The organism is Salicibibacter cibarius, assembly GCF_016495725.1.
GTDB classification, from domain to species: Bacteria; Bacillota; Bacilli; order Bacillales; family Marinococcaceae; genus Salicibibacter; species Salicibibacter cibarius.
On record NZ_CP054705.1, the window covers coordinates 461372 to 692057 of the forward strand.

225 protein-coding genes, 7 pseudogenes and 1 riboswitch (2 of these 233 cut by a window edge) are annotated in these 230686 nt (G+C 44.4%); of the genes and pseudogenes, 189 read left to right on the top strand and 43 right to left on the bottom strand.

The window, feature by feature from the left end; all coding sequences use genetic code 11:
* The 35 genes from HUG15_RS02465 to HUG15_RS02635 all read left to right on the top strand — a co-directional run.
* On the top strand, positions 1-227 hold the 3' portion of the coding sequence (locus HUG15_RS02465; RefSeq protein WP_200126746.1) for an acetyl-CoA carboxylase biotin carboxylase subunit. The gene continues 1126 nt to the left of window position 1, outside the view; only the last 227 of its 1353 coding nucleotides appear in the window; its start codon lies off the left edge, out of view; its stop codon occupies positions 225-227.
* Positions 228-302: 75 nt separating this feature from the next.
* Complete coding sequence (locus tag HUG15_RS02470) at positions 303-1871, top strand: class I adenylate-forming enzyme family protein (protein ID WP_200126748.1); 1569 nt, start codon at positions 303-305, stop codon at positions 1869-1871.
* A 35-nt stretch (positions 1872-1906) separates the two neighbouring features.
* Positions 1907-3439 carry an o-succinylbenzoate--CoA ligase gene (gene menE / locus HUG15_RS02475; protein ID WP_200126750.1) on the top strand — a complete coding sequence of 511 codons (1533 nt, stop codon included), beginning with the start codon at positions 1907-1909 and terminating at the stop codon, positions 3437-3439.
* Between the two features lie 22 nt (positions 3440-3461).
* On the top strand, positions 3462-3821 hold the full coding sequence (locus tag HUG15_RS02480; protein ID WP_200126752.1) for an AtuA-related protein: 360 nt from the start codon (positions 3462-3464) through the stop codon (positions 3819-3821).
* A 41-nt stretch (positions 3822-3862) separates the two neighbouring features.
* Entirely contained in the window at positions 3863-4972 is a 1110-nt protein-coding gene (locus HUG15_RS02485) for an acyl-CoA dehydrogenase family protein (protein ID WP_246516463.1), read from the top strand.
* A gap of 15 nt (positions 4973-4987) precedes the next feature.
* The gene (locus HUG15_RS02490; RefSeq protein WP_200126754.1) at positions 4988-6139 is read left to right on the top strand and encodes an acyl-CoA dehydrogenase family protein; all 1152 of its coding nucleotides are present in this window, start codon (positions 4988-4990) and stop codon (positions 6137-6139) included.
* A 494-nt stretch (positions 6140-6633) separates the two neighbouring features.
* On the top strand, positions 6634-8193 hold the full coding sequence (locus HUG15_RS02495; RefSeq protein ID WP_200126756.1) for an AMP-binding protein: 1560 nt from the start codon (positions 6634-6636) through the stop codon (positions 8191-8193).
* Positions 8194-8511: 318 nt separating this feature from the next.
* The gene (locus tag HUG15_RS02500; RefSeq protein WP_200126758.1) at positions 8512-9117 is read left to right on the top strand and encodes a DUF6230 family protein; all 606 of its coding nucleotides are present in this window, start codon (positions 8512-8514) and stop codon (positions 9115-9117) included.
* 264 nt (positions 9118-9381) lie between these two features.
* Positions 9382-9987 (top strand): DUF6230 family protein, encoded by a 606-nt coding sequence (locus HUG15_RS02505; protein WP_200126760.1) that lies wholly within the window; start codon positions 9382-9384, stop codon positions 9985-9987.
* Between the two features lie 71 nt (positions 9988-10058).
* The gene (locus HUG15_RS02510; protein WP_200126762.1) at positions 10059-11222 is read left to right on the top strand and encodes a DUF6114 domain-containing protein; all 1164 of its coding nucleotides are present in this window, start codon (positions 10059-10061) and stop codon (positions 11220-11222) included.
* Between the two features lie 205 nt (positions 11223-11427).
* Positions 11428-13032, top strand: a complete 1605-nt coding sequence (locus tag HUG15_RS02515; RefSeq protein ID WP_211202326.1) for a coiled-coil domain-containing protein — start codon at positions 11428-11430, stop codon at positions 13030-13032.
* A 710-nt stretch (positions 13033-13742) separates the two neighbouring features.
* On the top strand, positions 13743-14249 hold the full coding sequence (locus HUG15_RS02520; RefSeq protein ID WP_200126766.1) for a hypothetical protein: 507 nt from the start codon (positions 13743-13745) through the stop codon (positions 14247-14249).
* A 26-nt stretch (positions 14250-14275) separates the two neighbouring features.
* On the top strand, positions 14276-15097 hold the full coding sequence (locus tag HUG15_RS02525) for an MBL fold metallo-hydrolase (protein WP_200126768.1): 822 nt from the start codon (positions 14276-14278) through the stop codon (positions 15095-15097).
* A 194-nt stretch (positions 15098-15291) separates the two neighbouring features.
* Complete coding sequence (locus HUG15_RS02530) at positions 15292-15936, top strand: TetR/AcrR family transcriptional regulator (protein WP_200126770.1); 645 nt, start codon at positions 15292-15294, stop codon at positions 15934-15936.
* 76 nt (positions 15937-16012) lie between these two features.
* Positions 16013-16357 (top strand): SCP2 sterol-binding domain-containing protein, encoded by a 345-nt coding sequence (locus HUG15_RS02535; protein WP_200126772.1) that lies wholly within the window; start codon positions 16013-16015, stop codon positions 16355-16357.
* A gap of 168 nt (positions 16358-16525) precedes the next feature.
* Positions 16526-18058 carry a long-chain-fatty-acid--CoA ligase gene (locus HUG15_RS02540; RefSeq protein ID WP_200126773.1) on the top strand — a complete coding sequence of 511 codons (1533 nt, stop codon included), beginning with the start codon at positions 16526-16528 and terminating at the stop codon, positions 18056-18058.
* A 36-nt stretch (positions 18059-18094) separates the two neighbouring features.
* A complete protein-coding gene (locus HUG15_RS02545) occupies positions 18095-19261 on the top strand; it encodes an acyl-CoA dehydrogenase family protein (protein WP_200126775.1) in 1167 nt (388 codons plus the stop codon).
* Positions 19258-20478 (top strand): acyl-CoA dehydrogenase family protein, encoded by a 1221-nt coding sequence (locus HUG15_RS02550; RefSeq protein ID WP_200126777.1) that lies wholly within the window; start codon positions 19258-19260, stop codon positions 20476-20478. Before HUG15_RS02545 ends, HUG15_RS02550 begins: the two co-directional genes overlap by 4 nt.
* 12 nt (positions 20479-20490) lie before the next feature.
* Positions 20491-21270, top strand: coding sequence for an enoyl-CoA hydratase/isomerase family protein (locus HUG15_RS02555; protein ID WP_200126779.1), 780 nt, complete (start codon positions 20491-20493; stop codon positions 21268-21270).
* Positions 21271-21301: 31 nt separating this feature from the next.
* Positions 21302-22144, top strand: a complete 843-nt coding sequence (locus tag HUG15_RS02560; RefSeq protein ID WP_200126781.1) for an SDR family NAD(P)-dependent oxidoreductase — start codon at positions 21302-21304, stop codon at positions 22142-22144.
* A 28-nt stretch (positions 22145-22172) separates the two neighbouring features.
* Positions 22173-23315, top strand: coding sequence for a thiolase family protein (locus tag HUG15_RS02565; RefSeq protein WP_200126783.1), 1143 nt, complete (start codon positions 22173-22175; stop codon positions 23313-23315).
* A 29-nt stretch (positions 23316-23344) separates the two neighbouring features.
* Complete coding sequence (locus tag HUG15_RS02570; protein ID WP_246516464.1) at positions 23345-23692, top strand: SCP2 sterol-binding domain-containing protein; 348 nt, start codon at positions 23345-23347, stop codon at positions 23690-23692.
* Between the two features lie 102 nt (positions 23693-23794).
* Complete coding sequence (locus HUG15_RS02575) at positions 23795-24703, top strand: R2-like ligand-binding oxidase (protein ID WP_200126785.1); 909 nt, start codon at positions 23795-23797, stop codon at positions 24701-24703.
* Positions 24704-24900: 197 nt separating this feature from the next.
* Complete coding sequence (locus HUG15_RS02580; protein WP_246516465.1) at positions 24901-25248, top strand: hypothetical protein; 348 nt, start codon at positions 24901-24903, stop codon at positions 25246-25248.
* A 451-nt stretch (positions 25249-25699) separates the two neighbouring features.
* Positions 25700-26692 carry an NAD(P)/FAD-dependent oxidoreductase gene (locus tag HUG15_RS02585; protein ID WP_246516466.1) on the top strand — a complete coding sequence of 331 codons (993 nt, stop codon included), beginning with the start codon at positions 25700-25702 and terminating at the stop codon, positions 26690-26692.
* Between the two features lie 55 nt (positions 26693-26747).
* Positions 26748-26978, top strand: coding sequence for a ferredoxin family protein (locus tag HUG15_RS02590; RefSeq protein WP_200126787.1), 231 nt, complete (start codon positions 26748-26750; stop codon positions 26976-26978).
* Between the two features lie 71 nt (positions 26979-27049).
* Positions 27050-28891 (top strand): AMP-dependent synthetase/ligase, encoded by a 1842-nt coding sequence (locus HUG15_RS02595; protein ID WP_200126789.1) that lies wholly within the window; start codon positions 27050-27052, stop codon positions 28889-28891.
* A 29-nt stretch (positions 28892-28920) separates the two neighbouring features.
* A complete protein-coding gene (locus tag HUG15_RS02600) occupies positions 28921-30672 on the top strand; it encodes an ABC1 kinase family protein (protein ID WP_200126791.1) in 1752 nt (583 codons plus the stop codon).
* A gap of 313 nt (positions 30673-30985) precedes the next feature.
* On the top strand, positions 30986-32755 hold the full coding sequence (locus HUG15_RS02605) for an AarF/UbiB family protein (protein WP_200126793.1): 1770 nt from the start codon (positions 30986-30988) through the stop codon (positions 32753-32755).
* 25 nt (positions 32756-32780) lie between these two features.
* A complete protein-coding gene (locus HUG15_RS02610) occupies positions 32781-33098 on the top strand; it encodes a hypothetical protein (protein ID WP_200126794.1) in 318 nt (105 codons plus the stop codon).
* Positions 33099-33293: 195 nt separating this feature from the next.
* The gene (locus HUG15_RS02615) at positions 33294-34169 is read left to right on the top strand and encodes a DUF6230 family protein (protein WP_200126795.1); all 876 of its coding nucleotides are present in this window, start codon (positions 33294-33296) and stop codon (positions 34167-34169) included.
* 48 nt (positions 34170-34217) lie between these two features.
* Positions 34218-34805 carry a DUF6230 family protein gene (locus HUG15_RS02620; protein ID WP_200126796.1) on the top strand — a complete coding sequence of 196 codons (588 nt, stop codon included), beginning with the start codon at positions 34218-34220 and terminating at the stop codon, positions 34803-34805.
* Between the two features lie 40 nt (positions 34806-34845).
* Positions 34846-35358 (top strand): DUF6114 domain-containing protein, encoded by a 513-nt coding sequence (locus tag HUG15_RS02625; RefSeq protein ID WP_246516467.1) that lies wholly within the window; start codon positions 34846-34848, stop codon positions 35356-35358.
* Positions 35359-35394: 36 nt separating this feature from the next.
* Positions 35395-37632, top strand: a complete 2238-nt coding sequence (locus HUG15_RS02630) for a coiled-coil domain-containing protein (protein WP_200126797.1) — start codon at positions 35395-35397, stop codon at positions 37630-37632.
* Positions 37633-37783: 151 nt separating this feature from the next.
* On the top strand, positions 37784-37942 hold the full coding sequence (locus HUG15_RS02635) for a hypothetical protein (protein WP_200126798.1): 159 nt from the start codon (positions 37784-37786) through the stop codon (positions 37940-37942).
* Positions 37943-38211: 269 nt separating this feature from the next.
* On the opposite strand, the gene HUG15_RS02640 is transcribed toward HUG15_RS02635, so the two are convergent.
* Positions 38212-38547 (bottom strand): type II toxin-antitoxin system death-on-curing family toxin, encoded by a 336-nt coding sequence (locus tag HUG15_RS02640; RefSeq protein ID WP_200126799.1) that lies wholly within the window; start codon positions 38545-38547, stop codon positions 38212-38214.
* Positions 38548-39112: 565 nt separating this feature from the next.
* On the opposite strand from HUG15_RS02640, the gene HUG15_RS23595 reads away from it, so the two are divergent.
* From HUG15_RS23595 to HUG15_RS02755, 22 genes are all read left to right on the top strand, one after another.
* Positions 39113-39181 carry a hypothetical protein gene (locus HUG15_RS23595; RefSeq protein WP_425504044.1) on the top strand — a complete coding sequence of 23 codons (69 nt, stop codon included), beginning with the start codon at positions 39113-39115 and terminating at the stop codon, positions 39179-39181.
* Positions 39169-39315, top strand: coding sequence for a hypothetical protein (locus HUG15_RS02650; RefSeq protein WP_200126802.1), 147 nt, complete (start codon positions 39169-39171; stop codon positions 39313-39315). The genes HUG15_RS23595 and HUG15_RS02650 overlap by 13 nt, the downstream gene beginning before the upstream one ends.
* 477 nt (positions 39316-39792) lie before the next feature.
* Positions 39793-40023: a nucleotidyltransferase family protein gene (locus HUG15_RS23600; RefSeq protein WP_200128810.1), complete on the top strand. Its 231-nt coding sequence runs from the start codon at positions 39793-39795 to the stop codon at positions 40021-40023.
* Positions 40024-40909: 886 nt separating this feature from the next.
* Positions 40910-41539 (top strand): DUF6801 domain-containing protein, encoded by a 630-nt coding sequence (locus tag HUG15_RS02665; protein ID WP_200126806.1) that lies wholly within the window; start codon positions 40910-40912, stop codon positions 41537-41539.
* 26 nt (positions 41540-41565) lie between these two features.
* Complete coding sequence (locus HUG15_RS02670) at positions 41566-43230, top strand: DUF5011 domain-containing protein (RefSeq protein ID WP_200126808.1); 1665 nt, start codon at positions 41566-41568, stop codon at positions 43228-43230.
* Between the two features lie 12 nt (positions 43231-43242).
* Positions 43243-43884, top strand: coding sequence for a class D sortase (locus HUG15_RS02675; RefSeq protein ID WP_246516468.1), 642 nt, complete (start codon positions 43243-43245; stop codon positions 43882-43884).
* Positions 43885-43953: 69 nt separating this feature from the next.
* The gene (locus HUG15_RS02680; RefSeq protein WP_200126810.1) at positions 43954-44286 is read left to right on the top strand and encodes a hypothetical protein; all 333 of its coding nucleotides are present in this window, start codon (positions 43954-43956) and stop codon (positions 44284-44286) included.
* Positions 44283-44738: an esterase/lipase family protein gene (locus HUG15_RS02685; protein WP_200126812.1), complete on the top strand. Its 456-nt coding sequence runs from the start codon at positions 44283-44285 to the stop codon at positions 44736-44738. Before HUG15_RS02680 ends, HUG15_RS02685 begins: the two co-directional genes overlap by 4 nt.
* Positions 44739-44810: 72 nt before the next feature.
* Positions 44811-45182, top strand: a complete 372-nt coding sequence (gene tnpA / locus HUG15_RS02690; protein WP_200126814.1) for an IS200/IS605 family transposase — start codon at positions 44811-44813, stop codon at positions 45180-45182.
* 110 nt (positions 45183-45292) lie between these two features.
* Complete coding sequence (locus HUG15_RS02695) at positions 45293-45670, top strand: hypothetical protein (RefSeq protein ID WP_200126816.1); 378 nt, start codon at positions 45293-45295, stop codon at positions 45668-45670.
* Between the two features lie 130 nt (positions 45671-45800).
* A complete protein-coding gene (locus HUG15_RS02700; protein WP_200126817.1) occupies positions 45801-46052 on the top strand; it encodes a hypothetical protein in 252 nt (83 codons plus the stop codon).
* A gap of 1 nt (position 46053) precedes the next feature.
* The gene (locus HUG15_RS02705) at positions 46054-46329 is read left to right on the top strand and encodes a hypothetical protein (protein WP_200126818.1); all 276 of its coding nucleotides are present in this window, start codon (positions 46054-46056) and stop codon (positions 46327-46329) included.
* A gap of 143 nt (positions 46330-46472) precedes the next feature.
* The gene (locus HUG15_RS02710) at positions 46473-47573 is read left to right on the top strand and encodes a Zn-dependent alcohol dehydrogenase (protein WP_200126819.1); all 1101 of its coding nucleotides are present in this window, start codon (positions 46473-46475) and stop codon (positions 47571-47573) included.
* Positions 47574-47586: 13 nt separating this feature from the next.
* Complete coding sequence (locus tag HUG15_RS02715) at positions 47587-49077, top strand: aldehyde dehydrogenase family protein (RefSeq protein ID WP_200128812.1); 1491 nt, start codon at positions 47587-47589, stop codon at positions 49075-49077.
* 52 nt (positions 49078-49129) lie between these two features.
* On the top strand, positions 49130-49276 hold the full coding sequence (locus HUG15_RS02720) for a hypothetical protein (protein ID WP_200126820.1): 147 nt from the start codon (positions 49130-49132) through the stop codon (positions 49274-49276).
* Complete coding sequence (locus HUG15_RS02725; RefSeq protein WP_200126821.1) at positions 49273-50019, top strand: MBL fold metallo-hydrolase; 747 nt, start codon at positions 49273-49275, stop codon at positions 50017-50019. Before HUG15_RS02720 ends, HUG15_RS02725 begins: the two co-directional genes overlap by 4 nt.
* 6 nt (positions 50020-50025) lie before the next feature.
* Positions 50026-50484 carry a GNAT family N-acetyltransferase gene (locus HUG15_RS02730; RefSeq protein ID WP_200126822.1) on the top strand — a complete coding sequence of 153 codons (459 nt, stop codon included), beginning with the start codon at positions 50026-50028 and terminating at the stop codon, positions 50482-50484.
* A 133-nt stretch (positions 50485-50617) separates the two neighbouring features.
* Positions 50618-52138 (top strand): acetaldehyde dehydrogenase ExaC, encoded by a 1521-nt coding sequence (exaC, locus tag HUG15_RS02735; protein ID WP_200126823.1) that lies wholly within the window; start codon positions 50618-50620, stop codon positions 52136-52138.
* 13 nt (positions 52139-52151) lie between these two features.
* Positions 52152-52517, top strand: a complete 366-nt coding sequence (locus tag HUG15_RS02740; protein WP_200126825.1) for a DUF779 domain-containing protein — start codon at positions 52152-52154, stop codon at positions 52515-52517.
* 248 nt (positions 52518-52765) lie between these two features.
* Positions 52766-53704 (top strand): MBL fold metallo-hydrolase, encoded by a 939-nt coding sequence (locus tag HUG15_RS02745; protein WP_200126828.1) that lies wholly within the window; start codon positions 52766-52768, stop codon positions 53702-53704.
* A gap of 28 nt (positions 53705-53732) precedes the next feature.
* Positions 53733-54227 (top strand): DinB family protein, encoded by a 495-nt coding sequence (locus tag HUG15_RS02750; RefSeq protein ID WP_200126830.1) that lies wholly within the window; start codon positions 53733-53735, stop codon positions 54225-54227.
* A 220-nt stretch (positions 54228-54447) separates the two neighbouring features.
* Positions 54448-55419, top strand: a complete 972-nt coding sequence (locus tag HUG15_RS02755) for a nuclease-related domain-containing protein (RefSeq protein WP_200126831.1) — start codon at positions 54448-54450, stop codon at positions 55417-55419.
* 92 nt (positions 55420-55511) lie between these two features.
* Here HUG15_RS02755 and HUG15_RS02760 read toward each other — a convergent pair whose 3' ends face one another.
* The 5 genes from HUG15_RS02760 to HUG15_RS02780 all read right to left on the bottom strand — a co-directional run bounded on the left by HUG15_RS02760 (position 55512) and on the right by HUG15_RS02780 (position 61520).
* Positions 55512-56042, bottom strand: a complete 531-nt coding sequence (locus tag HUG15_RS02760) for a chromate transporter (RefSeq protein ID WP_200126833.1) — start codon at positions 56040-56042, stop codon at positions 55512-55514.
* Positions 56043-56049: 7 nt separating this feature from the next.
* Positions 56050-56631, bottom strand: a complete 582-nt coding sequence (locus HUG15_RS02765) for a chromate transporter (protein ID WP_200126835.1) — start codon at positions 56629-56631, stop codon at positions 56050-56052.
* 11 nt (positions 56632-56642) lie between these two features.
* Positions 56643-58250 (bottom strand): gamma-glutamyltransferase family protein, encoded by a 1608-nt coding sequence (locus HUG15_RS02770; protein WP_200126837.1) that lies wholly within the window; start codon positions 58248-58250, stop codon positions 56643-56645.
* A 534-nt stretch (positions 58251-58784) separates the two neighbouring features.
* The gene (locus HUG15_RS02775) at positions 58785-60071 is read right to left on the bottom strand and encodes a hemolysin family protein (protein ID WP_211202327.1); all 1287 of its coding nucleotides are present in this window, start codon (positions 60069-60071) and stop codon (positions 58785-58787) included.
* A 546-nt stretch (positions 60072-60617) separates the two neighbouring features.
* On the bottom strand, positions 60618-61520 hold the full coding sequence (locus tag HUG15_RS02780) for an LCP family glycopolymer transferase (RefSeq protein WP_200126841.1): 903 nt from the start codon (positions 61518-61520) through the stop codon (positions 60618-60620).
* 446 nt (positions 61521-61966) lie between these two features.
* On the opposite strand from HUG15_RS02780, the gene HUG15_RS02785 reads away from it, so the two are divergent.
* The 3 genes from HUG15_RS02785 to HUG15_RS02795 are packed head-to-tail and all read left to right on the top strand — an operon-like array spanning position 61967 to position 62810.
* Positions 61967-62194, top strand: a complete 228-nt coding sequence (locus tag HUG15_RS02785; RefSeq protein WP_200126843.1) for a helix-turn-helix domain-containing protein — start codon at positions 61967-61969, stop codon at positions 62192-62194.
* Positions 62195-62235: 41 nt separating this feature from the next.
* Positions 62236-62508, top strand: coding sequence for a helix-turn-helix domain-containing protein (locus tag HUG15_RS02790; RefSeq protein ID WP_200126845.1), 273 nt, complete (start codon positions 62236-62238; stop codon positions 62506-62508).
* A 41-nt stretch (positions 62509-62549) separates the two neighbouring features.
* Positions 62550-62810, top strand: a complete 261-nt coding sequence (locus HUG15_RS02795) for a transposase (RefSeq protein WP_211202328.1) — start codon at positions 62550-62552, stop codon at positions 62808-62810.
* Between the two features lie 152 nt (positions 62811-62962).
* Here HUG15_RS02795 and HUG15_RS02800 read toward each other — a convergent pair whose 3' ends face one another.
* On the bottom strand, positions 62963-64279 hold the full coding sequence (locus tag HUG15_RS02800) for an IS1380 family transposase (protein ID WP_200126848.1): 1317 nt from the start codon (positions 64277-64279) through the stop codon (positions 62963-62965).
* Positions 64280-64426: 147 nt separating this feature from the next.
* Between HUG15_RS02800 and HUG15_RS02805 the strand changes: the two are divergent.
* Positions 64427-64702, top strand: a pseudogene (locus tag HUG15_RS02805) (transposase); the annotation flags it as partial.
* Positions 64703-64754: 52 nt separating this feature from the next.
* On the opposite strand, the gene HUG15_RS02810 reads toward HUG15_RS02805, so the two are convergent.
* Positions 64755-65006, bottom strand: coding sequence for a YkuS family protein (locus HUG15_RS02810; protein WP_200126850.1), 252 nt, complete (start codon positions 65004-65006; stop codon positions 64755-64757).
* Positions 65007-65293: 287 nt separating this feature from the next.
* Complete coding sequence (locus HUG15_RS02815; protein ID WP_246516469.1) at positions 65294-66259, bottom strand: MBL fold metallo-hydrolase; 966 nt, start codon at positions 66257-66259, stop codon at positions 65294-65296.
* Between the two features lie 145 nt (positions 66260-66404).
* Here HUG15_RS02815 and HUG15_RS02820 point away from each other — a divergent pair, with 145 nt between their 5' ends.
* Positions 66405-67649: a mechanosensitive ion channel gene (locus HUG15_RS02820; RefSeq protein ID WP_200126852.1), complete on the top strand. Its 1245-nt coding sequence runs from the start codon at positions 66405-66407 to the stop codon at positions 67647-67649.
* 206 nt (positions 67650-67855) lie between these two features.
* Here HUG15_RS02820 and HUG15_RS02825 read toward each other — a convergent pair whose 3' ends face one another.
* Positions 67856-68416, bottom strand: a complete 561-nt coding sequence (locus HUG15_RS02825; RefSeq protein ID WP_200126854.1) for a beta-class carbonic anhydrase — start codon at positions 68414-68416, stop codon at positions 67856-67858.
* A gap of 97 nt (positions 68417-68513) precedes the next feature.
* On the opposite strand from HUG15_RS02825, the gene HUG15_RS02830 reads away from it, so the two are divergent.
* Entirely contained in the window at positions 68514-68837 is a 324-nt protein-coding gene (locus HUG15_RS02830; RefSeq protein ID WP_200126856.1) for a 2Fe-2S iron-sulfur cluster-binding protein, read from the top strand.
* Positions 68838-68870: 33 nt separating this feature from the next.
* Here HUG15_RS02830 and HUG15_RS02835 read toward each other — a convergent pair whose 3' ends face one another.
* The gene (locus tag HUG15_RS02835; RefSeq protein WP_200126858.1) at positions 68871-69119 is read right to left on the bottom strand and encodes a NifU N-terminal domain-containing protein; all 249 of its coding nucleotides are present in this window, start codon (positions 69117-69119) and stop codon (positions 68871-68873) included.
* 311 nt (positions 69120-69430) lie between these two features.
* Between HUG15_RS02835 and HUG15_RS02840 the strand changes: the two are divergent.
* The 4 genes and pseudogenes from HUG15_RS02840 (at position 69431) to HUG15_RS02855 (ending at position 72236) form a co-directional block, all read left to right on the top strand.
* Positions 69431-69614: pseudogene (locus tag HUG15_RS02840) on the top strand (type II toxin-antitoxin system HicA family toxin).
* 35 nt (positions 69615-69649) lie between these two features.
* On the top strand, positions 69650-70066 hold the full coding sequence (locus HUG15_RS02845; protein ID WP_200126860.1) for a type II toxin-antitoxin system HicB family antitoxin: 417 nt from the start codon (positions 69650-69652) through the stop codon (positions 70064-70066).
* A 50-nt stretch (positions 70067-70116) separates the two neighbouring features.
* Positions 70117-71070, top strand: coding sequence for a bile acid:sodium symporter family protein (locus tag HUG15_RS02850; RefSeq protein ID WP_200126862.1), 954 nt, complete (start codon positions 70117-70119; stop codon positions 71068-71070).
* The gene (locus HUG15_RS02855; RefSeq protein ID WP_200126864.1) at positions 71067-72236 is read left to right on the top strand and encodes a M20 metallopeptidase family protein; all 1170 of its coding nucleotides are present in this window, start codon (positions 71067-71069) and stop codon (positions 72234-72236) included. The genes HUG15_RS02850 and HUG15_RS02855 overlap by 4 nt, the downstream gene beginning before the upstream one ends.
* Positions 72237-72483: 247 nt before the next feature.
* Here the strand turns inward: HUG15_RS02855 and HUG15_RS02860 are convergent, their stop codons facing one another.
* Positions 72484-72990 carry a type II toxin-antitoxin system PemK/MazF family toxin gene (locus tag HUG15_RS02860; protein WP_200126866.1) on the bottom strand — a complete coding sequence of 169 codons (507 nt, stop codon included), beginning with the start codon at positions 72988-72990 and terminating at the stop codon, positions 72484-72486.
* Between the two features lie 258 nt (positions 72991-73248).
* Here HUG15_RS02860 and HUG15_RS02865 point away from each other — a divergent pair, with 258 nt between their 5' ends.
* Both HUG15_RS02865 and HUG15_RS02870 read left to right on the top strand, forming a co-directional pair.
* Positions 73249-74061 carry a protein kinase domain-containing protein gene (locus tag HUG15_RS02865; protein WP_200126868.1) on the top strand — a complete coding sequence of 271 codons (813 nt, stop codon included), beginning with the start codon at positions 73249-73251 and terminating at the stop codon, positions 74059-74061.
* A 208-nt stretch (positions 74062-74269) separates the two neighbouring features.
* Positions 74270-75757 carry an amidase gene (locus tag HUG15_RS02870; protein WP_200128814.1) on the top strand — a complete coding sequence of 496 codons (1488 nt, stop codon included), beginning with the start codon at positions 74270-74272 and terminating at the stop codon, positions 75755-75757.
* A 69-nt stretch (positions 75758-75826) separates the two neighbouring features.
* Here HUG15_RS02870 and HUG15_RS02875 read toward each other — a convergent pair whose 3' ends face one another.
* The gene (locus tag HUG15_RS02875; RefSeq protein WP_200126869.1) at positions 75827-76417 is read right to left on the bottom strand and encodes a Uma2 family endonuclease; all 591 of its coding nucleotides are present in this window, start codon (positions 76415-76417) and stop codon (positions 75827-75829) included.
* Between the two features lie 134 nt (positions 76418-76551).
* The gene (locus tag HUG15_RS02880; RefSeq protein ID WP_200126870.1) at positions 76552-77751 is read right to left on the bottom strand and encodes a M24 family metallopeptidase; all 1200 of its coding nucleotides are present in this window, start codon (positions 77749-77751) and stop codon (positions 76552-76554) included.
* Between the two features lie 372 nt (positions 77752-78123).
* Between HUG15_RS02880 and HUG15_RS02885 the strand changes: the two genes are divergently transcribed.
* The 5 genes from HUG15_RS02885 to HUG15_RS02905 all read left to right on the top strand — a co-directional run bounded on the left by HUG15_RS02885 (position 78124) and on the right by HUG15_RS02905 (position 83656).
* Positions 78124-78315: a hypothetical protein gene (locus HUG15_RS02885; RefSeq protein ID WP_200126871.1), complete on the top strand. Its 192-nt coding sequence runs from the start codon at positions 78124-78126 to the stop codon at positions 78313-78315.
* 144 nt (positions 78316-78459) lie between these two features.
* Complete coding sequence (locus HUG15_RS02890) at positions 78460-79302, top strand: ABC transporter ATP-binding protein (RefSeq protein ID WP_200126872.1); 843 nt, start codon at positions 78460-78462, stop codon at positions 79300-79302.
* A complete protein-coding gene (locus HUG15_RS02895; RefSeq protein ID WP_200126873.1) occupies positions 79235-80014 on the top strand; it encodes an ABC transporter permease in 780 nt (259 codons plus the stop codon). The genes HUG15_RS02890 and HUG15_RS02895 overlap by 68 nt, the downstream gene beginning before the upstream one ends.
* A 17-nt stretch (positions 80015-80031) precedes the next feature.
* The gene (locus HUG15_RS02900) at positions 80032-81024 is read left to right on the top strand and encodes an ABC transporter substrate-binding protein (protein WP_200126874.1); all 993 of its coding nucleotides are present in this window, start codon (positions 80032-80034) and stop codon (positions 81022-81024) included.
* A gap of 685 nt (positions 81025-81709) precedes the next feature.
* Positions 81710-83656, top strand: coding sequence for an aconitate hydratase (locus HUG15_RS02905; RefSeq protein ID WP_200126876.1), 1947 nt, complete (start codon positions 81710-81712; stop codon positions 83654-83656).
* Between the two features lie 76 nt (positions 83657-83732).
* On the opposite strand, the gene HUG15_RS02910 is transcribed toward HUG15_RS02905, so the two are convergent.
* Entirely contained in the window at positions 83733-85301 is a 1569-nt protein-coding gene (locus HUG15_RS02910; protein WP_200126878.1) for a PucR family transcriptional regulator, read from the bottom strand.
* A 200-nt stretch (positions 85302-85501) separates the two neighbouring features.
* On the opposite strand from HUG15_RS02910, the gene HUG15_RS02915 reads away from it, so the two are divergent.
* The 13 genes and pseudogenes from HUG15_RS02915 to HUG15_RS02975 all read left to right on the top strand — a co-directional run bounded on the left by HUG15_RS02915 (position 85502) and on the right by HUG15_RS02975 (position 98331).
* Entirely contained in the window at positions 85502-86950 is a 1449-nt protein-coding gene (locus tag HUG15_RS02915; RefSeq protein WP_200126880.1) for a CoA-acylating methylmalonate-semialdehyde dehydrogenase, read from the top strand.
* A 27-nt stretch (positions 86951-86977) separates the two neighbouring features.
* A complete protein-coding gene (locus HUG15_RS02920; protein ID WP_200126882.1) occupies positions 86978-88324 on the top strand; it encodes an aspartate aminotransferase family protein in 1347 nt (448 codons plus the stop codon).
* Positions 88317-88851 (top strand): annotated as a pseudogene (locus HUG15_RS02925) (Rossmann-fold NAD(P)-binding domain-containing protein); the annotation flags it as partial. The gene HUG15_RS02920 and the pseudogene HUG15_RS02925, both read left to right, overlap by 8 nt.
* A gap of 149 nt (positions 88852-89000) precedes the next feature.
* Positions 89001-90080, top strand: coding sequence for a YkvI family membrane protein (locus HUG15_RS02930; RefSeq protein WP_200126884.1), 1080 nt, complete (start codon positions 89001-89003; stop codon positions 90078-90080).
* A gap of 150 nt (positions 90081-90230) precedes the next feature.
* Positions 90231-90524 carry a phosphonoacetaldehyde hydrolase gene (locus HUG15_RS02935; RefSeq protein ID WP_200126886.1) on the top strand — a complete coding sequence of 98 codons (294 nt, stop codon included), beginning with the start codon at positions 90231-90233 and terminating at the stop codon, positions 90522-90524.
* Positions 90525-90916: 392 nt separating this feature from the next.
* Complete coding sequence (gene yhfZ, locus HUG15_RS02940) at positions 90917-91849, top strand: GntR family transcriptional regulator YhfZ (protein ID WP_200126888.1); 933 nt, start codon at positions 90917-90919, stop codon at positions 91847-91849.
* 51 nt (positions 91850-91900) lie between these two features.
* Positions 91901-92257, top strand: coding sequence for a PRD domain-containing protein (locus HUG15_RS02945; protein ID WP_200126890.1), 357 nt, complete (start codon positions 91901-91903; stop codon positions 92255-92257).
* Positions 92258-92260: 3 nt separating this feature from the next.
* Positions 92261-92617, top strand: a complete 357-nt coding sequence (locus tag HUG15_RS02950) for a DUF2620 family protein (protein ID WP_200126892.1) — start codon at positions 92261-92263, stop codon at positions 92615-92617.
* A 34-nt stretch (positions 92618-92651) separates the two neighbouring features.
* Positions 92652-93935: a YhfT family protein gene (locus HUG15_RS02955; RefSeq protein WP_200126894.1), complete on the top strand. Its 1284-nt coding sequence runs from the start codon at positions 92652-92654 to the stop codon at positions 93933-93935.
* A gap of 18 nt (positions 93936-93953) precedes the next feature.
* Positions 93954-94874: a phosphotriesterase family protein gene (locus tag HUG15_RS02960; protein WP_200126896.1), complete on the top strand. Its 921-nt coding sequence runs from the start codon at positions 93954-93956 to the stop codon at positions 94872-94874.
* Positions 94871-95965, top strand: a complete 1095-nt coding sequence (locus HUG15_RS02965; RefSeq protein ID WP_200126898.1) for an aminotransferase class V-fold PLP-dependent enzyme — start codon at positions 94871-94873, stop codon at positions 95963-95965. The genes HUG15_RS02960 and HUG15_RS02965 overlap by 4 nt, the downstream gene beginning before the upstream one ends.
* A gap of 12 nt (positions 95966-95977) precedes the next feature.
* On the top strand, positions 95978-97138 hold the full coding sequence (locus tag HUG15_RS02970) for a YhfX family PLP-dependent enzyme (RefSeq protein WP_200126900.1): 1161 nt from the start codon (positions 95978-95980) through the stop codon (positions 97136-97138).
* Between the two features lie 2 nt (positions 97139-97140).
* A complete protein-coding gene (locus tag HUG15_RS02975) occupies positions 97141-98331 on the top strand; it encodes a phosphopentomutase (RefSeq protein ID WP_200126902.1) in 1191 nt (396 codons plus the stop codon).
* A gap of 188 nt (positions 98332-98519) precedes the next feature.
* Here the strand turns inward: HUG15_RS02975 and HUG15_RS02980 are convergent, their stop codons facing one another.
* From HUG15_RS02980 to HUG15_RS02995, 4 genes are all read right to left on the bottom strand, one after another.
* Complete coding sequence (locus tag HUG15_RS02980; RefSeq protein ID WP_200126904.1) at positions 98520-99602, bottom strand: ABC transporter ATP-binding protein; 1083 nt, start codon at positions 99600-99602, stop codon at positions 98520-98522.
* A gap of 258 nt (positions 99603-99860) precedes the next feature.
* Positions 99861-101357: an NAD(P)H-hydrate dehydratase gene (locus tag HUG15_RS02985; protein WP_200126906.1), complete on the bottom strand. Its 1497-nt coding sequence runs from the start codon at positions 101355-101357 to the stop codon at positions 99861-99863.
* 15 nt (positions 101358-101372) lie between these two features.
* Positions 101373-101912, bottom strand: coding sequence for a transcription repressor NadR (locus HUG15_RS02990; protein WP_200126908.1), 540 nt, complete (start codon positions 101910-101912; stop codon positions 101373-101375).
* Entirely contained in the window at positions 101899-103011 is a 1113-nt protein-coding gene (locus HUG15_RS02995; RefSeq protein WP_200126910.1) for a cysteine desulfurase family protein, read from the bottom strand. The genes HUG15_RS02990 and HUG15_RS02995 overlap by 14 nt, the downstream gene beginning before the upstream one ends.
* A 138-nt stretch (positions 103012-103149) precedes the next feature.
* Here HUG15_RS02995 and nadB point away from each other — a divergent pair, with 138 nt between their 5' ends.
* From nadB to nadA, 3 genes are read left to right on the top strand one after another with little or no spacing between them, the layout of a single operon-like run.
* Positions 103150-104670, top strand: coding sequence for an L-aspartate oxidase (gene nadB / locus HUG15_RS03000; RefSeq protein ID WP_200126912.1), 1521 nt, complete (start codon positions 103150-103152; stop codon positions 104668-104670).
* A 4-nt stretch (positions 104671-104674) separates the two neighbouring features.
* Entirely contained in the window at positions 104675-105529 is an 855-nt protein-coding gene (gene nadC, locus HUG15_RS03005) for a carboxylating nicotinate-nucleotide diphosphorylase (RefSeq protein ID WP_200126914.1), read from the top strand.
* Positions 105516-106616: a quinolinate synthase NadA gene (gene nadA / locus HUG15_RS03010; RefSeq protein WP_200126916.1), complete on the top strand. Its 1101-nt coding sequence runs from the start codon at positions 105516-105518 to the stop codon at positions 106614-106616. Before nadC ends, nadA begins: the two co-directional genes overlap by 14 nt.
* A gap of 154 nt (positions 106617-106770) precedes the next feature.
* Here nadA and HUG15_RS03015 read toward each other — a convergent pair whose 3' ends face one another.
* Positions 106771-107892 (bottom strand): IS4 family transposase, encoded by a 1122-nt coding sequence (locus tag HUG15_RS03015; RefSeq protein WP_200125136.1) that lies wholly within the window; start codon positions 107890-107892, stop codon positions 106771-106773.
* A 229-nt stretch (positions 107893-108121) separates the two neighbouring features.
* On the opposite strand from HUG15_RS03015, the gene HUG15_RS03025 reads away from it, so the two are divergent.
* From HUG15_RS03025 to HUG15_RS03045, 5 genes are all read left to right on the top strand, one after another.
* Positions 108122-109156 carry a helix-turn-helix transcriptional regulator gene (locus HUG15_RS03025; protein WP_211202329.1) on the top strand — a complete coding sequence of 345 codons (1035 nt, stop codon included), beginning with the start codon at positions 108122-108124 and terminating at the stop codon, positions 109154-109156.
* 165 nt (positions 109157-109321) lie between these two features.
* Complete coding sequence (locus tag HUG15_RS03030; RefSeq protein WP_200126919.1) at positions 109322-110077, top strand: DeoR/GlpR family DNA-binding transcription regulator; 756 nt, start codon at positions 109322-109324, stop codon at positions 110075-110077.
* On the top strand, positions 110074-110994 hold the full coding sequence (gene pfkB / locus HUG15_RS03035) for a 1-phosphofructokinase (RefSeq protein ID WP_200126920.1): 921 nt from the start codon (positions 110074-110076) through the stop codon (positions 110992-110994). The genes HUG15_RS03030 and pfkB overlap by 4 nt, the downstream gene beginning before the upstream one ends.
* Before the next feature lie 11 nt (positions 110995-111005).
* Positions 111006-112895, top strand: a complete 1890-nt coding sequence (locus tag HUG15_RS03040; RefSeq protein ID WP_200126921.1) for a PTS fructose transporter subunit IIABC — start codon at positions 111006-111008, stop codon at positions 112893-112895.
* A 122-nt stretch (positions 112896-113017) separates the two neighbouring features.
* Complete coding sequence (locus tag HUG15_RS03045; protein ID WP_200126922.1) at positions 113018-113476, top strand: DUF4352 domain-containing protein; 459 nt, start codon at positions 113018-113020, stop codon at positions 113474-113476.
* Positions 113477-113632: 156 nt separating this feature from the next.
* Here the strand turns inward: HUG15_RS03045 and HUG15_RS03050 are convergent, their stop codons facing one another.
* The 3 genes from HUG15_RS03050 to HUG15_RS03060 all read right to left on the bottom strand — a co-directional run bounded on the left by HUG15_RS03050 (position 113633) and on the right by HUG15_RS03060 (position 116962).
* Positions 113633-113812, bottom strand: a complete 180-nt coding sequence (locus HUG15_RS03050) for a small acid-soluble spore protein H (protein ID WP_200126924.1) — start codon at positions 113810-113812, stop codon at positions 113633-113635.
* A gap of 49 nt (positions 113813-113861) precedes the next feature.
* A complete protein-coding gene (locus HUG15_RS03055) occupies positions 113862-115196 on the bottom strand; it encodes an MATE family efflux transporter (protein WP_200126926.1) in 1335 nt (444 codons plus the stop codon).
* An 887-nt stretch (positions 115197-116083) separates the two neighbouring features.
* Entirely contained in the window at positions 116084-116962 is an 879-nt protein-coding gene (locus tag HUG15_RS03060; RefSeq protein WP_200126928.1) for a universal stress protein, read from the bottom strand.
* Positions 116963-117176: 214 nt separating this feature from the next.
* Here HUG15_RS03060 and HUG15_RS03065 point away from each other — a divergent pair, with 214 nt between their 5' ends.
* The 5 genes from HUG15_RS03065 to HUG15_RS03085 all read left to right on the top strand — a co-directional run bounded on the left by HUG15_RS03065 (position 117177) and on the right by HUG15_RS03085 (position 124129).
* Positions 117177-118055, top strand: a complete 879-nt coding sequence (locus HUG15_RS03065) for a universal stress protein (protein ID WP_200126930.1) — start codon at positions 117177-117179, stop codon at positions 118053-118055.
* Positions 118056-118102: 47 nt separating this feature from the next.
* Entirely contained in the window at positions 118103-119743 is a 1641-nt protein-coding gene (gene ggt / locus HUG15_RS03070) for a gamma-glutamyltransferase (protein ID WP_246516470.1), read from the top strand.
* 49 nt (positions 119744-119792) lie between these two features.
* A complete protein-coding gene (locus tag HUG15_RS03075; RefSeq protein ID WP_200126934.1) occupies positions 119793-121403 on the top strand; it encodes an L-lactate permease in 1611 nt (536 codons plus the stop codon).
* Between the two features lie 144 nt (positions 121404-121547).
* On the top strand, positions 121548-123161 hold the full coding sequence (locus tag HUG15_RS03080) for an L-lactate permease (protein WP_200126936.1): 1614 nt from the start codon (positions 121548-121550) through the stop codon (positions 123159-123161).
* Positions 123162-123253: 92 nt separating this feature from the next.
* A complete protein-coding gene (locus tag HUG15_RS03085; protein WP_200126938.1) occupies positions 123254-124129 on the top strand; it encodes a universal stress protein in 876 nt (291 codons plus the stop codon).
* 104 nt (positions 124130-124233) lie between these two features.
* On the opposite strand, the gene HUG15_RS03090 is transcribed toward HUG15_RS03085, so the two are convergent.
* Together HUG15_RS03090 and HUG15_RS03095 are read right to left on the bottom strand one after the other, a co-directional pair.
* Positions 124234-125214 carry a hypothetical protein gene (locus HUG15_RS03090; RefSeq protein WP_200126940.1) on the bottom strand — a complete coding sequence of 327 codons (981 nt, stop codon included), beginning with the start codon at positions 125212-125214 and terminating at the stop codon, positions 124234-124236.
* 12 nt (positions 125215-125226) lie between these two features.
* A complete protein-coding gene (locus HUG15_RS03095; RefSeq protein ID WP_246516471.1) occupies positions 125227-127284 on the bottom strand; it encodes a DEAD/DEAH box helicase in 2058 nt (685 codons plus the stop codon).
* Positions 127285-127938: 654 nt separating this feature from the next.
* Here HUG15_RS03095 and HUG15_RS03100 point away from each other — a divergent pair.
* The 3 genes from HUG15_RS03100 to HUG15_RS03110 are packed head-to-tail and all read left to right on the top strand — an operon-like array spanning position 127939 to position 130293.
* Positions 127939-129603: a hypothetical protein gene (locus HUG15_RS03100; protein ID WP_200126942.1), complete on the top strand. Its 1665-nt coding sequence runs from the start codon at positions 127939-127941 to the stop codon at positions 129601-129603.
* A 36-nt stretch (positions 129604-129639) separates the two neighbouring features.
* Entirely contained in the window at positions 129640-130017 is a 378-nt protein-coding gene (locus HUG15_RS03105; protein WP_200126944.1) for a hypothetical protein, read from the top strand.
* Positions 130018-130023: 6 nt separating this feature from the next.
* A complete protein-coding gene (locus tag HUG15_RS03110; RefSeq protein WP_200126945.1) occupies positions 130024-130293 on the top strand; it encodes a PBPRA1643 family SWIM/SEC-C metal-binding motif protein in 270 nt (89 codons plus the stop codon).
* 114 nt (positions 130294-130407) lie between these two features.
* Here HUG15_RS03110 and moaC read toward each other — a convergent pair whose 3' ends face one another.
* From moaC to HUG15_RS03125, 3 genes are read right to left on the bottom strand one after another with little or no spacing between them, the layout of a single operon-like run.
* Positions 130408-130899 (bottom strand): cyclic pyranopterin monophosphate synthase MoaC, encoded by a 492-nt coding sequence (gene moaC / locus HUG15_RS03115; protein ID WP_200126946.1) that lies wholly within the window; start codon positions 130897-130899, stop codon positions 130408-130410.
* On the bottom strand, positions 130896-131468 hold the full coding sequence (gene mobA, locus HUG15_RS03120; protein ID WP_200126947.1) for a molybdenum cofactor guanylyltransferase: 573 nt from the start codon (positions 131466-131468) through the stop codon (positions 130896-130898). Before mobA ends, moaC begins: the two co-directional genes overlap by 4 nt.
* Entirely contained in the window at positions 131465-131956 is a 492-nt protein-coding gene (locus HUG15_RS03125) for a MogA/MoaB family molybdenum cofactor biosynthesis protein (RefSeq protein ID WP_200126948.1), read from the bottom strand. Before HUG15_RS03125 ends, mobA begins: the two co-directional genes overlap by 4 nt.
* A 440-nt stretch (positions 131957-132396) precedes the next feature.
* Between HUG15_RS03125 and HUG15_RS03130 the strand changes: the two genes are divergently transcribed.
* From HUG15_RS03130 to HUG15_RS03325, 40 genes and pseudogenes are all read left to right on the top strand, one after another.
* Complete coding sequence (locus HUG15_RS03130; protein WP_200126949.1) at positions 132397-133065, top strand: GntR family transcriptional regulator; 669 nt, start codon at positions 132397-132399, stop codon at positions 133063-133065.
* Between the two features lie 5 nt (positions 133066-133070).
* On the top strand, positions 133071-134267 hold the full coding sequence (locus HUG15_RS03135; RefSeq protein ID WP_200126950.1) for a CaiB/BaiF CoA transferase family protein: 1197 nt from the start codon (positions 133071-133073) through the stop codon (positions 134265-134267).
* A 22-nt stretch (positions 134268-134289) separates the two neighbouring features.
* On the top strand, positions 134290-135201 hold the full coding sequence (locus HUG15_RS03140; protein WP_200126952.1) for a hydroxymethylglutaryl-CoA lyase: 912 nt from the start codon (positions 134290-134292) through the stop codon (positions 135199-135201).
* A gap of 22 nt (positions 135202-135223) precedes the next feature.
* A pseudogene (locus HUG15_RS03145) lies at positions 135224-135510 on the top strand (aconitase family protein); the annotation flags it as partial.
* Positions 135511-135554: 44 nt separating this feature from the next.
* Positions 135555-135650 carry a hypothetical protein gene (locus HUG15_RS03150; RefSeq protein ID WP_425504027.1) on the top strand — a complete coding sequence of 32 codons (96 nt, stop codon included), beginning with the start codon at positions 135555-135557 and terminating at the stop codon, positions 135648-135650.
* 333 nt (positions 135651-135983) lie between these two features.
* Positions 135984-136979, top strand: a complete 996-nt coding sequence (gene dctP, locus HUG15_RS03155) for a TRAP transporter substrate-binding protein DctP (protein WP_200126954.1) — start codon at positions 135984-135986, stop codon at positions 136977-136979.
* Between the two features lie 373 nt (positions 136980-137352).
* On the top strand, positions 137353-137763 hold the full coding sequence (locus tag HUG15_RS23305; RefSeq protein WP_200126956.1) for a type 2 periplasmic-binding domain-containing protein: 411 nt from the start codon (positions 137353-137355) through the stop codon (positions 137761-137763).
* Between the two features lie 28 nt (positions 137764-137791).
* Entirely contained in the window at positions 137792-138349 is a 558-nt protein-coding gene (gene dctP / locus HUG15_RS23310) for a TRAP transporter substrate-binding protein DctP (RefSeq protein WP_200126958.1), read from the top strand.
* Between the two features lie 153 nt (positions 138350-138502).
* Entirely contained in the window at positions 138503-138925 is a 423-nt protein-coding gene (locus tag HUG15_RS23605; protein ID WP_425504045.1) for a TRAP transporter small permease, read from the top strand.
* Between the two features lie 14 nt (positions 138926-138939).
* Entirely contained in the window at positions 138940-140265 is a 1326-nt protein-coding gene (locus HUG15_RS03175) for a TRAP transporter large permease (RefSeq protein ID WP_200126961.1), read from the top strand.
* A 106-nt stretch (positions 140266-140371) separates the two neighbouring features.
* Complete coding sequence (locus HUG15_RS03180; RefSeq protein ID WP_200126962.1) at positions 140372-141283, top strand: IS1595 family transposase; 912 nt, start codon at positions 140372-140374, stop codon at positions 141281-141283.
* A gap of 364 nt (positions 141284-141647) precedes the next feature.
* The gene (locus HUG15_RS03185; RefSeq protein WP_200126963.1) at positions 141648-142910 is read left to right on the top strand and encodes an amidase; all 1263 of its coding nucleotides are present in this window, start codon (positions 141648-141650) and stop codon (positions 142908-142910) included.
* Positions 142911-143510: 600 nt separating this feature from the next.
* Positions 143511-144539, top strand: a complete 1029-nt coding sequence (locus HUG15_RS03190) for a TRAP transporter substrate-binding protein (RefSeq protein ID WP_200126964.1) — start codon at positions 143511-143513, stop codon at positions 144537-144539.
* Positions 144540-144687: 148 nt separating this feature from the next.
* Positions 144688-145152, top strand: coding sequence for a TRAP transporter small permease (locus HUG15_RS03195; RefSeq protein ID WP_200126965.1), 465 nt, complete (start codon positions 144688-144690; stop codon positions 145150-145152).
* 20 nt (positions 145153-145172) lie between these two features.
* On the top strand, positions 145173-146450 hold the full coding sequence (locus tag HUG15_RS03200; protein WP_200126966.1) for a TRAP transporter large permease: 1278 nt from the start codon (positions 145173-145175) through the stop codon (positions 146448-146450).
* Between the two features lie 418 nt (positions 146451-146868).
* On the top strand, positions 146869-147471 hold the full coding sequence (locus HUG15_RS03205; protein WP_200126967.1) for a TetR/AcrR family transcriptional regulator: 603 nt from the start codon (positions 146869-146871) through the stop codon (positions 147469-147471).
* A gap of 61 nt (positions 147472-147532) precedes the next feature.
* Positions 147533-148237 (top strand): isochorismatase family protein, encoded by a 705-nt coding sequence (locus tag HUG15_RS03210; protein WP_200126969.1) that lies wholly within the window; start codon positions 147533-147535, stop codon positions 148235-148237.
* Positions 148234-149046 carry a DUF3891 family protein gene (locus tag HUG15_RS03215; protein WP_200126970.1) on the top strand — a complete coding sequence of 271 codons (813 nt, stop codon included), beginning with the start codon at positions 148234-148236 and terminating at the stop codon, positions 149044-149046. Before HUG15_RS03210 ends, HUG15_RS03215 begins: the two co-directional genes overlap by 4 nt.
* A 281-nt stretch (positions 149047-149327) precedes the next feature.
* Positions 149328-150416, top strand: a complete 1089-nt coding sequence (locus HUG15_RS03220) for a zinc-dependent alcohol dehydrogenase (protein ID WP_200126971.1) — start codon at positions 149328-149330, stop codon at positions 150414-150416.
* Between the two features lie 17 nt (positions 150417-150433).
* Positions 150434-151606 carry an aromatic ring-hydroxylating oxygenase subunit alpha gene (locus HUG15_RS03225; RefSeq protein ID WP_211202330.1) on the top strand — a complete coding sequence of 391 codons (1173 nt, stop codon included), beginning with the start codon at positions 150434-150436 and terminating at the stop codon, positions 151604-151606.
* Between the two features lie 231 nt (positions 151607-151837).
* Complete coding sequence (locus tag HUG15_RS03230; protein ID WP_200126973.1) at positions 151838-152320, top strand: aromatic-ring-hydroxylating dioxygenase subunit beta; 483 nt, start codon at positions 151838-151840, stop codon at positions 152318-152320.
* A gap of 51 nt (positions 152321-152371) precedes the next feature.
* Positions 152372-152608, top strand: coding sequence for a ferredoxin family protein (locus tag HUG15_RS03235; RefSeq protein WP_200126974.1), 237 nt, complete (start codon positions 152372-152374; stop codon positions 152606-152608).
* Positions 152609-152712: 104 nt separating this feature from the next.
* Positions 152713-153708 carry an NAD(P)/FAD-dependent oxidoreductase gene (locus tag HUG15_RS03240; protein ID WP_211202381.1) on the top strand — a complete coding sequence of 332 codons (996 nt, stop codon included), beginning with the start codon at positions 152713-152715 and terminating at the stop codon, positions 153706-153708.
* Between the two features lie 120 nt (positions 153709-153828).
* The gene (locus HUG15_RS03245; RefSeq protein WP_200126978.1) at positions 153829-154785 is read left to right on the top strand and encodes a CobW family GTP-binding protein; all 957 of its coding nucleotides are present in this window, start codon (positions 153829-153831) and stop codon (positions 154783-154785) included.
* A 520-nt stretch (positions 154786-155305) separates the two neighbouring features.
* Positions 155306-157630, top strand: coding sequence for a molybdopterin-dependent oxidoreductase (locus tag HUG15_RS03250; protein WP_200126980.1), 2325 nt, complete (start codon positions 155306-155308; stop codon positions 157628-157630).
* A 169-nt stretch (positions 157631-157799) separates the two neighbouring features.
* Positions 157800-158393 (top strand): nucleotidyltransferase family protein, encoded by a 594-nt coding sequence (locus HUG15_RS03255; protein ID WP_211202331.1) that lies wholly within the window; start codon positions 157800-157802, stop codon positions 158391-158393.
* A gap of 339 nt (positions 158394-158732) precedes the next feature.
* Positions 158733-159104: a DsrE family protein gene (locus tag HUG15_RS03260; protein WP_200126984.1), complete on the top strand. Its 372-nt coding sequence runs from the start codon at positions 158733-158735 to the stop codon at positions 159102-159104.
* 39 nt (positions 159105-159143) lie between these two features.
* A complete protein-coding gene (locus tag HUG15_RS03265; protein WP_200126986.1) occupies positions 159144-159590 on the top strand; it encodes an SRPBCC family protein in 447 nt (148 codons plus the stop codon).
* 37 nt (positions 159591-159627) lie between these two features.
* Positions 159628-160503, top strand: coding sequence for an FAD binding domain-containing protein (locus tag HUG15_RS03270; protein WP_200126988.1), 876 nt, complete (start codon positions 159628-159630; stop codon positions 160501-160503).
* Positions 160504-160506: 3 nt separating this feature from the next.
* Entirely contained in the window at positions 160507-160998 is a 492-nt protein-coding gene (locus HUG15_RS03275; RefSeq protein WP_200126990.1) for a (2Fe-2S)-binding protein, read from the top strand.
* Complete coding sequence (locus HUG15_RS03280) at positions 160995-163346, top strand: xanthine dehydrogenase family protein molybdopterin-binding subunit (RefSeq protein WP_200126992.1); 2352 nt, start codon at positions 160995-160997, stop codon at positions 163344-163346. The genes HUG15_RS03275 and HUG15_RS03280 overlap by 4 nt, the downstream gene beginning before the upstream one ends.
* An 11-nt stretch (positions 163347-163357) precedes the next feature.
* Positions 163358-164269, top strand: coding sequence for an AAA family ATPase (locus tag HUG15_RS03285; protein WP_200126994.1), 912 nt, complete (start codon positions 163358-163360; stop codon positions 164267-164269).
* 3 nt (positions 164270-164272) lie between these two features.
* Positions 164273-165442, top strand: a complete 1170-nt coding sequence (locus tag HUG15_RS03290) for a VWA domain-containing protein (protein WP_200126995.1) — start codon at positions 164273-164275, stop codon at positions 165440-165442.
* Between the two features lie 24 nt (positions 165443-165466).
* Positions 165467-166516 carry an XdhC family protein gene (locus HUG15_RS03295; RefSeq protein ID WP_200126997.1) on the top strand — a complete coding sequence of 350 codons (1050 nt, stop codon included), beginning with the start codon at positions 165467-165469 and terminating at the stop codon, positions 166514-166516.
* A gap of 18 nt (positions 166517-166534) precedes the next feature.
* The gene (locus HUG15_RS03300; RefSeq protein WP_211202332.1) at positions 166535-167035 is read left to right on the top strand and encodes a TRAP transporter small permease; all 501 of its coding nucleotides are present in this window, start codon (positions 166535-166537) and stop codon (positions 167033-167035) included.
* A gap of 58 nt (positions 167036-167093) precedes the next feature.
* Positions 167094-168374: a TRAP transporter large permease gene (locus HUG15_RS03305; RefSeq protein ID WP_200127001.1), complete on the top strand. Its 1281-nt coding sequence runs from the start codon at positions 167094-167096 to the stop codon at positions 168372-168374.
* 57 nt (positions 168375-168431) lie between these two features.
* Positions 168432-169460 (top strand): TRAP transporter substrate-binding protein, encoded by a 1029-nt coding sequence (locus HUG15_RS03310; protein ID WP_200127003.1) that lies wholly within the window; start codon positions 168432-168434, stop codon positions 169458-169460.
* Between the two features lie 24 nt (positions 169461-169484).
* Positions 169485-170240 (top strand): maleate cis-trans isomerase family protein, encoded by a 756-nt coding sequence (locus HUG15_RS03315; protein ID WP_200127005.1) that lies wholly within the window; start codon positions 169485-169487, stop codon positions 170238-170240.
* Between the two features lie 178 nt (positions 170241-170418).
* Positions 170419-171627, top strand: a complete 1209-nt coding sequence (locus tag HUG15_RS03320; RefSeq protein WP_200127007.1) for a benzoate/H(+) symporter BenE family transporter — start codon at positions 170419-170421, stop codon at positions 171625-171627.
* Between the two features lie 39 nt (positions 171628-171666).
* Entirely contained in the window at positions 171667-172590 is a 924-nt protein-coding gene (locus HUG15_RS03325; protein WP_200127009.1) for a DMT family transporter, read from the top strand.
* Positions 172591-173054: 464 nt separating this feature from the next.
* On the opposite strand, the gene HUG15_RS03330 is transcribed toward HUG15_RS03325, so the two are convergent.
* Positions 173055-173327 (bottom strand): hypothetical protein, encoded by a 273-nt coding sequence (locus HUG15_RS03330; protein ID WP_211202333.1) that lies wholly within the window; start codon positions 173325-173327, stop codon positions 173055-173057.
* A 74-nt stretch (positions 173328-173401) separates the two neighbouring features.
* Entirely contained in the window at positions 173402-173689 is a 288-nt protein-coding gene (locus tag HUG15_RS03335; RefSeq protein WP_200127013.1) for a hypothetical protein, read from the bottom strand.
* 951 nt (positions 173690-174640) lie between these two features.
* Between HUG15_RS03335 and HUG15_RS03340 the strand changes: the two genes are divergently transcribed.
* From HUG15_RS03340 to HUG15_RS03360, 5 genes are all read left to right on the top strand, one after another.
* On the top strand, positions 174641-174955 hold the full coding sequence (locus HUG15_RS03340; RefSeq protein ID WP_200127015.1) for a hypothetical protein: 315 nt from the start codon (positions 174641-174643) through the stop codon (positions 174953-174955).
* A 101-nt stretch (positions 174956-175056) separates the two neighbouring features.
* A complete protein-coding gene (locus HUG15_RS03345; RefSeq protein WP_211202334.1) occupies positions 175057-176046 on the top strand; it encodes a tripartite tricarboxylate transporter permease in 990 nt (329 codons plus the stop codon).
* 201 nt (positions 176047-176247) lie between these two features.
* Positions 176248-177798, top strand: coding sequence for an IS21 family transposase (gene istA, locus HUG15_RS03350; RefSeq protein ID WP_200123701.1), 1551 nt, complete (start codon positions 176248-176250; stop codon positions 177796-177798).
* Positions 177795-178577, top strand: a complete 783-nt coding sequence (gene istB / locus HUG15_RS03355; RefSeq protein WP_200123700.1) for an IS21-like element helper ATPase IstB — start codon at positions 177795-177797, stop codon at positions 178575-178577. The genes istA and istB overlap by 4 nt, the downstream gene beginning before the upstream one ends.
* A gap of 28 nt (positions 178578-178605) precedes the next feature.
* The gene (locus tag HUG15_RS03360) at positions 178606-178923 is read left to right on the top strand and encodes a hypothetical protein (RefSeq protein WP_200123699.1); all 318 of its coding nucleotides are present in this window, start codon (positions 178606-178608) and stop codon (positions 178921-178923) included.
* A 152-nt stretch (positions 178924-179075) separates the two neighbouring features.
* Here HUG15_RS03360 and HUG15_RS03365 read toward each other — a convergent pair.
* Positions 179076-180450, bottom strand: a pseudogene (locus HUG15_RS03365) (IS4 family transposase); the annotation flags it as partial.
* 549 nt (positions 180451-180999) lie between these two features.
* On the opposite strand from HUG15_RS03365, the gene HUG15_RS03370 reads away from it, so the two are divergent.
* The 13 genes from HUG15_RS03370 (at position 181000) to HUG15_RS03435 (ending at position 194443) form a co-directional block, all read left to right on the top strand.
* A complete protein-coding gene (locus tag HUG15_RS03370) occupies positions 181000-181989 on the top strand; it encodes a substrate-binding domain-containing protein (protein ID WP_200127018.1) in 990 nt (329 codons plus the stop codon).
* 528 nt (positions 181990-182517) lie between these two features.
* Positions 182518-183531, top strand: coding sequence for a TAXI family TRAP transporter solute-binding subunit (locus HUG15_RS03375; protein ID WP_200127020.1), 1014 nt, complete (start codon positions 182518-182520; stop codon positions 183529-183531).
* 40 nt (positions 183532-183571) lie between these two features.
* Entirely contained in the window at positions 183572-185521 is a 1950-nt protein-coding gene (locus HUG15_RS03380; protein WP_211202335.1) for a TRAP transporter permease, read from the top strand.
* A gap of 34 nt (positions 185522-185555) precedes the next feature.
* A complete protein-coding gene (locus tag HUG15_RS03385; protein ID WP_200127024.1) occupies positions 185556-187925 on the top strand; it encodes a xanthine dehydrogenase family protein molybdopterin-binding subunit in 2370 nt (789 codons plus the stop codon).
* Positions 187926-188149: 224 nt separating this feature from the next.
* On the top strand, positions 188150-189163 hold the full coding sequence (gene moaA, locus HUG15_RS03390) for a GTP 3',8-cyclase MoaA (protein ID WP_200127026.1): 1014 nt from the start codon (positions 188150-188152) through the stop codon (positions 189161-189163).
* 4 nt (positions 189164-189167) lie between these two features.
* Positions 189168-190181, top strand: coding sequence for a ThiF family adenylyltransferase (locus HUG15_RS03395; protein WP_200127028.1), 1014 nt, complete (start codon positions 189168-189170; stop codon positions 190179-190181).
* 20 nt (positions 190182-190201) lie between these two features.
* Positions 190202-191488 carry a molybdopterin molybdotransferase MoeA gene (locus HUG15_RS03400; RefSeq protein ID WP_200127030.1) on the top strand — a complete coding sequence of 429 codons (1287 nt, stop codon included), beginning with the start codon at positions 190202-190204 and terminating at the stop codon, positions 191486-191488.
* Positions 191489-191537: 49 nt separating this feature from the next.
* Positions 191538-191984, top strand: coding sequence for a molybdopterin-guanine dinucleotide biosynthesis protein B (locus tag HUG15_RS22810; RefSeq protein ID WP_281393618.1), 447 nt, complete (start codon positions 191538-191540; stop codon positions 191982-191984).
* Positions 191965-192420 (top strand): molybdenum cofactor biosynthesis protein MoaE, encoded by a 456-nt coding sequence (locus tag HUG15_RS03415; protein ID WP_200127034.1) that lies wholly within the window; start codon positions 191965-191967, stop codon positions 192418-192420. Before HUG15_RS22810 ends, HUG15_RS03415 begins: the two co-directional genes overlap by 20 nt.
* Positions 192417-192650, top strand: a complete 234-nt coding sequence (moaD, locus tag HUG15_RS03420; RefSeq protein ID WP_200127036.1) for a molybdopterin converting factor subunit 1 — start codon at positions 192417-192419, stop codon at positions 192648-192650. Before HUG15_RS03415 ends, moaD begins: the two co-directional genes overlap by 4 nt.
* Before the next feature lie 36 nt (positions 192651-192686).
* Positions 192687-193181 (top strand): PTS sugar transporter subunit IIA, encoded by a 495-nt coding sequence (locus HUG15_RS03425; protein ID WP_200127037.1) that lies wholly within the window; start codon positions 192687-192689, stop codon positions 193179-193181.
* Between the two features lie 397 nt (positions 193182-193578).
* Entirely contained in the window at positions 193579-194031 is a 453-nt protein-coding gene (locus HUG15_RS03430) for a DUF2269 domain-containing protein (RefSeq protein ID WP_200127038.1), read from the top strand.
* Positions 194032-194044: 13 nt separating this feature from the next.
* Positions 194045-194443 (top strand): YbaN family protein, encoded by a 399-nt coding sequence (locus tag HUG15_RS03435; RefSeq protein WP_200127039.1) that lies wholly within the window; start codon positions 194045-194047, stop codon positions 194441-194443.
* Here the strand turns inward: HUG15_RS03435 and modB are convergent.
* From modB to HUG15_RS03450, 3 genes are read right to left on the bottom strand one after another with little or no spacing between them, the layout of a single operon-like run.
* Positions 194405-195055, bottom strand: a complete 651-nt coding sequence (gene modB / locus HUG15_RS03440) for a molybdate ABC transporter permease subunit (RefSeq protein ID WP_200127040.1) — start codon at positions 195053-195055, stop codon at positions 194405-194407. The two genes, HUG15_RS03435 and modB, sit on opposite strands and share 39 nt — an antisense overlap.
* A complete protein-coding gene (gene modA / locus HUG15_RS03445; RefSeq protein ID WP_211202336.1) occupies positions 195052-195858 on the bottom strand; it encodes a molybdate ABC transporter substrate-binding protein in 807 nt (268 codons plus the stop codon). The genes modB and modA overlap by 4 nt, the downstream gene beginning before the upstream one ends.
* Entirely contained in the window at positions 195833-196060 is a 228-nt protein-coding gene (locus HUG15_RS03450) for a group-specific protein (RefSeq protein ID WP_200127042.1), read from the bottom strand. The genes modA and HUG15_RS03450 overlap by 26 nt, the downstream gene beginning before the upstream one ends.
* A gap of 99 nt (positions 196061-196159) precedes the next feature.
* Here HUG15_RS03450 and HUG15_RS03455 point away from each other — a divergent pair, with 99 nt between their 5' ends.
* The 13 genes from HUG15_RS03455 (at position 196160) to HUG15_RS03515 (ending at position 206758) form a co-directional block, all read left to right on the top strand.
* Positions 196160-196855, top strand: coding sequence for an aspartate/glutamate racemase family protein (locus HUG15_RS03455; RefSeq protein WP_200127044.1), 696 nt, complete (start codon positions 196160-196162; stop codon positions 196853-196855).
* A 392-nt stretch (positions 196856-197247) separates the two neighbouring features.
* Positions 197248-198324 carry a hypothetical protein gene (locus tag HUG15_RS03460; protein WP_200128817.1) on the top strand — a complete coding sequence of 359 codons (1077 nt, stop codon included), beginning with the start codon at positions 197248-197250 and terminating at the stop codon, positions 198322-198324.
* On the top strand, positions 198311-200476 hold the full coding sequence (locus HUG15_RS03465) for a molybdopterin oxidoreductase family protein (protein ID WP_200127046.1): 2166 nt from the start codon (positions 198311-198313) through the stop codon (positions 200474-200476). Before HUG15_RS03460 ends, HUG15_RS03465 begins: the two co-directional genes overlap by 14 nt.
* Positions 200477-200482: 6 nt before the next feature.
* Entirely contained in the window at positions 200483-201043 is a 561-nt protein-coding gene (locus tag HUG15_RS03470) for a 4Fe-4S dicluster domain-containing protein (RefSeq protein ID WP_200128818.1), read from the top strand.
* 16 nt (positions 201044-201059) lie between these two features.
* The gene (locus HUG15_RS03475) at positions 201060-201578 is read left to right on the top strand and encodes a Rieske 2Fe-2S domain-containing protein (RefSeq protein WP_200127048.1); all 519 of its coding nucleotides are present in this window, start codon (positions 201060-201062) and stop codon (positions 201576-201578) included.
* Entirely contained in the window at positions 201568-201768 is a 201-nt protein-coding gene (locus tag HUG15_RS03480) for a hypothetical protein (protein WP_200127050.1), read from the top strand. The genes HUG15_RS03475 and HUG15_RS03480 overlap by 11 nt, the downstream gene beginning before the upstream one ends.
* Before the next feature lie 75 nt (positions 201769-201843).
* Positions 201844-202128, top strand: coding sequence for a hypothetical protein (locus tag HUG15_RS03485; RefSeq protein WP_211202337.1), 285 nt, complete (start codon positions 201844-201846; stop codon positions 202126-202128).
* Complete coding sequence (locus HUG15_RS03490) at positions 202121-203329, top strand: nitrate/nitrite transporter (protein WP_200127054.1); 1209 nt, start codon at positions 202121-202123, stop codon at positions 203327-203329. Before HUG15_RS03485 ends, HUG15_RS03490 begins: the two co-directional genes overlap by 8 nt.
* Positions 203330-203354: 25 nt before the next feature.
* A complete protein-coding gene (locus HUG15_RS03495) occupies positions 203355-203990 on the top strand; it encodes a sensor histidine kinase (protein WP_200127056.1) in 636 nt (211 codons plus the stop codon).
* Positions 203991-204011: 21 nt separating this feature from the next.
* Complete coding sequence (locus HUG15_RS03500; RefSeq protein ID WP_281393589.1) at positions 204012-204668, top strand: response regulator transcription factor; 657 nt, start codon at positions 204012-204014, stop codon at positions 204666-204668.
* Positions 204655-205086 (top strand): GAF domain-containing protein, encoded by a 432-nt coding sequence (locus HUG15_RS03505; RefSeq protein WP_200127058.1) that lies wholly within the window; start codon positions 204655-204657, stop codon positions 205084-205086. The genes HUG15_RS03500 and HUG15_RS03505 overlap by 14 nt, the downstream gene beginning before the upstream one ends.
* On the top strand, positions 205070-206416 hold the full coding sequence (locus tag HUG15_RS03510) for a sensor histidine kinase (protein ID WP_200127060.1): 1347 nt from the start codon (positions 205070-205072) through the stop codon (positions 206414-206416). Before HUG15_RS03505 ends, HUG15_RS03510 begins: the two co-directional genes overlap by 17 nt.
* A 12-nt stretch (positions 206417-206428) precedes the next feature.
* A complete protein-coding gene (locus tag HUG15_RS03515; RefSeq protein ID WP_200127062.1) occupies positions 206429-206758 on the top strand; it encodes a cupin domain-containing protein in 330 nt (109 codons plus the stop codon).
* A gap of 192 nt (positions 206759-206950) precedes the next feature.
* On the opposite strand, the gene HUG15_RS03520 is transcribed toward HUG15_RS03515, so the two are convergent.
* The gene (locus tag HUG15_RS03520) at positions 206951-207262 is read right to left on the bottom strand and encodes a hypothetical protein (RefSeq protein ID WP_200127064.1); all 312 of its coding nucleotides are present in this window, start codon (positions 207260-207262) and stop codon (positions 206951-206953) included.
* 116 nt (positions 207263-207378) lie between these two features.
* Positions 207379-207684, bottom strand: a complete 306-nt coding sequence (locus HUG15_RS03525) for a hypothetical protein (RefSeq protein ID WP_200127066.1) — start codon at positions 207682-207684, stop codon at positions 207379-207381.
* A 445-nt stretch (positions 207685-208129) separates the two neighbouring features.
* Here HUG15_RS03525 and HUG15_RS03530 point away from each other — a divergent pair, with 445 nt between their 5' ends.
* From HUG15_RS03530 to HUG15_RS03555, 6 genes are all read left to right on the top strand, one after another.
* A complete protein-coding gene (locus HUG15_RS03530; protein WP_200127068.1) occupies positions 208130-208654 on the top strand; it encodes a hypothetical protein in 525 nt (174 codons plus the stop codon).
* Positions 208655-208733: 79 nt separating this feature from the next.
* Positions 208734-209561 carry a uroporphyrinogen-III synthase gene (locus HUG15_RS03535; RefSeq protein WP_200127070.1) on the top strand — a complete coding sequence of 276 codons (828 nt, stop codon included), beginning with the start codon at positions 208734-208736 and terminating at the stop codon, positions 209559-209561.
* 27 nt (positions 209562-209588) lie between these two features.
* A complete protein-coding gene (locus tag HUG15_RS03540) occupies positions 209589-210653 on the top strand; it encodes a sirohydrochlorin chelatase (RefSeq protein ID WP_246516473.1) in 1065 nt (354 codons plus the stop codon).
* Complete coding sequence (locus HUG15_RS03545; protein WP_200127072.1) at positions 210650-211276, top strand: precorrin-2 dehydrogenase/sirohydrochlorin ferrochelatase family protein; 627 nt, start codon at positions 210650-210652, stop codon at positions 211274-211276. Before HUG15_RS03540 ends, HUG15_RS03545 begins: the two co-directional genes overlap by 4 nt.
* A 79-nt stretch (positions 211277-211355) precedes the next feature.
* Positions 211356-211604: a hypothetical protein gene (locus tag HUG15_RS03550; protein ID WP_200127074.1), complete on the top strand. Its 249-nt coding sequence runs from the start codon at positions 211356-211358 to the stop codon at positions 211602-211604.
* A 53-nt stretch (positions 211605-211657) separates the two neighbouring features.
* Complete coding sequence (locus HUG15_RS03555; protein ID WP_200127076.1) at positions 211658-212194, top strand: DUF6155 family protein; 537 nt, start codon at positions 211658-211660, stop codon at positions 212192-212194.
* A 363-nt stretch (positions 212195-212557) separates the two neighbouring features.
* Here HUG15_RS03555 and tenA read toward each other — a convergent pair whose 3' ends face one another.
* Both tenA and HUG15_RS03565 read right to left on the bottom strand, forming a co-directional pair.
* Positions 212558-213235, bottom strand: coding sequence for a thiaminase II (tenA, locus tag HUG15_RS03560; RefSeq protein ID WP_200127078.1), 678 nt, complete (start codon positions 213233-213235; stop codon positions 212558-212560).
* Complete coding sequence (locus HUG15_RS03565) at positions 213235-214506, bottom strand: acetylornithine deacetylase (protein ID WP_200127080.1); 1272 nt, start codon at positions 214504-214506, stop codon at positions 213235-213237. The genes tenA and HUG15_RS03565 overlap by 1 nt, the downstream gene beginning before the upstream one ends.
* A gap of 65 nt (positions 214507-214571) precedes the next feature.
* Positions 214572-214674, bottom strand: a riboswitch (TPP riboswitch).
* A 222-nt stretch (positions 214675-214896) separates the two neighbouring features.
* Here HUG15_RS03565 and pxpB point away from each other — a divergent pair.
* The 5 genes and pseudogenes from pxpB to HUG15_RS03590 all read left to right on the top strand — a co-directional run.
* Positions 214897-215619: pseudogene (gene pxpB / locus HUG15_RS03570) on the top strand (5-oxoprolinase subunit PxpB); the annotation flags it as partial.
* 7 nt (positions 215620-215626) lie between these two features.
* On the top strand, positions 215627-216637 hold the full coding sequence (locus tag HUG15_RS03575) for a 5-oxoprolinase subunit C family protein (RefSeq protein WP_200127082.1): 1011 nt from the start codon (positions 215627-215629) through the stop codon (positions 216635-216637).
* Between the two features lie 145 nt (positions 216638-216782).
* Positions 216783-216998, top strand: a pseudogene (locus tag HUG15_RS03580) (D-glutamate cyclase family protein); the annotation flags it as partial.
* Positions 216999-217009: 11 nt separating this feature from the next.
* Complete coding sequence (locus HUG15_RS03585) at positions 217010-218233, top strand: NRAMP family divalent metal transporter (protein ID WP_200127084.1); 1224 nt, start codon at positions 217010-217012, stop codon at positions 218231-218233.
* Between the two features lie 21 nt (positions 218234-218254).
* The gene (locus HUG15_RS03590; RefSeq protein ID WP_200127086.1) at positions 218255-219013 is read left to right on the top strand and encodes a LamB/YcsF family protein; all 759 of its coding nucleotides are present in this window, start codon (positions 218255-218257) and stop codon (positions 219011-219013) included.
* Positions 219014-219076: 63 nt separating this feature from the next.
* Here HUG15_RS03590 and HUG15_RS03595 read toward each other — a convergent pair whose 3' ends face one another.
* Complete coding sequence (locus HUG15_RS03595) at positions 219077-220339, bottom strand: L-lactate MFS transporter (protein WP_200127089.1); 1263 nt, start codon at positions 220337-220339, stop codon at positions 219077-219079.
* 196 nt (positions 220340-220535) lie between these two features.
* On the opposite strand from HUG15_RS03595, the gene fdhF reads away from it, so the two are divergent.
* The 3 genes from fdhF to fdhD are packed head-to-tail and all read left to right on the top strand — an operon-like array spanning position 220536 to position 224930.
* Positions 220536-223481 (top strand): formate dehydrogenase subunit alpha, encoded by a 2946-nt coding sequence (gene fdhF / locus HUG15_RS03600; RefSeq protein WP_200127091.1) that lies wholly within the window; start codon positions 220536-220538, stop codon positions 223479-223481.
* A complete protein-coding gene (locus tag HUG15_RS03605; RefSeq protein ID WP_200127093.1) occupies positions 223474-224124 on the top strand; it encodes a helical membrane plugin domain-containing protein in 651 nt (216 codons plus the stop codon). Before fdhF ends, HUG15_RS03605 begins: the two co-directional genes overlap by 8 nt.
* 5 nt (positions 224125-224129) lie before the next feature.
* Positions 224130-224930 (top strand): formate dehydrogenase accessory sulfurtransferase FdhD, encoded by an 801-nt coding sequence (gene fdhD / locus HUG15_RS03610; protein WP_200127095.1) that lies wholly within the window; start codon positions 224130-224132, stop codon positions 224928-224930.
* A gap of 54 nt (positions 224931-224984) precedes the next feature.
* Here fdhD and HUG15_RS03615 read toward each other — a convergent pair whose 3' ends face one another.
* The 4 genes from HUG15_RS03615 to HUG15_RS03630 all read right to left on the bottom strand — a co-directional run bounded on the left by HUG15_RS03615 (position 224985) and on the right by HUG15_RS03630 (position 228690).
* Complete coding sequence (locus HUG15_RS03615; protein ID WP_200128821.1) at positions 224985-225221, bottom strand: nucleotidyltransferase domain-containing protein; 237 nt, start codon at positions 225219-225221, stop codon at positions 224985-224987.
* The gene (locus tag HUG15_RS03620) at positions 225155-225295 is read right to left on the bottom strand and encodes a hypothetical protein (protein ID WP_200127097.1); all 141 of its coding nucleotides are present in this window, start codon (positions 225293-225295) and stop codon (positions 225155-225157) included. The genes HUG15_RS03615 and HUG15_RS03620 overlap by 67 nt, the downstream gene beginning before the upstream one ends.
* The gene (locus HUG15_RS03625; RefSeq protein WP_200127099.1) at positions 225288-225665 is read right to left on the bottom strand and encodes a HEPN domain-containing protein; all 378 of its coding nucleotides are present in this window, start codon (positions 225663-225665) and stop codon (positions 225288-225290) included. Before HUG15_RS03625 ends, HUG15_RS03620 begins: the two co-directional genes overlap by 8 nt.
* Before the next feature lie 157 nt (positions 225666-225822).
* Positions 225823-228690 carry a gamma-glutamyltransferase gene (locus HUG15_RS03630; protein ID WP_200127101.1) on the bottom strand — a complete coding sequence of 956 codons (2868 nt, stop codon included), beginning with the start codon at positions 228688-228690 and terminating at the stop codon, positions 225823-225825.
* A 453-nt stretch (positions 228691-229143) separates the two neighbouring features.
* Between HUG15_RS03630 and HUG15_RS03635 the strand changes: the two genes are divergently transcribed.
* On the top strand, positions 229144-230686 hold the 5' portion of the coding sequence (locus HUG15_RS03635) for an N-acyl-D-amino-acid deacylase family protein (RefSeq protein WP_200127103.1). The gene runs 425 nt beyond the window's last position; 1543 of the gene's 1968 nt are visible here — the first part of the coding sequence; it begins with the start codon at positions 229144-229146; its stop codon lies beyond the right edge, outside the window.

The following is a 230686-nucleotide window of genomic DNA, read 5'->3' on the forward strand; positions in this document are numbered from 1 at the left end:
AGATCACCCCTTTTTATGACCCTATGATTGCCAAGTTAATTGTCAAAGGCAATACGAGGGAAGAAGCGATCGATTATATGACGCGGACACTTGAGGAATATAAAGTGGAGGGCATTAAGACGAACGTTCCGATGTTACAAAATGTATTCGCTCATTCAGCTTTTAAAGAAGGCGATACCACAACTAATTTTGTGAAACAACACTTGCAAATAGGGGTTAAGTCTTAAAGAAAGATAAAGAACCAAGTTCCTTGCTGTGAATAACACGAAGCTTCTGCATTTATCATTAAGGGAGCGATGAATATGGAAAAACCGACTGTTGCTCATATGTTAGAAATTGCGGCCTTGACGGCACCGGATAGCGTTTTTCTTCACGAAGGAACTAAAAGTGTTACTTTTCGAGAATTGGATAGTGTTACGGATCGATTGGCAACAGCTTTTATAAAGGAAGGGCTTCGAAAGGGAGATAAGGTCGGGATTATCGCGTTAAACCAGTTGGAATGGTTGTACACGTATTTTGCGGCAATGAAAATTGGTGTAGGTGTTGTAGCTTTAAATGTTCGGTATCGTGCTGCCGAGTTTGAGTACATGCTTAATCAATCAGAAGTAAAAGCGATTGTATCCCTAAATGAGTTGGGGGATTTTAGCTACAGTGATTTTTTTGAAGGATTTAAAAATAAGGTTCCTAGTGTAGAACATTATATTTTCATGGGGAAGGGATTTAATGGCAGTCGATCATTTGTAAAAATGCTAGATGAACCAGTGGAAAATCAATTGTTAAGCGAGGCAAAGGCACGCGTACGCCCGACGGATACCGCGCTCGTTATCTATACCTCAGGAACAACCGGAAAGCCGAAAGGAGCGATGATTTCCCATAATAGTGTCATCGCTTCTGCAAAAGCACAAATGGATCATTTTGGTATTATGGAAGAAGATGTGACCATCGGTAGCATGCCCCTGAACCATGTTGGAGGTATTTCTTGTTGCGTAACAGTGGCGCTATTAAGTCATAGTAGTGTCGTTTTGATCCCGGCCTTTGATCCTGATGAAGTGTTGGAAGCGATCCATCATCATAAAGCGACAATTTTTGGCGGAGTTCCAACGATGTACAGAATGTTATTGAGCAATGAAAAACGTAAGGTCTACCGTTTAGACTCCCTCCGCCTATGCTTTGCCGGCGGCTCGAACGTTGAGCCGGAGCTTTGTGAACTTATAACAAGCGCCTTACCGAATGCGAGGCTTTCAAACTTATACGGATTAAGTGAAACATCAGGTGCTTGTGTGCTTTCAAGGTCAACGGATGATATAGAGCAAGTGCAGACTAGTATCGGTGTAGCTATTGGTGATTTCGACATAAAAGTTGTAAGCGAGGAGAAAAAGACACTTACTAATGGAGAAATCGGTGAACTAGCTGTTAAAGGTGCCTGTGTAGCAAAAGGTTATGACAATATGATAGAAGAGACGAAGGAAAGTTTTGGGCATGAGGGTTGGTTGTATACAGGGGACATGGCCCATATGGATGACGAGGGTTATATCTATTATAAGGGTCGGAAAAAAGAAATGATCGTTCAAGGTGGCTATAATGTCTATCCGGTGGAAGTGGAAAATATATTAGTGGCGCATCCAGAAGTTTCAATGGCTGCCGGATTCGGAGTCCCGAATGATTTTCTAGGAGAAGTCGGACGGTTTTATATTGTTCTCGCTCCCGGCGCGAGGCTTTCAGAGGAAGAATTAAAAAACTATTGTGCAGGCGTGATGGCTGATTATAAAATTCCGAGACAGTTCGTTTTTGTGGATGACGTTCCTCTGACTCCAGCAGGTAAGATTCAAAAATCACTATTGAAGGAACAATATTTTGCTTCCCTTCAATAGCTATATCTGTAAATTTTGATAAAGGGGCTGGGATCATGACGAACGGTGTTGGTTCATGGATTGTTAAGCATTGTAATCGTTTTGCGGATAAGACGGCTATTGTTTACAAAGAAAAGCAGTTCACCTATGAACAGCTCAATGTCAGGGTAAACCGACTGGCACACGCGCTATTGGATATAGGCGTAAGAAAAGGGGATCGCGTGGATGCCCTCTTGTTCAATACGAATGAGATGTTGGAAGCTATGTTTGCTTGTGCGAAAATAGGGGCTATTTATGTGCCTATTAATTTCCGTCTAAGTGTGGATGAGGTGGAATATATTGTTCGGGATTCCTCCCCGCACCACTTTATTTACGATGAAAGAATGAAACCGTTGGTTGATCAATTACGGGAAAGAATGACATTCATTAGCGACTGGATTCACGTCGGGCAGCATCCTCATAAGCGTGACTTACAATATGATCAACTTTTGGCCGGGTCGAAAGATGAAGAACCGGGTTTTGATATTGGTTTGGATGACGTTCATATGATGATGTACACATCAGGAACGACTGGGAATCCAAAAGGTGCCATGATCAGCCATGGCAATACCTTATGGAATGCAATCAATAGCATCCATTTTAGGTCTATAGATGCTGAAGATACAACGTTAGCCGTTGCCCCCATGTTTCATATCGGTGCCATGGGTGTGTCGGCAACACCCCTCTTGTATAAAGGCGGGACCGTTGTATTGGAAGATCAATTCGATCCTCGTGCCGTGCTGGAATTGGTGCAAACAGAAAAACTGTCGAGTTTATTCATGGTGCCGGCCATGTGGATGGCAATGACCCAGGTGCCCAACTTTGACGACTATGACTTAAGCTCAATAAAGTACAATATTTCCGGTGGTGCCCCGTGTCCCATAACAGTCATTGAATTTTTCCAACAAAGAAATATACCGTTTTATGAAGGTTTCGGCCTTACGGAAACCGCCCCGAGCGTTAGTTTATTAGATCCGGAAAATAGTTTTCGAAAAAACGGTTCTATCGGTAAACCGTTATTCCATGTGGAAGTCAAAATTATTGATCATCATGGCCGCCAAGTGCCGACGGGAGAAGTTGGGGAGCTTTTGATTAAAGGACCGAATGTATTTGTCGGCTATTGGAATCAGCCGGAGAAAACAAAGGAAGCATTGCAAAATGGATGGTTTCACAGCGGAGATTTGGCAACGTTTGATGACGAAGGATTTCTCTATATTGTGGACCGGAAAAAAGACATGGTTATCTCCGGCGGGGAAAATGTGTATCCGATTGAAGTCGAACAGGTGCTGTTCCGGCACCCGAATATTAAAGAGGCAGGCGTTGTTGGGGTCCCGGACGAAAAATGGGGAGAAACGCCGAAAGCCTTTGTCGTTTTGGAGGATAAAAATCAGACATTGACTTTGGAAGATATTGAATCTTTTTGCGAAGGCAAGCTCGCCCGCTTTAAAATTCCGAAAGTCATTGAAATCATCGAGGAGCTCCCTCGCAATGCCACGGGAAAAGTTTTGAAAATGGCATTACGTAAAGGTGAAAAGGGTCAAGTTAAATAATCGTTTAAAAAGAGGTGAAAAAATGCCAATCGTGCAGTTAAATGATGTTGCGCAAGCGAGGTCAGGTGACAAAGGGAATAAGGTTGATCTCGGTCTTTTCGTTAACGATGAAGAACTTTATGACGTGTTGCTTGAACAGGTCACTGCAAACAGAGTAAAAGAACACTTTGAAGGGCTCGTTTTCGGGGATGTTTTCCGCTATGAGCTGCCCAATATTCTTGCTTTAAAATTTGTGTGCGAGGAAGCGTTGAATGGGGGCGGATCTTCGTCGATTCGCGTGGATAATTTGGGGAAAACATTTGGTTCAGCTCTCTTGCGCATGAACATAGAGATTTCAGATGATTTAGAGAAAAAATTAGATATGTCCAAAAGGAGGCGCTAACAATCAGACGTCAACCATATTTTACAGAAGAGCATGAAAAAATGAGGAAAACGATACGAAAATTCGTGAAAGAGGAACTCAGGCCCCACGCGGATGAATGGGAAGACGCAGGAGAGTTTCCCCGAGATATCTTTAAGAGAATGGGGGACTTAGGTTTTCTCGGATTATGCTATCCGGAGGAAGTCGGCGGCCAGGGCGGCGATTATTTTATGGCGCTCGTTTTTGCCGAAGAAATGCATGCCTGCGGAAGCGGCGGCGTCTCCATGGCAACGGCCGTACAGACCGATATGGCGACACCGCCGATCCTGAAATTCGGGACGAAAGATCAGCATGAGCGGTTTTTGAAACCGGCTTTGAAAGGTGAAAAAATTGCATCTATCGGTATATCGGAGCCGAATCATGGTTCGGATGTGGCTTCCATTGAGACGCGGGCAAAAAGAGAAGGCGATGAATGGGTCATTAATGGTGCGAAGACTTACATTACAAACGGACCGCGCGCCGACTTTATTACATTGGTCACCCGAACATCGGATGAACCGGGTTATAAGGGCATTAGCTTATTTCTCGTTGAATCGGACCGTCCCGGCTTTTCTGTCAGTAAAAAACTGGATAAAGTTGGCATGCGCGCATCGGACACGGCAGAACTGATTTTCGAAGATGTCAGAGTTCCCCATGAAAATTTGTTGGGGGTGGAAGGCCAAGGGTTTTACCAGATTATGTGGGAACTTCAAGGCGAGCGTTTAATCAGCGCCGCGGGAGCTGTTGCCGGAGCCGAGCATACCTATAATCAGGTGCTTGACTATGCAAAAAATCGTAAGCAATTCGGCAAGTCGATCGTAGACAACCAAGTGATCGCCCATCTTTTCGCAGAAATGGCAACGGAAATTGAGCTGTGCCGTGAAATGACTTATGCCACTGCCTATCGATTCCAAAAGGGGGAAGTGCCAGTCAAGGAAATCTCGATCGCGAAACTGGCTTGTTCACAGATGGCTCATTGGGTCGCGGACCGCGCCCTGCAAATCTACGGTGGAAACGGTTATATGGAGGAATATCCGGCCGCGCGTTCCTGGCGCGATTCCCGTTTGGCTCGAATCGGGGCCGGTACGGATGAAATTATGAAACAAATTATAGCGAAACAAATCGGCTTATAAGGGGAGGATACGAAGATGAGACACTGGATTTTTACAGACGAACATGAATTGTTTCGTAAAACGGTGCGAAAATTTGTTGCCAACGAAATTACGCCTAACGTCGAACAATGGGAAGAAGATGGGGAGGTTCCAAGAAGTTTATTTCATCGTTTCGGTGAACTCGGTTATTTGGGGATTAAATTTCCTGAGGAATACGGCGGAGGCGATATGGATCTCGTGACGGCAGCAGTTCTTACCGAGGAAATGGCCCGATCGGGTTCGGGAGGTGTTGGGGCTTCTATCGGGGCGCACACGAACATCGCTTTACCTGTCATCGCCAATTTCGGAAGCCATGCCCAAAAAGAAAAATACCTGAAACTGGGTATTAAAGGTGAAAAGATCGCTGCCCTCGGCATTACCGAGCCGGAAGCAGGTTCTGATGTCGCTTCCATGAAGACGACCGCAAAACGGGAAGGCGATCATTATGTTTTAAATGGATCGAAAACATTTATCACGAACGGGGTTAATTCGGATTTCGCAGTTATTGCTGCAAAAACAAAAGAAGAGCCACAGCATAAAAATATCAGTTTTTTTATCGTGGAAAAAGGAACGGAGGGCTTCACGACCGGGAAAAAGTTAAAAAAATTAGGTTGGCGGGCTTCAGATACGGGCGAATTGTTTTTTGACCATGTGAAAGTCCCCGCTGAGAATTTGATCGGCGAAGAAAATAAAGGTTTTCGTTACATTATGAAAAACTTTCAATGGGAACGTCTCGTTATGGCCCTCGGTTGTATCGGCTTAGCGGAAATAACGTTGGAAGCTGCAGTCAAATACAGCAAAGAGCGGACACAATTCGGGCGCCCGATCGGCAAATTCCAAGTGCTAAATCATAAAATGGCAGACATGGCCGTGGAAATTGAAAAAACGAAACATTTAACCTACCGTGCGCTTTATCTCTACGAAAATGGTGAAGATGCACTTAAAGAAACAACCATGGCGAAAAAGTATGCCTCGGAAATGATTAATCGCGTTACTGATCAAGCTGTGCAGATTCATGGGGGTGCTGGCTATATGATGGAATACCCGGTGCAACGTTATTGGCGTGACGGAAGAATCCAATCAATCGGCGGCGGAACGACACAAGTCATGAATGAAATTTTGGTGAAGGCGTTGGGAATTACAAATTAGTCTTACTGACACCAATATCGGAGGAAAAAAGGAAAATGAATACGATTATGTCTGAAACAAGCCCACCATTGACCATAAATATTGGAAATAGCACGTAAACTGGGCAAAAGTAGGCGTAAAGTTTGCCAAGGCGCCACTTATTTCAGTCACTCTGCAATAGCTCGGACAATCTCAAGAGGAATATTTGGAATACTGTCCGAATAGGGATAGAGTTTGGACAGTTTTACGGAAAAGTGCACTAAAAATGTCCGAAGCAGGCGTCGGTTTGGCCACTTTTGCGAGAAACGTAAGGGAATTGTCCGAAGTAAGGTACAGCTCGGCAATTTTTGCAAGGCAGTGTGGAAAAATGTCCGAAGTCGAGTCTATCGGACCCTTAAGCGTGCCCCCGTGAGAAAAACATGTATTGGGTGCGGGCGGTAGCTAACGATCCATCTTTTGGGATAAAAAAATAAAGAGTGGGGAGACGCGCGAATATTTCTTGGAGGTGCAGGATAATGGACATTTCTGTTGTGAATCGCGTGGCGATTGGAGATATTATCCGCAGGAGCGCGCGCCGTTTTCCGGAAAAGCCGTCTCTGATAGAAGATGAACGTGTCTTGACTTTTAAAGACCTCGATAAAATGTGTAATCAGTTTGCCAATTATTTGCTGAATAGCGGTTTGGAGAAAGGGGATAAGATTGCCACGATTTGCGGCAATTCCATTGAACACGCCGTTGTCTCTTGCGCCACGGCTAAAGCAGGGATGATTTGGGTGCCGATCAACCCAGGCGTTGGGCTGGACGAGAAAACGTATATCCTAAATGAAACAGGGCCGAAACTATTGATCGGAGATGCCGAATTAATCAAACGTTCATTTAATGAATTATCCGAGATCTGTCCTTTCATCCTGTTCGCTGACGAAGATTTCCATGGTGCAGGAAATACCGTTCAATATGCTTTGGAAAATCAGGATCAATCAGAACCTGATGTCCATATTGAAGATCGGGATGTGGCGCAAATCATGTACACGAGTGGAACGACCGGCAACCCCAAAGGGGTGATGATCAGCCATTTGGCTGTTTATATTTCCAGCTTGGGGAACATTATTGAAAGCGGGTATAGGCAGGACTCCGTAGCTCTTGCGATGATGCCCATGTTCCATTGTGCCCAACACGCGATGCTGACGTCGTCATTACATCACGGTAATACGGTTGTCATTTTAAAGGGATTCGAACCGGAATTATTCATGCAAACAGTGGAAAAGCACAGGGTGACGGGGATGTTTGCTTTGCCCCTCATGTATCGGGTATTGCTCGATCATCCGAAACGTGCCCACTATGATTTAAGCTCACTGGAAAAATGCATGTATGCCATGGCACCGATGGACCGAACAACACTTGAACGACTTACTGAAGCGTTCGATGCTGATTTCTTCCTTGGCACGGGACAAACGGAAATGTATCCCGCGACCATGATGTTCAAACCCGAGGAACAGTTAAGGCGTTTCGGTTCCTATTGGGGCGAATCGTCTCTGCTTGTCGACACAGCTATTATGGATGATGCTGGAAATATTGTCCCCGATGGGGAAGTTGGCGAAATCGTCCACCGTGGCCCGACGGTGATGAATGGGTATTTTAATAAGGAAGAAGCAACGGAAAAAAGCAGGGAGTATAACTGGCACCACACCGGTGACCTCGGTTACTGGGATCCGGACGGACAATTGGTGTTTGTCGACCGTAAAAAGGATATGATCAAAACCGGCGGGGAAAATGTTGCATCGATAAAAGTGGAAGAAACCCTCTTTTTACATTCAAAAGTGGCCAATGCGTCTGTCGTCGGTTTGCCCCATGAGCATTGGATCGAAGCGATTACCGCTTTTGTTACCCCAAAGCCGGGGGAAAACGTTACCGAGCAGGAGATCATCGACCATTGTGCTGAACATTTGGGATCTTTTCAAGTCCCCAAATCCGTGATTTTTTTGAAACAGCTGCCCGCGACAATGACCGGAAAAGTAAAGAAAAATGTGCTGCGCGGAGAATATAAAAATCACTATCTGCAAGCCCCCTCACATTAAAATTGTGCGTTACGACATCATTCAAGGCGGTCTCCCGAATGATGTCGTATGTTTTCCCGTTATAAAATGATGAAGACGATATAATTTTCGTAACCCTTCAAATAGGGGAGTTCGGGAAGTGTAAACAGACAGTCATAAAAATGTAGGGTTATTTTACATACATTTTACAAAGTACCGACATTTTAGGGGATTGTAGTTAAGGAGAACTAGGCTTATGATATTAGCAAATCTTTCCCAAGTCTCCAAAATGGAAATGCTTGGGTTAAGGTATTTATCTTGGGGGAAATAGGAGGTATGAAATAACTAAGGAGGAGACATATGGGGAACGCATTACGGGTTAGCAAAAAGCGTTTAGGGATTATAGCTAGCGCGGCGGGAGCCGGGCTCACGGCGTTGTTGCTTTCGCTGTTCATGTCGGGTTCGTTATTTGCCGCATTTCCGCTCGCGGGGGTTGGCGGCTTTACGATCAGTGCCGATACAATTGAAGGGGAGGATTTTGAACTATATCCGGTTATCGGTGAAACTGCTGAAAACCCGGTTTGGGCACAGGCTGCTGTTGAATTAGGAACCGCTGCCATTGATGGATTAGTATTATCGAAAAACATTAACACCGAAGATGCCCTTGGCGCTTATGGGGTGAATAGCGTAGATGTACAAGTGACATCTTCAGGTGTTGTCGAAGGGGATGATTTAAGCCTGCGTGTATCTGGCATTGACTCTAATGACTCGCAATTTGCAGGATTGGAAGTCACGGAGAATTACACCGATAATCCACTCAATGCCATTGACTTAACGGCACCGGAATTAACTTTGGATAACCCGGAGTTAAATACGCATTTCTTGTCTGCGCAAAGCATCGGGATCCCGGGCTTGAAGGTCCAAGTCATCTCTAACACGGATGATGGGAGCATCGGGGGCTTTTAAAGTAAGGCATGATTAGTCTTCTATTTCCCCCAAAATGATTAGTGGGTTTTACTTCCATACTATAGGGACTTTCTATTGTGGATCTTTTGACCTAATATTTATATCGACTGGACATGTAAAAGCTTTAACGAAAAACGAAAATTTTTTAAAAAAAATTTGTAAGCGTAAACATTTCTCAATTTTATGTTACTCCGTTTCTCGACAGGAAGGTATTTATCTTGGGGGAAATAGGATCGTTTTTTAGGAAATAAGGAGGGAGCATTTATGGGGAACGTGCTAAACGTTAGCAAGAAGCGTTTGGGATTGATTGGTGCTGCGGCAGGTGCAGGACTGACCGCAGTGTTATTGTCGTTATTCATCTCAGGATCGTTATTCGCTGCATTTCCATTAGCCGGGATTGGTGGCTTCACGATTAGTGCCGATGAAATTGAGGGGACGGATTTCTCGTTGTATCCGGCAATTGGCGAGACGGCGGAATATGAGGATTGGGCACAAGCCGGCGTTGACTTGGGAACCGCCGACATTCACGGTTTAGTCCTTTCCAAGAACATTGATACGGAAGATGCGCTTGGAGCTTATGGGGTCAATAGTGTTGATGTGCAAGTGACATCTTCAGGTGTCGTTGAAGGCGATAATCTAAGTCTAATGGTCTCCGGTATCGATGCTGTTGATTCGCAATTTACCAGCCTTGAGGTCTCGGAACACTACACCGACGACCCAATGGATTCGTTTGACTTAGCTGCACCGGAGTTATTGCTTGACGATGCGGAATTAAACACGCATTACTTGTCCGCTGATAGCATCGGGATCCCTGGCTTGCAGGTTCAGGTTATTTCTAACACGGAAGATGGAAGCATTGGAGGCTTTTAAGGCTAACATCGCTTAGCCTCCTATTTCCCCCGAAATGAATGACCTTGTCAAACGATCAGGAGGGAAGCCTTATGGCAAAATTAGGATTGATTTTTGATGCTCTGGCCATGGCGATTATTGGTCTGCTTACCGGCGCTTTTGTCGGGGGGCTCGTACTGGGGGCGGGTATGCCGGGAGGGATTGCCGGAGGAATTATGGCAGCTGCTTTGCTTGTTTTATTTACATTGACGTTTCATTTTTTGGAGTGGGATGTGGCGAACAGAAAAGTAAAATATGCAAGCATCGGCATTTTGCCCGGTGTGCTAATCGGTGGGACCCAACTCATTGGTCTTGGCATACCCGGAGCGGTTATTTTTGGAATGGTTAACGCCATTATTTTTGCTGCCATACTTGATCCCATCATTCAAAACTTGGTTAAAAAAGAACGCTACGTATTGTACCCGGGGCATTATTTGTTTGTGTTTTTACTCGGTACGATTAGCGCATTTTTGACGATTCAAATCGTCGGAATCACAAGCAGGATGGTGGATTTCGAAATGGCTGTTTCCGCACTCCCATTAGCAATGACGAACATCATCGTTTTTGGAACCGTTTTAATCGTTTATTTTATTGGATTAGCGGTGAAAAAAAGACAGCTGGAAAGTTGGCGTATGGCATTTAAGGCGAGGTGGTTGCTACTGACCTTGTCGGCAGGTTTGGGTATTGCGCTTGTGGGCGTGATCACTTCCGTTCATTATGGCATCGTTGTATCGGAAGCCTTGGTCGCAGGTGCCGCTTTTGTTCTTCCTTATGGCATAGCGTTGCTTTTGCCGCTTTCGTTTGGATACTTGGCGGCTCAAAACTCAAATCGCCCGGTAATGGGTTCGGTCTTTTCCCTCGTCGGCGGTCTGGCAGTATTGGCTTTCGGCATTAGTGTGGCTCCGATGCTATTGCTGCCGGGAAGCGGTTTAATGTGGGCCGGGCTGATTTTTGGTTTGTTTATGGTCATGTTATCTTTTGTAAGTTTAACTAAGCCGGAAATGAATGTTTTTACAGGATCTTCAATTATTATTTTTTCCATTTTGTCCTTTATCGGCGCAGCCGGTGGGTTAATCATCGGCGGGCTGCTTGGCATCGCCGGCGGAGTACTAATCGCGGCCTGGGATGGTTCTGTCTCGAAAGAGGATGACCATGATGAAATGGAAGGAGGGCCAAAAGACATCTCTTCTGCTTCCCCAAATACAGTTAGTGGATAAGAAACAACCGAGATCGGTCAGTGGAGGCATTTACTATGAAACTGTGGAAAAAAGTGAAGATGTTGAGCCTTATTACCCTCCTTGTTGTTGCTTATAGCCATCCCCGGGAGGACTGGATCAAGCTTCCGCACAAATCGATGAGGAAGAATACGGGGACTTCGATGGTTTTGTGCTGACGGTAGATCAAATTTCGGGAAGAATAAATTTGCTCGGACTGAGACCCGGGATTATTGTTGATACGCAAGTGTCTTTTACAAGTGCAGTAGCAGAAGGGTTATCTTTATCAACATTGAAGGAAACGGACCAAGGCACGATGGTGTTGACGATTGAATCGGAAACGCCCGAAGTGCCTGTTGATATCAGCTGGATGGACGTCACGGTCAATTCATTAAATATTGGAGGCTTATGCTGGCCGGAAAGACTCCTGGATGTCTGTTTGTCTGATGTCGTCATTGATACCAAAGAATTGGAATCAAGCAGTGCCGGTCTTCCGAATTTAACGATGCGGACGAGCTTTGATCCGGATGATGTAGCGGAAGTGGAAGCACAAAAGCAAATGCTGGAAGATCAGGATGATGAAGAACAACTGGAAAAACTCATTACTGCCGTGGATGAAGCTGAAGATGGAGAGTTGTCCGACAAAATCGAAAATATTTCCGATTTGCAAACAGAAATCGATCAGCTGGATGACTTGATTGTAGAGGCGCAAGATCAGCGTGAAGAAACGGATGGGCAAATGAACAGCTTGGAAGAAATGATCGATGAGGCCAATGAGTTGGTTGATGAAGCTGATTTTGAAGAAATGCAAGAAAATATGAGCAAACAACACGATGAACTGACTTCGGAATCGGAATCTTTTTCTGCGGCTGTAGAGGAAGTTGACGAACAACTGCAACATGTTCAAGACGGGGTGGAGTCCATCCGAGAAGACGTCGAGGACAGGTATGCGTATCTAGAGGATTTGGAACTGGACGGATGGTCGGAAAGCTATGAAGAGCTTGAGGAAACCGAGGATGAGCTGGAAGCGGTCGAAGACAGGGTTCAAGAAGCAAGTGAACAAGTTGATACGCTAAAAGACGATAATGAAGACGTGCATGACCGGTTGGATGTCCTTCGAGAGGAAATGGAGGACTTGGACTTCGAACCGGAGGAAGATGATGAAGATCCGGAAGAAGCGGCTGATTCCGAAGAGGATGACACTGAAGATGAAGACAAGGAGAGTCGTTCCGACAATGAAGACGAGCTGAAGGCGTTGGAATCAGATACTGAGGAATGGCTGCAGGACATGGAAGAAACGGATGAAGAATTGGTTGAGCTTGAAAGTGATCTTCAGGATGAATGGATCGAGCCCGTTGAGGAAACTTTCGAACATTCGTTAGAGGAAGAGACATTGGAGTCATTACAAGAAAAAACAGAGGAAGCAAAAGAAGAAGACATGTTTGTAAACGCAGTGAAGGACCTCTACCGAATAGAAGAAACATTGGATGAACATGAATCAGATGCAGAAGAGATTGAGAAGAAACGGGAAGATTACGAGGATGAAGAGATAGACAGTTATGAGATTGAAGATCATCTAACGACCGGGGAAGAAAAGCATGAAGAGATGAAAGGCAGAATTGATGACGTTGAGCAAGCACTGGAAGAGCTCTTTAGTGAGGCACAAGAAAAACTGCAAGATGAACAGGAAAATGTTAGTATGAGCGAAAGTCTCGAAGAAGAAAATAAAACGTTTGTAGATATGCTCGAGGCGGTGCGGGAAGATTTCGAATCCCTATCGGAAGATTATGAGGAAATTAAATCGGAAGGGTGATGATCATCGCCTTTCCGGTTTTTTTACACTATCAGAATGTATAAATTGTTCGGATGATAGTATAAGAAAAGACTTTGACTTTCGCCATCCTTGGCGATAAGTCAAGTTTTTCTAACGCGGGGCTTCTCAGGTGGGGAGTTGCCCTGGGAGGAACAAAAGCATCAGGTAATCCCTCAAACGGGAGTCAAGCTGCCCCGAGAGGGACAAAAAGCTGTGGTGTACAGGATGTTCCGACCTTGCGTTATGAAAATCCGACTGTCCGGGATCGCAGGGGGCTTCAGAAAATCCGACCAAAGACCGGAATCGATGTGAACATGGACACGAATCCAATAATCGTAGTTTTATCAGCCGAAAACGCATCGATATCAGCCAAATTTTGCAATATATCAGCGGAAATGATCTATTTATCAGCCAAAACAAACGTTTTATCAGCCATTTCAACCTAGAATGACTATGCGAGGATTTTTTTGATTGCCTTCGTTTATTCAGGACGCTTCCCTAAATTCGAAGATCAGCGAGCAGGAAACTAAACCAACACAAATAAGACACTTCTGCTTCACCCCCCTTTTTTGTAGTGCGTCTCCCATTATTCAAACCTATCCCCCGACATTTGTAGGGGGGTGTCCCGTATGCACTGCAATCTAACGGAATTGATTGGCATCCAATTACTGTATATGATAAAAAGATAATGGGTAAAGGAGATGGCTCATATGCAGGCTTTCAGTGATTCGGAGCATTTGTACAGAGTGGTTGGCGATTTTTTGCAAGTTCCGACGCAGCCGAGAACGTACGAAGATTTGCGGCGATGGTGGGGAGCGAACCCTGCATATCATGAGGAAGGGGATGAAATTGATCTCATCAATGGTATCGGGCGAAAGGTTGCCAAGACGAGAATGAGTGCAGAATTTGTGTTTACGGAGCCGGAAGCCCTTATTTGCATGGATGCTCAAAACCCGAAAAAGGGAGAGCAATTCAGCATTTATTTAGGGCATTCCCCGGTTCCCGTGAATTTAAGCGTAAAAACCACGGGGGACATGGCTCATCAATTTTGGGCAGGGAACATAAGTGTCACGGCCGCAATCATGACGGGGAAGATCAAAACAAAAGGCTCTAAACAAAAGGCTTTAAAGCTGTTGCCGCGAATTGCGCCGGCATTTGCCCTTTATCCCCGTTATTTGGAGCTAATAGGGGAAGAACGGTTGCTTAGAATGTTATAAGAAGCAGAACATCGGAGGGAAGGCAAGTGGCAGTGGCCATTCATAACGATAAAACAATAAAAAAAAGCAAACACGATCAAGTTGAAATTATAAAAATTTCCGTCAATCCTTATTTTCCGTTAATATCCATCTACCTCTACTATATTGACGGGATGCTTATTGATACCGGACCAAGCAAAAGACGGAGGCGTTTGATTCCACTCTTCCGTTCATGGGACCTCGAGCGGGTAGCGATTACCCATTACCATGAGGATCACTCGGGGATGGCATCATGGATCGCGCGGAACACGCCAGCGGAGATATTCGTCCATGAAAAAACGATTCCGATCGCTGAGAAGACGGCACAGGTGCCTTGGTATCAAGAATTTTTCACCGGACGCCGCCTCCCTTTCAGCGCCAAAGCCTACCCGAATGTGATTGAAACGTCCAATTACCGCTTTTATCCGATCGAGACGCCCGGCCATACCGATGATCACATTTGTATATTTGAGCCATATTACGGTTGGCTGTTTACCGGCGATCTATATATCACCCCCTGCCCAAAGGTTTTTTTGGAGGAAGAATCAATGGCTGCATACATCGAAACATTGCACAAATTGAACCGTTTCGATTATCAGACCGTGTTTTGTGCCCATGAGGGCGTCATCCGTAACGGAAAAGAAATGATGAACCGCAAACTGGAGTATTTGGAGAGAACCCGGGATGAGGTGGTACGCATGCATCGAATGGGATGGAAAGATCGAACGATCATGAAAAAACTGTTTCCCGATAAAGTGAAGTTGGAACAGCGATCCTTCGGCACATTTTCCCGGTTGAACATGATCCGTTCTTGCATCCGGGAACAATAAATATCCTCCACCGATAAATACACGCCCCCCGATATTTTACGTATAGTCAATCGCCGACAAAAAAATGAAAACCCGACATTTAAGGGAATAGGCAACGCGTGATGAATTGCTTACAATCATAATTAACCGCTTACATTCGTTGTGCGGCGAGTACAAAAGTACGAATACGTATCAGTATTGCAGGAGTGACCCCGATGATTTCTCTGCTGTTCCATCATGAACCCTATAAAGATCCGCAAAATAAACTTCTTGATGCTGCATTGCATTTATACACCGGAAAAGGGTTTAGAGAAACGTCGGTGTTGGAAGTTGTTGAACGGGCGCGGGTGTCGAAAACGACATTCTATCATTTTTTCAGCAGTAAGGAAGATTTGCTCGTTCAATTGTTTCAGTCTTTGCTTGAAGAAGTTTTGCAAGAGGTGAAACGAACAGCGGAACTAGAGGCGCACATCGCTCATAAGTCATTTGCCGGTATTCGACGTTATCTGGAAATTTGCAACGATCATCGTCCCGTCGCCCGTTTATTGCTCGTATCATCCGCAGGGTTGAGTCCGGCAGTCGAAGAGGTGCGGCACAAAGCACACGTTGACTTTGCCATCTTTATCTATGAAAGTGTGCGAGTAGAAATTGAGCAGGAAGGATTGGTTTCCGACGACCAAATCCATACCGCAGCGCAAGCGATGGTAGGCGCTATTAATGAAGTTGTGATTCACAAAATTATCGTTGAGGATAAAAAAAACATCGACGAATTGGCGCATTTGCTCAACCACATTGCCATCGGAGCGTTTACGGTACTCTCGGAAAATCAAATGTCATTTAAAGGGGGGATGCGGTTGTAAAATGCGACTGAATCAGGATGAAGGAATATTTAATTAAACATTTATTTACATTTAAAAAGAAAAGGAGTTTTCTAAAATGGCGCAAGTAAAAGAAATTTTTGATCAAATCAATGCAGGCCTTAAAGAAGATCCGTCTCGGGCAGGAGGCGTAGAAGCTGTTTATCAGTTTAACTTGAGTGGAGACGAAGCCGGAACATATCAGGTCGTTCTGAAATCCGGAGATGGATACGCGCAAGAAGGAGAAAATGAAACACCGGATTGCACGCTAACACTTGACTCCGATGATTTTGGAAAAATGGCTGAAGGAGAACTGAACGGAACGGAAGCGTTTATGAGCGGGCAGTTGCAAATTGACGGAGACATGGGGTTGGCATTGCGTCTCCAAGAAGTGTTGGAAGCGTATAACGCCGAGCAAAAATAAGTTTTTTATAATTTCATAAGTCGGTGAAGCAGCCCCATGTGTAGCCGACTTGTTTTTACACTATCAGAATGTATAAATTGTTCGGATGATAGTCTAAGAAAAGACTTTGACTTTCGACATCCTTGGCGATAAGTCAAGTTTTTCTAAAAGAGGGAGGTGGCTCTGTGGATGAACTTAAGCAAAATATGGCGAGATAATATTAATGACTACGGGGAGTATTCAATCCTTATCTATGAAGGGGAAGCATATACGAATGTGCGCTTGGATGAGGCTTCGTCCCAATTGGCACATGCGTTAAGGGAAATGGGTGTGGAGAAGGGCGACCAAGTCGTCGTCACGATGCCGAATTGCCCCGAAGTTGTTGTCGCCTTTGGCGGAGTTATAAAAAATGGGTCGGCGGTTGTCCCGGTTATGCCGCTTCTGCAGGCACAAGAACTTCGTTATATATTGGATGACTGTACGCCCAAGGTTGTTTTAACGACAAATACGCTTTATTCCAAAGTGCAAGAAGCAAGTAAAGATCTTGCATCACCGCCGCAAGTTTATACGTTGGAGGAACCGGAACACGAAAACGCTCTGCAAGCCGCCATGAAAAAAGCGCCGACAACGGCACCCGATATAGATATTCATGAAGATGACGATGCCGCGCTTTTGTACACCGCGGGTACAACCGGTGCGCCGAAAGGGGTAACGCTGTCGCATAAAAACCTGTATTCCAACGCGGTGGCCGCTTCAAAAAAAGCGGAAATTCTTAAACTTAAAACGGGTCGGGTTAGTTTGAGTATTTTGCCTTTTTCGCACGCGTTTGGATACACGATGATGAACGTCGCGTTTATGCTCGGGGATAAAAATGTCCTGTTGCCATACTTTGAACCTGTGAAAGTGCTGGAAGCCATTGAGAAATACAAAGTCACCCATTCAGCAATGGTGCCCGCCATGTTTCATGCTTTATACAATCACCCGGATGCGGACAAATACGATACGTCCACATTTTTTGCCTGTATTTCCGGTTCGGCAGCACTTCCCAAGCCGATCGCGGAAGGATTTCAAAAGAAATTCGGCTGTCTCGTTTTAGAAGGATATGGATTATCGGAAGCGGCGCCAATCGTGACGGCTACCGATCCAAGGCAGAAAATCAAACCGGGCTCCGTCGGGCAGCCACTACCGGATATTGAAGTTGCGGTCGTGGATGAAAATGATCGGCGGTTGCCTGCCAATGAAGTCGGGGAGTTGATTGTTTCCGGTCCCAATGTATTGAAGGGGTACCATGGAAAACCGGAAGAAACCGAAAAAATCCTGAAAGATGGTTGGTTATACACAGGGGATATGGCGAGGATCGATGAGGAAAATTATGTTTTCATCGTCGATCGCAAAAAGGATGTCATTATTCGCGGAGGCTTTAATATCTACCCGAAGGATTTGGAAGAGTTGTTATTGAGCCATTCCGAGGTGTCTGAGGTAGGTGTGATCGGTATCCCCTCAGAAAAAATGGGTGAAGAAGTTGGTGCCTATGTTGTGAAAAAACGAAAATCCGACATAAAAGAAGAAGAGCTGATCGCTTTTTGCCAAGAACATTTGGCAAAGTACAAAACACCCCGATTTTTGAAAATCGTCAGTTATCTTCCGAAAAATATGATCGGAAAGACAGATAAAAAGAAACTTCGCGAATGGGCGAAGGAATTTCATGCCACATCAAAATAAATATATGTTTGAAACCGAAAAAAGGAGGAATGCCCCTTGATCTCATTTTCGCCTACCGAAGATGAAACAGCATTCGTTGATGTTGCCGAAGGGTTTGCGAAGGACGTTATTCGTCCCAAGGCAAGGGAGTGTGAACAAAATCGAGCAGTTGATGACGCGATTATTTCGAAAGCGGAGGAGATTGGCGTAGCCTCCCTTGAATTTCCCGAAAGTTGGGATGGCCTTGAATTGCCTTTAATTTCACAGGTGCAAATGCTTCAAACCCTCAGTTACGGGGATTTGGATATTGTGCAAGGTTTGCCGGGCGCCGGCGATGCAGCCTCTATCATTCGCCTTGCGTCACAAAACCCGGCGCTTGGCACTTATAAGGAAGCAGGGCGGGGAGGGTCTTGGCCGAATGTTGCGTTCATCGATGCCTTTGATCCCGAAGAGCCATGGGCCGAACAGCTACAAATCAGCAGAAATGGTGATGGTTATACATTGAACGGTGTCTCACGGCCTGTACGTTTGGGCGCAGGCGCCGAATATGTGGCTGTGGCTGCCGTTGATACAGACGATGAACCGGTGGTGTTGTGGCTCCATAATGTTCCGGGAAGCGAACATTGGATGGCAGTAGAAGGCGACTATCGACTCGGACTGCTGAGCACGGGGCTTGCCAGGCTTCAATTTAATCATGCCGAGGTCCACGCAAATGAAGTGCTCGCCAAAGGCGATGAAGCCCGAACCTTGATTGACGGAGCACAAACACGCATCCGGATACTGCAGGCGGCAAAAGCCGTTGGCTTAATGGAAGCCGCGCTCGAGTACGCCACGGAGTACACAGCGGAGCGCAAGGCGTTCGGCAAAGCGATCGCCCAGTTCCAAGGCGTTTCATTTAAAATTGCGAAAATGGCGATTGAAACGAGGGTTGCCAATCACCTCGTTTGGGAAGCAGCAACAAAAGTGGACGCTGACAAAGACGATGCCTTAGAAGGATCTTTGCGGGCATTGTATCGCACCCATCGTTCCTCGCTTTTCGTTACGGACGCAGCCGTTCAACTGCTTGGCGGGCACGGGTTTGTCGATGAGTTCCCGGTGGAGAAATGGTCACGTGACGCCCAGGCACAAGCCGGTCTGTATGGTCGGGAACAAGATTTGCTTACCCGCCGCGGCGAACGGATTGTAAATGGCGCAACAGGGGCGAAGAAGGGAGTTTTGCAATGATCTCGTTTGAGTTATCACCCCAACAAAAGCAAATACAGCAAATGACCCATTGGTTCGCAAAAAATGAAATCCGGCCGATCGCGATGGAAGCGGATCGCCTTGAACGCGTACCGGATGATTGGCTGGATAAGGTGAATAAAATGGGGATCCACTTGAACACGTCATCGTTCGGCGGTAGCGGCGGCGGAAAAGACAAATCCTCGAAAAAAGAAAAGAAAGAAAAAGAAGGGAATCGCATGGGAGTTCTGGCAACCGAAGAAATGGCGTGGGGTTGTCCGGCGATTGCTTTATCGCTTCCCGGTGCCGGTCTTGGCGGTCCGCCCGTACAAAGCAGTGGCACACCGGAACAAAAAGAACGTTTTTTAACGATTTTTACAAAAGATGAGCCACGTTGGGGCGCCTACGCTTTGACAGAACCGGAAGCCGGCTCGGATGCATCTGGCGTGCGCACATCTGCCAAGAAAGTGGACGGCGGATATGTGTTAAATGGCCAAAAAATCTTCATTACCAATGGCGGTCGTGCGTCTTGGGTCGTCGTGTTTGCTACCGTTGATCCAAGTCTTGGCCGTGCCGGGCAACGGGCGTTCGTCGTTGAAAAGGGGACGCCGGGATTCTCGTGCACACGATTGGCTCATAAAATGGGGCTGCGCGCAAATGAGACGGCGGAATTGTTGCTGGAAGATTGTTTCGTTCCTTATGAAAACCTCCTCGGCGGAGAAGAACTGTATGAACAAAGCAGTAGCAGTTCGAGCCCGTCCGGGTTCCAAGTGGCAATGAAAACGTTCGACAGCACCCGCCCCATCGTCGCGTCAATGGCTGTTGGCATTGCCCGCGCCGCTTATGAATATACGGTTGATATTGTCCAAAAGGAGTATCCGAGACAAGGCCGTTACTATCATTTGGCAGCGGAAACCTTGGCAGAAGCCGAGCAGGATATTGATGCCGCGCGTTTACTAACATGGGAAGCGGCTTGGAAAGCGGACGTCGGCAAGGAAAACGCCAAAGAGGCAGCCATGTGTAAGGCGTACGCCGGGCAAATGGCACATGATGTCACCGTTAAATGCCTGGAATTATTAGGTCCTATCGGTTTGGATGGACACATTGTCGAGAAGCTTTTCCGCGATGTGAAAGTTTTCGATATTTTCGAAGGAACCAATGAAGTCCAGCATCTCGTAACAGCCAGGCGTCAATATCAACCTTATGGTGTCAGGGTTTAGGGAGTGAACAATATGGCTTATGAAACCATTCAAGTGGCGAAAAAAAACAAAGGCGTAACGTGGATTACCATTGATAATCCTCCTGCCAATGCCATCGGCGACCAATTGATGGAAGAACTTGTGAACGTGGCTGATGAACTGGAAAAAGACAAAGATGTTCGCGTAGTCGTGATAACATCGGCGCATGAAAAAACGTTTCTCGCAGGGGCAGACTTGAAAGGGATGATGCAAGGCGGCGGCAAAGGAGAAAGTGTCGCGGAGAAAAGCGGAAGAATGCAAGCTTGTTTTGACCGATTTGCTACGCTTGAGAAACCGGTTGTCGCCGCGATTAATGGTCACGCCTTGGGTGGAGGTTGTGAATTGGCCCTCGCTTGCGATTTCCGGATCATGTCTACAGGGAAGATCGGCTTAACGGAAACCAACCTCGGCTTGCTTCCAGGAGCGGGCGGCACACAACGAATGACTCGTCTGTTGGGTCGTGCGACAGCAACGGATTTGATTTTTAACGCCAAACGGCTTGAGCCTGAAGAAGCGCTTGAAGTCGGTTTGATCAACCAAGCGGTTACACCGGAAAACTTTGAAGCGGAAACAACCGCGTTTGCCGAACACTTGGCTGAAGGCGCCGTCCAGGCGATGGGCTTGGCAAAACGCGCCATCAATGTGGCTGAAGGCCCGATCGAGGATGGGCTGAAAGTCGAAGCCGAAGCGTTTGCGGAAACATTGAATACAGGAGAGCCGGGCATAGGTATTCAAGCATTTTTTCAAAAGAAGAAACCGAATTTTATTAAATGATGCAGCAACTTAGCATAAAGGTGGGATTTGCATGTCTTCTTGGGATAACTTACTGGAAGGGAAAGTAGCGGTCGTGACCGGCGCTTCCCGGGGCCTTGGGCGCGCAGACGCATTGGCTTTGGCCGAGGCCGGAGCAGATGTCGTCATCACCGACATTCTTATGGAGTCAGATGAAGAGAGCTCATCAAAAGCTAAGGAATACGGAGCGATTGCACAAGTCATGCAAAGTACGAAAGTTGTGTATTCCGAAAAAACTTCCGAGGAAATTCGTGATATGGGACGCCGTTCCGTAGCGATGAAAATGGATGTCACAGATGTCGATGAAGTTAATGAAGTTTTTAAAAAGATCTATGAGGATTTCGGCAGAATCGATATTCTCGTTAACAACGCGGGAACGGTTGATCATGTTTCAAAAATTGAAAAACAAAATGATGACTTATGGGAACGTGATCTTCAGGTCAACTTAACCGGCTCCTATAACTGTACGAAAGCGGTCTGGCCATACATGAAAGAGCAGGAATACGGACGCATCATTAACATGGCTTCCATCGTCGGCTTAGCCGGTGGCTTCGGGCAGGCAAGCTACGCGGCCACAAAAGGCGGCTTGCTCAGCTTCTCCAAAAGCATGGCTTTGGAAGGGGCGAAGTACGGCATTAACGTCAACGCCATTGTCCCAGGCATTATCGGGACAGAAGCCTTCAAAATGGGCAATAAAAAGATGAACGATCGCATGGTTGAACGTACAGCGTTTAAACGCCCGGGCGAACCGGATGACATTGCCAATGCCATCACTTTCCTCGTCTCGGACAAAGCCAAGTACATCACCGGTGTCGGCCTGAATGTGACTGGCGGAATTGACTTGTTTACGTTCTAATTCGAACACAAAGGAGGGATTTTCATTCATGACAGAAGCAGTAATCGTCGATGCGTTGCGAACCCCTGTCGGGCGTAAAAAGGGTTCGTTGTCGGAAAAGCACCCTGTCGATATCCTTGTACCGGTGCTTCAGGAACTCGTGAACCGGAATAACGTTGAAGCAGGTGACGTCGAGGATGTCATTACAGGCTGTGTCACCATGATCAAAGAGCAAGGCGGCAATATCGGGCGTCAGGCTGTACTGGCAGCCGGGTTTCCGGTTGAAGTGCCGGCATATTCCTTGAATCGCATGTGTGGTTCAAGCCAGCAATCGCTCAACGCCGCGGCTCAGGAAATCATCGCCGGAGACGCGGATGTTTCCATCGCCTGCGGTGTCGAAAACATGACGAGCATTAAAATGGGAACGGACATGGGCAAATTCAGCAAAGATTTGACGAAACGGTTCAACATCGTTCCTCAAGGATTGTCTGCGGAAATGATCGCGGAAAAATGGAACTTGGAACGTGAAGAGCTCGATGAATACGCGTTGGAAAGCCATCAACGGGCTGCCAAAGCGACCGATAACGGGGAATTCAAACGGGAAATCATTCCGATGGAAGTGGATATCGAAGATGGCAAGAAGACCCTTGATCAAGATGAAGGCATCCGCAGAGAGACATCCATGGAAAAACTCGCCGGGCTCACCCCCTCCTTCAAGCCGAAAGATGGGGTCGTAACCGCCGGTAACGCGAGTCAAGTGAGCGATGGCGCATCAGGTATTTTACTCATGTCGAGGGAAAAAGCAGAAGCATCAGGCTTGAAACCTCGTGCCCGTGTCATTGCCCGGGCGGTGGTCGGCGAGGATCCGGTCATCATGTTAACCGGGATTATTCCGGCGACACGAAAAGTGTTGAAGAAAGCGGGACTGAGCCTGGGTGATATGGATGGCATCGAAGTCAACGAAGCGTTTGCTTCTGTCGTAAAAGCGTGGGAACGGGAATTTGAACCGGATATGAGCAAGGTTAACCCACGCGGGGGTGCGATTGCCCTTGGGCATCCGCTAGGTGCCAGCGGTACGAAATTAACGGCGACACTTCTCAATTACTTGGAAGATACAGATGGCAAATATGGGCTTCAAGTGATGTGTATCGGTTTCGGCATGGCTACAGCCACGATTATTGAGCGACTATAAATCAAAAAACCCTTAAGGAGGCATTTACAATGGCAGAGATGGCTCAAAGTACGGAAAAAGTTTTTCAAATGATTGACGCGGCGCTAAAAACAGACCCATCGGCAATAGAAGACGCGGAAGGCGTATACCAGTTTAATCTCACGGGTGATGATGGCGGCACGTATCAAATGATTATCGAAAGCGACGGTGCCCGTGCCGTTAAAGGCGAAGAAAAAGAACCGGACTGTACGTTGGAGATTTCAGCAGACGACTATAAGAAAATGGTCGCGGGTACGCTTAATCCGACCGAAGCTTTCATGGGCGGCCAGCTGACCATTGATGGTGACATGGGCATGGCGATGAAGCTGCAAACCGTGCTCAATACGTTCTCATTTTAATGCCAAAAAGGTGGGAAGGTCGACTTCCTTCCCATGATTCTAAAAAATCATAAGTGTTTTTTATAAAAATGTTTCATAACCTTATAGAAATGAGGGGGAAAAATGGTACAACATGAAAGATTCCAAACGGTAGAAAGTCAATTGAACTGGAACGCGCCGATGTACAGATTGTATGAAAAGGCAAAAAAGAACTATTGGGACCCGGCCAACATTGATTTTAGCCAAGACCAGGAAGATTATCAGAATATGTCTTCCATGGACCGGATGTTTGCTTTGCCGCTTGTAGGCGCTTTTGCCGCGGGAGAAGAAGCGGTTACTCTTGACATCTTGCCGATGCTCGAAGTCATGGCACGCCAAGGCCGACTCGAAGACACGATGTTTTTAACCACTTTCTTGCATGATGAAGCAAAGCACACGGAAATGTTTTCTCGCTGGCAAACAGCGGTTGGCGTCGCGGACTTGGATCTTCACAACTTCCACAATGACGATTACAAACGCGTGTTTTATCAAGAGCTGCCCGAGAAGATGGACCGCTTGAAGACCGACGACTCGCCAGAGGCCATCATTCGGGCCGCAACCGTCTATAACATGATTGTGGAAGGGACGCTTGCGGAGTCAGGCTATCACGCGTTCCGGCAAATCTTTAAGGAAGCAGGTTTAATGCCCGGCATTTTGAAAGGCATCGACTTGTTGAACCAGGATGAAGGCCGACACCTTCAATTCGGTATTTTTACCATTCAACGGCTAGTGGCCGGCAATGACAAGCTGATGAAAGTCTTTCACGATTATATGGATGAATTATCCCCGTACGCGTTTGGGTTTGTTGATTATTTAACCGGTTTGTTTGAGGAGACAAAAAAGCATGAATGGGTCGATATGACGTTAAAAGTTGATCCGAACTTGATGAAAGAGTATGCACGCAGTCAATTTGACATTCGCAAAAGCAAAGTCGAGCGGGCACGAAAATATGAAAGCGGTGCCGAATTGGAAGCAGCGGCGACCAAACAATAAACCGGGAGGAGGCTCAAAGTGGTTGTATTTAACAATGAAGAAGAGACCTATGAACTTATCGGTGGTTTTTTTGGCAGGTAAGAAAGTATAAATCAACTTTCATACCTGCATAAGTGCAACTAAGGCTTTCGCCATAAAAGCTTGGCGAAAAGCCAAGTTTTCTAAAAGAAATCAAGGACAGTGAGCCGATTCGGGACATGATGCAAACACTTGCCCCGGATGAAGGATACGATGCTTATTGCCAGTTCGTGTACACGGATCCTGAAGGAAAAGTAACCATTTACGAAGGGGAAAATAATCCGGTCGAAATTGAATTGGGCGAAACAGACCGAAGCGCGGAACTCAAGTTCACGCAGGATGCGGATATCGGCCTGCAATTTTGGCTCGGCGAATTGGATTTACAACAAGCAATGGCCCGCCAACAAATACAAGCAGAAGGACCGCTTGCGAAAGCGATGCAGGTGTTGCCGCAAATTGAAAAAATTCATCCCAGGGCGTATTTAGAGAAAAACGGAAGGGAAGACGTTTTAGTCAAAAAAAATTAAACAAATGAAGCGCAAAGGATTCCGGATAAAAGAGGCATTGATGGGCAAAAAGGATAGGAGCTACACGTAACAATAAAAAGCCCAATCCAATGCAGAACGGCTAAAATAAGTGGAATGTTGCATTTAGAGGGACGGCAATTCTGTTCCCGTTCCTCAAAAAAGAAGAAAACGGCATCTAGAGGGACGACAAACCCGATCTCATCCCTTAAATGGGGTGGATTCGCTTTGAATGAATCGATGCAGTCTTTTGATAGGAGTAAATCCGACTAGCTTTTTAGTCCATGTTTTGCATAGATATCTGACTTTTATGCAGTCAAATCGGGTTTTACAAGTTCATCGAATTATAGGATCACACCATAGGAAAGAACTTTTGAAACATCAACTAGTTTTTCAATTATAGACTTCGGTGACGAACCAATCTAAATTTATAACGTTTGGAGGTGGCCGAATCTTGAACGATCATGCCATTGACCTCTATGATATAACCATTATTGGCGGAGGACCTGCAGGCTTGTTTACTGCTTTTTATGGGGGCATGCGTCAGGCAAAAGTGAAAATTATCGAGAGTATGCCGCAACTGGGCGGGCAACTTTCCGCCCTCTATCCCGAGAAGTATATCTATGATGTTGCCGGTTTTCCGAAGGTTCGCGCTCAAGGCCTTGTGGACAATTTGGTTGAACAAATGCAAATGTTTGAACAAACCGTTGCGCTTGATCAATCCGTAGAGAACGTCAATAAGCTGGACGATCAAACATTCCGAATTGAAACCGATAAAGAGACGCATTACTCACGGACGGTTATTATTGCTGCCGGTGTCGGCGCCTTCCAACCCCGCAAACTCAAAATCGAAGAAGCCGAACAATATGAAAACAGAAATCTCCACTATTTTGTAGACAATTTGGGTGCTTTCAAAAATCAAGAAGTCCTTATTTGCGGAGGTGGAGATTCTGCTGTTGATTGGACGTTAATGCTTGCCAATGAAGCAAATGTTACGCTTACGCATCGTCGTGATAAATTTCGCGCGCATGAGCATAGCGTCGCCGAATTGCAATCGGCGCCCGTCAATTTGCACACGCCTTTTGAAGTGAGTGAACTTCGAGGCAATGGTGAAAAAATTAATCAAGTCGTCCTTCAAGAAGTAAAAGGAACGGACCAAAAAGTGGTGAATGTTGATAACGTCATTGTAAACTACGGATTTATTTCATCCCTCGGTCCCATTAAAACGTGGGGACTCGACACGACAAAGAATTCTATTATCGTAAATTCCCGAATGGAAACAAATATCAAGGGGATCTACGCAGTCGGGGATGTTACCTCTTTCGATGGCAAAGTAAAGCTGATTGCCACCGGATTTGGCGAAGCCCCAATCGCTGTTAGTAACGCCAAAGCCTATATAGATCCTAACGCTCGCTTGCAACCCGGGCATAGCACGCATATGTTTTAGCCGATGTGAAACGTACAGTTTTTATTGTAATTTTTTCCTGAGATAGGTGAGAAAAATGCCATTTGTCATTACATCCCCGTGTGAAAATGAAAAAAATAGCGCTTGTGTTGATGTATGTCCAGTCGATTGCATCGAAGAAGGCGAGGATATGTTCTATATCGACCCGGACATTTGTATAGATTGTGGCGCGTGCGAGACGGTTTGCCCGGTGGAGGCTATTTACCCTGACGATGAAGTGCCTGAACAAGAAGCAAAGTATATCGAAATAAATCGAAATTTCTTTTAGGGAAATCAGGGTTGGAAAAGCTTTAAAAATGGATTGGAGAGAAGCCTGACACAAATACAGGAGGGCTTTCAATGGACGCGAATAATTTAGTGGAGATGCTGAGTCAAACCGTAGAGCGTTATCCGGACAAAGAGGCATTAATTTGGAAACAGAGCAGCGGTTACACGGGTATGACGTACCGGGAATTCTGGAATACAATCCGCAATGTAGCGTCTGGTTTGCATCGGCTCGGTGTGAAGCCGGATGACAAAGTTGCTATTTTGTCAGACAGCAATCAGATTTGGGCAATTTCCGACTTTGCCATCGCTAGCCTAGGGGCGATTAGCGTTCCGGTTTATCCGACTCTTCCATCCAATCAGGTTTCCTATGTTCTGAACAACGGGGACTGTACGGTTGTCATCGCCGAAGATGATGAACAGTTGCAAAAAGTCAAGGATGGGAACGCGAATGTCCAGCATTCGATTGTGATGAAACCCGCCTCCGGTTTTACTTCCACTGACAATGTCTCTTCTTTTTCTTCTTTGGAAGAAGATGGCGCCTATCACCCTTTGAAAGATTGGGAAGAGCAGTGGAGGGCGATTAAAGGTGACCGGTTAATGACGATCATTCATACGTCCGGTACGACCGGTGCTCCTAAAGGGGTGATGCTTACCCATGACAATTTTTTGAGCCAAATGAAAGCCATTCAATTTTGGGTGATGGAATTAAAAGCGGAAGATATTCACCTCTCTTACCTCCCGTTATCGCACGTGTTCGAACGAATGGCAGGACATTTTATGCCTCTCATGGCCGGAACGACTATTGCTTACGCCGAAAGCATCGATACGATTCAGGATAATTTGCAGGAAGTAAAGCCGACGATCATGACGAGCGTCCCGCGATTGTTCGAGAAAGTGTATGCGAAAGTGGTCGATCAAATTGAAAGTGGCTCTCCTATGAAACGAAAAATTTTCAATTGGGCGATTGATGTCGGGAAGGAAAGATATGATTATTATTTAAATACGCCCGTGCATGAGTTGGTGCTTAAACCAATGCCGAAAAAACTCCAAAGTCAAGTGGCTCGCGCGGATCGCTTGGTGTATCAAAAAATTAAAGAACGGCTTGGCGGCAGGATGCGCGGGATGGTCGTGGGTGGCGGAAGTCTGAATCCTGACATTGCCAAGTTTTTTTGGTCACTTGATATTCCAATATTGGAAGGATACGGATTAACCGAGACATCCCCGGTCGTGACGACGAACCCAATGACGAGAGCTAAAATCGGGACGACCGGAAAACCAATTCCGGGTTGCAGAGTACGTATCGCTTCCGATGGAGAGGTACTCGTAAAAGGGCTCAACGTCATGCAAGGCTATTATAAAAATAAGGAAGCAACGGACAAAGACATCGTGGACGGTTGGCTCCATACCGGAGACATCGGGGCATTCGATGAAGAAGGCTATTTGAAAATCATCGACCGTAAAAAACGAATTCTCGTATTGTCCACCGGGAAAAATGTAGCCCCGGCTCCGATTGAAAGCGCGATCAACGAAAGCCGTTACATTGAATTTGGCGCTGTGGTTGGGGACGGCCGTAAATATGTAGCCGCGCTCGTCACTCCCGATATGGAAAACTTACTTCCGTGGGCGAAACAACAAGGAATTCAAACCGAATCGAGGGTGGAACTGTGCGCACGTGACGACGTCCAACAATTGTTGATGGATGAAGTTGCCCGTCACACAAATGCTTATGCTGATTATGAAAGGCCTAAGAAAGTGGTCACCATTGGCGATGAATGGACCGTCGACAGCGGAGAATTAACCCCGAAATTATCACTGAGAATGAAGAATATAGAAGAGAAATATAGAGAACACATTGAAAAAGCGTACGATGAAGCATCCATCTCTGCCAAAGAAGTAGCTGCAGGAACCCAATAGACAACACGGAGAGGGGGAGAAACCACGCCATGGCTGTTTTAAAAGAGGAAGATAGAGAAGCAAAAACAGGTGCCATCCGTGCCGAAATCGAAAGAGAAAAAGCGAAAATAACCATTGGGAAACGACGCCGAAAAATCTTTTCCGTATTTGCAAAACACGGATTAACGTATCTGCTCAAAGACACCTTGAGCTGGAAACTGGCAGGAAAGCAAAAGCGCAGCCAACAAGAAGATGAACACCTCAGACAGATCGGTGCGCGCATGCGCACCGCGTTTGAAGAACTTGGCCCAACATTTATTAAACTCGGCCAAGTATTGGTTACCCGCCAGGATCTGCTCCCGGCTCCGATCACACAGGAATTGGAAAAGTTGCTCGACAAGGTACCTCCAATAGGATACGACTATATTCGATGTATCGTCGAAGAAGAATTTTCCGACGGAGTGGATCGATTCGAATGGATTGATGAAACCCCTCTTGGATCCGCTTCGCTGGGACAAGTCTATAAGGCTGGGCTAAACGACGGGACAACGGTTGCCCTGAAAGTTGTGCGTCCGACTGTGGACAAATTGTTCCAAACCGATATCACCGTAATTAAAAAGATGACCGCTCTTTTGCAAAAGCGATTATCTCCTGAATTGGCTGTCGCTCTTGACCTCGGCGCATTGGTCCGGGATTATTACAGCAGTGCCATGGATGAATTGGACATGACCGAAGAAGCCGGCAAGATGAGGGAAGCAACCCAATATCGAAAAAGTACCTCATACGTAAACGTTCCGGAGGTTTACGATGCAACGAAAAATGTACTGATCATGGAATATATTGACGGCTGGTTGATTAAAGACTTTCCGGTCGATTTTTTGACCTTTGAAGAACGGATGAAAATAATGATTGATCTCGTCCATCTTTATATTCAACAAATGATGGACGGCCACTATCATGCTGATGCTCACGGATCCAATATCATGATTAATAAACATACGAGAAAAGCGGTCATCATTGACTGGGGAATGACCGGACGCATGGACAGCGTGATGGCCCATGTACTTATGAGGGCAATCATGCAAATTCAATCCAACCAAGCAGAAGATGTTGCCGAGGTATTTATGGAATTGATGAGCCCGACCATTTACACCGACGTAACCAAACTGAAAGATGAGATGAGAAGTCTTTCCCTGCACTACGTCAATACCGCCCAGGGGAGTGATCGATACAATTATGGACGACTTGTCATGGAAATGACGTCGCTCGGGATCAAAAACTACTGCAAGGTCCCTAATGCTTTGGCTTTGTGGGCAAAAGGATTTTCTGCCACTGAAGGAGCGGCTCGATGGATTTGTCCGGAAATTTCTTATGGACAAGTCATTGAAGCGTATGAGGTTCCGATTTTAAAAAGCATACTGGGCAAACGGTTCAATTATCGTTCGAATGCAAGCTTCGTGGCGGAAACGTCGAAGATGGTGGCGACACTTCCGCGCCGCACAAATAAAGTGATGGAGAATCTCGCGGATAACAAAGTGCAATTGAACCTTCAAATTCAGCCGGATAAAGTCACTCGCAATATGTTGAATCAAATCGCCAATAGATTGGCGCTGGCGTTAGTGACCTTCGCCCTCATTGTGACCAGCGGCATTGTGATAAGCAGTATGCCGGAGGCAACAGTTCTGGGATTGTCTGTGGAAACGATTGCGAATATAGGATTAGGAACGTCCATCGCAATGGTCTTTTTTATGTTTGTGCGATTCATTCGTACGCGAAAACACCGATCTCTTTTATCTCGGTGATAAGCGCCCGAAAAACTCCGCTACAACCCCGTAAGCGGTAGTTAACGGGCGACTAACACCCCGATTCGTTCAACTAACCATCTGAGGAGGAAAAAAATCTCCTCAGATGGAGTTTCACTTCATAGCACCCCCGTCATTTGTAGGGGGGTCTATAGTAATAGATACGTCATATGTAGGGTATTCATCTATCGTTGTTAGTGGTATGTTATTTATAAGAATAAGAGGCTCCATGCTCCCTTCAAAAAATGAAAGCGTTAACAAATAAAGAAAGGGTCATGCGCCTCGCTGAAATGGGAGGGGAGAAATAAAGGCAATGGGGATTGTAAAAGAACAGGCTCCGGAAAAAGAAAGTCAGGAAGAACGGGAAGCGACAGTGAAAGCTGTCCGTCAGGACATTGAAAAGGAAAAGGCAAAAATCACAAAGGGCAAAAGACGCAGAAAAATCGTTTCCGTTTTTGCAAAACACGGATTAACGTTTCTGTTGAAAGACACCCTGTTTTGGAAGTTAATGGGGAAGCAGAAACGGAGCCAAAAGGAAGATGAACACCTTCGTCAAATTGGTGCACGGATACGTATAGCTTTTGAAGAACTGGGACCGACCTTTATTAAGTTGGGACAGGTATTGGTCACCCGCCAGGATCTTTTGCCGGATCCGATCACACAGGAACTCGAGAAGCTGCTCGATCAAGTGCCTCCGATTGGATATGACTACATGGCGTGTATCATTGAAGAGGAGTTTCCGGAGGGCGTGGATCTGTTTGAGTGGATTGATGAAGTACCACTTGGCTCTGCCTCATTGGCACAAGTCTACAAAGCGGAAATGAAAGACGGAACGACAGTTGCCTTGAAAATTGTACGGCCAACAGTGGAAAAACTGTTTCAAACTGATATTACCGTCATTAAGAAAATGAGTGGGTTATTGCAAAATCGCTTGTCTCCGGAATTGTCTGCAGCCATCGATATAGGATCATTGATTCAGGATTATTACAGCAGCGCGATGGACGAACTTGACATGATAGAAGAAGCAGGAAAAATGCGGGAAATGACAAAATATCGGAAAAGTACGTCATACGTAGATGTCCCGGCGGTTTACGAGGCGACGAAGAACGTCTTGATCATGGAACACATTGATGGTTGGATGCTTAAGGATTTTCCGGTCGACTTCCTTACATTTGAAGAACGAACGAAGATTATGATCGACCTTGTCCACCTTTATGTTCAACAACTCATGGATGGGCATTATCACGCGGATGCACACGGTTCGAACATCATGATCGATAAACACAGAAAAAAAGCCATTGTCATCGATTGGGGAATGACCGGGCGCATGGACAGTGTCTCGGCATTTGTGCTCATGCGTGTAATTATGCTTATTCAGTCCAACCAGGCCGAAGACGTTGCAGAAGTGTTTATGGAGCTGATGAACCCGACGATTTATACCGATCCGGTTAAATTGAAAGATGAGATACAAAGCTTGGCACTTCATTACGTTAACTCCGCGCAGGGAAGTGACCGTTACAATTACGGTCAGCTAGTCATGCAGTCGACAGCTATCGGCATTAGTAATTATTGCAAAGTCCCGAACAGTTTGGCACTTTGGGCAAAAGGCTTTTCCGCAACAGAAGGGGCAGCCCGCTGGATCGCCCCGGAAATCTCTTATGGGAGAGTGGTGGAAGCGTATGAAATTCCGATTTTAAAAAATATCCTTCGATCGCGGTTTAACTACCGGTCCAATGCGAGTTTAGTCGCTGAATCGTCAAAGATGGTGGCCACATTTCCGCGACGCGCCACGAAGGTGATGGAAAATCTCGCGGAAAACAAGTTTCGCATGAACATGCAACTGCAACCGGACACCGTTATGCGCAATACGCTTAACCAAATCGTCAACCGTCTGTCTTTGGCATTGATTACATTCGCCATTATCGTGGCGAGCGGCTTCATCATCGCGAGTGTACCGGGGGGGACCTTTTTGGGTATGAGCGCGGTGACGGTTGCAAATATCGGATTGGTGACTTCGCTTGTTTTCGTCCTATTCATCCTTTGGCGCTTCATTCGGACACGAAAACACCGATCACTACTGTGAAAAATTAATGGAGGAGGCATACGTAATGTCTGAAAAAAATGAAAACATGAGCATGCAAGAACGAATTGATTACTTTTACAGACAAAGCGGTGGTCCCGGAAACCCGGAAATTGAAAGGATTCTAAAAGATCATTTGTTGAATGGCAAAGACCACGGGATACCGGGGCAAAAAGAAGAACCGAAGGACGCGTTTACGGAAGTGTTCCTCAGTGACCATTCTACCCAGCCGATCGTAATGGGGTTCATGAAAATGCGATTTGCCATGAAGGAACAATGGGAGGCTTATTTAAACGCAAAACAGACAGATTACAGCCAATTGGATAAAATGAAAAACATGAACTGATCGAGGCGCCGCAAAATGTAGGGGTTTTTTATGTCGAATGAACGGCCTTAGGAAAAATTTAGTATGAATGTCTTTATTTTTTGACAATACGACACTTATAGAATGGTTTTTAAATAGGCGTGTATTATAATGAAGTTGACATGTGCAGAGGGAGCGTTCAGCTCCCTTACACCCAACAAAGGAGGTGGCAGCAAAATGGAAGAAACCGAAAGAATGGCTTTCGGACGAACCGTGAAAAAAAGAGTGTTCGCTGCCCTTGTTGCCGGTTTTCTGCTGCTCGGGGGCATGGTGGCTACTTTAGGGATGACCGGAACCGCCTTCGCGTTGCCGTTGGGCGGAATTGGGGACTTTAATGTGAGTTTTGACGAATTGGAAGGAGAAGGATTTTCCCTGAACCCGAATATCGGCGAAACAGGCGATGCGGATGCCGCTCCTTTGGTGCGAAACCAAATTGACAGGGCGACCATCGATGGGTTGCATATTTACAAGGACTTACCTATGCCGGGCGGCGATTGGATTCGAATTAACATTGCTGCTTCTGAGCCTACAACAATCGAGGGGTTGGTGCAAGATGCCCGTTTTGTTGACGCTGATTTGAATTTTACGGAGATGGGTATGGGTCAGACGAATACATCCGATATGTCACCGGAAGACGCTTTCCGGGAGAATTGGTCGTCTGACGCGGATACAGTCACGATTACAGACGGAGAAATTATTACGAGTTACTTATTCCAAAACATGGTCAGCTTGCAAGGGGCACAAATTTACATCGATTTTATCGACGAACCCGACAGTGGTGCTGGCAGCCCTCCGTCAATAGATGATTCCGGCACAGCATCAACAACGACAGGTGATGGCGGCGGCAGCTCCATTGACACGAGTGACAGCGACAGTGACAGAGACGGAGAAAGCGAAACTGCCGCGGGTCCGGGAAGCAGTGGGGATAGCGATGCCTCGGGCGGAGCACTTCCGTCAACCGCTGGGAATACTGTGGTCATGATTTTAATTGGGTTATTTGCAGTAGCGATAGGCAGCGTGTTTGTGTTCAGGAAAAGGATTTTTGCCGCGTAAGACATGTAAATAATGAAAATATAATTATGATTAAAGAGGTGGGACGTTATGCAGGAAGAAACAGTAGCTGTTGGACGGACAGTGAAAAAGAGGTTTTGGTCAGCAATAGCCGCCGGCTTTCTAGCATTCGGCGCGATGATCGCTGTGTTTGGCATGAATATGACAGCGGTTGCATTGCCACTCGGCGGAATGGGTGACTTTTATGTCGAACTTGATGAACTGCAAGGCGAAGATTTTCATTTAGCGCCGCATATCGGCGAAACAGGTGAGGCGGATGAAGCCCCCATGATCCGTAATGAAATTGGAAGTGTAGATATCACAAATTTGCACATTTATAAAGATTTGAGATTGCCGGGAACGGAAAGTTGGATCCGAATTAACATTACCTCCCCGAGCGTTTCCATTGATGGACTCATTCAAGATGCCCGGCTCATTGATGCCAATCTGGACTTTAACAATTTGGCAATCGAACAACGCAACACGGAAGAATTTACGGAAAATTGGACGCAAAACGCGGATACGATCACAATTACAGACGCTAAAATTGTAACCGATTATTTGTTCCAAAGTGTCGTTAGCCTGGAAGGTGCAGAGATATCGATTGAAAACATCGATGAACCGGAAATGACCGAATAAAAAAGCAATCATCCACAAAAGTGGAAAGGGGGCTCCTATCATGAACAGCAAGAAGGAGGAAAGAATTCAGAAAAGGGAGCAAAAAAATCAGGTACAATTGGAGAAAAGACAATCGAAACTGGTGGATGCCGGTCGGTTTAAGCGTTGGAGAAATCGCAGGCCATTCTGGGGAGCAACGTTTACGTTGCTCGCCGGTTTAATGATTTTGTACATTCCGCTCCACCTTTACGCGATTGCTTTTGCGCCCGGAAGCTTGGCGTTTGTCGGCTTTTTGTTCGGTGGACTCGTCATAATCATGGGTGCGCTCGCGTATATTTATCCGCAATTTTCCACCATTTTCGGTGTCGTTACGATTTTTCTGTCCATTCTTTCCATAATGGGTGCGCTCGGAGGGTTTATCGTCGGAACGATCGTTGGGATCATCGGCGGAGCCCTTTGTGTCGGATGGAGCATGGAAGAAGTGGAGGTTGACGAAAACCACTCCGGAGGGAAGAAAACGAAACGATCGAAGAAAGCGAAAGAAGATGAAGGAACCGTTACAGCATCTACATGAAACGTGCTAAAATCGGCAGGTTTAGGGGAATTTTATATGAAAAACAATCGCAAACTTCATAAACTCATCTTTAACATAAGTATGGTCTTCGTCCTCATTATCGGTCTTTCTCTCCCTACACCTGTTTCGCATACAGCCTTGGCGGAAGAGGAGGAAGACGATGAGAGCGGATTCTTAGTAGAGGTCGATAAGGTAGATGGGCAAACGGATATTTTTGATTTAATCTTGGATCAAGAACTTAATATGGATGAAGGGGAGCTCACAGGGGTGACGATCATCCAAGAATCAGTGGCGGCTGACGGTCGGACGCTCATCGTTAAAATCCATTCGGAAGGGCCGGTACCCGTTGAAAATTTGATAGGGGATGTAGAGGAGGTAGTTGAACTTGATGTTGCAGGGGGCCAATGTGCTCCTAGTCAAGCTCACTGGACATGTTTTGAAGATGTCGTTTTGCTCCTCAGTTATCAAGCAGTCGATACCATTTCCTTGCCGGACTCGACGGTTGAAGTCTGTTTTGAGGGAGAATGTGCAGGCGCGGGTGATGCCGATGGGATGAACATGGACATTGACGATATCGAACTCGAAGACATGGACATGAACAGCCTTAATGAATTAGTGGACACGGTTGATGAAATGGTTGATGACGCCCAAGGGTTGCAGCAGGCCATCGACGATGAAGGGCAAGTAAGCGCTGTTAAGCAGCGGTTGGATGAGGCAGAAGATGCCGTTGGACAACCTGATATGCTCCCTGATTTAGCAGCCGGCATCAACGGTGCACATGAAATTTTGGATGAAAATGTGACCGATCTCGGGATCATGACCGCTAATGCAGATGACACATTGAAACAAGTGTCTAATCAAGTAGATTTATATGCGGAAAGGATTGAGCAGGAAGAAGAAGAATGGAGTGAAGAATGGGGCATCGAGCCTGAAGAATTTGAAGCATATCTCGACGAATTGGACACAGATGAGGTTGACGAAGAAGAACTGCCGGATGTCGACATCAGTGAATGGAAAGAAGAGATCTCTAATCTTCAAGAACGGATGTCAGATACCTACGGCAACGTTGAAGGATTAAACGAGCAAAGGCAAGAATTTACGAAAGAACTTGAAGACTTCCATGCGGGCGCACACGAGTTGGCAGGTGCCGTTGAAGAGGCAGACGGTTATTCCGATGATCAATTGGATGATGTACGCAAGGACTTGGATGTTGCTGAACCGGGCAAAACCGTTGAAAAGCAAATGTTCCAAGTAAATCAAGCATTGGAAGAACCGGCATCACTTGATGAGTCTGAGAAAATCGAGGAATTGACGGAAGAAGCAACGGAGGGACTTGAAGCGTCCGGAATGTCTGTTGAACTGGCTGAGGACATTGGGCAACGAAGTGAAGAAATGGATGAGAGCATGGCTGATGTGTTGGAAGAAGCCGAGCAAGACATGGACCGGCAATCAGAGCAAATGGATACGATTGATTCGCGATTGAGCGAATTGTCCGAGCAAATCCGCGTTCCTGAGCAGCTTGCCGAAGAATATGAGCTTAATTTCTTGCCAGAAGAAGAACAAAACGGATATAGAGTTAACATGCAAGGCAACATAACCAATTGGGAAGAACAATTCGAGCAATTATTGGAAAACATGAACAATCATGATCTCCAAAACGCCTTGCAAACAGAATACGAGGACATTCAGCAACAATTGGCGGCATTACGAGCCGACGTTCAGGAAATGGAAGAAGAATTCTCCGAAGAAGAACTGAATGCCATTATGGAAAACTTGGAGGGCGAAGGTGGAGAAGCTTTTGATGAAGAAAGGGAAGAGTGGGAAGCTCAACTTGAAGAAGCCCTTCAGCGTGGGGACGAACACGCACAAGTCGTTCAAGCAATCCTCGAAGATGCAAACGCTGAAATCGACGATATGAAAGCATTGTCCGCCGAACTGTCTGAGCAATTTTTAGGTATGGATTCCCTAAATGACGAAGAAGCCGATCAATTCGAGGACTATTTGCTGCACCTGCATGAGCAAATGGATGCCATGGTTGAACCTGCGATCGAATTGCAAAACGAAATCGCAATAGCAGAAGACTTACAAGAAGCGCTTGATACAAACAGTGAAGAACTTGAGCAGTTGAAAGACACCATTGCCGAGGTCGATGCACTAAGAGATGACTTGGAAGATTTGCAAGATAATCTAAACGAGTTATCGTTTACAAGAACCAATGAATTTATCGAAGAGATCCAAAATATCAGTGAAAACATCGCAGATTGGTTTGAATAGTTTCGTTGGATCTACCGGCCCGGCGATTTGTATAAGAAATTGTCTGGGCCGAATTTATTGGTTGAGCCTGGTTACGGCGGATGAACCAAGCATCCCGGAAAGTGCCAGATTAAGCTAGCGGAAGAAGAATCCCGATAAGGAGGCGAAAGTTATGGAGTTCATGATGACCTCTAATGTACGTAAGGGGATAGAAAAAGTGGCAATTAATTTACTATCCAATGGTATAGATGTACCGAAAGTCGCCGAATTAACAAAGTTGACCGAAAAAGAAATTAAGGAGTTAAAAAATCAACAAAATGGAAATGATTAATACAGGTTTCTGAACAGAAGGCTCCTTACTCCAAAAGGAGTCTCCTTCTAGCCCAAGTTTCGGCTAAAAAGATTATTTGGTCACTACAATCTTTGCGATGGGGGCATGGATGACCATTGACGGCCAGGCATTTCTGAACAAAACGAAAATGTCACTGAATTATAAACAAGCATAAAAGATGAGCCGCTTCATCATTCAGATGGAGCCCATTTTTATAATTTGAACTTATGTTCCTGAATAATTGAACTTGTTTCCGCAAATGTGATTTCTTACGTAACCACGTCAACCGTGAAATTTTCTTGCTCTTTTTGGCTCGTCATTTCAAAATCATAACCGTTATAATACAAAAATTGAGTGAGAGAAATAAATGCCGTCCGTTTATTTGCGTTATAAAACGGGTGATTTTGCGCCAATGATTCAAAAAGCGCCGCTGTCTTCTCATAAACAGTCGGATAGGCATCTTCTCCGAATGCGGATTGTTGAGGACGATACACCGCCGATTCCAATAAATCGAGCGATTTAACTCCAATGGGTTCACCTGGCGAATATTTAAGAATGATGTATTGATTAATCGCTTCAACTTCTTTGACCGTTAAAAAGCGCATTATCGATCAACCAATCCTCTTAGTGTTTCATCATGCTTTTTCGTGTTTCGCTCTAATACATCGAAAAAGTCAAGACTTATATCCTCCGGCAATTCAATCTTTTGGCTTTCCTCAAATGCAAGTATAAATGCAACACCTTGGGCTAGGCTGTCATTGCCGTCTATCAGTGCAAAGCTCCTTTCGGAACAACGTTCCATGCGCTTGAGGGGTTATTCGGGATAATTAGAGGGCCAGAAGGAGGAACACTTCATGTTAGTGTACGTAAAAAACAAGCATGGCGAGTCAAGATACTTTGGAGGGACATAGCATTTTTCGATTAATCCATGGGTGTCCATTGGGCATTCGTGGCGGTCATATCGAAGTATCCTTAAAGAATGTTATATGAAGTATGAATCAGCTAAAAGATATGATAGGATAATGAATAAAAATCACCTTTAAAAGTGTGGTGAATCCAATGGCGTTACTGAAGAGAGATTCGAATAATAAACGTCCTCCCGAAGAAGAAATCGCCAGAGCGATCTCAGAGTGAGGACAAACGGTTATACCTAAAGAATTCCGAGAGTATTTGGAAGCTCATGATGGGGATCAATTAGAATGGTCGGTGAATGAAAAGGAGAGGTCGTGGTCACGGTAAAGAAAAAAGAAGATATTATGGATTTGTATGGATCTTTGTCGGTGCACGAACAGAACGAGCGTGATTTTGAAGAGATTTTAGGGAGCTCTAAAAAAGAACGGTTAGAAAAAAGAAAAACTCATATTGCATGTTAATCCATTTGTAATAGAAGAGTGTGTGTTTGTTTTACAAGGGAACGTGTATGGATTCCTTCGTCAAGACATTTCCGAACATCTCCGCCGATTCTTATCTCTCAAAGGGATCGAGTGTAAAGATAAATAATCGCTAATTCAAGCCTTAAAGAATTACAGCCGAACGAATGTGGATTTTGCAGAAGCATATATACCTGCTTATGCGAAACACAAGAGACCTGAAAAAGTCATTATATTTAATGTGAAAGGCTTCAGAAAGGTATATGTGGAATTTTTTTCACCCGAAGAGGTGTTGAGAAATTCGGAACAATAGTAAGAAAATTATGTTTTATCGATAACGGTAACATATCTTAAATAATCGACAAAAGCTGAACAATAAATTAGCGCTGATTAAGTGGATTGAGGTGAAAAATATGGTCAACGGGAATATCAAAGCGCTTTATTAATGAATTGCAATAATATTGTACAAATAACCATCAAATAGAAAAACTTGTTTTATTCGGATCCCGAGCAAGAGGTGACTATCGCAAGTCTTCTGATATCGATTTGGCTGTCTTTACTAATAGTTCACATTCTCAACAAAACTTAATGGAACAATCTATATATGAACTCCCTACACTATTAAAAATTGATGTGGTTTTCATGAGTCGGCTATCTAAAGAAAAGATGATTTCAAACATTCTAAAAGAGGGTGCCGTTATTTATAAATGAGGAAAGGCTCTTCGAGAAACTTGATGATTATAGATGCGCAAGTAGCAGGCTTAATGAAGCAACGAAATTCATCTTATGGAATACTTTGATTCGGTCAGTAGAGTCCGATATTTTCTCAAACATATTCCCTCGATATAACACAGGAAACTCGTTATGTGTTAATTGTATCCTCGAAGCATTGATTTGAGTTCCGAGAGAATAAATGCGACATCTTTCTGATGTAATGAAACACACGTGCCATATTTTTATGGTGCGTGTGTTTGTTTTTGGGTTTTAGAAGCCTGATTTCAATAATACCTCCCCACAAATGTAGGGGGGTATTTAATTCATAATTTTTAAAAACCCGTCATTTGTAGGGGTAGCCTAAAGTACCTGGAACTATTATACTAATAAATAATGTGAATTTTTTGAACGGATGCGATGGTTAATCTATAAAACTTACTTATGTAAAAGTTGTGTACCGTTGAGTCTGAAAAACAGGTATGTAAGCATGAAATAATCACATCAACTCTAACTATTTTTAACATTGATCTGTCATTGACACTTGATTGTAGATAATTTCACCTCCCATGAAAGCGCTAATATTGCATAAATGGAAAGTAGCGTTAATTCTTAAGTAGTAACTCTAGATTAACCGATCGCAAAAGGTACTGACATAATTATGATCCTGAGAGAGTTACCCAACAACTTTTAATAACAATTACGCTCAAAGGGAGTAGCTTCTTTGAGAGGGGGTGATAGGAGTTTCATCGAATAAGGGAGGTGTTGAATTAGGATTTGTTGAAGAAGGTGATAAAGTTAAGCAAGCGGGTTATGTACACTCGGTAGAATTGACGCATGTTGGTGTCGGAAGCTTTGACTTGATAAAAATTAAGGAGGAATTTGAATGGTGAGGAAAATGTCTAAACTCATGATGATGATTCCGTTAGTCTTTGTATTCGCTAGCCAACAACATGCCAGTGCTCAAACAAATGTGGTAGAGGAAACGATACAATATGAATGTACTGCTACGGTTTTAGGTTTAATCACTGAAAATTTCACAATGCCGGTGACGATTGAGTCGATCGTTCCGACTTCAGTGGCACCGGGCGAAGAAAGCAGTGGAACAGATTCCACAGCTACGGTAGAGATTCCGGAAGATACTGTTGACCGTTTCCAAAATGAATTGAATTGGAATGCAGTCACTGGAGAGGTGGATCTTTTTGAGCTTCATTCTCAAAACTTGGATGACACCGTCAATGTTGCCGATCCTCCACTTGCTATTCCTGACACAGAGATACCGGAGTCCGGAGATCTCGTATTTACGGTACCTGAAGGGGATGGAGTAGAAGCTGGTCCTTTCACGGCAGGACAGGAAGGTGAAGTCCTTATCTCTGCTGGTGATATTTCTGCGGAATTAACAAGTTCTTCAGGGGGATTGCCCTTTCCAGTAGATGCAGAATGTGAACCTATGGAGGAAGTCGATGGGGAACCGCAAGATCTCACTATAGCGGAAATACCAATTGAACAAGATTAATTTGATTGATTTGAGAAACAGTTTTCTTGGATTCGCAGATCCACTTCTATTTGTGGATCTGCGAATCGATTGATTTACTTGACGAGGGAGGGTTAAACATTAATTGTATTGTAAAAAAAGCTATATTGATCATGCTTCTTTTTCCATTGATCTTTCTTTATACAGGAACCACATCTGTAAGTGCTGAAACCCAATACGTAGAAGTAGAGGAAGAGTTTGAATATGTATGTGGTGGTGAAGGTATAACTGATACTCACAGATCGATGATATTTAAAACAATGGTTCCTGAATCAGTAGTAGCGGGTCAGGAATTTCACTTAACAAACACGTCAGTAACAGTGAACCTTTCCTCTCTCTCCACGACTGATAATGAAGCATATGCTTTATTGTTAGACCCAACTTTCAGTATAAGTGCTGAAAATGAAGAGACAACTATTACGAAGGAATTTGAAGGTGATATGGGAGATCTATGGGGGGCAGAAGACATTCCTATCCCGAATGATGACGGCGTAGACGTGGGCCAGTTCAAAGCTGGTGGAAATGGTGAAGTAGTGTTAAAAGCAGATGAAATAACATATACGGAGGAAGCCCAAACGGGACTTCCAATTCCGATAAGTTATGATCAAATATGCACACTTTCCGAGGATGAAGAAGACTCCACTATTGCCATCATAGATATCGTTAAAGATACCGAACCACCGGAGGACCCTGTCGGATCAATCGAACTGGATGGCAATGAAGAGATGGAGCTCGAGGTTGGCGATGACTTCGAAGAGCCCGGCTTCACAGTTGTAGATGAAGACGGACATGACATCACCGATGAAGTCGACGTCAATGTTGAAGGTGACGTAGACACGACAACCGAGGGCACGTACGAGCTTACGTATAGCGTTGAAGACAATGAGAATATAGACTCTGTAACACGTACGGTAACCGTTGTAGAACCTGAAGAGCCGGGTGACCCTGACCCTGACCCTGATCCCGAAGGAAGTAACTTCCACTCCGGAACAGGTTCACCGGAGGATGATCTTGGCGAAGTTGGTGATCACTATTTAGACACGGAAGCTATGGAGCTTTTTGTGAAAGAAGAAGACGGTTGGAATTCCCTCGGTGTCCTTCGCGGTGAAGACGGTGAACCGGGAGATCAAGGACCACCGGGTGAAGACGGAACCATGTGGTACACAGGTGAAGGTGAACCGGATGCTGATCTTGGTGTAGAAGGCGACTTGTATCTGGACGAAGATTCCGGTGACGTTTACCAGAAGGAGGACGGTGAATGGGGAAAAATCGTCAACTTGCAAGGGCCGCCAGGTGATTGTGACTGCCCTGATGATAATGGGGAAGACAACGGATCCGGAGCTAACGGTTCAAACGGCTTCGGCGGAATTAATGGATCTAATGGGTCTTCGAATGGAGGCAACGGATCTAATGGATCCGACGGAAACAATGGCTCCTCAAATGGAGGTAACGGCCTAGGCATTGGAAATAATGACCGTGACAACGGAAACGGAAGCGGTTATAATGGTGGCAACGGTTACACTGGCGATAATGGAAGCGGTTTCGACCGTGACCGTGGCGGTGGCGCATTGCCGGATACAGCAGGCAATACTCCGCTAATGATCCTCATCGGTTCATTGATGGCTATCGCTGGTGGAGCGCTTCTCTTTAGAAGAAAATTATCACTCACGTAGGGTGGTCGTATCATGAGAAAGATAGGCATCGTTTTCATCATTTTCGGATTGGGGGTTGTGTCCTGGTTCGGGTACGAACGCTGGGTCGGGATGCAGTCGATCGAGGATTTCGAAGGGGATGTTGTAAAGGCATCCGAAGAGGCTGAAGTGTCGAGTGACAGTCTGCTTCTCGACGACGAGCGGGAAGAACCGACCGAAGACGGCGAAGATCAGACAACCGAGGATTATGAAATCGGTGAAGGCGTTGCTAAACTCGTGATCCCGAAATTAAATAAAGCGTATGAAACGTATTGGGGCCAGGATGAAGATACCCTTTCCGGGGGCGTCGGCATGTATGACAGTGAATGGACGACGTCCCCCGCGGGAGGGGGCCACACAGTATTATCCGGTCACCGGGATACCGTCTTCCGGCCTGTGGGTGATTTGTTTGAAGGGGATTCCCTTTATGTCACCTACGAAGGCGTGGATTACGAATATGAAATCAAGGAAACTTGGATCACGGATAAAGACGACCGTTCTGTGATCGTAGAAAAAGATACCCCAACACTTACGTTGACGACGTGCTACCCGTTTGAATACTTCGGAGATGCGCCGGAGCGTTATATCATTGAAGCGGAGCTCGTCAATAAGGGAGATCTTTTAGAAGAATTTTAATCAAAGGCACATCACATCTCTTATTTTTGTGGTGTGTTTCCTTTATTTTTACGGAGAGGGGAAGACAACATGAGTGAAACCGAGAAAATGAGCATGCAGGAACGGATTGATTATTTTTATAGACAAAGTGGCGGACCGGGGAATCCGGACATTGAGCGAATCTTGAATGAGCATTTGAAGAATGGAAAAGATCATGGAATTCCGGGGAAAAAAGAAGAACCGAAAGACGCATTTATAGAAGTGTTTATGAATGATCATTCGACGAAACCGATCGCCATGTGGTTGTTGAAAATGAGATTGGATCTGAAGGATCGCTGGGAGGAATATGTAGACGCCCAAAAGCAACCCGATATCCAACAACTCATCGAAGCGTTAAAAAAAGAAGAAGAGCTGACAAAATGAAGCGCAAAAAGGATGTCATACTCATCCATGGGTTGGTCAATCGGCATCGCTGGAGTGACGCTTTTTTAGAAACGATCACCAACATGTGGGGATCCGGGCATGTGTATGTCATCTATACGAATGCTTCGAACGACGTGCAGGAGAAAATTTACAACGGTAATGTTGTTTATACGATTGGGTGTAATAATGGATCGGCGGGCACACGGTCGCTTGATGATCAAACGAAACAAATGGAAGACAAGGTACACATCCTGCAAAAAGACTATGGTTTGGAAAAAACGTTCAATATCATCGGCCACAGCATGGGCGGCTTGGTCGCGCGCCAATACATTTATCATCATCCTCGTACCGTTGCGAGTCTCGTCACATTAGGAACGCCGCACCACGGCAGTCCGTTGGCCGATTATTATAGGGGACTTGGGTTTATTTTAAGTTATAGAAGCGTGGTCTAACTCCACCGTCTTTAGACGGTATAAGCTTTTAGCCTTGCCTTTGAATGTCCATACTTAAACCGAGGTGAGAGTATGGATGAATACAAAAGAAGTAGCCACGCGGTCTATGACATCAAATACCACATTATATGGGTTACAAAGTATAGATATCATGTGTTACGTGGCGACATTGCCCGCCGAGTAAGGGAACTAATCAGACAAGGATGTGAAGCGAGAGGGATTACGATACTACAAGGAAGTGTAGGGAAAGACCATATTCACTTATTATTGTCCTGTCCGCCGAGCATAGCACCGAGTAAGAAGAAAAGATATTGGGGTCAGCACTTATGGGCGAGAGGATATTTTTGTGCAACAGTAGGAAATGTGACGGAAGAAATCATTAGAAATTATATCGAAAACCAGACCAGCGAGAAGAGGAACGATATATTCAGGATTGATGATTGAGTTCCAGTCAAAATCAGTATGCTTGAGCTTAAGGTCTTTCAGCAGACTTCAGTCTGAAATGCGACTTTCAGTCGCGGACAATTTATGTCCAAATCCACCTGCTTTAGCAGGTGGGTCGTTTAAGAGCGAGTAAAGCGTTCGCCAATACGAATCCGAAATGGTTAAAAATATTCAATGCGCGTTATCCGGTTATCGGTGCGCCACTTTGCAATGGAGGGAAAATGTATACGATCCGCGGGAACGCCGAAGGGAGAATCCGGGCCAATTGGGGCACGTTGGGCGAGGTTTATTTTGGCTGGCTGACCCTTCGTTTCCTTAAACGGTCGAAAAGCGATGGACTCGTCCCCTATAACTCCGCGATCATCGATGGCGCTGAGCATATCGGTGATTTTTCCGAATGTGATCATCTTGGTTTAGTCGTCCATCCCTCGGTGGCGAAAAAAGCGACAATCGCGCTGCGCGAGGAAGAGACGGAAACGGGCACGTAATGGGTGACCCCCGTCATTTGTCGGGGGTTATTATTTTATTCCCTATTTTGGTCCATGTACAGATCGCGCGTTCATTTTAAATATTGTATAATTAAAGATATTGATCATTTTGCGGCAAGGAGATGATTGTTTGAAAAAGCTTGAAGGTCAATCGGCAGAAGTAATGAAAGGGATCATCCATGATGGTGATACGGTGATTGAAATCGATGGCAAGAAATATTACCTATTTTTATCTGAAGAGCCGCAAACATCAGTTACAGAGGATGTTGAGTCCGACCCGGAACTAAAACAACATTTGCTTGAAGCGAAAAAGAACATAGCCGACAAAAAAACCTATACGACAAAAGAAGTCATCGACATGATCGATAGAGACGAATTGTAAAATGAAGCTGGAATGGACGGAGCATGCTTTAAAAGCTTTTCATAATATTCGTAGTGATCACTTCAGTTCGTCAGAAACTAGAGAATACAAAAAGCGGTTGGTAAAAGATAGCAAACAAAAGGTATCTCTATTAGGCACCAGTATACCGGTAGAAGCCGCTGCATGGGAAGGTAGTTATAAAATCATCATTGATAAATTTATTATCTATTATTCCTTTTCTGAGGACAGAGAAATCTGTTATATAGAATACTTCAAACATTCAAGTCAACGGCAATGAAAGCGATAACACTGAACCGGCGGTTTAGAGCCCCCCCCCGTCATTTGTCGGGGGGTTTATTTTTTATAACCCATAAATGTCGTACTATTTTTTATTAAAAAAAATGATAGAATAGAATAATAGCTTAGGTTAGGGGGAGAAAGATGAAAGCAGCCGTTTTACACAATTATGGGCAAGAATTAAAAGTCCAGGATGTAGATTTGCAAGAACCGCAAAAAGGGGAAGTGCGGGTGAAGATGAAAGCGGCTGGCATTTGCCATAGTGACCAGCACGTCATTGATGCCCACTTGCCGCTACCGGTGCCGATCGTGCTCGGCCATGAAGGCGCGGGGATTGTCGATGCCGTTGGAGAAGGGGTGAGCGGCGTAAAAGAAGGGGACCATGTGGCGTTAAATTGGGTGCCTTCTTGTGGGAAGTGTCATTATTGTCGGATCGGCCGTCCTGATGTATGTGACGAAGCTTCGAAGACTGCCTTGATGGGAACGATGCTCGATGGAACGACCCGTTTTTCAGTAGACGGAAAGAATGTGCACCAATTTCCGTTGACAGGCACGTTCAGCGAGTACACGGTCGTACCCGAAAACGCGGCCGTTCCCGTCAATAAAGACGTTCCGTTCGAATTGGCGGCACTCGTCGGGTGTTGTGTCATCACCGGTGTCGGTGCGGTCATGAATACAGCAAAGGTTGAGCCGGGAAGCACGGTTGCGGTGATCGGCGCGGGCGGAGTCGGCTTTAATGTGATTCAAGGTGCCGCGTTGGCAGGGGCAAAGCAGGTCATTGCCATTGATATGGTGGATGAAAAATTGGAAATGACGAAGCAATTCGGAGCAACCCATACGATCAATGCCAAAGAAGAAGATCCGGTGAAAGCTGTGCTTTCAATGACAGAAAGGCTCGGGGTCGACTATGCATTTGAAGTGATCGGTCGTCCGGAAACTATTCAGAATGCCTATAACATGACGAAAAAAACGGGAATGGCTGTTGTCGTTGGCATCTCGGCTCCGAATGAAAGCGTTTCCGTTAACGCCTTTTCCTTGCCTTCCCAATCCAAAACGTTGAAAGGGTCATGGCTCGGGCAAGGGAATCCGCATGTGGATTATCCGAAACTGCTTGATTTAAACACTGCAGGAAAATTAGAGCTGGAAGCGTTGGTTAGCCAAACATTCTCGCTCGATGAAGTGAATGAAGGCCTTGCCCAATTAAAATCAGGGCAAAATATTCGCGGTGTTATTCGCTTTGACTAAGGGGGTGACTGAACTGATTTCAGCTGAAACAAAAGAAACCGCGTTGTTTATCGATGGCGAGTGGAAAGACGCCACATCCGGTGGAACATTTAGCGTTGTTAATCCGGCGACGGGGGAAGTGACGGCGAACGTAGCAAGCGCCGGGGAAAAAGACGTGGACATTGCAGTGGCAAGTGCCCAGGAAGCGTTTAATGATGGGCGTTGGTTATCGATTCCGCCCCTTGAGAGAGGACGAATTTTGCGTCAGGTCGCTGATTTAATCCGTAAAAATAACATGGAGCTTGCGCAACTGATGACCCGCGAAAATGGCATGCCAACGAATATGGCCTTGTTCGTGGAAATCCCGATGGCGGCGGACGCGTTTGATTTTTATGCCTCGCTTGTCGCGCAATCGAAGGGAGAGACATTGCCATTTTCATTAACAGGCGCCCCGCCCAATCATATGACGTGGACGATGAAAGAACCGATCGGGGTCGCCGGTTTGATTACCCCGTGGAATTTTCCGTTGCTCATGCCGACTTGGAAAGTTGCGCCCGCGCTCGCGGCAGGGTGTACGGCAGTGCTGAAACCGGCGCCGGAAACGCCTTTAACCGCTTTGAAATTAGCAGAGCTTTGTAAGGAAGCCGGTATTCCGAAGGGTGTGCTTCACGTGTTAACGGGCAAGGACGAGCCTGGGAAAGCGCTCGTGAGCCACCCGGACGTGCCGAAGATCGCGTTTACGGGCGAGACCGCGACCGGTCGGGAAATTATGGCAAGCGCAGCGCCGTATATTAAACGGGTCTCTCTTGAACTCGGGGGCAAATCACCGAACATTATTTTCGGCGATGCTGATCTTGAAGACGCGGCGAAAAGTGCACTATTCGGTATCTTTTATAATTCCGGACAAGTTTGTCAAGCCGGCAGCCGTATCTTGGTGCAACGCTCTGTCTACGAGTCATTTACGGAAACGCTCGTCAAACAAGCGAAAAAGCTAAACGTCGGTCCGGGAAATAGCCCGGCCAACCAACTCGGACCGGTCATTAGCCGGGAGCAATACGATAAAATCATCGAATATATCCGGATTGGGCAGGACGAAGGGGCGACGTTACTTGCCGGAGGCGGGGCGCCTGAAGGTGCCGGAGAAGGATACTTTATCGAACCGACGGTTTTTGGGGACGTATCGCCAACGATGCGCATCGCCCAAGAAGAAATCTTCGGGCCGCTGGTGAGCGTCATACCGTTTGATGATGACGACGAAGCCGTTCGCATCGCCAATGACACGATCTACGGTTTGGCAGCCGCGGTTTGGACGCGTGATATCAAACGGGGGTTGCGAATGGCACAACGGGTGAAGAGCGGAACTCTATGGATTAATACGTATCAAGTACTCACCCCGACCGCTCCGTTCGGTGGGTTCAAACAAAGCGGCATTGGCCGTGATTTGGGGGCTGAATCATTGAATGCATATCTCGAAACAAAATCGGTCATCGCGGATTTGAATGATCGGCCGATGACGTTGTTTTAATATGGAGGAGAGCTGGACGTGGGTCCGGCTCTTTTATTGGTAGGAGAGCGAAATGACAGAATATGATGCGGAAGTGACAGAATCCGCCCCCCCCATGCCTCTTGATGATGCTCCAAAAAAGAAAAATTCACCAAAATCAACCCTCTCGTCCCTCACAAATGGTACAATACCCCAAAAAGGAGGAGCAATCCCATCATGAAGATCACGCCATTGGGTATTTGGGGCGCCTATCCACCAGCAAATGGAGCAACATCTGCGTTCCTGATTGAAGAAGAAGGTTTTCGTTGTCTCGTTGATTGTGGGAGCGGCGTGTTGTCTGCATTGCAAACTCATATCCCTCTCCATGAACTTGACGCACTCGTTATCACCCATTATCACCCCGATCATATCGCGGATGTCGGCGTTTTGCAGCACGGGGTGATGATTGAAACGATGTTGGACAAGCGTGACCGGCAGTTACACGTCTACGCCCATGCTAACGACGAAGATCAATTTTCCAATCTGCAGTATGGCAAATACATGCGCGCGACCGCTATTTCCCCGCAACAAACAGAGACGATTGGTCCGTGGCATGTCGATTTTTGTGAGACGGATCATCCTGTTTATTGTCTGGCGTTAAAATTTACAGACCAACACGGTGTTTCAGCCGTTTTTACCTCTGATACAGCTTGGACGCCCAATCTCCTTCCCTTTATAAAAGGAAGTGAATTACTGATCAGTGAAGCAAGCACCTATCATCACATGATCGACCAAATACCGGGTCATTTAAGCGGTCGCCAAGCGGGCCAATTGGCGCATGAGACGGGTGTTGAACGTTTGGTGCTTACCCATTTGCCCCAGTATGGAAATATAAACGATCTGGTGGCCGAAGCTAAAGATGTCTTTTTCGGTGAAGTCACTCTCGCGGATCCGGCGAAAACGTATCGTGTAGGAAAGGGCTGAATAAGCATGGAATATGAAATTTTTGAATGCAAAAACACGGAAGATGTGCCGATGCGATTACTGTTAATCGCTGATCCGGAAGAAAAAATGATCGAAAGCTACATCCATCGTAGTCGATGTTTTTTGATGAAGCATGACAACAACATCATCGGCGTTTATGTGCTTTTGGCAACACGTCCGAATACGGTGGAGATCATGAACATTGCGCTCACGCAAACGATGCAAGGGAAAGGCCTGGGTGAAAAACTTCTTCGTCATGCCCTTGAGACAGCCCGGAATTTTGGCTACAAGACGGTGGAGATCGGCACGGGAAGCACGGGGACGAGTCAACTCTATTTGTATCAGAAATGCGGTTTTCGTATGGTCGGCGTGGAAGTGGATTATTTTCTTCGGAATTATGACATGCCCCTCTATGAAAATGGCCTGCGTATCCGGGATATGGTGCGATTGTCACAAACGCTGTGAAGGAGGTCGCTCGGCTTCATTGGATGAATTCGCATTCGTCCAATGTTTAAGATTCTTTTAAATCGGGTATTAGATTGGAAAATATGCTTGCAATCATTGTAAGCGCATTCAAATGATTGAAGGAGGGCGCTAGATGCATTACGCAAAACCGGGAACAACAAACGCAGTCGTCCATTTCGAATCTCGTTACGATAATTTCATCGGTGGGGAATGGGTAGCCCCTGCGGATGGGGAGTATTTTGAAAATGTAAGTCCGGTTGACGGCCGGGTGTTCACGGAAATTGCCCGTTCAAAAGAGGAGGATGTGGACAGGGCATTGGATGCCGCTCATAAGGCGAAAGCAGCTTGGGGAGCGACGCCAGTTGCTGATCGTTCCCGTGTTTTAAACAAGATTGCCGATCGCATGGAAGAAAACCTGGAAAAACTGGCTGTAGCGGAAACATGGGATAACGGCAAGCCGGTGCGCGAAGCACTAGCGGCCGACATTCCGCTCGCGATTGACCATTTTCGCTATTTTGCAAGTGTCATTCGTGCCCAGGAAGGCGGGATATCGCAAATCGATGAGGATACAGTCGCTTATCATTTTCATGAACCGCTCGGGGTGACCGGACAAATCATTCCTTGGAACTTTCCGTTGCTCATGATGTCCTGGAAAGTGGCACCTGCACTGGCAGCCGGGAATTGCACGGTTTTGAAGCCGGCGGAACAGACACCGGCTTCGATTAACATTTGGTTGGAGTTAGTTCAGGATCTGTTGCCGTCGGGTGTTCTCAATGTCGTGCAAGGATTTGGGCTGGAGGCCGGGAAACCATTGGCGCAAAGCGATAAGGTTGATAAAGTCGCCTTTACAGGCGAGACGACCACAGGTCGAATGATTATGCAGTATGCCTCCGAGAACATTATCCCGGTAACCCTTGAACTTGGCGGAAAGTCACCGAATATCTTTTTTGCCGACGTCATGGACAAAGACGACGGATACCTCGAGAAAGCATTGGAAGGTTTCGTTATGTTTGCCCTTAACCAAGGGGAAGTTTGCACGTGTCCATCACGGGCGCTCATCGATGCATCCATTTACGATGAATTTATGGATCGAGCCTTGAAAAAAGTCAAAGAAATTAAGGGTGGCGATCCCCTTGATACGAATACGATGATCGGAGCGCAAGCGTCCGAAGAACAACTGGAAAAAATCCTTTCTTATTTTGATATCGCCAAGCAAGAAGGCGCGGAAGTTGTTGCCGGCGGCAATCGTAAAAAATATGAAGGCGATCAAGCCGAAGGGTATTACGTTGAACCGACGATATTCAAAGGGCACAATAAGATGCGCGTTTTCCAGGAAGAAATTTTCGGTCCCGTTGTTTCTGTTACGACGTTCAACGGGCAAGATGAAGCATTAGATATCGCGAACGATACGCTGTACGGCCTCGGCGCGGGCGTTTGGTCGCGAAACATGAACACGGCTTATCGTTTCGGGCGTGCCATTCAATCCGGACGGGTCTGGACGAATTGCTTCCACGTCTATCCGGCGCACGCGGCATTTGGCGGCTATAAAAAATCCGGCATCGGGCGCGAGAATCATTTAATGATGCTCGATCATTATCAACAAACGAAGAATCTGCTCGTCAGCTATAGCGAGGAACCGCAAGGATTGTTTTAAAGGAGGCATCCGAATGGTGGAAAAAGTCCGAGCCACCGATGAAACGATTGCCCTCATTCGCAAACTGGAAAAGAAACACGGACCACTGATTTTTCATCAATCGGGCGGTTGCTGTGACGGCAGCTCTCCGATGTGTTTTCCGAAAGATGAATTCAGAGTCGGCAAAAACGATATTTATCTCGGCGATATCGGCGGCACGCCGTTTTACATCGCGAAGGATCAATATGAGTATTGGAAACACACCCAGCTCATCATCGATGTTGTAAAAGGCCGCGGCGGCATGTTTTCCGTCGAAGGCCCGGAAGGCGTGCGCTTTCTTCTCCGCTCCCGTGTGTTTACTGAAGAAGAACGAGCGGAACTGCAGCTATCAACGAATTAGAATGTTTGCCCGCCCGGGAGCAGGCTCTCGGGCATTATCCCGGTGGCACCCGCTTTTCCAGAAATCAGACATCGGAAGCCAGTAATCGGAATATCCTGGAAAAAGCTTTTTCTGGCCTCTGCAATCTGACTTCCGTCTATGCGGGCGACAAACACCCCGATTGGTTTAACTAACCATCAGAGCGGAAGAAAGAGCCCCCTTTGATGGAAGCTTCACCTTATTTTACATCTTAGAAAGGACGTACAGAAATGCAACTAGAGCTTGGAATTGAGACATTAAGATTGAATTTGCCGTTTCGGTTGAACCACGTGAATGTATTTTATGCCGAAGGAGATAACGGTTGGACAGTGATCGACGCCGGCTTACATAATGATGAAACGGTGGCGGCTTGGGACCCCATTTTACGAGATAAAAAAGTGGATCGTATTTTCGTGACCCACTATCATCCTGACCATTTCGGTTACGCCGGCGCCATGCAAAAAAAGACCGGCGCCCGTGTGTTTATGACGGAAACCGACGCTGAAGCGGGGAAACATGCATGGACGAACCAATTTTTGGATGAGATGCGCGCGTATTATGATCGCGCCGGCATTCCCGATGATCAAGCCGATGAGATGCGCGGGAATACCGAAGAATTCGTGCCGCGCGTGGAACCGTTGCCGACGATCGATCATTTTTTTCAAGAAGGGGAAAACGTACAAATAGGGAAATACGAGTATGAAGTGTTGTTTACGCCCGGGCATTCCGACGGCCTCATTGTTTTTTTTAATCGCGAAAAGAGTGTTTTGCTCTCGACCGATCATTTGCTGCCGAAAATTACGCCCAACATTTCCTATTGGTTTCATGGGGATCAGAACCCGTTGAAATCGTATCTGCAATCATTGAAAAAAATCGAAACGTTGGATGCTGAATATGTCATTCCTTCCCACGGCAAACCTTTTATCGGTGCCAATGCAAGGGCACAAGAAATTCGTGATCATCATAGCGAGCGCCTGGAAACGTTGCTAGGTTATTTGAATGAATCGGCGACCGTATACGACATCTGTCAGCGCCTTTTCCCGAAAGTGTTGACGGTTCATGAAACAAGGTTTGCCATCGGGGAAACACTCGCGCACTTGGAATATCTTCGCTACGAAGGCGATTGCAAGCGGGAAGTGGAGAACGGTGTTTGGTATTATTCGCGTTGAGTAGTGAAAAGAAGCGGGGAGATGTAAAATGTTAGGAATTGAAGAAGCGAGAAAAGAAATACTGGCTAGCGTCGAAAATTTGACCGATGAACAATTGAACTGTGAAGTGGAGGAAGGGCGCTGGACGATCGTGCAAGTGTTGGAACATCTTTATTTAATAGAACAGGGGTTAGCAGCTCCTATCATACAGAAGGAACTGGCAAATGAAGACAGTCAACCGGCCCGTAAAAAGAAACCGATTGAACTGACGGTGGATCGCTCGGTACAAAAGGTGGAAGCGACCGGCCCCTTCGTGCCGTCGAACGAATTTATGCCACTTGAGGAAATGAAAGAAAGACTCGCTCAATCGCGGGCAACATTGTTGAAGGTTTTGGATACGGTCGAAGATGAAGCGATCTTGTCGCAAAAATCGGCTAAGCATCCGGCGTTCGGAACGATGGATCTGGCACAATGGGTCGAATTCATCGGATTACACGAACGCCGGCATTTGCAGCAAATTGAAGAATTGAAGGTGAAGCTATAAGCTGCGTTAATCGCAATGAGCAGGAAATGACAGAATATCAGGGTAAAATGACAGAATACGCCTCATAAATGACAGAATACCGTAGGAAAGTGACAGAATATCAGTACAAAGTGACAGATTCCGTGTATAAAAACCTATATCCGCGCGCCGGCAACGCCTTGACCCGGCGCGTGATTTCTGTCATATTTTAAGAAGATTATTTTTAGAAAGGATTGAAAATTTGAACACGACACCTCGCGCATTCCCCGTTAAAATCCGCCAACTAGAAGCGTTGGAATCCCGTCTTTCTCCCGCTCACAAGGAGTTCTCCGCCATTAAAACTGAAGTTAAACGCTCCCGAGCCGGATGGCGTGGCGAAATATCAATGGATTATTTTTACAGTCAGCTTGATTTGCCACGACAGCATTATTTTGTACATCAATTACGTCTCCCCCGCAACATGGGGTTTTTTCAAATGGACACGCTGCTTCTTACCAAGTATTTTTTCCTTATTCTAGAAATTAAAAATCTTGCCGGGACGCTTACATTTGATCATGAGCATCAACAGCTGCTCCGTACGCAAGGGGATCAGCAGGAAGTGTTTGCCGACCCGGTTTTGCAGGCACAGCAACAGGCGGCGTCTCTCAAAGCCTGGCTGCATGCGCATTACAGTTCGAGTCCTCCGATATACACGTATGCGGTCATGACGAACGAAAACAGCGTTTTAAGGAATGCTGCGCCTCACCCTCTACATCGCCAAATCATCCGTCCTCCCGCTCTGCGACAAATTTTACAAGATTTTTTTGCAAAAGAAAGATGTCATTCGTTAAATGCAGAGGTAAACACCTACGTTGTGGCATTAAAAAAAGCCCATCGTCCAGCGATATTCAGTGCAATGGAAAAATATGAATTAAGTCGCGTCGATTTGAAAAATGGTGTATTCTGTCCGGTTTGTGCCTGTATTATGGAATGGCGGCATGGCAAATGGGTATGTTCGCGCTGCGGACACGTAAGCCGAGACGCTCACCGTAAAGCATTGGAAGATTATGCCCTTCTTGTGTCGCCCCACATAACCAGCGGCGAATGCCAGACTTACCTCCACCTTCCGGTGATTAACACTGCCCAACGACTGCTCCAAAAAATGAACCTCACGCATAGCGGTGGGACAAAGGCGAGAAAATACCATCTTGAAGCTCTTATCAAGGCAATGTGACAGATTATCCTTGGAAAGTGACAGATTCCGGCGCGAAAGTGACAGAATACCACCCGCAAGTGACAGATTCAGCTCTCCGCCCTCGCTCTAACCTAAGCCAACACCACTGCTCCGTACACGAGAGCTCCCGCGATTACGATGACCGGATGCACCTTGAATTTTTCCAATAGCAAAAGGCTTGTGCCGACGAGTATCACGGTTTGCACCATTCCGGATCCGTCCCATGACATGGTGAAAAACTCAAATGCTAACACGCCGAGCAACACGGCGATGGGCGCGCGTATAAGCGCGGTCATTTGTTGGACGCGCGGGTGATCTTTATATTTTAGTAAAACCTTCATTAACAAGAGCATCGCGACAAGGCTGGGCGCCACCGTGGCAAAAATCGCGATAAGCGCGCCCGGAATTCCTGCTACCTCGAAGCCGATGAAGCCGGCCATTTTCGTTGCAATTGGGCCGGGGAGGGCATTTCCGAGCGCGAGGACTTCACCGAATTGCTGAGTGCTCATCCAGTCATACCTATGGACGACTTCGTGTTCGATCAGGGGAATGGAAGCGGGCCCTCCGCCATAGCCAACGACGCCGGGGATTAGAAATGCGACGAATAATTGCCAATAAACCATGATTGAACTATCCTTTCTGCGTCTGTTCCCGCTGTTCGGAGGAAGAAGATTTTGGCCGCCGACTAAGCGCGATGACCATCAAGGCAACGATCAATATAGCCGGATGAACATTCAACCATTCGAACACGGCTAAACTTACGATTGTTAAACTAAATGTCCCCCAAAATCCGACTTTTTGTTTGGATTGTTTTAAAAAATTGTATGTCATGACGATGAGCAGAACGCCAACCACTGGCGCGATCGCTTGGGTCATTCCTTGCACGGCAGGGATATCCTGAAAAGAAACAAGTGTCCCGACCAAGAGAATGGTCAAAATTGCCGTCGGAAAAACAGCGGCGATCAAAGCATTAATCATTCCGAGCACACCGCCAACGTAATAGCCGATGTAGCCGCTTAATTTTGTGACAATCGGTCCGGGTAACGTATTCGCCAAGGCTACGATATCGCTGAATTCTTCATCGTCCATCCATTTGTAAGTGCTAACGACTTCTTTATGGAGCAATGGGATGGTTGGCGGGCCCCCGCCATAGCCGAGTAAGTTCGCCCGTAACATGGCGACGAAAATATGACCCTGTCTTCGGAAATCCATCGTATCCCCCCTCACCACACCGCCAGATGGCCGTCCGCCCGGGATTCGGTCCCGCCTACGAGTACATCGGTTTCCGGGTTTCGCCAAATGATCTGTCCACGTCCAAATCCTCCGGCTTCCAGCGTTGGCCGGATATGATGGCCTTTACGTACGAGTTGCCGTGCGATCTCCGCCGGGAAGTGGGATTCCACTTCGAGTCTTTTGCCTCCGAGCCATTTCCAACGCGGCGCGTCCAGGGCGGCTTGCGGGTTGAGCCCGTAGTCGACAGCATTGACGAGCACTTGCAAATGGCCTTGCGGCATCATGTACCCGCCCATAACGCCAAACGGACCTACAGGCTCGCTGCCTTTCGTTAAAAACCCAGGGATAATTGTATGATATGTCCGCTTATTCGGCGCCAATGCATTGACAGCATTTTCATCCAATTTAAATTCCCAGCCACGGTTTTGCATGCTGATGCCGGTGCCGGGGATAACGATGCCGGAGCCGAATCCTGCATAATTGCTTTGGATCATGGAAACCATGTTGCCTTCTCCATCCGCAGTGGCCAAATAAACCGTTCCTCCTCGCGGTGGGGTGCCTGCTTGTGGATCGATCGCTTCAGCGCCGATCAAGGCGCGGCGCTCCGCCGCGTAGTCCGAAGTTAGCAATGTTTCCGGCGTTACGCGCATATGTGCTAGATCGGTAATGTGCTCAAATCCATCCATGAAAGCCAGTTTAAGTGCTTCCATTTGCACGTGGTGTGCCTCCGCATTATCTTTTATTGGCAAATCAAAACCATTTAAAATATTCATTGCCATAAGGGGGACGATCCCCTGTCCGTTCGGCGGCAGCTCCCAGACATCATAACCTTTGTAATTCACAGACAGCGGCTGCACCCAATCCGAGGTAAAATTCCCCATGTCTTCTCCGCGAAGGAAGCCGTTATGTTCGCGTGAAAATTGGTCGATGCGTTCGGCAAGTTCGCCTTCGTAAAAAGCTTTCCCGTTCGTTTTCGCGATTTTTCGCAAAGTCGATCCGTGATCGGGGAGGTGCCAAATATCTCCGGGCTCAGGGGCTTTGCCATTTTTCGTAAACGTATCGAACCAAGGTTTGAACGCCGGTTCGTCAGCCGGGTATAAATGAACCGCTGCCTTCCAATGTTTGGAGACGATCGGGCTCACCGGAAAACCTTCTTCAGCCAGCCGAATGGCTGGTGCGAGCACTTCCTTCAAGGATAATTTTCCAAATTGTTCCGATAACTCCACCCACGCGTCGGGAGCACCGGGGACGCTTATCGGGATTAAGCCATTTCTAGGCATCGTTTCAAAGCCGCGTGCCTTCACAGCATCTATCGAAATGCCGCCGGGTGATCGACCGCTAGCATTTAAGCCATGCATTTTTCCGTCCAGCCAGACAATCGCGAATGAATCGCTGCCAATGCCATTGGATGTCGGCTCCACGACCGTTAACGCTGCAGCCGTTGCAATCGCGGCGTCGACAGCATTCCCGCCTTTTTTCAGCATGTCAAGTCCGGCCTCGGACGCGAGCGGCTGCGAAGTGCCGACCATCCCACGCTGGCTGTACATGGGGGTTCGTTTTGAAAAATAAGGATGATGCCACGGATCAAATTGAAACATGATAGATCGCCGCCTCTTCATTTTGAAAATATCAGCGCCGCATTCCCCTTCAAAATCTACGATTTAGTGGGGTTAGGCGCTCTTTTTAGTTTCTTGTTCATAATAAAAAAGATTTCTAAAAAGACTAGATTTAGGAACAAACGTTTGATATAATGAATTTATCGTATAAAGCACCGCCCAACAAGAGGCATGGACTTTATATTCGCTCTTTGATAATTGGATATATGAGGTTGTGTCGAAAAAAGCGTTCGACATGTAAAATATCTGGTGTTTAAAATCCTTGTTAGAAATAACGAGGTTCGCATTATAGACAAAAGTTTCTATGCTGCGAATAAGGACATTTCGGAACTTGTCTTCATTCATTAGCCTAAATCTGGCGTAGGTCTTCTCGAAGGGAATGACAATGCGAGATATTGAGCTGTATTTAAGATAAGGGATGCTCCATCAAAATCTTTGATTTAGGTGGAGAGGTTCACAATATTGCCTACCATTTTATCATATAAGAAAGAAGGCTGTCCCGCCGGACAACCTTGGCTATGTTTTCTCATCCTCCACAACAATTTCCAGTTTTCGGTAACGATACGCATCCCGCTTGATGACTCGGATCTTCATCGATCCTATTTTCCACTTTTCACCCTCGTGGATGTTCGGATTCATGGAAAATAACCAGCCGCCGATCGTATCAAAGTCGTCTTCCTCGATTTTATCAGGGAGATAGGTGTTAATATCGTCGATGAGCACAATCCCGTCGACGAGGAAATGGCCATCGGCGATCTCCTCAATTTCGCGCATGTCCCCTTCATCGAATTCATCGCGAATATCACCGACGATTTCTTCGAGAATGTCTTCAATCGTCACCATTCCGGCTGTTCCGCCGTATTCATCGATTAAAATACTTAAGTGGGCACCTTCGGTTTGCATTTTTTTCAATAACCGTTTGATCGGGGTTTGGTCGGAAACGGTGAGGACGGAGCGCGTGATCTCATCGATGTTTATTTGTTCTCTTTCCAAATTAACCAACAAAAACTCTTTCGTATTAATAAATCCGATGACATCATCTTTATTCTCGCCAACCATCGGGTAACGTGTGAAACGTTTGTCTTTAATTTTTTTCATCGCCGCTTCCAAGGGTTCGTCCCGATAGATACAAACCATATCCGTGCGCGGAACCATTATTTCATTGGCCTTTCGCTCATCGAAAGCGAAAATGTTATTCACGTACCCGAACTCGGCTTGATTGATTTCTCCATGCCGTAAACTTTCTGTGAGCAGTGCTTGCAATTCTTCTTCCGTGTGGGCTTCATCCAGGTGTTTCGCCGGCGTCAGGCCGAACAATTGCACAAAAGCATTAGCCACCCCGTTAAGCACAACGATTGCCGGGTAAGTAATGAAATAAAAAAAACGAAGCAATCGCGCGGTCGTCAAACTAATCGCCTCCGAGTGTTGCATCGCAGCCGTTTTTGGTGCCAGCAATCCGATCACAATGTATAAAAAAGTGACAAGGGTGAAGGCGATGATAAAAGATACAAAGCTTCCCACCTCTGTCGTAACATTTAAGGAGGTAAGAATCGTTTCGGTCACAGGTGTGCCTAGCCAGCCCAAACCGAGCGTTGTCATCGCGATCCCGAGTTGAGCAGCCGACCGGTACCCATCGGGATGTGCGGTCATTTTTTTCAGGAGTGAGGCTTTTCTGTGGCCTTCTGCAGCGAGTGCGTCGAGATGGTTGTTTCGCATTCGCGAGATGGAATGTTTCGCAGCCACAAAAAACGCTGTTGCAGCGAGTAAAAAAACAAACAAGGCGACACTAATGCCAATATTCAACGGTACAATCTCCCCTACAATCGCATGTGTTACGAAGAGTATATCACGAATAAAGAAAAGAAGGGAGTCCATGTGCTTGTATAAGTCGAGCTTTTTGCGTTGTAGCGATTTTTCGTTTTAGGCATAAAAACGGGATCAGGTTCACGCCTTGTTTTGTGCTATTGCAAGAATGAACATCGCTTCTATTCGAAGATCAGCTAAACCCATTCTTGAGGACTCGTATGACTCCCGAGCGGCGCAAAGAGTCCGCCAAACTCAATTCTGAGGACTCCTGAGGCTCCCGAGCAACACAAAGAGTCTTCAAGGTCCAATCTGAGAGCTAATCTGATGCTGAGCATTGGTGTTCATTTTTCATGCCAGAGGTTTTTTACGCTTTGGGGCCGATGTTTCCACATCAGTTATTATAAGTGCCGCCAAGTCTCATGAATCCGTTGGGTTTTACAGGGAAATTTCTTTTCGCGTTTCAGTCACCCTTGCATAACAAGGGACCTGAGATAGCGTAATTAGCTCATAAGTCAACAAAAAAGGAATGGGTCGCCGCTATTGCTATTCAAGTTCCAAATGTTCCTTCAATGTACTCGACACTCGCGCTTTATTCAGTTCATCGACGACATAATAGTACACCCCGTCCAAACGATCATGTTCGCCGCTTAGGGTGAGCTGTTCAAGATCGTGAATGCTGGATTCATAGCTTTGCATGTCGATCATATCCTGAAACGCCATGTTTGTCTGTACGTTGTGGCCAATCGCATCAAGAATGGATCCGATGCTTGTAACGGATGACATGTCGGCTCCTTCGCGGATGATACCTTCGATCACCTGACGTTGTCGGTCATTTCGTCCCGAGTCCCCGAGGGGATCATTATGCCGCATGCGTACGAATGCAAGGGCTTCTTTTCCGCTTAATTCCAATTCTCCTTTTTTAAACGTCTCCCCGTCATATTCGAATTCAAGATTATTGTTAACGGTAATCCCTCCGACGGCGTCGACCATTTCTTCAAATCCATCCATATTGACCGTAACGATATAATCGATAGGCACATCCAAAAAATGTTCCACCGTGTCCATCGCCATTTTTTCCCCGCCGTAATAATAAGCATGGTTGATTTTATCATTCCAACCTCTGCCAACGAGTTCCGTATTTGTATCGCGAGGGATGCTTAGCATTTTAATGGATTGCTCGCCGGGGTTCACGGTCACAACAATCATCGTATCCGTTCGTCCGTAATCCGTCTCTTGAGTGTCCAAACCGAGCAATAAAAAAGAAACAGGGTCGTTATCCGCAAAATTAATCTCATCGGAACGGATGCTTGACCCTTCCCGGTCAATCGGCGCGTGCATATCATCAGCGGTCGATGAAAACGAAACATAAACATAAAGCGCAAAGCCGCCTACGATCAAAATAAGAGCGGAAACAACGATCAAAGCGATGATCAGCGCTTTTTTCATAATGGAACTCCCCGATTCATAATAGGCATTCTTTCTGCCCAATGATATGCCTGTCTAGAGCGGACTATGTCTGTATTATTATGGGAATAGGGACAGTACTTGGATCGGGTGTGGACAGAATAATGGGGGGAGCGTGCAAACGAGACAAAGTAATCCCTCAAACGGGGTTCGAGCTTTACTGAGAGGAACAAGGGGGACAAAGTAATCCCTTAGATGGGGGTCGAGTTGCGCTGAGAGGAACAAGTGAGGCGGAGTAATCCCTCAGATGGGGATCGAGTTGCGCTGAGAGGAACAAGTGAAGCTAAGTAATCCCTCCGACGGAGGTCGAGCTGCCCGCGCCTGACGCTGTTAGAACAACCTTTTATATAAATGGCAGAAAAGGATTTTAAGCATATCCGTCGAACCTTATTAAGTAAGGAAAACACTTATAAAGGGGCGGATCGCAAATGAACGTAAAAATCCTAAAGGAAGATCGTGATCCAGCAATTCAAGAAGTCAAAAGAGCTATGCATGATTTTAGGAAGCAGAAACCAAGAGATTCTCGCATGTTTATGCGTTACCAAGCAATATTGATGTGTTTAAAAGGGCGTACGTACAAAGAGATCGGCGAAGTGATCCACTGTACCGAGCAAACCGTCTGCAGCTACGTTCGCGCATATAAAAAGATGGATTAGAAGGATCGATTCCCGGCCAATCGCCTGGGCGACCAAGATTATTGACGGATGAGCAGGAGCAGGAAGTCTATCAACTCATCGTTGAGTCTAAACCCGTTGATGTCGGTTTCCCAGCTGAGATGAATTGGACATCATTCATGCTCCAAGATTGGATCAAGCACACCTTTGATGTTACCTATTCTGACCGCGGTGTTCGTCAGTTGCTTTACCGCCTTGGATTCAGTTACACAAAACCAACCTATACATTGAAAAAAGCGGATCCGGCAAAGCAAGAAGCCTTCAAACAAGATTTTGAAACGGCTAAAAAAAAATGAAGGAGGGCGAAATTGATCGAATTCTGTTCCAAGATGAAAGCATGATCCGAGATTATCAGGCATTAGCCAATACTTGGTTTCCAAAAGGCCAACAAAAGATGATCCCGACTTATGGGAAACACCGTGGCGTCAAGTTATTAGGAACCCTTGATTATGAAACGGGCGAAACGTTTTGTGTCGAAGAAGAAAGATATGACGCTAAAGTGTTTTTGTCATTTTTAAAAAAGGTGCTTGAGACGTACCCCAATCAAAAAATCGTCATGATCCTGAATTATTCATACTTCCAAGTGAAAGCGGAATGAAACATCAAATCCCACCATTATTCGGTTTTGTTCACAAAAATGAGGCGTAATAATTGAAATTGTAAAGAGGTACAATGACAACCGCTGAAAAATGCCCTTTTTTGGACATACGTATCCCTTGGTCTTGAAATGGCTTTTAAAAAAATTGCATGTCACTCTAATTTTAGCCTTTGAATACGATTGAGCACATTCCAGAAAAAGGTTTCGTAGACAAAGCTTGAAGATAATTTGAAATAAAGCGAACGCCCTGATTTCACCAATTTGCTTGCCACTTTAATGACCTTCGATCGTATGGTTTGGATTTGCATGCTTTTTTGTTCTTCCGGAAAACAGAGCGTGCGCAGCCAGTTGGTTAAATTGTACGCTAACAAGCTGAACATCATCCTTGCTTCGTTGGCTTGAAACGAATGGCTACTCATTCGATCCAAGTCAAAACCATTTTTGGCTTCCTTAATATAATTCTCCATCGTTCCACGTTTTTGGTAAGAGCGGACGACCTCCTTGGGAGAGAAGGCATCGAATAGGTTTGTGGCAAAGAATGCATGTGTGAAAAACAATTCGCCAGCCGGACGAACCGATTGAATGATGACTTTTCGGGGCTTGGCCCATGATTTCGCTTGGTACTCGGTTTCCTCATAATAGTATTCGGATTGTGTAACGTCAGATGGCATCGTTGAAGGACGAAGTTCCTCTGCCAGTCGTTGCAGGTTTGGGTTGGACTTCAAACGAATCACGTAATAGACGGATTCGTCTTCACATAACTTGTACAACTCTGGAACCGCAAAGCCACTGTCCCCGCGCAGAAACGGGATCGTTTCTGGAAACGTTTCATTGTAATGGGTGATCAGGGGCTTCACAAAATCCACAACCCCATTAGAGGTATAGACGTTGCCCGGTCGGAGTTGAGCCTTCATAAAATCACCGGTCAGGCCATCGAAAGCGACCATCGGGTGAAAGCCGACGGTTCCGTAATGGGCATTGAAAGCTGTAGATTCTTGCTCGCCGTATGTATCGGCATGTGTGGAGTCCAAATCAAAGATAAGACTCTTTGAGCCCCTCACTTGGTGGACTTTATCTAAAAGCTCCTGATTGGCCTGATTGAGTTGGTCGGTCGATTCCTCATTAAATCGCGGGAAAAAGCGAGATAAAGTGGGTTGAGAGGCTAACGCATCCGTTTCAATGATGTGCTTAAACACAGGATCATTTGTTAATTTATCCGCCGCATCATCTTCAGCATAGCCGGCAATCATCTGATAAATTTTTTGTCGAAGCATTTGCTCATTCGAATGAAAATGATACACTCTTTCGTCTTTCAGATCCAGATGTTTATCCAAGGTGCGAAAGAAACCAAGTTTTTCCTCGAACTCTCGAAATAAGATCTCACCTGTATCAGAGGAAAGAGCACCTCCATCATTCGACAGCTTCATTTTGCGATTGAAATCCAGGGTTATTTGCGTTAAAGTAGTCATCAGAAGAATCCTTTCTGTGGTTATTTTTTCCTTGATTTAACTCTAACAGAAACGGATTCTTTTTTCATTTATTAGATGAACATTCATTTCAGCTGTATGCCCTATGATCAGGGGATTAATCATTCATTTGCGAATTTCTGTGAATATATCAGGATGATTCTGGACAATTCCAAGATTCATCATGCGAAACTTATTCAACCTTTTTTAAAGGAACATGCGGATCAACTCCAACTCATGTTTCTCCCGCCATATAGCCCACAATTGAATTTAATCGAAGGCCTATGGAGATGGCTGAAAAAATCGGTGATCTATAATGTCTTCTATGAGACCGTTGGACAGATTCGCGAAGCCGTCCAATCCTTCATTGCTAAGATCAATAAGGACCCGGAAAGAGTCAGGAAACGCCTTTGTATCAAATTATAAATCTTTTATGCCATGTATATAGCACAAAAAAAGGAACCCTGGCTCGGGTTCCCTACTCTGCGAGGTTTAAGCGTTCTTCTACCTCGTTGCAAACTTGCTCGGCGTTTAATCCTTGAGCTTCAATGACCGGGGCCTCAGAAACTGTATCGCTCATCCCCATGACATTGCTGTCCATGCCGGTGGTAACGCAGCAGTCGCAATCCATTGCGTCTTGTTCTTGTTGCAACGCAACGACGTCATGCCCCTTTTCTTCCAGGGCTGCCTGTACATCCGATAGTGAGGCTTCCACTCCGATTCTGGCCATAATTTCCACACCCCCTTACGTGCTCATCATTCCCCGGTTCTGTTTATTTATGCTTTTGTTATAATAAAGGGGAAAGAGGGAAGTGTGGCTGCTGATTGACGCTCACCGTTCTTTTTTCCGTTGAAGCAAAATTCAACGAGAGTGAAAAGAGCGTAAAAGTACAAAAATAGGGAACGCATTTTTGGGCGCCATTAAATGTATAAATTGAGTTGTTTTATGGCGTCATCATTACCCGATGACGCCATAATATGCGAGATTCTGTAGATTTATACGCTCAATAAATGGGTTTACGTCAAATGATAATGCCACACCCCGGCCTGTTTTTCTTTCCCCACGCGCTCTTTTGCTTCCAAATAATCCAAATGACCGATAATTTCCGACATAACCAGTGGGAATTGGGTGCTGTATCTTTTTTCATAATAGGTTTTCGCGAGGGCGTTGGCGGTCATTACGCCTTCATTGATGAGATGCTTAAGTTTATCTGCCTTCTCTTCGATTTCCATGAGCCGGGTTTCTACCAAAGCGGGTGCGTTATGAATGATTTCGCCATGGCCTGAATAAACCGTTGTTGGTTCCAGGGATCCTGCTTTTTTCATTGACTCCATATGCTGAAGAAGCGAACGTTGCCTGCGTCCTTCGAAATCGGGCTCGGCCAACGCGTTGCTGGAGATATGTTGAATGAGCAAATCGCCGCCGAACAGCAAACCTGTTTCTGCGTGGAAAAATGAAACTTGGTCCGGGGCGTGGCCGGGCACTTCCATAATTTCAAGATCCATTCGTGCTTGGTCGAAGGAATGAACGTCTGTCTGCATCGCCTTCTTTTCATTTTTTTGCAATGCATTCTTTAAATAACGAACTTGGGTTTCACCGGCTTCCCCGCAATCGGCTTCTTTATATAACGTTGCAAAAAATTCCACCCTTCGCTCCATGAAATCCCGCTCTCTTTTCAAACGAGGGATGGAGTAGGGATGGGCGTATACGGGAATCGGATGCTCGCTTACGATTCGATCGACAAGACCGACGTGATCGACATGATGATGGGTTAACAAAATTTGCGTTATGTCCTGTAGCGAAAATTCATTTGCTTTCAATGTTTCCAATAAGGCATTCCAGCATTCTTCATTGTTTAACCCTGCGTCGATCAAGGCTAGGGTGTCACCGGATTGGTATAAGTAGAAATTAATGCTTTTCAGACTATAGCTCACGGGAACGATAATGGGGTAGACCGTATGGTTTCTCTTTTTTATCTTCAAGATTGAACACAACTTTCTAAAAAAAATCGTTTAAATGTATCTTATCACAAAAAATTTTGTTTGAAACGCATTGTTTATGTTTATCAAATATAGTACTGGGGTAACTCTATATTATATTACATATTATAATGGGAGTGAATGGAAAATGAATGAAATGGAAAATATGCTTTCACAACTTTTGCAAGCCGTGCCCAATATTATAACGGCCCTCTTGTTATTGTTGTTGGCGTGGGTGATCGCGAAAATTGTAAAGGGCATTATTTCAGCTGTGATCCGGAAAATAAAATTGCCTGATTTTAAGGAACAAGAATCATCAAATGGAAGCAGGAGCGAGCGAAATGAAAACAAAGACAGTCGCGAACAACTGGCGGTGTCCGCCGGATCCATCGGCTATTATTTAGTCTTCATCCTGTTTGTGCCCAGTATTTTGGATGCGTTGAATATGACATCCGTGGCGCAGCCAATCTCAAATATGATGGAGTCGTTGCTTCTATTTTTACCTAATCTGTTACTGGCGGCGATTATTTTAATCGTTGGCATTTTAATTGCCCGTTTGGTCCGCAATCTTGTGCAAAGTGCGCTGGATACTGTCAATTTTGATCGTTTTTTTGATAAACTGCGGTCCAATCAGGTGGAGAGGCCGGACCCAGCGAAGCTCTCCACGACACTGGCAAATATAGTCATGGTGATCGTATTAATTCCTATTGTCATCATTGCCTTGGAAGCGTTAAGCATAGAAACGATTTCCGAACCGATTGTTGTCGTGCTGAGCACGATAATGAACATCATTCCAAGCTTGTTTGTCGCGATTATTCTTGTGATTGCCGGTTATTATATCGCCACTTTTGTTGCCCGCCTGTTAACCGGTTTGTTAAATCGGACAAATATTAATCGCGTGTACGAAGCGATCGGCTTCGGTCCGAGAGAGGACCAGAAATTTGATCTACCGGATGTCCTCGGTAAAATTGTTCAAGTGTTGATCATTCTGTTCTTCACGGTTCAAGCATTGGAAGTCATTGATTTAACCGTGCTCAATCAAATCGGTAATGCCATTATTATCTATTTGCCAATGCTTATCAGTGCACTGCTGATCATTGGGCTCGGGCTTGTCGCCGGGAATTTCCTTGAAAAAGCAATTGTTCGCTACACGCGCAGCTCGTTCTCGGCGCTGATCGTAAAATATACCGTTATTCTCTTTGCTGTATTTATGACATTGGAGCAGCTTGGGTTTGCAAGCTCGATTGTAAACATTGCCTTTCTCTTGATCCTCGGTGGTTTGGCTGTCGCGTTCGCCATTTCCTTCGGGATCGGAGGCCGCGACTTTGCGACAAGACAATTGGACAAGTTTGAGAACCGTTTAAAGAAAAAAGACCATGACGAAGAATCGTAGATCAATAGGGAAGAGGCGCATGCTGGCTGAAACGTCAGGGTGCGTCTTTTTAATGGCCGGAGCTGATACCGGGAAGCGGCACCTGAAACTTATCAGCCAAAAACGGCATTATATCAGCCGAATCGGAAGATTTATCAGCCAATTAAAAGGTTCCGCGTAAAAACACCGCCCGCTGAAACAATCCTGCGGGCGGTGCTGTTTTGCCTTCACGCATCATATCCGCGTGTCACGAGGGAGAGCTCTCCGGTTTCCGGATCAATAACCAGGCCATGAACCGCGATAGAGTCCGGCATGAGCGGATGTTCCCTTACAATACTCACACTGTTTTCGACTGCTTCTTCAACCGTTTCAAATCCTGCCAACCACTCCGCAACATCTATCCCATCATCTGTAACAGTTTGAATTTTCTCCTTTGAAATCCCTTTTGCTTCCATTTTCTCCATCACGAATGAAGGATCGAGTTGTTGCATCCCGCAATCTTTATGCCCGATGATGATCACTTCCTCCGCCTGTAAGACATGAACCGCGATAAGCAGGCTGCGAACACCACTGCCATAAGGGCTTGTAATCATCCCACCGGCATTTTTGATCATTTTTACATCTCCGTTTTTGATGTTCATGGCTGCATGCAATAATTCGATTAAGCGCGTATCCATACACGTCAATATGACAGATTTTTGGTTTGGCAGATTGCTCGTTTTATATCCCTCATATTGATTCGAACCGATAAATTGCCTGTTGTGCGCCAGAATATCGTCTAAGTACATGGTTGCTCCAACTCCTTTTCTGTTCTGTATTTTATCAAAAAATCCGAAGAATGTGTTAAGATTTACGTAGATCATACATAAAGGAGCGATGTAAAAGATGCCGACGGTTCATGTAGATGGAAAACACTCATTTGAAGTGGAAGAAGGAAAAAAACTCGTTCTTGCGCTGGAAGACAATGGCATTGATATTTTGCACCGTTGCGGTGGAAATGCAAAGTGTACGACGTGCAGGTGTGAGGTGCTGGAAGGGGAATTAGGTCCGAAAGGGGAAGCTGAGGCAGCGATCCTTAACGATAAGGGAATTACTGATCCGAAGATCCGACTATCTTGCCAAAACCGTGTTTATTCCGATCTTACGGTAAAACCGGTAAAAACAGCGACAACGACGGACTTGGACCCGGGAAAACGGCCGGAAGATTAGAAAAGAGAGCCATTTTGGCTCTCCCGTTTTTTACTAGTCTTCGAATGCTTTTTCAATTTCGGGCAACAAATCATCCCAGTTGGCATCTTCGGTTTTATTGACGGTAACGAAATCATTGATGCCGAAAATGTTGTCGACACCTTCAATCACGAGTAATTTTTTCGCGGTCGGGTGGTCCGTTTCTTCTCCTTTTTTCAAGGAAGTGCTTGATTCGAAAATTGTTTGGTCAGCAGTAAACTTCATCGCATTCGGGTTTGGTGTTGGTTCGGCTTGTACATTCATTAGGGCTTGTCCCTCCTTATTTTATCCTGAACCCATCATAACATTATTGTAAGGGAAAATTAAACGAAGCACACGCGGGGTGCTTGATACAACAAAAGAAGAACGGTACCATGCGATGAAAATAATAATATTTGAATGATCTCCACTGTGTGGTTAGAAGTGAACTCGCGTAAGAAAATAGGAAACCAAGAAATTTTATCATTTTTTGGATTGTTGACACGCGCCCCGATTATTTTTCGCCTAATTTCGTTGCAGCATCTTAACACGTATAGAAATACGTGTTAAATTAGGTTTAGAAGGGAAGAGTAAAGATCCATTCAAAAGATGTTATTAAACGAATTGAAAAGGACGGTTGGTATCTAATTAGGGCAAGAGGGAGTCACCATCAATTCAAACACCCCCTTCAAAACCGGAAAGGTCACTGTTCCTCACCCTAAGAAAGATCTCCCGAAGAAAACAGTAAAATCCATCCTTGAACAGGCGGGGTTAGAATAAACGTATGGTTCAAATTTAAAGGAGGTGGTGGTAGATTGAAAAAAAATCGTTATATTTATCCAGCCATTTTTCAATATGCGGACGATGGAATTTCCGTTTCTTTCCCTGATCTCCCCGGTTGTTTTTCTGCAGGCGTTGATGATGAAGAAGCATTGTCCATGTCCAAAGAAGCAATGGCGCTTCATCTATTTGGTATGGAAGAAGACAAAGATAAAATTCCTGAACCTACGCCAACCAAACAAATCAAAGTTGACGAGGGCCAATCGATTGTCCTCATCGAGGTTTTGATGCCTCCATTTCGTTATGAAATGTGGAATCAAGCTGTGAAAAAGACACTCACCATTCCGAAATGGATGGATGATGTTGCTAAAGATCACCAAGTGAATTATTCTCGTCTGCTCCAAAAGGCTCTCTCCGATCACTTAGGAATCAAAGAAAACCCCTATGATTAAGTTGGGATATTTCCCCTTTTATTTACACCATCACAAGGAGCGACACTGCATTGCACACACTTACAAACATTAGCCACTGGGCCGGCAAATACTTTGCCCCGCTCGTCATCTTAGCCGCGGTTTTTGCTTATTTTTTTTCGGAATTAGCCGTCTTGTCAAATGCGATAAATATTCTTCTCGGGATCGTCATGTTTGGCATGGGTTTAACGTTAAAGGCGACGGATTTCTCGATGATTTTCAAAAAACCTGCCCATGTCATTATTGGCGTTCTTTTGCAATTTACGGTAATGCCGCTGCTCGCGCTGTTCATTGTCTGGTTATTCGGTTTTCCGCCTGAAATTGCCATAGGGATTATTCTTTTGGGATCGGTACCCGGCGGGACAGCTTCTAACGTAATGGTTTATTTGGCGAAAGGAGATGTGCCTTTATCGGTAACGATGACGACGCTTTCCACGCTACTCGCGCCTATTGCCACGCCGTTTATCATGTATTTGGTTGCCAATAACTGGCTCCCGGTAGATCCGTTTGATCTTTTTCTTTCGATTACACAGATTGTCCTTATTCCGATTATTCTTGGCATTATCGTTAATTCCTTCTTTAGCAGAGGGGTCCAGAAGGTGACAACGGCGTTGCCGCTTGTTTCCGTGACGGCGATTATTCTGATCGTTATGGGAGTCGTGGCTGCAAATGCGGATAACATTATTGATGTGGGGCTCCCGATATTTGCCGCAGCTGTTCTTCATAATGGCGGCGGTTATTTGTTGGGCTATTGGATCGCGAAGTTATTAAACGTCGATCCCGCCCAATGCCGGGCGGTTTCCATCGAGGTTGGGATGCAGAATTCAGGTCTTGCTTCCGGTCTTGGAGCTGCCCATTTCAGCCCTTTGGCTGCTCTCCCCGGCGCGATTTTTAGCGTATGGCACAATATTTCGGGACCGATCCTCGCGAATTATTGGAGCCGAAAACATCACGGAAAAAACGATAAAAATGAGGGATACCGATGACCTTAGCAGATATTGAAAAACTAGAAGCATTGTTTTCCGATGTTGTGCAGTGGCGGCGCCACTTGCACACCTATCCGGAGCTTTCCTTTCATGAAGTTGAAACACCGGCGTTTATTGCCGAGAAGCTGGAAGCGTTAGAATTGGAAGTGAAACGAAACGTCGGCGGTCGCGGCGTTGTTGCTTACCTTCGCGGCGAAAAACCCGGTCCGACGATTGCCCTTCGCGCAGATTTTGACGCGCTGCCGATTGAAGAGGAAAACGATGTATCCTATAAATCCCAAAATCCCGGCGTGATGCATGCATGCGGCCACGATGGCCATACGGCGGCGTTGCTCGGCGTCGCAAGTGTTTTGGCGGAAAAAAAGACAGACATACACGGGACGATCGTTTTTCTTTTTCAGCATGCGGAAGAAAAGCCACCGGGTGGGGCGCAAGAGATGATTAAAGACGGCTGTCTTGAGGGGGTAGACGCTGTTTATGGCGCTCATGTCGCCTCCGATATCCCCCTCGGGCAAGTCAACGTCACGAGCGGTCCGATTATGGCGGCGGTAGATGCATTTACCATTCATGTTCAAGGCAAAGGCGGTCACGGCGCGCGTCCGCATCATACGAAAGATGCCGTGGTTGCGGGAACGCAGCTTGTTACTGAACTGCAACAAATCGTCGCCCGGCGCGTAGACCCAATGGATACAGCGGTCGTAACCGTTGGTGTTTTTCAAGCGGGAACCGCGTTTAACGTGATCGCGGATTCGGCGCATATTGAAGGCACGGTGCGAACATTCACTCAAAAAACACGCGAGCAAATCGAGGAGGAAATCCGTTCGATCGTAGGAGGCGTGGAAGCGTCGACGCATGTGATCTGCAACGTTGATTATTTGAACGGGTACCCGCCACTTGTAAATCATGCGCAGGAAACGGGCATACTTGGCGAGGTGGCAGAAGAAGCGTTGGGAGAGGGAGCGCCGATTTCCAGGTCGGCTCATCTCGGCGGGGAAGACTTCGCTTTTTATTTGGAAGAAAAGCCGGGCGCGTTTTTCCACGTCGGAGCACGGACGGACGACGAGAGCACTCATTATCCCCACCATCACCCCCGCTTTAATTTTGATGAAGAGGCATTGCTCAATATCGGGAAGCTGTTTTTGGGGATTGTGGAGAAGTATGTGTAAGGATGGTGGAGTGTTTTTGAAGACATGAAAAAAGGAGGCCAGTGGGCCTCCTGCGTCATTACTAACACAGCGTTTCAGCTGTGGATCGCGTAATGTATGTTTAGTATATGTGATTCCTTAAAAATCATGTAGATAGACGAAAAACAGCCTTTAGGCTGTTTTTCAGAATGAGTCATAATAAACGTAGTTTTTAAACTACGGACTAGTAATGTAAGAATATCATAGCAACTTTCCTGGCTTGTGTCAATCACTTTTTACGTTTGGGAGGGGGTGTCGCGTACAATCGTTTAATTTCTTTCAGAATCTGTTGCATGTCTTCATCCACAGCTTTTGCAAAGTCACCAGCCTTACGGAGCTGTCCGTCAATTCGATCTTTTGAAATCACTCGAAAGTGTTCGACTAACGCGGTATTGTTCAAACCTTTCAAATCTATATGATACCAAAGCCGATCTTCCAACCGTTGTGTTGTTAACGGAACCACTGCACAAATGGGTGATTTTTTCTCGGATCGAATGACTAATACAGGCCGATGCTTATCCTGCTCGTTGCCCACGTTGATTCCCCAATGCGCCCAATATATGTGACGATAAAGGATCGGAAAAAGGTGTTTTTTATATTGTTGTTGATACCGTAATTGGGCTTTTTGTAACATCCATTCTATGTAACTGACCGCTTCATCATTGTCTACCATGTGGAGTATGCTATACATCTGGTCTAACAACCTGTCTAATTGCTTTTTTGTCTCTTCATTCATTTCTCCCACCTCCTCCCGCTAATATTTTAACATAAAATCGTACTTATATTTCACTCGGATATGGTTGAGGAAACAAAAATAAAGGAAGATTAACAATCGAAAGAGGTTCCATATGATAAATCAAAATCACAGAAGACCTTTATGCTGGCATCCATAATTTATGGAAGTCAGCATATTATGTGTAGAGTGCAACGAAAGATGCATTATCAATTGTCTTCAGTATGATATAGTCGTAGAAAATGGCGGGGAGGGGCTAATGTGATTTGGCATGAAATGGACGATGTTGCGTTTGCATTGAAGGAAAAACATGATTTTCGCTGGCTAAAGAAGTTCGGAAACGTATTCACCGTGTTTAATGATCAAGCTTCCGGCAATCTTTGTTTTGGTGTTAAATCGACCGGTGTGAAACGGTTTATTAAATATGCCGGCGCTCAGCCATTAAGGTATTTCGGAAAAACGGACGATGCAGTTGAACAATTAAAAAAAGCGAAATTGAACTATGAATTTTTGAAGCACCCTTCCCTCGTCCGCCTCGTCCATCACGAAGAATTAAAAAACGGCTATGTTCTCCAATTTGACTGGGCAGATGGAAAGAATATGCGACATCTGAACATTGATCATTTAACTTTTCAAGAAAGACTGAACATATTGGATACGATCTACGCGTTCCACGCATTTGTCGAGAAAAAGAAGTTCGTATCGGTCGGTTTTCGCGATGAGAGCCTCATTTATGATAAGGACGCCGGGAAAGTGAAAATCTGTGATATTGGCCATTACGAAAGGGCACCGTTCACCAATGACTTGGAACGTCCGCCCGGCTCAAGGCGTTTCATGGCACCGGAGGAGTTCCAAATCGGCGAAATTCTTGATGAGCGAACGAATGTTTATAGAATGGGTGCAGCCGCTTTTTCATTTCTGGGCAAAGATCCAAGTTTAGCTGAAAGCCCTATCCATAAAGTCGCAAAAAGAGCCACCAGCAAACAAAAAGAGTACCGTTTCCAAACGGTAAAAGAATTCTACGAAGTCTGGAAAAAAGCCCTCGACGTTACGATTGACGTGTGGGGATTTTAATACGTACCTGCTTACTCGGGCTGTCATACGTGAAAATTTAACCGATGCTTGAGGTGCGCTTCCTCTTGACCAAGCACATCTGATCTTTTTCTTAAGCATCACATAGCAGCAATGATATTGAGTATACCGAAATAAGACCGAAAACATCGTTTGAATTCGAAAAAAGGAAACGCAAATGAATAGAATTCGTTTCAAAAGAGGTGCCGCTATGCTCACTGAAAATCAATACTTATCGTTGGACGCTACGGAAATGGCGAAAATGGTCAAAAATGGAGACATCACCCACGTTGAACTTGTCGATGCTAGTACGCAACGTAAAGAAAAAGTGAATCCCACGTTGAATGCCGTCATTTACGACCGAAATGAGCACGCGAGAAATCAACAACATTCGCCTGGCCCTTTTTCCGGTGTGCCCCTTCTTTTGAAAAATATCTCTCAAACGATAAAAGGGGAGCCAATGACGGCAGGGGCGAAGTTGATGAAGGGTAATATCGCGAAACAGGATAGCTACCTCGTCCAAAAGTTGCGTGAGCAAGGATTTGTTTTTACAGGTTATACGAATACGCCGGAGTTCGGTTTGAAGAATATTACGGAGCCGGAGCTCTTCGGCCCTACGAGGAATCCTTGGAATGTAAATCATTCCCCGGGTGGATCAAGCGGTGGATCTGCGGCTGCTGTTGCTTCTGGGATTGTGCCGATGGTAGGCGCGAGTGACGGCGGTGGATCCATTCGAATACCCGCTTCTTTTACGGGGCTATTCGGATTAAAACCAACAAGAGGACGCATGCCTGTCGGGCCGGGGATCGGTCGGCAATGGCAAGGCGCGGCCACCGATTTCGTGCTTTCAAGGACAGTTAGGGACAGCGCCGTGCTCCTTGATGGCCTGCAAGTTCTGCAGCCGGAAGCTGCTTTTCATTGGCCTCGATATGAAGGGGTTTATGCAGACGATATGTCCAAACCTTTTTCGAAGCCGCTGCGGATAGCTTTTTCAAATCGTTCGCCTGTGGGAACCGAAGTTTCTGAAGATGCGAAGGAAGCGCTCCAAAAAGTGTTAACGTTTCTGGAAACGGAAGGGCATGAGGTTGAAGAGGTCGATAACGGGATCGACGGCGTGGCGCTAATGGAACAGTACTACCTCATGAACAGTGGTGAAATGTCCGCGTTGAGGGTGAATATCGAGGAATCACTCGGGCGCTCGCTTACACCTGATGATATAGAAATCGAAACGTGGGTGCTCAGTGAAGCGGGACAAACCGTGAGCGCGGCAACGTTCACGCGCAGCTTGGCAGCATGGGATACTGCCGCGGCGAAAATGGCCGAAATTCATGATGCGTATGATCTTTATTTAACACCGGCAACCGCGTATACCGCACCGAGTGTCGGTGAACTCACGCATTCTCAAGCTGAACGCCAGACACTTATCCGGGCCATCGAACGTGAAAAACACGACCCGCTTCCGGTTTTGTATGATATGTTTTTGCCGAGTCTCACGTATTCCCCTTTTTCCCAGTTGGCGAATTTAACCGGACAACCAGCGGCGTCCATGCCCGTTCACATCGCCGAAAACGGATTGCCCATCGGCGTGCAGGCGATGGCGTCGAAAGGAAATGAGGATCTTCTTTTGCGACTCGCCCATCAGTTGGAACAATCAGATCTTTGGGAAGTCGTGTGTGTTTCGGGGAGTGACCGTAATTAAGTTAGGGGAATGGAAAAATTTTCAGAGGTGTTCGTTCACAAGGTTCACTCGGTAATGCGATAATTCGCCTTAACCCGGCAAATCACCCGCTGCATCTAAAATTTGCTCCATGGCAAAAGAAACGCATGGAATACGCTCGGAATGGACATTATCTTTTTTTTCGAAGATATTTTCAAGTTTATAATGCTGTTCGGTCAGAACATATTGTTCCAATGTTTCGTTGGCAGGATCGACAATCCAATACTCGGGGATTTGGTAGTTTTCATATGTGTAAAGTTTATCTTGCTTGTCTCTTTTGATGGAATGCGGGGATAAGATTTCAGCCACCAAATCAGGCGTGCCCTCAATGCCTCGCTGTGTGATGATTTCCTTATTGTTACGGTGGATCATAATAAGGTCAGGCTGACGAACTTCCGTGTTTGCTAAAATAAGGTCGATGGGCGAGACAACTGAGATGTATTCATTTTCACAACTTCCCATTAGGGTGGATAGCAGCCTGGAGCAAATCACTTGATGCTTGGGCGTGGGAGCGGGTGACATCAATTCTAACGCGCCGGCGGCTAATTCGTAACGACGACCGTCATCGGGAAGTTGTGCATAATCATCATAAGTCGCGGGTTGTTCTTGGATGGTCGATTTTTTATCTTGCGATCTTTTCATTTATTTCACCTCCATCCATAGTATATCATAGGATTTTCGCCCGGGTTGTGGTGTGGGAATTGATAGGATGGGATGCACGTCGGACACTTTTTCTTCGTATGCCTGAAAGTGTCCGAACGAGTTTGATCTTTTGATTATTTCACAAACAATCTCCGCTCGAACTCCGTCAATGTTTCGCACTTGTTCTCCGTCACCCGCAACGTTTCACTCACCTCAATGCCTAGATCACCGATCCATAGTCTCGGGATCATGTGAAAGGTCATGTTTGGCTTTAGCACTGTCCGGTCCCCTCGGCGAAGGTTCGCGGTATGGCTTCCCCAATCGGGCGGGTAGTTGGAGCCGACGGAATACCCAAGGAAGGTATCTTTTAAAACGCCGTGTTTTTCTGCTGACCGCCGCCAGGCCGCTTCAACTTCTTCACATGTTGCCCCAGGTTTGATCGTGCCAAGCGCAACGTGTAATCCTTCTACACAGCGTTTTCCGGCTTCTTTTATTTTCTCCGGCGTTTCACCAATGGCGATGGTTCGCGACAGCGGTGCGTGATACCTGGAAAAACAGCCTGCTAGCTTTATAATAGCAAAATCATTTGCCTGAAATTTTCGGTCGCTCCACGTGACATGCAGCGCGCTCGTATCATCTCCCGATGGAATTAACGGCGCCACCGCCGGATAATCGCCGCCAAACTTATCCGTCCCGGCGATCAGTTCATGGTATACGTCGGCAACGACTTCGTTTTCCCGCACGCCAGCGTCTATCTGTTCAATGCCAACGCTCATCGCATTTTCCGCCAAAGTTGCCGCCTTTCTCATATACTCAATTTCTTGATCGGATTTCACGAGGCGAACCCAATTCACAAGCGCATTTGCGTTCTTGAGGGTTGCGTTAGGCAACGCGCGTTTCAATGCTTCATAGGTTGTAGCCGTGAAATAATACATATCCATTTCCACGCCGATCGTCCGGTTGGATTTCCCCATGAGATGAACGAGCTTTGCGAAAAAATCCATCGGATGTTTTTGATCGGAATGATAATACGCTTCGGGGCAAGGAATAATGTTTTTTTCATTCAACCAAGCCGTTATATGCGCGCCATTCACATCTTGATCTCGCCCGATCCACATCGGCTCCTCTTCATCAACGCTCACCACTACGATTTGACCGACATAAAACGTCCAGGCATCATAGCCGGTGAGATAATTCATATTAGCCGGATCGGTAATGAGCAAGACATCCATCCCTTTTTCCTGCATCTTTTTCTTCGTATGATAAAGCCTTTCCCTGTACTCGGACAGATGGAATCGGAATGTTCTTTTGCCCCCGCTATCGGTAATAAGCATCCACTCCTCTATGTGACTGTATAAAACAGCTATATGATGGGATTACCGTCTTATACCGAAAAAAATAAACCAGTATCGCGCAAATGCACGTTTCAGGATTGCCGCACAAACTTGATCAATCGAATGACACCGGCTACGTTCACGACAATGCTTGCGGCTAAAATCATAAGCCATGGCAACAAACCCATGTTGGGGAACCAGAGTAAAAAGAAGAGTAAAACGAAGCCAGAAAACATTAAGAGTATACCGTTTCGAAGTAAGGGATCGATCGAGCATCAGTCCTTCGTGTTTTTACCAAGATTATACCAAATGTTTGCAAATCCATCGATCAACATTATAATTGTGGCAGGACGTTTCGCAAGGAGGGTACGTATGGCAGAGGAGCAAAAGAATAAATTGTTCTCCTGGGTCGACATCGTCGTGATCGTGTTGTTCATCTTTTTGATCATTACGATGGATTTTGACAATATGACGATGATGAATTGGTTCGCGATTATTATCTTCGGGGTTTATATTCTTCTTTTCATCGTAAAGTTTTTTCTGGATAGGAATACAAATGAATAGCTGACAAATGAGCATGGCGGCAACTTTAATGCCCATGCTCTTTTTTTTGCTGAAAAAGTAACGCTTGACGTTTTTTTCGCATTTAATATATAATCCTTATAAGAATGCTTGTGATTATGATTGGTGAAGGAGGAAAGATTGCCGATGAAGGTGCATTTGGAGCAAGTAAATAAAACGTTTCCCAAAGGTAAAAAAGAATCGCTCCACGTCCTCCATGATATAGATCTCAAGATTGAAGCAGGGGAGTTCGTTTCTTTATTGGGTCCTTCGGGGTGTGGAAAATCCACGATCCTAAACTTAATTGCTGGTTTGGACAGTCCCACTTCAGGAGAGGTGTTGGTTAACGACAAAAACGTAAAAGGACCGGGGACGGACCGGGTCGTCGTCTTTCAACAAGGCGGGTTGTTTCCATGGATGAACGTGCTGGATAACGTTACATATGGCTTGCTTTTGAAGAAAATGAGCAAAAAAGAAGCGGAAGAGAAGGCAATGGAAGGGTTGCGGATGGTCCATCTCGGCAATTTCACGAAAGCTTTTCCCCATGAGCTCTCAGGCGGAATGAAGCAACGGGTAGCGATTGCGCGTTCTCTCGTCATGGATCCTGACGTGCTTTTAATGGATGAACCTTTTGCCGCGCTTGATGAACAAACACGTATTATTTTGCATCAAGAGCTTCAGGAAATTTGGCAAAAGACCGGAAAAACGATTCTTTTTATTACCCATAATATTCGTGAAGCGTTGACGCTCTCGGAACGTGTATTATTAATGAGCACGCGTCCGGGCGCAATTAAAAAATCATTTACGGTGCAGGCGGCGCGGCCGAGGGATCCTTCCGACAGCGTGCTCGTAAACTTGGAAAAACGGATTATGAGCGAATTGGAAGAAGAGATGGAGAAAGTGTTGAAGGAGGAGTTTGGGGATGATTACCGCCTTAAGACGAGTGCTGTTCGTGATCGTGATCGTGACCATATGGGAGATTATATCTAAAACCAATCTGTTCCCGACATTCATGTTTCCTCCTTTGTTGATTCCGAATGATCCGGGCGGGATTACTGTATTGGGAACACTCGTGGATGGCCTAATCACGGGTCAAATTCTGGAAGCGACCGGGGTGACGCTTGGGCGTTTATTAATCGGTTTTTCCATTGCGATCGTGCTCGGCCTTACGTTTGGATTTTTGATTGCCCGTTTTAAATGGGTCGATGACACGCTTGGTTTTTTTGTCACTGCCTTGCAGTCGATTCCGAGTATTGTCTGGTTTCCGCTCGCGATCGTCTGGTTTGGGCTCGGGAATGTGGCGATTTTATTTATTGTCGCCATTGGTGCGACATGGACGATGACGGTGAATTCCAGCGCCGGATTTAAAAATGTCCCTAGCATTTACTTGAATGCTGCCCGCACGTTGGGCTCATCGGGGACGCATTTGGCACGGACGGTGATTTTGCCCGCTTCGGTGCCGCACATCATTTCCGGCCTTCGTGTTGCTTGGGCGTTTGCGTGGCGAGCGATTATGGCCGGTGAATTATTAGGCGCCGCTGGTGGCCTTGGCTATCTTTTGGATATGGGCCGTTCGTTGCAATCGATGGATCTCGTGCTGTCGATTATGATCGTGATCGGGATCATCGGGACGATTATGGATAATCAAGTATTCTTAAGAATGGAGCGCTCCGTCGCTAGAAAATGGGGACTTGGAGCTTAATGGAGAGGATGAATGACATGAAAAAAATAATGGCCGGCGCAGGTGCTTTTCTTTTATTGGGAGTTGCCGGGTGCGGCGGTTCAGAAGAGAATGCGGAGGAAGTTCACATAGGCTATTTCCCGAACTTCACGCATATTACAACGGTCGTGGCTTTGGAAAATGGTTATTTTGAAGAAGAATTCGGAGACGATATCAATATTGAAACATCGACCTTTCCGGACGGCAGTGCGTTTATGGAAGCCATGTCCACAGAGGATTTTGATATTGGGACAGTTGGTCCGTCACCGGCAACGACGACGTATCAGCGGAATCCGGAACATGAAATCATTGCCGGTGCTGTGAATGGAGGCGCCGTCCTCGCCACACGGGAAGGTGCGGAAATCGAGAATGTCGAAGACCTTGATGGTATGAGTGTCGCCATTCCGACCATCGGCTCCACACAAGACATCATGTTGCGTGAAGCATTAAGTGAAGCAGGATTGGAGGTTGAGGATGCCGGGGGGACGGTAAGTATGGTGCCGCAAGCGCCGGCGGATACATCAACGCTTTTCCTGCAGGATGATGTGGATGCTGCTGCCACTCAGGAACCGTGGGGCGTGTACTTGGAAAATCAAGCAGATGCCGATATCCTCCTCGATGAAGAAGAATTCGCCTGGGGAACCGAATCAACAACAACTGTCGTAACGGCTCGCAATGCATTTACGGAAGGGAACCCGGATTTAACCGAAGATTATCTAAGTGCCCATATCCGAGCCGTCGATTTTATTGAAGAAAATCAAGAAGAAGCCGTTGAAATATTCATTGACCATATTGAAGAGATTACCGGAAATGAACTCGATCATGAAGAAACATTGGAAGCGAGCGACCGGTTAAATCCTACGTATGAAATTAATGAAGACGTCCTCCAAGATATGGCTACCATCAGCTATGAAGCCGAATACATGCAATCGGACGATATTGACGGATTGGTGAATACAGAGTTTTTAGATGCAGCGTTGGAAGAGGAATAAGGATGGACCCCTTTGGCTTAGTGAGCCGGGGGGTTTGTTTTTTCGGGAAATGACAGAATATGACCCGAAAGTGACAGATTCCATCGCGAAAGTGCCAGATTATCACGTAAAAATGACAGATTAATCGAGGGGGTATGGTTGGGAGAATGTAATGTTTGCTCGATCTCCTCTCGTTAATTTGCCATCAGAAAGATGTTATTGTATACTGAGTTTAGAAAAGGCATATATTTAAAAAGACCTCGGTGTGGTTGCACCGATGGTCTTCCAATAGAACAACTCCTACCAAGGGGTTCGTTCACCTATTGTTTAGATGAGAGTAGCCACCCTTTAGGATTAGGCCCCAGGGGATGGTTACTTCTTTTTTTGATCGTCACGTTTCATCATTTAAGACCACTAACGTGGCTACGGCCACACAAAGCATGGCCGTTTCAAATGTGATCACCATGACTGTTCACCTCCCTTCTCCCTGAGAAACAGGGCGCCAATGGCACGAAGGTTGACAAGGTGAACATCCACCCCTGGTCAGTTGTTTATTGTTTTTCTAGTATAGCATACTTTGAAGGACTGCCTCCGCTTTTCGTTTTCCCCAATCATTTTCCCGAAAAAAGCATGAAATATGATTGAAATAAGCACTATAAGGGAAAGGGAAAATTATGAGATGACATAGCCCTGAGGAGGTTTTTTCATGGGAATGAATGTTACACAGAAATTGATCAGCGATCACCTTGTTTCCGGAGACATGAAGCAAGGCGAAGAGATTGGCATGAAAATTGATCAGACATTAACTCAAGATGCAACCGGAACGCTTGTCATGCTAGAGCTTGAGGCGATGGGCATCGATCAAGTGAAAACGGAAGTTTCCGCGCAGTACGTCGACCACAATTTAATCCAGGAAGACCATAAAAACCCCGATGACCATTTGTTTTTGCAAAGCGCGACGCAACGATTCGGCATCCATTTTAGCAAAGCCGGCAATGGGGTAAGCCATCCGGTCCATATGCAACGACTCGGCAAGCCGGGGAAAACGCTCTTAGGTTCGGATAGCCATACGTGTGCGGCCGGTTCGCTCGGGATGCTTGCCATCGGTGCCGGCGGAATGGAAGTTGCTATGGCAGCAGCCGGAAAACCGTTCTATGTAAAAATGCCGCAAGTGTGGGGCGTGAAGCTGACCGGTGATTTGCCGGATTGGGTGAGCGCAAAAGATGTGATTCTGGAATTGTTGCGTCGTCACGATGTCAAAGGCGGCAGCGGCAAAATCATTGAATATTACGGTCCCGGCGTGAAAAAGCTTTCGGCGATGGATCGTCACGTGATTGCCAACATGGGAGCGGAACTCGGGGCAACGACTTCTGTTTTTCCGTCGGATGAAAACGTGAAAGACTTTTTGACCGCCGAAAAACGCGGAGATGACTGGACTCCGTTGGAAGCAGACGCGGATGCCACATATGACATTGATGAGGAGATCAACATGTCCGAATTGGAGCCGCTGATTGCTAAGCCTTCCAGTCCCGGCAACGTCGTTCCTGTTCGTGAAGTCGCGGGTGAACCTGTCTATCAAACGTATATCGGTTCCTCAGCCAATCCGGGTTACCGCGATTTCGCGATTGTGGCGCAGATTGTAAAAGGTCGTACAATCGCCGAAGGCGTCTCCCTCGATGTGAACCCATCATCGCGGCAGACGTTGTCGGATCTTATCAAAACAGAAAATCTATTTCATTTGATTGACGCCGGCGGTCGTTTGCACCAGGCCGGTTGCAACGGGTGTATCGGCATGGGGCAAGCGCCTGCATCCGGAAGAAACAGTTTGCGTACGGTGCCGCGGAATTTCCCCGGTCGTTCGGGAACGAGAGAAGACAGTGTGTTTTTATGCAGCCCCGAAGTAGCGGCAGCAGCTGCTTTAACCGGCAAAATCACCGATCCGCGCGATCTTGATATGGATTATCCGACGGTCGATATACCGGAGCCGACCATCAACAATGACTTGCTTGATGAACCACTTCCGCTCGAACAAGCGCGGCAAGTCAAGATTGAAAAAGGACCGAACATCGCGTCGATTCCGGATTTTGATAGTCTCCCGGATGAACTGGAAATCTCGGTCGGCCTTAAAGTCGGTGACAATATTTCTACAGACGAAATACTTGCCGGCGGCGGACGAGTGCTCCCTTATCGAAGCAACCTTCCTGAAATTAGCAAGTTCACCTTCGAAAAAGTCGATGAAACTTATTATGACCGGGCAATGGAACTAAAAGAACAAGGCGGTCACGCGATCATTGGAGGCAGCAACTACGGGCAAGGGTCCAGCCGTGAACACGCTGCACTTGCACCACGGTTTTTAGGGCTTCGTGTCGTCATCGCGAAGGATATCGCCCGTATCCATTGGCAAAACCTTCCTAACTTCGGCGTGTTGCCGCTCACATTTGCCAATGAAACTGACCACGATAAAATCAAGCAAGGCGATGTACTCAAACTGACGAATGTACGAGAATCCATCCAGCAATCGAACAAGATCAACGTTGAAGTCAACGGGAAAGAAACAATCGAAACCAAACACGCTCTCTCCGAACGCCAAATCGAAATCATGCTCGAAGGCGGCTTGATCAATTGGGTGAAAAAGGGTGAAGTGCCGAGTTAAATTACGATCAGGGAGACCCCCAATCCTAAGGGCGGATTGGGGGTTTATCCACTTTGGGACATGATGCAAAGGTTACCTAAGTATTCAAATCATTAGCTACAATCGCTACTTCCACTGCCAATCGCAATTGATGGTTTGCAGTGACATCCTGGCCAAAAAGCTCCTCGATTTTATCTAATCGTTGATAGAGTGTTTGGCGTGCGATTTGTAGTCTTTGCGCTGATTGTTGTTTCGAACAATTAAGCTTTAGATAAATTTTTAATGTATAGAGGAGATTGCTATTTTTTCTCTCATCGTACTTGAGGATGGGGTGTAGGTAAGTGTGAATAAAATTTTCAAGTGAATGGTCATCTAATTTGAACAGCAATTGATATATCCCCATGTCTTCGTAGAAATGAATTGTGGAGTCATCTTGAATGTTGACCATTCTCATTACGTCCTCAGTTTCTTGAAAAGCCAAATAAGCATTTAGAAGTTTTGTGTAAATTTGACTAACGAATATACACAATGGCAGCTCCAACGAATTTTCTTCTATTGAAGAGACCACCTTCGTCATACGTTTTTTTTCATGGTTGTCGAATTGTTTGTCCACAGAAAGCACAATGAAAGCATTATTCTGAGAAATAGTGATAAACGAATCCACTCCATGTTGTTGGAAAAGGTAGCGTATGCGTCGAATGGTTTGATACTGTAAGGTTTGTTTGTCTGTAGTCATTTCGTAAGGTCGTTTCATTTTAATCACACTCATGCGATACATTAATTCTTTGTTGGGATAAATATTTAACTTAGCCCGAGCTTCTCTCTCGGAATCAACGTTTTGTGCGATTAAGTCGTGAATCCAGGAATTTTCATTTATTAGTCTCTTTTCTTCTGTATAAAAAACGCGGAGAAGGTTTTGGGCTAATGCGCCGGTTGCGCGATCGAGCGCGTGATAATCAAATGATTCCATTGGTTTGTCATTATTTATCAAAATAAATCCCCAGTTTTGACCCATGGCATCAATTGGTTTGAGAAGGAAAGATTTCTGCCTTTTTTTGTCAAACCAAGTCCTAACTTTGTGGGCTTGTTCGACTTCCGATTGGATACGTCTCTGTTCTTGTTGATTTAAGCCTGGGATAAAAAGGGGATAATCATCAGTTGGTAAAAATATGATCTCTCTGCGGGTAACCAATTGCAGCTTTTTAAGTATCTTCAGATTTCCATTTGCACGGAGTGTCAGTTGATGAAACTCATTGGATAATCTGTCGAGTGCAGATAGTTGTTGGTGTTGGAAATTAATAATGTCTGCATGAATATCTTGGGTTATATCTACAAATCGGACAATGGAAGTGAAAACGATAAGAGGGAAGTGATAAGTGTCTGCAAGTTCAATCATACCTTTAGGGACTGTGGGGAAGCTCTCCCCCAATTCTATACATAAGCAAGCTACATCATTGGCAATCAATTTTTGAACATAGTCGACTCCCTGGTCTTTAAGTGCTACACCTGTACTTAAGATCATTTCACCTCCCCGAAGCAATGTTTCAAATTCTGTGACCTCTAGCACATGAACCCAGCGAACGTTGCGTTCGAGATCTGCTTTTTTACTTACCACGTGGGCGCTCTGAAACATCGGTCGTTGCAAAATATCTTTGACGGTGAGCATAGGGTCTATCTTCTCCTTTATTGTACATGATGTAATTTGAAAGCGCTTATATTTAGACAGTTTGTTATCTTTTTGAATACAGTAAATTTGATATAGTGATTATAGTATATCGTATTCTTTATATTTTGAGAAAGAGGGATTAACTAGAAAAAACCTCGGATAAGGTAACGGACTTTTCGATATTTATGGAGGTTGAACTCATGGCACAGCAATTGAAAAATTATATCAATGGTGAATGGAGAGAATCACGCAGCGATGGAGAAGATATCTTTAATCCCGCAGATGGAACGGTTATTGCACATACGCCTCATTCTACAGCCGAAGATGTCAACGATGCCGTCCAAGCTGCTCGCGATGCTTACCAATCGTGGCGAAAAACACCGGTCCCTAAACGAGCAAGGTTAATGTATACCTTTCATGAATTACTGCTCAACCATCATAAAGAATTAGCGGAGTTACTGACGAAAGAGAATGGAAAAACATATAAAGATGCGTATGGGGAAGTTTTACGCGGGATCGAGAATGTGGAATTTGCATCTGGTGCTCCTGATTTAATGAAAGGGGAAATTCTGCCGGATATTGCTGAAGGTATAGATTCAGGGATGTATCGGTATCCTGTTGGGGTTGTGGGAGGCATTACACCTTTTAATTTCCCGATGATGGTTCCTTGCTGGATGTTCCCACTCGCAATTGCTTGTGGAAATACTTTTGTATTGAAACCTTCTGAGCGTACACCTCTTCTCGCGCAACGATTGGCAGAGTTATTGGAGGAATCTGGAGTTCCGAAGGGGGTCTTTAATATTGTTCATGGTGCTAATGATGTGGTCAATGGTCTATTGGAAAACGACGGGATTGATGCTATCTCTTTTGTAGGATCCGAACCAGTTGCCAGGCATGTGTACCAAACAGCTTCGCAATACGGGAAACGCGTGCAGGCCCTCGGTGGTGCGAAAAATCATGCGATTGTTTTGGACGATGCCAACCTTGATAAAACCGTGAGTGGCGTTATTAATGGAGCCTTTGGCAGTGCTGGACAACGGTGTATGGCGACGTCAGTTTGTGTGGTTCAGAATGATATCGCCGATGATTTTGTTGAAAAACTTAAGGATGCGTGCGATCGGCTTACGCTTGGCGATGGTCTCGATGAAAACGTGGATTTGGGACCCGTGATCAGAGAAAGTCATTTACAGAAGGTTCATCATTATATTGAGTTAGGAAAGCAACAAAACGCGTCGTTAGTACGTGACGGACGTAAAGATGTGGAAGAGGACAATGATGGCTTTTATTTAGGAGCAACGATTTTTGATCATGTTACTACAGAAATGACCATTTGGAAGGAAGAAATATTTGCACCTGTTCTTAGCGTTATTCGAGTGAAGGATCTCAGCGAAGCGATCAACTTAACGAATCAATCGGATTTTGGAAATGGTTCCGTTCTTTATACAGAAAGTGGCTCGGCTGTTCAGCAATACAGAGATGATATTGAGGTAGGAATGCTTGGTGTGAATGTAAATGTTCCAGCGCCCATGGGTTTTTTCCCGTTTTCAGGTTGGAAGAGCTCGTTCTATGGGGACTTGCATACGAATGGCCGGGACGGCGTAGAATTTTATACACGGAAGAAAATGCTTACCAGCCGTTGGTTTACCTAAGCTATTAGCATCGAAAGGATGGGACTTATGAAAACATCACAAGAAACTTTATATGAAAAAGACAGCCAGTACGTTTGGCATCATCTTAAACCTCATCAAAAAGGGGAAAATCCATTGGTGATTGACAGTGCTTCCGGTGCCTGGATTACGGATATTGAAGGCAATGGTTATCTAGACGGGATGTCGGGTCTATGGTGTGTTAACGCGGGTTATGGGCGTACCGAGATGGTTGAAGCGGCTACGGAGCAACTTCATAAGATGCCTTTCCACCCCTTGTCCAACAGTCATGTGCCTGCGATTGAATTATCCGAAAAACTTAACCAGTGGTTGAAGGGCGATTATCGGATTTTCTTTTCAAACAGTGGTTCGGAAGCAAATGAAACCGCTTTTAAAATCGCAAGACAATATCACCATCAAAAGGGAGAGCCCGGGCGCTATAAATTTATTTCCCGCTATCGTGCTTATCATGGGAACACATTAGGGGCTCTTGCCGCCACAGGGCAAGCGCAGCGTAAGTATCGTTATGAGCCGCTTGCTCCCGGGTTTGTTCATGTCCATGCGCCTGATGAATACCGAGTGCCATCCGGTCAGTCATTCGAGGAATGGAGTCTGGAATGTGCCCGAATGATGGAAGAAACAGTCCAATGGGAACGGCCTGAAACCGTGGCGGGAGTAATCATGGAACCAATTATTACAGGCGGAGGCGTTCTGATTCCCCATCCATCTTACGTTAAGAAAGTGGAAGAGATATGCAAAAAGTATGGGCTGCTTCTTATTAATGATGAAGTGATTTGCGGGTTTGGGCGTACAGGTGAAAATTTCGGCTATCAAAATTATGGGATTGAACCGGACATCGTGACGATGGCTAAAGGCATTACGAGTGGTTATTTACCGTTAGCGGCAACTGCTGTAAAACAAGAACTCTATGAACCTTTTAAAGGAGAAGAGGAAAGTGACCATTTTCGGCAAGTGAATACGTTCGGGGGCAACCCGGCTGCTTGTAAATTGGCTGTGAAAAACCTAGAGATTATGGAAAGGGAGAATCTCGTCGAACGTTCAAAAAAATTGGGTGCACGGATCAGGGAAGATATTCGACCATTGGAAGATCACCCAAATGTCGGAAACATTCGCCAGAAAGGCTTGCTCTTTGGCATTGAACTCGTGAAAGATAAGGAAACAAAAGAACCAGTTTCTGCAGAAACCATCGGAAACGTCATAGCCGAATGTAAATCCAGAGGATTGATTATTGGTAAAAACGCCGACACCGTTGCCGGTTATAGCAATACAGTAACACTGGCGCCTCCACTTAATATGACTGATGAAGATGCGGAGAGGATTGTAAGAACGTTGAAAGAGGTTTTCAGGGGTGAGTGAAAAGTCATATACAACCTATGAGAATCGAGTTGCAGCCACTCCGGCAGAGGTGTTACAACTATGAAATGCAGAAGCATGAAGTCACTGTTGAATCAGGTGCAGGGCACTGAGTTTTACAGATGAAGAGTATGAAAAAGCCGGTGCTACTATATCAATGATTGCAAAAGATACATGGAATAGTGAGGTGGTCATGAAGGTAAAAGAGCCGTTGCCAGAGGAGTATAGGTTTTTTTACGATGGGTTAATCTTAGTTGCGTATTTACTTTTGGCAGCGAATAAGGAATTAACGAAAGCTTTAATCAATAAGAGAGTTATTGGAATTGCATATGAAACTATGCAATCAGAAGATGGAAGTCTTCCTTTGTTAACACCGATGAGTGAAGTGGCGGGTCGAAAGGTTTCACAAATAGGAGCTCAGTTCTTAGAAAAAATAAAAGGAGGACAAGGAATTCTCTTAAGCGGACTAACCTGGTGTTCAACGGGGCAAAGTGTGCATATTGGCGGAAAATGGTGGCTCTGGATGTGGTCTGTTCTGGTTTTCCCTTTTCAAACCATTAAGCTGGCAATGAAAACAATTCTATATATTGACACAGCCATAAAAAATTAATAAATCTGAAAATACATGCCTTTTTTGCCTTTCGGAAACCTAGACTTAGATTGAAAGGAAGTAATTTTATTGAAAAACAGCTTTCGTGTTGCTGGTGCTATAGTAGGTACAATTATTGGAGCTGGGTATGCCTCAGGCCAGGAAGTTCTTCAGTTTTTTTCAAGTTCTGGATGGTTAGGAACTGTAGGAGCTATTATTACTATTGGTCTTTATCCCTTAATTTGTTATTATGTCGTACTATTAGGACAAAAGAATCGTAGTTATTCGCATAAAAATGTTATATATCAGATTTGTGGAAAATATTTGGGCTTTGTAGTTGATATTTTATTGGCGTTTTTCTATTTTGGCCTTGGAGTAACAATGGTAGCAGGCAGTGGTGCACTTTTTGCACAACAATTTGAAATAAACCCTGTAATCGGGTATATGATTTTAACAACTTTTGTTATATTGACATTAATTCTCAATATCAGAACGATAGTGACAGTACTTAGCTGGATTACTCCATATGCGTTCGTATTATTTGTCATCTTAGCGATCTATTCTATATCTATCAGTAGCCTTGAAACTTCTGAATTAGATAGCATCGCGATGAACCAGCTTTCTGCTTCCCCAAATTGGTTGTTAAGTGCCATTCTTCATGTATCGTTTAATATAGCTGTAGGTTTTGCAATGATGGTGGTTATAGGGGGAACAGAAAAAGATAAAAAAGCAACTAGAAGGGGAGCTATCATAGGGGGTATAATTCTTGGTCTTATAGCATTAATAGTTCATCTAGCTGTCTATTTAAATATTGATATGCTACAAGATGCAGAAATGCCAATGCTAATACTTGCTACAGATATAAGCCCAATAGTTGGACTTTTAATGGCTATAGCTCTACTAGGTATGATTTTTAGTTCAACCGTACCTTATTTATATACATTTACTGCTCGTTTTTTTCAAGCAGATACTCGGCGGTTTAATATAGCTGCTATTTTTGTTGGTATAACTGCTTTTTCATTAGGTTTTGTAGGTTTTTCTGATCTAGTGAACACTGTTTATCCCCTAATGGGATATTTAGGTTTTGTTTTAATAGGAGCTTTGATTGTGCAATTATTTAGAAGCAGAAGACAAAAAATAAATACAGCAGGATCTAAGGAAGAAGTGTAAAAACATTCTTAACTGAAAATAATTCATGATGCTGAGATACAAAGGACAACAGGAAATTGAGGCTTATATAATTAAATGTTTATACATGCAAGTGCTAAATAATAGAAAGATTTCATTTAAATGGTATTAATATAGGGCGTTTCCAACCATATGAATAATTCATCTTTTAAGTATCTGAAAGCAGTATTTTATGGATGTTTTTCCCCGCTCGATGTATTTTTAGAGATATTCCAAAAGAAAGACATTGAAATCACGGAAGAAGAAGTGCGAAAACATATGGGATACCAGAATTGGGATCGTAATCAAGCTATAAGCAAGTTGGAGCGGTTTGCTATGTTATGGAAAGAAAAATATGGTCAATATCCCAAAACGAAAGATGTAGACGAGCTTTATGCAGATTTTGAACCTGCATTACTATCCATATCATCCAAACCTAGCGTCTAATACCTGGCGCTTTAGGGAGTGCCAATTATTTGCCAAAAACGGGGGTTAAAATTAGCTCTACTGAGTATTTTAATAACGGGGATACATGTGGAAAATTTAAACGTCTCGATGAAATTATTTGACTCTCGTATCAGGTGTCAATGTGTTGCTAGAATATAATGCCATGGATGCGTGTGTCACTTTTAATGCATAGAACGTGTCGGTACTTGGAATGAAACGGATCACGGCAACACTGTAAATAACTATAATATGTTTAGAGGAATTTACGTGATGGATATAAGAATGACACGTGGAAATTTCCTTTAAACTATTTTCAATATAACATTGCAAATTGAATCCATAATAGTATACAATTAAATTACAAAATATCGTATATTGAAAGGGGTTGACCAATGAACGGGAGCTGGGCGAAGTTATATTCCAAGAATGGTTTAGCAGCAAAACAGATCGCTGGGAAATTGGTATACCTGGAAGTTGGGCAACGGATCCCAAGGGTGATTGATTTTGTCCATGAGTTTTCCATGGGGAGGGGGACGGTTCAGGATGCCCTGAAATTATTAGAGGAAATGAAAGCGGTTCATTTGGAGGCCAAAGGTCACTTAGGTACGTTTATCCTGAAAATGGATACTCAAAAGTTACTTGAAATTGCGGGAATTGGCCCGTTAATTGGCGTAATGCCGCTTCCGTATTCGCGTAAATATGAAGGGTTGGCGACAGGTCTTGTTGAGGGTTTCGAGCACCAACATATTCGTGCAAATTTGGCTTATATGCGCGGGGCGGCGCAAAGAGTCGATGCGTTAAAGTCAGGCCGGTATGATTTCGTGTTACTATCAAGGATGGCAGCGGAACGGGCATTGGAAGAAAGGCAGGGGCTGGAAATCGTGTATAGTTTTGGCGAAGAGACCTATGTTTCCGGCCATGATATTTTTTTTCATGATCCCAATGTTCGCAAAATAGAATCGGGAATGCGGGTCGGGATTGATCGCACGTCACCGGATCAATTTTTATTAACGGAATATGAGTGTGAAGGCGTGGATGTGACGTTTACGGATGTCAATTATATGCAACTGTTTGAGATGTTGAAAAGCGGAGAGTTGGATGCGGCGGTTTGGAATAAAGATGAGGGGCGCGTCATGACTCAACTCAATCACGCCACGTTTCATTCCCAAAAAGCGAATGAACTGTCTAAAAAAGTAAGTGAGGCTGCGTTAATGATAGAAAAAGACCAAATCGAGACAAAACATCGCATCATGCAGCTGGGTTTGCAACAAACAACGGACATTCAGCGCAAAGTGGAACAAGGTTTCATGCATCCCCGTTATTAAAGGTTTATTTTTATTATTAAAGTACTGAATACTGTATATTGGAGGTTCATTATGGTACATGTTCACGAACGTTTAAGGATTCTTTTGGAAGGAGATGTGATTACAAAAGAAGCTTCTGAGATTGCTGCTGAAGCTGTCGACAGGTTAGGAATCCATGCGCCGCAGCCGCAGATCGATATGCTTGTCACTCACCTTGCCACCGCTTTAACCCGTATGGAGCGGGGGGAGGCGTTGGAAGCGCCACCGGAAGAGATGTTCAAGGAAGTAGAGCATTCATCGCATATAAAAGATGCAAATGAAGAGATTAGCTGGGTAGAAGGGCGTTTCGGTCAATCCTTGCCGGAGGAAGAGCAAAAGTTTTTGAAGATCCATTATGTCTCTATTTTTCAAGAAATGGGAGGAGAATGAGTTATGAAGGTAGTGATTGGCGGTCAAGTTGATAAGAAAGAAGTAGAAGCGTTAGTGAAAGAACATGGGGAGGGCGTGACCACATCCGTTAAATCCGATGTAGAAGCAGCTATGGCGATTAAATCCGGGCAAGCGGATATTTATGTAGGCGCTTGTGCGACCGGTGGCGGTGGAGCATTGGCGATGGCCACGGCGATTCTCGGAAAAGATCAATGTGAAACAGTATCGATGCCGGGGCGAAAACCGGATGAGTCCAAAATTAAGCAAGCGGTGGCACAAGGCAAGAAAGCGTACGGATTTACAGCGGACCATAAGCGAGAAGCCATCTCTCTCATTATGAACGCTCTTTTGAACAATTAGTTCCACCATTAAATGGGAGAAAGGATGAAACCTGATGGAAATGATCCTGATTATTTTGATCGGCGCTTTTGGAGCGATATTGGCCAATCGAAATATCGCGGTTTTTAACGATGGATTAAGACCGATTGTTTCCGAGCATATTGAAGGGAACATGAGCCGCAGGGATTTGGGACTAACCGCGTTTGCCATGAGTTTTGGCCTTGTGGTTGGCTTTGGCGTTCCTTTTACATTGGCGGCCAGCATCATTTTGGTGCATGCCATTTTCCTCGGAACCGATATTGTTGGTTTAATTACTCCTAAAAATCGTTGGGGTACCCCGGTTGCTGCCATCGTCGGCGGTGCCTACGGCGCAGGGATATGGGTCGGGCTTGAATGGTTTGTGCAAATGTTTGAGTACTTGCCGGTCAATTTTCTTGAACCTTTAGAGCAAGTCGGTGACCCGGTCGTTGTCGCGTTTATGGTCTTCCCGGCGCTTGCCATTGCCTTTCAGTTCACTATTAAAAAAGGGATTCTCGCTTTTGCAGCCGCGGCGATTGTTCGACAGATTGCTGTGTGGCTGAATGAAAATGAAATTATTGCTTTCGGCGACTTAGTAGTTGAGTTGAATCAAGAAGGGATGGCGCTCATTACCGGAATGATCTTCTTGCTCGTCTTTGCCATGCGCGAGAAGCCGGAAGAAGGCGGATCGAGTATCGATCTGGCCAGTGTGTTCAGTGAAAAAGTAAAAAGAATTCGCAGTAACGTTGTTTATTTTATGATTATCGGCGGTTTAATTGCCGCTGCCACCAATATGTGGATGATGGCCGGTGATCCTATTTCATTGAATATCTTGGCGGAAGGCAATGACACAGATGCTGGAATCGCGGCTGTGGCACGAGCTTTAGGCTTTATCCCGCTCGTTGCCAGTACAGCGATTGCCACCGGGGTTTATAGTCCGGTCGGTTTCACCCTCGTCTTTGTCGTCGGGTTGTTCATGCCCAACGTCTGGTTAGCAGGCATTATTGGAGCCCTTGTCATTATGGGAGAAGTCTTTCTCTTGAATGGCATCGCCCGTTTTATGGATAAATACCCGGGCATTCGTAATTCCGGGGAGAATATTCGCAGTGCGATGACGAAAATTTTGGAAGTGGCCCTCTTAATCGGCGGGGCCAATGCTGCCAATGCCATCATTCCCGGCTTCGGTTTCTTCTTTATTGCCGGCGTTTATTTGCTCAATGAAGCAGCGGGAAGACCGATTGTCGGTATGGCCATCGGTCCGATTGGCGCGATTGCCATCGGAATTATTGCCAACATCTTGGCAGTCGTAGGGCTGCTTTAATCTCGGGAGGTTTCATCTATGATTCAGACAGTGACAGGGAAAATCCAACCATCTCAGCTAGGCATCTGTGCCGCCCATGAACATTTAACGATTGATTTATCGAGAATAAAAAAAGACCCGGATACGATTTTAGATGACGAAGAAGGGATGCGCTCGGAACTCGAAGCTTTTTCCAGGGCAGGCGGCCAAGCAATGATAGAAGTGACCAATGACGGCATGGGTCGAAATGCCCCTTTGCTGGCTCAATTAAGCCACGAGACCGGCGTGTGGATTATCGCCAGCACCGGGTTTTATAAAGATCCGTATTTGCCAGCGTTTGCGCAAAACTGGACAGCTGAGCAATTTGCGGAGCACATTGTCCGGGAAGCGCAACAAGGAATTGGTGACACAGGCATTTACCCCGGTGTCATCGGAGAAGTCGGTAGCAGTCATGAAGAGATGAAACCAATTGAAAAAGAACTGCTGAAAGGAGCGGGTCTTGCCGGTATTAAAACCGGCTTGCCTGTGACGACCCATACGACGATTGGCACGCTCGGCGTTGAGCAAGTGAACCTTTTTTCGGATGTAGGACTTCCGATGGACCAACTGATTATTGGGCATCAAGACCTTAACTCAAATCGCGAAGAAGTGCTGGAAGTAGCCAAATCGGGTGCCTTTGTAGCCTTTGATACGATCGGGAAAACGAACTATCGCTCCGATGAAAACCGATTGGAAACGCTGCTTGACCTGTGGGAAAATGGTTACGGCTCGCAAATTCTGTTATCGGCAGACTTAACACGTAAATCCCATTGGAAAAAACATGGTGGCCCCGGCTATGAGCTCGTGCTGACATCTTTTGTGCCGAGACTTAAAGAGGCAGGTCTAAATGAAGCGGACGTTCATCGCCTTTTAGTTGATAACCCTGCTGTAGCTTTTTCCATCAAGGAGGGATGGACATGACATCGGAATCAGTATTGCCAACGCTTTCGGTTGAGGAGGCAAAACGTATGCAATTTCGGATCGTGCAATCCATTAGCCGTTATTTTTCCGGGCATGATATTTTTCAAGCCGGAGATATGGGTGTACATCCGGAATGGAAACGCCCCCGTACAACCGCGCAAGTGGAAAAAGTAATGGCCGATCTATTCGGAACTGAAGACGCCGCGCTTGTGAGGGGTTCAGGGACAGGAGCGATCCGTGGATTGTTAAGCGCTTTGGCAAAGCCGGGGGATACGATTTATATCCACAATGCCCCTGTGTACACGACAACGGCGGAAACGTTGCGGATGCTTGGTTTGAATACTGTCGTGATGGATTATAACGATCTTGATGCCGTACGGGAAGCGGTTCGAAACAGAAAAGCGAAAGTTTTTTACATTCAACATGCCCGCCAACAGCCGGAAGACACGTATGATATGCAACGTTTAATCGAAACGGTGAAAAAGGAGCAACCTGATTTACCGGTTGTCACCGATGATAATTATTGTGTGTTGAAGGTCCCCGCGATCGGTGTGGAATTGGGTGCGGACTACTCTACGTTTTCCGGCTTTAAAGTGTTGGGGCCGCAGGGAGTTGGTGTGATTGTAGGTAAGTCGGAGGCGATCAACGTCGTTCGCGAGCGTAATTATTCGGGCGGAGGTCAGGTGCAAGGGCCTGAGGCTACTGATTTAATGCGTATGATGACGCTTGCCCCTGTATCATTAGCAGTCCAGAATGAGCAAGTAGACATTCTGTGTGATCGTTTAAATCGAGGAGAAGTACCAGGGGTTCATAAAGCTTATGTCACCAATTCCCAGTCGAAAAATGTAATCGTCGAATTGGAGGAACCGATCGCTCCCCGGGTCATCGAAAAAAGCGCCGATCACGGTGCTGCGGTGTATCCGGTAGGCGCTGAGTCGCGTTATGAAATTTTGCCGATGATTTATCGCGTTTCCGGAAGTTTTTCAAAAGCGCACCCTGAACTTAAGGAATATGCCTTGCGCATAAATCCCATGAAGTCTGACGCTGACCATATTCTTCGCATTCTTGGCGATGTTTTAAGTGAATTTTAGGAGGACGTTATCATGTTTTTGGAGGTTACGAAAAGAAGAAATCCTGCTCTCATCAAAGCAGGTGCATTTTTACATCGGGAAGGTATCGTTCCTCCGAATACGTACGTCATTGATATGGATGAGGTGGGGGAAAATGTGCGTGCATTATCAACCCGTGCGCAAGAATACAATCTCGAGCTTTTTTTCATGACAAAACAATTGGGGCGCCTTCCTTACTTGGCTCGTTGGATTGTAGAGAATGGGATCGATAAAGCGGTAGCCGTGGAGTGGGCTGAAGCTAAAATTCTGCACGAAGCCGGGGTGAAAATCGGACATATTGGGCACCTCGTGCAACCAGGGAAGTATCAATGGAGAGAAACGTTGCAGATGTGTCCGTCATTGGTAACAGCATTTTCCCTGGAAAGGGCGAGACAGATTTCAGCGGTGGCAGAGCAGCTAGGGATGATCCAGCCGATATTGTTACGGGTGGTCGATGTAGGAGATGATCTTTATCCCGGGCAAGAAGGCGGATTTTACCTGGAGGAATTGGAGGCGATGCTCCCCCAGCTCACGTCCTTGCCGGGTATCCGTGTGGATGGTGTCACGACTTTTCCGTCCATGCAGATGAATGAGGCGGAGACAGGTATGGAGTTCACGCCAAACGTGCGAACATTATGGTTAGCGAAAAAAAAGATGGAAGCCCATGGGATCGAGGTTCGACATGTCAACGCACCAAGCGCGACCAGTTGCCACACGATACCGATGTTGAAAGAAGCCGGAGTGACACAAGGAGAACCCGGGCATGCCATAACCGGCACGACCCCCCTGCACGCCGTTCAAGATCTAAAAGAAAGGCCGGCGATGATTTATGTGACAGAGATTTCCCATGAGGATCCCGAGTATCACTATGTCATCGGCGGTGGATTTTATGCACGGGGGAATCCGAGTGGCGCTTATGTTGGCAATGACCCGCAAACGATCACAGAGCAACAGCTGACAGCGAAAACTTTATCCCCCGGCTATATCGATTATTATGGCACTTTGCATAAAGATAAGGACGTGGATATCAACGTAGGCGACACTGCGATATATGCGTTTCGGACGCAAATCTTCGTGACACGCGCCCATGTTGCTTTAGTTCGCGGCATTCAGGACGGAAGACCGGAACTCGTTCATTTTCAAAGGAGGGGATAGCGATGGGAAAAATGATATTGCTCGTTCTTGACGGCTTCGGCATTGGCGCAATGGATGACTGCTGGGAATACGAACCTGCCGATTGCAGGGCCAACACCTACCGGCATATCCGGGAACATTTGCCGGATTTTCATCTCCCGACGTTAGAAAAAATAGGACTTTCAAAAGCTGCGAGCGGAACCGGGAGTGCCACTGCGGCATTTGGTCGTTCTGCACTCGCTCATTACGGTGCAGACACGTATATGGGACATCAGGAAATTGCCGGAACGATACCGAAACGTCCCCAGAAAAGATTGATGAAAGATATTCATGGCACTCTCGCGAAAGCCTTACGTTCAAAAGGGTACAAAGTAGATTATCCGTGGGAAGATCGGCCGCTGCTCCTTGTGGAAGAAGCGGTGGTTGTCGGCGATAACCTGGAATCTGCTTTTGGCAATATCATTAATCTGACCGCCGATTTTAAACGCATGCCTTTTGAGAAAGTAAAAGAAGTGGCTCGTGTCGTCCGGGAAAATGTTGATACAAGCCGCGTGATTGCTTTCGGAGGACCGTATACTTCCATCGAACATATTTTATCCGTCACAAAAGAAAACAATCCCGACCAATGGGGTGTTGACACCCCGCAGGCGAATGTATACGGCAAAGACTATGAGGTCTTTCATATGGGGCATGGCGTTCAAATGGAGCGGCAGTTCCCGATGATTGCCGCACAGCACCATTTACCCGTGTATAGAATCGGAAAGACCGCCGATGTCCTGCACGGTGAGGGCGAGGCATACCCGATCGTTAAAACAACCGAAGTATTGCAGAAACTGGAGGAATCCTATATTCGGGAAACAGAAGATGCCGCTTTCCTTGTGAACGTTCAGGAAACCGATTTGGCCGGCCATTCTGAAGATGTAGATTGGTACGCGCGGTTATTGCAGGAAGTGGACACGTGGCTGGGGGAATTCACTCCGAAGCTGAAAGAAGATGATGTTATGATCGTTACCGCCGATCACGGCAACGATCCGACCATCGGCCATTCCAAACACACGAGGGAGTACACGCCAATGCTCGTGACCGGACCTAAGGTTGAAGCAAATGATATCGGGACACGGCGGACAATGGCTGATATTGGGGCAACGTTTTGCGCATATTTTGGACTGCCCGCGCCTGAATCGGGGGAGAGTTTTTTGCGGGAGTTATATTAAGCTGTGGAAAATCAGATATAATATTCCCTATGGACAACCGTTTCATGTTTTTCAGCAGCCCTTAATTCGATGAAACATGGTATAAACCAAAAGAAGTAACTACCTCAGGGCGGTTACTTCAACTAAAAAAAGGTGAAAAACCCCTTGGTGGGGCAATGTTCTGTTGGGAGATCGTTACAAAGCGTACATCATTTTATCCGCTTCCCGCTGTTTGGGTTAAAAAAATGTGCTTTGCCCATCTCAAAGCTAAGTTCGATTTGGTCGCCCTGGGCGAAATGACGACGCGGATTTACGGTGGCGGTTATGGCTTGGTTATCGATGTGCGTATAGAGAACAACTTCTGAACCGGTGAGTTCTGCGATGTCAATGGTTACGTTTGCTACGGAACCCGGGAAGGAATGTTCATCATGCAAATCTTCCGGACGGATGCCTAGGGTTATTGCTTTCCCTTCATATGTTTTCAGGTTGCCAAGGCGTTCTTCGGGAAGTTTTAATGCAAGTTGGTTCCCGCCTCGGAAATGGCCCTCACTAATCGTTCCTTGTAAAAAATTCATGGCAGGGGAGCCAATAAAGCCGCCGACAAAGGTGTTTTCCGGATGAAGATACACTTCTCCGGGCGTGCCGATTTGTTGGATGCACCCATCTTTCATAACGACGATGCGCGAGGCCATCGTCATGGCTTCTGTTTGGTCGTGGGTGACATAGATCGTTGTTGTTTTTAACTGTTGGTGGAGCTTAATGATTTCCGAACGCATTTGTACCCTTAATTTCGCATCCAAATTGGATAACGGTTCATCCATCAAAAAAACTTTCGGGTTACTTACCATCGCGCGCCCCAATGCTACCCGTTGTTGCTGGCCGCCGGAAAGCGCTTTAGGCTTCCGCTGCAAATAATCGCCCAGACCAAGGATGTGACCGGCATTATACACGCGCGCCTTGATCTCTGCTTTGGAGAGATTCTGTAATTTTAAGCCAAAAGCCATATTGTCAAAAACGTTCATATGAGGATATAAAGCGTAGCTTTGAAATACCATCGCAGTGTCGCGGTCTTTGGGAGCTATATCGTTGACATATTTTTGATCAATGTATAAGGATCCTGCCGTTATTCGCTCAAGTCCCGCGATCATGCGAAGCATCGTGGATTTACCGCAACCTGACGGCCCGACTAAAACGATGAATTCTTCATCGGCAACATCCATATGAAAGTCGGAAATTGCGGTTACATCTCCGTCAAATTGTTTATAGATATGTTCAAATGTAAGTTCTGCCATGCCGGAGCCTCCCCGGGGTTCTTTTATTGCTTGATAGTATCGTTATGGACGGATGATGAAACCCGAATCTAATGAATTGGATCGTGTTCGCGCACCATGAAGGCCTCATGGAACCCGAAATCGAGGAATTAGCGCACGTTTGGTCGTCATGAACGGGTCATGGCGCCCGAAATCACGGAATCGAGGCGCGTACGGTCGTCATGACCACTCTATGGCGACCGAAATCAGGAAAGCGACGGTCGTACGGTCGTCATGAGATCAATGCCAACGATCCACCGCCATCAACGTATCCGGCAGCGCCTTTACAATCTGCGAAGCGGTCATTGCTTCCGCCGGAACACCTCGTTCAAGCAAATAATCCGCGCTATACCCGTGTAAGCAAACAGCGGTAGAGATCGCCGGTTGCACCTCTCTATAGCGCGCAACAAACGCGAGGATCATCCCCGTGAGCACATCGCCGGAGCCGCCTTTCGCCAGGCCGGCATTGCCGGTATCGTTGATCCATGTTTCGCCGCCCGGTGTCGCGACTAGTGTGCAAGGCCCTTTCAAAACGACATACACGCCGTACTCACGCGCGAAGGTTTCCGCGACTTCGAAGCGACGACGATTCACTTCTCCCGGCGTCGTATCAATCAACGCCGCCATCTCTCCCGGGTGTGGTGTAATAATGAGCGGACGTTCACGCGCCCGTACGTTTTCAAGCATCTCGGCCAATACGTGCAAGCCATCGGCGTCGACGATGAGCGGCCCTTCAAACTGATCGACAAGGGTCGCCAGTGTTTCCCGCCCCTTGGCGTCAAAGCCGATCCCCGGCCCGATCGCGATACCATCTTTATTTTCATAAAAGGTTTCGATTTTATCATCGCGAGGAAAATAAGTCGCTTCCGCAACATGAACGGCAACCGAGGGAATCACCGACGGAGGGATGTTGACGGTTGTTAAGCCGGCGCCGGCATTCACCGCTGCGCCCGCGGTTAAGGCGGCTGCTCCCGGCATCGTTTCGCTTCCGGCGATGATCCCGACTTTCCCGTGGCTACCTTTATGGGAATCGGCCGATCGTGGCTGCCAATGGGTGCTGACGTCCGCCGGCATCCAGACCGCCCGCTGCGTTGAAACGGTTTTATCAAGGGCAATCGGAGGGATGCCGATGGGCGCGGTCTCCACCTCTCCGTAAAAGCCCCGTCCTGGATATACATAATAACTCAACTTCGGTTGCTGCAACGTAATGGTTCGGTCTGCCACAAGGGCGCCCTCAGGCACCGGGCTGTCATCGCCGGGCACGCCACTCGGCAAATCGACCGCCACGACGGTCAAACCCGCTTCGTTGACTGCCTGAATGATCTCGCGATACGGCTCCCTGATAGCTCCGGAAATCCCGGTCCCGAGCAATGCGTCAACGACAACATCCGCTTGTTGAAAAAAACCCGGGTCAAACGCTGCCCATGTGTATCCGGCCCGCTCGTACAATTCTTTGTGCCATTTAGCGTCGCCTTTCAATTTTTCTTCAGGAGGAATCAAACATACGTCAACGGAGCGGCCCAAACTTTTAAGTGTGCGTGCGATAACGAAACCGTCGCCTCCATTATTTCCGGTTCCAATCAATACGAGAAAACGTTTATCGGCACCATAATGGACAAGCAATCGTTCCGTAAACGCCCGCCCGGCGTTTTCCATCAACATCGCTCCCGGTATGCCAAGTTCTTCGATCGCGTAGCGGTCCACTTTTCCCATTTCTTCTCCGGTTACGACTCGCAAGAAATCATGCCTCCTTTAATGCTCGACGAGAAACCCTTTTGTTTTCAACGCCTGTTTCGCCTCCTCGATCGTTTGCCCGTCGTCGGCTTCCACGGTATGAAGGTGCAAGCCATCGGTGAGATCGGCAAGCAACGACGCTTCCTGTTCATTCATCAACTGCTCGAACCGTTCCACATCTTTGCGGCTTTTAATCATCAATTGGCCGGAAAGCTCTCCGTACGCGGCGTGCTCCACAGTCACGTTTTTGACGAGCACCCCGTGGTCGACGAGAATATTCAATTCCTCCGCCATTTCCGCTTTCGAATGCCGGCAAGCAATCACGCCCGTCGCTTTTTCCATGTCGGCTCGGGGCCGATTATAAATGTAGCCTTGCGGCGTCGCGATAATCGGGTAATTCGCTGCTTTTAACAGTGAGATGTCCTGGACGATGACTTGCCGGCTCACCCCGTGCTTTTCCGCCAAAGCTCCTCCTTTTTGCGGTTCGGATTCTTCTCTTAGCAAATCGGCGATCCGCTTGCGGCGTTCTTCGCCATTTATTTTTTTACCGTTGGGCATTTTTCGCTCTCCTTGGTCGAATATTCATTAATTTCTTAGCCGCCTCTTCGATTTCCGCGAAATTTGTCTCATAGCCGAATGATAAGCGGACGAATGTGCGTGCTGTATCGGGGCTATGGCCAAGGGCAAGCAACGTTTCCGAAGGTTGGTCGACCCCGCTTTGGCAGGCACTTCCCGTCGCGATCGCGATTCCTTCTCGATCACACGCGAGCATCGCCTCCTGCCCTTCTATTTCCGGCAAACAAAGCCCGAGAATGTAAGGCGATTGCTTTACCGGCGTCCGCTCCCCGAGTACCTGAAAATCAGCCGGCAATTCTTCTTCCATTTTAGCACGTAACGTACGTATATGTGTCCACGCTTTCGGGCTCTTTTTCACCTGCACATCCGCAGCTTCGGCAAACGCCGCGATCGCGGCCACATCAGTGGTGCCCGGAGGAAGGCCATTGCTTGGTTCAACCGTTTTGGAAAAAAAGACAGCCCCAAGCCCTTTCGGGCCTTGAATTTTATGGGCAGCCGTGCTGATCGCCGATAAACGTGCATCTTGCATGGGAATATGGATTTTCCCGTAAGACTGCACGCAGTCGCTATGGAAAGGAACATCGGCACGGGCGAGCACCGTTCCGATGGCGCGAATATCGCGAATGGTACCGATCTCGTGTTGAACGTGGGCAAATGTTGCAAGAATAGTGTCCGGTTTTAGTCGCGTTTCTACGTCTCCCGGCTGAATGTTTCCGCGTTCATCGAGGGGAACATTTTCCACATGTAGCGTCGGGTATTGTTCGTCGAGGGTGCGCAAATAATCTCGAATCGAAGGGTGTTCCGCGCGGCATGTAAGGATGTGGCCTTGAAACTGTCTCGCGCTTAAGAAGCGATGGATGGCGTGTTGGTTGGCCTCGGATCCGCTTCGGGTAATCGTAACACTTGTGTCATCGATCGTTTGGCTCAGCGTGGCGAGTGCTGCCTGCAACACATTGGCCGCATCCGTTCCGCGGGTATGAAGACTGTTGGCGTTTCCGTAATAGGTATCAGCAACTTCGTGGTAAACGTGCAGCGCTTCCGGGCTCATTGGTGTGGTCGCCGCATAATCCAAGTATATCATTAATTTTTATCCTTTCTAGATAGCAATGGCGTTTAGAAAATGAATCTATTTTACATCTTGTCATAGCATTCATTTTATGTAAAGATATGTGTAAAGACATTAGCAAATATTAACCTACTTTGTGAATGGGTGAGCATGATGGTTGTTAGAAAAGACGTGTTTGATGTTCTTATCATTGGGAGTGGATTGGCAGGCTTGGTCGTTGCAGAAACAATCGGCCGTCATTTAGATGTAGGTATTTTTTCTAAAGGAGAAACAACCGACACCAACTCTTATCGGGCGCAAGGAGGTGTTGCCGCGGCGATCACAAAGGAGGATTGCTGGGAAAACCATTGGAGGGACACATTGGAAGCAGGGCATGCGCACAATGATCTGGACAACACCGCTACGATGACGAAAGCAGGAAGGGATGCCATTCAAATGCTTGTCGAGTGGGGCGTTTTATTCGACCGGGATGAACGGTCTCACTTAAAGCTCGGCAAAGAAGGTGCCCACGACTATCCGCGCATCGTGCATGCCGGCGGGGACCGGACCGGGGCGGCGCTCATCCATACGTTACATAAGCGGGTACGTAAACATGTGCAATTTTTCAACGAAGAAACGGTTTTATCCATATTAAAAGAAAAAGGCAATTGTGTTGGTGTGAAAACGGTGAACAAACAAGGCAACATTCATTTCCGATATGGCGCCCATATCGTGCTCGCGACTGGAGGCGGGGGTCAGTTGTTTTCGCAAACGACGAACCAACCCTTTGCCACCGGGGATGGGTACGCGCTCGCTTATCGTGCCGGGGCCATCTTGCGGGACATGGAGTTTGTCCAGTTTCATCCGACGCTTTTTGCGACAGAAACAGGAACTGCCGGTTTGATTACGGAAGCAGTGCGGGGCGCCGGTGCCCGATTGGTGACAGCGGACAATGTTAGGTTGATGGCGAACCATCCGAAAGGAGATTTGGCGGGGCGTGATGTTGTTGCTCGCGCGATTCACAGCGTGAGGCGTCACGGCGAAGATGTATTTCTCGACGTTACACCGGTTTTAAATCTTGCAGAACGTTTTCCCGGTGTCGCTTCATTGTGTAAAACATACGGCTACACGTCTCGCTTGCCTGTTGCGCCCGGTGCTCATTTTGTGATGGGTGGGGTCGTTGCAATGCCTGATGGGGAGACGAACGTCCCCGGATTGTCCGCGGTCGGTGAAGTGGCATCGACAGGGGTGCACGGCGCGAACCGCTTGGCAAGCAATTCATTATTGGAAGCGGTCGTTTTTGGCCGCAGTGTTGGTCGTAAGTTGTTGGAGCGTCCGGGCAAGGTTTTCGGGAATCCGGTCGAACAATCGTTACAAAAGTCGCCACTACCCCCGACGAAGTTCGAAATCAGGCAGGTGATGGATGAGGCGTGCGGGGTCACCCGCGATGAGCAAACGCTACGAGAGGCCAGTGATTTTTTCAGGTTATCTTTTCAATCAAGCTATGAAAGTGACGATCCGGAAATACAAGAACGCCACAACATGTCTCTCGTTGCCGGGATGATCGCGAATGCTGCCTTAAAGCGCACGGAATCACGCGGCAGCCATTATCGGGAAGATCATCCGGTCAAAGATGCTTCATGGCAGGACGTATCGCTCACGTGGTCCATAAAACAAACGAAGGAGGGGAATTAGCAACATGAATCTTTTAAAAGCAAAAGAAAAACTACAATCATTTTTTATTGAAGACATTGGGGAACGTGATGTTTCAACGAGTTGGCTAAAGGACGAAACGACAACGGTTGATGTGATTGCCAAACAATCCGGAACCCTCGCAGGCATTGAATTGTTGTCACTTGGATATGAATTGTTGGATGAAAAGGCGGATGTAACAGTCTATAAATCAGATGGAGATAGGCTTAATGAAGGGGAACTTCTTGCGCGGATGAAAGGGCCGGCAGCTTCTATTCTCCAGGGCGAGCGCGTTCTTCTCAATCTCATTCAACGTATGAGCGGGGTTGCTACAGCAACAGCACAGGCGATTGCTGACCTAAATGACCCCGAGATCCGAATTTCTGATACCCGCAAAACAACACCGGGGTTGCGAATGTTCGAAAAATACGCTGTTCGTTGCGGCGGAGGTGCCAATCATCGATATGGCCTTTATGATGCGGTGATGATCAAGGACAACCATATTGATACTTGTGGTGGTTCTATCCACACAGCGGTGCAAAGAGTAAAAGCAACCGTTGGTCCGCTTGTGAAAATTGAAGTGGAAACCCGCGATGAACAGGAAGTCATGGATGCTGTGGCTGCGCAAGTGGATGTGATCATGTTTGACAATGCACCCCCCGACGTCGTTCGTCATTGGCAAAGCCACGTCCCGAAAACGATCAAGACCGAGGCATCCGGCGGCATTTCCCCGGACACCCTTCCCGGATATAGCGGCTGCGGCGTAGATTTTATATCGCTCGGTTATGTTACACATTCCGCTCAAGCTTTGGATATTAGTATGACTCACATGAAGGAGGAAGCATATCATGTCTTTGCTTGATGCCATAAAAAAAGAAGCAATGCCTGAAAAATACCATAAAATGGATGAGCAGATGTTACAATCACGCGCCCGGGCAGCGCGGGAAAAACTCGGAGAACACCTATTTATCCCCGGCCATCACTATCAACGTGATGAAATCATTGCTTTTGCCGATGCCAGTGGTGATTCATTGCAATTGGCGCAACGTTCAGCTGAAACTATCGCCGATTACATCGTCTTTTGCGGAGTGCATTTTATGGCTGAGACGGCGGATATTTTAACGGCAGATGCCCAAAAAGTAATCTTGCCCGATATGCGCGCCGGCTGTTCCATGGCCGACATGGCAGACATTCATCAGACCGAGCGTGCGTGGGAAGCGCTGACTGAACAATTTGGCGACACGATCTTGCCACTCACGTACGTAAACAGTACGGCGGCGATCAAAGCATTCTGCGGGCGTCACGGTGGAGCGACCGTTACATCTTCAAACGCGTCGGAGATGGTTAAAGAAGCACTCATACGCAAGGAACGGCTGTTATTTTTGCCGGACCAGCATCTCGGCCGCAACACTGCTTATGATCTCGGTATTCCGCTTGAGCAGATGATTGTGTGGGATCCGATTCGGGAAACATTCGAGGGCGAGCCCCATGATGAAATTAAAGTGATTCTTTGGAAGGGGCACTGCTCGGTTCATGAGAAGTTCACGGTCGATTATATGGAAACATTGCGCGAGGAGTATGAAGATTTGCAAGTGATGGTGCATCCGGAATGCAGCTGGGAAGTCGTCCAGGCCGCAGATCAGGATGGATCAACGAAGAAAATTATTGATACAGTTGCCTCGGCACCGTCCGGCACTACCTGGGCAATTGGAACAGAGATGAACCTCGTGCAACGGCTTGCGGACACACATAAAGATAAAACCATCATGTCTTTAAATCCAAACATGTGCCCGTGTCTCACCATGAACCGCATCGACCTTGCTCATTTCACCTGGTGCTTAGAAGAACTATTAGAAGGTAGAGTCGTTAATGAAATCAGCGTCGACGAAGCGACTGCAGCGGAGGCACGCACGGCCCTGGATCGTATGCTACACGCCTTCGCGATTTAAGGAAAATTCCCTCGATATTTCCCGGGAAATGTCGGGGGAATTTTAAATCGCAAAGGTGAAAATTAGCACTATGTTCCTAGTCATGCCTGCATGATTGTGATACAGACTCTTTAAAACAGGCGCGTTGATTTACCATTAAATTCCATACAATTACTTACGTAGGTGTCATGTTCTTCCTGTCATCTAGAAATTGAGCTAAGGTGTCTTTGACTTCCAATGGTGATGTACCAAGGATCAATTCCCGTGCAAATTGAATGAACGTACGCCGGGTCATCCGCCATACAGGTGCCAGCTGGTTGTATAAAAATCGCAGGACCATATAAACCATGATGGCGCAAAATAATTGCCCATAGACCGCATTCGGCGTCGTTCCAAAGAAGTGATTCAGATTCAAGTGTTGTTTGAGAAAGCGGTGAAAAAGCTCGATCTGCCAGCGTGCCTTATAGAGATCGGCGATATCTTCGGCAAAAAGGGTGCTGAGGTTTGTGGCCACCCGAAGGGTATTCCCTTCATCATCATAAAAACAAACGATACGAAACCGGTGATTGGACTGCTTCTTCCCTTTCCCTATTTTCGCTGAATAATCATCGAAAACTCTGGAATGTTCAGACGTTACACGTGGGATAGGCTCCCGCTCTTCGGTATAGATGGACGTTTTCAAGCGGATCACAAAGCCTTTGTCCTCGTCTTCAAGGTTATCGAAATCACGGATGGTGGCATAGGCGCGGTCTCGAACAGATGTGATCAATTGGTGCGAAAATGAATGAGCAACAGCCGCATCATGCGTCAATCCTTTGGAAGCCTCCACTTGGATCGGAAGCAGCGTATCCACACGGAAAAATGTATGCATTTTAACGCCGTTACGTTTCCCGTGATAAGGCGCCCATGGGAGCCGGTTTTCGCCTACGGTCATCGTCGTTGAATCCAGCGCTGCCAACGAAACCGGCAAGTCCATGGAACGACGAGTTTCCCGATTGAAACGGGAACCTAAAAGCTCCAGTATCTCTTTGACGGCTTCATAAGGAAGGATGCTAGCTTTTGTCGATAACGTCGTGTGATCAACGGCTTTGAGGCTCGGATCAATTTTGAGTTTGTTCTCGCTTTCACGGTAATTTTGCCATTGTTCACTTGACGCCAATAGCCAAAAGAAAATTTGATCGGTTCCCAGCCATTTTCGCCCGACTTCTTGGTAATCATGTGAACGAAGAATGTTCTCGATTTCTTCCATCGACACGAAGGATTTAAAAACCTTTAAAAGTGTGTTAGATTGTCCCATGAAGGCATCACTCCTTTGGTAGGGTTTACCTTTATGGTAATAGTGATGCCTTCATTTTTTTAAGTCATTTGCTTGGATAATTTTGGCTAATCAACGCGCCTGTCTTTAAAAGAAAGCGGTAAGAGGCTTCCGGAACAGCCGAACGTGCAACCGGGAGGGTAATGCGGAAATTTTTCAAATAGCTCGGCGTTTTCTTCTCAATGAATTGTACAATCGCGTGTAATCCATTGTGTTTTTTCATAATTTGAAGTCGGGAAGGAGAGAGCAGCTGGAGGAATCGACCAGGGATGTTGCAAAAACAGAGCGGCTTTTCACCAATCTTACTTTGCTAAGGGACAATTCAACGGTGACGGTGCGTGAACTTGCCGAATATTTCCATACGACTGTACGAACGATTTACCGTGATATGAAAGAGATTGACGCTTTGGGGTATCAATACATTACGGAAGGAAAACATGGCTACCGGTTGTTACAGAACCCTAATTCGCCCATTCGTTACCTGTCAAAAGAAGAATGGCTCGCACTTACGGTTTATCCCCAAATGTCCCAGGATATGACCGTACGTGATCATTCATACCATTGTGCGTATCGTTCCGGGATCGAGAAAATGAAGGACATTATAAAAGAACGTGATTCCGGAGATATGACGGCATTAAGGCAGGAACTCGGAAATCGCATTCGGTTTCACGACCAAGCCGGAGACAAAGATACGAATCGTGTGATGCCGGCACTTTTCCAGTCAATCACGGAAAATCGGGTACTCGAAATCGAATATTACGCGATCTATCGTGATGAAGTTTCGATCCGTAATATTCATCCCTATTACATTACGCCGCGCAGCGGTCATCTTTACGTCGTTGGTTATTGCGCGACTCGGAATGATTATCGTATTTTTCGACTGAATCGTATTCATGCCGCACGTGTCCGGAATGAAAAGTTTACGATGGAAGAAGGTTTCAACATTGACGATTACTTGTCCGCCCGTTGGTCGATTTTCGCCGATGATGAGGAGGAGACGACATTTGTCGTACGCTTTCATGAAGACATTGCCCGCTACGTAAAGGAATTCAACTTTTACGCAGATATGGAACTGAAGACTGAGGAAAATGGTTCGTTGCTGCTTACAACGACGTTACAAAGTACAAAAGAATTTATCCACTGGGTGCGAAGTTTCGGGCTCGATACTGAATTGTTGGAGCCCCAATACATACGCGAAGAATTACACACCTCTTTTAAACGGCAAAACGAGCGATATAAACGTTGAACAAAATTAGCGCCTAACCTCTTCGACATTTTTGTAGGGGTTAGGCGCTAAAATTTTACATTGATCGTTTTTGATTATTAATGGATTATAATGAACATTTATGATTGACTTTGAATGAAAATGAATATAAACTAAAGATGTAACCGCTTAACAAAGAGGTGGGCTATGTTAAATGTAGAACGACAGGAAGCAATCCTTCAAATGTTACGAGATAAAGAAAACGTTTCGATTTATCAATTGGTTGAGAAAACAAAGGCTTCAGAATCCACCATTCGCAGAGATTTAATCGAATTGGAAAAAGAACAACTGCTTAAAAGAGTGCACGGGGGTGCTTCCCTCGTAAAAAGGAGAAAAGAAGAGCCAACGATTTTGGAGAAAACATCTCAAAATCGGGAGGAAAAAAGAACGATTGCTAGCTATGCTGCTAGTCTTGTTCAGGACAAAGATTGTATTTTTCTCGATGCCGGGACGACAACCATCGAGATGATCCCTTTTCTGGAAAGCAAAGAAATTATTGTAGTGACGAACGGGACGCAGCATGTCCAGTTGCTCATTGATTATGGCATTGAAACGTATGTCACAGGTGGCAAGGTAAAAAAGGAAACGGCCGCGCTTATCGGCTCAAAAGTTGTAGATACGTTGTCGAAATACCGCTTTGACCAATGCTTCCTTGGTATGAACGGTATCCACGAACGGCTTGGTTATACGACCCCGGATCCGGAGGAAGCGATTGTAAAGGAAACCGTCATTCAGCTTGGAACTAAGTCATTTGTGCTCGCCGACCATTCGAAGCTTGGAGAAGTATCATTCGCAAAAGTTGCCGACCTTGCAGGAGCAGCTTTTATTACCTCAAACGTAGCACCGGACACCGACCGTGAACATTACCAAGAATATACGGAAGTAAGGACTGTGAAAATGTGATCTATACATTAACGCTTAATCCAGCGGTCGATTATATCGTGTGGATATCCGACTTTGAACTCGACCGCCTCAATCGATCGGAGAGTGATCTGAAGTATCCGGGAGGCAAAGGGATTAACGTGTCCAGGGTGCTCAATCGCCTCGGGCGAGATAATACGGCACTTGGCTTTGTCGGTGGTTTTACCGGCCGTTTTATAGAAGATTCCCTTGCAGCAGAGAACATTCGTACCGACTTTGTCTCCATAGAGGGAGACACCCGATTGAACATTAAATTAAAAACATCGACAGAAACCGAAATTAACGGACAGTCTCCACAAATTTCCTCAATAAATATGGAAGCATTAAAACAGCAACTCACATTGTTGAAAGAAGGAGACACAATCGTTTTGGCAGGAAGCTTACCTGAAACAGTGTCCCCCGGCACGTACCAAGACATTGTACACACATTGTCACCAAAAGGCATTCGTTGTTACGTCGATACAAATGGGGATGCATTATATGAAGCGTTGCGTGCACGGCCATTTTTTATTAAACCTAACCATTATGAACTTGCGGAGCTTTACAACGTTCCAATCGTATCGCCGGAACAAGCGGCTTTTTATGGAAAAAAACTGCAAACTGAATTCGGCATACCCCATGTCCTCGTTTCCATGGCAAGTCAGGGTGCCCTTTATATACACGAGGAAAAGGTCTATCACATTGAACCACCGGAGGGAAAACTCGTCAACTCCGTGGGGGCCGGTGATTCGACGGTCGCGGGGTTTCTCGCCAAGTATGAAGAGAACAACGATCCGCTGGGAGCGGCCGTGTATGCCGTTGCCACGGGGAGCGCGAGCGCTTTCTCCGAAGGGTTTTGCACGAAAACGGATGTGGATCGTTATTACAGCACCATGCACAGTGAACGTTTAGATTTCTAGGGGGGAGCATTGTGAAAATCACTGAATTATTACGTGCGGAGACGATGATCTTACATTTGGCATCTACCTCTAAGGACGATGTCATTGAGGAATTAACGTCCAAACTCGATGAAAATGGTTATTTAACCGACCGTGAAGGATTCACAACGGAAATTGTGAAACGCGAGGAAGAAAGTAGTACAGGGATCGGTGAAGGGGTTGCCATTCCCCATGCGAAAACGAGTGCCGTTAAAACGCCGGCGATCGTCTTTGGACGCTCGGAAGCAGGGGTTGATTACGATTCGCTAGACGGGCAGCCGGCATACCTTTTTTTCATGATCGCCGCAAGTGAAGGTGCCCATCAGGATCATTTGCAGACGTTATCACGGCTGTCGACGTTACTCATGGATGAATCGTTTCGTGCCCAATTGCTGGAAGCGGAGTCGAAAGAAACGATCTTGGCAGCCATTGATGAGAAGGAAAAAGAGAAACTCGGAAGCGAAGAAGAAAGCTCGGACTCGGAGGGAAATGAATATCCCCGTCTATTGGGGGTTACCGGTTGTCCAACCGGCATCGCCCATACGTATATGGCTGCCGATGGATTAAAGGATGAAGCCAAAAATCGAAACATCCGCATTAAAGTGGAGACGAATGGTTCTGATGGGGTGAAGGATCTCCTTACTGCAGAAGAAATTGCCGCTGCGGACGCGATCATCATCGCCGCTGACACAAAAGTAGACACCGACCGTTTTGATGGGAAACCGCTCATACAAGCAAGTGTTGGTGATGGCATTCGCAATGCTGCCTCATTGTTTGACCGGGCGATGAGCAAAGACGCTCCTATTCATCGGGGAGATGGCGGAAGTGGGGACGAATCTACCGCACGCTCCGGTAGCGGGGGTGGTGGTTTCGGGTTTTACAAACACTTGATGAACGGTGTCTCGCATATGTTGCCGTTTGTCGTTGGCGGCGGGATTTTGATTGCGTTGTCGTTTTTCTTTGGCGTTGATGCTGCCGATCCGGAATCATCGGATTATAATGTATTTGCCGCCGCTCTTGATTCCATTGGCAGTGAGCATGCCTTCGGGTTAATGGTTGCCGTGCTTGCCGGTTTTATCGCGATGAGCATCGCTGATCGTCCCGGTTTGGCGCCCGGCATGGTCGGTGGTTTTATGGCAACAACGGGAGACGCCGGTTTTATCGGCGGGATCATCGCCGGTTTCTTGGCCGGATATCTGATTTTAGGGTTGAAAAAATTATTTTCAGGTTTGCCCGCCACGTTTGACGGCATCAAAACGATTCTTTTTTATCCTTTGATCAGTATTTTTGTTATCGGCATTGTCATGCACTTCGTGCTTATTGAACCGCTCGCTGCCTTTACATTATTCCTTGAAAATTGGCTGGAGGGCATGCAGACCGGGAACATTGTCATCCTTGGCGTGATCCTCGGCGGGATGATGGCGGTGGACTTGGGTGGTCCGGTAAACAAAGCGGCGTTCACCTTTGGGCTTGCCATGATTGATGCCGGACAGTTTGGGCCTCATGCTGCGGTTATGGCCGGCGGGATGGTTCCGCCACTCGGCATTGCACTCGCGACCACTTTATTTAAAAATAAATTTACCGTTGAACAACGCGATTCTGGCCGAACTAATTATGTTTTAGGTTCATTCTTCGTCACCGAAGGGGCGATACCGTTTGCCGCGGCAGACCCAGGGCGAGTGCTTCCTTCTGCTATTGTTGGCTCCTCTGTTGCCGGAGGGCTTTCCCTGCTTTTCGGTGTGACACTACAAGCGGGGCACGGCGGGCTGATCACCATGTTGACGCCGGCAGTGACGAATACGCTCGGTTATATCATCGCGATCGTAGTCGGCGCGATTGTCACTGGCCTTATGCTTGGATTTTGGAAAAAATCATTGAAGTAATTTGTTTAGCGAAAGAAAACTATCGTGCATACAAAAAGGCTCCCGATACGGCCTATCGGGAGCTTGGTTTGGGAAGATAAAAAAAGTAAATCAATTTTCTTACTTGCATAAGTGCAACTAATATGTGCGGCATGGATATGGTTTTTGTCCTGCAGAACATAAATTTTTTCTCACCCCCTGACAGTAGTTGTCACCTTTATGCCTATACGGTAGAAGAAATAACGATCGGTGACACCATGAACTTTGATGGGTTTGATATTACGTTAAATGACGCTTACACCAGTGAAGGAGGTGAATTTGAGTCACCGGATAATGATCATTATGTCATTCTTGATCTCACGAATGACGAATCCGCAGACATCTCAACAATGCTACAAATGAGTCTTCAGGATGACGAAGGCTACACTCATGACGTAACGATATTTACGGAAGCGGAGGGCTCTCTCGATGGTGAAATTGGTCCGGATCGTGACAACCGCGGGGAAGTTCCATTTGATGTAAATGAATCGGGCGAATATGAGCTCGTATTTGAAAATCCGTTCACAAGCGGACAAGCCATTTGGACGACTGCTGATATTTAAGAAAAAAGAGTGAGGCCGCTGCTCAAGAAGCAGTGGCCTTATAGATTTATCAGGCTTTATCAGCCAAAAACGCCTCGATATCAGCCAAATATTAAAATATATCAGCGGAAAACATTAATATATCAGCCAAAACAAACGGTTTATCGGCCATTCCGATTAATGTTCCACCAGATTATTCACCGATACACTTTGTTCTTTTTCCGGTTGATCAACCGGAAAAACCCGCGCCATGCCGTTTTCTTCATCAACATGTTGAATATAAATCGGGGTTCCTTCATGTGTCACATGCTTCATATCCGGGGAGTGTGCAATTTCTTGCGCTCGTTGTTCATCCAAGATTTTATGCCTCCTTTTTCCTGCTTAGTATGTGTCATCCCTCGTCACCTTATGCTGCGTTTTTTGTTCTGAAATAATAGATGACGAGCAGGGCGGCGACAGTAACTTCCGCTAGCGGAACGGCAAACCAGGCAGCGTTTGTGTTGTCAAATAGGAAAGGGAGTGTAAAAAGAAAAAGAAGCATAAACACAATCCCGCGCCCGGCGGTGATGAGCACCGCTTTTTTTACATGCCCGATCGATTGAAAGTATGTCATCGCGACAAAATTTAACCCTAAGAAAAGGTACGAGAGAAAAAAGAGTCGAATTCCGGTGTGCGCGAGTTCCGCCACTTCGGCTGGTAAGTTCCCGAACACCTGGACGATCACATTCGCCCCCGCTTGGCCGATAATCATGAAAACAAACCCGACCGCTGTCCCTGTCATGATGCTCAAGCGCAACGCTTCTCTTTTTTTATCTGTCGCCCTTGCTCCATGATAATAACTGATGACCGGCTGCACACCTTGCCCTAAGCCAAGAAACAAGAGCAGCATCATCGTGTGCACGTAGTTAATGACGGAAAAGGCAGCGACTCCATCGGTTCCGAGCAACCATGAAAACGCGATATTATGTGCGATTGTGAAGATGGAGATGCCTAATTCCACGAGAAAACTCGGGAATCCGAGGGCTATCGTGATCAAAAACAACGCCTTCTCGAAGCGAACCTTCACGAACTTGAGGTTGTTTTTCTTTTGAAAGAAATGAATGCTGAGAACGAGGAATCCTAAGCCGGCTGCTATCATCGTCCCGAAGGCGATTTCTCGCAGCCCCCAGCCTAAGATATACAGCATTATGAAATTCATGATGAAATTAGAAACAGCTGTTGTGATCAAGGCAGCCATCGCGAGTGTCGGGCTTCCGTCATTACGGACGAAAATACTGCAAGCGTTCTCCAAAGTTAAAATAAGCCCAAACACTAAAAAGACGTTCAAGTATGCGGATGCATAGGGCGCGGTTTCCGCATTGGCACCAAGGGCAAAGACAAGTGGCTCATGAAAGGTTAACGCGGTTACACAGACAATAGCTGTTAATGCAATAATCAACATAACAGAGTGGGAGAAAATCTGGCGTGCCCGTTTATGTTCGCCGGCGCCCATCCGTTGCGAATAAAGGGTTGCCCCTCCGACGCCAATCCAAATCGATATTCCGACAAAAAGGGTATACACCGGGCTTGCGATATTAATGCCCGCGAGCGACAACGCCCCCAACTTGTTGCCGACCATGACCGCATCGACGACGTAATTCACCGCCATTAACATCATCCCGATCATGGATGGAAATAAGTAACGAAACAGTATTTTTCTAACGGGTTGTATATCTAACGGGTTAGAAATAGCAGTTGTCATTGATAAAAGGCTCCAGTTCATGAATGGTATCTACAATAGTTTAGCATTGAATGGCGATGGAAGAAATGAGGCGGGAGAGGAGCAAAGTAATCCCTCAAACGAAGGTCGAGCTGCACCGAGAGGAACAAGAGGATCAAAGTAATCCCTCAAACGGAGGTCGCGCTGTACCGAGAGGAACAAGGGAAGCAAAGTAATCCGTCAAACGAAGGTCGAGCTGTACCGAGAGGAACAAGAGGATCAAAGTAATCCCTCGAACGAAAGTCGAGCTGCACCGAGAGGAACAAGAGGAGCAAAGTAATCCGTCAAACGAAGGTCGAGCTGCACCGAGAGGAACAAGAAGAGCAAAGTAATCCGTCAAACGGAGGTCGCGCTGTACCGAGAGGAACAAGGGAAGCAAAGTAATCCCTCGAACGAAAGTCGAGCTGTACCGAGAGGAACAAGAGGATCAAAGTAATCCGTCAAACGGAGGTCGAACTGTACCGAGAGGAACAAGAAGAGCAAAGTAATCCCTCGAACGAAAGTCGAGCTGCACCGAGAGGAACAAGAGGAGCAAAGTAACCCCCTCTCTCCCAGAGAGTGAAGCCTGTCCTTTCAGAATGGGGTATGAGCACTGTCGGGAGGAATATGGGTATGGCGAACAAAGAGAGAATTTCTGATGCAGGCCAATAGTCAATCAAGGCTTTTGCAAGTCCGCTAATTTAATCGTGGGTTTGTGGTACGGCAAACAAAAAAATGTCCGAAGCAGATGATTAACCTCGGACAAGCGTTATGAGGCGCCCGGCTCACCTCCTATGCCGCTTGCTCTTTTTTCACACTATCAGAATGTATAAATTGTTCGGATGATAGTATAAGAAAAGACTTTGACTTTCGCCATCCTTGGCGATAAGTCAAGTTTTTCTAACGGTAATCACATCACAAGGGGACCGGCGCACCGCTGATTCGGCAACGCTTCCGGTAAAAAATCGTGATACTGCGTGTTGCCCCGTTTCCGCTGTGATCAGAAGGTCGCAGTTATTTTCAACTGTGAGGACACGGGGGACTTCAAGACGCGGATTCCCGGAACGTAAAATCGTTTGTACATCTTTCAACCCTTGACTTTCTGCTTGCTGTTTGTATTTTTTCAACATATTTTCCGACTCTTTTTGGGCTTCTGCCACGTAAGAGTGTTGATAGAAAGCGATATCCTTTGAGAACGTTCCCCATTCCGATACATGGGCGATGGTTAGCTTTGCCTGGTGAATATTAGCCATCTCTACGGCTGTTGCTAACGCATGCTCTGCTTGTTCGGAGCCGTCAACCGCTACGAGGATGCTCCGGTAGAGCGTGGCGTTTGTTTCGTTTTTAACGGTGAGGACATCGCAAGGGGACCGGCGCATGCATGCTTCAGTTACACTTCCGATGATCATTCGTTCCGCCGCGTTCCTTCCGCTTTCGCCAACAATCAATAAATCTATGTCATACTCTTTCGTCATCTTATCCGGAACCTCAAAACGGGGATTTCCGTTCCTTAAAATGGTTTGAACTTGTTTCAAACCGGCAGTTTCTGCTTCCTTTTTTGATTTTTCCAACAGGTCTTCGGCCGTCTTATTGTATTGGGACCACAAATCACCGTGATGAGGACCTGCCATAGTGGGGAAACTTCTTACATCAATCACATGGCTGATCAAAAGAGCGGAATTGTAGTGTTTCGCCAAGTCAACCGCTTTTGTCAATGCTTGATCGGATGATTTAGAGCCGTCAACGGTAACGAGAATGTGCTTGTACATAACTTTGGCCTCCTTGTGATAAATTTGTACCATCAATATTTCTTTTTTCTATCTATTATTATATACCCTTTTTCTATTATCCTGAATCAACATCTATCAATTAAATGATCAGGGAATCTCCTGCAAAGAATCGGGATATTCCCTAATACCCCGGAGAAGCTTTGTTTCCTATAATAAAAGTACCACGAATTTCAAGGAAGGAATGGTTATAACCATGTACAAACAAATTCTTGCCGTCGTTGATGGGTCCGAACAATCGAATCGAGCATTAAAACAAGCAAGTCAAACCGCTGTACAACATAGTGCCGGCCTCGTCATCGCTCACGTGATTGACACGCGCAGTTTTCCAAGAACAAGTCCATATGGGGATACCCTGTGGGATGAAATCAAAAAGAACGCAAATGAATTGGTTGAAAATAGTAAAATGCAAGCCGAAGCGCTTGGGGTAAAAGACATTCGGACCGTTGTACAATCAGGGAATCCCCGGATTGAAATCCCGGAAAGATTCGTCGTTGACTATGACGCAGATTTATTAGTCGTTGGAGGAAGCGGGTTGAACACAGTCGAACGGATGTTGGTTGGGAGCGTAACGGAAGCTTGCGTCCGCCGGGCATCCAGCGATGTTCTCACTGTTAAAACTGAAACGGATGCAGCCGTGTATCGAAACATCCTTGTGGCCGTGGACGGTTCCGAGCAATCGGAGCACGCTTTGGTTAAGGCGATCGACGTGGCAAAAACACACGAAGCGACGCTTAAAATCGCGCATGTGGTTGAGGTCCAAGGAGGCCCTTATACTTATGATGTACTTGTGATGGAAAGACTCAATGAATCCGATAAAGATATTGAACAAAAGGAAATGCTGGAAAAATACAAGCAAAAGGCAGAAGACCAAGGAGTCAAGGATGTTGAGACCATTCTCCATTACGGCAATCCACGGTTGGAAGTGCCACAAACGCTAACTGTTCAAAACGATATCGATTTGCTTGTCACTGCGGCGACCGGGCGTGGTGCATTGAAACGGCTATTCACCGGCAGTGTGGCCCATGCTTCCATTCATCACACGCCTTCCGATGTTCTCACGGTGAGAAATTAATGCTTGGGGAAGGGAGGAGCAAGGCATCCAAAAAAGGGGGAATACCATTGGCACAGCACACGGATCAATTGACGGCTACGGGAAGACCGGTGGTTGAAGGAAAAAGGGGCGCAGTGACTTCTCCGCATTATTTAGCGACACAGACGGGGAAAAAGATTCTTGAAAAAGGCGGGCATGCAGTAGACGCGGCGATTGCCGTTAATTCCGTCCTTTGTGTTGTTCTCCCGCATATGTCAGGATTAGGCGGCGATTTGTTTTCGCTCGTTTGGGATCAGTCACAAAATAAAGTTCAAGCCTTAAACGGTAGCGGTCGATCGGGAAGTGAAGCGACAAGGTCTGCCTACATACAAAAGGGGCTTGATAAAATCCCGGAACGCGGTCCCTTGGCAGCAAACACCGTTCCCGGTACCGTCGATGCATGGTGGGCCCTTCATCAACGATACGGAAAAGTGGATTGGTCTGTATTATTTGAAGACGCAATTCATTATGCAGAAAATGGATTTCCCCTTACGGAGAAGACGAGCAAATTTATTGCTGAAAAAGCGGAACTCTTGAGCGTCTATCCGGAAACGAAGAAAATTTTCTTGGCTAATGGTTCCCCTATACAAGCAGGAGAGATTTTTGTCCAGCCTGACTTGGCGTGGTCTTTCAAGCAAATCGCCAGAGACGGCCGAAAAGCTTTTTATGAAGGAGCGATTGCTGATAAAATTGTCGTTTCTTTTGAAAAACATGGCGGTTTGTTAGTCAAAAAGGATTTTGAGGATCATCAAATTGATTGGGAAGATCCGATTACTACGAATTATAGGGGATACGACGTTTATCAGGTAAAACCAAATACGCAAGGCATTACCGTGCTTATGATGTTAAATATGCTTGAGAGTTATGATATGGCTGCGATTGGTGATGGAACAACAGATTATTATCATCTCTTGGCGGAAACGACTAAATTAAAGTTTCGCTATCGGGATGAATGGGTGACAGATCCGAGCTCAATCACCGTTCCTTATGATTTACTGCTCTCAAAAAGCTTTTCCAAAAAAGTACGCACTCATTTGTCATGGGAAGAAGTTTATAGCCTCGATGATTTGGAAGAACTTCCGGACACACAAGGGAGCCGGGATACCGTATATCTTAGTGTTACTGATAAAGATGGCAATGGTGTCTCTCTTATTCAAAGCATTTATCATGAGTTTGGATCAGGGTTTATACCGGAAGGGACCGGCATTTTATTACAAAATCGCGGATCGTACTTCAGTCTTGAAGAAGATCATATAAACACTTTAGAACCGAACAAGCGGACATTTCACACGATCATTCCTGCAATGGCATTGAAAGATGGCAAGCTTTTTATGTTGTACGGATCGATGGGCGGCGAAGGACAACCGCAAACCCAGTGTGCCCTATTTACTCGCGTCGTTGATTTCGGTTATAACATGCAACAGGCCATTGAAGCCCCTCGTTGGTTGTACGGGAAGACATGGGGGGAGGACAGCTCGACGCTTAAACTGGAAGAAAGAATTTCTGCCAAAACAATGGAAGCGTTGGGAGATAGAGGGCATATGGTAGAAAAAGTAGAACCCTACTCCCAACTGATGGGACACGCGCAAGGAATCCTCGTTGATCACGACCGCGGGGTGTACTCCGCCGGTGCAGATCCACGTGGGGATGGCATTGCCCTGAGTTGGTAAAAGTAGAAATTACAAAACCTATATTATCATAAAGTGGGAGGATTCCCGATTGGAAAGTCATTTACCGGTAGATCTCTTGCATTGGTCGCTTGCCATTGCCCCGATGGTGCTGCTCCTTTTGATGCTTGTCATTTTTAGGTGGTCCGGCGGCACCTCGGGCTGGATCGCGATGGGGGTTGCGGCATCTCTATCTATTTTTATATTTCAAGCACCGCTTGATAATGTGGCTGTTGGGTTTGGAAAAGGCTTGTGGGAAGCTTTTTATATTTTGCTCGTCGTTTGGACGGCGTTATTGCTCTACCATACGACAGAGCGATCAGGATCGTTCAAAGTGATCAGGCATGAGATCCAAAACTATAGCGAAAATTATCTGTTTCTAGTGCTTGGCTTCGGCTGGGTTTTTTCCTCTTTTCTTCAAGGTGTAGCAGGATTTGGAGCCCCGATCGCGATTGTTGCCCCTCTTTTGGTAGGGATAGGTGTAAAACCGATTCCTGCGATCGTCATCCCTTTAATCGGGCATGCCTGGGGAAAAATGTTCGGAACCCTTGCCCTTGGATGGATTGCGACGACAAATGTCGTACATATTGAAAATCAAGTATTGACGCTTTTCTATACGGGCGTATTATTATGGATCCCAATCGTCATTGGCGGTTTTATGATCTGTTGGATATTTGCAAAGTGGAAAGGGATCAAAGAGGGGTGGATTGCTGTTGTCGTCATTTCCTTGATACAAGGCGGTGGCCAGCTTGCCCTTGTAACATTCAACCCTGAATTAAGCGCGTTTATCCCTGCCACTCTGGCTTTAGGTGCACTTTTCCTACTGGGAAGAATGAAACGATACAGTCAGAAGACAGGTCTCGAGAAGGAGACAACGATTTTGAAAGAAATGGATGATGATGCAGAAAGCAAACCGGACATTTCTCTCCATAAGGCATTTATGCCTTATTATGTATTATCGGTCATATCGATTATCGGTATAGGAATAACACCGATACAAGACTTTTTAAATCAATTTTCCTTCGGTTTTGCCTTCCCTGCCGTCGAAACGGGCTACGGTTTTGAGGTGGGGGCAGAGGAAGCTTACAACCCTATGGCGCCTTTAAGCCACCCGGCATTCTTTTTGCTCTTATCATCTGTGTTCGCATACATTTGGTATAACTATTTAGGGTTAATGAAAAAAGGAGCGATTAAACATATAGCTACCGGCGTGAAGAATGAAGCTTTAGGGGCAACCTTTGCGCTAACAGGATTTTTGACAATGGCCATGATTATGGAAAATTCCGGCCAGACTAATGTGATTGCATTTGGTATTGCAGAATTTTCAACACCGGCTGTTTATGTTGGGATGGCGAATGTCATCGGAATCGTCGGTGCATTTATGACCTCGTCGAACACGTCATCGAACGTGCTTTTCTCCCCGCTGCATGGTGCAGTGGTTGACTCGATGGAACGTCTTACTTTGCCGCTTGTCATAGCAGCCCAGTCAACCGGTGCGGCGATCGGAAACGTCATTGCACCTGCCAATGTCATTCTTGGCACGAGTACGGCAGGCGCACAGGGCAGAGAAGCCGAAGTTTATAAATCCGCGTTTACTTTTTTATTAATTGTAGGTGTTATTGTTTCTGCAGTATCGGTTCTGTTCTACTTTATGTTTGAATAAGCCTTTAGTGTTCCGCGCATTGTCACTTACTGGGCAATGTGCGGAGGACATGATTAAGGGGGCATAATCAGGGGAGACAAGGAAACTCTTTTTACACAGCTTCGATAAATACAGGGAGCTATAAATAAGAGGGAGGATTTCCCATTGGAAAGTCATTTACCGGTAGATCTCCTACATTGGTCGCTTGCAATTTTTCCAATGATTCTACTCCTATTAATGCTCGTCGTTTTTAGGTGGTCAGGCGGCACCTCGGGTTGGGTTGCGATGGGAGTTGCAACATTATTCTCGTTTTTTATATTCCGGGCATCTTTTGAAAATGTAGCTGTTGGATTTGGAAAGGGCCTTTGGGAAGCCTTTTATATTTTACTTGTTATATGGACGGCGTTATTGCTTTACCATACGACAGAGCAATCAGGGTCGTTTAAAGTGATCAGGCATGAGATACAACGCTATAGTGAAAATTATCTGTTCCTAGTGCTAGGATTTGGCTGGGTGTTTGCCTCTTTCCTGCAAGGTGTAGCGGGGTTTGGAGTACCGGTTGCAGTTGTTGCCCCTCTTTTAATAGGAATAGGTGTTAAGCCGATTCCTGCAATTGTCATTCCATTAATCGGACATGCTTGGGCAAACACGTTTGGCACTCTTGGCGTTGCATGGATTGCAACCACAAATGTCGTACATATTGAGCATCAAGCATTAACGCTTCTCTATACAGGCATATTATTATGGATTCCAAATATCATTGCCGGATTTGCGATATGCTGGATATTTGCAAAATGGAAAGGGGTTAAAGAGGGATGGGTTGCTGTTGTTGTCATTTCCTTGATTCACGGTGGCGGGCAGCTCGCCATTGTAACATTTAATCCTGAATTAAGTGCGTTTATTCCTGCCACTTTGGCTGTAGGTGCCCTTTTCTTACTGGAAAAAAGAACGAAACGATATAGCGAGAAGACGGGTTTGGAGAAAGAGACAACGATTCTTAAAGAAATGGATAGTGATGAAAAAGACAGACCGGAGATTTCGCTTCATCAGGCATTTATGCCTTATTATGTATTATCCGTAACAACGGTTATCATGATGGGAATAACACCGGCACAAGACTTTTTAAATCAATTTTCATTCGGTTTCTCCTTTCCAGCAGTCGAAACGGGCTATGGATTTCAGATGGATGCGGAGGAGGTTTATAACCCCATGGCGCCTTTAACCCATCCGGCATTCTTTTTGCTGTTATCATCTGTGTTCGCATACATTTGGTATAAATATTTAGGCTTAATGGAAAAAGGAATGAAGAAAAATATAGTTACCGGGGCAAAGGATAATGCTGTTGGTGCAACTTTCGCGATAACAGGCTTTATGACGATGGCTATGATCATGGAAAATTCCGGTCAGACGAATGTGATTGCATTTGGTATTGCGGAAGTTTCGTCGCCTGCTGTTTATACCGCGATAGCAAGTGTAATCGGAATCGTTGGTTCGTTTATGACCTCGTCGAACACATCGTCGAATGTACTTTTCGCCCCCTTGCACGGTGCTGTGGGAGATTCAATGGAACGTCTCTCTATGTCACTGGTGATCGCGACACAGTCAGCCGGAGGGGCGATCGGAAATGTTATTGCCCCCGCGAATGTGATCCTTGGCACGAGTACGGCAGGTGCACACGGCAGGGAGGCCGAGGTTTATAAAATTACGATTGTATTTGCATTCGTTGTGGGAATCATTGTTTCCATGGCAGCGGTGCTGTTCCATTTTATATTTGTTTAATAGGATTCAGAGTTGTTCTCGAATCTTGTCTTCTCTGTGATATACTAATACTGGAAATTGTTTTGGCTAAAAACAAACAAGGAGGCGTACACATGTACAAACAAATTCTTGTCGTCGTTGATGGATCCGAGCAATCGGATCAAGCACTAAAAAAAGCAAGCCGTATTGCTGAACAACATGATGCCGGTCTTGTCATCGGTCACGTGATTGACACACGCAGTTTTCCAAGAGCAAGTCCATATGGGGATAACTTATGGAATGAAATCAAAAAGGACGCAGATGAATTGGTGGAAAATAGTAAAAACCAAGCGGAAGCATTTGGAGTAAAAGACATACGGACCGTTGTACAATCAGGAAACCCCCGGGTTGAAATCCCGAAAAGACTCGTTGATGACTATGGCGCAGATTTATTAGTCGTTGGCGGAAGTGGGCTGAATACAGCCGAACGGCTGTTGGTTGGAAGCGTAACGGAAGCTTGTGTGCGCCGGTCTGCCAGCGATGTTCTTACCGTTAAAGATGAGGCGGATGCAACCTTGTATCGAAACATTCTCGTGGCCGTGGATGGTTCCGAGCAAGCGGAGCAGGCATTGGCTAAAGCGATTGACGTGGCAAAGGCGCAGGGAGCGACGCTTAAAATCGCGCATGTAGTCGAAGTGCACGCAGGACCTTATGCTTATGATGCATTAGACATGCAAAAGCAAGAATCGGATAAAGATACTGAGCAACGGGAAATGCTGGAAAAATACAAACGTCAGGCGGAAGATGAAGGGGTAAAAGATGTTGAAACGATCCTCTATTACGGAAACCCTCGGACGGAAATTCCGCATACACTTCCAACTGAAAACGACATCGACTTGCTCGTGACCGCGGCAACCGGACGAGGTGCACTGCAACGGCTTTTCACCGGAAGTGTCGCCCATGTCTCCGTTCATCACGCGCCTTCCGATATTCTCACGGTAAGAAATTAATGACTTGATTGACGGAACCCATGATGCGCCAGCGCAAACCAAAAAACGTACCGATGATTTATCGGTACGTTTTTTGGTTAGACGGGCAACAACGAACGTTCAGTTCACGTACTCACCGTTTGAGCCGATTCAGCCTCTTGCACTGCAAACTGTTTCGTGATCGGATTGTAATATAAAATCTTTTTTTGTTTTTCTCTGCGAAACCGGATGTCCACCCGGTATTCAATCATCGGGATGCAATAGAGGATCGCGTGTTCAAGGGCCGGTTCAATTTGGACGTCATATTTATTTTTAATATCAAGCAGTTGTTTGTCACGCTCAAGGATGATGGTGTTCGTTTTCGCTTCAATATCTTTCTTTTTCTCTTCTTTTAATCCTTTTCGCGAAGCCCTTTTTTTGTTTTCTTCCATTAATTCTGCATAGTATTCTTCAATGCGATCAATATCTTGCTGCAAGGTTTGCTCTTCCAAGCGGGCGTTCTTTTCCTCTTCCCCTTGCTGCCGTACGTTGGTCATCGCGACCTCAAATCCGTGTTGAAAATCGAATGTTTCCGGAAAAGGAAGATTGTACAGAGGTGCTTGCTGATAGATGATACGGTTTTGTTCCTCTTGAATCATGTGATCGACTTGATCGGTCAATAAATCCACCCAAATTTCTTTTGAGGCTGCCTCTTTTTGATCGGAAATATAGTAAACCTTAAACTGGAACATCCCCCAGGCACCCATCACCTGCCGTTCTTCTGTTATCGTCATTTGCCCTGGCTCATCCGGCATGCTTTGTTGTATTTTCTTGAGCGGGTTCGCGAGTTCGAGACGTTCGATCTTTACAAAGCGGACGGTGCTTTTGGCTTTTTGGCTTGCTAACGCCAGCAATTGGTCCAAAAAATAGCTCCCAAAGGTAACAAATTCTGCTTCGGGGTTTTCCTGACTGACTTCAAAATCGAAGGCAAGTATCAAATCCGTTTGACCTTGAAAATAATCTTTATAGTCTTCGGGAATGAGCACCTGGCAGAGGGCATATTCCTCGGGAATCACGACGCCGCCCAACGTTTCAACGACTTCCGAAACATATTTTTGCAGCTCCATGTTGCCCCCTCCCTAAAATAAATGCTTGTCCAATTTTTTGATTTTGTTGAGCTGTTCTTTGTTCTGCAACATTTGCTCGCCGATGGCATCCATTTCCCGTTCCATTGTTTCTTGGGTCTCGGCATCGACCCACGTGTTCATGACAATGTCGGAGAAGTCTTCTTTTGCTTCAATGTCTCCGAGAATCATATCCACTTCTCCGACGACTAATTCAAACATATTAACCTTGCGGTCTAAAATATGGAGAATATAGTGTTCGAGCGTGTTTTCAGCGACGAGATTATAAACATAGACATCCCGTTGTTGCCCGATACGATGAATCCGGCCGATGCGTTGTTCGATGGCCATTGGATTCCAGGGCAGGTCATAATTGATCATTGTATTGCAAAATTGCAGATTTCGTCCTTCACCGCCAACCTCCGTGCTCACTAGGACTTGGGCACGATCCCTGAAAAAGTTCACTTGATCTTCTTTTTCTTTTCGTTTTAGACCGCCGTGAAACTCGGCGACGAGAAATCCGTGATCTTTCAGGACGTCAGCCAAAAGCTGTTGGGTCTTTTTATATTTGGTGAACACGAGCACTTTCTCCTTCGTTTGCGATAGAATCGAAATTAGCTCACGTACCTTGGCGTTCTCGGTGGCGTCTTTTTCCGTGATGGCTCGCGCTTGTTCGTAAATAGTTTTTAGGTTTTGGCGATCGATGTCATTTAATTTATCGTTCGCCACTTGGTTCGATAACGATTGGATGAGCGTGTAAAAGGAACTGCCCATTTGTTCTTGCAATGATTTGAGCTGAAAGCGGCTCATGCTCGGGTGTTTATCATTGTATTTGCGGCGGATAAAGGCACTTAATTCGTCATAAACATTTTGCTCGTCAGCGGACAAAGAAACGGCGATCGTCTGTGCTTTTCGCTTCGTGAACTGTACGTCCACATTGTTTCGTTTATTTCGAATCATGACATCCGAAAGCAGTCGTTTCAGTTGGTCCACGTTTTTTGCTTCCATGCCTTGGTTGTCCTCGACAAAATGTTTTTTGAAATAACGATAAGTTTTAAGCTGCCCCGGTTTTAATAACGTGATGAGATTGTACAGCTCTTCGAGGTTGTTTTGCACCGGCGTTGCTGTTAACAGAAAAATATATTTTTTGTAAATTTCATTGATGAATTGCCAGGCCAAGGTATTGCGGTTTTTGAGATGATGGGCTTCATCGACGATCACTAAATCATATTGGACATTCGTAATTGCACTGCGATGTTGTTTTCGTTTTGCGGTTGCCAGCGATGCAATCACTTTCGGAAATTCGGTCCAGGCTTGACTCCCGTGTTTTTTAAAAGCGGAGGAATCCGCGCGGATAAAGTCTTGGTTAAACTTGCGTTTCATTTCATCTTCCCATTGCTGTACGAGTGATGGTGGGCATAAAATAAGGATTTTATTGGCCAAGCCTCTCATGATGTATTCTTGCATGGCGATTCCGGCTTCGATGGTTTTACCCAAACCGACTTCGTCGCATAGGAGCGCGCGCCCTTTGAAGCGGTTCATGACGGATTTTACCGTGTTCGTTTGATACTCAAAGATTTCCAAATCACGCAAATGAGGTAAGCTGATAAGACTGTCTTGGTCAGCATTGGCATCAGACTTAAATTGCTGCGCAACCTTGTAGAGATCAAACCATTTATCATCGCTTTGTTCAAAGTTGCTTAAAGAATCCAAAACTTCGTGTGTTCGTTCTTTCGTTTCAAGCGGGATGTCGTATTGATTGATCTGCTCCCAGGACGGGGCAGGCGGCGTCGTAATCTTGATTTTTTCTTGATCCGTCAGCCCTATCAATAAGTAATGGCTATCATAGGGGCTAAAAAAACCTTTGATTCCTTTCCCTTGGATGGTTTGGTCATCCCAATGAATGGTAAACTCGTGCTCGAGATCGTTGTCATTTATAAATAAAAAGGTCTGTTTTTTGTCGTCCGTGTCTGGACTGATGATCCGGAAAAAAGTGATCAAACGTTCATCCATCTCAAGAGCGTTAATCTCCAGTAACTCTTTGTTTAATTGAAAAAGATACGGTCGGATCACGATCACTTCCCTTGTGAAATATAAAAAAGAATACTGCTTTCTATTCTATCAAAATGTTTCCACGTTCCGCAATTTACCGTAAAAATGAATGCGGCTTGCCCGATGTAAACAGGACTCATACGATAATCACCGTTGCTTGGTGTTGGTTTTTACCGCTGACCGGATACATATGACACGTTTAGAGACCCTTTAGCCGGTTTTACCCCCGTTGTTCGGGTGCTAATTGCATGATTAGTGACCCTTCGAGCTTGTTTTTGCCTCTGTTCGGGTGCTAATTATTCATTTAGAGACCCTTCACCCTAGTTTTCGCTGCTGTTGGGGGTCCTAACCTCACTATTGTAATCGTCAATTCGATCGCTATATGTGGAAAATACGCCGGCGCGTACGCCTAGTGGTAATTGTAAAACTGAAAACCACGCAGTGAAAGGAATATAATCCAGATAATGGTGACAACTCCTTATTTTTCATTCGAGAATAGCTCTTTTTACCTTGGCTCCGTACGCAACGATTTCTGATGCGCTCTTCATAATGGCAAAGTTTTGCATGCGATTTAAGAGCGAAAAGTGGAAAATAGGCGAACATTTAGTAGTAATAAAAGAAATTCTTTGGTAAATTTGTTTTAATAGACTTTACTGGTGGGAAGGAGAAGAACACATGGTTAGCATAAGTTATAAAGCATTTATGGAAGAAGCCAGATTGCGGTTGGACGAGTTTTCGAAAGAGGATCTTCAAACCCTTATCTTGCAATGGGCAAGTAATGAGAGTCCGAACAATAGAGAGGCGTTTTTGACCAAGTTAACGGTCAAAGAAGTGAAGCCAAGGATCGGTCATGGCGATGAGACTTTAATAGAAGAGATTGAAGCATTTGCCGAAAGAGTTGGATCAGGGGACTATGTGGATGGATTTGGCTGGGATCCTGAAATCCTGGATGAAAGAGAGTTCGGTGATGAAAGTTGGACCGAAGAAATGGACGATTTTTTTCTGGAAGCAAGAGAGTTGCTCAAAGAGGGTAATTATGAGGTCGCCGAAAAGGCTTACAGAAAATTGTTCGAGGTATTGGAAATGGGAGATGAAGGTCTGCCTGGCGCTTATTATCCCGGTAATATGTTGGATGTAGAAGAGGACGAGCATCGTGCCCTTTTTTATCGGTCGGTTTATTTGAATGCGCGCGCAGAAGAACGGGCAGATATGCTCTATGATACAATGGGCGATGATGGTTATGTGGATGCTTCCCGAACAAAACTCAAAGATGTGCGAGATTCGCTAGATGCACCATTGCCGGATTTTCATGATTTTTTGGAAGAATGGATCGAATGTCTAAAGGGGAAAACCCCTTCGTTATATGTCAGCGAGTTACTCCGGGAAGCTGTTTTCCTGAAAGGTGGTATTCCGGCGATCTCGGAATTTGCGAAAGTCTACGCCGAACAATTTCCAACAGCGTATGTGGATTGGATAGAGGCTTTGGAAAAAGAAGGGGATACAGCGTCCATTATTGAAGCTGCTACAGAGGGGTTGAGCAATATCCCGAGCAATTATGCGGTGCGTGCAGAAGTAGCGGAAAAACTAGCAAAGGTCGGTGAGGAACGTAAAGATGATAAGCTGAGGCTGAGAGGTCTTAGAGAAAGTTTTCATTCCAATCCTTCCGTGGAATATTTACTTGATCTGTATCTTACGGGAAAAAAAGAAGGCTGTTTCGCTGAAATAAGCAACGAGGCTGAAATAAGACTGATAGAACTCGAAAAGGAAGATCGGGATTTCACCTTCCATAATATAGAAAGGCGTCCATCTATGTTTCAGGAGTGGGTGCTCATACATGCGCGACTACTCGCCGGCGATCATGAAAAGGTATTTCGCATGTGTGAAGGAAAGGATTCATTAGGATGGAGTTTCGGATCAAATCCGAAACCTGTGATGCTCATTTTTATGATGGATGTTTTATCAAAAAGAAATGAACGCACCAAAATCTTCAAGGATCAATGGAGTTTTACCGTTGGCTCTAACCCCCCTGAGATGGATAAGTACATGACACTCATCGACTATGTAAAAGAAACCATTGAGCTAACAGACGAACAGGCATACTTTTATCTCGACTGGTGCAAAAAAGAAATAGGCAATAGAATTGATGCGATCGTCGGTAATCAAAAAAGGGGAAGCTATCATAAAGCTGCCAAATTATTGGTAGCAATGGCCGAGGCATTGGCAAATAGAGGTACCGTGCCGGATGGAAAAGATTTCATAGCGACATATCGAAGTAAGTACCCACGGCATACCGCTTTCAAAAAGGAACTTACCAACGCCTTGCAAGCATCGGAATTGTAGGGTTGAGATCCGACTTATAAAGAGGGGAGAAATACCGTGAACAGGCAAACATTAAGAAAGCGTGTCCATCAATACGCTGGGCAACTTTTATGGGAGAAGGGCTATGTCAGTCCCATCGATGTTCTTGTAAAACTTGGACGTTTGAAGCCGAAGGAAGTTGAAAATTGGCGATTTAAACGCATATCTCATCTGGAGGGTTCAATGCGGGGAAGCATTCCCAGTCAAAATTTTGTTTTGAAGGAGATTCGCGCGTTTGCTAATAAAAAAGAGCTGAAACCTTCATTTACGTATTACAAGAAATGGGGGAAAGGGCCGAAGCAACGTCTGCAGTTTTCGAAAAGAGGCGTGCCGACCATTGAGGAGCGTTATGCGACGCATTATTTACCTCGAGGTAACAAGAAAAAGGAGGAGTGACGTATCATGGCTAAGTTGGGGACGGATAAAAAACCGGCAATCCTCCGTGTCGCTACAGAAAAGCGGGCGATGGATCTGCATGATTTTTGCGACAGGAAGGGTTGGAAAGTGGTCATCGGGATTGAACCGGACGAGCAGGAGGACTTAGCCGATCTACAAAGATTGATGGGTGAAAAAGCGGAAAACACAAAAACGGTTGTTAAAGAAGAAAAAATTGGTCGAAATGATCCTTGCCCATGTGGGAGTGGGAAGAAGCACAAAAAATGTTGCGGTTAAGAATCAAGACAAAACCACAACATGTGCCCGATTTTTGACCTCAAAAATCGGGGTACTGTCTTATAATTGTCGTCACCCGGAATTGTGCCGACAAATAATAGGGTTATTTTGGTGTTACTTTCGTCGCGGATGATAAAAATCGCCACTTTTTCCGCCGGTTTTTTCAACGAGCAAAGTTTCTTTAATGATCATTGATTTATCGACGGCTTTACACATGTCGTAAAAGGTGAGCGCGGCGGCAGTAACCGCGGTTAACGCTTCCATTTCGACGCCGGTGTTGCTTTTTACCGTCACGGTGGCTCGGATGATTAGCTCGTATTCGTCATCTGTTTCTTCGTATGCAAAAGATAAATCAGTTCCTTGGAGCGGGATCGGATGGCACATGGGAATCCAGTCAGGGGTTTTTTTCGCACCCATGATCCCGGCGATTTGCGCGGCTTGCAAAGGGTCTCCTTTTTTCAGCTCTTCACTTTCAATTGCCCGGTATAATTTTTCGGTTAGCAAAATACGGCTTTCAGCGGTCGCGCTTCGGGTCGAATCTTGTTTTTGGGAGATGTCGACCATTTTCGTACGGCCTTCTTCATTATAATGGGAAAACTCGCTCACGGTTCATGCCTCCAATCTTCGGGTCTGTTTATATTGATAAAAGCAAGGTGGTCCGACGGGAAAGGTAAGCGATAGGCGTCAACGGCATCGTATAAAGCTTTCATGCTGCTTTCTTTTTTCACCAGTTCCCTTAATGCCGGTAAACAACGCATGTGATAAGCGGCATGTAACGGCTGGTTTCGCCCGTCGGTCGTTGGCAAGATGATATCAGAATTGGGGTGTTGTTTTGTTGCTTGAAGAATGGTGCTGACAGTCGCTCCGTCGATATAAGGAACATCCCCCGCCAAAACTTGCAGCCATTCGAATCGTTCGGCTGACATTTTTTCCATGGCTGTATGTAACGCGCGTAATGGTCCGCCATAGGGGTTTTCATCGATGATAACTCGATGATTTTGAAAAGCAGGTGCAAGTTCCTGGTTGGTTACGATATAGATCGATGAGATTCCGGCGTGTTGCATCGCGGCAATGCTTTGTTGGTAAAGGGGCTTGCCTTGATGGGCTTCAAAAAGTTTTTGCCTGCCGTATCTGGATGATCGCCCGCCGGCGAGTACGAGACCGGCAACGTTCATTTGCGGAGCTCTCCAACTATATGAGGGAGCACCGGTAAAATTAAGTCAGTCATGGCGAGACGAACGGCATTCGATGAACCGGGAAGCGCAAATAGAGCAGTTTGGCCAATAGTGCCCGCGAGCGCGCGACTAAGCATCGCTTTCGCTCCGATTTCCTCATAGCTTTTCATTCGAAACAACTCCCCGAACCCCTCGATTTCTTTATCAATCATCCCGTAAACGATCTTGTAAGTAACATCTTTGGCGCTAATCCCGGTCCCGCCGTTCGTGATAATGGCGTCAAGCGAAGTCTGAGTCGTCCATTCATGGAGCACGGATTGGATCGTCGGTCCGTCATCCGGAATCACCCGATACTTCCTCATTTTATGCCCAGCCTCTTCCAAGAGGGAACGAATCAACGCGCCACTCTTATCTTCATTCTCTGTACGCGTGTCCGACATCGTCAATATTCCAACGTGAACCGAAGAAGCGTCGTGTTTGTGATGCATTCTTTTCCATCCTCCCGACGGTTGTTGTCTTCTTATCTATTTTAAGGTATGAGGGTGGATTCCGCAAAGGGTAAGGGACTTCTCTGACGTTTGTGACTCCTTTATCCCATCTATCGAACCCAATTAAGATTCACTAATTTCAGAAGACATTACTAAGGATTTCATTAAAATCACTGAAACTACTAAAGTTTTAAAAATAATTATTTCACTTTTTGTTGACAATTTACAATATACATTTTATACTTTGATAAAGCGCTTACATTCTATTCATTCGGGCTCAGACCGGGTTTCCCATATGAAATTTAGGATTTATAGGAAGAATCGTAAGCTCTGTGCGATATGGTCTACTTATGTGCACGACACACTTCGGGTTACATCATAAAGAAATGAAATTCAGATAAATCGGGAGCATATGTGAGCAGAAAGGGGGGGAGAGGATTATGAGCCTCGTTGTGAAGTCCGAACCGTTTCATATTCAGGCCTATAAAAATATTAAAAACTTACTTTTGGCAAATGAGTTCTCATCAGGAGAACAACTGACTGAAATAGGACTGGCTAGAAAATTGGGGGTGAGTCGAGGTCCTGTCCGAGAAGCGATCCGCATGTTACTACAAGACGGCTTGGTTATTCAAAAAGGTGTGCATATTCATGTGCTAGATCCAACTTTTAAAGATGTTGAGGACCTCTATCTTTGCAGAAAAAGATTAGAGCCCCTCGCAGCTGGACTAGCAACTGAAAAAATGTTGCAGGATAACAAAAACAGGTTAATAGAAATCATTGAAAAAACGAAACACAATTTAAAAATGAATGAATTGGGAACTGTGGTTGAGTTAAATACAAAATTTCACGAACTAATAGTTCATTCATCAGAAAACCAACAGCTGATTCAATTCATGGATTTAATAGCTGCAAAAACAGTTTACATGAGAAACAGTATTTTAAGAAACTATACACGTGAAGCTGCCTTTATTGAGGAACATGAGAAAGTTGCTCAAGCAATTTTGAATAACAATAAGGACCAAGCCGAATTAGAAATGACGCAACATATCCAGAATGATTTAGAGGCATTTTATCCTCTTTTTGAGAAAACAGACATAAAGGATGAATAAAAAACATGAGCAAAACGTTAGAGGGAGTTAAAGTTTTAGAATTAGGAGGTTTAATTGGTGGTCCGTTTGCAGGGAGACTACTCGGGGAATTCGGTGCGGATGTCATAAAAGTCGAACCACCGGGGAAAGGTGACCCACTTCGGGACTGGCGTCATATCTATGAGGGAACATCACTCTGGTGGCGACTTCAATCTAGAAATAAAAAATCGGTTACTGTCAATTTAAAAATTGAAGAAGGTCAGGAAATTATTAAGGCTCTAGTTAAAGAGTGTGATATTGTTGTTGAGAATTTCAGGCCAGGGACGATGGAGAAATGGAACTTGGGATATGATGAACTGTCCGCAGTCAATCCAGGTCTTATTATGATCAGGGTTTCAGGTTATGGTCAAACTGGACCTTACCGGGACAAAGTCGGGTTTGGAAGTATCGGTGAGTCAATGGGAGGACTCCGTTATATCACGGGATACCAGGATCGGCCCCCAACGAGAGTAGGAATCAGCCTTGGCGATTCTCTTGCAGCGATGTATTCAGTCATCGGTGCGATGATGGCTCTTTATCACCGTGATATAAAAGGAACTGGAAAAGGCCAGATGATCGATGTTGCGCTTTACGAGGCCGTGTTCAGTTTAATGGAAGGAACACTGCCTGAGTATGACAAGCTCGATGTCGTCCGCGAAAGAACGGGTTCATCATTGCCGGGGATAGCACCTTCCAATACGTATAAGTGCAGCGATGGAAAATACATTGTCATTGGTGGGAATGGTGACGCTATTTTCAAAAGACTGATGAACGCAATTGGACATCAGGAGCTTGTGGAGGATGTCCGCTTCCAAAGTAATAGCGGACGGGCAGAACATGTAGATTTCCTTGATCAGGTTATAGAAGATTGGACAAAAACTGTCGAGTTTGAAAAGGCTTTAAAAACGCTTGATGAAGCGGGAGTGCCTGCAGGTCCTATTTACAGCATTAAGGATATCGTCAATGATCCGCATTATCTAAGCAGGGAAATGATACAGCACTTTCAAATGAATGGAGGAGAGTCACTAAAAATTCCGGGTATTGTACCAAAAATGAGTGAAACACCGGGTGAAACGAAATGGCTGGGTCCTAGTCTGGGGAAACATACGGATGAAATCATGAAAAGCTGGCTCACTTATAGTGATGAAAAAATTAAAGAACTAAAAGACAAAGGAATTATATAAAACCCTGGGAGAGTGAGCTGTTTTGCAAAAGATCACACTTCAAGAAGTAGTGACAAGAGATGGGTTTCAAATTGAGGAACAGTTTGTTACGACAGAGAAAAAAATCGAATTAATCAACCGATTAAGTGAAGCAGCTGTAGATAAAATTGAAGTCACCTCATTTGTTTCGCCTAAAGCTGTACCTAATTTGAGTGATGCAAAAGAGGTGATGAACGGGATTAATCGGACGCCTGGAGTGACTTACAGTGCGTTGGTTCTAAATCTAAGAGGAACAGAACGTGCAGCGGAGTGCGGAGTAGAGGAAGTCAATCTTGTCGTTTCGGTTAGCAATACTCACAATAAAAAAAATGTTCGGCGAACCACAGAGCAATCGTTTGAGAACTTTCAAGAGATGATGGACTATTTGTCCAGTACAAAAATGAGTGTAAACGGAACGTTGGCTACTTCCTTTGGGTGCCCATATGAAGGAGACGTTTCCGAAGACAAAGTTCTTCGTTTAGTGGATCAGTATCTTGAATTAGGTGCAACAGGCATAACGTTGGCTGACACAACGGGGATGGCAACGCCTAAACAGGTATTCGAGTTATCCGAAAAGGTGTTGAAGCGTTGGGCGTATCTGCCTCTAGCTCTTCATTTTCATAATACAAGAGGAATGGGGCTTGCAAACGTTATGGAAGGAATTCGTGCTGGGGTGACCCGTTATGATGCTTCTCTTGGTGGATTGGGAGGCTGCCCGTTTGCGCCGGGTGCAACAGGGAACGTCTGCACCGAGGATCTTGTTCATATGCTTACTTTCATGGGTTATGAAGTTGGAGCAAATCTTGACCAGCTGATAGATTCGGCTAAGTATTTGCAAGATGTCCTTGGTCATGAAGTGCCGGGACAGGTAATTAAAGCAGGAAAAATAACAGATCTTCATCCTATATCTGAATAATAACAAAGTGGGGAGAGATATAATGGCCACGAAGACTCTCTTTGAAAAAGTGTGGGATAAGCATATGATCGAGGCACAAGTGGAACAACCGCTTTTGTTTATAGACCTTCACCTGGTGCACGAGGTCACATCTCCACAGGCTTTTTCGCTCCTTCGTGAGCAAGGACGTACAGTCAGACTTCCGGATTTAACATTTGCAACAAAACCGATCATAATGTTCCGACAACAGGTAGAAATAGCCCGATTGCTGATCCTCTGGCTAGAAAGCAAGTTGAGTTTTTGACTGACAACTGTAAAGAATTCGGCATACAAGAGAAAATGCTGTATGGGCTCTTCAGGATTACGGTTTTAAAGTGATTATACTACCCCCTTCATTCGCCGATATTTTTAAAATCAACTGCTCAAAAACGGGGTTATTATTGGTTGAACTAGACCAATGGAATCGTTGACGATCTTTTTAAAAAAGAGAAAAACAATCCTGGACTTTCGTTGCGAGTTGATCTGGAAAGCCAAATTATAGAGAATGAGTCCGATTGGAAAGTGTCGTTCTCCATTGATCCTCATTCGAAAGAAGTTGTTAAACGGGTGGGATGACATTTCTCTTACTCTCCAAGCGGAAGAAAATATTAAGAGATTTGAACAACAACGGCCATTCTATATGGGTCCGTTTGTTTCCTGATAACCGAATCCTAGTTAGAAGTAATAAGTGGAACACCATATTACTGAAAGATAAATAAGGCTGTATCTTTGTCATTTATAACATTTGAGGAGGTATATAATATATGTTTAAATCATACTTTATGAGTACTAAGATAATTTTAGTATTAGGGATGCTTTCAATATTCATTACCGCTTGTGGCAATGAAGAAAGCACCGAACAAGAAGATGGAACTTTTACATTTACAGGGACAACAACACTAGAAGAAAGCGATCTTTTAGCTCAAGCATTCTTTATGTTTGAGGAAAAAATTGAAGAAAATTCCGACGGAAGAATTGAGTTAGATTATCGTGGAGGACCAGAAACAATTCCCGACGATGAAATTGGAGACGCAATCAGAAGCGGGGCGATTGATTTCACTGTCACTCCAGCTGCTTACTATGCTGGTAGCGTCCCTGAAGGATTAGCTCTTAGCTATTCAGAAATTGATACAGAAACTGAGTTGGAACGAGGCGGGATCGATTATTTAGATGAAATTCATCAGGACAATTTAAACGCAAAATTGTTAGGCAGAGGCGCTGAAGTTAATTTTGGTATATATACACAAGATGAAATAATATCTTTAGAGGACTTTGAAGGAATGAGAATCAGAGGTACTCCTACCTATGAGCCAATGACTAACAGGCTTAATGCAGAAATGGTGTCTATGTCCGGGGGAGAAATGTACGAGGCACTTGACAGGGGGGTAATAGATGGATTTGGTTGGACTGCTGTAGGTATGACAGATATGGGACTTGAAGAGCAAGTAAATTATAAACTAGCTCCTGAATCAGAATTTTATAGAATGGACGTCGTTAATTTAATAAATTTGGACAAGTGGAATGAACTCCCTGAAGATTTACAGCAAATAATGATCGAAACACAAAGGGAAGTTGAAGATGAAATGCATGAAGTTACGGACGAATTCTTACAAGAAGAAGAAGAAATCCTCGAAAATACAGAGATTGAAGAAGTAGACCTTGGAGATGAATTTTTAGATGTTGTTAATGACGCTGGATGGGACTTTATTGAAAATAACGTGGAGGATAGCGTGGAATTAGAGGAATTGTTCAGAGAGTAGTCATTGAAGGCGATAATATGGATTACCCCTCTTCCACATAACGTATCTTTACACGATGAACATCATTGAACGCACCATAATGGAATTGAAATAGCGTGGCAATCGATGAACAGGTAACAGAGTAAATCTTCTATATCCCATCCATGACAACGACCGATGGGCAAATGAAAATAAGTGATGTGCAAGCGCTGATGATAAGATCCAAGGTATGAGTGAAAAACGTTATTGAAAACTGAACGAAGCCCCATCCAAATATGAACCATAACCTTCTATTAATTTAATATATTTCTTGATGGTCCGTAAAGACTGTTGAAGATTAGATGAAATCAAAAATCCGCGCTAATCGATTAACAAATCCTTGAGGAGATATATAATGTTTAAATCATACTTTATGAGTACTAAGATAATTTTAGTATTAGGAATGATTTCAATATTCATTGCCGCTTGTGGCAATGAAGAAAGCGCCGAACATGAAGATGGAACTTTTACATTGACAGGGACTACAACAAATGATGAAAATGATCTGTTAGCTCAAGCATTCTTTGTGTTTGAGGAAAAAATTGAAGAAAATTCCGACGGAAGAATTGAGTTAGATTATCGTGGAGGACCAGAAACAATTCCCGACAATGAAATTGGAGACGCAATCAGAAGCGGGGCGATTGATTTCACTGTCACTCCAGCTGCTTACTATGCTGGTAGCGCCCCTGAAGGATTAGCCCTTAGTTATTCAGAAATTGACACTGAAACAGAGTTGGAACGGGGCGGGATAGGATTATTTAGATGATCTTCATCAAAATAAATTAAACGCAAAATTGCTAGGTAGAGGCTCCGAATATGGATTTAATTTATATACCCAAGAAGAGATTACATCTCTAGAAGACTTTGAAGGAATGAGAATAAGAGGTACCCCTACTTATGAGGCGATGATTAATAGCCTTAATGCGGAAATGGTATCATTTCCGATGGGGGAAGTGTATGAGGGTCTTGACAGAGGAGTGGTAGATGGATTTGGTTATCCTGCTATTGGGATAACAGACGTGGGGCTCGAGGAACAAGTTAATTATCAATTAGCCCCCGAATTAGAGTATTATAGAACGGATGTGGTTAATTTAATAAATTTGGACAAGTGGGATGAACTCCCTGAAGATTTACAGCAAATAATGATCGAAACGCAAAGAGAAGTCGAAGATGAAATGCATGAGGTTACAGATGAATTCTTACAAGAAGAAGGGGAGATCCTTGAAAATACAGATATTGAAGAGGTAGATCTTGGAGATGAATTTTTAAATTTTGTTAATGAAGCTGGATGGGATTTCATTGAAAATAATGTTGAGGAAAGTGAGGAATTAGAAGAATTGTTTAGAGAGTAAGTCGTTAGGGGTCTACTGATACTTAGACCCCTATAAAAAATAAGAGGTGTCCTATTTATGAGCATAACTAAAAAAGTGAATTTTTATTTTGACCTTGTTCTTTCAAAAATTGAAAATCTTTTTTTATTCATTTCGTCAATTTTACTAATTTTGATGGTCACTATTATTACCTTAAGTGTACTAGGAAGAACGTTCTTTAATACTCCCTTCGCGTGGACAGTCGAATTTAGTGAGTACATCATGTTATATATGACTTTTTTTACACTGGCTTGGATTTTACGACAAGCAGCCCACGTCAAAATTGATATGGTTGTTAACTTATTTAATTCGCGGGTTAGAAAAGTGATAAATTTAATATCAAGCGGGTGTTGTCTGCTAGCAAGTATATTTTTAACCTATTTCTCATTCATAGTTTCATTAGATTATATACAAAGAGGAGATATAATGTATAGATTGGTCCCGCTCCCAGAATATATACTTTATTTACCGATATTTGTTGGAAGTGCACTTTTAACTTTTCGATTAATTGCTCAGATTTTAAATTATACCTTGTACGACGAACAAGAAATATATTAACGGGGGGCTAATAAATGGAATGGTATGTAACTTTGATAATTTTTTTCGCGATATTTCTCTTGTTAGTTGTTGTAGGTGTACCCGTTGCTTTTTCATTTTTAATTACTAATTTTATTGTAATTACTTATCTAATCGGATTTGAAGTTGGATTAGAACAACTGATTCAAAGGACCTCAGGTGCATTAACTGATTTTTCGCTAACTCCAATTCCTTTATTTATTTTAATGGGTGAGCTACTATTCCAATCAGGTATTGTTTTCGCTACTTTAGAAATTTTAAATAAATGGTTAAAAAAATTACCTGGTCGTTTAAGTGTACTTTCGATAGTAGGAGGGACTATGTTTGCCTCCTTAAGTGGCTCTAGTATAGCGAACACTTCGATGTTAGGTTCAGTACTGGCTCCAGAAATGAAAAAAATGGGGTATCAAACATCAATAAGCTTAGGTCCGATCATGGCAGCTGGGACCTTAGCTATGATAATACCTCCTAGCGCAATGGTGGTGTTGCTGGGGGGGATTGCTTCAATCGCTGTAGGTCCTCTTCTATTGGGAGGTGTGGTACCAGGGTTGTTACTGGCAGCTTTGTTTATAGTGTATATAATTATACGTTGCCTTATTAATCCTAGTCTAGCACCTACTCACACAAGCAAAGAAGATATAAAGGAACCTTTTTCTTTAAAATATTTTTTCTTAACTTTGTTTAGAGATATATTACCCCTCTTTGTTATTACTTTTAGTGTTCTTGGTATTATTTTATTTGGTATAGCTACACCAACAGAAGCTGCAGCTGTCGGGGTTATAGCTTCTATAGTAGTGATAGTTTTGAAAAGTAGATTGAACAAAGATGTATTAAAAAAATCATTTAACGGAACTTTAAGAATCAGTGGAATGATCATGTTTATTGTAGCAGCATCCGTTGGGTTCGGCCAACTGTTGTCTTTTTCCGGAGCTACTAGAGAGATGGTTGCTTTTATAGAATCACTAAATATGTCAGTCATTCAATTAGTAATTATATTTCTAATAATAACTATTATTTTGGGTATGGTTATTGAACCTATTTCTTTAATGATGATCACTGTTCCATTATTTATGCCGATACTTGCAGCTTTAGATGTAAACTTGATTTGGTTCGGTATAATGCTATTAATTTCTTATGATTTAGGAAATCTTACACCTCCTGTTGGAATGTTATTGTTTGTGATGAAAGGTGTTAGACCAGAGGTTCCAATGCCTCATATTTATAAGAGCATAATCCCATTCTTTTTGATTGAATTAACAATGATTGTATTAATATTAATTTTCCCTCAAATTGTATTGTGGTTACCAAACCTAGGTGGATGACATTAATAAATTAAAATGAGTACCCCTTTTGCTCAGAATAACTACTCTTACGAACGTACGTGTGATATAATATAATCACAAACAAGCGTTTGAATAGGTGCGCAAAATGGCTAACTATCAACAGATGAGCTTTGTCTCTTTTCAAAAACAGTTTCCGACAGAAAAAGCTTGTCACGATCACCTATTCAACCTGAAGTGGAAGGATGGATTCTGCTGTGAGACATGCGGCCATGGCGCTTATTTTGAGACAAAAACACGGAAACACCGCCTTTACGAATGTAAAGCATGCCGCTATCAATCAACCGTCACCGTTGGAACCGTGATGGAGAAAACGCGTACCGATCTTACCAAGTGGTTCATCGCTATCTACATGATTGCTCATGATAAGAGAGGGATCTCCGCGCATAAGCTCTCGGGAGACATTGAAGTGTCTTATAAAACGGCTTGGTTGATGCTTCACAAAATCCGGCAGGCTATGAGAAAACGCGATGCCGCATATACCCTCGCCGGTATTGTTGAATTGGATGATGCTTACTTTGGTGCGCCCACAGAAGGCGGAAAGCGCGGTCGCGGCACGGAAAAGACCAAAGTGTTGGTTGGGTTGTCGTTGACCAACCAGGGCCATCCACGTTATGTAAAAATGGAAGTGACCCCTGATATCAAAGGGGAAACCTTGGTCAAAGTTGCAGAGAAATGGATCGTGCAAGGGTCCACGATCAGCAGCGATGCTTACCGTTCCTATCGGGCGTTGGCTGGTGCTGGCTTCAATCATGAGTATCAGATGTATGATGTCAAAGAAACACCGGATCATTTACATTGGCTGCACACCGTGCTTTCCAACGCCAAAGCATTTGTGGGCGGAACCTTTCACGGTCTTGACGCTAAGCACCTTCAAGCCTACTTAGACGAGTTTTGCTATCGTTTCAACAGGCGAAAATTCAAAGGGGAATGGTTCAGCCGTTTAATGACGTTGTGTGCCTCAACGGAAACGATCACTCATTCTGAGCTAGTGGGATAATCATTTAAATTAATAAACCGTATATAGTGAATCTTTCTAGTCTTAGGCATTGTAATTAATAATAGTAAGTACTCGATCAATTATTATATGTCGCCGATTTTCTTTTGAGTTGAAAGTTTTAAAAGTTAGCCAGTCTTTTGTCTACAAGAATATTTGTAGAGTTTAGAGCATTCCTGTTATAAAATTTTAGCGAACTGCTACTGGAGAAAAGATTACTATCACCTTACATAAGGAGGCGAAACAGTTAGTTAAGGACGTAGGTCAAGATACAGTTAGCTAAAAATAATGTAGCACAATTTTAATAGGAAAGATCGGTTATTCAAATTGCATAAATATTCTTGATAAAATAAGGGAGAGGTTAATTATGAGTAGGTTGTTATCTAATAAGGTTGAGAAATATCTTAAACGTATATCAGAAATAGACGATAAAATAAAGGCATGGGAAGAAGTTTTTACAGAATTCGCGATGATACAAGCTGAACATATAGATAATAAAAAAAATAAAGGTGCATTGTATGGTTTAATAATAGGAGTAAAGGACATATTTGATTTTCAAGGGCGTCCCCCGTGTAATGGGGCTGTTGTTACTACACATTCAATTCCTAAACAAAATGCCACTATTGTACAACGTTTATTTGATGAAGGTGCATTAATAATTGGAACGACAAAGTTAACAGAATTCTGTTATTTCAAACCTTGTTCTACGAGAAATCCTCATAATGTTGAACACACACCTGGTGGCTCAAGCAGCGGATCTGCTGCAGCCATCGGGGCTGATATGGCAGATGCAACAATAGGAAGTCAAACAAAAGGTTCCACAATTCGCCCAGCCAGTTATTGCGGTATTTATGGTTTTAAACCAAGTTTAGGAGGGATAAGTACAGCTGGATCTACACATTTAACAACGACGTTAGATCATCCGGGAATTTTTGCTAATAATACTCATACTTTAAATAAGATTTTTAACGCTTTAATTGGTTATGATAGTAATGATTCTACATCATGTTATTTACCTGATATAAATAATAAATCTAGATTTAAAATAGGATACATTGATCTAAATAAATATACTGAAATTAGTAGTGATATGAATAATCATTTTAGTTTCTATTTATCGCAGATTAAAAAATCAGGTCATGAAATTGAGGAAGTTGAACTTCCTGTTAGTCTAGAAGAAATAGAAGATATTTGGCAAGGGATATTTTATCCTGAAGTTCACCATCATCTTGGTTATCTAAAAGAAAGCAATGAATATGATTTGGTAGGTGAAGAAATTAGAGGTGCAATTGAAAAAGGAGAGAAAGCTAGTTTAAATCACTACCTTTACTCCTTAAAAAGAAGAAATAATTTAGCGTATAAAATGGATAAACTATTTCAATCAAATGATTTTATTCTCCTCCCTTCTGCAAGGGACGTAGCCCCAAAGGGTATCAATTCGACAGGGGATCCTATTTGTACTGTTTTAACTAGTTTATTGGGGCTACCTGTTGTCAATATACCAGTTGGTGTTAATGAACATGGCTTACCTTTAGGGTTACAACTAATAAGCCGAAAGTATTATGATAAAAAAGTAATATCATCCATATCAGACTTACCAGCAAAAATGTGTACACACACTCAAAAATAAACCCTTGGGAATTGTATTCAAATACACTGAAAATGAGTTAATCCTGGATGACGAGCAGGTTTGATATGGCGTCGCGTTTAACGTAGACAGATCTCCTTGCTGCCAAGGATTCCACATGGCTTAAGTCTCGTTTTACAAAGTACAACTGTTGCCGAATTGCTTGACGAACCTTTTTGGACTCTTTTGATTCGTTACCAAAAGAGAGGCTTTCTTGCTATTTTTCCGATACCTCTTCGGCTCGTGGAGGGTGTCGATCATAGTTTCAAGCTTTTGGCGAACCTCATTTAACACTCCAAATCGGTGAATAAGCGATATCCCGGGGTGGTTGTCCACATCGCGTCGAGGAACAATTCCCCCGTGCGAACGAAGGAATGTCTCCTTTCCCATCATCGCTACTAGAACACCTAGTGTTTTACCTGACATCTGATGACCAACTTAAAAAATTAAAACAACTATTGACTTTTTAGTACTCGCCTTTTAAGTTAGTTAGTAATAACAATCATTAATTTTAATATCGCATTGTTTGTAATAGTTTTGTTTTTATAGATTTTGTTAGTAGTTGTAAGAAATGAATAAAATAATTTAGGAGGTTTTGCAAATATGTTTAATAAAAAGATAAAAATATTTTTTTTTACTTCACTAATTATTTTGTTATCAGCCTGTAATGAGGAGGCAAGTACAACAGATGAAAATAAGATGACCATTACATTGGTTGGGTCTACTCCTGAAGATCATGCTATAACTTTAGGGGCTGAAAAATTCAAAGAAATAATAGAAGAAAGGAGTAATGGGCAAATTGAAGTAGACTATTATCCAAATTTACAATTGGGTTCTTTACGTGAGCAAGTTGAAGCTAACCAAATGGGCACTATAGATATGTCTGTATCTCTTCTTTCAACGATTTCACCTTTTGTAGATGAATATGAAGTGCTTGAATATTTCTTCTTGTGGCCAGAAGAAGAGGAGTTAATTTGGGAAGTACTTGATGAAGAACCAGGTAGAGAAATATTATCTAAATTAAGACAAGAGGGGTTTGAAGGATTAGGATTTTGGGCTGGGGGATACAAGGCTGTTACAAGTAATGACATACCCGTTCTCAATATGGAAAGTTTTGGAGGTATGAGCTTAAGAGTTGCCCCCTCACGAACATTAATAACAACGTTTGATCAGTATGGTGCCGTTCCAACCCCTGTAGATTTTGGAGAATTGTACACCGCCTTACAGCAAGGAACAGTAGACGCTCAAGAAAACCCTATGGACACTATTAATACGATGAACCTTTATGAGGTTCAGGATCATTTAACACTCTTAAATCATGGGTATCAATTTCATGTAATGACCGCAAACCAGGAATGGTTTAATAGTTTGTCGCTTGAAACACAGGAACTTATTCAGGATGCTGAGAAAGAAGCTCGACTATATGCTCGGGATCTTAATGAAGAACAAACCCAATCTTATATTGATCAAATAGAAGAAGATGCAGATATTGAAGTACATGAACTTGACGAACAAGCAAGAAAAGAATTTACAGAGATGACAGAACCTTTGCATGAGGAATTAAGTGATACTGAAAGAAAAATGGAAATACTAAATATCATTAATGAAGCGTTAGAAGAAGTAGAAAACTAGGCGACTGTTACTCTGGTTAAAGGTAATTGCTATATGTAAGTGGACTTTGATGGTTTCATCAAAGTTTCAAACAGCTTAATCTGTTGGTTTGACCATTGTTTTAAGTATGTACTCTTAGCATGACAATTAATAGTAAAGGAGAATAAATGTGAAGATTCTTGATCGGTTGGAGGAAATATTTATCTCTGTGACAATCATGCTTGGTGTTTTGTTAGTGTTTGTTAATGCCATATTGAGATTTATAGATATAGGGAATAGTTGGTCTGAAGAATTAACGCGTTATCTTATAATATGGTCTACTTTTATTGGAGCAAGTGTATGTGTGCGCAAGGGAATGCACATAAGTATAGATTTATTGCCTCAATTACTCAAAGGGGCTAAGGAGCGCGTACTAAAAGCATTTATTCATTTATCAGCAATTGTCTTTAGCCTTATACTAGTCGTATATAGCCTAGAATTTGTGTTCTTTAGCGCCCAGATGAATCAAATCACGCCTGGTTTGAACATTCCTTTCTATATTGTTTATTGTGTTATCCCTATATCCGGAGTATTACTGACCATAAGATATATTCAAAATTTCATTAATGTTATTATATCATCAAAAATTAACTGAAGTACGAGGAGGGATATAACATGATTCTTACTCTAATATTTTTAGCCCTTTTAATGTTATTCATTGGAGTACCAATATTTATTGCTTTAGCACTTTCAACTTTTATAGTAATAATAATTTTTACGGATTTCAGTCCTTTAATTATCATTCAACAACTATTTGGTGGTATTGACCAATTTGTATTAATGGCTCTTCCTTTTTTCATACTTGCTGCATACGCAATGGATGTAGGAGGACTATCAGATCGAATTATAAGATTTACGAAAGCTTTGGTTAGTCACATAAATGGGGGGGTTGCGATGGTTACACAAAGTGCATCGATGTTCTTTGGAGCGCTATCAGGATCTAGTCCCGCAACGGTTGTGGCTATTGGGAAAATCATGTATCCTGAAATGTTAAGACAAGGTTATTCTAAAAGTTTTTCATCGGGGTTAATTGTACAATCTGGATCATTATCATTGATTTTTCCCCCAAGTATTACATTGATTCTTTATGCCAGTGCTACCGGCACATCTGTAGGGGACTTGTTTATGGCGGGGATTGGGGCAGGAGTCGTTTTTGGGATCTCCATGCTAAGCTTTATATATTTTTATTCTAGAATAAAAGGTTATCCAAAGAATCAAAGAGCTACTTGGAAGGAATTAATTAAAGCAACAAGAGATGCACTTTGGGCCATAGCTATACCCATTATCATTTTAGGTGGAATTTTTAGTGGAATATTTACACCAACAGAAGCAGCAGGGGTAGCAGCTATATACTCTATACTTATAGGAATGTTTGTTTACAGAGAAATTACTTTAAGAAAATTGTATGAAGTGTGTTTGTCAACTGCAATCACTTCTGCACAGGTTATGATATTAATAGCAGCTGCTTCTGGGTTAGGGTGGTTACTTACGGTAGGACAAGTACCACAAATGCTGGCATCTTTTTTAACAGAAAATTTTTCAACAACATTGGCTTTTTTAATCGTCCTTAATGTAATATTGCTATTAATCGGTATGTTTGTAGATTCAACGGTTGCCCTAATAGTTATTGCACCTCTTGTTCTTCCAGGCGCTTTAGCGTTAGGGGTCGACCCAATTCATTTGGGAATTATTATGGTGGTTAATCTAGCAATTGGCACTTTCACACCACCGTTTGGACTGAATATTTTTGTTGGTCAGAGCATAACAAATTTAGGTATACATGAAATGGTTCCAGGGATTATCCGATTTATAATCGTTGCGTTAATTATACTGCTAATTATAACGTTCGTTCCTTCCATATCAACATTTTTACCTGAATTAATGCATAGTTAACTTGATACTATGACGAAGCAGATCCTTAAAGTTTGTTTATCGAAGGCGGTATATGAAAATTATGTATGATTATATAAAGCCGAGTCTATACCATGGCTTCCTCTAAGCCCCTATAAGTATGACTTTTACACGCTCAACTGGTCGAAGGATATACACCATTATTACAGGCTGGAATATTGATAACTGAAGGTTAAGAAGGCAACGTCTCATAATGTAAGTTCCTAGCTACACGGTCGGTACCTTGATCCAGTGCGTGTGTAAACGAGTCCAACGGTGTCGAACGTGCTCCTGTCTGTAGAAGTTTCGGAATTTAAAATTCAAGCCAAAATTTCTGTAGAAATGAAAAAATGTTTGACAATACGTAATCATTTGTATTATCCTGCATATATAAAGTAACTGTAGGGATGGAATAAATCAGATGAATGTAGAAAATAAAAAAATGGATACTAATGAAAGAATCTTACATGCAGCTATTGAACTTATCGCTGAAAAAAGTTATAAGGAAGTTCCGACGAAAGAAATAGCTGCAAAAGCTTCAGTAAGTGAAATGACGCTATTTCGTCATTTTGGGAGTAAAAAACGAATGTTAGTAGAAGCTGCAGATCGTTTTTATTATACGGTCTCAATGAAAAAAATCTTCTTGGAAAAAATACAATGGGATCTAGAAAGCGATTTATTAATAATTGCTGAAACTTATCATAAACTGATTAGAAAAAATAAAAACCTAATTTTAATTGCAATTAAAGAGGGAAATAAAATCCCTGATTTATTAGAACAAATTAACAAACATCCAAGACAATTAAAAGATTTACTAATTGAATACTTTTCACAGATGCAAGATTGTGGAGCGATGATCCCGGGAAATGTAGAAGAATATGCAATGGCTTTTTTGTATATGAATTATGGTGAGTTTTTATCACGTTCATTCGTAGCTGGGAATATGATTACATCGATACCAGATAGTAACTTTAGAAAAGCAAGTGTGAAGCTGTTTGCCAGGGGCTTAAGTGTCAATTCTTAAGCCAAAATTTTAACTGCATATGTTAGTTAGTGCTAACTAAAAAATGGAAAGGGTGAACATTATGGCAACTGTATGGGATCAATATTTAGATGAAAGGGATTCAGAAGTTTATTCTAAAGCAGGTTTCGGGCGACAAAATGGTATTGGGCAAAAACCTGCACTGGTTATTGTGGATGTCACTTATGGTTTTGCAGGTGATGAAGAAGAACCTGTTGAAGAATCAATAAAAAAGTATCCTACAAGTTGTGGGGCAACCAGTTGGGAATCCATCCCTTATATAAAAAAATTATTAACATTATCCCGGGAGGTTGAAATCCCAGTATTTTATACTGTTATTGAAGGGAGCAAGAGAACCTCAAACCATAATGTTGCTGTCAAAGGCGATATCTTTAACCACCCTCAGTTGATGGAGGGGTCAACAGGGTCTCAAATTGTAGAAGATTTAGCCCCTATTAATGGTGAGGAAGTGATATCAAAGAAAAAACCGAGTGCTTTTTTTGGTACACCTTTAGAATCTTATTTAACAGCTGAAAAAGTGGATTCTGTTATTGTTACTGGTTGCACAACTAGTGGCTGCATAAGGGCCACAGTAATTGATGCTTTTTCTTATAATTATCAAGTAATTGTTCCTGAAGAATGTGTTTTTGATCGAGGTATTACTTCCCATGCCATTAATTTATTTGATATGCAGCAAAAATATGCAGATGTTTACAAGACAGAAGATGTTATTGAGCAATTAAACAAAATTGAAGGAGGATTACAATGATTATTTCTACACAAAATGGTGATTTGGTATTGGTGCGACAAGATGATCATGGGATACATGCAGGGGAAGTTACACAACAATGGGGGAATGAAGAATTTGAAAGAACTTCATCACATGATTCTGTAGCTCTAGCAGTTAAAAATCACGATATCGGGTGGAAGGAACCTGATGATGAAGTGCTATTCAACAATGAAGTTCTACAGCCGTTGAATTTTATAGACGTTAACCTAAAAAAACATGCGGAGTTTTATGAACAAGGTTACAGAAGAGTTCTTGAGGAAGATTCATATGCAGGCCTTTTAGTTGGGATGCACTGGATAGGTTTGTATACAAGACGATTCGGCTACGATCCTACTTTTACCTATAAAGTATCAGATGATTTGTTGGGATATATGAACGAAGTTATTTTGAGTCAACAAAAAAACTGGGTCGATATCAAACAAAAATTGTGGAATATCAATGAGCCGCGTAGCCAATTTGAAGATAGGATTTGGATGGATTATGAATTGGTGCAGGTGATGGATCGACTATCCCTATTTATGTGTATGAATGATCCGAGTGAAAAAAATGAAGTTGAGCTTGGTCCAGTTAGAAAATCACAAAACGGAGAATCTGTTTATCTCACGGTAAGGTCAGAAGGTAGCGGAGTGATTAGTGTTGACCCGTTCCCTTTTGCAAAAGAATTTCAAGCCACATATTTAGCACGCAAAATTTCAGATCATGCGTATAGTTCGCAAAAAGATGCTCGTAAACTATTAGAAGAGACCTCAAAGCAACCAATAACATGGGATATTATATCTAAACCATGAATTAAAGGGGATTAAATGTGATGGTAATGAGTGTAATAAATGAATAAATCTTGGATGCTGAAAAATGAATTCGCGTGTGTAGACCTACAAATTGATCATTCAGCAAATGGTCTAAGGTTACAGATTAAAGATCTTAAGACTGGAAAGACTTCCTACCTTGATCCATTGGAATTAGAGAGCTTGGCATGGGTTGAACACAAAGATCTTAATCAATTTCTTGATCCATCCCTAACCAGGTGGAAGAGTGTGAATTGAATTTATAAAAGGGAAGGTGATGATGAATGTCTACCAAATCAAAGGCAGCAGTACTTACTGGAAAAGAAAAAATAGAAATTAAAGAATTCCCTTTACCGAAAATTGGTAACAATGATGGATTATTGAGGGTTGAAGCATGTGGGGTATGTGGGTTTGACAGTGAAGCCTATTTGTTTGGGGGAAATGGAGTTCACCAGCTCCCATGCGTGATAGGCCACGAAATTGTTGGCCGAGTTGACAACATAGGAGCTGAAGCTTCGGAACGATGGAGTCTAAAAACAGGAGACCGCATAGTTGTTGAAGAGTATATCCCATGTGGACTATGTGATGCTTGCCTCACTGGAAACTATCAACAGTGTTTTGATCTGCGGTATGGTTCTATGCGTGAAGATCATCCTCAAACGGCGTTATGGGGAGGGTTCTCGGAATATATGTATTTACATCCCCGCTCAATTGTTCATAAAGTAGATCCTAATGTTTCGGCAGAATTGTTGCAGTTATTTATACCGATTTCCAATGGTATTCATTGGGTTCAAGAAGTTGGGAAAAGCAAAGTAGGAGACACAGTTGTCATTCAAGGTCCAGGACCTATGGGTTTAGGAGCGGTAATTGGAGCAAAGGAAGCAGGGGCAGGTAAGATTATTGTCACTGGACTTCAAAAAGATGAACACAGGTTGCAAATAGCTAAAGATTTTGGTGCTGATCACATTTTTACCGCTGATACACAAGACATTGTTAACGAAGTCAGCGAAGTTACCAATGGAAAAATGGCTGATACGGTTATCAATGCTGCCACTGCACCACAACAGTTTGTGACAGCTTTAGATCTTGCGGGTAGATTAGGAACAGTTGTACATTCGGGAACGGACTACAATTTATCACCGGAATTTATATCGAGCAAAATAACATGGAAGCTTCTTACAATAAAAGGTGTGTTGGGACGGCCAAAAGAAACAGTCGGAGTAGCATTAAGATTGATTGAATCTGGTAAATATGCATTATGGAAAATGATTACACATAGTTATTCAATAGAGGAAGCCGGAAAAGCTGTTCATAAACATGCGTATGGGGAAGATGATTGTATTCATGTTGCTGTAGTTAATAATAACAAATGAAAGTAGGTGCATTTCATATGATAAATCAGGTTAATATTGAGGATTATATTACAGGGGGAGCAGTTCACGGGAAGATATATACAGACCCAGAAATATTCAATCTAGAATTAGATAATATTTTTAAAAATACATGGGTGTATGTGGCCCATGAAAGTGAGGTAGCAAACAAAGGAGATTATAAAACAACGTATATTGGTGATCAACCGGTGATTGTCACTAGAGGAGCTGATGAACCAGAATTTCATGTAATGTTTAACCGTTGTCGACATAAAGGAGCAAGCGTTTGCCAGCAAGAAAAGGGCAATGCCAACTTCTTCAGATGTGCATACCATGGTTGGACGTATCAAAATAATGGTAAATTAACAGGAATGCCATTTCCAGATGGTTACGCTGATGATTTTAAAAAGGAAGATATGGGATTATTACATGTTCCCAGAGTTGAAAGTTACCGTGGATTTATTTTTGCGAGTATAAATGAGAACGTTCCTAGTCTAGAAGAGCATCTTGGATACGCCAAGAAATATATTGACTATGTGGTGGATGAAGATTCTGAGGGAATTGGTTTAACAGCAGGATCGCATAAATACGCTTATGATGGGAATTGGAAGTTACAAATAGAAAATACAATTGATCCATATCATTTGAACTTTACTCATCACAGCTTTTTTAAGATACTGGAAAAAAACACTGGCAAAAAAATTAACTTTAAAAAAATGCACAACAACGAAAGAATTAAAGATCTAGGGAATGGGCACTCACTATATGAATTAGATGGGGATATAGGGATTGGGGCGTTACCATTTAACTTGATTATATTTCCGAACCTTGGTTTTGTTGGATCGCATGTACGTGTTACCCATCCAGTTTCTGTTGATAAAACAAAAGTAGATCTATATCCAATTATGTTGCAGGGAGCTTCTGAAGAAGAGAATGCAGAAAGGTTGAGAAAGCATGAAGGTTTCTATGGGCCTGCTGCGTTTGGGACTGCTGATGACATGGAAGTAGGATTTGATCGTGTACGCGAAGGTCTACAAGCTGATGCACATGAAGAAGATTGGTTGCATATTAGTCGAGGTCAGAATCGTGAAACAATAGATGAGGATGGTTTAATTACAGCAACCTCAAGTGATGAAGTGGCAGCAAGGGCTTTATATAAAGAATGGCATCGCTTGATGACCACCTCTAATTAAGCGAGTGCTTGCCTGAGGGTGAACGAAAAATTACCGACACGGACGAAAAGGATAACGCAAAGCCGCACAACTAGTCATTCGTCCGTTGTTGGTTCGCAGAACGACCTTTAGCTTTATTATAGTTAAACGGCATGCAGAGCTGAGATGTAGATCTACTGCTTATAACTGAACTCAAGGATAAGAGTATATAGAGTATATTAGATGAAATCTTATTGCATAGGAGGATTATTAATGGAATCCACTCAAAATATAATCACCGATATAGAAGAATTTATATATAAAGAGGCTGATCTTATTAATAGTGAACAATTAAATGAATGGTTAGAATTGTTTACAGATGACGCCTTTTATTGGATACCTTCTAACTCAGATGACATCGATCCTAAAAAACATGTTTCTATTATATATGATGATCGTAAACGTTTAGAAGAAAGGGTTTGGCGAATTGAAAGCGGGCAGGCTTATGGCCAACAACCTCGTTCTAAGACTCGCCACATTATCTCTAATGTATTTATTAAGGATAGTGATACTGATATGGTCGTTGTATCATCAAATTTTATGATTGTTGAGATGAGACGTAGCAAACAAACTATATATTCCGGACGTTTTGAACACCAATTGGTCCGAGAAGAATCATCGTGGAAAATAGGTTCTAAAAAAGTAGAATTGATTAATAATGATGAGTATTTAGGAAATCTTAGTTTTATTTTGTAGTCATATGTATAAAATAACAAAAACCTAAGCAAAGAAGAAAGGAGTTTAAATATGCCGTTCGTAATTACATCACCATGCGAAGGAGAGAAAAACGGTTCTTGTGTCGAAGTGTGCCCTGTTGATTGCATAGATGAAGGAAAGGATATGTTTTTCATTGACCCGGAAATCTGTATAGATTGTGGGGCATGTGAACCTGTATGCCCGGTAGAAGCTATATATCCAGACGATGAAGTGCCTGAAGAAGAAAGCCATTATATTGAATTAAATAGAGTTTATTCCGAAGCTTAAAACGCTATAAAGTGTTCTTAATCTACGTTAAACAAGTGTATACTTTATAATGCTTATAAGCTGGTCAAGTAAAAAGCAAATTTTTATTTATTTGGAGGTACCCAATCGTGAAAGATACATCCGCTGATTTATACGACATCACCGTTATTGGTGGAGGACCTGCCGGACTGTTTACTGCCTTCTATGGTGGAATGCGTCAAGCCAAAGTGAAGATTATTGAGAGCATGCCTCAGCTGGGGGGACAACTTTCTGCACTTTACCCAGAAAAATATATTTATGACGTTGCTGGCTTTCCTAAGATCCGAGCACAAGAACTTGTAGACAATCTAGTCGATCAGATGCAGATGTTTGAACAAACCGTTGTACTTGATCAATCAGTTGAAATGGTAAATAAACTTAATGATGAAACTTTTCGCATTGAGACCGATAAAGAAATTCATTATTCACGTACTATTATCATAGCTGCTGGCGTTGGCGCATTTCAACCGCGAAAGCTAAAAATTGAAGAGGCGACAAAATACGAAGGCAAAAACCTTCATTACTTCATTGACAATCTTGGAGCGTTCAAAAACAAGGATGTTTTAATTTGCGGAGGTGGAGACTCTGCCGTGGACTGGTCGCTTATGCTCGCTAGGGACTCAAATGTCACGCTGACACATCGCCGTGAAAAATTCCGTGCGCATGAACACAGTGTTACTGAATTGAAAGCTGCTCCCATTCAAATGCACACTCCTTTTGAGGTCAGTGAGCTTCGGGGGAATGGAGAGAAAATTGAACAAGTTGTTCTTCAAGAAGTGAAAGGAACCAATCAAAAAATTGTTGACGTTGACAACGTGATCGTTAATTATGGTTTCATTTCATCCCTTGGCCCCATCAAGACTTGGGGTCTCGATACAACGAAGAATTCGATTGTAGTGAATTCACGCATGGAAACAAATATTAAAGGAATTTACGCAGCAGGTGATATTACCACATACGATGGAAAAATCAAGCTGATTGCAACAGGGTTTGGTGAAGCACCAACGGCAGTCAGTAATGCTAAAGCCTATATGGATCCTGAATCTCGTCTGCAACCCGCTCATAGCACTCATATGTTTTGAAAAGATAAATGGTGTTATTCCCAGGCAGCACATGACGTAGGATGTCTTTTTACAAATCAACACTTCTTCTGTAATTTATAAAGAGAAGGAGTGTTTCAATCTATAGAAGGGAAATTATTAATGGATGCCCGAGTGCCAGTGATCGTCATAAATGGATTTTTAGGAAGCGGAAAAACCACTTTACTGAAAAGTCTTATAAAAGAAACTAAAGAAAAAGGATTGAAGGCTTCTGTTTTAATAAATGAGTTCGGAAAAAATGATACAGATGGTCAAATTGTTTCGCCGGAAATTAATAGTAAAGACATTGAAACAATAGTAGATGGATGTATTTGTTGCACAAAAAAAAGTGAAGTAGTATATAGCCTTGAAAAGTTACTCAGGAAAAGTCCTGATGTTATATTTGTGGAATCAACTGGTGTAGCAAACCCGGAAGAGATTGTGGATGCATTCTCTAATCGAGAAATAATTTCTAAGTTATTTTTGTCTAAAATGGTTACTATGATAGATGCACAACAATTATTGGAACAAAATATACTTTTGGATAAAAAACTTCAAAATACTGTGGAAACCCAAATGATAGCTGCTGATTTATTAATTGTAAATAAAATAGACTTAATTGATAAAACGTCTAAACCAGAAATTATTACAGATATACGGGAAAATAATGAACGAGGGAAAATTATTTTTACAACTTACAGTACCTTTGATTATAAATATATTTTTGAATCTGTGACAAATAAGACCAAATCTTTAACATCATTATTTGATCGGGATAGTCAACACGGAAACCTTTCCTACACTTCTCTAGCAACTATAACATTACCTGCACCTAATAACTTAAATGAGGAGAAATTTAAATCTTTTCTTTTATCATTGCATCCAAATTTGTTGCGAGCTAAGGGTTATGTAGGTTTACAAGACAAAAATGGTTTATTCTTATTACAACATGTCAAAAATAATACTGTATTTCAAAAGGTTGAATATCATAAAGAGACTTATTTAACGTTTATTGGAATTGATTTGGATGCAAAACAAATATATGAGGGAATTAATTCACTCCAAAATCAGAACAGCTGAATTGAATATCCAAAATGATGTAGCCCTTGGAATTTGAAGGCGGTGGAGGCCGGCTCCCTGCTGATAATCTTTCTTCACTCTTGTTTTTCCGTTCGCATGAGGTGAGGCTTGAAAAGAAATTCAGTTGTCGATTGATTTCGTATAAGTAAGTTCGGCTGTGTCGCGTCCGAACATCCGCAGGATCAATACAGCGCTACTTCGGGATGTTCTGGGTTTGGCAAAATTATTTGATTTCATTTCCATTGCCATTCGGGCAGAATGCCCCCAGGCAAAATTTGAATATCACTGTTTGTCTCTATGTTCGCTCTACTTCTGATATTGTCAAACCCATTTGATTTCATTTCATTACCGATCGGGCAGAGGCAATGCATGGGTATCATAAGCGATATCCAAAAGTATGCGACCAATCGATCCAGGGTGTAGCGTTTAAAAATCAACCGCGCTCGCGACAAAATTAACCGAATTCATACCGGATGCAGTTTTTGGCTGTTACACTTTTATTGAAGGAGTAATCCTATAAATGAAATCCAATAAAGCATTTGTCGCGACTCATTGGGGATCCTATCAAGTTAAGATTCGCAACGAGGTTGTTGAAAACGTACAAGCATCACGGAAAGACTCTAACCCCTCGTTTATTGGAGAATTATTGTATGATATAACAGATTCTGATTACCGAATTGCCCAGCCCATGGTCAGAGCAGGGTATTTAAAGGGGGATGCCAATCATCGTCAATCTCGAGGAAAGGATTCGTTTGTACCTGTAAGTTGGGAAGAAGGACTTGATCTTGCTGCTTCCGCACTTAAGAATGCAAAAGACAGAGCCGGAAATAGGGGAATTTACGGTGGATCATACGGATGGGCTAGTGCTGGACGATTTCATCATGCAATAAGCCAAGTGAAACGATTTCTAAATACAATCGGGGGGTTTACTTCGAAGGTGAACTCGTACTCTGCGGCTGCGGCGGAAGTTATCACTCCCCATGTGATAGGTAGTAACTTGTATAATGTGACACACTTACTAAATCTTAATGAAGTAGCAAAGCACGGTGATTTCCTTATCGCCTTTGGAGGTATAAATGAATACAATAACCAAGTTGTCCCCGGTGGAGTGGTAAACCACCGTGATAGAGACGCTATAGAAAGACTTATTGAGGCGAGGACTGAGGTCATTTCAATAAGCCCATTAAGATCTGACACGCCCAGTGATTTACCAGTTGAGTGGATGACTCCGAGACCATGCACAGACGTTGCTATTATGTTGGCGATTGCCCATTATCTAGAGACAGAGAATAAGGTTGATTTAGATTTCATTGACCGTTACACAGTAGGTTACGACAAATTTAAAGCCTACCTCCTCGGTCGAAATGACGGTATTGCCAAAGATTCCGCATGGGCAGCAATCGTTACCGGAATCAGTGCAGATGATATTAAACATCTCGCAGCAAAATTCTCTAATGCGCGTTGCCCGGTAATCCAGGTAACACAATCGGTACAACGATCAGAGCACGGTGAGCAATCGTATTGGCTGGCAATCACCCTTGCCGCAATGGTGGGCTCTATTGGAAAACCAGGGGGCGGTGTTGGACTTATAGCAAATGCTAGCGGGTTTAGCGTTCACGGTAGGCCCCCTTTCAAGTGGGAGAGTTTTCCACAAGGTGAGAATCCAGTTTCGCAATCAATCCCTGTTGCCCGTATTGCAGATATGCTGTTAAATCCAGGGGAATCTTATACTTACAACGGGGAGTTGAAAACCTATCCAGATATCGAGCTTATATATTGGGCTGGCGGCAATCCATTTCACCATCACCAAGATTTAAACAAACTTCGGCGTGCTTGGCGTAAGCCAGAGACGGTGATTGTTAATGAATCTGTTTGGACCGCTACAGCACGTCATGCGGACATCGTGTTTCCAGTTACTACATTTCTGGAACGCAACGATTTCGTTTGCGGATGGGGTTCCTATATTTCTCCCTCGAAAAAAGCGTTGGAGAATTACGGTCAATCAAGAAACGATTTTGAAATTTTCTGTGGGTTGGCTGAGCGGCTAGGTGTTCTTGAGGAGTTTTCTGAAGGGCTCGATGAGATGACATGGCTTGAAACTCTTTATCAAGATAGTCGGTCTAACGCGAAAGAGGTGGGAATCGACCTCCCCCCCTTTGACGAATTCTGGGAGAAAGGTGAACCGATTAACTTTGAGTCCCAGATCCCAGAACAGGATACCTTTATGTCACAGTTCCGCAGGGATCCCCAGGGCTACCCACTTTCAACACCATCAGGGAAGATTGAAATCTACTCAAGCACAATCGATTCATTCGGATATTCTGACTGTGGTGGGTACCCTCAATGGTATGACAAACGTGAATTGCTGGGAGGTTCACGTGCGAAAGATTTTCCCTTACACATGATTTCACATCAACCACGCAATAAACTTCATAGTCAGTTGGATTTTGGTAAATTCAGTCGTAAGGATAAAACAAATGGGCGGGAGACGGTGACCTTGAATCCCACCGATGCTAGTGCGCGGGGAATTGAAGATGGTATGATCGTGCGTATCTTTAATGATCGAGGCGCTTGCTTGGCAGGAGCGCGCCTTTCACATGATATCATGCGAGCGGTAATCGCAATTCCCACTGGTGCCTGGTATTGTCCAGATGAAGTTGAAGGTCCAGAGAGCCTAGAGTATCATGGTAATCCAAATGCCTTAACACTGGACTTAGGCACGTCATCCCTTGCGCAAGGTTCAATCGCCCACAGCTGTTTAGTTGACATCGAACCGTTTTATGGCTTCACCCCAGAAATTGACGTACTGTTAAAACCGAGATTTACCTCCAGTACAGACTTATAAATGCTGCTATCATGTGTACAGCCTTATTATGGCATCTAGACATAGTGAAGTGTATTTGTTAGCAAGGTCGAAATTTTCTATTTGACAGAGTTGTCCACCATTTAAACTTCCAAAGTCGCATCTGACTTGGTGAATGCCGGAAGGCTATAAATATACGAGGGAGTTTATTATGTCAATTCCAATTACTGCAGTTATCTTGGCAGCAGGACAATCGAAAAGAATGAATGACTTTAAACAATTATTGCCTATTTGTGGCACTCCTATGTTGGCCAATGTTATCAATAAAGTTTTGTCTTTTCCATTTGAGCGGGTCTTAGGGGTAATTGGTTATCAAGCAGAGTTGTTAATGTCTGAAATTCATGTTGAAGATTCTCGGTTTAGTTGGTTGAACAATAAAGATTATAAAGATGGAATGAGTACGTCACTAAAAAAAGCGGCTGCCTATTGTTCTACACAACATAATGGATTGATGGTTTTTTTGGGTGATCAACCCTTTATAACTCAGGATACTATCCGCAGTTTATTATCTAAAATCGAAGAGCAACGGGCATTAAAAAGAGTAGTTATTCAACCCTCTTATCAAAAGGAAAGGGGTCATCCCGTTTTCCTATCAAAGGAACTATTTCCACATTTATATCGTTTGGAGGGGGATATTGGAGCAAAACAAATTTTTTCAGCTGCAGATATCCATGAAATTTTTCCGGTCAAAGATAAAGGAGTTATTTCAGATATCGATAATCCAAAAGATTATTTTTACAGCTAATAATATCAGTAGGCAGGTTATAGACAATTCATAAATTCATAAAGCAAACAGTGACCCAATTAATTTAGAAAAGTCAATAATCCATCATTGACAATTTAATGAATTTGATTTAAGGTTATGTTAGTTAGTATTAACACACAGTGCATTCGAAATAACCATTTAGGGTGAGTTTGAAGTTCCAGCTTACGGTATACATTAGGAATATATGTAATTTTAAAATTTAATATAGACTTAATAACCGTGAATTTAATTCTGTGATACTTGAGAAATTGAAAATACCAGTAAATTGGAAAATGCCCTGAGTATTTGAAAAATAATAATTATTGGAGAGGAACTATTATGGCTAAGCTTTTAATTCATTTAACGCATGGTCCTGATGCTCCTACACAAGCTGACCGAGCATTTTTAATTGCTAAAACAGCAGTAAGAGAAGGGCACCAGGTTTCAATGTTTTTAGCAGGAAAAGCAGTAGAGTTACTGAGAGATGAAGTCTTAGATAGTGTATTGGGAGTGGGAAAAGGAGTTACTACGGTACGTGAATCTTATAACGAAATTATTGAAGGGAACGGAAAGATTTACTTGTCTCAGGTATCATGCGGAGCAAGAGGAATAACAGATGAAGATTTACAAAATAAAGATGTAGAACTGGGAGAGCCAAATGTTTTGGTGCAATTGACCGTGGAGCACGATCAAGTAATAACCTATGGATAAATAAAATTAAAACATAATTGATTGCGGAGGTATATATCAATGAATATTAATGGAAAAGAGAAATTCGAAGATCCATTAGAAAAGGTTTGGGATTCTTTGCATGATCCAGAAATATTAAAGAACATAATTCCTGGATGTGAAGAATTAAATTATCAAGGTGATGGAGAGTATGAAGTGATTATGAAGCTTGGTGTAGCCGCTGTAAAAGGGGAGTACACAGGAAAGGTCAAACTGGACGATATTGAAAAACCGTATCATTATATATTAACAGCGCAAGGCAGTGGGTCTCCCGGTCATGTGGATGTAGAAATGGATTGTAAATTAAACGAATTAGAAGATGAAGGGTGCGAGCTAGTTTGGGACTGTCAAGCAGACGTTGGAGGTAAAATTGCCGGTGTTGGTTCACGAGTTTTAGGAGGTATCGCAAAATACATGGCTGGTAAGTTTTTCAAGGACATGAAAAGCCAAATGAAAGCAAAAGCTTAAATCAATAACCTACTTGAAAAATTTGGAGGTCAGGGTTATGAAACCAGCACATTTTGAATACTTAAAACCAATTACACCTGATGAGTTGTATAATCAGCTTTCATTTTACGGTGAGGATGCAAAAATCATGGCAGGTGGCCAAAGTTTAGTGCCAATAATGAATATGAGGCTATCAACCCCGAAATATATTATTGATATTAATCATATAGAAGATTTTAGTTATATCAAATTGGACGGAGATCATATTGCCATTGGCGCGTTGACAAGACAGACCGAAGTTGAGAACTCGTCCATCGTAGAAAAATATTGCCCGCTATTACAAGAGGCAATCCGGTATGTAGGTCATGCTCAGATTCGAAATATGGGGACTATTGGAGGGACGATAGCTCATGCAGATCCTTCTGCTGAAGTACCATGTGTTCTCAGTACTTTGAGAGGAGAAATTGTAGTTGCTAATGTTGAAGAAGAGCGGGTTGTGTCACCAGAAGAATTTTTTCTTACGTATATGTTGAGTTCCCTTGAACCCACAGAAGTAATTAAAGAAATTCGAATTCCAATTTTAAGTAAGGATAGCGGTTATGCATTTGAAGAAATAGCTAGGAGAGATGGAGATTTCGCTATCCTTGAAGCCATTGCTGTTATTGACCTTAATGAAAATGGACAGGTAGCTGCCGCTAAGATAGGTGTGGGCGGGGCAGGTCCTACTCCTGAGATTCTGGAAGATGTAGAAGATTTTGTTGTGGGAAAAGAACTTACAGATAATGTGTTAGACGATGCGTGTGAACAAATTAAGGACATTTTAGAGCCTGATAGCGATCTTCACGGGTCAGCTGAATACAGAAAAGATTTAGCATCTGTCTTGGTGAAACGTGCTTTGGAAACTGCGCTCACCAGAGCAAAGGAAGGTGCATAAAACATGACTGAAACTATTAGCGTATTAGTGAATGGTAAAAAAATTACTAGTGAAGTAGAACCTCGATTATTATTATCAGATTATTTGCGTGAAAAATTGGATTTGACTGGCACACATCTAGGTTGTGAACACGGTGTATGTGGTGCTTGTACAATACTTGTTAACGGAAGAACAGTACGTTCATGCCTCATGTTGGCTGTTCAAGTAGATGGATGTGAAGTGGATACTGTTGAATCATTGACAGAAGGAGATGGTATGTTGTCACCCCTACAACAAGCGTTTGCTGATAATCATGCACTACAATGCGGATTCTGCACTCCAGGATTTCTCATGACAATCACAGGGTTTTTAGAAAATAATCCCGACCCAAATGACGAAGAAATTAAGCAAGCAATATCAGGAAATCTATGCCGATGTACTGGCTATACAAATATACTCAAAGCAGTAAAACAGGTTTCTAAAAGCAGGAAGTTGAAAGAGGTAGTTAAAGAATGACATTCACAGGAAAAAATATAAAACGTAAAGAAGATTATCGACTTCTTTCCGGTAATAGCCAATTTGTTGCTGATATGCAGGAACCCGGAATGGCTGAAGCTTTATTTGTGCGAAGCGAACATGCCCATGCAAAACTCAATAAGATTGATATTTCAAAAGCTGAAAATATGGGTGGTGTTTACTCAGTCATTATAGCTGAACATTTTAATGGTGAGGTTGATCAACTCCCTCCACATTCAGAATTTACGTTGCCGCAAAACTTGATTGATGAAATTAATCCAATAATTCAACCTTGTCCGGAGGATATATTAGCCAAAGATCGTGTGATATATGTCGGCCAACCGATTGCCATTATTGTTGCTGACAACAGATACATTGCCGAAGATGCAGCGGAGTTAATAGAAATTGAATATGAGTCACTTCCGTCAATAACTGATCCATACAAGGCTATGGAACAAGATGTAGACATTATTCATGAACAAATGAGCTCTAACATTCAAGCGCAGTTTGATTTGAGTACTGGGAACTATGATCAGGCATTAAAAGATTCTGATAATGTCTTGAAAGAAAGAATAAAGACCCCAAGAGTAGCTGCTAACCCTATAGAAACTAGAGGGATTTTAAGCACATACGATTCACGAAATGGCAAACTTCAAGTGTGGTCATCTACTCAGGTAACGTTTATGGTTCGCAAATACATTTCCAAATTATTAGGTCTTGTTGAACATAATGTACGTGTGGTTGCCCCAGATGTAGGTGGTGGATTTGGGTCAAAATGTGCTGTTTACCCAGAAGAAATTATTATTCCATATCTTTCGATGAAACTTGATCGTCCTGTTCGTTGGATTGAAGATCGTATGGAACACCTTTTAAGCACACGACAATCTCGTGACCAAACTCATGATGTGAAAGTATCTTATAATAATGATGGAACCATAACCGGGATTCAAGACTATTTTGTTCTTGATAATGGTGCATATAATCCTTTGGTACTCACATGTTCATATAACACGGCTGCACATTTACGAGGAGTGTATGACATTCCTAACTTTGTAATAGGAGGTAATTGTGTAGTTACAAATAAGGCACCTACTATTGCTTATCGAGGTGCAGGAAGGCCTGAGGCTGTTTTTGTAATGGATCGAATTATCCATTTGGTTGCAACTAGTCTTGAGTTGGATCCGGTAGAGGTAATGATGAAAAATATGATTAAACCTGAACAATTGCCGTACGACTCAGGTTTGATCTATAGAGATGGAGAAAAAGTCATCTATGATTCCGGCGATTATCCTGATGGTCTAAAACAAGCATTAGAACTTGCCAATTATGACAAATTCCGGAAAGAACAAAAAAAAGTAAAGTCTGATGGATCTTATGTCGGTATCGGTATATCATCATATGTGGAAGGTACTGGTATAGGTCCTCATGAAGGTGCAATTGTTAGATTGGATAGTTCAGGGCATGTAATGGCTTTTGTTGGATCTGCACCACATGGCCAAAGTCATGAGACAACTCTCTCGCAAATTTGTGCAGATGAATTCGGGTTGGATCCTGAAAAGGTAACGGTAAAAGCCGGCGATACGGACTTAATTCCCTACGGGGTAGGAACGTTTGCAAGCCGAGGTGCTGTGACGGCCGGTAATGCCGTACACGTGGCGTCTAAAAAATTACAAGAAAAATTATTAGCTATAGCTGGAGAAATACTAGAGATATCACCATCAGATCTTGAAATGAACGATGGAAAAGTATTTCCACGAGCGATGCAGAATAAATACGTCACCTTAGAAGATCTTGCCTTGGCCGCTAAGCCGGGTCCAAAATGTAAAGTGCCAGAAGGTATGGAACCTGGTGTAGAGGCTACACATTATTTTGTACCTCCTACAGTTACGTATTCCTCAGGTTATCACGTTGCAATAGTAGAAGTAGATGAAGAAACAGGATTTGTAGATATTTTGAAATATTATGTGGTACATGATGCTGGAAAAGTTTTGAATCCAAAGATTGTAGACGGCCAAATCCAGGGTGGTGTTGCCCAAGGAATAGGAGCAGCCTTATACGAAGAATTAGTATATGACGATAATGGCCAGTTACTAACCGGAACATATATGGACTATTTGATTCCAACTGCTATGGAAATCCCTGATGTAGAGATGGACCACCAGGAATTTTTATCAACTAGAAACCCAATGGGAGTCAAAGGTGTAGGAGAAGGTGGGACAATCTCTCCTCCAGCAGCAATAACAAATGCGGTCTGTGATGCACTGAATCCATTAGATATCAAATTGAATGACCTACCGATCAGCCCTTCTAAACTGAGACAACGAATCAAAGTAGCCAAAACTTCTTAAGGAGTCTCGGAATGGACCTCTTTAATAGTGATCAATTAAAGCAACTTCAAAATCAATTAGAGCAAAATCAATATTTTGCTGATTTGGATTTGATAATCTCTATTTTTCTATCTAATAATTTAGAGCGCCCTTTGTTCATTGAGGGGGAGCCAGGAGTCGGAAAAACGGAAATAGCAAAAGTAATGGCCAACGTTCTAAACGCAGAGTTAATCCGCGTTCAATGCTATCCTGGAATGGAAAGTGATGAAATTCTTTACGAATGGAATTATTTAAAACAGATTTTAAGTCTTCGAATGAAGGAAGACCAGTTAAATGAGGCAAATAAAAAAATACACTATATGGATTTATTTTCGAAGGAATTTCTAATAGCGCGCCCATTAATGAAAGCCATTACACAAGAGAAGCCTGTAGTTTTGTTAATAGATGAAATTGATCGAGCAGATGAACGTTTTGAAGCGTATTTACTGGAATATCTGTCGGATTTCCAGATTAGTGTACCTGAACTAGGCACTATCAAAGCATTAAATACGCCTTACGTTACAATAACCTCAAATTCTACAAGGGATATTCACGATGCGCTCAAAAGACGATGCATATATCAGTGGATAGACTTCCCATCATATGAAAAAGAAAAGAGCATTGTTTTATCTAAAACTAATGATTTATCTGCAAAGATGGCTGAACAAATCTGTGTGTTCATGTCCGTGATTAGACAATACCCATTTGAAAAAAAGCCAGGTTTGTCTGAGACCTTAGATTGGGCAGAAGTGGTTACACAGTTGGAAATCAACGAATTGTTTCATAAGGACATAGCAAAAACATTCGGATGCTTATTTAAAAGTAAAGAAGATGTGAGCTTAGCAGAGAATTTATTAGAGCAAATGTTCGGAGAATCTAAATCATTTTTATCAAGATTGAGTTGATAAATGATGAAATACCTTCAAATTAATGATGATATATTTCAATTCTGTCAACTGCTACGTCAAGAAGGGATGAAGGTCAGTCAAGCGGATATCCTTGTAACATTTGATGCCTTACACTATATAAATTTGTTTAACAAAGAGGAAGTCTATTATACATTAAGGGCTGTGCTATGCCGTGATCAGGAAGATTATAAACCATTCGATAGAGTTTTTAAAGGCTTTTGGAAACAAGAAAAATCCTATGCGGGAAAAGAATACGAGGACGATACAACTTTAAAACAAGATGAAGTTGATGATTATAATGAAGATATTATTCATAAACAAAGTCCGAGCATTCAACCACCGGCGGAAGATGGAACTAACACTGGAAATGTAGATGGAACATTTTTGGAAGATAGTATGCTTGAATTTAATAAAGTCGGTACCTATTCACCACAGGAGCAGTTAACGGATAAAATATTTATGAGTCACGACACAACGGATAAAGAAACATTACAAAAACAGTTATACGTATTGTTGCCACTAATTAAAAATTCTTTGGTGAAAGATCGATTAATAAATGGAAGATCTCAAATAAATTTTAGACAAACAATACGAAAGAATATTAAATATGGAGGGGAAGAAATTCTTCGTCTGTATCAATCAGGAGAAAATAGAAATAGATATAATTCTCTTGTTGTGTTAGCTGATGTGAGTGGCTCAATGGAATATTATATAAAACTGTTCCTTCCGTTGATATATCAATTACACCGTCATACGGCTCCTATGGATGTTTTCTTGTTTAGTACCACAATTTATATTATTACGTCTTATTTAAAGAAAGACTATTTAGAAACAATGAAACGGTTGGAAGAACATTTGAATAAAGTATCCAGCGGAACTAATATTGGCAAAAGCTTGAAAACGTTTAGACAACAATCATCAACTAAACTATCACCATACATGACGACTGTTATATTTCTTAGTGATGGGTGGGATCGAGGTAATTATGATCAATTAAGAAAAGAAATAAAATTTTTACGTAGTAGTGTTTACAACATAATCTGGTTGAATCCTTTGTTAGGGAAAAATGGTTATGTTCCTCAAACGAATGCTTTTGAAGTCGTTAGCCCCTATGTGGATCACATGATCTCTTTAGATGTTTATAAATCATTGTTGAGAAATGTTAAATAAGTTAATTTTTGGGCGGGGGATTAGATGTCTTTAATAGGAGAAGCACGTGCGATGATGCGTTATATAGAGCAAGCTTGGAATAGAGGTTGTCGAGCAGCTTTGTTAACAATAGCCAATGTACAGGGTTCATCATATCGACAACCCGGTGCGAAGATGATGGTAACGTCAGATGAAGTTATGCATGGAAATTTAAGTGGTGGGTGTTTGGAAGCTGACTTAAGAGAATGGGCAAAAAAAGCTATTAAAGATGGAGAGCCCCTACTAAAAGGTTATAACTTATCTGACACTGATGTATGGAGTTTGGGAATTGGTTGTAAAGGTTCTATAGAAGTGTGGATCACACCTGTTAATAAAGAAAACTGTTTCTGGAAAGTTTATCAAGATGGAATCAATAAAAATAAACATGTTTCACTTATTGCTGAAATACCATCAGGGGCTAAACTACTTTTAGATGAAAATAAAAATACACTGATAAGAGATGGGGATGTCCCTGAAGAACTGATCGAGCATGAACATAATACATCTCTATATCACAAGAAAACTAATACTATAGTTTATGAAGGACGACAATTCTTGATTGATCCGATTAATTTAAATGAGGAGTTAATTATTTCTGGCGCAGGTCATGATGCTGTTCCTGTAGTTGAACTGGCAGCTAAAGTAGGATTTGATGTAACCGTTTTAGATCCACGAGAGACATTTAATAATATGGATCGCTTTCCAAAAGCATCTCACCTCGTCAAAGATCCTGAAGATACAGATCCAACTCGTTTAGCAAAAAAATGGTGGGTGATCATGAATCATCAACAGTTAAGGGATGAAGCTTGCCTAAAACTTGCTGTAAATAGTCAAGCACAATATATCGGTGTGCTAGGGCCGCTGAAACGTACAAGGGAGATGTTGGATAATATAAATCAAAATTTTAATGATGGGCCGATACATGCTCCGGTTGGCCATGACCTTGCGGCGGAAACAATAGACGAGGTAGCAGTTAGCATCATTTCAGAATTAATGGCTGTTAGAGGTAAGAGGAGTGGCCAATCTCTTCATGGGAAACAAAAAATTCACAATTAATAGGAAGGGGATCTGTACGTGAATATATTTCGTAGAATTAGAAGTTTCATTGAAAAACTTGTATATATGATCAGTATATTTTCAATGGGCGCTTTGGCTATAGTTATGATTATTGGTGTTTTTTCTCGCTATATTCTTGAAATCTCCCTTCCTTGGGTTAACGAACTATCATTATTTTTGTTCGCATGGGTAACATTTTTGGGCGCAACGGTGGGTATAAAAAATAATGATATGGCCGCTGTACGTATTATAGTAGACAAATTTTCTGGATTAAATCTGCGTGTTATAAATTTCGTAATACAGTTGTTCATTTTACTTTTTTCTGTTATTTTATTTTATTTCTCGTACATTTTGTTTACATCACCGGCCACCCAGAATACCCTTGCCATTTCTTTAGGAATACCGATGTGGATTCCTTACATTGTTTTACCGATTGCATTTTTAATAATGATATTGTTCAGTATTAACAATATGATAGAAATAGTGAAGAAAAATGATAAAACACAAAGTAATATGTGATACAAGATGATTAAAGGTTTAATTCTAACTATTTTGTTTGAAAAGGAGGCGTCCGTATATGGAAGTACTTGCATTAATTGGATTTATCATTTTGTTGCTTCTAGGTGTACCTATTGCACTTGTACTGGGTTTTACATCTATAATGTTAATTTTGATAGATGGCGATTTTAGTATGCTCAATTCTATGCCACAAATGGCATTCTCTGGTACCCAAAATTTTGGTTTGCTTGCTATTCCATTATTTATTCTAGTTGGTGAGTTGATGAGTTATGGGGGGATAACCCCACGCTTAATCAAATTTTGTAACGAGGTTATAGGGCACTTTCGTGGTGGATTAGCCTATGTAAACGTGGCTGCGAATATGTTCTTAGCATCAATTTTAGGATCAGCAAATTCACAGAGTGCCGTCATGAGTCGAGTGATGGTTCCAGAAATGGAAAGGGAAGGATATAGGCGGGATTTTAGCGCTGGCTTGACGACTTCTTCGTCATTGATTGGGTCGACACTTCCACCAAGTGTATCTTTTATAATATTTGGGGTTACAGGCGGTGTGTCCATCGCCGGCTTGTTCCTAGCAGGCATTGTTCCGAGTCTGTTACTTGGGCTTGCATTTGTCATTTACATATATATCTTATCGATTAAAGAAGATTTCCCTAAACAAGATAAAAAGACTTCTTTTATCCAAATATCAAAATCTTTAATTAGGATTATCCCTGCAATTTCCATTCCTTTTATAATTATTTTTGGAATAATTTCAGGGATAATGACCATAACAGAATCAGCCGCTGTTGCTGCATTAATTGCTTTTCTTGTTGGTGTATTTCTTTATCGAGATTTAAAAATGAAGGATATACCGAAAATTCTTTTTCAAACAGTATCCAATTCAGCAATTGTTACATTTTTAGTCGCAATGGCTAGTATATTTGCCTGGATATTAACAAAAGAGAGGCTTCCTCAAATAATTGGAGAGGGACTGCAGACCGTTACCGAGAACCCTCTTTTATTTTTACTATTGGTGAATGTCGTTTTACTATTGATAGGAATGATCATGGAAGGACTTGCAGCCATGATTATACTGATTCCTATTTTGCTTCCTGTTGCGATGGAATTGGGCATAGATCCTTTGCATTTTGGTGTCATTATGGTCTTTAACTTGGCATTAGGCTTGTTAACGCCACCAGTCGGCACGGCATTATTTATTACTTCGTCAATAGCAAAAGTCAAATTGGAACATCTCATAATAAGGGTAATTCCATTCCTTATTATTGGTGTTATCTTGTTAATCTTAATCACTTATGTACCTGCTCTAAGCACATGGGTGCCAAGTTTACTAGAATAGAGGACGAATGTGTGATCATTAACCTACAAATATGACTAAAATTGGGAGGTGGAAAAAATGGATCGAAGACAATTGTTTGGTTTCTTCTTATTACTCTTGTTTATATCAGCTTGTGGTAATGAAGAGGCAAATGTTGAAACCGTGGACGCGACAAATAATGGGGAGCAAAAAGTAATTACCCTTGGTCATGTGACAGCAGATGATCATATACTGCATTTAGCAGTTGAAAAATTTAAAGAGGAGGTTGAAGAAAGATCAGATGGCTCAATGACAGTAGACATTTATCCACAGCAACAACTGGGAGGAGAAGCTGATATGATGGATCAGCTTCGAAACGGAACACTTGATATGGGTGCATTAACGATTGCTGAATTAACAGCTCGATCAGAAGCATTTAATGCTTGGTACATGCCTTATCTACTGGGTGGTTTGGATGCAACTGAGGAAATGCGTCAAACTGAAGAGGCAGATGAAATACTGCACTCATTAGACGATCATGAAGGGGTACACCCATTAAGTTATTATGTGATTGAAAACCGCCATGTTTTTTCTGTAGATGAACCAGTCACTACAATGGAAGACTTCAGAAATTTGCAGGTACGGATTCCGCCGGGAACAGCGATCGATGACTTCTATCAAAGGTTAGGGGCAACACCTTCACCGGTGGAACAGCAAGAAGTATACACATCTCTTCAAACAGGTGTATTGGAGGCTGCTGATGTAGATGTGGATGCGGTTTTGGCCAACAGGTATCATGAAGTTGGAGATCATGTAGCTATGACTGGTCATCATGATTGGGTGATAGGAGTGTTATATAGCCAACCTTTATGGGATCAGTTAACTGAAGAACAGCAAACCATTGTTGAAGAGTCTATAGAAATTGCTGCGCAGTATTCCCATGAAATCAGTGGAGAGTTGCAAGATGAATATATCGAAAGAGCTCAGGAAGAAGGTGTAGAAATACACGAATTCGAAGATATGGATGAAATCACCGAAATAGCTGAAGAAATGCACGAGGATTATGCTACTGACAATGAGCTTATTGAAAATTTTATTGAAAAAGCAAGAGAAATAGAGAATCATTAAAATTTAGTAAAAGGGATGATACTTATGAAAAATAATTATCGTGTAGGTCTTATTGTACCTAGCTCAAATACTACAATGGAAACAGAAATACCCGCCATGTTGAATCGACGAGTAAAAGAAGGATACGAAGGATATTTTACTTTTCACTCTAGTCGTATGCGAATGAAAAACGTAGACAAAGATGAGCTCACAAGAATGGATAAGGATAGTGAAAGGTGCGCTGTTGAATTATCAGATGCTAAATGTGACGTGCTTGCTTATGCCTGTTTAGTCGCAATAATGTGCCAAGGTCCTGGATACCATCAAATTTCGGAAGATAAATTGACGAAAGTGACTGAAGAAAATGGGGGTCCAACAAATGTTGTTAGTAGTGCCGGGGCGCTAATTCAAGGAATCAAGGAATTAAAATCTAAAAAAGTGGCTATTATAACTCCATATATGAAGCCTTTGACAAATCAGGTTATCGATTATATTGAATCAGCAGATATACAGGTAACAGATTCTATTAGTCTGGAAGTAAGTGATAATATAGCAGTAGGTCAACTTGATCCTTTTAATTTGATTAATATTGTGGATGATCTAGATCACAGTGAAGCGGATGCGGTTGTCCTTTCTGCTTGCGTACAAATGCCTTCACTATCAGCAATTCAAAAAGTGGAGGATAAAATAGGAAAGCCTGTTTTATCGGCAGGGACGGCTACCGTGCATCAGATTTTAAAAAGTCTTGATCTGAAACCTGTTGTACCTGATGCTGGGCATTTGTTGTCTCGAGGTTACTAAAATAATTAGTTCTATTTAATGTACCATATGAATGCGGGACACAAACCTTGAAGTAATATTCAATTATGTCAAAAATAGGTGTCTACTAGTATTCATATGGTACTCTTTCAAAGCAAAAAAATTATGCTATGCAGGAATAACGTATTAGTTATTTGTATTAATTTGGAGAGGGCATGAAATGAGAATTATTACTAAAACCAAATATGATAAAGATCCATCCACTAGAAGTTTTCTGAAAGACTTAACTACATCAAACATTTCTGCAGGCATGATATCAGGGACATTAGCTATTGCAGGTCCCCCTGTTATTATTCTTGAAGCAGCTGCAGCCGGAAATTTTACTTATGAACAAACTATATCCTGGATCTTTTCCGTATATTTTTTTGGCGCCTTATTCGGTATTATCTTGTCTATGTATTATCGGATGCCAATTGTGGGGGCGCATTCCATTACAGGTGTCGCTTTTCTGGTCATGGTCACCCCTCAGTTTAGCTATTCTGAACTAATTGGGGGGTATATATTATCTGGTATTATCATTTTTCTAGTTGGGGTTACTAGCTTTTTTACAAAGATCATGAGTTGGATCCCGAAGGAAATAGTCTCAGCAATGTTGGCAGGTATAATTGCTACTTATGTTGTACGTCTAATCCCTGCTTTACAAGATATGCCAATTGTTGGATTTTCAGCACTATTTGTTTTTTTTATGCTAAAAAAATGGGATATTCGTATTCCACCAGTGCTAGGTGCAGTAGCTACAGCACTAATTGTTTTATTAATCACACACGATATTCAAGCGTATTCTTTAGGGACGTCATATGTAATGCCTACTATTCAGATACCAGAGTTTTCTTTGCTTGGCGCTATTTCGATATCGATCCCTTTGGCTTTGTTGATATTAAGTAATGATGCAACTCCTGGGATTGGCGCAGTTGAGCAAAATGGGTTTAAAGCGCCGACAAATCGTATTGTCTCCTTTAGTGGTATCTTCTCAGCTATTGCAGGTTTATTTGGTGGGCAGTCTGCGAATGTGGCTGGACTAATGTCTGCTATTTGTTCTGACGATGATGCTGGTAAAAAAGAAAAAAGGTATATGGCATCTATTATATCTAGCATATTAATATTGATATTTGCCATTATGGCATGGAAATTAGTACCCTTTATCCAAGAATTACCTGAATCATTTACCTCAATGTTAGCTGCATTCGTATTGATTGGTGTGCTCTCATCAAGTCTTAAAATGGGATTTTCAAATCGTCATTATGACTTGAGTGTGATTTTTGCTTTTTTAATCTCTTTGTCTGGAGTTTCTTTTCTTTATCTTAGTTCACCAGTTTGGGCATTAATTGTCGGAACAATAATTGCAAAAACAACTGAAAAAGAAAAATAAATTGGCTGGGCTATATGGAAAGGATAAGCAGGTGGTCAATTGGGGATATTATTTGCTTTTTTAAGTGCGTTATCGTTTGCTGTTAGTAATATAATGGTGAAAAAAGGGATTGAGAAAAGTAGTGGAGAAAGTAACGGTTATTTTGTTGTTATTTTAATTAATGTCTTCTTACTGGGTCTTGTTTTTTTAGTTCCTCTAACTTTGGGTATGTATGAATTCGTGTTTACGTGGGATGGTTTCCTTTTGTTTGTTCTGGCCGGTTTGTTTACATCTGGTTTGGGGCGATTTGCATTATTCAAAAGCATAAATCACATAGGTCCATCTAGAGCTTCGGCCATTAAAAATGCCGCTCCAATCTTCACTATTATTTATGCTCTTCTATTACTGGGAGAAACATTAAACTTTCTATCGATTCTTGGAATATTATTATTAATTGGCGCCATTATGTTACAAGGGTTGATTATATTTTTTCAAAGTAAACAGAATTCACAAACTCAGGATGTTCATTATGATAACATGCGGGGACAGTGGTTAGGCTACTTAATTGGTATAAGCGCTGCTATATGTTTTGGCATAGGTTTAGCAATTAGAGGGCAAGGACTAATTTACCTCAATAATGCTTATTTTGGTGCCTGGGTGGGGGCTATTACTGCTTTTGTATTCATTTTCCTGTATGAAGCAGTACGAGGTAATATTGGTCATGTTCTTTATACTCATTTCAAATCTTTTAACGCTTATTTTTTAGGTGCAGGTATATTAACTAGTTTAGGGCCTCTTTTCTTCTTTATAGCCGCTAGTCACACTCAAGTATCATATGTAAGTGTAATCGCTGGAACAGAGCCCGTATTAACAATCCTTGTTAGTTTAATCATATTAAGGAATCAGGAGATGTTAACAAAATTCACCATTATAGTAGTCTTGCTCGTTTTATCGGGAACAGCAATGATCGTATTAGCGACATAGTTTAATATTTCAATGTGCCACAATAGCATTGCATTAATTAAGATTGAGTAATCAAAAGGGACATATAAAAATCAAGTGTTTTTAATGCAAAAAATCCTTTATAATGGAAAGACGGGTGGTATACTGTCCAAATCCAATATAAAGGATCTTAATATGGAAAGAATACTCTACTTTCATCATTTGGTAAATGGATAGCTCCAATAGATTTTGACCTATTATATCAGGCGCGTTGATTTACCATAAAGAAAGTTCCTTCTACGTAGGAGTCATATTTTCCCTTTCACTTAGAAATTGAGCCAAGTTATTTGCGATATCCAAAGGCAATATACCAAGGATCAATTCCCTTGCAAACTGAATAAACGTACGACGGGTTACCCTCCATTCGGGAGCCAACTGGTTGTATATAAATCGAAGGACCATGAAAACCCTGGAATGGTCAGAAGTCACACGTGGGATAGGCTCTCTCATTGGTATAGATAGACTTTTTCAGACCGAATCACAAAGCCTTTGTCATCGTCTTCAAGGCCATCGAAATCACAGATGGTGGCATAGGCCTGATCTCGAACAGACGTGACCAACTGGTGGGCAAATGAATCAGCAGCGGCCGCGTCAAGCGTCAACCCTTTGGAAGCCTCTACTTGGATCGGAAGCAGCGTATCCACCCGGAAAAATGTTTTAACGCCGGAACGTTTTCCGTGATAAGGCGCCCAAGGAAGCCGGTTTTCGCCTACAGTCATCGTTTTGGAATCAAGCGCGGCCAACGAAACCGGTAAGTCTAGAGAACGACGGGTCTCGCGATTGAAACGGGAACCTAAAACTCCAGTATCTCTTTGACGGCTTCATAGGGAAGGATGCGAGCTTTTTTCGCTAACACCGTATGAACAACGGTGTTGAGGTTCGGTTCAAATTTGAGTTTGTTCTCACTGTCACGGTAGTTTTGCCATTGTTCGCTTGATACCAGTAACCAAAAGAAAATATGATCGGGGCCCTTCCATCTTCGTCCGACCTCATCGTAGTCGTGAGAACGAAGAATAGTCTCGATTTCTTCTATCGATATAAAGGATTTAAAGACGTCTAAAAGTGTGTTAGATTGTACCATGAAGGCATCGTTCCTTTGGTAGAGTTTACCTTTATGGTAGTAGCGGTGCCTTCATTTTTTAAGTATTTTGTTTGGATAATTTTGGCTAATCAACGCGCCTGCTATTATATGAACAAGTCACCAAGCTCAAACTCGACTATTACACGAAAAAGCTGATGACCGAAGCATATTTGAAACTAATGCTTCTGGCTCACCTGGACGAATGGGACGGTCGGCATGAGATAAGTGACGCAATGGTGGATGACGATCTACAAAAAATTGGCTTTGAATCCATCAGTGTATCTCAGTTATCTTGCCGAAATAATGAGATCCCCGCAGACGTGTTAGCGAGGCTCTTTTTTCACCTGGTAGGGAAGATAAAGAGTTCCACGCCACGTTGAACACATCGATGCCGTTTATCTTGATACCCTTTTTGACGCACGAGTTGATTCCTAACTTCTTGGACGGTCATTCTGGTATATAGATTCGTCGTGTTGAAACTGCGTTTATCGGAGCCTTTTAATTTGTGGACCCGTCTCGATCATAATATCTTTGAAGCCGTTAAAAAATTTCCGTATCATGGTACCGGTATCTTTTGTTGTTTTTGGTTGTGATACCACCATTAAAACATATACAAGGGATACTTTTGTAATTTAATACCAAAAGTGACTAATTATTTTTTGGACATGCCTAAAAACACTTGATTTTTAAACTTTATATGTCTTTTGATTATTCAATTTTAATTAATGCAATGCTAGTGGCGGCTACTAAAACGTTCGGTCGTATGCTGTTGTGGTTAGACCTCTATTTTCTCACTGTTCCTGCGCTTAAACGGTGGGTCCGGTGGAATCAATCAGGAGACGGCCATATGCATATCGTGACACAAGCCAAGTCAAATGCGGTGGCCTATGAACCCCTCCCGCCCGAAAGGAAGGACGAGGGCGTCCGCGAAAGAAGGGCGCTGTCGTCAAATTGAAGGACCTCTTCAAAACCCGCGCATCCGAGTTTGAAACGGCCACCGTCACCCTGTACGGCAAGGAAGAGACTGTGCACTATCTCTGTCTGGATTTGCTATGGGGCAAAGGGCTTTATCAGGAACTACGCTTTGCCCTGGTGAACTATAACGGGCGGTTGGCGATTCTGGTGAGCGCCGACCGGACGTTTGCTGCCACGGACATTATCCACCTGTATGGGTACCGGTTCAAAATCGAGGGGATGTTCTCTGAAATGAAACAGGCCATTGGTGGATTTGGCTACCGGTTTTGGAGTAAAACCATCCCCAAGTGAACCGGTATCGGAAAAAGGACCCACTTCCTCTGGAACATGTGGTCATTGAGAAGGACAGAGGAAACATCCGCTTAACGATCAAAGCCATCGAAGGTTTCGTCATGTGCATTGCTATTGGTCTCTTGCAACTTATCGCGGTGCGCTATTCCCATCGTGTGCCAAGCTTCTTCACGGACGCTTTCGAAGAACGTCGTCTCCGAGGCCACAGTTATGGCTTATTTACGCCGATCTATTTTTCGCATGTTTGCGCGAAACCCGCATTTACCCATAATGAAGAAATTATTAAGGATACTGGTATTAATATTAAACAAATTTACTCAGGACTCAAGTTACCATTTAAATATATAAAAACTCTGTTTCAATCTACTGTATTGGGAATTGGAATTGGTTTGGTCCCAGGAGCTGGCGGATCTGTAGCTTCATTTGCTTCATATTTTGTAGCAAAAAGCACTTCCAAAGTTAAAGAAGCTTTTGGGAAGGGGACTCCAGAGGGAATTGTGGCTCCTGAATCAGCAAACAATTCCACCACAGGTGGAGTTTTAATGACTACATTAGCCTTAGGATTACCCGCAACTGTTACAACTGCAGTTTTGCTGGGTGCCTTAACTATGCAAGGTATGGTTCCTGGGCCTCGTTTTATTGAAACACAAGGCGAACTGGTATATGGATTAATCCTAGCTTGTCTTCTGGCTCAGATATTGATGCTATTTTTTGCCTCAGGTGTTGCCATGGGTTTGACTGGAGCTTTATCAGTTAAAACTGCATATTTAATTCCTATATTATTAGTGTTTTCAATGGTTGGTTCATTCGCTACTAGGAATGCAACTTTTGATCTTTGGGTGATGCTCATCTTTGGATTCTTAGGCTATTTGGTTAAAAAGTATAGATATTCGATTGAAGCTTTACTACTTGGTTTAATACTTGGTCCGCTTGCTAATCAAGAATTGGTACGTATCCTTCAAATTTATGGAAGTGACTCATTATGGGTGTTTTTTACAAGGCTCTTATCTTTAAGTATGGTAATAATCATTTTTATATTTTTAACAACTCAACTTTCGGACATGACTAACACTCGTAAACCACTGATATAAAGGGATTTAAGACTAATTCACCCTCGAGAAAGTAACGGTTTTTGAGTATTGCATTCGGTTTGTACCACCCTTGCAATCTTTTTTACCACCAAGTGCGGAGATATTTACCACTTATTGCGGAAGCCTTTACCAATACACCACCTCCTGTATACTTAATGGGCATGCCAAACGGCATGACATTAGGAATACAGGAGGTTTTTTATGTTCCCATATCGACAGATGCTGGAATTACATGACGAGGAAAGGAGTTTACGAAGTATCGCAGCTATGACCCGCCGTTCAAGGCAAAAAGTAACGGAAGTCATACGCTTGGCGGAGAAAAGAGGGTTGAAGTGTCCGCTCGATGAGGAAATGACAGATGCTTGGATTGAAGATTTTCTATATCCAGAGAAAAAGTTAGAAGCTTCTGGACGGCAAATGATTGATTTTGATTATTTGCATGAGGAGTTGGCCAAGCCCCATGTCACTTTGACATTGCTTCATGAGGAATATGTGAGGAAAGCCCGGGACCAAGCGAAGATTCCCTATGCCTATCGGACTTTTACGGAACACTACCACAATTTTGCCCAGAAGTATAAAGCGACCATGAGAATTAAGCGGAAACCAGGGGAATTGTTAGAAGTCGATTGGGCAGGTTCTACCCTATTTATCATTGATCCCGATACCGGGGAAAAAGTGAAAGTCTATGTATTTGTGGCAGCTTTACCGTGTTCTCAGCTTTCCTATGTGGAGGGCTCTTTATCCATGGATTTAGCTTCTTGGATTAAGCTTCATCAACACGCGTTTGAATACATGGGAGGCACCACCCAAATTATTGTGCCCGATAATTTAAGGACAGGGGTGACCAAGCATACCTCCAAAGAGCTGGTGTTAAACAAGACGTATGAAGAAATGGTCCGCCACTATCACTCCGTGGTCATGCCAGCACGCGTGCGTTCACCCAAAGATAAGCCGAGTGTGGAAAGTTCGGTGAACACGGTGTCGACGTGGATTATCGCTGCGTTAAGGCATGTCCAATGTTTTACGTTGGAGGAAATGAACCAAGAGATCCGAAAGAAGCTAGGGGAGTTTAACCACCGGCCCTTCACAAAAAAAGAAGGCTCTCGCTGGTCAGCGTTTATGGAAGAAGAGAAGTTCGCCCTTACTCCTCTTCCCGTTAAACCCTACGAGATGTCTGAGTGGCGAACCGCCAAGGTGCAGCCTGATTATCACATCTCTGTGAAAAGCATGTTCTACTCCGTTCCCTATGAATACATCGGAAAGCACGTCGATGTGAAAGTCTCAGATCATGTGATCGAAGTCTATTTCGATCACATGAGGATTGCCTCACATCAAACATTATATGGGAAATACGGCCAACATTCTACTGTGAAAGATCATATGCCGGATAACCATAAGCATTACGTGGAACAAACGCCGCAAAATGCATTAGATTGGGCTACAGATGTTGGGGAACATACGCTTTCCGTGGTGAAGTTCTTGTTGGAGAGCTACGGGGTTGAAAAACAAGCGCTGAAGTCTGTTTTTGCCTTAAAGAAATTGGAACGCACCTACACGGTTTATGATATCGAACGTGCGTGTAAAATGGTCCACCAGATCACGAATCGGCCTACAGTAAAAAGTATTCAAACGCTCATCAAGAACAATAAAAAAGCAGACGCAGAGAAAGCTTTCACACAGAAGCAACAGAACGTCAAAAATAAGCATGCGTTTACACGTGGGGCTTCCTATTTTGGAGGGAAAAACAAATGAACCAGCAGAATATTGATAAACTAAAAACATTGAAACTATCAGGGATGGCAGAAGCCTATGAATCTCTTTTCACGAAGGCAGAAAATAAAGAGATGGATTTTGATACATTATTCGGCATCTTAATTGACCATGAAGAATCCCGCCGGAAAAGTAATAAACTCAACCGTCTTCTCAAACAGGCAGCGTTTCCTGAACCGGCTTCAATCGAAGAGATCATGTATTATGATGACCGGAAACTAGACAAAGATTTACTCCAGCGTTTAGCCAGCGGAAGCTATATTCTGGATGGGCGAAATATTATCTTTAAAGGCGTGTCTGGAGCCGGGAAATCGTGGATGGCCGCCGCATTTGGCGTACAGGCGTGCCGACAGTTCTTCAAAGTACATTACACACGGCTTCCTGATCTATTAGAGGAATTTAAACTTGCAAAATATCAACAGGATGACAGCTATGTCAAACTCATGAGAAAGCTTCTAAAGGTAGATCTTCTTATTCTTGATGAATGGCTGCTTCACGCCTTAACCAATGAAGAAGCAGCTCTCCTTCTTGAAATCATAAACGCAAGACGTCAGGCAAAACAATCCAACATCTTTTGTTCTCAATTTGATATTGATGGATGGTACGAGAAACTGGGAGATGGCACCTTGGCAGAAGCCATTCTCGACCGAATTATTCATGATTCCTATGATATTTTCATTGACGGAAAAGTGTCGATGCGCGAACGTCTTGGTGTGCAAAAACAAACGGCAAACGATAAAGAGAACAACAATTTTTTATAAAAAACCTAGAAATGAAAGGGTGTTTAAAATGAGGGAATACATGACACTCGCGGAGACTCTCGATCTCCTACACAATTATGAGATTGACTGCGATGAATTAGATGTTAGAAAATGGATCGCTGAAGGTGAAATCGAAGCAACAGAAAATGGAGAAGATTTCAATATTACAGAGCCAGCAGTATTATCGTTTTTGGTCGATTTAAGTCGTGTTGGAACACCCTATGAAAAAGGAATTAGTGATAAAACCAAAATCGTAAGACTCGAGGAAAAAGTGGAAGAGTTACAAAAAAAGATTGATAAGCTGAAATGTGAGCTTGACTTTGAATTAGGGAGACTCCCATTTTAATGGCTAAAGATATTCCCCGCCCATGGGCGGGGAATATCTTATTTCAAGCCGTTCTTTTCATCTGTGGTAAAGGGATCCGCATTGAGTGGTACATTTTCCTGCAAAAGGTGGTAAAAAAGACCGCACAAGTGGTAAGAATTGTCCGCCGTACTCAACGGTTTTCGCAAAAATTCCGGCAAGTTATCAAACAAGCGATCCAAAAACGGCTGAATTTGCTCGTCCGTGAGCAAGTGTTCTTCCGCCAGCATCGAGCCTAAAACATCAAGGATCATCAAAAGGGCTTCAGAAAATCGAAGATCCTCTATCTCATCACAACACATGAAAAACAGCTGACCAATCGTGCGAGGATCTTCTTCCTCCCGCGAGCTCACAGCGAGCATCATGTAGCGGAGAAAAACAATTGATGTGTGCGCAGTTAACGCATCATAACTGCGGCATTGGAATTCCTTGGCCAATCTCAAGTGAGATTTGGTCACTTTGAAAAAGCATTCAATGGCCCAGCGTTTACCATAAATGCGAACAGTATCTTCTTCGGTATGATCCAGGTTCGTCGTGAGAATGGCTAACCACTGTTTCGAACGGTTACGATCACGAACAAAGATGATGCGAGCTTGAATCTCCCGTCCATTTTCATCCGAACCTAGGCCAACAAGAATGGAAGCAAGGATTTTTGCCCGGCCTCGTTTCTTGCGCACTTTTTGGTAAAGCTGGTTCAACGTATAGGATTCCCCTTCGTAGGTGTAGTGAATCTTGGGGGATCGCTTGATCATACATACGACATCCAGGGGATACTGGGTAACTACGCGTTTGATGATCGAAGGATACGCAAACCAGCTATCGAAAAGGAGCGTTTTAGCGCCAAGCTTCACAGGATTGATGTCATCCAGCAAGGTGAACAACGTTTCCGTCCCTTTCTGCAGTGCTTCTTGTCGGCGGCGGTAACCCACCGTTCGTTTGTCGATGGTCGGATTCACCTCCTGGAAACGGTTTTTTTCATTTCTCGAACTTAGCAATGAAAAAGCCAAGGGCAGAAACGTCGCACCATCCGACCAACCAAGCGTAAGCATGCGAAAACCTTTAAAGTAGGCGCCTGTGCTGTGGTCTTTGACACGTGATAGGAGTTCGACGGCTTTACTGCGATTACGGTCATAGCTCGAGTCATCGACGATCAACACACCATCGCGATCCGTCAATGGTCGGAGGTAGGTCTCAATGAGATGCGCGCTCACCAAGACGAGACATTTTCGCCAGTTATACGTTGCGCGTTTCATCAAGTCGTACACGGCATCCTTTTCCGGCGCATCCGGAAGGCGGCCGGACTCGAGCGTCCGATAAAGATTCTTCCCTTGCAGAACGAGGGAAAAGATAAATTGTACAAGAACGAGGGCAGAAAATCCTTTTTCTTTATGGATATTGGATTGGTCCAAAAAACGTACCAATTTTAGCCTGTTTGAAAAAGTGCGTCACGCGAGATTGTTGCTGGTTACCTTGATCAGAATTTGGTATCATTGAAACCACAGAAAACATCCTTTCTTTGGTTTTGGTGTGGTGCCTTTATTTTACCAAAGAACAGGGTGTTTTTTGCTTTTTTGGACAAAAAATCTGCTACAAATCCTAATTTTATAAGGGTTTACCTGTGATTTTCAGCTCCGAAAGTTGAGTTAACAATAAAAGTGGTTAGATCAAAACTTAATACTTATAAATCGAATAACCTAAAAAGTTAATACACAGAAACAAGTATGTTTTTAGTGAATACTTTGATTATATATAGTAATTGATTCATTTGTTTTGCTCTTCGGTGGGCGCCCCCGCGGGAGGGGAAAGATGGGGACATCGATTAAGATAAAAATTGATATCAAAACAGCAATGATCGTATTAGCGACATAATTATTAATTTGAAAACAATATTAATTAAAATAAAATTCAAAATTACCTTGACTTTGCGCGAGCCGTCATTTAAAGTTAGTTAGTAATAACAAACACAAGGGAGTAGAATGGGGTGTGTTTAAATGGTTAAATAGAATCTACCTCAAATCAAGTGAAACATTATTTATATAATTATTAAGGAGGCTATTAATGATGCTACGTTTAAGCTTAGCTACTGAAGATTATGACCGAGTTCGAGCTATTGCTGACCGGATTGTGAATGTACAAGGAGTCGAATTGGAAACCCTTGCATTAGAGCCGGAGGAATTGTTTTTCAGGATGTCACGTTATCAAGATATAGATATTGCTGAATTTTCATTGTCCTCTTATACATTGAGTGTATCACGAGGTGAAAGTCCATTTATTGCTTTACCTGTATTCTTATCACGCGTGTTTCGTCATGGGAATATTTTAGTCAATAGAGATGCCGGAATTGATCACCCTGAGAAATTAAAAGGGAAACGAATAGGGGTTCCAGAATATCAAATGACGGCTCCGGTTTGGGAAAGAGCAATTTTGGAACATGAATATGGTGTGGAACCAGGTTCAATTGAGTGGGTTACAGGAGGACAGGAGCAACCAGGACGAGAAGAACGAATTCCTTGGAAACCACCTACAGGAATTTCAATTGAACCTGCTAGATCAGGAAAAAGTTTGACAGAAATGCTACTTGAAGGAGAGCTGGATGGTATGCTTTGCGCCCGATTACCATCTGCGTTTGATAAAGGTGATCCTCGGATTCAACGACTATTCCCAGATTTTAAAAGTGTAGAAAAACAATATTACGAAAAAACCGGATTATTTCCAATTATGCATACAATGGTAATGAGAAAAGATCTTTATAATGAACATCCTTGGTTAGCACCAGAATTGGTAAAAGCCTTTCAAAAAGCAAAAGAAATTGCTGAAAAGAATTTATTTGAGATGGCAGCGTTAAAAACGATGTTGCCATGGCTTGTCGCAGAGGCTGAGGAAGAGCGTGAGTTTTTTCAAGGTAATTTGTGGCCTTATGGTGTAGAAGAAAATCGTAAAACGTTAGAAGCATTTTTGCAATATCACTATGAACAAGGCTTATCTGAACGTTTAGTAGAGGTTGATGAGCTTTTTGCCCCCAATACAGTTGAGCAGTCTGCTATTTAATAGCTTTGTTTACCAAAACTTCATATTACTATTGAGGTGCAAAACGGTAGTCATGTCAATTACGTGCGATTTATAACAAACATAAAAGTCAAGCATATTTCGACGGACAAAAGCTGGAAACTAGAAAGTATAAATAAGTTTTCGATGTATTTTCGAGGACAAATCCCGGGATATGGGGCTCGGTTAGTATAGGCTTTTGACTTGCTTTACCTGGCCCTTATCTTTAAGTATGATAGTAATCACTTTGGGATTTAAATCAATTAAATTGGTAAAAACAAAACATTCCTCATCTCTAACTTATGATAATAAAATCATATTCCCCATAGTGTTAGTTAGTGATAACATTCAAATTGTTCCTTGAATACAATAACTATGCGTGCTTAAGTTTGCAAATGTAGGGAAATATATAATATAAGCAACTCATTACTAAGTACGTATAATATGGTAGTGATATTGCTTATTTTGATTTGGTTTAATTGGGTAAAGTATTTCAGAAATCAAACGACATAATAAATTGGAGGGTAGATATTGAAACATTTTATAATTTTTATATTTATTTTTTTCGGATCTTTGTTATTTACAGCGTGTGAGAGTCAAGAACAGTCAACTGAGGCCGAATCGGGGGAATCTGCGAATGAATCATTTCAAACTACTATAGCAGGTGGGACAGCCGGAGGAGCATGGACTGTTTTTACCGAGGGGATAGCAGAAACTATTCGAAGCGAAAACGAAGGATCTGTAATTACAACAGAACCAGGCGATATAATAGAAAATCCACTGGCGGTAGGAATCGACAGAATACCTTACGCTTTAACTTATTCTGTGACGGCAGATGCTGCTTTACATGGAGAAGAACCTTATGATCAATCTTATGAAGATATTAGAGCTATAAGTGTTGTTATACCTACTCAGCTTTATCAATTTGTTATAAGAGCTAATGCGGATTTTGATTCTATTGATGAAATTGTCGAAGAGCAAGCTCCGGTTCGTATAGCAATTAATGATTTTGGCAGTCCGGGAGATATTGCAACTCGAACTATTTTTAATGAGTATGGTGTTACGTATGATGATATTCGTTCCTGGGGAGGTTCTATTGATCAATTAACTACGGCACAGTCCTTTGAATATATGGCTGATGGTCGTGTAGATATAGCTGCTGACATAGTGCCTGTTCCTGATTCTGGTATTGTGGAAGCTACAGCTACAATGGACATTGATATGTTACCTATAAGACAAGATGTTATTGATAGTGTCTCTGAAGATCTGGATGTATTTTTTGAAACTCTTCCAGAAGATACTTATGATTTCCTGGATGAAGATATAGATTCATTTAATTCTCCTGGATTGTTAATTACAAATAAGCAAGTATCTGAAGAAGAAGTTTATCAAGTTACTAAATCGATATATGAAAATTTAGACTATTTGTCTAATGTACATGAAGATCTCGCCTCTTTGGATGATGAGAATATCACTGAGGTGGGGGAGGTCCCACTTCACCCAGGTGCAGAAAAGTTTTATGAAGAAGAAGGATTGATAAATTGATATCTTTGGTCCAATACCTATCAGGAAGCAGGTGTTATAAGTGTTATCGAAAATGAGGATGACATTAAATGGTTGGTTTACAGAGGGATATAAGCGTGAATTAATAGGACAAAAATATAGGCTGATCACATTAATAGCTTTCTTATTGTCAGTATATCAAATTTGGTCGGTTATTTTTAGTACATTGCATCCAATGAATCAAATGTCTCTCCATCTTTCATTTATACTAATGTTAACCTACCTGATATATGGATATTCAAAAAAGACAGTATTAAGAAATGGCCCTACTGTTATGGACTATATTTTTGTTTGTCTAGCATTCGCATCTGGGCTATATTATGCTATTCATGCTGAGAGAATAGTAAACAGAGTCTCCATTATGGACCCATTAACAAATTCAGATATCTTTTTTGGTTTAATTTTAGTAATCTTGAGTATAGAGGCTGTTCGTAGAACAATTGGTTTCCCTATTGTAGTAGTGGTGCTAGTATTTTTGAGCTATTTATTATGGGGTCACCAGTTCACAGGTATTCTCTATCATAGGGAGTTCCCTCCTATTGAAATTTTGGAAGAATTGGCGTTTAGTTTTAATGGGCTTTGGGGGAATCCTATGGCAGTAGCGGCTACATTCGTATTTATGTTTTTGCTATTTGGTGCTTTTTTACAAAAATCAGGGGCTGGAAATTTTTTCTTCGATATTTCATCAGCAATAGCAGGTAGAACTAGAGGTGGTGCTGCTAAGATAGCAGTTCTAGCGAGTGCATTTTTTGGATCAATTACTGGAAGCCCAGTAGCTAATGTGGCTACAACTGGTCCATTTACTATTCCTATGGCTAAACGGATTGGATATCAATCACGATTTGCGGGAGCGGTTGAAGCTGCTGCTTCTACTGGAGGAAGCTTCTTACCCCCTATTATGGGATCAGCCGCTTTTTTAATGGTGGCAGTTACACAAATGTCTTACACTTCAATAATTGTTGCTGCTTTAATACCTGGAATTCTTTATTACGTCGCACTGATGGGTATGGTTCATTTTGAAGCATTGCGAAAGAATTTGCCCAAAGCCAGTGATGAATCGATTCCTAAGGTAAAAAAGGTATTAAAAGAAGGATGGTACTATTTCATTCCGTTGGTAATCTTAGTTGTTTTTTTAGTAAATGGTTATAGTCCATCTCTAACAGCTTTCTATGGAATATTAGCAGTTATAGTTGTCAGTTGGTTTCGTAAAAGTACTCGGATGGGACCAAGAAAAATTTATGAAGCAATGGCTGATGGAGCTAAAACTGCAATTCCTGTAACAACTGCTTGTGCAGCCGCTGGATTAGTGATTGCAGGGATAATGACCACGGGACTTGGTGGAAAATTAACAAGTATCGTCCTTGGCTTTACCCAAGGTATGCTTTTCCCTACACTGTTACTAGTTATGGTGATATGTATTATTTTGGGAATGGGTATGCCAGTGGCAGCAGCTTATGTTTTAACAGCGATGTTAGCTGCACCGGCACTTATTGAGTTAGGTGTTCCTACTTTGACTGCTCACCTTTTTATCGTTTATTTTTCCATAATTTCAGCTATTACTCCACCAGTTGCAGTTGCTGCATTTGCAGCTGCAGGGATTGCTAAGGCAAGCCCCAATATGGTAGGTTTTGGTGCTCTTAGGTTAGCAATTGCTGGATTAGTTGTACCGTTTGTGTTTGTCTTCGAACCAGCGTTACTAATGGAAGGTTCTCCGGGAGAAATTTTGTTAGCGTCTGTAACGGCAGTAATAGGTATTCTTACAATAGCTGCGGGTTTAATCGGGTGGCTTATAAAACCTGCGAATATATTAGAAAGGCTTATATTAGTCCCTAGTGGGTTAATGATAATATTTCCTGGCTTCACAACTGATTTCATGGGAATACTCTTAATTGCTTTTGTGTATATACTGCAACGTAGTCGTAAAGATATTCCATCTTTAAGAATTACTAAACAAGAGACACCTATAAAATAATAATTAGTTTTGTACATTAGAGGGAGGTTCCTATATGAATACTGTAGCGAGCAAAGAAAAATCATTTATTGGAAAATCAATTCAAAGGCGTGAAGATCACAGATTACTGACGGGTGAGGGTCAATATCTGGATGATATGAAATTTCAAAATTTACATCATGTTGCATTTTTCAGATCTCCTCATGCACATGCAGAAATAAAAGATATAAATATTGAGTATGCTAACCAGCTAGATGGTGTTAAAGCAATTTTTACCGGTGAAGATTTATATAAAGCCAATGTTGATTGTTTACCACTAATGTCTCAAGTATATTCAGGTGTCAAAGAACGTGAGAACCCGGAAGTAAAACCTCAATTTCAGAGAGCACTGGCTTATGAACGTGTTCGCCATGTAGGCGAGGCTATAGCAGCTGTTGTGGCATCTTCTAGAGCTGTAGCTGAGGATGCTCTCGATCTTATTGAAGTCGAGTATGAGAAACTAAACGTTGTTGTGGATCCAAAAAATGCATTGGATAAGAGCTCCCCACTGTTATTTGAGGAATGGGGCGACAATTCGGCTGTTTCATATACTGTTCAAGCAGGTAATGTGAATCAAGCGATTAAAAACGCGGATTATGTTTTAAAAGAATCTTTTAAAGTGAACCGCCAAAGTGGGAATCCTATTGAAACTCGAGGAGTTTTAGTAAATTGGGATTATCGATTAAATTCATTGTCCATGTGGAGTTCGACTCAAATGCCCCATCGTTTGCAAAAGTTTATTTCTGATTGTCTTCATCTTCCGGAGAATCAAATACATGTAATCGTTCCTGATGTAGGTGGCGGTTTTGGACCTAAGGCATTAATCTATCCTGAAGAAATTGCTATGGCCTACATGGCTCAAACACTAAAAATTCCCATGAAGTGGGTTGAGGATCGCCTTGAACATATGATGAGTACTGCTCATTCTCGTGATCAATTGCATGAAATTGAAGTAGGAGTAGGAAGGGACGGTATGATCTTAGGTTTACGAGATAAATTTTTGTTAGATACCGGGGCCTATAATTTATATGGGATTAACACATCCTACAATACTGCCTCACATTTACCGGGACCATATCGTATACCGAGCTATGAGTGCGAAGCCAAAGTTGTAGCAACAAATAAAGTTCCGTGTTCGCAATATCGTGGTGCTGGCCGCCCTGAAGCAGTTTATATTATGGATCGTGTTATAGATCTAATTGCCCGAGAATTAAACGAGGATCCAGCAGAAATACGTTATAAAAATTTAATTCATGCCGAGGAAATGCCATATGACACTGGTCGATTATATAAAGATGGTCAACCAATGATTTATGACACCGGTGATTATCAAGACTGTTTTAGAAAAGCCTTAGAGGAGATTAAATATTCTGAGTATAAAAAGTTACAACCGGAATATTGGCATCAAGGTAGATATATTGGTCTCGGTCTTTCAAGTTATATAGAAGGGACAGGACAAGGGCCACATGAAGGTTGTCAAATTATAATTGATTCATATGGAGATATTGTTTGTATGTTAAGTACTGCCTCTCAAGGGCAGGGGCATGAGACAACATGGGCACAGATTTGTGCTGACCATTTAGGTGTAAATATGGATCAAGTTCGTGTTATTAGTGGTGATACAAATATAGTGCAATATGGAAGTGGAACTTACGGGTCACGCAGTGCAGTGGTAGGGGGAAGCGCTATTAGTTTGGCAGCAAAACGAGTATCTGATAAAGCCAAAAAAATGGCATCACACTTGTTAAAAGTGAGTGAGCAAGATTTAGAGATTGAAAATGGCCGTGTTTTTGTGGGGGAAATACCTGACCGTGGTTATTCTTATGGTGAATTAGCGCAATGGTTACAACCAAATAAAATCCCTTATGGCATGGATATTGAACCGGGCTTAAAGGCTGAGGAATACTTTCTCCCCGAAACTACTACGTATTCCAATGGTGTTCATGCTGCTATTGTTGAAGTAGATATTGAAACTGGATTTTTTGACATTTTGAATTATGTGGTAGTTCATGATGCCGGAAAGATAATTAATCCTGTTATCGCTGATGGTCAAACCCTTGGGGGAGTAGCACAGGGCATCGGAGGTACTATCTATGAAGAAATCGTATATGATGAAAAAGGTCAGCTATTAACAGGGACCTATATGGATTATTTACTGCCTACAGCCAGTGAGATCCCCAATATAAGTTCAACTCATATGGAATCACCAAGCCCAAGAAACCCATTAGGAGTAAAAGGTTTAGGTGAAAGTGGAGCAATCAGCCCTCCTGCCTGTTTATCTAATGCTGTAGAAGATGCATTACAACCATTTCAAATAAAACTTAATAAATTACCCTTATCTCCCCAATATATTTGGGAAATGATTCATCAACGTGAGAAAAATTAAAGTCGAGGCCCGTTGCATATTCTAGGATTTTGTTTTAAAGGGACAAATTTAAATCTATAAAATCAACCAAATGAAGGGGTATTATAATTTATCCCTTCATTTGGTTGATTTGAACTAATACTATTCGTATTTCCAAAACTTGATCTCTGATATTAGAACCTCAATGGTGCGTATGGTAAAATAAAAAGTATATTATTAGCTGTATGGAAGGAAGGAGGCCTCCGATGACTGAAGATATTCATGACCAATTGTCGCGTCCCCTTCAGGATTTACGGATATCGATCATGGATAAGTGTAACTTTCGTTGTACGTATTGCATGCCGAAAGAGCTTTTTGGCGATGACCATGTATTTTTGCCGAAAGAAGCCCTTCTTTCTTTTGAAGAAATTACCCGGGCAGCGGAACAATTTGCAGCCCTCGGGGTGAAAAAAATACGGTTAACGGGTGGGGAACCGCTCCTTCGAAAAGAGGTTCCGAAGCTGGTTTCTTTCCTAACCGATGTCGATGGCATTGAGGATATTGCGCTGACGACGAACGCGGTCATGCTGCCGAAACAGGCGAAGCCTTTATATGAAGCCGGGCTTGAACGCGTGAATGTGAGCTTGGATGCCCTTGATACCGACGTATTCCAAGAGATGAGCGGGCGTAAAACGAGTCCGAATGCCGTTTTGCGCGGGATAGATGCTGCCATCGACGCCGGTCTCGGGGTGAAAGTCAATATGGTTGTCCGTAAAGGGGTCAATGACGAGGAAGTGATCCCGATGGCGCGTTACTGTAAAGAGAAAGGGCTGACGCTTCGTTTTATCGAATTTATGGATGTCGGCCAGACGAACGGCTGGGATTTTTCCCAAGTCGTTTCGAAAAAAGAACTCCATGAACGCGTATCGCAAATTGCGCCGCTTGAAGCCCTGGAACGCAATTATTTCGGTGAAGTGGCCTCCCGTTATAAATACCGGGATTCCAATGTGGAAGTTGGGTTTATTTCTTCGGTGACTGAAACGTTTTGCGGTTCGTGTACCCGGGCGCGTCTATCTGCTGATGGCAAGTTGTTCACTTGTTTATTTTCAGAAAAGGGTTCGGATTTACGCATGATTATGCGAGATGGGGCGACAGATGAAGAGATTCGTGATTGGATACGCGCGGTTTGGGAAAAACGGGAGGATCGTTATTCGGAATTGCGGACGGAAGAATCGGCGCGGAATCGCAAGAAAATCGAGATGTCTTATATAGGTGGATGAGCATATGGATCGTTATTCCAGACAAACATTGTTCAAGCCGATGGGGATAGAAGGGCAACGCAGACTGGCAAACGGCCATGTGCTGATCGTCGGGGCTGGGGCGTTGGGGAGCGCCAACGCTGAGATGTTGACGAGGGCAGGCATTGGGAAGCTCACATTGATTGATCGGGATTACGTGGAATATAGCAACTTGCATCGCCAGCAATTGTATACGGAAGCCGATGCCGTGGAGCAGTTGCCGAAAGCGGTTGCAGCAAAAACTCATCTGCAAGCCATTAACGGGGATACGGACGTACAGGCGCATATTATGGACGCGAGCGCGTCCAATCTTGAACCATTGCTTGAAACGGTCGACCTCATGATCGATGGAACAGATAATTTTGACATTCGTTTCATTATGAACGATTTAGCGGCGAAAAATGAGATTCCGTGGCTGTTCGGGGCATTTGCCGGCAGTTACGGAATGGCGTATATGGTGAGGCCTTGGGACGGGCCGTGCCTAAACTGTTTATTGGCGTCGATTCCCTCTTCGGTCATGACTTGTGAAAGTGACGGGGTTATCGCGCCTGTCGTCCAACAAACGGCGCTTTTGCAGCTTGTGGAAGCGATGAAGTGGTTGACGGGCAACCGCGCATCGGTGGAGGAGCGCCTTGTTTTTTACGATGTGTGGCGGGGCGAGCAGCAACGGATGGGTGTGAGCCGTGTGAAGAGCGACGCGTGTCCAACGTGTGGGGAAGCTCCCGTGTACCCGTATTTGTCGACAGCCGAAGATGCCAAAACCGCGGTGCTTTGTGGGCGTGACACCGTACAAATCCGTCCGGAGCAAAAACGGAGTTTTGATTTGACGAACTTGGAAACGAAGTTGAAAGCGTATGGGACAACAAAACGGAATCCGTATTTGTTGTCCTGTGTGATGGGCGAGCATCGCCTCGCTGTGTTTCAGGACGGGCGTGTCCTTGTGCATGGGACAAAAAATATTGATCATGCGCGGGAATTGTATGAAACATATGTCTTGTGAAGGAAGGGGTTTGTGCGGCGATGGTAGAAAAGCGAAAGCCGATGCCGGTGGCAGAAGCGGTACAAGCCGTCATGAATGTCGGCGGCAATGAAGCGAAGAAAGAAACGATCCCCCTCGCGAACAGCTACAGGCGTATACTAGCCGAAGACCTCGTGGCCGACCATGATGTGCCGTCGTTTGATCGCTCGCCGTATGACGGTTTTGCCATCCGTGCCGCAGATAGCGCGGGGGCGAACAGAAATCGCCCTATTTATTTCCGAGTTGCCGGGGAAATCGGTGCGGGGGAGGTATTCCCTCGTGAAGTACAAGAAGGGGAAGCCGTGCGTATCATGACAGGCGCACAAATACCTGACGGTTGTGACGCGGTCGTGATGCTGGAGCTCATTGACGAAAATAGTGAAGAGATCATCGCCATCAAGCGTGCGTTTTCCCCCGGCGACAATATTTCTTTTCAAGGGGAAGATACCGAAAAGGGAGCCCGGCTTGTTCCCAAAGGGACATCGATCGATCCCGGCGTTATCGCTTTGCTTGCCACGTTTGGGTACGCGGAGGTGCCTGTGGCAATTCGTCCGCGCGTAGGTATTATCGCGACGGGGAGCGAGCTGCTGGAGGTTCATGAACCGTTGGAACCGGGAAAAATCCGTAATAGCAACGCGTATATGATGGCAGCCCAAGTCGAGCGGGCAGGCGGGGAACCGGTGCTTTTAGGGAAATTGCCGGATGATTTGGATGCCTGCATTGAAGCGGTTTCGCGCGCTTTGCAAGATGTGGACATGTTGATTACAACCGGCGGCGCTTCGGTCGGGGATTATGATTATGTTCCCGACATTATTGAACACCTAGGCGGACATCCTTTGTTTAATAAAGTGGCGATGCGTCCGGGAAGCGTTACGACGGTCGCTGACATAGACAAAAAATTGTTCTTTGGGCTATCCGGAAATCCAAGTGCTTGCTTTGTTGGCTTTGAACTATTTGTTCGCCCAGTTCTGCGCCGGTCTCTTTTTTCCGAGAAACCGCATTTAAAAAGGACGAAAGCAACGCTCGGCAAAGATTATCCAAAACCGAATCCATTCACCCGCTTCGTGCGGGCAACGTTGGAAGAGGATGACGGACGTTTTGTGGCGAAGCCCGGCGGTCTCGATAAATCGGGATCCGTGACTTCTATCGCCGGGGCCGATGTTTTGATTGCGCTTCCGGGTGGCAGCCGCGGGTATGAGGCGGGAATGGATGTGGATATTTTCTTGCTGGAGGATCATAAAGGAAGCGAATGGCCATGGGACAGCAGTGTCGCGTCTTACAAGTCGTAGGTTATAAAAATAGCGGGAAAACGACATTAATGGAAGAATTGGTGAAAGCATTTTCTGCTCGGGAGATGCACGTGGCGGCCTTGAAACATCACGGTCATGGGGGGGGCCGGCCGCCCCGGAACCTTCAACGGATAGCGAACGTTTTTCCCGGGCAGGTGCTAGTCTCTCCGCGGTCGAGGGGGATGGTGTTTTACGGTTGTCCGCGGTGCAAAATGGATGGTCATTGGAGCAATTATTGCGTGTTCAGGTGGGATTTGGACCTGATGTGATTCTTGTGGAAGGCTGGAAACACGCGAATTATCCCAAAGCCGTCTTGCTGCGCGGCCGTGAAGACTGGGGTATTTTATCTGAACTTACCAATGTTTGTTGCGTGCTGTATCGGGGAGAAAAACCGCAAACAGAGCTGCCCTCTTTTTCTCTCGATGCGTCATCGCGCGATTATATGCATTGGATCGTAAGCAAAGTGGAGGATAGCGATGCATTCAAATTTGTTTAATTTAACGTGGGAATCTATCGACGTACAACAGGTGATTGATAAGGTCGTTGATCGAAATTGCGGGGCGATTGCAACGTTCATTGGAACCGTACGGGAAATGACCGCGGGTAAAAAAACGCTGCAGTTGGAATACCAAGCCTATGAGCCGATGGCGGTCAAAACGTTGGCGCAAATCGGTGAAAAGGTGCAAAGGAAATGGCCCGGGACAAAGGTTGCCATTACGCATCGTTTAGGCACGCTCGGCATTTCCGATATCGCGGTCGTTATTGCTGTCTCGTCCCCGCACCGAAAACCTGCTTATGAAGCGAATGAATATATCATGGAACGAATCAAAGACATGGTTCCGATATGGAAAAAAGAATTTTGGGAAGACGGGACCCAATGGATCGGCGATCAACGGGAAACGACGTCCTATGAGAAGGAGGAGAATCGATGATACAAGTACTTCTTTTCGCCCGGGTTCAGGAAGAGGTAGGAGCTGATCGTCTCGAAGCAAATATGGCCGGAAAATCGATCAGGGAACTGAAACGTTGGATGGAAAGCCGTTATCCGGTGTCCTCGCTTGCGCGTACGATGACCGCCGTGAATGAAGAATTTGCAGGAGACGATGAAGTGATCAACGAGGGAGACACTGTGGCGTTTATTCCGCCCGTAAGTGGGGGATAAGAACAGTAAACCATCATAAAATGGGAGACCTGTCAAATGTTAAAAAAACTATTTAAAAGTAAATCCGATGAAGACACGATCGTCGCGCCAATGTCTGGGAAAGTCATCAAACTGGAAGACGTGCCCGATCCAACGTTTTCAGAGAAAATGATGGGCGATGGTGTTGCCATTGAGCCGTCGGATGGGAAGGTTTTAGCCCCGGTAAAAGGGAAAGTCGTGCAAATTTTTCCGACGAAGCACGCGGTTGGCATTGAAACAGAGCAAGGTGTGGAACTTTTGATTCATATTGGATTGGAAACCGTGTCGATGGACGGCGATGGATTTGAAGGCCACGTGGAAGAAAATGATAAAGTGAAGCCAGGCACGCCCCTCGTTACGTTTGATATGGAGAAAGTGCAGGAAAAAGCAGCCAGCACGATCAGCCCTATAATTATCACGAATGGGCAGGATAAAGATCAAATGGAATTGTCGAATGAAACAGAGGTTGAAGCAGGAAAAACAACACTTTTTACGTATCGCAGAGACTCCTGATGGGGGTCTTTTTTTAAGGATTCTAAAATCTTGGCAGCTATAAAACGTTTATGAAGCTCAGATCGGACGGAGCGCGTTTCGGTTGGGCCGTCATGAAGCCCGAAATCGGAGAAAGCGCTCCGTATCGGTCGCCATGAAGCGCTCATGAAGCCCGAAACTGGAGAAAGTGTCCCGTATCGGTCGCCATGAAACGTTCATGATGCCTGAAAAGAGAGACTACGCCTCCGTGCGGTCGCCATGAAGCATTATAAAGTCTGGAATCAGGTCTATCCCTTCCCCTGTTGACCCTGCAATTGGCTTAGGCCCTGTTTATTGTTAAAAAGCGTTCACTTCGAATGTTGGTCCGGCCATAACGCGATATGGTAAAATGGTCCTGAGTAAATATTGGAGGCTTACCATGGCTTTGTACGATTGGCTCGTATTTATCCATATATTTTCAGCGATCGCCGGCATGGGTCCGGGGTTTGCCATGACTTTTATGACCCGTGGTGCACGGACGATGGCGGAGTTAAACCACGCATTTCGATTACGTCATCGATTGCACCGGTTTGTCATGATTGGCGGGATTTTGCTGCTGATTACCGGGATATGGATGGGTGCTTTGCAGCCCGCGCTTTTTCAGCAAGGTTGGTATATCACGAGTTTAGTTTTGTTTCTCGTCGCTTTAGCGTTTGGCCCACTCGTGTTGGCGCCTCGATCCAAGCCGGTCAAAGCTATGTTAAACGAACATAAAGGCGATGATATTCCGGAATCATATTACGCTCATTCCCGAACGCTGTTTTTCTTTGAACATGTCCTCAACAGTCTCTTTTTAATCATTATTGTGCTCATGATTTTGAAGCCTTTTTAAGTGGGGTGATGAAATGAAACGAATCATTCTCAATATATGTGGCTCAATATCAGTCGCTTTAGGCGTGCTCGGAATTGTACTGCCCTTGTTGCCGACAACACCGTTTCTATTGTTAGCGGCAGCTTGCTACGTTAGAAGTTCAGATAAATTGTACCACTGGTTAACCACGAATAAACATTTTGGCCCTTATATAAAAAATTACCGTGAAGGAAAAGGGATCCCATTAAAAGCAAAAGTGACGGCAGTCGTGGTTTTATGGGTCTCTTTGGCTTTCACGATCTTTTTAATCATTCCTTTGATTAGCATTCAATGGCTTCTGTTTTTCATCGGCGCGTGCGTGACCTGGTATATCCTCAAGCAAAAGACACTATATTTAAGCGAAGCGTCGCGCAACGAACAACAGACTGAATGATAATAATACAATCACGATTACCCACGCCCAGGCAAGTGTCGTGTCCCCGGCTTCCAACGCTGTAAAGATGGCGATCGGCATCGTTTGCGTACGACCTGGAATATTGCCCGCGAACATAAAAGTGGCTCCGAATTCGCCGAGCGCCCGGGAAAAGCTGAGGATGAGACCGGTGACGAGGGAACGGGAAATCAATGGCAGCGAAATATAAATAAATACTTGCCATTCATTAGCCCCGCTCACCCGTGCTGCTTCCTCGATTTCAGGTTCGATTGCTCCCATTCCAGTCTTGACGGCTTGATACATGAAAGGGAAACCGACAACGACGGCGACGAACACGGTTGCACTCCATGTAAACATCAGGGACTGTTCGAAGAAGAAATCAAGGATTTGCCCTGCCCATCCGCTTGAACCAAAAATAATAATGAACAAAAAACCGATAACGGTTGGCGGCAGGACGGTAGGGAGCATAAACAGCGTCTCTACAGCCGTTTTGCCCGGGAAGCGCGTGCGAAACATCCAGCGGCCGAGGAGCGTGCCGAGCACAAAGATGATGACGAGCGCTGTAAAGGCGGTCTGAACTGAGATCAAGACCGGGCTCCAAAATTCATTCATTCTTCGACCACCTCGTATCCATATGCTTCGTAGACGTCTTTGGCTTCATCACTGACGAGATAATCATAAATCTTCGCAGCGGCTTCCGGATGATCCGTGTCACGGACGATGCCGATGGGGTATAAAATGTCAGCGTGCAGATTTGCACTAATCGTCTCCCTCGTTTCGACCCGATTAGAAGCTTCTGCATCCGTTTTAAACACAAATCCTGCATCTACACTGTTTTCTTCATTGTACGTGAGCACTTGTCGAACGCTCCTAGCTTGTACGATGTTATCTTCTAATTCCTCCCACATGTGCATGTTTTCCAACGCTTCTTTTGCGAATGTTCCTGCAGGTACACTTTCGGGAGTGCCTATGGCAATGGTTGCAATGTTTGCTTTTGTTAGCTCTTCGACAGCGTCGATGGGCGTTTTTGTATTCGTGGGTTGGATTAAAACGAGATCGTTTGTCAGCAAATGTTCCGCTTGTTCCGGCTTGATTTTATCCGCTTCGACTAACGCGTTGAAATCCGCTTCCGATGCCGATAAAAAAATATCGAAGGGGGCGCCTTGCTCAATTTGCCGTTGCAATGATCCCGATCCGCCAAATTGAAAGACGACGTCAATGTGTTCTTCTTGGTTTTCGATTTCTTTTTCCAAATCCCGAAGTGCATCTTGCATGCTGCTAGCTGCAGCTACCTGAATTTCGACGGTATCGTCTTCCTCCATTGAACAGGCGGAAAATAGCGTCAGCATGATTATGTAAAGAGAAGCCTTCAGAGGAGACCGAAGACTTCTAAGCAAGGGCAAGAATTTTTTCATTTCGTTCTTTTCGCTCCCGGGTTTCTGCAAGGTCGTATTTTTTCAATAAATGGAAGAGTTCGTTTAACGTTTCCTGGGATTGTTCCTGATTCAACAGGTGAGCGGCTTTAACATAAATGTTTTCCGGTAAATAAGGGTGTTGGTTGTCCAGTTTCTCTTTGACCTGTTCCGGTGTGTGGTCGATTGGGCAAGAAGACGCCATGATGGGACACTCCTTTCTTTGTTCCATTATTCCACAGATGGCAGTGGATGAAAAGATATCGCTGTATGTTAAAATGGAGATGAACAAAGGAGTGGTACGATGAAACGCGCAGGTATTGTGGGCGGTCTCGGACCGGAATCGACGGTGGATTATTACCAGTCATTTATCCATATGTATCAGGAAAACGTGAGCAGTAATAAAGTGCTGCCTGAACTTTTTATTAACAGTATTAACATGTATAATATCTTCCATTATATTAGCGAAAATCAAATGGATGAATTAGTCAATTATGTCGGCGGCGCGGCGCAAAAATTGGAGGAGATCGGCGCCGATTTTGTGATTATCGCGGCCAACACGCCGCACATCGTCTTTGATGAGGTGCGCGAGCAGGTCAACGTGCCGATGATCAGCATCGTGGAAGCGACCTATGCCAAAGCAGATGAGCGAGGATTGCAAAATGTAGGATTGCTTGGTACGAAATTCACGATGGAACATGATTTTTTTAAAAAACCTTTTTTGGCAAGCGATAAAAAAATCGTCGTCCCGACGGAACATGAACAAGCATTTCTGCACGAAAAAATTGTGGATGAATTGGAAAATGGCATCGTAAAACAAGACACGAAGGACGCGTTTCTGAAAATCATTAACCGGATGATTGGGGAAGAAAACCTCGACGGTCTGATTTTAGGCTGCACGGAATTGCCGATGATTTTGAATAAAGACGATGTTGATGTTGCCCTGTTGGATACAATGGAGATTCACGTCGACAAAATGGTAGAGCAGGTTTTCGAATGAAAGAATGGGTCGGAACGTGCTCCCGATGCGAAAAAGATGTCTATTGTCTGGATGGTTTCCTGAACGGCGTTTATAAAGACGGCAAACTCTATTGTTTTCCTTGCGAAAATGAAGAAGAATAAAGCCTGTGAGGTGCTACGCAACCTCATGGGCTTTTTTTAGTAGGTAAGAAAGTATAAATCAACTTTCTTACCTACATAAGTGCAACTAAGGCTTTTCGCCATAAAAGCTTGGCGAAAAGCCAAGTTTTCTAATACCAATCCCACCTCCAATCTCTAGAAAATTAGGGAGTCTCCCGCGATGAATCGGGATATTCCCTAATACCCCCCGGAGACGCTCTCTTCCTATAATAAAAGTATCACGGACTTCAAGGGAGAATGCATATGGAAACAATGAATGAGACCCCTATTAAAAGGTCTCAACGGCCACGCTTACATATTTTTGCTTCGAAATTTGCCAAAGCGATGTTTATCACCATCATGGCTATTGCGGTTTTATCGTTTATCGGCACGCGAATGTTCACGCATGTGGATTTGAATTTGTACGGCTATATGGTAGGAACGGTCGTGTTTCTTGGCGGGATGTTTTACCGCTTTATCGCCTGGTCGGAACGGCCACCGACGAAAATTTTGTTGAAAAAAGGAATTCGTGTGTTGTTTTTGGGTTCCACTCCGAAAACAACCGTTGAACATCTGGGAACGTATCGATTTATTTGGAATCGAGGCCTTTATCGCTGGATCCAGCACGTGATGTTGGGATGGGGGACGATTCTCGCCTGCCTGATCACCTTCCCGCTCGTGTTCGGTTGGATGTATTTCACGATGGAAGAAAACGGCACGTACACCGTTGTCGCCATGGGAATGAACCTTATGCAAATCAGCGCGGATGGCGTTATGATCTTCCTGTTTTCCAACGGGCTGAATATTGCCGGGGTGATGGTGACGATTGGCGCTGCCATGGCCATTTACAGGCGTCGGAAAAACATGCAGGCAAGGGCTGAACAAAGCTTTCTTTACGATTATTTGCCGTTGTATCTTCTTTTGTTTGTCAGTGTCACAGGATTGCTCTTAACCTTCAGCAACATTGCTTTACACGGCTGGGGGCATTATACGATGTCGCTCATTCACCAGTTTTCCGTCATTGTCACGTTGATTTATGTGCCGTTTGGAAAGCTTGCCCACGTGCCCTTCCGTCCGCTCAGCATTTTTGCAAAAAATTATCGGGAACATTACGGCAACCAATCCATGAAAAAATGTAAAGTTTGCGGCGAAAATTTCGTTTCTACGGAACAGTCCAATGACGTGATCGATGTTCTGAAGATGAACAACATTGATTTTCAAATGGAGGATGGCTTCCATTTAGCCGAACTTTGCCTGCCGTGCCGCAGAAAGTACCGTTTGTCGAGATTTTCAGGTGTTCCCACTCATGGGATCAAAGCTAAGGAGGCCAATCAGCATGCCGAAGGATAAATTTTTTCGGGATATAGAAAATATGCATCATCCCGATGAAACGTTAGTAAAAACGCATTGCAGTTATTGCGGGATGCAATGCGGGATGAACTTAAGGGTGAATACGAAAACGAATAAAATCATTGGTGTGGAACCTCGTTACGATTGGCCGGTAACGGTTGGGAAAATGTGCCCGAAAGGCGTGACCGCCTATCAGCAAACGAATCATGAGGATCGTATCCTCCGCCCGCTCATTCGCGATGATGCTTCTTTAAAAGGAACGAAAGAAGGATTTCGCGAGGCGAGCTGGGAAGAAGCCTACGATAAAATCACCGACAATTTCAAGCAACTGCAAACACGTTACGGGAAAAACAGCCTTTCCGTGTTTAGCGGCGTATCAATGACAAATGAAAAATGTTATTTAACCGGTAAGTTCGCGCGCGTCGCGCTCGGGACGAAATACATCGACTACAACGGACGCTTTTGCATGTCCAGTGCCGCCGGCGGATTTTTACGATCGTTCGGGGTCGATCGGGGCTCGACGTTGCCATGGACCGACATTCACGAGACCGATTGTCTATTCATCGCCGGGAGCAACACAGCGGATTGCCATCCGACGTCAATGTTTCGCGTTTGGGAAGTGCAAACAAGAGGCGGTTACCTTATTGTCGCCGATCCCCGTGAAACTCCGATCGCGAGGCGGGCCGACATTCACCTTGATTTACGGCCGGGCACGGATCTTGCGCTCGCGAACGGCATTTTGCATCTTTTGATAAAAAATAACGATACAGACGATGCTTTCGTGGAAAAGCACACGAACGGTTTTGAAGAAACAAAAGAAGTGGTGAAATCTTTCACTCCGGAATACACAAGTGAGATCACCGGTATAGAGAAGGATAAAATTATCCGTGCCGCACACATTTACGGAAAAGCCCCGAACGCAATTGTCATGTTCGCACGCGGCATTGAGCAGCAGCGTAAAGGGGTCGATAACGTGTCGGCTTATACGAACCTTGCGCTCGTCACCGGGAAAATCGGGCGCCCGAAAGCCGGCGTCGCTACGTTTACCGGTCAGGGGAACGGGCAAGGCGGACGAGAACACGGTCAGAAATCAGATCTGCTCCCGGGCTACAGAAAGATTACCGACCCGGAGAATGTCAAAGCCGTGAGCGAAGTATGGGGCATTGACCCGGAAGAAATGCCGGAAGAAGGCGTTTCCGCTTACGAGATGATCGAGTTGATGGCGCAAAAAGAGATTCGCGGATTGTACTTATTATGCTCGAACCCTGCCGTTTCTGCGCCCAATCTCAATTTTGTCAAACAAGCATTGAAAACCCTTGATTTTATGGTCTGTTCCGACTTTTTTATATCCGAATCGGCGGAGTTTGCCGACGTGATTTTGCCGGCAGTAAGTTGGTCGGAAGATGAAGGCACGGTCACTAATCTTGAAGGGCGGATCATTAAAATCAACAAAGCGCAAGAACCAATCGGAGAATCAAAGCCGGATTGGCAAATGCAAGTTGAACTTGCGGAACGGTTGGACAGAGGACAATATTTTACGCATTTGCAAACGGCTGAGGATATAGCTGATGAATTTAGGCGCGCCACCAAAGGCGGGGTCGCCGATTATTACGGGGCAACCTGGGACAAAATCGATAAACAGGATGGTGTCTTTTGGCCTTGTATAGATGAAAAAGACACGGGAACACCTCACATGTTTCTAGACAAGACATTTTATCATCCCGACGGAAAGGCAAAAATTTGCGCCCTTCCTTACCGCGGAGCCGGCGAAGAACCGGATGGGGACTACCCACTGTATTTAACGACCGGGCGTGTCGTCTATCATTATTTATCCGGCAACCAGACCCGCCGAATTCCGTTTCTCTCCGATATGGCCCCGGAGCCTTATGTGGAGATGCATCCGGATACGGCTCGCGCATACGGATTGGCGCACGAGGAAGCGGTTCGGCTCACGACGCGGAGAGGGGCAACAGTGTTTAAAGTGAAAATCACCGAGGCCATTCGTCCGGATACGCTGTTCGTCCCCTATCATTATGGCCATGAAGAAGCGATTAACTTGTTAACGAACGCAGCGCTTGACCCCATCTCGAGGATGCCCGAGTTCAAAGTTTGCGCGGTACGCATGCACAAATTGGAAGCTGAGAAGGTGTAGATCATGATGAAAAGAAGACTGTATATCGAACTGGAAAATTGCATTGGCTGCCGCGCTTGCCTGGCGGCTTGCACGCAATGCGGCGGTCATGAACAACGCAACCGCAATTATGTGTATGACATCAATCCGTTTGTGGACACGCAGACGATGCCGCTCATGTGTTTGCACTGTGAAGACCCGCCTTGTGCCCGCAGTTGCCCGGCACAAGCGATTCAAATTCATGAATCGGGAGCCGTATTGTCGGCCATGGCGGAGAAATGCATTGGTTGTCAAAATTGCACGATTGCTTGTCCTTACGGCATTCCTAAATTTGATGAAGAACAAAACCTAATGTATAAATGCGACCTTTGCATTGATCGCACGCAATATGACATCCCGCCGATGTGCGCCAGCGTGTGTCCGTCGAATACATTGCAATGGCTCACGGAAGAAGAAATCGAGAACAAACAGCGCCGTCATGATCTGGATAACGGCAAATGGGTGGCGAGCATGCCGCCTTTGGAAAACGAAACGAACGTGAAAATTAATCTTCCCGGTATTTTGCAGGGGACGGAAAAACTGTTTTAAAAGGGGGGCGACGAAAATGACAGAGCAAAATAAACCTTATGAAGAGGATAATTATACGCATAATATTCACCGCAACAGAGAGCGGACGCTTGACCGGCGTGGGTTTATGAAAACAATGGTTGGGGCAGCAGGCGTTTTCGCCGTAAGTTCCTTGCCTTGGGGCGGCGTGGCAGCCCGGGAATTGTGGAATTTTGCTGATGATGAAGACGAGCGGCAAAAAATCGCCAATGTCACCGATGTGCCGGTCGGTGAATCGTTCGATTTTACGTACCCGACGGAGCATGACAGCGCGCTCCTCATTCGGCTTGCCGAGAACGATTATGTTGCTTACCAAAACGCCTGCACACATCTTCAATGTCCTGTTTTCTGGGAAAAAGAAAGTTGGGAAATGATCTGTCCCTGCCATCACGGATACTTTAGCGCCGAAACCGGTGAGCCGACGGGCGGTCCGCCAAGGCGGCCGCTCCCGGAAATTGAATTGCAAGTGCAGGATGGAACCATTTACGCAGTGAAGGTGAAACGTTATGAAGCGTAGCTATGTGGGTGTGCTAGCCCTTTGTCTCGTGTTGTTACTTAACATCGTTTTTTTGCAATTGGCCGTCCATCAATTTTTTTTCGAACGATACACGCTCGTTCTTATCTACGTTGCTCTTAATATTTTATTGTTTCCGATCGCTTTGTGGATCTATAAAAAAGAAAAAAATCAAACGATGAATTCGGGCTAAATGTGGAGTTTAGGACATCTTATCCGTTATGAGGATGAAAACAGACAAAAATTATCCGAAAAGGGTGTTGATCCAGTGGAAAGCAAAGAATTTCAACCATTGCAACGGGAGCAGATCCCTGTCTGGGTTTGTATCCGCGATGAACATAACAGAGAGGGGGCTCCATGGGTGATGAAAACGATGGAACAAATATCCTTCTGTCCGGATCACACTCATTTACGGTTCTATTTTCAAGACGGAACTTTTTTAGCTGTCCCGCTTGCCTCGACGGTGCAGCAAACGGGCAAGGAATGGTGCGCTCGTGATCGGGAAACCGGGCTTTCGTATTTGATTAAAATGGAGGAGAAAGTATATGCGTGAAAAAATCCAGCTACCATTACAGACGGCGAATTTTGTCGTTGGCTTCATGGTATGGGTGCTCATATCTTCATTAATTCCACATATACAAGAAGATATCGCCCTTACCTCCAATCAAGTCGCTTGGGTTACCGCCATTCCCGTCATCTTGGGGTCAATCTTACGCGTGCCGATGGGTTGGTTAACAAATTTGTTTGGGGCGCGGACGATATTCGTCGCCAGCTTCGTACTTCTCTTATTACCTGTCTACTATATAAGCATAGCGACTACGTTGACTGATTTAATCATCGGTGGCTTGTTTCTCGGGATCGGCGGGGCGGTGTTTTCCGTTGGTGTCACTTCATTGCCGAAGTACTATCCGAAAGAGCGGCAAGGCCTAGTGAACGGCATTTACGGCGCGGGGAACATCGGCACGGCGATTACGACTTTTTCTGCGCCGGCCATCGCGGTTGCGATCGGCTGGCAAGCAACGGTTCAACTTTATATGGTGCTTTTAGGCCTTTTTATTCTCATGACCTTTTTCTTCGGCGATAAAAAGGAAGAAAAAATAAAGACATCGATGGCGGAACAAATCAAAGGGGTTTACCGAAACGAGAAACTATGGCTTTTCAGCTTGTTTTATTTTATTACGTTTGGTTCATTTGTGGCGTTTACAGTATTCCTCCCAACGTTTCTTGTCAATCATTTCAGCTTGGAGACTGTGGATGCCGGCATGCGAACCGCAGGTTTTATTGCCCTTGCCACGCTTCTAAGGCCGATCGGCGGGTGGCTCGCCGATCGTTTCAATGCCATGTATCTTTTAATGGTTGTGTTTGCCGGCTTTACCGTGGCGGCGATTGTCCTTGCTTTTTCCCCGTCCATCGGTTTGTTTACGATTGGTTGCCTGGCGATCGCGGCGAGCGGCGGAATCGGAAACGGCGTCGTTTTCAAACTCGTTCCGTCATATTTCACGGAACATACCGGGATGGTCAACGGGATTGTATCCGCGATGGGCGGGCTTGGCGGTTTTTTCCCGCCGTTGATTTTAACGTCCCTCTACAGTCTCACCGGGCATTACGCCATTGGCTTTATGGCATTGTCACAAGTCTCACTGGCAAGTTTGATCCTCGTGATTTGGCTCCATTATCATGACAAAAATTCCATTCGGGATGAATCAGGCGAGGGGATGCAATACGCCGGTGCCTTCAATGATAGCGGAAAATGAAAATACGATACGAGGAGATGACGCTATGGAACAGCAAACAGTACACGCGAGCCGTTACATGATACAATCACAGGAAGAAGAATTAAAAAGGGTCAGTGACGAACTTCATGACGGCATTTGCCAACGTCTATATAGCATTCATATCGGACTTCACGCGATTGAATCGGCACTCGAAGGTTCGGATTTGAAACAGTATGTCCTGCAAATGTCAGGTGAGCTGTCGAGCGCGATTCTGCAATTACGTCATTTGTCGGAAGAACTTTATCCCCCTACGCTAACGACATTAGGGTTAACACCTGCGATGAAAAATTATGCCCAATTGTTCACGTCAACGTTTGGCGTTGTTGTCGAGATTTCCTCGAATGGACCGGAAAAAATCTTGTCCGAACAAAAAAGTTTAAATGTTTTTCGCGTTTGTCAGGAAGCGTTGATCAATATTGCAAAATATGCGGAAGTTGCAACGGCTTCGCTCCAGTTCACATGGGAAGAAGAAACGTTGAAAATAGTGATAGAGGACGCCGGGAAAGGGTTTGATGCAAAGGATGTCCAATTTTTGGGGATCGCGGCGATGAAGAAACGAATGCGTCTCGCCGAAGGCGATTTCCAACTTTCATCCCAGCTTGGCAAGGGCACAAAGATCATGCTGTCATTATCCATCTGAAAGAACAGGAGGGGTGTCCAGTTGATACGGGTACTGTTAGTCGATGACCACGCGGTCGTGCGCATGGGATTAAAAATGTTATTGAATTCTCTCGAAGACATGGAAGTTGTCTCAGAAGCCTCGGAAGGCAATGAGGCAATTGAAAACGCGCATGAAACGCGGCCGGATGTCATTTTGATGGACTTTAGCATGCCGCACGGAAAAGACGGTTTATCTGCGACGGAAGAATTAAAAAACCAACTCCCTGACACGGCGATTTTGATTTTGACGATGCACGATGATGAAGAATATTTATTTCGGGCGGTACAGGCCGGTGCTTCCGGGTGCGTGTTAAAGAGTGCTCCTCACGAAGAGTTGATTCAAGCGATTCGAAATGTCAGCAACGGCGAAGCATATTTAACCCCTTCCGCAACGAAACGGTTAATGGATGAATACTTAGGAGCAATGAAAGAGCATGGGACGGATGTTTACCAACAGCTTTCCGCCCGGGAAAAGGAAGTCCTGACATTGATTGCGAAAGGGTACGCGAACAAAGAAATCGCCGAACAGCTTTACATTAGTGTAAAAACCGTGGAAGCCCACAGAAGCAAACTCATGGACAAGCTGCAAATGAAAACAAGGCCCGAGTTGGTTTCTTACGCATTAAAGAAAGGATTGCTCGGCAGTGCCATCCAATAAACTTATTGATTTAAAGACGGATCTTGGTTGTGACTTCGTCGGCATCGCCCTTAGAGATCAAAATCTTGTCGATATTACTTGGCCCTACGCTGTTGGCTATACGAACGATAAATACTTTCGTATTAAACTTCGTTATGGAAAAGGACTCGCCGGCCAAGTGATGAGCAGTTGCAGTGCGATGGAAATCAACCGTTTTCCCGATAACGTACGCGGCAAAGCGACAGACTACCCTATTATGTTGGCAGAAAAGCTGGTGTCAGCCTTTTCCGTTCCCATATTAAGGGACGGGAAAGCGGCAGGTGTTTTGCTTGCCGGTTACCGGACGGCTCATGACTTCCATGCAGCGGAAAAAAAGAAAGTGGAGCAAGCAGCTGTTGGCGTTTCAAAGGAGGTTTTCGAGCATGGAGAGCAGGGATAAAAAAACGGAACCGGAAGCAACGATCGTCATCGATGCCCTTTCAACGATTCAATCGATTAATCCGGAAGCGCTAAGGATTTTCAGTCGTTCTGCCGAAGAATTAGATGGTCAACCCATTCAAAGGCTTATACCGAAATTCAAACCTCATCGTCTCGAAGAAGATCGGCCCGCTCTTCAGTTCGGAGAAAGCAGCAAGGGTGAGCGCGTGCCTCTTTTTCTTCGCAAACATTCATTTACGCTGAAAAAGGAAAACTATACGCTTTTAATTTTACAATATACCCAAAACTATCCCGTGTCCGATACAGATCCGGAGAAAATATTCAAGGAACTCTTGGATACGAAATTTGCCCTTGATAAATCAACGATTCTGGCGATTACTGATCAAAAGGGCATCATTCAATATGTGAACAAAAAGTTTTGTGAAGTGTCGCAGTATTCACGGGAGGAATTGATTGGCCGGGACCATCGCGTCGTGAATTCCGGCTATCATTCAAAAGATCTTATCCGTGATCTCTGGCGTACGATCGCGAGGGGCCGCGTTTGGACCGGGGAATTAAAAAACAAGGCAAAAGACGGCAGTTTTTACTGGGTCGACTCGACGATCGTTCCCTTTTTAAATGAAGAGGGGAAACCATATCAATATCTGGCCATACGTTTTGAAATTACGGAACGAAAACGAGTGGAGGAAGAATTGCAACAAACGATGATGAAAATCATGGACGTTCAGGAAGAAGAGCGGCGCAAACTCTCGATGGAACTGCATGATGGCATCGGGCAAAATTTATATAGCCACCTGATTACGATCAATCGACTGCATGCTGTGAAGGCCCACCCACTCATTGAACAGTTGCGTGATGAAGCCTCTGCGCTCATTGAAGAAGTGCGGGAAATATCGTGGGAGCTCCGTCCGTCCGTGCTCGATGACCTTGGCCTCGTCTCCGCCCTTCGCTCGTTTTTTAATCGTTACAGGGAACATTACAACATCCATATTTCTTTTGATTATTCGCTGACCCGGCACTTGCCCGATCATGTTGAAACGGCGATTTACCGAATGGTTCAGGAATCACTGACTAATATCCGAAAATATGCAAACGTGGATGAGGCCTCTGTTGCGGTAAATGAAGATGACGAATGTATTCACGTTAAAGTCGAAGATAGCGGCATTGGCTTTGAGAAAAACCAGGCTCGCTCCGGGGTCGGGTTGGTGAGCATGGAAGAAAGGGCTAAATCCGTGAATGGAGCGTTGCGTTTAACGACAGCACCGGGAATGGGCACAACGGTTGAGTTACAAGTGCCGTTGACGCAAATAGCTACGGCAGAAAAGTTATAGGAGGATCTACCGATGAATGTGAAAAATATCCATGATGCTAAACGATATGATGACCATCGATTGGGAAAGCAAACGCTGTTTGAAGCCGGCAAAAGCAAGGTGATCGTCTTTACCTTTATGCCCGGGCAAGAACTTCCCACTCACGGGCATCCTCATGCCCAGGCGTATGTGCTCGTTCTTGAGGGTAACGGCGTCTGTCAGATTGATGAAACAGAACATGCCATTCGGGCAGGCGACGCGCTTCATTGCGATAAAACAGAGACGATTCGCCTTGAAAATACCGGAGACGAGCCGATGAGCGTGTACGTTGTGTTGGCGCGGGAACCGAAAACGGAGGGCTGAATGCATGGTGGGGTAAAGCCCTCGGGGGTGCATTTGGATCCGAGGGCTGAAAAATGGAGTAGCGGCGGTTAATTACTTCCCTTTTGATCTTTGATTTCCTCCAAGTCATCTTCAGTGATACTCGTCATTTTAATAATTTCTTGAGCTGAAGGAGGCTTGCTCACATCAAATCTCCTTTTATCTTCTTTTAGCTCACATTTGACCTTTGATTTCCTCCAACTCTTGTTCACTAAGACCTGTCATTCTCGTAACAGTTGCCGTCGGAAATCGTTCACTCAACATTGCTTCAGCAATTTTCTTTTTTTCTTTCAGCCTTTCTCTTTCACTTATTTCCTCTTCTTCCTTTCTCAACCTTTCAAATAAAGGTTTGAACGTAGGGGGATCGGGAAACGAAGTATTATGCATAGGGTTCACCTCCTCTTCTGCTGTTGAGTTAAACTCGTCTTGTAGCTTTTGGTTCATTTCCTCTGGCACGGCGAGTAAAAAATCGACAAACGATATCAATGAAGTGGTTTCCTCTTGCGAATATTGTTTGTGATGGATAATCAAATCGAACAGCTGACGTTTGAATTGATAGCGGTCATTGGCGTTGTTTTCACTTTTTAACGCGTATTTACCGGCTAATACAACAAGGGCAAAGGGGTTATTTGATCGCAGTAAGCTCTTTCATCCTTCGTCCATATCTTATAGGTGTTGTAGGCATAGGTGAGACTCGTTCCGTGGAAATGGTAGTCGTATGATGTGGGATGGAACGATCGGTTGGCGTCGGTGAGGAGGGCAATGGCGTAAATTTTTTGGTCATACTTGTCAAAAATACGGTAAAAATATTGAAACATCCGCTCCGAGAAATGATCCTCTTTGTCGCGTTGAACCTCCACATGAACAAGAATCCACTGTTCTTTTCCGTCTTTCAGATGAACTTGCATGAGTTTATCCGAATATTTTGTCCCTTTTTTCTCCGGGAAAGTTCGCTTAAGTTCCTGTTCCAGGGAGTCTGGCTGTTTGCTCCAATCCAGTTGTTCGTAAAGGTCGGGAGCAAAAATAACATGAATGGCTCAAACAGATCGGTGATCACTCTTTTCCATAGGCCGTCATGGTCCAAGTACGGGGCAGGTTCTTCCTGGACAAGTGTGGGCAGCGCGTTTGTCATTATTTTACCACATCCTTGGTGTGATTATGAATGATCTTATAAGCAGGATAGCATAAGCCAAAAAACAAAACAAGTGTTCCTGGTTATATTTTTCGAAAAAATAATACAAAAGGAAAGGCAAGTACTGGATCGCATAAATCAATCGAAGGCAGCCAAAATTAATGAAGGTAAGGATCATGTCATGTGATCTTTTTAAATAAAAACCACTTGGAGGCGTTCCGATGAGCGAAGTTATTCGTCCCGAAGTTGAAGCTAACGATCACGCGGTTGCTGAGGAAGTGCATGAGTTGAAACAGCAGCTGAAGCAAATGCAACAACAACAAAATCAACAGTCGTCCGGTCAGCAATCATCCGGTCAACAGCAACCTTCGAACCAACAGTTGGATTCGTTGGTCCAACAACTGCAACAGTTCAGTGACCAAACGACACAACAGAGCCAGCAAGCGGATCAACAACTTCAGCAGTCCATGCAACAAGCGGTAGACATTCTTAGCCAGGGGTTGCAAACCGTGCAATCCAATCAAGCTTTAAGCCAGGTGAATCAGGCTTTGAAACAGGCGGAACAACAACTTGACCAAATCAGCCAACAGTCTCAGCAACAGCAACAACAGCAGCAACAAAACCAGCAAAATCAAATGGGACAACAAAGCTCCCAAGGAATGCAAGGACAAGGACAACAGCAAGGCTCGCAGGGATCGCAGGCTTCTCAAGGATCCCAAGGAATGCAAGGATCTCAATTTCAATAACGCCTCCCATGGCCATATAACGCTACTTTGGCGTTATATGGCCTTTTGCGTTAACATGGACGAAGGAGGGTGTGGGAGAATGAGGAACTTGGAAGGGAAACATGTAGCGATAACAGCTTCACGCAAAACCGATGAAATGCAGACGCTTTTACATAAACAAGGAGCGACCAGTGATGTACGGCCAATGCAAGGAACCGTCAACCAGGAGAAGGAGAAGGAGAAGGTGATACAGGCCATTGAGAAAGCGGCGCCGAAACGCGTTGACTGGTTTATTTTCACGACCGGCATCGGTGTCGCAACACTTATGGAGGGGGCCGATGAAGCAGGAGTGACAAATGAATTTTTGACAAAAATAAAGTCCGCTCGTGTCGCCGCACGCGGATATAAAACCGTTGCGGCTTTAAAAAAAATGGATGTTGATGTTGATATCCGCTCGGATGATGGCACAACCGCAGGGTTAATGGAACAACTGAAAGAAGTTAATTTTTCCGGGAAGCACGTGATCGTTCAGCAATATGGTTTGCCGTCGCCCGTGCTAGACCATTTTTTAGAAAAGCAGGGGGCAACGGTCACCACGTGGTTGCCTTATATTCATGAAGCCCCGGAGCATGAGGCAGTGGACCATTTTATTCGGGAGCTGGTGTCGGAAAATAAATATGATGCCGTTTGTTTTACGACCGGTTTGCAAGTAAAATCATTGTTTCACCGCGCGAAGGATAACGGGGATCATGAGCAGTTGCTCGATCTTTTGGAAAATAAAACCATAGCCACTGCTGTCGGTAAGGTAACGGCGGAAGCGCTCGTTGAGGAAGGGGTGAATCGGGTCGTCACGCCCTCAATGGAAAGGATGGGAGCGATGGTTGTTGAACTCAGTCGGTATGTGAATGAAGGAGAAGGCAGGGCATGAAAGCATTAAAAAAGGAGGCGGTTTAAAATGGTTCAACGGATCATGAGCGCGACCAAAACAATGCTCAAGGACGCCCTTCATGAGCAAGGCTTTACCCATCTTAACGTTCGAACACACGGATCCCATCTCATCATCTATTCCGAGGAAGACGGGGTAAAAGTCAATCGCTCGAGACTGACCCGATTCAACCCCGAGACGTACGAACTGAATATGTATAACCATCGCGGGGAATGGGAAGCCACCCCTTATAGTGGTACGATGGCTGATATGCTCACCGTAATGACCGAAAAATTCCCGATCGCACTCGAGAAAACGTCGCAAGCCATTTTATACGTTGGACACGGAAGCCGTGTAAATGAAGGCAATGGGCAATTTATAATGTTTATTGATCATGTGAAAAAAAATTATGAAAAAGAATTGATTCAAGAAGTCGCCTATATTGAATTGGTTTCACCGACCATTTTGGAAGGCATCGAAGCGTGCATAAAACAAGGCGCGACGAAAATTGCAGTCGTGCCGGTATTGCTGCTAAGCGCTTCCCATGCAATCGTGGATATTCCCCGTGAACTGGAAAGGGCAAAGGACACATACCCTGGAGTTACATTTTCTTACGGAAGACCCTTTGGCATTGAAAATGACGTGATCGATGTGGCTGTTAGTCGATTGACAGACGCCGGATTGCCGGTATTGGGAGAAAATCAAGAGCGTGAAGACTGCACAGTGTTGGTCGTAGGCAGGGGATCTAGCGACGGAAACCAGCCGAGCGATGTTGCGAAAATCGCCCGCTTGATCTATGAAAAAGTTGCCTGTAATAATGTGGAGACATGTTTTTTGGCCGCTACAACGCCAACGGTCGAGCAAGGTCTCGCGAAAGTGGAAAAACTGGAAGCGCCGCGTGTGTATGTGTTGCCTTATTTACTGTTTACCGGGGTGTTGATGAAAGAGTTGGGCGAGATGCTCCGTGACCGTGAAGGGTGGACGGATACCCGTTATACGCTTTGTGATTTTCTCGGTTCCGACGATGGATTGAGCGGCGTTTTGGCTAGGCGGACAGAAGAAACATTGAACGATAGAGGGCGTGTGTATGCATGAGCGCGCTCCCTTTTATGCTAGAAATGAGAGAACTGAGTTGTGTTGTCGTTGGTGGGGGCGAGGTGGCCTGCCGAAGGATAAAACCGTTATTGGAAGCAGGGGCACGGGAGCTCGTCGTTGTTGCCCCAACGCTTAATGAAGAGCTGCTGAGGTTGCAGCAAGAAGATGGGTTCAAGTGGGAACGTCGCTCGGCGGTGGCTTCGGAAGTGTTTTTATGTGATATGGTGTTTTTATGTACGGACCAGCCGGACTTACATAGCGCGATTAAGAAAAATAAAGCCCCGCGGCAATTCGTGTATTTGGCTGATGATGCCGGTGAGGGGAATTTTTACATACCGGCCCGGATTAATGACGGGTTGCTGACGGTGAGCGTATCAACTGCAGGCGCCAGTCCTTCGTATACGAAAAGGGTAAAGGAGGCAATTGAGCATGTACTACCGAGGAACGCGGGGGACGAATTAGCTTTTTTGCAGGAGGCACGCGGGAGGGTTATTCAGATGAATGTTTCGAAAGAAAAGAAGTTGGCATTGTTGAAGGAATTGGCGACGTCTGAGTTTTTGCAGGATGAACGGAGGGAAGAGAGATTTGAGGAATATGTGCGGGAAATAGGGCATAAAAAATAAGAATTTTTCTATTTGAAAAAGGAACTAGTGTTCTGTATCATGGCATTATAGGATGAAACAACATAGGGGAGGTGTATCCATGCAGGAAGAGCGTTTAAAAAATATGGAAGGCTATATGGAACAGCTAATTCGAATGGTAGCCGATAACAACAAGATTGTTTCTGAAATGCGGCAAGATTTTAAGGACGAAAAGCAAGTGAACCAGCAAAGGTATGAAGAATTCAAAGACGAAAAGCAATTGAATCAACACCGACATGAAATATTGCTGACAGAATTAAAAAAGCAGAATGCAGACACGGATTATCTTCGCGATCTAGTATCAAAATAAGGAATGGAAATCAATAGAATAAAAACGGCGAACATATAAGGAGTTGCAATGAAATGAGTCTACTGAAAGTTACGGAACTGAAGAAACAGCTGAAAACCTTGGACAACAAAGAGCTGATCAGCATTATATCAGAAATTTATAAAATCAGCCCTGATGCGAAAAAATATTTATCCGTAAAATTTACCGGGGAAGACGGGGTAAATGATTTATATGAAGAAGCGAAGGCAAAGATTGAAGACGAGTTCTTTCCCGAGAAGGGCTTCGGGAAATTGCGGCTAAGGGAAGCGAAGAATGCTATTAACAAGTTCAAGAAATTGACAGGGGATGATTTTAAAGTTGTCGATCTTACCCTTTTCTATGTAGAAAACGGGGTAGATTTCACGAACGAATATGGAGATATTAATGAAAGTTTTTACGATAGTATGGAACGTGCTTATGCTTCCGTCGTACGTTGGTGCAGTGAAGAGGAAGACTATTATCGGCACTTTGCAGACAGGTTACAAAATGTCGTGATCAATACGGATGGTCTTGGCTGGGGATTTCATGATGGGTTGAGTGACATGTATTATTCGCTACCTTGGGTGGAATGACTACGGAGATGTTTAATGTAGCGGGGCCAGTGGTCTATATCAGAAGTTCTTCCCAAAACGCCTATTCACATATCTCCCGATTCTTTGAGGACTGCTAAGGACAACAACCCATCTTTAGAGTCCTCCACTATCGCACCTGAGGACTGACCGGGTTTAAAAACAGCCTTTAGAGTCCTCAGTTGCCAGGCCTGAGGACTGCTAAGGACAACAACCCATCTTTTGAGTCCTCTCTACTATCGCACCTGAGGACTGATCGGGGTCAAAAAATAGCATGTTGAGTCCTCAGTTGCAGCTGGATTTTTTGTGCAGGAAAGAACTCTTGAAACGTTGCGCTAGCCCTGCCACAAAGGATGCCATTATTCACTATACGATCTCTTCAGGCCATCCTTCCCGATTATAAGCCATATCCCAAAACATAAACTCATAGCGGCTCGTGTTCAGAAAAATAGCCTCCAGTCGGTCCAGCTCCGCTTCGGGTTTGCCTTCCGTGAGCTCATCAAGCTTCCTGATCAACCAATCGCCAATTTCGCCAAATTCATCGGACGCATACATCCGCACCCATTCGCCGTATTGTTCGTGTTCGGTGGCGCCGGGGATTTTAGCGAGTTCGATGCCAATTTCATAATAGCTCCAAGCGCATGGAAGGATAGCGGCGATCAGTTCTGCGATGGAACCCTTTTGCGCTTCCGCCATCATGTAACCACTATAAGCAAGGGTGACAGGCCCGGGGACCGTTTCCTCAAGATTTTCGCTGGAAATGCCGAGTCGTTCGGCGTAGGAGCGATGTAAGTCCATTTCCATGTTCAAAGTATCATCGAGGGCTTTAGCGAATCCTGACATCGTTTCCAAATCTGGCGCAAGAACGGTGCCCATGGCCATGACGCGGGAATACTCAATTAAGTATTTGTAATCCTGGCACATGAAAAATTTAAAAGATTCAATGTCCAATGTGCCGCGCCCGATTCCCTGTACAAAGGGATGTTCATGACTTGCTTTCCAGATCGGGTCCGCGGTTTTTCGAATGCGCTTGCTGAATGTCATTATGATCTCTCCTTTGGTTGATTACACCACTTAACGATGAAGCGGAGCAGTGTTTTCGTGTAGTCTAGCAATTGATCGATGTCGATGTGTTCATTAACGGCATGCGCATGTTCCAATTTTCCGGGGCCGTAGCATACCGTGGGAATGCCGGCCTCGGCGAGCCAACCACCGTCATTGACGGATGGGGACATGGATATTTTTGCAGGTTCTGAAAATGTTTGCTCATGTGCTTCCATCAAGTCATTGACAGCTGCATGATCTTCATCAATAGAAAAAGACGGAAATACCTCGCCGCGCTCTTCAATCATCGACCCGCCGCCCCATTGAAACGTAGGCGGATGATCTTTCATCCAGAGATCGGCGTTTGCCGTTGCCAAAAGATGATCTTCGATTTCTTTTGCCACGGAATCAGCGCTTTCATCCGGATAGAAATGAACGGTGATCCATAGTCTACATTCGTCAGCCACGAAAGCGGCATGGCGCCCACCTTCAATCACAGCGGGGTTGATGGTATTTGTGCCCGGGGTGAAACCGGGATATGATTTGTTTATCGCCCAATCGCGCTCTAATTCCTGTAGTGCTGTGATCAGTTTATTCATTTTTTCAATGGCACTTGCCGCTCGCAATCCACCGCCGGCGTGGACCATGCGTTGACGTGTGCCATCATGGTGGGTCGCCGGGCTTTTCACCGTTACCCAGCCTGTGATCACACCACCTTGTCCGTGAAGCTCGCAATCACTCGTGTCAGCTACTATGGCGAAATCTGCTCCATAGTCACGTTCGCAACACTGCTTCGTGCCGGCCTCTCCAACTTCTTCGCCAATCACAGACTGCAGTAACACGTCTCCGCGAAGATCGACGTCATTCTCGTGCAACAGTTGAAGTGCGAATAAACAGGCGGCAATACCTCCTTTCATATCTGCTGATCCCCGTCCGAAGAGCGTTCGGTCTCGTATGACTGCTTCAAATGGAGGCGTTTCCCAGCCCTCGTTTTCTTCCACCGAAGCAACATCAATATGCCCATTCAATATTAGACTTTGAAAATCTTCTGAATGGGATCCTGTTCGTGTGCCAACAACATTCGGATCCCCGGGATAAACGTCCCATTGGTCTACATCGAAACCTATTGTTTGGAGTTTGTCGGCTATGTAGCTTTGAATCTCATCCGTGTTTCTGGCCGGTGGGGCAGGTGTGCGAAACGCGATCAAATCCGATAGCAAGCCAATTAACTCATCTCTGCGCTTTTCCACTTGTTGAATGAGCGTTTTCATTTTTTTCCCCCCAAAATAAAAACCACTTCCCATCATAGGAAGTGGCGATGCCGGAAACTATACTATACGTCATCAGCCCACTTCCCTCCGCCAGTGCGAACTGGATCAGGTGAATAAGGGTCGAGACTGCGTCTCTCTCAGCTAATAAAAGCACCCCTAGTGGTTTGTTTTCTTGATATTGTATTCTTATAATATAGTATCACCAATAAAAGAAATAATCAAATATTTCCTGTCGATCGTTTGATTGGGTATGCATAAGGGAAAAGGATAACAATCATTTTCTAAAGGTATAATATGGCTGTAGTGATCGGCCACAGGGGTAATTATCAAAAATAAAACAAATGGGAAACTCAAATTTATACTGGTAAGGGAAGGTGAGAGGGGGCCTTTATGTCTGCGCAGGAAAAAAAACCGGAACTATACGTGTTATCAGAAACCGCGATCAATATTGTTTTTGGAACGGAAATTGATCCGGAAATCCATAAACGTACAAAAAAAATGATGGACTTGTTGGAAGACGCTCCATTCGAATGGTATCTCGAATGCGTTCCGAGCTATACTGGTCTAACCGTCTTTTACGACCCGGTAAAGGTGTTCCGTATCATGGAGAAAAGAGATACTCCGAGTGCATACGTGATGGAAAAGTTGCGGGAAAAAGTTCATGAGATAGGGGAGACGACGGGGGACGACGGTATGGGGGATGTCGTAACGATCCCCGTTTGTTATGAAGAAGCTTTTGGTCCCGATTTGTCCCATGTGGCGAAGGAGAACGGCCTTTCTGAAGAAGAAGTGATCCGAATTCATACAAGCGGCGAGTATCTGGTATACATGATCGGTTTTGCTCCCGGCTTTTCTTTTCTCGGTGGGATGTCAAAAAAGATTGCTACGCCGCGAAGGAGTGAACCACGAACAAAAATCCCCGCCGGTGCTGTCGGGATCGCCGGCATTCAAACAGGAGTGTATCCGCTTGAGACACCGGGAGGATGGCAGCTGATCGGGCAAACACCCCTTAAAATGTTTGATCCGAACCGGGAACAACCGAGCTTGCTGAAGTCCGGGGACATGGTTTATTTTAAGGCAATTACGCGCACGGAGTTTGAAGTGTACGAGGAGGGGACATGTGAGTTTATTTATCTTGAAAGCAGGCTTGTTTACGACCATTCAAGACCGAGGCCGAATTGGTTTTTTGCAGCAAGGGGTTTTGGAGAGCGGCGCGATGGATCGTATCGCTTTGCAAAGTGCAAATGCCATCGTGGGCAATCATGAAAATGAAGCCGTGCTTGAAATGACGATGAACGGTCCGGAGGTCAAGGTCGAGAGGGATAGCCTTATAGCGGTAACAGGTGGAGGCATGGTACCAACAGTCAATGGTACGGCTTACTCACTTGGGGTGCCTCTTTTTGTCCCTGCCGAAAGTACGCTTGCGTTTAAACCGGTTGCCCTCGGTTATCGTGCTTATCTGGCGGTTGCGGGTAGTCTAGATGTACCTGTAGTGATGAATAGTAAGAGTACGTATGTGCGTGCGGGAATCGGGGGTTTGGAAGGCCGGCCACTTAAAAAAGGGGATCGGTTACATGTAGGGGAAAAGGATAGAGAAGCAAATAGGCGTTTTGAACAGATTTCCCAAAAAGCAGACGGAAGCGTATTTGCAGAAAATTGGGGGGCAAATGGCAGTCTGCTCGACCGTGGACAACAAAAAATAAGGGCGTTTCCCGGTACCCACTTTAAGCAGTTTACAGCGAAGAGTCGGGAACGATTTTTTCAACAATCGTTTACAGTTTCGACGCAATCGGACCGTATGGGGTATCGGTTGCAAGCAGAAGAAGACGCTCCCATCGAACGCCAAGAATCTTTTAGTCTCTTATCGGAGCCTGTCGCGTTTGGAACGGTGCAAGTTCCGAGTGACGGCCAACCGATCGTTTTAATGGCTGATCGGCAGACGACAGGTGGCTATCCGCGCTTTGCACAAGTGGCAGCGGTTGATTTAGGGCGGGTTGCCCAGTTCCGGCCGAATGAAAAAGTAATGTTTGAACCGATTACCTTTCAAGAAGCTGAAACACTTTATTTAAAACAGGCCCGAGCAATGCGTGAAAGAAAAATAGGGATTGCTTTAAAATGGGGCAGTCATTAAAAGGGGGAGAAAAATGTACAATGTTGCAGAATTGTAAGTGTTAATGCAAACATTGAATGAGCAAGGGCTAGAACATTTAAAAGTGAAAAACGATGAAATGGAAATTGAACTTTTTAAAGGCAACGGAATAGCAAAAAAGACTCCTATTGGTAATCCTGCATTTATCGGTATCTCAAACATAGACGCACTGGATTTTGGACAAGCTGTGTCTATAAGAGAGGGTGAAGATCCGGTTTTTGGGCGTGTGGGGTCACACCGCAAGCCGTTGCGATGGCAAGCAAACCAGATCTCATGATTACGCATGCTCCCGGGGTATATGTTCATTACTGACGTGAAGAATGAGACACTCGGCGTACTTTAGGAGGGGATCTCATGACGACAAATGGGTTAGGCCACCCCATGAGCAGTAAAGAGCGAAATAAGTTTTTACGCGGCGCAATTTTCTTAATGGCCACGTCAGCGATCGGACCTGCTTTTCTTACCCAGACCGCTCAATTTACGCAAGATTACATGGCTAGTTTTGCGTTCGCGATTGTGGCATCAATTGTGATCGATATTGGCGTTCAACTCAATATTTGGCGCGTCATCTCTGTATCTGGGAAAAGAGGTCAAGAAATATCAAACATGGTCGTTCCCGGATTAGGGTATTTGATAGCTGGACTTATTATCTTCGGAGGATTTGCATTTAATATTGGAAATCTGGGTGGTGCGGGATTAGGTCTTAATGTCCTTTTTGACCTGTCAATAGAAGTGGGTGCGATCATTATCACCGTGGCGACCATCATTATCTTTTCTATCAAAAACTACACTCGGATTATGGATGTTTTGCTGCAAATATTTGGCGTAGTTATGATTTTGATGACTGGTTATGTTATGTTAACCATGGATCCACCGTATCAAGAAGCACTCGTCCAATCTGTACTGCCCGATGATTACTTAATTTTACTCCTTCCCCTCGTGACAATTGTGGGTGGCACGGTAGGCGGCTACATTTCGTTTGCCGGCGGCCATCGGCTTGTGGACGCCGGAATTACCGGACAAGCGAATGTTCCTTTTGTTAGTCGTGCTTCGATCTATGGAATCATAACGACAGGCGTTATGCGTGTTTTTCTCTTTTTGGCGTTTCTAGGTGTGGTAAGTGCAGGTTTTACTTTAGATCCGGATAATCCGGCAGCCACTCCATTTCTCGTTGGTCTTGGTGATTTAGGCTATTACATGTTTGGGATTGTTTTAACAGCGGCTGCTATTAGTTCCGTCATTGGCGTGGCTTACACAAGTATTTCGTTTTTACGCTCGTTTCATCCGATGTTTGAAAAATACAATGGGTGGTTTATCGCTGGTTTTATTACCATCTCTGCGCTTGTATTCATTACAATCGGTGAACCGGTTATGCTCCTTATTCTTGCCGGTGCAGTGAACGGTATGATATTGCCTATCGTTCTAACGACGATATTAGTGGCTTCTCGGAAAAAATCAATTGTCGGAGATTATCGACATCCGGCTTGGCTGATTGTTGTTGGAGCAATCACTGTACTTTTCACGATTGGAGCAAGCATTGTGGCCTTTGAAGATATCGTTGCCTTATGGTTTAACTAATGTTAAAAGGGGAGCTATAAAATGAAAACCATCGACATGAACTGTGATATGGGCGAAAGTTTTGGCGTTTACACACTCGGAACGGATAAGGAAATTCTCCCTTACGTTTCTTCCGCCAACATCGCGTGTGGATTTCATGCCGGCGATCCTTCGATCATGAGGAAAACGGTGAAACTGGCGATTGAGAATGGCGTTGCCATCGGCGCACATCCGGGTTTGCCTGATTTAATGGGATTTGGGCGTCGTCACATTGATCTTTTTCCTGAAGAAGCATATGATCTTGTCGCCTATCAAGTCGGCGCGTTGTGGGGTATTGTGCAATCGGAAGGTGGGCATCTCCGACATGTGAAAGCACACGGCATGCTCTATAATCGGGCGACTCAGGATCCGGAACTGGCAGAGTCAATAGCCCGGGCGGTTTATGATATCGATCCCGATCTGGTTCTTTTCGGCTTGGCCGGTGGCGAGCTCCTTAACGCGGGAAAAAAAGTCGGGTTGAAAACCGGCAGTGAGGTATTCGCCGACCGTACGTATCAGGAAGACGGCACCCTTACATCACGACGTGAAGCAAATGCTCTGATCGAAGATGCCGGCTTAGCAGGTGAGCAGGTCACTCGCATGATTGAAGAAGGAAAAGTGCATGCGCAACAAGGCAAGGACGTGGACATCCTTGCCGAAACTGTCTGTATCCATGGCGACGGCCCCCATGCATTGGCGTTCGCAAAGTCCATTCGGGAAAAAATCGAAAACGCCGGTATCGGCATTCGGCCAATCGGATAGCTGTATGCTTAAAGGCTGCCGTGACATTTGTCGCAACAGCCTTCATCATAAAACCCATTCTGTTCACCCGTTTGTCGCCTGTTGCTGATGACGAATGCGTTTGATATTAAAATGCATCATGATAGCCATCAGAAGCGCTATCGCTAACAAAAAGATAAAGAGAACGAAGGCGCCTGTATAGTCAGCAGTGGCTCCAACAATTGTGGAAACTGCCATCGGTCCGAAAACACCTGCCATCGCCCAGGCGGTTAGTGTATAACCATGAATCGCTCCTAACTGTTTCGTGCCGAATAAATCCCCGATGTAAGCCGGCAAACATGCAAAGCCACCGCCGTAGCATGTCATGATAATAAACAAGAGGATCGCGAAGATCACTTCATTGGTCGTGAATGGCAAGAGAATGAATGCTCCCAATTGTAATGCGAAAAAGATCATATACGTGTTTGTGCGACCGATATAATCCGAAGCGCTTGCCCAGCCAATTCTCCCGAAACCGTTGAAAAAACCCATGATGCCGACAATGGTTGCCGCGGCGGCAGAACTTGCGCCCGTAATCGCCTGCGTCATATTCGAGGCAACAGCAAGCAGCATGATCCCTGCGGAAATGTTAATAAACATCATCCCCCACAACAAATAAAAACGGAATGTTTGCAGTGATTCCCGGGCATTGAGTTGGGCGAGATCTTCTTGCTTTTTCTTTTTACCCTCTTGTTTTTTCTGTTTCTGCTTTTTCATGTTTGCCGGTTCCCAGCCTTCCGGGGGTGGTGCGATATAGGAAGCTCCTGCAAACATGAGGATTAAGTAGGCAGCTCCGAGTGTATAAAACGTTGCCGGGATACTGATTATGCCCATCAAATTTTCGGCCACCGGGCTGGTAATGAGGGAACCGGCACCGAAGCCGAGGACGGCCATGCCTGTCGCGAGCCCGCGTCTGTCCGGAAACCACTTAACGAGAGTGGAAACGGGCGATATGTAACCGATTCCAAGACCGACACCACCAATCACACCGTAAAAAAGCACAAAGAGAGGCAAGCTCTCCATTTGGATCCCGAAACCTGCGCCCAATGTTCCCGTTCCAAATAGAACGGCGGAGATCATAGCGGATTTGCTAGGGCCGTTACGTTCGACAAATTTTCCGAGAAAAGCGGCAGACATACCGAGAAAAAATATAGCTGTCGTGAAAGCGAATGTTACCGCACCGATATCCCAACCAAGGGATTCGTTCAATGGATTTTGGTACACACTGTAGGCATAGACGGAACCGATCGACAAATGAATGGCAATGGCTGATACAGCAATCAACCAACGATTTTTGTTTGCTTGCAAAACGTACACCCCTTGTCACTTATGAAAATATTGAACAACTAGTAAATCTATTTCAGTGAGTACCCGCAACGCGTAGCGGTTAAACATTTATTTAGGGTGCGCGATTTTAGACAAGGCTATGCTGGTAGATTGTTTTACAACGCTGTTAAAAAATGATATATATTAGAAAAAGAGTACGGTAAGGAGGTCTTCTGAAATGCTCGATGTAAAGGTGAACGGTAAGCGCATACATGCAAAGGAAAACCAGAGCGTGCTTGACGTATTGACCGAACATGACATTGAAGTGCCAAGCCTGTGTTACCATCCAAGCCTTGGTGCGATTGAAACGTGTGACACGTGTATCGTCAGTGTGAACGGAGAATTGGTGCGCTCGTGTTCCGCGACGGTAAAGGACGGAGACGCGATCGCTACGAACGAGGAGACACACGAGGCACAACTCATCGCGATGGATCGCATTCTCGGTAACCATGAACTTTATTGTACGGTCTGTGATTACAACAACGGCAACTGCGAGATACATAATGCGGTTAAAGAGTTGAAAATGAGCCATCAAGAGACGCCTTTTGATTTCAAGCCTTATGAAGTGGACCGAAATGCCTTCTATCGTTATGATCCCGATCAGTGTATTCTGTGCGGGCGGTGTGTAGAGGCGTGTCAAGACGTACAAGTGACGGAAACGCTGACGATCGATTGGGATCGGAAGCGTCCGCGTGTCATCTGGGACAAGGACTCCCCGATTGAGGAATCTTCCTGTGTCAATTGCGGCCACTGCTCAACCGTTTGCCCCTGCAACGCCATGATGGAAGTGGGCATGGAAGGAGAAGCCGGCTTTTTAACGGGGATTAAAGACTCTTCCATGCGCCCGATGATCAACATCACGAAAAATGTAGAAACGGGTTACGAGCAGCTCATGACCATTTCCGATATGGAGGCTTCGATGCGAGAAAATCGTATTGAAAAAACAAAAACGGTATGTACCTATTGTGGCGTGGGCTGCTCCTTTGATGTGTGGACGAAGGATCGTCAAGTCCTTAAAGTCGAACCTCAATCAGAAGCCCCGGCAAATGGCATTTCCACTTGCGTGAAAGGGAAGTTCGGTTGGGAATTTGTCAACAGCGAAGAACGTTTGACGAAGCCGCTCATCCGCGAAGGCGATGCGTTCCGCGAGGCGGAATGGGAAGAAGCTTACGACTTGATCGTCAATAAATTCAAGGAAGAGAAAGAGAAAAACGGACCCGATTCGCTCGCGTTTATCACCTCTTCCAAATGTACGAATGAAGATTCATATGTCATGCAAAAGCTTAGTCGCGCGGTTATCGGTACGAACAATGTTGATAATTGTTCCCGTTATTGCCAGTCGCCGGCGACGATGGGTTTATGGCGAACGGTCGGTTACGGAGGGGACTCCGGAAGTATCACGGACATTGAAAAAGCCGAGCTCGTCATTATTACCGGTTCCAATACGGCGGAAGCCCACCCGGTCCTCGCGACAAGAGTGAAACGGTCTCAAAAACTTCATGGGCAAAAAGTGATTGTCGCCGATCTGCGTAAGCATGAAATGGCTGATCGGGCCGACCGTTTTGTCCAACCGAAAGCCGGATCCGACCTCGTCTGGATTTCAGCCGTCACGAAATACATCATAGATCAAGGCTGGCATGACAGCGAATTTTTGGAGGAACATGTTAACGGCATTGATGAATACATGGAAAGCCTTGCGCCGTACACCCTCGATTATGCCGAGGAAGTTACCGGTTTAACGAAAGAAGAAATGATCGAGATTGCCACATCGATCCACGAAGCGGAAACGACTTGCTTTTTATGGGCGATGGGCATCACCCAACATGGCGGAGGCTCCGATACGAGCACGGCCATATCGAACTTGATGCTCGTGACCGGCAATTACATGAAACCGGGCGCAGGCACCTATCCGCTACGCGGGCATAACAATGTACAAGGTGCCAGTGACTTTGGCAGCATGCCTGATCGCTTCCCGGGTTACGAAAAAGTGCACGATGATGCGGTTCGTGAGCGTTATGAAAAAGGTTGGGGTGTGGATCTTCCGGCCGAGCCCGGACTGAACAATCATGAAATGGTTGAGGCTATCCACGACGGTAATTTGAATATGATGTATTTAAAAGGCGAAGAGATGGGCATCGTTGATTCCAACGCCAATTATGTGCAGGAAGCGTTGGAGAAATTGGATTTCTTCGTCGTCCAGGACATCTTTTTTTCAAAAACGGCCGAGTTTGCGGATGTAGTGTTACCGGCTTCTCCGAGTTTTGAAAAAGAGGGGACGTTTACGAATACGGAACGTCGTTTTCAGCGTTTGTATCAAGTGTTTGATCCTCTCGGTGATTCAAAGCCCGATTGGAAGATTATAATGGAAATCGCCAATCGTCTTGGCGGTGACTGGAATTTTGAGCACCCAAGTGACATTATGGATGAAGCGGCTTCCCTCGCTCCGATGTTTGCAGGCGTCAGCTATGATCGATTGGAAGGGTATGACAGTTTGCAATGGCCGGTAGCCGAAGATGGCACGGATACACCGCTTCTGTTCAAAGACCGCTTTCCGTTTCCGGATGGTAAGGCAAAACTTTTTCCTGTGGAATGGACGAAACCGCTTGAGATGGGTGAAGAGTATGACCTTCACGTCAACAACGGGCGCATGCTCGAGCATTTCCACGAAGGGAATCTGACGTATAAATCCGAAGGGATAACGAAGAAAACACCGAGCGTTTTCCTCGAAGTTTCCCCGGAACTTGCCGAAGAACGCGGGTTGGAGGACGGAACGGTGGTGCGCTTGACGTCGCCATACGGCAATGTGAAAGTTCCTTGCCTTGTGACTGATCGTGTGAAGGGCAAAGAATTGTATTTGCCGATGAATGATTCAGGTGAAGGGGCCATTAACTACTTAACGAGCAGCCATGCCGATAAGGATACGGATACCCCGGCTTATAAAGAGGTGTCGGCAAAAATGGAAGTGCTTGAACCGAAAGGCGAAAGCCCATTGCCGAGAATCAACCACCGCAATGGCAACCCGCAACCGCAAATAGGAGTAGCGGTTGAAAAGAAATGGGAACGAAAAGACTACACATTCCCGGGCGACCTCGTGAAAGAAAGGAGGTCTCAGCACAATGGCTAAAGCGACAAAAGTGATCCATCGCATCGAACCGACCGAAGAAGAATTGCGCAAGCGAGATTGGGACCAAATTGAAGCTACCCTTTTAGAAAACAAGGATGTCATTGCCGATACGTTTGAGCTGATGCGACACCTTCGGGAGAAAGAAGTATTGAATACCCTGAACGCCCTTTTTGAACAAGGGGACGAGGTGCTCGAAAGGCTTGTAACAGCCATTGATAACGCGGATACCACTCAATCGATGAAAAATATGCTCCTCATGTTTGGCGTTCTCGGGAATCTTGATATGGAACAAGTCGAACCGCTTATTTTAAAGGTGAATGCGGCCGTTTCCCAAGTGGCCGAATACGAACATTACGGAAAAGAGGGTGGTGGGTACCCCGCCCTCCTTCGTACCATGAAAGACCCGGAAGTTGTGGAAGGCATGAACGTGATGATGGCTTTCCTCAAAGGATTCGGTGCCAATCAAGAACACAGAGAAAAATTGGAAGACCGAGATGCCAAACTTCAACACGAATCGGAAAAACAGGTAGCCGGAAGCCGTGTGTCCCGTCGTTCGTCTCCTCCGTCCAACAAATGGTATGTTGCCGCGGCTGGCGTGTCTCTGCTTGTTTTGCCTTTTATTTTTAAGAAACAAGGTTCGTGATCAACTTGAACGAGAAGACACAAAATGCTCGGTCCATCCTGCGGTTCGAAAATGGACATACCGAATGGAAAGACGACATCGTTGCTGCCGAATATCCCGTGACGATAAAAATAAACGGGGAAGAGTTCGTGACGATGGTGTGCAGCCCGGATTACATCGAGGATATGGCGATCGGATACTTGGCTTCGGAAGGAATCATCGCTCGTTTCAACGAGATAAAGGAACTGAGAGCGGACGATAAAAACGGTTATGTTCACGTGACTTTGGTGAAAAAAATCGACCATCTGCATCGGCAAATGCAAAACAAGCGCTACATTACGTCCTGTTGCGGGATGAGCCGCCAAGGGTTCGTCTTTGCAGCCGATGTGAAAACGACAAAAGTGATGCGCACTCGTCAAGTGGCCATCGCTCCGGGTGATTGTTTTCGTCTAATGAGAGACATGCAACAAGCGGCGGAGACGTTCCATGAAACCGGCGGTGTACATAACGCCGCCTTATGCACGCTCGATGGCATTGTCCTCATGCGCATGGATATCGGCAGACATAACGCCCTTGATAAAATCTACGGATACTGCCTGAAGCACGGCATTTCGTTACAAGATAAGATTATCGTGTTCAGTGGACGGCTTTCATCGGAGATTCTTTTGAAAGTGGCGAAGATCGGTTGCGAAGTCGTTCTCTCCAAATCAGCACCGACCGACCGCGCCTTGGAATTGGCCGAAGAACTGGAGATTACAAGCATCGGTTTTATTCGTGACGGGTCACTGAACGTGTACACTTTGCCGGAACGGATTGTTATGCCGTGATAATGGGGTTTGGTTGAAAAAACAGCCGGGAACGGAATACCATTCCCGGCTGTTTTAACCTGATTCGAAAATCACTTGGCCGTTGTTTAAAATATATTGTAAAAACCCACTGGGATCGTCTCCATCTTCAATTAAGACAGGTTCGATTCGATCATTGATGTTTCTTCGTAATTGATACAATCGTGCTTTTTCTGTTAATACATCATCATCTACGAAATCAACAACTACTGCAATGTCAATGTCGCTATCATCTGTAGCTGTTCCATTTGCGTAAGAACCGAATAAGAGAATCTTTTTAACCGGAAAACGTTTTTAATTTTGTTGGAATACTCTTTAGCTGCTAGGATAGCCTGCTTTTTATCCATGCGGATAGCTCCTTGTTTTAAAAAGTATCTCGGTACATCTGGGTTCATCCAGTGTTTTTAAAAGTTTTTCTTTGTGCGTAGGATATCTAGCTTCAATATTTAAAGGTTCTAACAAGTCCAAGAAATCTTTTTGATGGTCCGAAAGGTCATCGTATATTTTTCCCTTTCGTGCTAAGCGTGTTAAATTATGAGTGCGCGGTGGCTGGGCTTGGGTTACATGAACAAATAATGCTTTGAGTAATTTTTCAATAGATTGGTGGCATATGATTCCGACATATAAAAACCGTTTCATTTCCAACATGGCTTCGGCGGTTGTTCTATCATAATCAGATAAATCAATCCAATATTTAACTTTCTCATCAGTGTTCATTGTTATCACCGATCCTTACTTTTCATTCTACCCTAAAATGACCGTTTCGACTACATATTTATGTATCAGTTATGAACGTTTCTCCGCTTCTGACTTTCGGTGATAAATCACCTGATATAAACAACCGGGAACGCACCCCCGTTCCCGGTTGTTTCAGTTATTCCCACTCTTCAATTAATGCATCCGCTTCTTCTTGCAACGTTTCATAGACGTCATCGGATATCCAGTCTTGTGCTCGTTGGTGGTTAAGCAAATCTTTGAATCCGCCCATATGGTCAATGACTTTTCCCTCATCTTCCTGATTTTCGAAATGATCTACGGACGTTAAATGCACGTCCAACGCGCGGATAGCTTCATCGTTTTCGAATTCGCCTTCTTCGGCAAAACGGTCCACTAATTGTAACAACGCTGCTGCGCTAACTTCATTATCACCTATTTCACTTTGCACGAGAGCGCTCCCTCCCCCGCGACGCTCAGGTTCAGTGGCCGCAGTGACTTGACCGTCTTCTGAAAATTCAATGCCGACTGCCGCTCCGATCCCTTGCTCGTTCGTATTGGCCGTAAAGAGATGGCCCATTGCCTCCAGCTCTTCGATGTGTTGCTCCGTTTCTGCATCCAAATAGTTTTCCTCATACTCAGCCAACGCGTTAAAGTTGTTTCGTTGCGACAAGCGTGGCTGTTCAATCGCTTCCGGAAGTGGCGTATCAAAATCCAACTTGTTCATCATGATTTGCGACACGGTCGTTAAAATCGTATCACTTCCCGGAGCGCCCACTGTTAGGACAGGCGACTGATCTTCCATGACAAGGGTCGGGGCCATGCTGCTCAAGGAACGCATGTCCGGTCGCGGATAGTTAGGATGCATGGGGGATTCGATCGGCGTTCGCCCATACACGGCGTTATTTAACAAAAAACCATACCCGGGAACGACCATGCCATTGCCGCCGATCGATACAATCGTTGTTGTATAACTCACGACGTTGCCTTCATCATCGCTAGCAGCAAGGTGAATCGTCGATTCATCGACAATGTCTTCTTCGTCTTTTATGCGTTTTTCTTCATCGGCTTGCACCCCTTGAGCTTCCTCTTCTAAGGAAGTCGTTTCAGGCGGTGGGGTTGCATCATTAGCCAGCATGCTCGTTTGACTAGGCTCCGCAAGCGTTTCGCTGTCTTCGTTTACGGATTCTGTTTCAATATGATTAAGGAAAAACGTTTGCGTTTGCTCATAATCAAAATTAACCACGCTCATCATTAAACGTCCGAGGGGCTCATCCAGCTGGTCTTCTTCCGCTAATTCATGGACGGCTAACCATTCCTCGGGCTCCTCGTCATCCGCTTCCCAAGCACTTACTTTAAGCTCGTTATTTTCCACCCGGAAACGCAAATCATGCCACTCCGTTTCAACAGGATAATCGATACGCTCGAGGGTCGCCAAGTCACCATCGATGACACGTTGAAGAAATAGTTCTCCGGTTTCCGTGTTGATTTCGAGTCCGTAGCCATTGCTCGGCACACTGCTGCCTGATTGCCATACATCACCGTTCAGCCATAACCGCAAGCGTTGGTCATATCCCTCTTCATCCGCGCGTACTCGCACGTTCACTTCATTATCTTCCACGGGATTCATGTTAGCAGCTGCACGCCCGTAAGCACTCCCTCTGCCATCCATTCTTTCTGCTAAATCAATCCGTCCTGTTTCATCTTCAATCGTAAAGCTTGCATCAAACGGATGGCTTTCAGGTCCGTTATCGATTCGGTGAAACTTTTGCGGGTTCCATTCAGCACCATCTTCTTCCCCGAAGTCGTAGGTGAGATGTTCATTGCTTTCTCCCCAAGGGTTCCCCGGCGGGACTTGACCGATCGATGCCCGCTCCGAATCAATGTTGGCCAGCCGCTCTTCCGTATACCAGTCGGAAAGCAATTCATCAATGGGGATTTCCGAATGTGCGGGGTCTCCGATATACGCCCGCCGATCGGCGACCGCATACCTCGTTGCTTCCATAAAATGATGCCACGCCTCGGTGCTGGACATATTTTCGATATCATAATGTTCTAGCATATTAAACGTTTGGCCAATCGTGATGCCGCCACTGGAAGAAGGGGGCATGCCATAGATGTCGTAGCCGCGGTAATCGGTGTGGATCGGCTCGTCCGTCACCGTTTCATAGTTTGCAAAGTCTTCCATCGTGACATCGCCTTCCAACACCCCGTAATCTGTCAGCCATTCGCTGCTTACGGCTTCAAAGTCCGGGTCGTCCACGACAGGTGGGTCGTTAATCGTGTCGACCATCGCCTCGGCGATTTCTCCTTCATAGAAAACCTCGCTCCCCTCCTCTGCTAGCAGCTGATAAGTATGGGCCATATCAGGGTTTTGGATCAAATCGCCAGGTTCCGGAGCGGATCCGTCGCCATTGAGGTAAATGTCCCTTGTAGAAGTGAAAAGATCAAAACGTTCTTGATTTTCTGTCGTTTCCCGCACAAAATTTTCATCCGCAACGAATCCTTCTTCGGCTACGTCAATCGCCGGTTGGAGCACTTCTGCAAACGTCATTGTTCCATACTCTTCCAAAGCAACTTCCCAATTTTTCACCGTCCCGGGAACCGAAAAAGATGTTCCGCTTGAGGTTCTCATCGCTGATGGGAAAATCTCCCCTGTGTCCGGGTGTATGTATGTTTCGTCATTAAAAGAAGCCGGCGTAATGGAACGGCTGTCAATCGCGATAGGCTCTTCTTCGTCTACTAAATGGATGAGCATCATGCCACCGCCGCCAATGCCGCCGGAGTAAGGCCTTGTTATCCCTTGTGCCGCCGCAACGGCAATGGCTGCATCGACGGCATTGCCGCCTTGTTCAAGAATTGCCATCCCGGCTTCAGAGGCGTGCACATCTTCGGAGGCTACCGCCCCGCCATGACCGGTCATGTGGGAATCGGCATCGGCATCTTCTTCTGCATGGATCGCCGGTGCGAATAAAGAGGCGATGAGTATTGCGCAAATCGAGGATGTGACAAATTTTGTCCTTTTCATTGAACCTCCTCCTTTTCATTATATATTTCAACCATCTTACAAAAAATTTCTAGATTTATGAATAGTTACATCTTACTTTTTTAGGAAAATATATGAAAATGTATGAGATAAGTAAAGAAAATCCTATCCCAATAAGATTTTATAATACTATAAAAAATAAAAACAGTAGTATAGATATATATGAATAATAGTATGATTGAGAAATAAGATTCAAAAAATGATTGATAACTATTTCTATTAGCCCAATGAAAATGTAGTATAAAAAAACCATTTTTAACATTAAATAATAAATAGTTATATATTTATAACTTAAACTTATTTTTTTATTTAATGTCATAATGGTAATATTTTGTATGAATATCTTAAACTTTTGAAAAACTTGTAAAAAAACGAATGGGAGGTAGATTTCGCAAACGGTAGAGAGTATAAAATTTTCGAGGAGGATCGCATGAAATGGGGAAACGTCTTTTCATTGTTTCGTTAGCAGTCATTCTTATCGGCGGGTCTGTCGTAGCACTGGAACATGACAACCAAAGTGATGCCCAAGAAAATGAATTCGATACGATTATTAAAAATGGCACAGTGATGGATGGGACAGGCCAATCGAGTTATGAAGCGGACGTAGGGGTTCAGAACGGGTACATTAAACAGATTGGAGATTTGGATGAAGCCAATGCTGCGCATGAAGTCGATGTTGACGGGAACATCGTTGCGCCGGGTTTTATTGATGTTCACAGCCATGCTGATCTTGAAGCGTTACAGACTGCGACCAGCTCGCTTACACAAGGAGTGACAACAGAGATTTTAAGTCCTGATGGTGGCGGACCGGTCGATGTGACGGAACGTTACGATCTGGAAGATGACGGGTTGGCGATTAACATCGGTACATACATTGGATTCAATTCTGTCTGGGAAGAGGTTGTCGGTGAGGACGATCGCGATGCCACGGAGGAAGAAATTGCAGAGATGCAAGGGTTAGTTGAAACAGGACTGGAAGAAGGAGCGTTTGGCGTTTCGGCCGGCCTCTTTTACACGCCTGGCAATTATGCCGATACCGAAGAAGTGATCGATGTTGTCGAGGTTGCTGATCAATGGCGGACAAACTTCCCGCACCATATTCGTGACGAAATGGATGATGTCGTAGAAGCGACCGAAGAGACGATCGAAATTGGAGAAGAGGCAGGACTCGTTCCGGTCATCACGCACATGAAAGTGATGGGGGCGGATAACTGGGGAGCTTCCGAAGAAACGGTCGGTCTCATTGAAGAGGCCAACGAGCGCGGAACATATGCAGCCGCCGATGTTTATCCCTATTTGGCAAGTTCAACCGGATTGACGGCGCTCATCCCACAGTGGGCACAGGATGGCGGTTTTGACGCAATGCTGGATCGTTTTGCCGATTCCGAATTACGTCCGCAAATTGAAGAGGAAATTGAAGATGTGATGACGAGCCGGGTGGAAACAGCGGAAGATGTTTATTTTCCGGGTGAAGATAAGACTTTGGCTGATGTGGCTGAAGCAGAGGGTGTGAGCCCAGGGGAAGCGACAATGCAAATATTAGAAGATCAAGGGAGCTTGACGACGATTTATCATTTTGGAAATGAAGATGATTATGAACGAATTCTTCAAAATCCAACAACGGCCGTCGCATCAGATGGGGGCGCCACGTACTCGGATGGTATTCATCCTCGTCGTTATGGTACACAGCCACGGGTGCTTGGCAAGGACGTACGGGAAGAAGGGCTGCTTTCTTTTGAAGAAGCCGTGCAGAAAATGACGGGTTTGCCGGCCACGATGATCGGAATGACCGATCGGGGTTTTATTGCCGAGGGCATGACCGCTGACATTACGGTTTTTGATCCGGATACGGTTACGGACAACGCCGAATTCGATGACCCTCAGCAGTATGCGGATGGGATTGAGCATGTGCTTGTGAATGGTGAATTTGCCCTACAAGATGGTGAAACGACCGATGTTCAAATCGGTGAAGCACTGC

Excerpts from the sequence above, each read along its gene's own strand:
- istB (WP_200123700.1), top strand. The coding sequence starts at position 177,795 with ATGAACCAGCAGAATATTGATAAACTAAAAACATTGAAACTATCAGGG.
- HUG15_RS03455 (WP_200127044.1), top strand. The coding sequence starts at position 196,160 with ATGAAACGCGCAGGTATTGTGGGCGGTCTCGGACCGGAATCGACGGTG.
- HUG15_RS03125 (WP_200126948.1), bottom strand. The coding sequence starts at position 131,956 with ATGCATCACAAACACGACGCTTCTTCGGTTCACGTTGGAATATTGACG.
- HUG15_RS02835 (WP_200126858.1), bottom strand. The coding sequence starts at position 69,119 with ATGAATGTACAAGCCGAACCAACACCAAACCCGAATGCGATGAAGTTT.
- HUG15_RS02980 (WP_200126904.1), bottom strand. The coding sequence starts at position 99,602 with ATGGCAGAACTTACATTTGAACATATCTATAAACAATTTGACGGAGAT.
- HUG15_RS02615 (WP_200126795.1), top strand. The coding sequence starts at position 33,294 with ATGGAAGAAACCGAAAGAATGGCTTTCGGACGAACCGTGAAAAAAAGA.
- HUG15_RS03135 (WP_200126950.1), top strand. The coding sequence starts at position 133,071 with ATGAGCAAAACGTTAGAGGGAGTTAAAGTTTTAGAATTAGGAGGTTTA.
- HUG15_RS03055 (WP_200126926.1), bottom strand. The coding sequence starts at position 115,196 with ATGACAACTGCTATTTCTAACCCGTTAGATATACAACCCGTTAGAAAA.
- HUG15_RS03305 (WP_200127001.1), top strand. The coding sequence starts at position 167,094 with ATGGAAGTACTTGCATTAATTGGATTTATCATTTTGTTGCTTCTAGGT.
- HUG15_RS02745 (WP_200126828.1), top strand. The coding sequence starts at position 52,766 with ATGCAACTAGAGCTTGGAATTGAGACATTAAGATTGAATTTGCCGTTT.
- HUG15_RS02875 (WP_200126869.1), bottom strand. The coding sequence starts at position 76,417 with ATGAAAAGATCGCAAGATAAAAAATCGACCATCCAAGAACAACCCGCG.
- HUG15_RS03465 (WP_200127046.1), top strand. The coding sequence starts at position 198,311 with ATGCCGAAGGATAAATTTTTTCGGGATATAGAAAATATGCATCATCCC.
- HUG15_RS02500 (WP_200126758.1), top strand. The coding sequence starts at position 8,512 with ATGGGGAACGCATTACGGGTTAGCAAAAAGCGTTTAGGGATTATAGCT.
- HUG15_RS23605 (WP_425504045.1), top strand. The coding sequence starts at position 138,503 with ATGGTCACTATTATTACCTTAAGTGTACTAGGAAGAACGTTCTTTAAT.
- HUG15_RS02575 (WP_200126785.1), top strand. The coding sequence starts at position 23,795 with ATGGTACAACATGAAAGATTCCAAACGGTAGAAAGTCAATTGAACTGG.
- HUG15_RS03235 (WP_200126974.1), top strand. The coding sequence starts at position 152,372 with ATGCCGTTCGTAATTACATCACCATGCGAAGGAGAGAAAAACGGTTCT.
- HUG15_RS03415 (WP_200127034.1), top strand. The coding sequence starts at position 191,965 with ATGCATTCAAATTTGTTTAATTTAACGTGGGAATCTATCGACGTACAA.
- HUG15_RS03175 (WP_200126961.1), top strand. The coding sequence starts at position 138,940 with ATGGAATGGTATGTAACTTTGATAATTTTTTTCGCGATATTTCTCTTG.
- HUG15_RS03480 (WP_200127050.1), top strand. The coding sequence starts at position 201,568 with ATGAAGCGTAGCTATGTGGGTGTGCTAGCCCTTTGTCTCGTGTTGTTA.
- HUG15_RS03490 (WP_200127054.1), top strand. The coding sequence starts at position 202,121 with ATGCGTGAAAAAATCCAGCTACCATTACAGACGGCGAATTTTGTCGTT.
- HUG15_RS02885 (WP_200126871.1), top strand. The coding sequence starts at position 78,124 with ATGGCAGAGGAGCAAAAGAATAAATTGTTCTCCTGGGTCGACATCGTC.
- HUG15_RS03015 (WP_200125136.1), bottom strand. The coding sequence starts at position 107,892 with ATGGGACAATCTAACACACTTTTAAAGGTTTTTAAATCCTTCGTGTCG.
- HUG15_RS03435 (WP_200127039.1), top strand. The coding sequence starts at position 194,045 with ATGAAACGAATCATTCTCAATATATGTGGCTCAATATCAGTCGCTTTA.
- HUG15_RS02970 (WP_200126900.1), top strand. The coding sequence starts at position 95,978 with ATGTTTTTGGAGGTTACGAAAAGAAGAAATCCTGCTCTCATCAAAGCA.
- HUG15_RS03205 (WP_200126967.1), top strand. The coding sequence starts at position 146,869 with ATGAATGTAGAAAATAAAAAAATGGATACTAATGAAAGAATCTTACAT.
- HUG15_RS02910 (WP_200126878.1), bottom strand. The coding sequence starts at position 85,301 with ATGCTCACCGTCAAAGATATTTTGCAACGACCGATGTTTCAGAGCGCC.
- HUG15_RS03460 (WP_200128817.1), top strand. The coding sequence starts at position 197,248 with ATGAATGAGACCCCTATTAAAAGGTCTCAACGGCCACGCTTACATATT.
- HUG15_RS03515 (WP_200127062.1), top strand. The coding sequence starts at position 206,429 with ATGAATGTGAAAAATATCCATGATGCTAAACGATATGATGACCATCGA.
- HUG15_RS02720 (WP_200126820.1), top strand. The coding sequence starts at position 49,130 with ATGACAGAATATGATGCGGAAGTGACAGAATCCGCCCCCCCCATGCCT.
- tnpA (WP_200126814.1), top strand. The coding sequence starts at position 44,811 with ATGGATGAATACAAAAGAAGTAGCCACGCGGTCTATGACATCAAATAC.
- HUG15_RS03605 (WP_200127093.1), top strand. The coding sequence starts at position 223,474 with ATGGCTAAAGCGACAAAAGTGATCCATCGCATCGAACCGACCGAAGAA.
- HUG15_RS02770 (WP_200126837.1), bottom strand. The coding sequence starts at position 58,250 with ATGTTTCAATTTGATCCGTGGCATCATCCTTATTTTTCAAAACGAACC.
- HUG15_RS02535 (WP_200126772.1), top strand. The coding sequence starts at position 16,013 with ATGGCGCAAGTAAAAGAAATTTTTGATCAAATCAATGCAGGCCTTAAA.
- HUG15_RS03190 (WP_200126964.1), top strand. The coding sequence starts at position 143,511 with ATGTTTAATAAAAAGATAAAAATATTTTTTTTTACTTCACTAATTATT.
- HUG15_RS02520 (WP_200126766.1), top strand. The coding sequence starts at position 13,743 with ATGCAGGCTTTCAGTGATTCGGAGCATTTGTACAGAGTGGTTGGCGAT.
- HUG15_RS03085 (WP_200126938.1), top strand. The coding sequence starts at position 123,254 with ATGTACAAACAAATTCTTGTCGTCGTTGATGGATCCGAGCAATCGGAT.
- HUG15_RS03215 (WP_200126970.1), top strand. The coding sequence starts at position 148,234 with ATGATTATTTCTACACAAAATGGTGATTTGGTATTGGTGCGACAAGAT.
- HUG15_RS02665 (WP_200126806.1), top strand. The coding sequence starts at position 40,910 with ATGGTGAGGAAAATGTCTAAACTCATGATGATGATTCCGTTAGTCTTT.
- HUG15_RS03360 (WP_200123699.1), top strand. The coding sequence starts at position 178,606 with ATGAGGGAATACATGACACTCGCGGAGACTCTCGATCTCCTACACAAT.
- HUG15_RS02895 (WP_200126873.1), top strand. The coding sequence starts at position 79,235 with ATGATTACCGCCTTAAGACGAGTGCTGTTCGTGATCGTGATCGTGACC.
- HUG15_RS02860 (WP_200126866.1), bottom strand. The coding sequence starts at position 72,990 with ATGAATGAAGAGACAAAAAAGCAATTAGACAGGTTGTTAGACCAGATG.
- HUG15_RS03230 (WP_200126973.1), top strand. The coding sequence starts at position 151,838 with ATGGAATCCACTCAAAATATAATCACCGATATAGAAGAATTTATATAT.
- HUG15_RS03385 (WP_200127024.1), top strand. The coding sequence starts at position 185,556 with ATGAATACTGTAGCGAGCAAAGAAAAATCATTTATTGGAAAATCAATT.
- HUG15_RS03250 (WP_200126980.1), top strand. The coding sequence starts at position 155,306 with ATGAAATCCAATAAAGCATTTGTCGCGACTCATTGGGGATCCTATCAA.
- HUG15_RS02495 (WP_200126756.1), top strand. The coding sequence starts at position 6,634 with ATGGACATTTCTGTTGTGAATCGCGTGGCGATTGGAGATATTATCCGC.
- HUG15_RS03180 (WP_200126962.1), top strand. The coding sequence starts at position 140,372 with ATGGCTAACTATCAACAGATGAGCTTTGTCTCTTTTCAAAAACAGTTT.
- HUG15_RS03545 (WP_200127072.1), top strand. The coding sequence starts at position 210,650 with ATGAGCGCGCTCCCTTTTATGCTAGAAATGAGAGAACTGAGTTGTGTT.
- HUG15_RS03265 (WP_200126986.1), top strand. The coding sequence starts at position 159,144 with ATGAATATTAATGGAAAAGAGAAATTCGAAGATCCATTAGAAAAGGTT.
- HUG15_RS03255 (WP_211202331.1), top strand. The coding sequence starts at position 157,800 with ATGTCAATTCCAATTACTGCAGTTATCTTGGCAGCAGGACAATCGAAA.
- HUG15_RS03540 (WP_246516473.1), top strand. The coding sequence starts at position 209,589 with ATGGTTCAACGGATCATGAGCGCGACCAAAACAATGCTCAAGGACGCC.
- HUG15_RS02505 (WP_200126760.1), top strand. The coding sequence starts at position 9,382 with ATGGGGAACGTGCTAAACGTTAGCAAGAAGCGTTTGGGATTGATTGGT.
- HUG15_RS03590 (WP_200127086.1), top strand. The coding sequence starts at position 218,255 with ATGAAAACCATCGACATGAACTGTGATATGGGCGAAAGTTTTGGCGTT.
- nadB (WP_200126912.1), top strand. The coding sequence starts at position 103,150 with ATGGTTGTTAGAAAAGACGTGTTTGATGTTCTTATCATTGGGAGTGGA.
- HUG15_RS03275 (WP_200126990.1), top strand. The coding sequence starts at position 160,507 with ATGACTGAAACTATTAGCGTATTAGTGAATGGTAAAAAAATTACTAGT.
- HUG15_RS02950 (WP_200126892.1), top strand. The coding sequence starts at position 92,261 with ATGAAGGTAGTGATTGGCGGTCAAGTTGATAAGAAAGAAGTAGAAGCG.
- HUG15_RS03270 (WP_200126988.1), top strand. The coding sequence starts at position 159,628 with ATGAAACCAGCACATTTTGAATACTTAAAACCAATTACACCTGATGAG.
- HUG15_RS02830 (WP_200126856.1), top strand. The coding sequence starts at position 68,514 with ATGCCGACGGTTCATGTAGATGGAAAACACTCATTTGAAGTGGAAGAA.
- HUG15_RS02600 (WP_200126791.1), top strand. The coding sequence starts at position 28,921 with ATGGCTGTTTTAAAAGAGGAAGATAGAGAAGCAAAAACAGGTGCCATC.
- modB (WP_200127040.1), bottom strand. The coding sequence starts at position 195,055 with ATGAATGAATTTTGGAGCCCGGTCTTGATCTCAGTTCAGACCGCCTTT.
- HUG15_RS03280 (WP_200126992.1), top strand. The coding sequence starts at position 160,995 with ATGACATTCACAGGAAAAAATATAAAACGTAAAGAAGATTATCGACTT.
- HUG15_RS02490 (WP_200126754.1), top strand. The coding sequence starts at position 4,988 with ATGAGACACTGGATTTTTACAGACGAACATGAATTGTTTCGTAAAACG.
- HUG15_RS02795 (WP_211202328.1), top strand. The coding sequence starts at position 62,550 with ATGATCCGAGATTATCAGGCATTAGCCAATACTTGGTTTCCAAAAGGC.
- HUG15_RS03225 (WP_211202330.1), top strand. The coding sequence starts at position 150,434 with ATGATAAATCAGGTTAATATTGAGGATTATATTACAGGGGGAGCAGTT.
- HUG15_RS02595 (WP_200126789.1), top strand. The coding sequence starts at position 27,050 with ATGGACGCGAATAATTTAGTGGAGATGCTGAGTCAAACCGTAGAGCGT.
- HUG15_RS02740 (WP_200126825.1), top strand. The coding sequence starts at position 52,152 with ATGGTGGAAAAAGTCCGAGCCACCGATGAAACGATTGCCCTCATTCGC.
- HUG15_RS03065 (WP_200126930.1), top strand. The coding sequence starts at position 117,177 with ATGTACAAACAAATTCTTGCCGTCGTTGATGGGTCCGAACAATCGAAT.
- HUG15_RS03335 (WP_200127013.1), bottom strand. The coding sequence starts at position 173,689 with ATGGTACAATCTAACACACTTTTAGACGTCTTTAAATCCTTTATATCG.
- HUG15_RS03185 (WP_200126963.1), top strand. The coding sequence starts at position 141,648 with ATGAGTAGGTTGTTATCTAATAAGGTTGAGAAATATCTTAAACGTATA.
- HUG15_RS03510 (WP_200127060.1), top strand. The coding sequence starts at position 205,070 with ATGGAGAGCAGGGATAAAAAAACGGAACCGGAAGCAACGATCGTCATC.
- HUG15_RS02625 (WP_246516467.1), top strand. The coding sequence starts at position 34,846 with ATGAACAGCAAGAAGGAGGAAAGAATTCAGAAAAGGGAGCAAAAAAAT.
- HUG15_RS02955 (WP_200126894.1), top strand. The coding sequence starts at position 92,652 with ATGGAAATGATCCTGATTATTTTGATCGGCGCTTTTGGAGCGATATTG.
- HUG15_RS03030 (WP_200126919.1), top strand. The coding sequence starts at position 109,322 with ATGTTAAATGTAGAACGACAGGAAGCAATCCTTCAAATGTTACGAGAT.
- HUG15_RS02570 (WP_246516464.1), top strand. The coding sequence starts at position 23,345 with ATGGCAGAGATGGCTCAAAGTACGGAAAAAGTTTTTCAAATGATTGAC.
- HUG15_RS03425 (WP_200127037.1), top strand. The coding sequence starts at position 192,687 with ATGTTAAAAAAACTATTTAAAAGTAAATCCGATGAAGACACGATCGTC.
- HUG15_RS03475 (WP_200127048.1), top strand. The coding sequence starts at position 201,060 with ATGACAGAGCAAAATAAACCTTATGAAGAGGATAATTATACGCATAAT.
- HUG15_RS02710 (WP_200126819.1), top strand. The coding sequence starts at position 46,473 with ATGAAAGCAGCCGTTTTACACAATTATGGGCAAGAATTAAAAGTCCAG.
- HUG15_RS03620 (WP_200127097.1), bottom strand. The coding sequence starts at position 225,295 with ATGGATAAAAAGCAGGCTATCCTAGCAGCTAAAGAGTATTCCAACAAA.
- HUG15_RS03345 (WP_211202334.1), top strand. The coding sequence starts at position 175,057 with ATGTGCATTGCTATTGGTCTCTTGCAACTTATCGCGGTGCGCTATTCC.
- HUG15_RS03470 (WP_200128818.1), top strand. The coding sequence starts at position 200,483 with ATGAAAAGAAGACTGTATATCGAACTGGAAAATTGCATTGGCTGCCGC.
- HUG15_RS02580 (WP_246516465.1), top strand. The coding sequence starts at position 24,901 with ATGATGCAAACACTTGCCCCGGATGAAGGATACGATGCTTATTGCCAG.
- HUG15_RS03045 (WP_200126922.1), top strand. The coding sequence starts at position 113,018 with ATGTGCGGCATGGATATGGTTTTTGTCCTGCAGAACATAAATTTTTTC.
- HUG15_RS02990 (WP_200126908.1), bottom strand. The coding sequence starts at position 101,912 with ATGCCCAACGGTAAAAAAATAAATGGCGAAGAACGCCGCAAGCGGATC.
- HUG15_RS03565 (WP_200127080.1), bottom strand. The coding sequence starts at position 214,506 with ATGAAAACGCTCATTCAACAAGTGGAAAAGCGCAGAGATGAGTTAATT.
- HUG15_RS02530 (WP_200126770.1), top strand. The coding sequence starts at position 15,292 with ATGATTTCTCTGCTGTTCCATCATGAACCCTATAAAGATCCGCAAAAT.
- HUG15_RS02605 (WP_200126793.1), top strand. The coding sequence starts at position 30,986 with ATGGGGATTGTAAAAGAACAGGCTCCGGAAAAAGAAAGTCAGGAAGAA.
- moaA (WP_200127026.1), top strand. The coding sequence starts at position 188,150 with ATGACTGAAGATATTCATGACCAATTGTCGCGTCCCCTTCAGGATTTA.
- HUG15_RS02510 (WP_200126762.1), top strand. The coding sequence starts at position 10,059 with ATGGCAAAATTAGGATTGATTTTTGATGCTCTGGCCATGGCGATTATT.
- HUG15_RS03330 (WP_211202333.1), bottom strand. The coding sequence starts at position 173,327 with ATGACTGTAGGCGAAAACCGGCTTCCTTGGGCGCCTTATCACGGAAAA.
- nadA (WP_200126916.1), top strand. The coding sequence starts at position 105,516 with ATGTCTTTGCTTGATGCCATAAAAAAAGAAGCAATGCCTGAAAAATAC.
- HUG15_RS03315 (WP_200127005.1), top strand. The coding sequence starts at position 169,485 with ATGAAAAATAATTATCGTGTAGGTCTTATTGTACCTAGCTCAAATACT.
- HUG15_RS03200 (WP_200126966.1), top strand. The coding sequence starts at position 145,173 with ATGATTCTTACTCTAATATTTTTAGCCCTTTTAATGTTATTCATTGGA.
- yhfZ (WP_200126888.1), top strand. The coding sequence starts at position 90,917 with ATGAACGGGAGCTGGGCGAAGTTATATTCCAAGAATGGTTTAGCAGCA.
- HUG15_RS03210 (WP_200126969.1), top strand. The coding sequence starts at position 147,533 with ATGGCAACTGTATGGGATCAATATTTAGATGAAAGGGATTCAGAAGTT.
- HUG15_RS02780 (WP_200126841.1), bottom strand. The coding sequence starts at position 61,520 with ATGAAAAAAGCGCTGATCATCGCTTTGATCGTTGTTTCCGCTCTTATT.
- HUG15_RS02870 (WP_200128814.1), top strand. The coding sequence starts at position 74,270 with ATGCTCACTGAAAATCAATACTTATCGTTGGACGCTACGGAAATGGCG.
- modA (WP_211202336.1), bottom strand. The coding sequence starts at position 195,858 with ATGAAAAAATTCTTGCCCTTGCTTAGAAGTCTTCGGTCTCCTCTGAAG.
- HUG15_RS02470 (WP_200126748.1), top strand. The coding sequence starts at position 303 with ATGGAAAAACCGACTGTTGCTCATATGTTAGAAATTGCGGCCTTGACG.
- exaC (WP_200126823.1), top strand. The coding sequence starts at position 50,618 with ATGCATTACGCAAAACCGGGAACAACAAACGCAGTCGTCCATTTCGAA.
- HUG15_RS03525 (WP_200127066.1), bottom strand. The coding sequence starts at position 207,684 with ATGCAAGTTCATCTGAAAGACGGAAAAGAACAGTGGATTCTTGTTCAT.
- HUG15_RS02855 (WP_200126864.1), top strand. The coding sequence starts at position 71,067 with ATGACCTTAGCAGATATTGAAAAACTAGAAGCATTGTTTTCCGATGTT.
- HUG15_RS03295 (WP_200126997.1), top strand. The coding sequence starts at position 165,467 with ATGTCTTTAATAGGAGAAGCACGTGCGATGATGCGTTATATAGAGCAA.
- HUG15_RS03110 (WP_200126945.1), top strand. The coding sequence starts at position 130,024 with ATGGCTAAGTTGGGGACGGATAAAAAACCGGCAATCCTCCGTGTCGCT.
- mobA (WP_200126947.1), bottom strand. The coding sequence starts at position 131,468 with ATGAACGTTGCCGGTCTCGTACTCGCCGGCGGGCGATCATCCAGATAC.
- fdhF (WP_200127091.1), top strand. The coding sequence starts at position 220,536 with ATGCTCGATGTAAAGGTGAACGGTAAGCGCATACATGCAAAGGAAAAC.
- HUG15_RS02975 (WP_200126902.1), top strand. The coding sequence starts at position 97,141 with ATGGGAAAAATGATATTGCTCGTTCTTGACGGCTTCGGCATTGGCGCA.
- HUG15_RS03495 (WP_200127056.1), top strand. The coding sequence starts at position 203,355 with ATGGAACAGCAAACAGTACACGCGAGCCGTTACATGATACAATCACAG.
- HUG15_RS02750 (WP_200126830.1), top strand. The coding sequence starts at position 53,733 with ATGTTAGGAATTGAAGAAGCGAGAAAAGAAATACTGGCTAGCGTCGAA.
- HUG15_RS02965 (WP_200126898.1), top strand. The coding sequence starts at position 94,871 with ATGACATCGGAATCAGTATTGCCAACGCTTTCGGTTGAGGAGGCAAAA.
- HUG15_RS02765 (WP_200126835.1), bottom strand. The coding sequence starts at position 56,631 with ATGGATTTCCGAAGACAGGGTCATATTTTCGTCGCCATGTTACGGGCG.
- HUG15_RS02945 (WP_200126890.1), top strand. The coding sequence starts at position 91,901 with ATGGTACATGTTCACGAACGTTTAAGGATTCTTTTGGAAGGAGATGTG.
- HUG15_RS03060 (WP_200126928.1), bottom strand. The coding sequence starts at position 116,962 with ATGTACAAGCACATTCTCGTTACCGTTGACGGCTCTAAATCATCCGAT.
- menE (WP_200126750.1), top strand. The coding sequence starts at position 1,907 with ATGACGAACGGTGTTGGTTCATGGATTGTTAAGCATTGTAATCGTTTT.
- HUG15_RS03625 (WP_200127099.1), bottom strand. The coding sequence starts at position 225,665 with ATGAACACTGATGAGAAAGTTAAATATTGGATTGATTTATCTGATTAT.
- HUG15_RS03220 (WP_200126971.1), top strand. The coding sequence starts at position 149,328 with ATGTCTACCAAATCAAAGGCAGCAGTACTTACTGGAAAAGAAAAAATA.
- HUG15_RS03395 (WP_200127028.1), top strand. The coding sequence starts at position 189,168 with ATGGATCGTTATTCCAGACAAACATTGTTCAAGCCGATGGGGATAGAA.
- HUG15_RS02590 (WP_200126787.1), top strand. The coding sequence starts at position 26,748 with ATGCCATTTGTCATTACATCCCCGTGTGAAAATGAAAAAAATAGCGCT.
- nadC (WP_200126914.1), top strand. The coding sequence starts at position 104,675 with ATGAATCTTTTAAAAGCAAAAGAAAAACTACAATCATTTTTTATTGAA.
- HUG15_RS02485 (WP_246516463.1), top strand. The coding sequence starts at position 3,863 with ATGAGGAAAACGATACGAAAATTCGTGAAAGAGGAACTCAGGCCCCAC.
- HUG15_RS02565 (WP_200126783.1), top strand. The coding sequence starts at position 22,173 with ATGACAGAAGCAGTAATCGTCGATGCGTTGCGAACCCCTGTCGGGCGT.
- HUG15_RS02705 (WP_200126818.1), top strand. The coding sequence starts at position 46,054 with ATGAAGCTGGAATGGACGGAGCATGCTTTAAAAGCTTTTCATAATATT.
- HUG15_RS03290 (WP_200126995.1), top strand. The coding sequence starts at position 164,273 with ATGATGAAATACCTTCAAATTAATGATGATATATTTCAATTCTGTCAA.
- HUG15_RS02680 (WP_200126810.1), top strand. The coding sequence starts at position 43,954 with ATGAGTGAAACCGAGAAAATGAGCATGCAGGAACGGATTGATTATTTT.
- tenA (WP_200127078.1), bottom strand. The coding sequence starts at position 213,235 with ATGACATTCAGCAAGCGCATTCGAAAAACCGCGGACCCGATCTGGAAA.
- HUG15_RS02825 (WP_200126854.1), bottom strand. The coding sequence starts at position 68,416 with ATGTACTTAGACGATATTCTGGCGCACAACAGGCAATTTATCGGTTCG.
- HUG15_RS02820 (WP_200126852.1), top strand. The coding sequence starts at position 66,405 with ATGAATGAAATGGAAAATATGCTTTCACAACTTTTGCAAGCCGTGCCC.
- HUG15_RS03400 (WP_200127030.1), top strand. The coding sequence starts at position 190,202 with ATGGTAGAAAAGCGAAAGCCGATGCCGGTGGCAGAAGCGGTACAAGCC.
- HUG15_RS02540 (WP_200126773.1), top strand. The coding sequence starts at position 16,526 with ATGAACTTAAGCAAAATATGGCGAGATAATATTAATGACTACGGGGAG.
- HUG15_RS02785 (WP_200126843.1), top strand. The coding sequence starts at position 61,967 with ATGAACGTAAAAATCCTAAAGGAAGATCGTGATCCAGCAATTCAAGAA.
- HUG15_RS03285 (WP_200126994.1), top strand. The coding sequence starts at position 163,358 with ATGGACCTCTTTAATAGTGATCAATTAAAGCAACTTCAAAATCAATTA.
- HUG15_RS02630 (WP_200126797.1), top strand. The coding sequence starts at position 35,395 with ATGAAAAACAATCGCAAACTTCATAAACTCATCTTTAACATAAGTATG.
- HUG15_RS02760 (WP_200126833.1), bottom strand. The coding sequence starts at position 56,042 with ATGGTTTATTGGCAATTATTCGTCGCATTTCTAATCCCCGGCGTCGTT.
- HUG15_RS03430 (WP_200127038.1), top strand. The coding sequence starts at position 193,579 with ATGGCTTTGTACGATTGGCTCGTATTTATCCATATATTTTCAGCGATC.
- HUG15_RS23305 (WP_200126956.1), top strand. The coding sequence starts at position 137,353 with ATGTTTAAATCATACTTTATGAGTACTAAGATAATTTTAGTATTAGGA.
- HUG15_RS02935 (WP_200126886.1), top strand. The coding sequence starts at position 90,231 with ATGAATAATTCATCTTTTAAGTATCTGAAAGCAGTATTTTATGGATGT.
- HUG15_RS03130 (WP_200126949.1), top strand. The coding sequence starts at position 132,397 with ATGAGCCTCGTTGTGAAGTCCGAACCGTTTCATATTCAGGCCTATAAA.
- istA (WP_200123701.1), top strand. The coding sequence starts at position 176,248 with ATGTTCCCATATCGACAGATGCTGGAATTACATGACGAGGAAAGGAGT.
- HUG15_RS02880 (WP_200126870.1), bottom strand. The coding sequence starts at position 77,751 with ATGCTTATTACCGATAGCGGGGGCAAAAGAACATTCCGATTCCATCTG.
- HUG15_RS03550 (WP_200127074.1), top strand. The coding sequence starts at position 211,356 with ATGCAGGAAGAGCGTTTAAAAAATATGGAAGGCTATATGGAACAGCTA.
- HUG15_RS03450 (WP_200127042.1), bottom strand. The coding sequence starts at position 196,060 with ATGGCGTCTTCTTGCCCAATCGACCACACACCGGAACAGGTCAAAGAG.
- HUG15_RS02960 (WP_200126896.1), top strand. The coding sequence starts at position 93,954 with ATGATTCAGACAGTGACAGGGAAAATCCAACCATCTCAGCTAGGCATC.
- HUG15_RS02635 (WP_200126798.1), top strand. The coding sequence starts at position 37,784 with ATGGAGTTCATGATGACCTCTAATGTACGTAAGGGGATAGAAAAAGTG.
- HUG15_RS02810 (WP_200126850.1), bottom strand. The coding sequence starts at position 65,006 with ATGGCCAGAATCGGAGTGGAAGCCTCACTATCGGATGTACAGGCAGCC.
- HUG15_RS03260 (WP_200126984.1), top strand. The coding sequence starts at position 158,733 with ATGGCTAAGCTTTTAATTCATTTAACGCATGGTCCTGATGCTCCTACA.
- HUG15_RS03535 (WP_200127070.1), top strand. The coding sequence starts at position 208,734 with ATGAGGAACTTGGAAGGGAAACATGTAGCGATAACAGCTTCACGCAAA.
- HUG15_RS02640 (WP_200126799.1), bottom strand. The coding sequence starts at position 38,547 with ATGCGCTTTTTAACGGTCAAAGAAGTTGAAGCGATTAATCAATACATC.
- HUG15_RS02905 (WP_200126876.1), top strand. The coding sequence starts at position 81,710 with ATGGGAATGAATGTTACACAGAAATTGATCAGCGATCACCTTGTTTCC.
- HUG15_RS02890 (WP_200126872.1), top strand. The coding sequence starts at position 78,460 with ATGAAGGTGCATTTGGAGCAAGTAAATAAAACGTTTCCCAAAGGTAAA.
- HUG15_RS02900 (WP_200126874.1), top strand. The coding sequence starts at position 80,032 with ATGAAAAAAATAATGGCCGGCGCAGGTGCTTTTCTTTTATTGGGAGTT.
- HUG15_RS02800 (WP_200126848.1), bottom strand. The coding sequence starts at position 64,279 with ATGACTACTTTAACGCAAATAACCCTGGATTTCAATCGCAAAATGAAG.
- HUG15_RS02560 (WP_200126781.1), top strand. The coding sequence starts at position 21,302 with ATGTCTTCTTGGGATAACTTACTGGAAGGGAAAGTAGCGGTCGTGACC.
- HUG15_RS03320 (WP_200127007.1), top strand. The coding sequence starts at position 170,419 with ATGAGAATTATTACTAAAACCAAATATGATAAAGATCCATCCACTAGA.
- HUG15_RS02550 (WP_200126777.1), top strand. The coding sequence starts at position 19,258 with ATGATCTCGTTTGAGTTATCACCCCAACAAAAGCAAATACAGCAAATG.
- HUG15_RS02555 (WP_200126779.1), top strand. The coding sequence starts at position 20,491 with ATGGCTTATGAAACCATTCAAGTGGCGAAAAAAAACAAAGGCGTAACG.
- HUG15_RS03310 (WP_200127003.1), top strand. The coding sequence starts at position 168,432 with ATGGATCGAAGACAATTGTTTGGTTTCTTCTTATTACTCTTGTTTATA.
- HUG15_RS02730 (WP_200126822.1), top strand. The coding sequence starts at position 50,026 with ATGGAATATGAAATTTTTGAATGCAAAAACACGGAAGATGTGCCGATG.
- HUG15_RS03245 (WP_200126978.1), top strand. The coding sequence starts at position 153,829 with ATGGATGCCCGAGTGCCAGTGATCGTCATAAATGGATTTTTAGGAAGC.
- HUG15_RS02685 (WP_200126812.1), top strand. The coding sequence starts at position 44,283 with ATGAAGCGCAAAAAGGATGTCATACTCATCCATGGGTTGGTCAATCGG.
- HUG15_RS03370 (WP_200127018.1), top strand. The coding sequence starts at position 181,000 with ATGATGCTACGTTTAAGCTTAGCTACTGAAGATTATGACCGAGTTCGA.
- HUG15_RS02915 (WP_200126880.1), top strand. The coding sequence starts at position 85,502 with ATGGCACAGCAATTGAAAAATTATATCAATGGTGAATGGAGAGAATCA.
- HUG15_RS02725 (WP_200126821.1), top strand. The coding sequence starts at position 49,273 with ATGAAGATCACGCCATTGGGTATTTGGGGCGCCTATCCACCAGCAAAT.
- HUG15_RS02480 (WP_200126752.1), top strand. The coding sequence starts at position 3,462 with ATGCCAATCGTGCAGTTAAATGATGTTGCGCAAGCGAGGTCAGGTGAC.
- HUG15_RS03530 (WP_200127068.1), top strand. The coding sequence starts at position 208,130 with ATGAGCGAAGTTATTCGTCCCGAAGTTGAAGCTAACGATCACGCGGTT.
- dctP (WP_200126954.1), top strand. The coding sequence starts at position 135,984 with ATGTTTAAATCATACTTTATGAGTACTAAGATAATTTTAGTATTAGGG.
- HUG15_RS02610 (WP_200126794.1), top strand. The coding sequence starts at position 32,781 with ATGTCTGAAAAAAATGAAAACATGAGCATGCAAGAACGAATTGATTAC.
- HUG15_RS02675 (WP_246516468.1), top strand. The coding sequence starts at position 43,243 with ATGAGAAAGATAGGCATCGTTTTCATCATTTTCGGATTGGGGGTTGTG.
- HUG15_RS03630 (WP_200127101.1), bottom strand. The coding sequence starts at position 228,690 with ATGAAAAGGACAAAATTTGTCACATCCTCGATTTGCGCAATACTCATC.
- HUG15_RS03090 (WP_200126940.1), bottom strand. The coding sequence starts at position 125,214 with ATGGAGCTGCAAAAATATGTTTCGGAAGTCGTTGAAACGTTGGGCGGC.
- HUG15_RS03100 (WP_200126942.1), top strand. The coding sequence starts at position 127,939 with ATGGTTAGCATAAGTTATAAAGCATTTATGGAAGAAGCCAGATTGCGG.
- HUG15_RS02920 (WP_200126882.1), top strand. The coding sequence starts at position 86,978 with ATGAAAACATCACAAGAAACTTTATATGAAAAAGACAGCCAGTACGTT.
- HUG15_RS02995 (WP_200126910.1), bottom strand. The coding sequence starts at position 103,011 with ATGATATACTTGGATTATGCGGCGACCACACCAATGAGCCCGGAAGCG.
- moaD (WP_200127036.1), top strand. The coding sequence starts at position 192,417 with ATGATACAAGTACTTCTTTTCGCCCGGGTTCAGGAAGAGGTAGGAGCT.
- HUG15_RS02620 (WP_200126796.1), top strand. The coding sequence starts at position 34,218 with ATGCAGGAAGAAACAGTAGCTGTTGGACGGACAGTGAAAAAGAGGTTT.
- HUG15_RS03585 (WP_200127084.1), top strand. The coding sequence starts at position 217,010 with ATGACGACAAATGGGTTAGGCCACCCCATGAGCAGTAAAGAGCGAAAT.
- HUG15_RS03555 (WP_200127076.1), top strand. The coding sequence starts at position 211,658 with ATGAGTCTACTGAAAGTTACGGAACTGAAGAAACAGCTGAAAACCTTG.